220 protein-coding genes, 1 tRNA gene and 5 pseudogenes (2 of these 226 only partly in view) are annotated in these 221,204 nt (G+C 61.9%); 117 read left to right on the plus strand and 109 right to left on the minus strand.

All coding sequences use genetic code 11. The features are described from left to right. Window positions 1-213, plus strand: the 3' end of a protein-coding gene (locus ATY76_RS01325; protein ID WP_088672975.1) for a hypothetical protein. 228 nt of this gene lie to the left of the window's left edge; only the last 213 of its 441 coding nucleotides appear in the window; the start codon falls outside the window, past its left edge; its stop codon occupies window positions 211-213. A 72-nt stretch (window positions 214-285) separates the two neighbouring features. On the opposite strand, the gene ATY76_RS01330 is transcribed toward ATY76_RS01325, so the two are convergent. Next, window positions 286-1,428: an alpha-hydroxy acid oxidase gene (locus tag ATY76_RS01330; RefSeq protein ID WP_088672976.1), complete on the minus strand. Its 1,143-nt coding sequence runs from the start codon at window positions 1,426-1,428 to the stop codon at window positions 286-288. A 306-nt stretch (window positions 1,429-1,734) separates the two neighbouring features. Between ATY76_RS01330 and ATY76_RS01335 the strand changes: the two are divergent. From ATY76_RS01335 to ATY76_RS01345, 3 genes and pseudogenes are all read left to right on the plus strand, one after another. Next, a pseudogene (locus tag ATY76_RS01335) lies at window positions 1,735-2,196 on the plus strand (transposase); the annotation flags it as partial. Between the two features lie 13 nt (window positions 2,197-2,209). Beyond that, window positions 2,210-2,488, plus strand: a complete 279-nt coding sequence (locus ATY76_RS01340) for a hypothetical protein (RefSeq protein ID WP_088672977.1) — start codon at window positions 2,210-2,212, stop codon at window positions 2,486-2,488. Between the two features lie 262 nt (window positions 2,489-2,750). Next, on the plus strand, window positions 2,751-3,302 hold the full coding sequence (locus ATY76_RS01345; RefSeq protein WP_088672978.1) for a hypothetical protein: 552 nt from the start codon (window positions 2,751-2,753) through the stop codon (window positions 3,300-3,302). A 386-nt stretch (window positions 3,303-3,688) separates the two neighbouring features. On the opposite strand, the gene ATY76_RS01350 is transcribed toward ATY76_RS01345, so the two are convergent. The 3 genes from ATY76_RS01350 to puuD are packed head-to-tail and all read right to left on the minus strand — an operon-like array spanning window position 3,689 to window position 6,545. Continuing rightward, window positions 3,689-3,949 carry a type II toxin-antitoxin system ParD family antitoxin gene (locus ATY76_RS01350; protein ID WP_088672979.1) on the minus strand — a complete coding sequence of 87 codons (261 nt, stop codon included), beginning with the start codon at window positions 3,947-3,949 and terminating at the stop codon, window positions 3,689-3,691. 14 nt (window positions 3,950-3,963) lie between these two features. Beyond that, on the minus strand, window positions 3,964-5,310 hold the full coding sequence (gene guaD, locus ATY76_RS01355) for a guanine deaminase (RefSeq protein ID WP_088672980.1): 1,347 nt from the start codon (window positions 5,308-5,310) through the stop codon (window positions 3,964-3,966). Continuing rightward, window positions 5,307-6,545, minus strand: coding sequence for a urate hydroxylase PuuD (puuD, locus tag ATY76_RS01360; RefSeq protein WP_088672981.1), 1,239 nt, complete (start codon window positions 6,543-6,545; stop codon window positions 5,307-5,309). The genes guaD and puuD overlap by 4 nt, the downstream gene beginning before the upstream one ends. Before the next feature lie 342 nt (window positions 6,546-6,887). Here puuD and ATY76_RS01365 point away from each other — a divergent pair, with 342 nt between their 5' ends. Next, on the plus strand, window positions 6,888-7,220 hold the full coding sequence (locus ATY76_RS01365; RefSeq protein WP_088672982.1) for a hypothetical protein: 333 nt from the start codon (window positions 6,888-6,890) through the stop codon (window positions 7,218-7,220). Between the two features lie 54 nt (window positions 7,221-7,274). Here ATY76_RS01365 and ATY76_RS01370 read toward each other — a convergent pair whose 3' ends face one another. Beyond that, complete coding sequence (locus tag ATY76_RS01370; RefSeq protein ID WP_088672983.1) at window positions 7,275-8,171, minus strand: LysR substrate-binding domain-containing protein; 897 nt, start codon at window positions 8,169-8,171, stop codon at window positions 7,275-7,277. Between the two features lie 101 nt (window positions 8,172-8,272). Between ATY76_RS01370 and ATY76_RS01375 the strand changes: the two genes are divergently transcribed. Next, the gene (locus ATY76_RS01375; RefSeq protein WP_088672984.1) at window positions 8,273-8,467 is read left to right on the plus strand and encodes a hypothetical protein; all 195 of its coding nucleotides are present in this window, start codon (window positions 8,273-8,275) and stop codon (window positions 8,465-8,467) included. Here ATY76_RS01375 and xdhC read toward each other — a convergent pair. The 4 genes from xdhC to ATY76_RS01400 all read right to left on the minus strand — a co-directional run bounded on the left by xdhC (window position 8,443) and on the right by ATY76_RS01400 (window position 14,372). Next, complete coding sequence (xdhC, locus tag ATY76_RS01380; protein ID WP_088672985.1) at window positions 8,443-9,255, minus strand: xanthine dehydrogenase accessory protein XdhC; 813 nt, start codon at window positions 9,253-9,255, stop codon at window positions 8,443-8,445. The two genes, ATY76_RS01375 and xdhC, sit on opposite strands and share 25 nt — an antisense overlap. A gap of 252 nt (window positions 9,256-9,507) precedes the next feature. Next, a complete protein-coding gene (gene xdhB, locus ATY76_RS01390) occupies window positions 9,508-11,847 on the minus strand; it encodes a xanthine dehydrogenase molybdopterin binding subunit (RefSeq protein ID WP_088672986.1) in 2,340 nt (779 codons plus the stop codon). Window positions 11,848-12,100: 253 nt separating this feature from the next. Then, window positions 12,101-13,567: a xanthine dehydrogenase small subunit gene (gene xdhA / locus ATY76_RS01395; RefSeq protein WP_088672987.1), complete on the minus strand. Its 1,467-nt coding sequence runs from the start codon at window positions 13,565-13,567 to the stop codon at window positions 12,101-12,103. A gap of 28 nt (window positions 13,568-13,595) precedes the next feature. Continuing rightward, on the minus strand, window positions 13,596-14,372 hold the full coding sequence (locus ATY76_RS01400; RefSeq protein WP_088672988.1) for a 3-hydroxybutyrate dehydrogenase: 777 nt from the start codon (window positions 14,370-14,372) through the stop codon (window positions 13,596-13,598). Between the two features lie 146 nt (window positions 14,373-14,518). Here ATY76_RS01400 and glpK point away from each other — a divergent pair, with 146 nt between their 5' ends. Then, window positions 14,519-16,012 carry a glycerol kinase GlpK gene (glpK, locus tag ATY76_RS01405; protein WP_088672989.1) on the plus strand — a complete coding sequence of 498 codons (1,494 nt, stop codon included), beginning with the start codon at window positions 14,519-14,521 and terminating at the stop codon, window positions 16,010-16,012. A 45-nt stretch (window positions 16,013-16,057) separates the two neighbouring features. Here glpK and ATY76_RS01410 read toward each other — a convergent pair whose 3' ends face one another. Together ATY76_RS01410 and ATY76_RS01415 are read right to left on the minus strand one after the other, a co-directional pair. After that, a complete protein-coding gene (locus ATY76_RS01410) occupies window positions 16,058-16,348 on the minus strand; it encodes a type II toxin-antitoxin system RelE/ParE family toxin (protein WP_088672990.1) in 291 nt (96 codons plus the stop codon). Beyond that, window positions 16,341-16,601 carry a type II toxin-antitoxin system ParD family antitoxin gene (locus ATY76_RS01415; protein WP_088672991.1) on the minus strand — a complete coding sequence of 87 codons (261 nt, stop codon included), beginning with the start codon at window positions 16,599-16,601 and terminating at the stop codon, window positions 16,341-16,343. Before ATY76_RS01415 ends, ATY76_RS01410 begins: the two co-directional genes overlap by 8 nt. A gap of 153 nt (window positions 16,602-16,754) precedes the next feature. Between ATY76_RS01415 and ATY76_RS01420 the strand changes: the two genes are divergently transcribed. From ATY76_RS01420 to map, 5 genes are all read left to right on the plus strand, one after another. Continuing rightward, window positions 16,755-17,129, plus strand: coding sequence for a YciI family protein (locus tag ATY76_RS01420; RefSeq protein ID WP_088672992.1), 375 nt, complete (start codon window positions 16,755-16,757; stop codon window positions 17,127-17,129). Then, window positions 17,126-18,385, plus strand: a complete 1,260-nt coding sequence (locus ATY76_RS01425) for an RNA polymerase sigma factor (RefSeq protein WP_088672993.1) — start codon at window positions 17,126-17,128, stop codon at window positions 18,383-18,385. The genes ATY76_RS01420 and ATY76_RS01425 overlap by 4 nt, the downstream gene beginning before the upstream one ends. Window positions 18,386-18,474: 89 nt before the next feature. Beyond that, the gene (locus tag ATY76_RS01430) at window positions 18,475-18,942 is read left to right on the plus strand and encodes an SRPBCC family protein (protein WP_088672994.1); all 468 of its coding nucleotides are present in this window, start codon (window positions 18,475-18,477) and stop codon (window positions 18,940-18,942) included. A gap of 265 nt (window positions 18,943-19,207) precedes the next feature. Beyond that, the gene (locus ATY76_RS01435; protein ID WP_088672995.1) at window positions 19,208-20,269 is read left to right on the plus strand and encodes an LLM class flavin-dependent oxidoreductase; all 1,062 of its coding nucleotides are present in this window, start codon (window positions 19,208-19,210) and stop codon (window positions 20,267-20,269) included. 39 nt (window positions 20,270-20,308) lie between these two features. Then, window positions 20,309-21,067, plus strand: a complete 759-nt coding sequence (gene map, locus ATY76_RS01440) for a type I methionyl aminopeptidase (RefSeq protein WP_088672996.1) — start codon at window positions 20,309-20,311, stop codon at window positions 21,065-21,067. 347 nt (window positions 21,068-21,414) lie between these two features. On the opposite strand, the gene ATY76_RS01445 is transcribed toward map, so the two are convergent. Beyond that, the gene (locus tag ATY76_RS01445; RefSeq protein ID WP_088672997.1) at window positions 21,415-21,990 is read right to left on the minus strand and encodes a PadR family transcriptional regulator; all 576 of its coding nucleotides are present in this window, start codon (window positions 21,988-21,990) and stop codon (window positions 21,415-21,417) included. 167 nt (window positions 21,991-22,157) lie between these two features. Here ATY76_RS01445 and ATY76_RS01450 point away from each other — a divergent pair, with 167 nt between their 5' ends. Both ATY76_RS01450 and sbmA read left to right on the plus strand, forming a co-directional pair. Next, complete coding sequence (locus ATY76_RS01450) at window positions 22,158-23,342, plus strand: YbfB/YjiJ family MFS transporter (protein WP_088672998.1); 1,185 nt, start codon at window positions 22,158-22,160, stop codon at window positions 23,340-23,342. A 125-nt stretch (window positions 23,343-23,467) separates the two neighbouring features. Next, window positions 23,468-24,733 carry a peptide antibiotic transporter SbmA gene (sbmA, locus tag ATY76_RS01455; protein WP_088672999.1) on the plus strand — a complete coding sequence of 422 codons (1,266 nt, stop codon included), beginning with the start codon at window positions 23,468-23,470 and terminating at the stop codon, window positions 24,731-24,733. 248 nt (window positions 24,734-24,981) lie between these two features. On the opposite strand, the gene ATY76_RS01460 is transcribed toward sbmA, so the two are convergent. Then, a complete protein-coding gene (locus ATY76_RS01460) occupies window positions 24,982-25,971 on the minus strand; it encodes a polysaccharide deacetylase (RefSeq protein WP_088673000.1) in 990 nt (329 codons plus the stop codon). A gap of 382 nt (window positions 25,972-26,353) precedes the next feature. On the opposite strand from ATY76_RS01460, the gene ATY76_RS01475 reads away from it, so the two are divergent. From ATY76_RS01475 to der, 3 genes are all read left to right on the plus strand, one after another. Beyond that, on the plus strand, window positions 26,354-26,938 hold the full coding sequence (locus ATY76_RS01475) for an NnrU family protein (protein WP_088673001.1): 585 nt from the start codon (window positions 26,354-26,356) through the stop codon (window positions 26,936-26,938). A gap of 103 nt (window positions 26,939-27,041) precedes the next feature. Next, window positions 27,042-27,725, plus strand: a complete 684-nt coding sequence (locus ATY76_RS01480; RefSeq protein WP_088673002.1) for a tetratricopeptide repeat protein — start codon at window positions 27,042-27,044, stop codon at window positions 27,723-27,725. Window positions 27,726-27,740: 15 nt separating this feature from the next. Beyond that, window positions 27,741-29,162 (plus strand): ribosome biogenesis GTPase Der, encoded by a 1,422-nt coding sequence (gene der / locus ATY76_RS01485; protein WP_088673003.1) that lies wholly within the window; start codon window positions 27,741-27,743, stop codon window positions 29,160-29,162. 273 nt (window positions 29,163-29,435) lie between these two features. Here the strand turns inward: der and ATY76_RS01495 are convergent, their stop codons facing one another. Continuing rightward, a complete protein-coding gene (locus ATY76_RS01495) occupies window positions 29,436-29,873 on the minus strand; it encodes a MarR family transcriptional regulator (protein ID WP_088673004.1) in 438 nt (145 codons plus the stop codon). 163 nt (window positions 29,874-30,036) lie between these two features. Here ATY76_RS01495 and ATY76_RS01500 point away from each other — a divergent pair, with 163 nt between their 5' ends. After that, a complete protein-coding gene (locus tag ATY76_RS01500; RefSeq protein WP_088673005.1) occupies window positions 30,037-31,050 on the plus strand; it encodes an alpha/beta hydrolase in 1,014 nt (337 codons plus the stop codon). Window positions 31,051-31,055: 5 nt separating this feature from the next. On the opposite strand, the gene ATY76_RS01505 is transcribed toward ATY76_RS01500, so the two are convergent. Both ATY76_RS01505 and ATY76_RS01510 read right to left on the minus strand, forming a co-directional pair. Continuing rightward, window positions 31,056-32,237 carry a glycosyltransferase family 1 protein gene (locus ATY76_RS01505; RefSeq protein WP_088673006.1) on the minus strand — a complete coding sequence of 394 codons (1,182 nt, stop codon included), beginning with the start codon at window positions 32,235-32,237 and terminating at the stop codon, window positions 31,056-31,058. Window positions 32,238-32,475: 238 nt separating this feature from the next. Then, window positions 32,476-33,516, minus strand: a complete 1,041-nt coding sequence (locus tag ATY76_RS01510; protein WP_038690487.1) for a glutamine synthetase beta-grasp domain-containing protein — start codon at window positions 33,514-33,516, stop codon at window positions 32,476-32,478. 431 nt (window positions 33,517-33,947) lie between these two features. Between ATY76_RS01510 and gstI the strand changes: the two genes are divergently transcribed. Further along, complete coding sequence (gene gstI, locus ATY76_RS01515) at window positions 33,948-34,139, plus strand: glutamine synthetase translation inhibitor GstI (RefSeq protein WP_088673007.1); 192 nt, start codon at window positions 33,948-33,950, stop codon at window positions 34,137-34,139. A gap of 87 nt (window positions 34,140-34,226) precedes the next feature. Here gstI and ATY76_RS01520 read toward each other — a convergent pair whose 3' ends face one another. The 7 genes from ATY76_RS01520 to ATY76_RS01550 form a co-directional block, all read right to left on the minus strand. Continuing rightward, window positions 34,227-35,150, minus strand: a complete 924-nt coding sequence (locus tag ATY76_RS01520) for a sugar kinase (protein WP_280950918.1) — start codon at window positions 35,148-35,150, stop codon at window positions 34,227-34,229. A 185-nt stretch (window positions 35,151-35,335) separates the two neighbouring features. Next, window positions 35,336-35,677, minus strand: a complete 342-nt coding sequence (locus tag ATY76_RS01525) for a hypothetical protein (RefSeq protein WP_088673008.1) — start codon at window positions 35,675-35,677, stop codon at window positions 35,336-35,338. A gap of 495 nt (window positions 35,678-36,172) precedes the next feature. Further along, entirely contained in the window at window positions 36,173-37,159 is a 987-nt protein-coding gene (locus ATY76_RS01530) for an oligopeptide/dipeptide ABC transporter ATP-binding protein (protein ID WP_088673009.1), read from the minus strand. Beyond that, window positions 37,152-38,153, minus strand: a complete 1,002-nt coding sequence (locus ATY76_RS01535) for an ABC transporter ATP-binding protein (protein WP_088673010.1) — start codon at window positions 38,151-38,153, stop codon at window positions 37,152-37,154. The genes ATY76_RS01530 and ATY76_RS01535 overlap by 8 nt, the downstream gene beginning before the upstream one ends. Before the next feature lies 1 nt (window position 38,154). Then, entirely contained in the window at window positions 38,155-39,072 is a 918-nt protein-coding gene (locus tag ATY76_RS01540; protein WP_088673011.1) for an ABC transporter permease subunit, read from the minus strand. After that, window positions 39,069-39,992, minus strand: a complete 924-nt coding sequence (locus tag ATY76_RS01545; protein WP_088673012.1) for an ABC transporter permease subunit — start codon at window positions 39,990-39,992, stop codon at window positions 39,069-39,071. The genes ATY76_RS01540 and ATY76_RS01545 overlap by 4 nt, the downstream gene beginning before the upstream one ends. Window positions 39,993-40,040: 48 nt before the next feature. Continuing rightward, the gene (locus ATY76_RS01550; protein ID WP_088673013.1) at window positions 40,041-41,621 is read right to left on the minus strand and encodes a peptide ABC transporter substrate-binding protein; all 1,581 of its coding nucleotides are present in this window, start codon (window positions 41,619-41,621) and stop codon (window positions 40,041-40,043) included. A gap of 284 nt (window positions 41,622-41,905) precedes the next feature. On the opposite strand from ATY76_RS01550, the gene ATY76_RS01555 reads away from it, so the two are divergent. From ATY76_RS01555 to ATY76_RS01565, 3 genes are all read left to right on the plus strand, one after another. Then, a complete protein-coding gene (locus ATY76_RS01555) occupies window positions 41,906-43,552 on the plus strand; it encodes an alpha-glucosidase family protein (RefSeq protein ID WP_088673014.1) in 1,647 nt (548 codons plus the stop codon). A gap of 64 nt (window positions 43,553-43,616) precedes the next feature. After that, complete coding sequence (locus ATY76_RS01560; protein ID WP_088673015.1) at window positions 43,617-43,922, plus strand: type II toxin-antitoxin system RelE/ParE family toxin; 306 nt, start codon at window positions 43,617-43,619, stop codon at window positions 43,920-43,922. Then, window positions 43,915-44,205: an addiction module antidote protein gene (locus tag ATY76_RS01565; RefSeq protein WP_088673016.1), complete on the plus strand. Its 291-nt coding sequence runs from the start codon at window positions 43,915-43,917 to the stop codon at window positions 44,203-44,205. The genes ATY76_RS01560 and ATY76_RS01565 overlap by 8 nt, the downstream gene beginning before the upstream one ends. Window positions 44,206-44,254: 49 nt before the next feature. On the opposite strand, the gene ade is transcribed toward ATY76_RS01565, so the two are convergent. Together ade and ATY76_RS01575 are read right to left on the minus strand one after the other, a co-directional pair. After that, a complete protein-coding gene (ade, locus tag ATY76_RS01570) occupies window positions 44,255-45,952 on the minus strand; it encodes an adenine deaminase (protein ID WP_088673017.1) in 1,698 nt (565 codons plus the stop codon). A gap of 116 nt (window positions 45,953-46,068) precedes the next feature. After that, the gene (locus ATY76_RS01575) at window positions 46,069-47,172 is read right to left on the minus strand and encodes a branched-chain amino acid ABC transporter substrate-binding protein (RefSeq protein ID WP_088673018.1); all 1,104 of its coding nucleotides are present in this window, start codon (window positions 47,170-47,172) and stop codon (window positions 46,069-46,071) included. A gap of 460 nt (window positions 47,173-47,632) precedes the next feature. On the opposite strand from ATY76_RS01575, the gene ATY76_RS01580 reads away from it, so the two are divergent. Beyond that, window positions 47,633-48,547 carry an HD-GYP domain-containing protein gene (locus ATY76_RS01580; RefSeq protein ID WP_088673019.1) on the plus strand — a complete coding sequence of 305 codons (915 nt, stop codon included), beginning with the start codon at window positions 47,633-47,635 and terminating at the stop codon, window positions 48,545-48,547. Window positions 48,548-48,629: 82 nt separating this feature from the next. Here the strand turns inward: ATY76_RS01580 and ATY76_RS01585 are convergent, their stop codons facing one another. The 6 genes from ATY76_RS01585 to ATY76_RS01610 form a co-directional block, all read right to left on the minus strand. Further along, window positions 48,630-49,955 carry an aspartate aminotransferase family protein gene (locus ATY76_RS01585; protein ID WP_088673020.1) on the minus strand — a complete coding sequence of 442 codons (1,326 nt, stop codon included), beginning with the start codon at window positions 49,953-49,955 and terminating at the stop codon, window positions 48,630-48,632. Between the two features lie 347 nt (window positions 49,956-50,302). Then, entirely contained in the window at window positions 50,303-50,620 is a 318-nt protein-coding gene (locus ATY76_RS01590; protein ID WP_088673021.1) for a metalloregulator ArsR/SmtB family transcription factor, read from the minus strand. Window positions 50,621-50,737: 117 nt separating this feature from the next. Beyond that, window positions 50,738-51,487 carry a pyridoxamine 5'-phosphate oxidase family protein gene (locus tag ATY76_RS01595; RefSeq protein ID WP_088673022.1) on the minus strand — a complete coding sequence of 250 codons (750 nt, stop codon included), beginning with the start codon at window positions 51,485-51,487 and terminating at the stop codon, window positions 50,738-50,740. A 31-nt stretch (window positions 51,488-51,518) separates the two neighbouring features. Then, the gene (gene choV / locus ATY76_RS01600; protein ID WP_088673023.1) at window positions 51,519-52,571 is read right to left on the minus strand and encodes a choline ABC transporter ATP-binding protein; all 1,053 of its coding nucleotides are present in this window, start codon (window positions 52,569-52,571) and stop codon (window positions 51,519-51,521) included. Then, window positions 52,568-53,413, minus strand: a complete 846-nt coding sequence (choW, locus tag ATY76_RS01605; RefSeq protein WP_088673024.1) for a choline ABC transporter permease subunit — start codon at window positions 53,411-53,413, stop codon at window positions 52,568-52,570. The genes choV and choW overlap by 4 nt, the downstream gene beginning before the upstream one ends. Window positions 53,414-53,487: 74 nt before the next feature. Then, entirely contained in the window at window positions 53,488-54,444 is a 957-nt protein-coding gene (locus tag ATY76_RS01610) for a choline ABC transporter substrate-binding protein (protein ID WP_088673025.1), read from the minus strand. A gap of 234 nt (window positions 54,445-54,678) precedes the next feature. On the opposite strand from ATY76_RS01610, the gene ATY76_RS01615 reads away from it, so the two are divergent. The 3 genes from ATY76_RS01615 (at window position 54,679) to ATY76_RS01625 (ending at window position 57,740) form a co-directional block, all read left to right on the plus strand. Beyond that, the gene (locus tag ATY76_RS01615) at window positions 54,679-55,281 is read left to right on the plus strand and encodes a thymidine kinase (RefSeq protein WP_088673026.1); all 603 of its coding nucleotides are present in this window, start codon (window positions 54,679-54,681) and stop codon (window positions 55,279-55,281) included. 68 nt (window positions 55,282-55,349) lie between these two features. Continuing rightward, window positions 55,350-56,423: a hypothetical protein gene (locus tag ATY76_RS01620; protein WP_088673027.1), complete on the plus strand. Its 1,074-nt coding sequence runs from the start codon at window positions 55,350-55,352 to the stop codon at window positions 56,421-56,423. Window positions 56,424-56,609: 186 nt separating this feature from the next. Next, window positions 56,610-57,740, plus strand: coding sequence for a DUF2333 family protein (locus tag ATY76_RS01625; protein WP_088673028.1), 1,131 nt, complete (start codon window positions 56,610-56,612; stop codon window positions 57,738-57,740). A 13-nt stretch (window positions 57,741-57,753) separates the two neighbouring features. Here the strand turns inward: ATY76_RS01625 and ATY76_RS01630 are convergent, their stop codons facing one another. The 3 genes from ATY76_RS01630 to ATY76_RS34015 all read right to left on the minus strand — a co-directional run bounded on the left by ATY76_RS01630 (window position 57,754) and on the right by ATY76_RS34015 (window position 59,463). Then, window positions 57,754-58,215, minus strand: a complete 462-nt coding sequence (locus tag ATY76_RS01630; protein ID WP_088673029.1) for a PAS domain-containing protein — start codon at window positions 58,213-58,215, stop codon at window positions 57,754-57,756. A 47-nt stretch (window positions 58,216-58,262) separates the two neighbouring features. Further along, window positions 58,263-58,988 (minus strand): helix-turn-helix transcriptional regulator, encoded by a 726-nt coding sequence (locus ATY76_RS01635; protein WP_088673030.1) that lies wholly within the window; start codon window positions 58,986-58,988, stop codon window positions 58,263-58,265. A 145-nt stretch (window positions 58,989-59,133) separates the two neighbouring features. Continuing rightward, window positions 59,134-59,463, minus strand: coding sequence for a hypothetical protein (locus ATY76_RS34015; RefSeq protein ID WP_245309646.1), 330 nt, complete (start codon window positions 59,461-59,463; stop codon window positions 59,134-59,136). Between ATY76_RS34015 and ATY76_RS01640 the strand changes: the two genes are divergently transcribed. Further along, window positions 59,453-61,009, plus strand: a complete 1,557-nt coding sequence (locus ATY76_RS01640; RefSeq protein WP_245309647.1) for a hypothetical protein — start codon at window positions 59,453-59,455, stop codon at window positions 61,007-61,009. The two genes, ATY76_RS34015 and ATY76_RS01640, sit on opposite strands and share 11 nt — an antisense overlap. A 56-nt stretch (window positions 61,010-61,065) precedes the next feature. On the opposite strand, the gene ATY76_RS01645 is transcribed toward ATY76_RS01640, so the two are convergent. Further along, window positions 61,066-61,596 carry a TIGR00645 family protein gene (locus ATY76_RS01645; protein ID WP_088673032.1) on the minus strand — a complete coding sequence of 177 codons (531 nt, stop codon included), beginning with the start codon at window positions 61,594-61,596 and terminating at the stop codon, window positions 61,066-61,068. Window positions 61,597-61,750: 154 nt separating this feature from the next. Between ATY76_RS01645 and ATY76_RS01650 the strand changes: the two genes are divergently transcribed. Then, window positions 61,751-63,430, plus strand: coding sequence for a formate--tetrahydrofolate ligase (locus tag ATY76_RS01650; RefSeq protein WP_088673033.1), 1,680 nt, complete (start codon window positions 61,751-61,753; stop codon window positions 63,428-63,430). Window positions 63,431-63,815: 385 nt separating this feature from the next. On the opposite strand, the gene ATY76_RS01660 is transcribed toward ATY76_RS01650, so the two are convergent. Further along, the gene (locus ATY76_RS01660) at window positions 63,816-64,817 is read right to left on the minus strand and encodes an extensin family protein (protein WP_245309648.1); all 1,002 of its coding nucleotides are present in this window, start codon (window positions 64,815-64,817) and stop codon (window positions 63,816-63,818) included. Window positions 64,818-65,025: 208 nt separating this feature from the next. On the opposite strand from ATY76_RS01660, the gene ATY76_RS01665 reads away from it, so the two are divergent. The 6 genes from ATY76_RS01665 to queF all read left to right on the plus strand — a co-directional run bounded on the left by ATY76_RS01665 (window position 65,026) and on the right by queF (window position 72,383). After that, the gene (locus ATY76_RS01665; RefSeq protein ID WP_088673034.1) at window positions 65,026-67,281 is read left to right on the plus strand and encodes a TonB-dependent hemoglobin/transferrin/lactoferrin family receptor; all 2,256 of its coding nucleotides are present in this window, start codon (window positions 65,026-65,028) and stop codon (window positions 67,279-67,281) included. A gap of 268 nt (window positions 67,282-67,549) precedes the next feature. Then, entirely contained in the window at window positions 67,550-69,739 is a 2,190-nt protein-coding gene (locus ATY76_RS01670; protein WP_088673035.1) for an anthranilate synthase, read from the plus strand. Between the two features lie 121 nt (window positions 69,740-69,860). Beyond that, window positions 69,861-70,100 carry a hypothetical protein gene (locus tag ATY76_RS01675; protein WP_088673036.1) on the plus strand — a complete coding sequence of 80 codons (240 nt, stop codon included), beginning with the start codon at window positions 69,861-69,863 and terminating at the stop codon, window positions 70,098-70,100. A gap of 14 nt (window positions 70,101-70,114) precedes the next feature. Further along, window positions 70,115-70,789, plus strand: coding sequence for a DUF2161 family putative PD-(D/E)XK-type phosphodiesterase (locus ATY76_RS01680; protein ID WP_088673037.1), 675 nt, complete (start codon window positions 70,115-70,117; stop codon window positions 70,787-70,789). 215 nt (window positions 70,790-71,004) lie between these two features. Then, window positions 71,005-71,919 carry a CDF family cation efflux transporter EmfA gene (emfA, locus tag ATY76_RS01685; protein WP_088673038.1) on the plus strand — a complete coding sequence of 305 codons (915 nt, stop codon included), beginning with the start codon at window positions 71,005-71,007 and terminating at the stop codon, window positions 71,917-71,919. Next, on the plus strand, window positions 71,919-72,383 hold the full coding sequence (gene queF, locus ATY76_RS01690; RefSeq protein ID WP_008530693.1) for a preQ(1) synthase: 465 nt from the start codon (window positions 71,919-71,921) through the stop codon (window positions 72,381-72,383). Before emfA ends, queF begins: the two co-directional genes overlap by 1 nt. Window positions 72,384-72,506: 123 nt before the next feature. Here queF and ATY76_RS01695 read toward each other — a convergent pair whose 3' ends face one another. Next, window positions 72,507-73,277, minus strand: a complete 771-nt coding sequence (locus ATY76_RS01695; protein WP_088673039.1) for a DUF2076 domain-containing protein — start codon at window positions 73,275-73,277, stop codon at window positions 72,507-72,509. 229 nt (window positions 73,278-73,506) lie between these two features. Here ATY76_RS01695 and ATY76_RS01700 point away from each other — a divergent pair, with 229 nt between their 5' ends. From ATY76_RS01700 to leuA, 4 genes and pseudogenes are all read left to right on the plus strand, one after another. Further along, on the plus strand, window positions 73,507-74,091 hold the full coding sequence (locus ATY76_RS01700; RefSeq protein WP_088673040.1) for an ATP-dependent Clp protease proteolytic subunit: 585 nt from the start codon (window positions 73,507-73,509) through the stop codon (window positions 74,089-74,091). A gap of 175 nt (window positions 74,092-74,266) precedes the next feature. Then, a pseudogene (locus ATY76_RS01705) lies at window positions 74,267-75,497 on the plus strand (benzoate/H(+) symporter BenE family transporter). Window positions 75,498-75,548: 51 nt separating this feature from the next. Beyond that, the gene (locus ATY76_RS34430) at window positions 75,549-75,674 is read left to right on the plus strand and encodes a hypothetical protein (protein WP_280950777.1); all 126 of its coding nucleotides are present in this window, start codon (window positions 75,549-75,551) and stop codon (window positions 75,672-75,674) included. A 157-nt stretch (window positions 75,675-75,831) separates the two neighbouring features. Next, window positions 75,832-77,556 carry a 2-isopropylmalate synthase gene (leuA, locus tag ATY76_RS01710; protein WP_088673042.1) on the plus strand — a complete coding sequence of 575 codons (1,725 nt, stop codon included), beginning with the start codon at window positions 75,832-75,834 and terminating at the stop codon, window positions 77,554-77,556. 323 nt (window positions 77,557-77,879) lie between these two features. Here the strand turns inward: leuA and ATY76_RS01715 are convergent, their stop codons facing one another. From ATY76_RS01715 to ATY76_RS01730, 4 genes are all read right to left on the minus strand, one after another. Then, the gene (locus ATY76_RS01715) at window positions 77,880-78,722 is read right to left on the minus strand and encodes an anti-sigma factor (protein WP_088673043.1); all 843 of its coding nucleotides are present in this window, start codon (window positions 78,720-78,722) and stop codon (window positions 77,880-77,882) included. 1 nt (window position 78,723) lies between these two features. Continuing rightward, window positions 78,724-79,233, minus strand: coding sequence for an RNA polymerase sigma factor (locus tag ATY76_RS01720; protein WP_088673044.1), 510 nt, complete (start codon window positions 79,231-79,233; stop codon window positions 78,724-78,726). Window positions 79,234-79,419: 186 nt separating this feature from the next. After that, a complete protein-coding gene (locus tag ATY76_RS01725) occupies window positions 79,420-79,980 on the minus strand; it encodes a hypothetical protein (protein ID WP_088673045.1) in 561 nt (186 codons plus the stop codon). Between the two features lie 158 nt (window positions 79,981-80,138). Beyond that, window positions 80,139-81,047, minus strand: a complete 909-nt coding sequence (locus ATY76_RS01730) for a metallophosphoesterase (protein WP_088673046.1) — start codon at window positions 81,045-81,047, stop codon at window positions 80,139-80,141. Between the two features lie 70 nt (window positions 81,048-81,117). On the opposite strand from ATY76_RS01730, the gene ATY76_RS01735 reads away from it, so the two are divergent. Then, window positions 81,118-81,597, plus strand: a complete 480-nt coding sequence (locus tag ATY76_RS01735) for an NUDIX domain-containing protein (protein ID WP_088673047.1) — start codon at window positions 81,118-81,120, stop codon at window positions 81,595-81,597. Window positions 81,598-81,600: 3 nt separating this feature from the next. Here ATY76_RS01735 and ATY76_RS01740 read toward each other — a convergent pair whose 3' ends face one another. Continuing rightward, on the minus strand, window positions 81,601-82,587 hold the full coding sequence (locus ATY76_RS01740; protein ID WP_088673048.1) for a glutathione S-transferase family protein: 987 nt from the start codon (window positions 82,585-82,587) through the stop codon (window positions 81,601-81,603). 227 nt (window positions 82,588-82,814) lie between these two features. On the opposite strand from ATY76_RS01740, the gene ATY76_RS01745 reads away from it, so the two are divergent. Further along, window positions 82,815-83,378 (plus strand): N-acetyltransferase, encoded by a 564-nt coding sequence (locus tag ATY76_RS01745; RefSeq protein ID WP_088673049.1) that lies wholly within the window; start codon window positions 82,815-82,817, stop codon window positions 83,376-83,378. A gap of 6 nt (window positions 83,379-83,384) precedes the next feature. On the opposite strand, the gene ATY76_RS01750 is transcribed toward ATY76_RS01745, so the two are convergent. From ATY76_RS01750 to ATY76_RS01770, 5 genes are read right to left on the minus strand one after another with little or no spacing between them, the layout of a single operon-like run. After that, window positions 83,385-83,801, minus strand: a complete 417-nt coding sequence (locus ATY76_RS01750; RefSeq protein WP_088673050.1) for a GNAT family N-acetyltransferase — start codon at window positions 83,799-83,801, stop codon at window positions 83,385-83,387. Window positions 83,802-83,805: 4 nt separating this feature from the next. Continuing rightward, complete coding sequence (locus ATY76_RS01755) at window positions 83,806-85,875, minus strand: hypothetical protein (RefSeq protein WP_088673051.1); 2,070 nt, start codon at window positions 85,873-85,875, stop codon at window positions 83,806-83,808. 1 nt (window position 85,876) lies between these two features. Further along, a complete protein-coding gene (locus ATY76_RS01760; RefSeq protein WP_088673052.1) occupies window positions 85,877-88,690 on the minus strand; it encodes a DUF4159 domain-containing protein in 2,814 nt (937 codons plus the stop codon). After that, window positions 88,687-89,607, minus strand: a complete 921-nt coding sequence (locus ATY76_RS01765; RefSeq protein ID WP_088673053.1) for a DUF58 domain-containing protein — start codon at window positions 89,605-89,607, stop codon at window positions 88,687-88,689. The genes ATY76_RS01760 and ATY76_RS01765 overlap by 4 nt, the downstream gene beginning before the upstream one ends. Window positions 89,608-89,620: 13 nt before the next feature. Beyond that, window positions 89,621-90,631: a MoxR family ATPase gene (locus ATY76_RS01770; protein WP_088673054.1), complete on the minus strand. Its 1,011-nt coding sequence runs from the start codon at window positions 90,629-90,631 to the stop codon at window positions 89,621-89,623. Window positions 90,632-90,789: 158 nt separating this feature from the next. Here ATY76_RS01770 and ATY76_RS01775 point away from each other — a divergent pair, with 158 nt between their 5' ends. From ATY76_RS01775 to ATY76_RS01785, 3 genes are read left to right on the plus strand one after another with little or no spacing between them, the layout of a single operon-like run. Beyond that, on the plus strand, window positions 90,790-91,413 hold the full coding sequence (locus ATY76_RS01775) for a DUF1285 domain-containing protein (protein ID WP_088673055.1): 624 nt from the start codon (window positions 90,790-90,792) through the stop codon (window positions 91,411-91,413). Next, on the plus strand, window positions 91,410-92,060 hold the full coding sequence (locus tag ATY76_RS01780) for a CoA pyrophosphatase (RefSeq protein WP_088673056.1): 651 nt from the start codon (window positions 91,410-91,412) through the stop codon (window positions 92,058-92,060). The genes ATY76_RS01775 and ATY76_RS01780 overlap by 4 nt, the downstream gene beginning before the upstream one ends. After that, a complete protein-coding gene (locus ATY76_RS01785) occupies window positions 92,057-93,310 on the plus strand; it encodes a CCA tRNA nucleotidyltransferase (protein WP_088673057.1) in 1,254 nt (417 codons plus the stop codon). Before ATY76_RS01780 ends, ATY76_RS01785 begins: the two co-directional genes overlap by 4 nt. Window positions 93,311-93,480: 170 nt before the next feature. Here ATY76_RS01785 and ATY76_RS01790 read toward each other — a convergent pair whose 3' ends face one another. From ATY76_RS01790 to hemF, 3 genes are all read right to left on the minus strand, one after another. Continuing rightward, complete coding sequence (locus ATY76_RS01790; protein WP_010029983.1) at window positions 93,481-93,666, minus strand: DUF1059 domain-containing protein; 186 nt, start codon at window positions 93,664-93,666, stop codon at window positions 93,481-93,483. A gap of 112 nt (window positions 93,667-93,778) precedes the next feature. Continuing rightward, window positions 93,779-94,042 carry a hypothetical protein gene (locus ATY76_RS01795; RefSeq protein WP_088673058.1) on the minus strand — a complete coding sequence of 88 codons (264 nt, stop codon included), beginning with the start codon at window positions 94,040-94,042 and terminating at the stop codon, window positions 93,779-93,781. Window positions 94,043-94,145: 103 nt separating this feature from the next. Then, window positions 94,146-95,057 (minus strand): oxygen-dependent coproporphyrinogen oxidase, encoded by a 912-nt coding sequence (gene hemF / locus ATY76_RS01800; protein WP_088673059.1) that lies wholly within the window; start codon window positions 95,055-95,057, stop codon window positions 94,146-94,148. A 174-nt stretch (window positions 95,058-95,231) separates the two neighbouring features. Here hemF and ATY76_RS01805 point away from each other — a divergent pair, with 174 nt between their 5' ends. Next, complete coding sequence (locus ATY76_RS01805) at window positions 95,232-95,492, plus strand: hypothetical protein (RefSeq protein WP_088673060.1); 261 nt, start codon at window positions 95,232-95,234, stop codon at window positions 95,490-95,492. 3 nt (window positions 95,493-95,495) lie between these two features. Here the strand turns inward: ATY76_RS01805 and ATY76_RS01810 are convergent, their stop codons facing one another. Beyond that, a complete protein-coding gene (locus ATY76_RS01810; protein ID WP_088673061.1) occupies window positions 95,496-97,142 on the minus strand; it encodes a Na/Pi cotransporter family protein in 1,647 nt (548 codons plus the stop codon). Window positions 97,143-97,329: 187 nt separating this feature from the next. Then, the gene (locus ATY76_RS01815) at window positions 97,330-97,791 is read right to left on the minus strand and encodes a tRNA (cytidine(34)-2'-O)-methyltransferase (protein WP_088673062.1); all 462 of its coding nucleotides are present in this window, start codon (window positions 97,789-97,791) and stop codon (window positions 97,330-97,332) included. 383 nt (window positions 97,792-98,174) lie between these two features. Here ATY76_RS01815 and ATY76_RS01825 point away from each other — a divergent pair, with 383 nt between their 5' ends. Together ATY76_RS01825 and ATY76_RS01830 are read left to right on the plus strand one after the other, a co-directional pair. Then, window positions 98,175-100,031 (plus strand): ABC transporter ATP-binding protein, encoded by a 1,857-nt coding sequence (locus tag ATY76_RS01825; RefSeq protein WP_088673063.1) that lies wholly within the window; start codon window positions 98,175-98,177, stop codon window positions 100,029-100,031. Window positions 100,032-100,127: 96 nt separating this feature from the next. Continuing rightward, a complete protein-coding gene (locus ATY76_RS01830; RefSeq protein WP_141104970.1) occupies window positions 100,128-100,481 on the plus strand; it encodes a hypothetical protein in 354 nt (117 codons plus the stop codon). Between the two features lie 364 nt (window positions 100,482-100,845). Here ATY76_RS01830 and ATY76_RS01835 read toward each other — a convergent pair whose 3' ends face one another. Then, window positions 100,846-101,076, minus strand: a complete 231-nt coding sequence (locus ATY76_RS01835; protein WP_088673065.1) for a CopG family transcriptional regulator — start codon at window positions 101,074-101,076, stop codon at window positions 100,846-100,848. Window positions 101,077-101,238: 162 nt separating this feature from the next. Between ATY76_RS01835 and ATY76_RS01840 the strand changes: the two genes are divergently transcribed. Next, window positions 101,239-103,152, plus strand: coding sequence for an ABC transporter ATP-binding protein (locus ATY76_RS01840; RefSeq protein WP_088673066.1), 1,914 nt, complete (start codon window positions 101,239-101,241; stop codon window positions 103,150-103,152). On the opposite strand, the gene ATY76_RS01845 is transcribed toward ATY76_RS01840, so the two are convergent. Continuing rightward, window positions 103,108-104,040: an endonuclease/exonuclease/phosphatase family protein gene (locus ATY76_RS01845; RefSeq protein WP_088673067.1), complete on the minus strand. Its 933-nt coding sequence runs from the start codon at window positions 104,038-104,040 to the stop codon at window positions 103,108-103,110. The two genes, ATY76_RS01840 and ATY76_RS01845, sit on opposite strands and share 45 nt — an antisense overlap. Before the next feature lie 286 nt (window positions 104,041-104,326). On the opposite strand from ATY76_RS01845, the gene petA reads away from it, so the two are divergent. From petA to ATY76_RS01865, 4 genes are all read left to right on the plus strand, one after another. Then, the gene (petA, locus tag ATY76_RS01850) at window positions 104,327-104,905 is read left to right on the plus strand and encodes a ubiquinol-cytochrome c reductase iron-sulfur subunit (protein WP_088673068.1); all 579 of its coding nucleotides are present in this window, start codon (window positions 104,327-104,329) and stop codon (window positions 104,903-104,905) included. A 14-nt stretch (window positions 104,906-104,919) separates the two neighbouring features. Continuing rightward, window positions 104,920-106,200 carry a cytochrome b N-terminal domain-containing protein gene (locus ATY76_RS01855; protein WP_088673069.1) on the plus strand — a complete coding sequence of 427 codons (1,281 nt, stop codon included), beginning with the start codon at window positions 104,920-104,922 and terminating at the stop codon, window positions 106,198-106,200. Between the two features lie 25 nt (window positions 106,201-106,225). Beyond that, window positions 106,226-107,107, plus strand: coding sequence for a cytochrome c1 (locus tag ATY76_RS01860; protein ID WP_088673070.1), 882 nt, complete (start codon window positions 106,226-106,228; stop codon window positions 107,105-107,107). A gap of 114 nt (window positions 107,108-107,221) precedes the next feature. Further along, the gene (locus tag ATY76_RS01865; protein ID WP_088673071.1) at window positions 107,222-107,764 is read left to right on the plus strand and encodes an adenine phosphoribosyltransferase; all 543 of its coding nucleotides are present in this window, start codon (window positions 107,222-107,224) and stop codon (window positions 107,762-107,764) included. A gap of 18 nt (window positions 107,765-107,782) precedes the next feature. Here ATY76_RS01865 and ATY76_RS01870 read toward each other — a convergent pair whose 3' ends face one another. Next, complete coding sequence (locus tag ATY76_RS01870) at window positions 107,783-108,250, minus strand: MaoC family dehydratase (RefSeq protein WP_088673072.1); 468 nt, start codon at window positions 108,248-108,250, stop codon at window positions 107,783-107,785. Beyond that, a complete protein-coding gene (locus ATY76_RS01875) occupies window positions 108,247-108,738 on the minus strand; it encodes a MaoC family dehydratase (protein ID WP_088673073.1) in 492 nt (163 codons plus the stop codon). The genes ATY76_RS01870 and ATY76_RS01875 overlap by 4 nt, the downstream gene beginning before the upstream one ends. Window positions 108,739-108,817: 79 nt before the next feature. Between ATY76_RS01875 and ATY76_RS01880 the strand changes: the two genes are divergently transcribed. Next, a complete protein-coding gene (locus tag ATY76_RS01880; protein WP_088673074.1) occupies window positions 108,818-109,897 on the plus strand; it encodes a hypothetical protein in 1,080 nt (359 codons plus the stop codon). 18 nt (window positions 109,898-109,915) lie between these two features. On the opposite strand, the gene ychF is transcribed toward ATY76_RS01880, so the two are convergent. Beyond that, window positions 109,916-111,019, minus strand: a complete 1,104-nt coding sequence (gene ychF / locus ATY76_RS01885; RefSeq protein ID WP_088673075.1) for a redox-regulated ATPase YchF — start codon at window positions 111,017-111,019, stop codon at window positions 109,916-109,918. A 138-nt stretch (window positions 111,020-111,157) separates the two neighbouring features. On the opposite strand from ychF, the gene ATY76_RS01890 reads away from it, so the two are divergent. The 3 genes from ATY76_RS01890 (at window position 111,158) to clpS (ending at window position 112,218) form a co-directional block, all read left to right on the plus strand. After that, complete coding sequence (locus tag ATY76_RS01890) at window positions 111,158-111,415, plus strand: AbrB/MazE/SpoVT family DNA-binding domain-containing protein (RefSeq protein WP_088673076.1); 258 nt, start codon at window positions 111,158-111,160, stop codon at window positions 111,413-111,415. After that, window positions 111,412-111,813, plus strand: a complete 402-nt coding sequence (locus ATY76_RS01895; RefSeq protein WP_245309649.1) for a type II toxin-antitoxin system VapC family toxin — start codon at window positions 111,412-111,414, stop codon at window positions 111,811-111,813. The genes ATY76_RS01890 and ATY76_RS01895 overlap by 4 nt, the downstream gene beginning before the upstream one ends. Before the next feature lie 93 nt (window positions 111,814-111,906). Continuing rightward, window positions 111,907-112,218, plus strand: a complete 312-nt coding sequence (gene clpS, locus ATY76_RS01900) for an ATP-dependent Clp protease adapter ClpS (protein WP_088673078.1) — start codon at window positions 111,907-111,909, stop codon at window positions 112,216-112,218. A 6-nt stretch (window positions 112,219-112,224) separates the two neighbouring features. Here the strand turns inward: clpS and ATY76_RS01905 are convergent, their stop codons facing one another. The 5 genes from ATY76_RS01905 to ATY76_RS01925 all read right to left on the minus strand — a co-directional run bounded on the left by ATY76_RS01905 (window position 112,225) and on the right by ATY76_RS01925 (window position 117,400). Next, complete coding sequence (locus ATY76_RS01905) at window positions 112,225-112,644, minus strand: GNAT family N-acetyltransferase (RefSeq protein ID WP_088673729.1); 420 nt, start codon at window positions 112,642-112,644, stop codon at window positions 112,225-112,227. 34 nt (window positions 112,645-112,678) lie between these two features. Beyond that, window positions 112,679-113,410, minus strand: a complete 732-nt coding sequence (gene pth, locus ATY76_RS01910; protein ID WP_088673079.1) for an aminoacyl-tRNA hydrolase — start codon at window positions 113,408-113,410, stop codon at window positions 112,679-112,681. 93 nt (window positions 113,411-113,503) lie between these two features. Then, window positions 113,504-114,229: a transporter substrate-binding domain-containing protein gene (locus ATY76_RS01915; RefSeq protein WP_088673080.1), complete on the minus strand. Its 726-nt coding sequence runs from the start codon at window positions 114,227-114,229 to the stop codon at window positions 113,504-113,506. A gap of 23 nt (window positions 114,230-114,252) precedes the next feature. Continuing rightward, window positions 114,253-116,604, minus strand: a complete 2,352-nt coding sequence (locus ATY76_RS01920) for an EAL domain-containing protein (RefSeq protein ID WP_088673081.1) — start codon at window positions 116,602-116,604, stop codon at window positions 114,253-114,255. A gap of 187 nt (window positions 116,605-116,791) precedes the next feature. Next, entirely contained in the window at window positions 116,792-117,400 is a 609-nt protein-coding gene (locus tag ATY76_RS01925; protein WP_088673082.1) for a 50S ribosomal protein L25/general stress protein Ctc, read from the minus strand. Window positions 117,401-117,748: 348 nt separating this feature from the next. Between ATY76_RS01925 and ATY76_RS01930 the strand changes: the two genes are divergently transcribed. Then, window positions 117,749-119,212 (plus strand): hypothetical protein, encoded by a 1,464-nt coding sequence (locus tag ATY76_RS01930; protein ID WP_088673083.1) that lies wholly within the window; start codon window positions 117,749-117,751, stop codon window positions 119,210-119,212. Between the two features lie 43 nt (window positions 119,213-119,255). Here ATY76_RS01930 and ATY76_RS01935 read toward each other — a convergent pair whose 3' ends face one another. After that, window positions 119,256-120,161 carry a LysR family transcriptional regulator gene (locus ATY76_RS01935; RefSeq protein ID WP_088673084.1) on the minus strand — a complete coding sequence of 302 codons (906 nt, stop codon included), beginning with the start codon at window positions 120,159-120,161 and terminating at the stop codon, window positions 119,256-119,258. 113 nt (window positions 120,162-120,274) lie between these two features. On the opposite strand from ATY76_RS01935, the gene ATY76_RS01940 reads away from it, so the two are divergent. Next, window positions 120,275-121,303 (plus strand): aldo/keto reductase, encoded by a 1,029-nt coding sequence (locus tag ATY76_RS01940; protein ID WP_088673085.1) that lies wholly within the window; start codon window positions 120,275-120,277, stop codon window positions 121,301-121,303. Window positions 121,304-121,383: 80 nt separating this feature from the next. On the opposite strand, the gene ATY76_RS01945 is transcribed toward ATY76_RS01940, so the two are convergent. The 6 genes from ATY76_RS01945 to lgt form a co-directional block, all read right to left on the minus strand. Continuing rightward, the gene (locus ATY76_RS01945) at window positions 121,384-122,316 is read right to left on the minus strand and encodes a ribose-phosphate pyrophosphokinase (RefSeq protein WP_088673086.1); all 933 of its coding nucleotides are present in this window, start codon (window positions 122,314-122,316) and stop codon (window positions 121,384-121,386) included. Between the two features lie 94 nt (window positions 122,317-122,410). Next, complete coding sequence (locus ATY76_RS01950) at window positions 122,411-123,226, minus strand: hypothetical protein (RefSeq protein ID WP_088673087.1); 816 nt, start codon at window positions 123,224-123,226, stop codon at window positions 122,411-122,413. Window positions 123,227-123,329: 103 nt separating this feature from the next. Beyond that, window positions 123,330-124,481: a Xaa-Pro peptidase family protein gene (locus ATY76_RS01955; protein WP_088673088.1), complete on the minus strand. Its 1,152-nt coding sequence runs from the start codon at window positions 124,479-124,481 to the stop codon at window positions 123,330-123,332. Window positions 124,482-124,486: 5 nt separating this feature from the next. Further along, on the minus strand, window positions 124,487-125,281 hold the full coding sequence (pgeF, locus tag ATY76_RS01960; RefSeq protein WP_088673089.1) for a peptidoglycan editing factor PgeF: 795 nt from the start codon (window positions 125,279-125,281) through the stop codon (window positions 124,487-124,489). A gap of 111 nt (window positions 125,282-125,392) precedes the next feature. Beyond that, window positions 125,393-126,493: a class I SAM-dependent methyltransferase gene (locus tag ATY76_RS01965; protein WP_088673090.1), complete on the minus strand. Its 1,101-nt coding sequence runs from the start codon at window positions 126,491-126,493 to the stop codon at window positions 125,393-125,395. A 19-nt stretch (window positions 126,494-126,512) separates the two neighbouring features. Beyond that, entirely contained in the window at window positions 126,513-127,361 is an 849-nt protein-coding gene (gene lgt / locus ATY76_RS01970; RefSeq protein WP_088673091.1) for a prolipoprotein diacylglyceryl transferase, read from the minus strand. A gap of 203 nt (window positions 127,362-127,564) precedes the next feature. On the opposite strand from lgt, the gene ATY76_RS01975 reads away from it, so the two are divergent. The 4 genes from ATY76_RS01975 to ATY76_RS01990 all read left to right on the plus strand — a co-directional run bounded on the left by ATY76_RS01975 (window position 127,565) and on the right by ATY76_RS01990 (window position 129,899). Further along, window positions 127,565-127,825, plus strand: coding sequence for an accessory factor UbiK family protein (locus ATY76_RS01975; protein ID WP_064684479.1), 261 nt, complete (start codon window positions 127,565-127,567; stop codon window positions 127,823-127,825). A 392-nt stretch (window positions 127,826-128,217) separates the two neighbouring features. Next, a complete protein-coding gene (locus ATY76_RS01980) occupies window positions 128,218-128,718 on the plus strand; it encodes a YbjN domain-containing protein (protein ID WP_088673092.1) in 501 nt (166 codons plus the stop codon). After that, window positions 128,719-129,546 (plus strand): pyrroline-5-carboxylate reductase, encoded by an 828-nt coding sequence (gene proC / locus ATY76_RS01985; protein ID WP_088673093.1) that lies wholly within the window; start codon window positions 128,719-128,721, stop codon window positions 129,544-129,546. A gap of 11 nt (window positions 129,547-129,557) precedes the next feature. Next, on the plus strand, window positions 129,558-129,899 hold the full coding sequence (locus ATY76_RS01990) for a tRNA-binding protein (protein WP_088673094.1): 342 nt from the start codon (window positions 129,558-129,560) through the stop codon (window positions 129,897-129,899). A 192-nt stretch (window positions 129,900-130,091) separates the two neighbouring features. Here the strand turns inward: ATY76_RS01990 and ATY76_RS01995 are convergent, their stop codons facing one another. Next, window positions 130,092-130,745: an MBL fold metallo-hydrolase gene (locus ATY76_RS01995; RefSeq protein WP_088673095.1), complete on the minus strand. Its 654-nt coding sequence runs from the start codon at window positions 130,743-130,745 to the stop codon at window positions 130,092-130,094. 287 nt (window positions 130,746-131,032) lie between these two features. On the opposite strand from ATY76_RS01995, the gene ATY76_RS02000 reads away from it, so the two are divergent. Further along, on the plus strand, window positions 131,033-131,650 hold the full coding sequence (locus tag ATY76_RS02000) for a DUF1236 domain-containing protein (RefSeq protein WP_088673096.1): 618 nt from the start codon (window positions 131,033-131,035) through the stop codon (window positions 131,648-131,650). 314 nt (window positions 131,651-131,964) lie between these two features. After that, entirely contained in the window at window positions 131,965-132,234 is a 270-nt protein-coding gene (locus ATY76_RS02005; RefSeq protein ID WP_088673097.1) for a hypothetical protein, read from the plus strand. 193 nt (window positions 132,235-132,427) lie between these two features. On the opposite strand, the pseudogene ATY76_RS34020 reads toward ATY76_RS02005, so the two are convergent. Continuing rightward, a pseudogene (locus tag ATY76_RS34020) lies at window positions 132,428-132,520 on the minus strand (branched-chain amino acid aminotransferase); the annotation flags it as partial. A gap of 252 nt (window positions 132,521-132,772) precedes the next feature. On the opposite strand from ATY76_RS34020, the gene ATY76_RS02015 reads away from it, so the two are divergent. The 3 genes from ATY76_RS02015 (at window position 132,773) to ATY76_RS02025 (ending at window position 135,506) form a co-directional block, all read left to right on the plus strand. Continuing rightward, window positions 132,773-133,264 (plus strand): MarR family transcriptional regulator, encoded by a 492-nt coding sequence (locus ATY76_RS02015; RefSeq protein ID WP_088673099.1) that lies wholly within the window; start codon window positions 132,773-132,775, stop codon window positions 133,262-133,264. Continuing rightward, a complete protein-coding gene (locus ATY76_RS02020) occupies window positions 133,265-133,966 on the plus strand; it encodes a response regulator transcription factor (RefSeq protein ID WP_088673100.1) in 702 nt (233 codons plus the stop codon). 163 nt (window positions 133,967-134,129) lie between these two features. Next, the gene (locus ATY76_RS02025; protein ID WP_088673101.1) at window positions 134,130-135,506 is read left to right on the plus strand and encodes an ATP-binding protein; all 1,377 of its coding nucleotides are present in this window, start codon (window positions 134,130-134,132) and stop codon (window positions 135,504-135,506) included. On the opposite strand, the gene ATY76_RS02030 is transcribed toward ATY76_RS02025, so the two are convergent. Next, on the minus strand, window positions 135,503-135,961 hold the full coding sequence (locus ATY76_RS02030) for a helix-turn-helix domain-containing protein (RefSeq protein WP_088673102.1): 459 nt from the start codon (window positions 135,959-135,961) through the stop codon (window positions 135,503-135,505). The genes ATY76_RS02025 and ATY76_RS02030 overlap by 4 nt on opposite strands. 35 nt (window positions 135,962-135,996) lie before the next feature. Here ATY76_RS02030 and ATY76_RS02035 point away from each other — a divergent pair, with 35 nt between their 5' ends. After that, the gene (locus ATY76_RS02035; protein ID WP_088673103.1) at window positions 135,997-136,869 is read left to right on the plus strand and encodes an oxidoreductase; all 873 of its coding nucleotides are present in this window, start codon (window positions 135,997-135,999) and stop codon (window positions 136,867-136,869) included. A gap of 61 nt (window positions 136,870-136,930) precedes the next feature. On the opposite strand, the gene ATY76_RS02040 is transcribed toward ATY76_RS02035, so the two are convergent. The 3 genes from ATY76_RS02040 to ATY76_RS02050 all read right to left on the minus strand — a co-directional run bounded on the left by ATY76_RS02040 (window position 136,931) and on the right by ATY76_RS02050 (window position 139,121). Further along, entirely contained in the window at window positions 136,931-137,386 is a 456-nt protein-coding gene (locus ATY76_RS02040; protein ID WP_190233568.1) for a BA14K family protein, read from the minus strand. A 142-nt stretch (window positions 137,387-137,528) separates the two neighbouring features. Further along, window positions 137,529-137,744 carry a cold-shock protein gene (locus ATY76_RS02045; RefSeq protein ID WP_003561293.1) on the minus strand — a complete coding sequence of 72 codons (216 nt, stop codon included), beginning with the start codon at window positions 137,742-137,744 and terminating at the stop codon, window positions 137,529-137,531. Window positions 137,745-138,230: 486 nt separating this feature from the next. Continuing rightward, window positions 138,231-139,121, minus strand: a complete 891-nt coding sequence (locus ATY76_RS02050) for a DMT family transporter (RefSeq protein ID WP_088673105.1) — start codon at window positions 139,119-139,121, stop codon at window positions 138,231-138,233. Between the two features lie 98 nt (window positions 139,122-139,219). Between ATY76_RS02050 and ATY76_RS02055 the strand changes: the two genes are divergently transcribed. Then, window positions 139,220-139,672, plus strand: coding sequence for a DUF3052 domain-containing protein (locus tag ATY76_RS02055; protein WP_088673106.1), 453 nt, complete (start codon window positions 139,220-139,222; stop codon window positions 139,670-139,672). A gap of 4 nt (window positions 139,673-139,676) precedes the next feature. On the opposite strand, the gene ATY76_RS02060 is transcribed toward ATY76_RS02055, so the two are convergent. The 4 genes from ATY76_RS02060 to ATY76_RS02075 all read right to left on the minus strand — a co-directional run bounded on the left by ATY76_RS02060 (window position 139,677) and on the right by ATY76_RS02075 (window position 145,873). Continuing rightward, a complete protein-coding gene (locus ATY76_RS02060) occupies window positions 139,677-140,819 on the minus strand; it encodes a PQQ-dependent sugar dehydrogenase (protein WP_088673107.1) in 1,143 nt (380 codons plus the stop codon). Between the two features lie 59 nt (window positions 140,820-140,878). Then, the gene (locus ATY76_RS02065; RefSeq protein ID WP_088673108.1) at window positions 140,879-141,640 is read right to left on the minus strand and encodes a class GN sortase; all 762 of its coding nucleotides are present in this window, start codon (window positions 141,638-141,640) and stop codon (window positions 140,879-140,881) included. Then, window positions 141,630-143,984, minus strand: a complete 2,355-nt coding sequence (locus ATY76_RS02070) for a marine proteobacterial sortase target protein (RefSeq protein WP_088673109.1) — start codon at window positions 143,982-143,984, stop codon at window positions 141,630-141,632. Before ATY76_RS02070 ends, ATY76_RS02065 begins: the two co-directional genes overlap by 11 nt. A gap of 215 nt (window positions 143,985-144,199) precedes the next feature. Continuing rightward, complete coding sequence (locus ATY76_RS02075) at window positions 144,200-145,873, minus strand: glycosyltransferase family 39 protein (RefSeq protein ID WP_088673110.1); 1,674 nt, start codon at window positions 145,871-145,873, stop codon at window positions 144,200-144,202. 317 nt (window positions 145,874-146,190) lie between these two features. On the opposite strand from ATY76_RS02075, the gene ATY76_RS02080 reads away from it, so the two are divergent. The 5 genes from ATY76_RS02080 (at window position 146,191) to ATY76_RS02100 (ending at window position 150,138) form a co-directional block, all read left to right on the plus strand. Beyond that, entirely contained in the window at window positions 146,191-147,393 is a 1,203-nt protein-coding gene (locus ATY76_RS02080) for a pyridoxal phosphate-dependent aminotransferase (RefSeq protein ID WP_088673111.1), read from the plus strand. A gap of 96 nt (window positions 147,394-147,489) precedes the next feature. After that, window positions 147,490-147,756: a type II toxin-antitoxin system prevent-host-death family antitoxin gene (locus tag ATY76_RS02085; RefSeq protein WP_088673112.1), complete on the plus strand. Its 267-nt coding sequence runs from the start codon at window positions 147,490-147,492 to the stop codon at window positions 147,754-147,756. Beyond that, window positions 147,753-148,139 (plus strand): type II toxin-antitoxin system VapC family toxin, encoded by a 387-nt coding sequence (locus ATY76_RS02090; protein WP_088673113.1) that lies wholly within the window; start codon window positions 147,753-147,755, stop codon window positions 148,137-148,139. The genes ATY76_RS02085 and ATY76_RS02090 overlap by 4 nt, the downstream gene beginning before the upstream one ends. A 181-nt stretch (window positions 148,140-148,320) precedes the next feature. Then, window positions 148,321-149,226 (plus strand): glycosyltransferase family 8 protein, encoded by a 906-nt coding sequence (locus ATY76_RS02095; protein WP_088673114.1) that lies wholly within the window; start codon window positions 148,321-148,323, stop codon window positions 149,224-149,226. Between the two features lie 45 nt (window positions 149,227-149,271). Next, on the plus strand, window positions 149,272-150,138 hold the full coding sequence (locus ATY76_RS02100; RefSeq protein ID WP_088673115.1) for a 3-deoxy-manno-octulosonate cytidylyltransferase: 867 nt from the start codon (window positions 149,272-149,274) through the stop codon (window positions 150,136-150,138). A gap of 22 nt (window positions 150,139-150,160) precedes the next feature. On the opposite strand, the gene ATY76_RS02105 is transcribed toward ATY76_RS02100, so the two are convergent. Continuing rightward, window positions 150,161-151,258 (minus strand): calcium:proton antiporter, encoded by a 1,098-nt coding sequence (locus ATY76_RS02105; protein WP_088673116.1) that lies wholly within the window; start codon window positions 151,256-151,258, stop codon window positions 150,161-150,163. 230 nt (window positions 151,259-151,488) lie between these two features. On the opposite strand from ATY76_RS02105, the gene ATY76_RS02110 reads away from it, so the two are divergent. Continuing rightward, a complete protein-coding gene (locus ATY76_RS02110) occupies window positions 151,489-151,776 on the plus strand; it encodes a DUF2188 domain-containing protein (protein WP_088673117.1) in 288 nt (95 codons plus the stop codon). Here ATY76_RS02110 and ATY76_RS02115 read toward each other — a convergent pair. Together ATY76_RS02115 and ATY76_RS02120 are read right to left on the minus strand one after the other, a co-directional pair. Then, window positions 151,773-152,288 carry a GrpB family protein gene (locus ATY76_RS02115; RefSeq protein ID WP_088673118.1) on the minus strand — a complete coding sequence of 172 codons (516 nt, stop codon included), beginning with the start codon at window positions 152,286-152,288 and terminating at the stop codon, window positions 151,773-151,775. The genes ATY76_RS02110 and ATY76_RS02115 overlap by 4 nt on opposite strands. 61 nt (window positions 152,289-152,349) lie before the next feature. Beyond that, window positions 152,350-153,252, minus strand: a complete 903-nt coding sequence (locus ATY76_RS02120; protein WP_088673119.1) for a LysR family transcriptional regulator — start codon at window positions 153,250-153,252, stop codon at window positions 152,350-152,352. 92 nt (window positions 153,253-153,344) lie between these two features. Here ATY76_RS02120 and ATY76_RS02125 point away from each other — a divergent pair. Next, window positions 153,345-154,364: pseudogene (locus ATY76_RS02125) on the plus strand (NAD(P)H-binding protein). On the opposite strand, the gene ATY76_RS02130 reads toward ATY76_RS02125, so the two are convergent. From ATY76_RS02130 to trxB, 5 genes are all read right to left on the minus strand, one after another. After that, entirely contained in the window at window positions 154,361-155,161 is an 801-nt protein-coding gene (locus ATY76_RS02130; protein ID WP_088673120.1) for an aminoglycoside phosphotransferase family protein, read from the minus strand. The pseudogene ATY76_RS02125 and the gene ATY76_RS02130 sit on opposite strands and share 4 nt — an antisense overlap. 77 nt (window positions 155,162-155,238) lie before the next feature. Next, a complete protein-coding gene (locus tag ATY76_RS02135) occupies window positions 155,239-156,363 on the minus strand; it encodes an alkene reductase (RefSeq protein WP_088673121.1) in 1,125 nt (374 codons plus the stop codon). 105 nt (window positions 156,364-156,468) lie between these two features. Continuing rightward, window positions 156,469-156,762, minus strand: a complete 294-nt coding sequence (locus ATY76_RS02140; RefSeq protein ID WP_088673122.1) for a metalloregulator ArsR/SmtB family transcription factor — start codon at window positions 156,760-156,762, stop codon at window positions 156,469-156,471. Between the two features lie 552 nt (window positions 156,763-157,314). Continuing rightward, entirely contained in the window at window positions 157,315-158,211 is an 897-nt protein-coding gene (locus tag ATY76_RS02145; RefSeq protein ID WP_004671024.1) for a LysR family transcriptional regulator VtlR, read from the minus strand. A gap of 22 nt (window positions 158,212-158,233) precedes the next feature. Continuing rightward, window positions 158,234-159,208 carry a thioredoxin-disulfide reductase gene (trxB, locus tag ATY76_RS02150; protein WP_088673123.1) on the minus strand — a complete coding sequence of 325 codons (975 nt, stop codon included), beginning with the start codon at window positions 159,206-159,208 and terminating at the stop codon, window positions 158,234-158,236. A 231-nt stretch (window positions 159,209-159,439) separates the two neighbouring features. Between trxB and ATY76_RS02155 the strand changes: the two genes are divergently transcribed. After that, complete coding sequence (locus ATY76_RS02155) at window positions 159,440-159,907, plus strand: Lrp/AsnC family transcriptional regulator (protein ID WP_009992419.1); 468 nt, start codon at window positions 159,440-159,442, stop codon at window positions 159,905-159,907. Window positions 159,908-159,913: 6 nt separating this feature from the next. On the opposite strand, the gene ATY76_RS02160 is transcribed toward ATY76_RS02155, so the two are convergent. Both ATY76_RS02160 and ATY76_RS02165 read right to left on the minus strand, forming a co-directional pair. Continuing rightward, complete coding sequence (locus tag ATY76_RS02160) at window positions 159,914-161,260, minus strand: sigma-54 dependent transcriptional regulator (RefSeq protein WP_088673124.1); 1,347 nt, start codon at window positions 161,258-161,260, stop codon at window positions 159,914-159,916. Between the two features lie 2 nt (window positions 161,261-161,262). Then, on the minus strand, window positions 161,263-163,137 hold the full coding sequence (locus tag ATY76_RS02165) for an ATP-binding protein (RefSeq protein WP_088673125.1): 1,875 nt from the start codon (window positions 163,135-163,137) through the stop codon (window positions 161,263-161,265). A gap of 225 nt (window positions 163,138-163,362) precedes the next feature. Between ATY76_RS02165 and ATY76_RS02170 the strand changes: the two genes are divergently transcribed. Continuing rightward, window positions 163,363-164,697, plus strand: a complete 1,335-nt coding sequence (locus tag ATY76_RS02170; RefSeq protein ID WP_088673126.1) for a dicarboxylate/amino acid:cation symporter — start codon at window positions 163,363-163,365, stop codon at window positions 164,695-164,697. Window positions 164,698-165,014: 317 nt separating this feature from the next. On the opposite strand, the gene ATY76_RS02175 is transcribed toward ATY76_RS02170, so the two are convergent. Beyond that, window positions 165,015-166,073, minus strand: coding sequence for a glycosyltransferase family 4 protein (locus ATY76_RS02175; protein WP_088673127.1), 1,059 nt, complete (start codon window positions 166,071-166,073; stop codon window positions 165,015-165,017). A gap of 26 nt (window positions 166,074-166,099) precedes the next feature. After that, complete coding sequence (gene greA / locus ATY76_RS02180) at window positions 166,100-166,576, minus strand: transcription elongation factor GreA (protein WP_004672775.1); 477 nt, start codon at window positions 166,574-166,576, stop codon at window positions 166,100-166,102. A 266-nt stretch (window positions 166,577-166,842) separates the two neighbouring features. Between greA and ATY76_RS02185 the strand changes: the two genes are divergently transcribed. Continuing rightward, window positions 166,843-168,075 (plus strand): putative DNA modification/repair radical SAM protein, encoded by a 1,233-nt coding sequence (locus tag ATY76_RS02185; protein ID WP_088673128.1) that lies wholly within the window; start codon window positions 166,843-166,845, stop codon window positions 168,073-168,075. Beyond that, window positions 168,075-169,529 (plus strand): UdgX family uracil-DNA binding protein, encoded by a 1,455-nt coding sequence (locus tag ATY76_RS02190; RefSeq protein WP_088673129.1) that lies wholly within the window; start codon window positions 168,075-168,077, stop codon window positions 169,527-169,529. Before ATY76_RS02185 ends, ATY76_RS02190 begins: the two co-directional genes overlap by 1 nt. Before the next feature lie 106 nt (window positions 169,530-169,635). Here ATY76_RS02190 and carB read toward each other — a convergent pair whose 3' ends face one another. Together carB and ATY76_RS02200 are read right to left on the minus strand one after the other, a co-directional pair. Further along, window positions 169,636-173,124: a carbamoyl-phosphate synthase large subunit gene (gene carB, locus ATY76_RS02195; RefSeq protein ID WP_088673130.1), complete on the minus strand. Its 3,489-nt coding sequence runs from the start codon at window positions 173,122-173,124 to the stop codon at window positions 169,636-169,638. 171 nt (window positions 173,125-173,295) lie between these two features. Next, a complete protein-coding gene (locus ATY76_RS02200; RefSeq protein ID WP_088673131.1) occupies window positions 173,296-174,324 on the minus strand; it encodes a zinc-dependent alcohol dehydrogenase family protein in 1,029 nt (342 codons plus the stop codon). A 270-nt stretch (window positions 174,325-174,594) separates the two neighbouring features. On the opposite strand from ATY76_RS02200, the gene ATY76_RS02205 reads away from it, so the two are divergent. After that, the gene (locus tag ATY76_RS02205) at window positions 174,595-175,512 is read left to right on the plus strand and encodes a neutral zinc metallopeptidase (protein ID WP_088673132.1); all 918 of its coding nucleotides are present in this window, start codon (window positions 174,595-174,597) and stop codon (window positions 175,510-175,512) included. A gap of 209 nt (window positions 175,513-175,721) precedes the next feature. On the opposite strand, the pseudogene ATY76_RS33015 reads toward ATY76_RS02205, so the two are convergent. Beyond that, window positions 175,722-175,861 (minus strand): annotated as a pseudogene (locus tag ATY76_RS33015) (aldo/keto reductase); the annotation flags it as partial. A gap of 166 nt (window positions 175,862-176,027) precedes the next feature. Here ATY76_RS33015 and ATY76_RS02210 point away from each other — a divergent pair. Next, window positions 176,028-177,272, plus strand: a complete 1,245-nt coding sequence (locus tag ATY76_RS02210) for a TCR/Tet family MFS transporter (RefSeq protein WP_088673133.1) — start codon at window positions 176,028-176,030, stop codon at window positions 177,270-177,272. Window positions 177,273-177,417: 145 nt separating this feature from the next. After that, window positions 177,418-178,821, plus strand: a complete 1,404-nt coding sequence (locus tag ATY76_RS02215) for an MATE family efflux transporter (RefSeq protein WP_088673134.1) — start codon at window positions 177,418-177,420, stop codon at window positions 178,819-178,821. A gap of 15 nt (window positions 178,822-178,836) precedes the next feature. On the opposite strand, the gene ATY76_RS02220 is transcribed toward ATY76_RS02215, so the two are convergent. After that, window positions 178,837-179,157 (minus strand): antibiotic biosynthesis monooxygenase, encoded by a 321-nt coding sequence (locus ATY76_RS02220; RefSeq protein ID WP_088673135.1) that lies wholly within the window; start codon window positions 179,155-179,157, stop codon window positions 178,837-178,839. A 165-nt stretch (window positions 179,158-179,322) separates the two neighbouring features. Here ATY76_RS02220 and ATY76_RS02225 point away from each other — a divergent pair, with 165 nt between their 5' ends. Beyond that, window positions 179,323-181,029, plus strand: a complete 1,707-nt coding sequence (locus ATY76_RS02225) for an adenylate/guanylate cyclase domain-containing protein (RefSeq protein ID WP_088673136.1) — start codon at window positions 179,323-179,325, stop codon at window positions 181,027-181,029. Between the two features lie 50 nt (window positions 181,030-181,079). Here the strand turns inward: ATY76_RS02225 and carA are convergent, their stop codons facing one another. Further along, window positions 181,080-182,285, minus strand: coding sequence for a glutamine-hydrolyzing carbamoyl-phosphate synthase small subunit (gene carA, locus ATY76_RS02230; RefSeq protein WP_088673730.1), 1,206 nt, complete (start codon window positions 182,283-182,285; stop codon window positions 181,080-181,082). A 270-nt stretch (window positions 182,286-182,555) separates the two neighbouring features. Between carA and ATY76_RS02235 the strand changes: the two genes are divergently transcribed. Further along, window positions 182,556-183,008 carry a GatB/YqeY domain-containing protein gene (locus ATY76_RS02235; protein ID WP_088673137.1) on the plus strand — a complete coding sequence of 151 codons (453 nt, stop codon included), beginning with the start codon at window positions 182,556-182,558 and terminating at the stop codon, window positions 183,006-183,008. Between the two features lies 1 nt (window position 183,009). On the opposite strand, the gene ATY76_RS02240 is transcribed toward ATY76_RS02235, so the two are convergent. Then, window positions 183,010-183,897: a hypothetical protein gene (locus ATY76_RS02240; protein WP_088673138.1), complete on the minus strand. Its 888-nt coding sequence runs from the start codon at window positions 183,895-183,897 to the stop codon at window positions 183,010-183,012. Window positions 183,898-184,565: 668 nt separating this feature from the next. Between ATY76_RS02240 and dnaG the strand changes: the two genes are divergently transcribed. From dnaG to ATY76_RS02320, 16 genes are all read left to right on the plus strand, one after another. After that, entirely contained in the window at window positions 184,566-186,566 is a 2,001-nt protein-coding gene (dnaG, locus tag ATY76_RS02250; protein WP_088673139.1) for a DNA primase, read from the plus strand. After that, entirely contained in the window at window positions 186,566-188,431 is a 1,866-nt protein-coding gene (gene recQ, locus ATY76_RS02255; RefSeq protein ID WP_088673140.1) for a DNA helicase RecQ, read from the plus strand. Before dnaG ends, recQ begins: the two co-directional genes overlap by 1 nt. 97 nt (window positions 188,432-188,528) lie before the next feature. Further along, window positions 188,529-189,716 (plus strand): glycine C-acetyltransferase, encoded by a 1,188-nt coding sequence (locus tag ATY76_RS02260; protein ID WP_088673141.1) that lies wholly within the window; start codon window positions 188,529-188,531, stop codon window positions 189,714-189,716. Between the two features lie 226 nt (window positions 189,717-189,942). Next, the gene (gene tdh, locus ATY76_RS02265) at window positions 189,943-190,980 is read left to right on the plus strand and encodes an L-threonine 3-dehydrogenase (RefSeq protein ID WP_088673142.1); all 1,038 of its coding nucleotides are present in this window, start codon (window positions 189,943-189,945) and stop codon (window positions 190,978-190,980) included. Window positions 190,981-190,990: 10 nt separating this feature from the next. Then, a complete protein-coding gene (locus ATY76_RS02270) occupies window positions 190,991-191,338 on the plus strand; it encodes a GFA family protein (RefSeq protein WP_088673143.1) in 348 nt (115 codons plus the stop codon). Between the two features lie 470 nt (window positions 191,339-191,808). Further along, window positions 191,809-193,866, plus strand: a complete 2,058-nt coding sequence (gene rpoD, locus ATY76_RS02275; RefSeq protein ID WP_088673144.1) for an RNA polymerase sigma factor RpoD — start codon at window positions 191,809-191,811, stop codon at window positions 193,864-193,866. 203 nt (window positions 193,867-194,069) lie between these two features. Continuing rightward, complete coding sequence (locus ATY76_RS02280) at window positions 194,070-194,363, plus strand: GYD domain-containing protein (RefSeq protein ID WP_088673145.1); 294 nt, start codon at window positions 194,070-194,072, stop codon at window positions 194,361-194,363. A 157-nt stretch (window positions 194,364-194,520) separates the two neighbouring features. Then, window positions 194,521-195,255, plus strand: coding sequence for a DUF930 domain-containing protein (locus ATY76_RS02285; protein ID WP_088673146.1), 735 nt, complete (start codon window positions 194,521-194,523; stop codon window positions 195,253-195,255). A 30-nt stretch (window positions 195,256-195,285) separates the two neighbouring features. Next, window positions 195,286-196,407 carry a DUF930 domain-containing protein gene (locus tag ATY76_RS02290; protein ID WP_088673731.1) on the plus strand — a complete coding sequence of 374 codons (1,122 nt, stop codon included), beginning with the start codon at window positions 195,286-195,288 and terminating at the stop codon, window positions 196,405-196,407. A 106-nt stretch (window positions 196,408-196,513) separates the two neighbouring features. Beyond that, window positions 196,514-196,675, plus strand: a complete 162-nt coding sequence (locus tag ATY76_RS33565; protein ID WP_190233569.1) for a hypothetical protein — start codon at window positions 196,514-196,516, stop codon at window positions 196,673-196,675. Continuing rightward, a complete protein-coding gene (locus tag ATY76_RS02295) occupies window positions 196,672-197,460 on the plus strand; it encodes an APH(3')-II family aminoglycoside O-phosphotransferase (RefSeq protein ID WP_088673147.1) in 789 nt (262 codons plus the stop codon). Before ATY76_RS33565 ends, ATY76_RS02295 begins: the two co-directional genes overlap by 4 nt. A 171-nt stretch (window positions 197,461-197,631) precedes the next feature. Then, on the plus strand, window positions 197,632-198,435 hold the full coding sequence (locus ATY76_RS02300; RefSeq protein ID WP_088673148.1) for an AraC family transcriptional regulator: 804 nt from the start codon (window positions 197,632-197,634) through the stop codon (window positions 198,433-198,435). Window positions 198,436-198,518: 83 nt separating this feature from the next. Beyond that, window positions 198,519-199,418, plus strand: a complete 900-nt coding sequence (locus ATY76_RS02305) for a DMT family transporter (protein WP_088673149.1) — start codon at window positions 198,519-198,521, stop codon at window positions 199,416-199,418. 3 nt (window positions 199,419-199,421) lie between these two features. Next, window positions 199,422-200,120, plus strand: coding sequence for a phenylalanine--tRNA ligase beta subunit-related protein (locus ATY76_RS02310; protein WP_088673150.1), 699 nt, complete (start codon window positions 199,422-199,424; stop codon window positions 200,118-200,120). A gap of 81 nt (window positions 200,121-200,201) precedes the next feature. Next, on the plus strand, window positions 200,202-200,600 hold the full coding sequence (locus ATY76_RS02315) for a DUF427 domain-containing protein (protein WP_088673151.1): 399 nt from the start codon (window positions 200,202-200,204) through the stop codon (window positions 200,598-200,600). 73 nt (window positions 200,601-200,673) lie between these two features. Next, on the plus strand, window positions 200,674-200,904 hold the full coding sequence (locus ATY76_RS02320) for a hypothetical protein (RefSeq protein ID WP_088673152.1): 231 nt from the start codon (window positions 200,674-200,676) through the stop codon (window positions 200,902-200,904). Window positions 200,905-201,072: 168 nt separating this feature from the next. Here the strand turns inward: ATY76_RS02320 and ATY76_RS02325 are convergent, their stop codons facing one another. Beyond that, window positions 201,073-201,318: a hypothetical protein gene (locus ATY76_RS02325; protein WP_088673153.1), complete on the minus strand. Its 246-nt coding sequence runs from the start codon at window positions 201,316-201,318 to the stop codon at window positions 201,073-201,075. A 134-nt stretch (window positions 201,319-201,452) separates the two neighbouring features. Between ATY76_RS02325 and ATY76_RS02330 the strand changes: the two genes are divergently transcribed. The 7 genes from ATY76_RS02330 to ATY76_RS02360 all read left to right on the plus strand — a co-directional run bounded on the left by ATY76_RS02330 (window position 201,453) and on the right by ATY76_RS02360 (window position 206,101). Further along, entirely contained in the window at window positions 201,453-202,172 is a 720-nt protein-coding gene (locus ATY76_RS02330) for a Crp/Fnr family transcriptional regulator (RefSeq protein ID WP_088673154.1), read from the plus strand. 129 nt (window positions 202,173-202,301) lie between these two features. After that, window positions 202,302-203,522, plus strand: a complete 1,221-nt coding sequence (locus ATY76_RS02335) for an MFS transporter (protein WP_088673732.1) — start codon at window positions 202,302-202,304, stop codon at window positions 203,520-203,522. Further along, on the plus strand, window positions 203,522-204,193 hold the full coding sequence (locus ATY76_RS02340) for a DUF922 domain-containing protein (RefSeq protein WP_088673155.1): 672 nt from the start codon (window positions 203,522-203,524) through the stop codon (window positions 204,191-204,193). The genes ATY76_RS02335 and ATY76_RS02340 overlap by 1 nt, the downstream gene beginning before the upstream one ends. 86 nt (window positions 204,194-204,279) lie before the next feature. Further along, a complete protein-coding gene (locus ATY76_RS02345; protein ID WP_088673156.1) occupies window positions 204,280-204,633 on the plus strand; it encodes a DUF1428 family protein in 354 nt (117 codons plus the stop codon). Window positions 204,634-204,732: 99 nt separating this feature from the next. Beyond that, entirely contained in the window at window positions 204,733-205,155 is a 423-nt protein-coding gene (locus ATY76_RS02350) for a secondary thiamine-phosphate synthase enzyme YjbQ (RefSeq protein WP_088673157.1), read from the plus strand. A 119-nt stretch (window positions 205,156-205,274) separates the two neighbouring features. Beyond that, window positions 205,275-205,580: a hypothetical protein gene (locus ATY76_RS02355; RefSeq protein WP_088673158.1), complete on the plus strand. Its 306-nt coding sequence runs from the start codon at window positions 205,275-205,277 to the stop codon at window positions 205,578-205,580. Window positions 205,581-205,750: 170 nt separating this feature from the next. After that, complete coding sequence (locus ATY76_RS02360) at window positions 205,751-206,101, plus strand: hypothetical protein (protein ID WP_088673159.1); 351 nt, start codon at window positions 205,751-205,753, stop codon at window positions 206,099-206,101. A gap of 311 nt (window positions 206,102-206,412) precedes the next feature. Here ATY76_RS02360 and ATY76_RS02365 read toward each other — a convergent pair whose 3' ends face one another. Further along, complete coding sequence (locus tag ATY76_RS02365; protein WP_088673160.1) at window positions 206,413-207,153, minus strand: SIMPL domain-containing protein; 741 nt, start codon at window positions 207,151-207,153, stop codon at window positions 206,413-206,415. A gap of 228 nt (window positions 207,154-207,381) precedes the next feature. On the opposite strand from ATY76_RS02365, the gene ATY76_RS02370 reads away from it, so the two are divergent. Continuing rightward, window positions 207,382-207,654: a hypothetical protein gene (locus ATY76_RS02370; RefSeq protein ID WP_088673161.1), complete on the plus strand. Its 273-nt coding sequence runs from the start codon at window positions 207,382-207,384 to the stop codon at window positions 207,652-207,654. A 240-nt stretch (window positions 207,655-207,894) separates the two neighbouring features. On the opposite strand, the gene ATY76_RS33570 is transcribed toward ATY76_RS02370, so the two are convergent. After that, window positions 207,895-208,041, minus strand: coding sequence for a hypothetical protein (locus ATY76_RS33570; RefSeq protein ID WP_190233570.1), 147 nt, complete (start codon window positions 208,039-208,041; stop codon window positions 207,895-207,897). A gap of 233 nt (window positions 208,042-208,274) precedes the next feature. On the opposite strand from ATY76_RS33570, the gene ATY76_RS02375 reads away from it, so the two are divergent. Continuing rightward, on the plus strand, window positions 208,275-208,466 hold the full coding sequence (locus tag ATY76_RS02375; protein ID WP_088673162.1) for a hypothetical protein: 192 nt from the start codon (window positions 208,275-208,277) through the stop codon (window positions 208,464-208,466). Window positions 208,467-208,616: 150 nt separating this feature from the next. Beyond that, window positions 208,617-209,240, plus strand: coding sequence for an outer membrane protein (locus tag ATY76_RS02380; RefSeq protein ID WP_088673163.1), 624 nt, complete (start codon window positions 208,617-208,619; stop codon window positions 209,238-209,240). Window positions 209,241-209,341: 101 nt separating this feature from the next. Here ATY76_RS02380 and ATY76_RS02385 read toward each other — a convergent pair whose 3' ends face one another. From ATY76_RS02385 to ATY76_RS02395, 3 genes are all read right to left on the minus strand, one after another. Then, complete coding sequence (locus ATY76_RS02385) at window positions 209,342-209,578, minus strand: DUF982 domain-containing protein (protein ID WP_088673164.1); 237 nt, start codon at window positions 209,576-209,578, stop codon at window positions 209,342-209,344. A gap of 596 nt (window positions 209,579-210,174) precedes the next feature. Further along, a complete protein-coding gene (locus ATY76_RS33020) occupies window positions 210,175-211,212 on the minus strand; it encodes a hypothetical protein (RefSeq protein ID WP_141104971.1) in 1,038 nt (345 codons plus the stop codon). Between the two features lie 186 nt (window positions 211,213-211,398). Next, window positions 211,399-211,474: transfer RNA gene (locus tag ATY76_RS02395), tRNA-Ile, on the minus strand. Window positions 211,475-211,671: 197 nt separating this feature from the next. On the opposite strand from ATY76_RS02395, the gene ATY76_RS02400 reads away from it, so the two are divergent. After that, window positions 211,672-212,040: a response regulator gene (locus ATY76_RS02400; RefSeq protein ID WP_088673733.1), complete on the plus strand. Its 369-nt coding sequence runs from the start codon at window positions 211,672-211,674 to the stop codon at window positions 212,038-212,040. A 76-nt stretch (window positions 212,041-212,116) separates the two neighbouring features. On the opposite strand, the gene ATY76_RS02405 is transcribed toward ATY76_RS02400, so the two are convergent. The 3 genes from ATY76_RS02405 to ATY76_RS02415 all read right to left on the minus strand — a co-directional run bounded on the left by ATY76_RS02405 (window position 212,117) and on the right by ATY76_RS02415 (window position 213,939). Beyond that, window positions 212,117-212,335 carry a hypothetical protein gene (locus ATY76_RS02405; RefSeq protein ID WP_088673166.1) on the minus strand — a complete coding sequence of 73 codons (219 nt, stop codon included), beginning with the start codon at window positions 212,333-212,335 and terminating at the stop codon, window positions 212,117-212,119. Further along, on the minus strand, window positions 212,332-212,997 hold the full coding sequence (locus tag ATY76_RS02410; RefSeq protein WP_088673167.1) for an acyl-homoserine-lactone synthase: 666 nt from the start codon (window positions 212,995-212,997) through the stop codon (window positions 212,332-212,334). The genes ATY76_RS02405 and ATY76_RS02410 overlap by 4 nt, the downstream gene beginning before the upstream one ends. A 216-nt stretch (window positions 212,998-213,213) precedes the next feature. After that, window positions 213,214-213,939 carry a LuxR family transcriptional regulator gene (locus ATY76_RS02415; protein ID WP_088673168.1) on the minus strand — a complete coding sequence of 242 codons (726 nt, stop codon included), beginning with the start codon at window positions 213,937-213,939 and terminating at the stop codon, window positions 213,214-213,216. Between the two features lie 123 nt (window positions 213,940-214,062). Between ATY76_RS02415 and ATY76_RS02420 the strand changes: the two genes are divergently transcribed. Beyond that, a complete protein-coding gene (locus tag ATY76_RS02420) occupies window positions 214,063-214,257 on the plus strand; it encodes a hypothetical protein (RefSeq protein WP_088673169.1) in 195 nt (64 codons plus the stop codon). A 347-nt stretch (window positions 214,258-214,604) separates the two neighbouring features. Next, window positions 214,605-216,530 (plus strand): DUF5054 domain-containing protein, encoded by a 1,926-nt coding sequence (locus ATY76_RS02425; protein WP_088673734.1) that lies wholly within the window; start codon window positions 214,605-214,607, stop codon window positions 216,528-216,530. Window positions 216,531-216,546: 16 nt separating this feature from the next. Here the strand turns inward: ATY76_RS02425 and ATY76_RS02430 are convergent, their stop codons facing one another. Continuing rightward, window positions 216,547-216,786: a DUF2934 domain-containing protein gene (locus ATY76_RS02430; RefSeq protein WP_088673170.1), complete on the minus strand. Its 240-nt coding sequence runs from the start codon at window positions 216,784-216,786 to the stop codon at window positions 216,547-216,549. A gap of 16 nt (window positions 216,787-216,802) precedes the next feature. Then, the gene (locus ATY76_RS02435; protein WP_088673171.1) at window positions 216,803-217,018 is read right to left on the minus strand and encodes a hypothetical protein; all 216 of its coding nucleotides are present in this window, start codon (window positions 217,016-217,018) and stop codon (window positions 216,803-216,805) included. Between the two features lie 362 nt (window positions 217,019-217,380). Here ATY76_RS02435 and ATY76_RS02440 point away from each other — a divergent pair, with 362 nt between their 5' ends. After that, window positions 217,381-217,764, plus strand: a complete 384-nt coding sequence (locus ATY76_RS02440; protein ID WP_088673172.1) for a hypothetical protein — start codon at window positions 217,381-217,383, stop codon at window positions 217,762-217,764. Between the two features lie 121 nt (window positions 217,765-217,885). Beyond that, on the plus strand, window positions 217,886-218,299 hold the full coding sequence (locus ATY76_RS02445) for a DUF4174 domain-containing protein (protein ID WP_088673173.1): 414 nt from the start codon (window positions 217,886-217,888) through the stop codon (window positions 218,297-218,299). Between the two features lie 40 nt (window positions 218,300-218,339). On the opposite strand, the gene ATY76_RS02450 is transcribed toward ATY76_RS02445, so the two are convergent. Further along, complete coding sequence (locus tag ATY76_RS02450) at window positions 218,340-219,047, minus strand: GntR family transcriptional regulator (protein WP_088673735.1); 708 nt, start codon at window positions 219,045-219,047, stop codon at window positions 218,340-218,342. A gap of 268 nt (window positions 219,048-219,315) precedes the next feature. On the opposite strand from ATY76_RS02450, the gene ATY76_RS02455 reads away from it, so the two are divergent. Both ATY76_RS02455 and ATY76_RS02460 read left to right on the plus strand, forming a co-directional pair. Further along, a complete protein-coding gene (locus tag ATY76_RS02455; RefSeq protein WP_088673174.1) occupies window positions 219,316-220,404 on the plus strand; it encodes an ABC transporter ATP-binding protein in 1,089 nt (362 codons plus the stop codon). A gap of 46 nt (window positions 220,405-220,450) precedes the next feature. After that, window positions 220,451-221,204, plus strand: the 5' portion of a protein-coding gene (locus ATY76_RS02460; protein ID WP_088673175.1) for a PotD/PotF family extracellular solute-binding protein. Its footprint extends 545 nt past the window's final position; 754 of the gene's 1,299 nt are visible here — the first part of the coding sequence; the start codon lies at window positions 220,451-220,453; the stop codon falls past the right edge of the window.

Raw genomic sequence — 221,204 nt, forward strand, 5'->3', positions numbered from 1 at the left:
AGCCACGAGACGGAGGCCGCCGGCCTTGCCGCCGTAGACGACCTGCTGTTCCGGATGCAGCTTCGCAAGCCTGACGGGACGGCGCGTGGCTTGGAGAAGCGGATTGCCGGATCGCGCCGCATCGTCTGGCAGCAGCGTCTTGCGCTCGTCCTCTCTCTCGTGATTTTCGCGATCCTTCAGCTCAATGCGAGCGGCGGACAGCCGCCGGGCTGAGCAGCATGCCGTTGCGTGCGCGGCAGGGCTTGCCCGCCATTGGCGCGTTCAGGCGGTGCCGATTTCTCTGTTTCAGGCTTGTCTCGATATGATCGACGCGTTCACGTCGTTGATGTCGCGCTTGCCGCAGAGCGCCATGGTGATGTCCATCTCCTTGCGGATGATGGCGAGCGCCAGCGTGACGCCCTCCTTGCCCATGGCGCCGAGCCCGTAGAGGAAAGGGCGGCCGATATAGGTGCCTTTCGCGCCGAGTGCCACGGCCTTCAGCACGTCCTGGCCGGAGCGGATGCCGCCGTCGAGATGGATTTCGATGCGATCGCCGACGGCATCGACGATCGCAGGCAGCATATTGATCGAGGAGGGGGCGCCGTCGAGCTGGCGGCCGCCATGGTTCGAGACGATGATCGCATCGGCGCCGGTGTCGGCGGCTGCCCTGGCATCCTCCGGGTCGAGAACGCCCTTGATGATCAGCGGGCCGCCCCATTGTTCCTTGATCCAGGCAACATCGGCCCAGGAGAGCCGCGGATCGAACTGTTCATGCGTCCATGCGGCGAGCGAGGTGATATTGGAGACGTTCTTGGCATGGCCGATGATATTGCCGAAGCTGCGGCGCTGCGTCTTCAGCATATCAAGGCACCAGAAGGGCCGCGTCGCCACCTGCCAGACATGTTTCGGCGTGAATCTCGGCGGCGCCGACAGGCCGTTGCGCAGGTCCTTGTGGCGCTGGCCGAGGATCTGCAGATCGGCCGTCAGCACCAGCGCGGAGCATTTGGCGGCCTTGGCGCGGTTGATGAGGCCGAGAACGAAATCCTTGTCTCTCATCACGTAGAGCTGGAACCAGAAGGGGCGCGTCGTCACCGATGCGACGTCCTCGATCGAGCAGATGCTCATCGTCGACAGCGTGAAGGGAACGCCGAATTCTTCCGCCGCGCGCGCTGCCAGCATCTCGCCATCGGCATGCTGCATGCCCGTCATGCCGGTTGGCGCGAGAGCCACGGGCATCGACACCTTCTGGCCGATCATCGTCGTTTCCAATGTGCGGTCGGTCATATCGACCAACACCCGCTGGCGCAGCTTGATCCGGCTGAAATCGCTCTCATTCGCCCGATATGTGGATTCCGTCCAGGCGCCCGAATCCGCATAGTCGAAAAACATCTTCGGCACGCGGCGCTGTGCGAGCTTTTTCAGATCGGCAATGGTGAGCGGAGTGGCCATGAATGAACCTTCACATCGGAATTCGGCGATCCGGCGTAACATGGAATTCGTGGGAGAGTGAGGGGAATTCGAAGGTCTTCAACGGCGGCGATGCGGAAAAGCGATTATCCCTCCCAGCCAATATCGCGAAGGTCGCTGGCTCCATCGATGACGCACACGATATGAACGGCAGTGCTATCGCAGGAGTAAGAACAAGCCATCTTTCAACCACTGGAAGAAGCGCGTCTGCTGCCCGGATCGCCGCTGTCGCGCGTGCCTGCGCGGTTTCGCCATGATCTTTCCATCAAACCGAGTTCGGGTTTGGACGGAAGGCAAGCACGGTCAGCGCCTTTGATCGCAGACAAGCGGACCTGGCTCACGCAAATCGTGCCCGTGTCGCAGGCAAGTCGCCGCTCGGCGAAGCTCTCACCTATATCGCCAAATACTGGGATGGGCTCTGTGTCTTCCTGACTGACGGGCGCATTGAGATCGACAACAACACCGTCGAGAGAGCCATCAGACCGATAGCCCTGAACCGTAAGAATGCTCTCTTCGCCGGGCACGACGCCGGAGCGGAGAACTGGGCGGCCATCGCGTCCCTCATAGAGACCTGCAAAGCTCAATACTGTCGATCCGTTTGGCTACCTAGCTAGGACGCTCGCCGCCATCGTTAATGGTCACAAGCAGAGCCACATTGAAGGTCTCTTGCCGTGGAACTACCCCTCAATCTCCCCTTTGCAGACATTTGCTGTCGAGATACGCTTATCCGCGTCACTCTATGAGAGATAGAAAGGCGAGCCCCATGACGTCGCCGATTTTCAGAATTTTGCGGCTCTTCGATGAAGCTGGTATCCGCTATATGCTCAATAGATATCGCGAGGATACGATTGATGTGCATGCCACCCTTGTAGGTGAGCGCATCGAGCTTTCTATATTTGAAGACGGCCATGTCGAAATGTCTCGTTTCGTTGGAAACGAGGATGTCTTGGAAGGTGATCTTATCTACGAAGTCGTGGCGGCCTACGTTCAGGAAAACGCGGAATGGGAAAAGCGCGTGGGGGAACCAAATCAGGAGGCATGACCGCTGCTGCCGCGCCCGTATCGTTAGACGAACTCCCGCATCCATAAAGCATCTTGGTCAAGGCGCGACCGGGACACCGCTTACTGTCCACCTTCATTTTCCTGACTGGGATCTTTAACGCAGCTAGTTCCGTCCGTATCGTCGATTCATGCTCGGCGGATACCTGAGTAATTGAAATGCAGCGCAATCATTTGCACTTCATTCTAGCTTTGCATCAGAGTCATCTGATTACATGATGAGGCCGTCAAGATAGGGGCGATCGATGAAGTGCATCTCTGAACTTTTTATGGGATTGGCGGGAGCGACCTTGGTCGTCATTAGCGCAGTTCAACCGGCGAAAGCTAACAGTGACAATGGCGAAGACCCATCTTGTAAAATCGTCAACTTCGCATACGCGGCAACCATGAACGCTACCCGGTCGAGCGTGACGGCTTATGCCGAGCAGGACGATGGATCTTTAGTGTTCACTGCCGATTTGCGAACCCAGTTAGGTATTAATTATCTAAAAGATTCAACGCGAAAGCAATGGATCCGTTACCCACAGGCAAAGTGGGTTCCAGCGGACCGATTTGGTCCAAAAATAACTGACTGTGTATTTAAAGGTGATGAAAGTCACCTGGATATCGCAGCAAAGCACTATTCAGCTATCCGTCATGAGGGAACCCAGGTCTCTAAAGTGGATTTTTGGATTACGCATGACGATGGACGAATTGCAAAAATGCGAATTGGGCCGTGGGGAGTCAAGCTTAAGTTCGGACTGGGAGTAATTGAAATCCGGAAGTTCGATGACGAGGCATTGACCCCTCCGCTTTGATCCGCAGCCGCAACAGACTTGCGCTTCCATTCGAACGGTATGTCCGATGTTTTGTCGAAATCCTGAAGCGAAATTACATGCGCATATCAGTTCCACAGGATGCTGAAGCAGCGCTCCAATCGCGCTACGTCCAGTTTCCGTGAAAACCTTAAACCGCTGCGCCGGCACGTCTGAACTGGTGCTGTGTGTAAATCATGTCGTCATATGTCGAAGCCCCGTTCGGCAACAACATCAACAATCACACGCTGATCCGGAAGATGGGTCCATAACACCGCTTACGTCTATGATGGTATCGGCCATCGGCTGGCCGCTGCTGCCGGCGATCCACAGCCAAATGTCCAGAATGTCCGAGCGGCTCGGCCCGAGTAAAAAACCGCGGCCATCAATCAGGCTTTGGATGCGGCAAACCGCCGGCGCCCTTCGGCCTTCACGGCATCGATGTCCAGAGGGGCGAAATCTCCGCTTTGCATTCCATCGCGCCACGCATTCCGCAGGCGTTCGACTTCGCGGGCTTTTGCACTGTTGCGCTCCTCAAGCAGCCGCAGGGCTTCGCTCACGACGTCGCTCGAAGAGCTGTAACCGCCGGAATCGATCTTTCTCTTGATGTCGCTCGCCAGTTCATCCGGCAATGAAACAGTCAGGTCCATGAGGTTTCTCCTCATCAAACTATGGGAAGATCGGCGGATTTTTGCAAGTTCGCTCGGAGGGTCTTTTTCAACGCAACGCCTGCCACATAGGTTTCGGCGACCGCCCGGTCGTCGCCCATTGTCTGCAGGAGGAAGAGCTCCTCGGACAGGGTCTTCACCGTTTCCAGCTTCAGCGCCATGGCCGGGGTCGCGGCCGCATCGAGGACGACGAGGTCGGCTTCGGTGCCGGCGTCCAGCGTGCCGATCCGGTCGGCCAGCGACAGTGCCTCGGCATTGCCGCGCGTCATCAGGTAGTAGCTTTCCAGGGGGTTCAGCCGTTCTCCGAGCAGCTGCTGGATCTTGTAGGCCTCGTCCATGGTTTTCAGCATCGAATAGCTGGAGCCGCCGCCGATATCGGTTGCGACGCCAATGCGGACCGGCTTTTCACGGCGCGCTAGCGCCTTCAGCGGGAACAGGCCGGAGCCGAGGAAAAGGTTCGAGGTCGGGCAATGGATGGCGACCGAACCCGTCTCGCTCATGACATCGGCTTCGCGCTCTGAGAGATGGATGGCATGGCCGAAGAGGCTTTTCGGCCCGAGCAGGCCGTAGCGGGCATAGATGTCGGTATAGTCGGTCGCCTCGGGATAGAGCTCGCAGGTGAATTTGATCTCGTCGTGGTTTTCCGACAGATGCGTCTGGATGTGCAGGTCGGGAAATTCGCGGGCTAGCGTTGACGTCGCTTCCATCTGCGCCGGGGTCGAGGTGATGGCGAAGCGCGGGGTGATGGCGACATGGTTGCGGCCCTTGCCGTGCCAGTCCGCTATCACCTGGCGGGTCTCGTCGTAGCCCATCTCGGGCGTGTCGAGCAGGCCCTGCGGGGCGTTGCGGTCCATCATCACCTTGCCGCCGACCATGCGCATGTTGCGTTTCATCGCCTCGGCGAAGAAGGCGTCGGCGGAGGTCTTGTGCACCGAGCAATAGGCGACCGCCGTCGTCGTGCCGTGGCGGATCAGCTCGTCGTAGAAATGCGTGGCGATCCTCTCGGCATGCGCGCTTTCGACGAAGCGGCATTCCTCGGGAAAGGTATAGGTGTTCAGCCATTCGAGCAGGTTGGCGGCATAGGAGGCGATCACCTGCATCTGCGGAAAATGCAGGTGCATGTCGATGAAGCCGGGCATGATCAGATGCGGGCGATGGTCGATCTCGGCCGTGCCTTCGGCGGCCTTCGTCTTGACGTCGGCATAGGGACCGGCTGCGGCGATCAGCCCGTCTTCGATCAGCAGGCCGCCATCCTCCTCGTAGAGATAGCTCTGGCTGTCGGCCAGGCTCAGCGGCGCGCGATGAAAGGAAAGCAGGCGGCCGCGCAGGAGTGTTGTCGTCATTGTTTCTTGCCTTCGACTGCGCTTTCGAACCAGGCTACGAGCAGCTTGCGTTCGTCCGGCGTCATATCGGTCACGTTGCCGGGCGGCATGGCATGGCTGCGCCCCGCCTGTATATAGATTTCTCGGGCATGGGCGGCAATTTCCGCGTTGTGTTCGAGTATCACGCCCTTCGGCGGCCGCACGACGCCCTCATAGGCGGGCTCGGCAGCATGGCACATGGAACAGCGCGTCGAAACCAGCTGCTTGACGGCGGGAAAATGCGGATCGCCGGCGAATTGCTGGAAGGCGGGCGCCACTGCCGCCGCATCCGTCTCTCCCGTCAACAGCTTCGGCACGGTCGAAAGCCACATGATCAGGATGAAAAGGATGACGGTGACGATCCAGGTCCAGGTCGGCCGGCCTTTCCTGGCATGGGTGGTGTTGAACCAGTGGCGGATGGTGACGCCCATCAGGAAGACGAGCGCCGCGATCACCCAGTTGAACGCCGTGCCGAAGGCGAGCGGATAATGGTTCGACAGCATGAAGAAGATGACGGGCAGCGTCAGGTAGTTGTTGTGGAGCGAACGCTGCTTGGCGATCTGGCCGTATTTCGGATCGGGCGTGCGGCCGGCGATCAGATCGGCAACGACGATCTTCTGGTTGGGGATGATGATCATGAAGACATTGGCCGACATGATCGTCGCGGTGAAGGCGCCGAGATGCAGGAAGGCGGCGCGGCCGGTGAAAAGCTGCGTATAGCCCCAGGCCATGAAGACGAGCACGGCATAGAGCACCGCCATCAGCCCCCAGGTGTTGCGCCCGAGCGGGGATTTGCAGAGCAGGTCATAGACGAGCCAGCCGAAAGCGAGAGATGCCAGCGAGATCGCGATGGCGACCGGCGGCGTGATGTCGAGCACATGCCGGTCGATGAGGAAGAGGTCGGCGCCGCCGTAATAGACGATGCAGAGCATGAGAAAGCCGGAGATCCAGGTGAAATAGCTTTCGTATTTGAACCAGGTCAGGTGCTCCGGCATTTGTGCGGGCGCCACCAGATATTTCTGGATATGATAGAAGCCGCCGCCATGGACCTGCCATTCCTCGCCATAGGCGCCGGGCGGCAGATGCGGGCGTTTCACCAGTCCGAGATCGAGCGCGATGAAATAGAAGGACGATCCGATCCAGGCGATCGCGGTGATGACATGGAACCAGCGCGCCGCGAAGGCCAGCCATTCCCATGCTATGGCATATTCATACATCGAGTTCCCCTATCTTCCTCCGACTCGTGACATTGCGGAAATTTTGGCGGGGAGGGAAGAGGAGATTGAAGAACCGCACGGGGCCCCGGTTTCGGCCGCGGCGATCCTCAGGCAGCAATGGCATGATCACCGCGCTCTATAGGATCGGTTCATCGGCGATCTATTGTCATGTGCCTAAAAGCTGCCGAGAAGACCATGCAGTATTACTGTCTCATACTGGATCTGCTAAATTAGCAGATCGCGAAACTATCATGAGCGGATACAGTTAGGTTGCAGGCCGCCGGAATGACATAAGAACAGTTGGAAAAATCGGCGGCGCATTCATCGACGGAGAAGATGCCCATGCGCAGCATTCTGACGTGTTTGATGGTGGCATACGCATCGTTGGCGACAGCTCACGACGCACCTTCGGGGTGGAGTTATGACCCCTACTGTTGCAACGGCGACAGTCATAGTGGCGATTGCCAGATGATTCCGTCCAAAACCGTGGCGGTGACACCGAACGGATATCGCGTGACATTGATGCCGGGCGACCACCGGCTGGTCACGCATGCGCACGTCTTCCTGCTGCCTATGACGAAGGCGATGCAATCCGGCGATGGCGATTATCACCTCTGTCTGTTCCCCAACGAGAACACGCCGCGCTGCTTCTACGCCCCGGAAATGGGCTTCTGAAGCCGAAACCGTCGCTGGTCAGGCCCGGGGTGAGTTCTCCCGGGTCGTAGTGCTTTAATTCCCGGCGGCCTTCATCTCGTCGAGGATCCAATTGCGGAAGGCCTTGATCTTCGGCACGTTGCGGCGATTTTCGGGATAGGCGAGCCAATAGGCCTTGCCGTCGCTGCGCGTCAGCTCGAAAGGCTGGTAGAGCCGGCCGAGCGCGATCTCGGCTGCATAGAACGCGGGGTGCAGGATGGCGACGCCGTGGCCGGCCATCGCCGCATCGGCCTCCATCGCCTGCGATCCCAGCTGGTTGCGCGGGCGCCGGTCGAGATCCGTCTCCGTGACGCCGGCCGCTTCGAACCATTGTTTCCACCAGATATCGCCGGCGTCGAAAAGATCGAACTTCAGCAGATCGCGCGGCTCCCGGATGCCGCCGGCCGCTTCCGCCAGCTTCGGGCTCAGCATCGGCGTGAATTCCAGGCCCATCAGCCGGTGCAGGGCCAGCCCCGGCCAGTTGCCGTCGCCCCAGCGGATGCCGACGTCGATCTGCTCACGGGCGAAGTCGATGATATCAGAGGTCGCCTGAAAGCGTACCGCGATCGCCGGATGCTTCAGGTGGAAGGAACCGAGGCGCGGCGCCAGCCATTTCGAGGCGAAAGTATGGGTCGAACTGATGGCGAGCGTGCCTTCGACGCTGTCGCGCGCCGTCGCCATCGCGTCATGCAGCATGGCGAAGGCTTCGGTCACTTTCGGGGCCAGCCGCTCGCCGGTGTCCGTCAATGCGATCTGGCGTGGACGGCGCAGGAAGAGCGGCTCGCCGACATTGTCCTCCAGCAGTTTGATCTGATAGCTGACCGCGGTCTGCGTCATGCCGAGCTCATCGCCGGCCTTGGTGAAACTGCCGAGCCGGGCGGCGGCCTCGAAGACGCGCAGCGCATTCAGCGGAAACTGTTTCGAGAGTTTCATGGATAAGTTCTCTTGATGCAGGCAGACGGTCGTTCGATTGGAATTGCAGCATTTTTGCCGGCAAACTGCTACTCATACCATCAAACGGACGAGGTGATGTCATGGATTGCTTTGCTATCGACGAGAAGCGCTCGCAGCCGAGCATCGGTGTGTTCAAGCGTCTTGCCGGACGGCTGGTCGGCCGTTTCTGCCGGCTGCCTCGCCTCGATCTCGATGCCGCGCCTGATCGCGTCAAGCGCGATCTTGGCTTTCTCGATGGACGCGATCCGTTTTACGAGGACGCCTGTAAGCGATAGGCCGCCAGCGCCGTCAGGATGTCAGCAGCGGTCATGGCGGCGATGACCTCGGGGCGTTTGTCCCTCACCGCCGCGCCGCCGATCGGCAGCGTCAGCCGCTCCATCCAGCCCCGTTCGCCGCCTTCGCGGGAAAGCCAGCTTGCCAAGGTGGCGCGTTTGGTCGCTGACCCGATCATGCCGATATAGGCGAGATCCTCTCTCGCCAGCGCCTCACGGGCGATGAGAAAGTCCAGCGCGTGGTCGTGCGTCAAGATGACGACCGCGCCGCCGGCGGGGATATCCTTCACCAGCGCTTCCGGCATCGGTACCAGCCGGGTCTTCGTCGGGGCCGGCAGATTGGCGAGCTCTTCGTGCCGCGTTTCGACGACCGTTACCGACAGCGGCAGCGGCGCAAGAGCTGCGGCCAGCGCGTAACCGACGTGGCCGGCGCCGAAGAGATAGACTTCCGGCAGACGCTCGATCTCGCCGGCAAGCCTCGCATCGAGTTCGTCTTTCAACGTCGGCGTCAGACGGCGGAACCGCAACTGCGTGCGTCCGCCGCAGCACTGGCCGATCTCAGGGCCGAGCGGGATATCCATGGCAGTCGCGCCGCCGGTTCCCGCCAGCATCTCCCGCGCGTTGTGGATCGCCATGAATTCGAACTGCCCGCCGCCGATCGTGCCCCACAGCGCGGTCAGCGAGACGAGCATGAAGGCGCCGGTCTCGCGCGGGGTAGAGCCTTGGGTGGCGGTGATGTCAACGAAGATGCTGTCGGGGTGGGCGGCGAGGAAGGTTTGGAGGTCGTTCATGGGAAGATGGCCGATGGGTGTGCGGCTGTGGCACCCCCCTCTGTCCTGCCGGACATCTCCCCCACAAGGGGGGAGATTGGATGGGGTTGACGGCTTCCCCAAACAACTAAAGCGCTGCTACTCCGACACGGCTGATGGGGAGCGATAAGCCAACCTTTTGCCGATCTCCCCCCTTGTGGGGGAGATGTCCGGCAGGACAGAGGGGGGTGACACCCACCCCACCCGTTCTGTAACAAACCAGCCGGACGCATCCTAAACTCGCTTCATCCGCTCCACCGCCATCAGCACCCGTTCCGGGGTTGCCGGAGCGTCGAGCCTGGGGCAGACCCTGTAGTCCGCCACGCTTGCCACCGCCATCGACAGCGCTTCCAGCACCGAGATGGCCAGCATGAAGGGCGGTTCGCCGACGGCCTTGGAGCGGCCGATGGTGGCTTCGGCGTTTTCGGACCATTCGGCGAGGCGCACGTTGAAGATTTTCGGCCGGTCGGAGGCGAGCGGGATCTTGTAGGTCGATGGCGCGTGAGTGCGCAGCCGCCCCTTGTCGTCCCACCAGAGCTCCTCCGTCGTCAGCCAGCCCATGCCCTGCACGAAGGCGCCCTCGACCTGGCCGAGGTCGATCGCCGGGTTCAGCGACCGGCCGACATCGTGGAGGATGTCGGTACGGTCGATCAGATATTCGCCGGTCAGCGTGTCGATCGAGACTTCGGTGCAGGCGGCGCCATAGGCGAAATAATAGAAGGGCGTGCCGCGGCCGGCCTTGCGGTCCCAGTGGATCTTGGGCGTCTTGTAGAAGCCGGCGGCGGAAAGCTGGACGCGGGCGAAATAGGCCTGCTTGATGAAATCGGGGAAGGGGATCTCGCTTTCGCCGACGCGCACACGGTTGGGCAGGAAGACGACCTCGGAAGGAGCCACATCCCATTTCTCGGCTGCGAAGGCCGTGAGCCGTTCCTTGATCTGGCGGGCGGCATCATAGGCCGCCATGCTGTTCAGGTCCGAGCCGGAGGAGGCGGCGGTGGCCGAGGTGTTCGGCACCTTGGCCGTCGTCGTCGCGGTGATCTTGACCCTGTCGATATCGACCTGGAAACTGTCGGCCAGCACCTGCGCCACCTTGGTATAGAGGCCTTGGCCCATTTCGGTGCCGCCATGGTTCAGATGGATCGAGCCGTCCTGATAGATATGGACGAGGGCGCCGGCCTGGTTGAAGGCGGTCATGGTGAAGGAGATGCCGAATTTCACCGGCGTCAGGGCGATGCCCTTCTTGATATAGCGGCTGTCGCGATTGAAGCCGATGATGGCGTTGCGCCGCGCCCGGTATTCGGCCGTTTCCTCCAGTTCTTCGACGACGCGGGCGATGATATTGTCCTCGACCTCCTGATGGTAGGGGGTCAGCGTGCGGCCTGAGCCCGGCTGGCCGTAGAAATTCAGCTTGCGGATATCGAGCGGGTCCTTGCCGAGGGCATAGGCGATCTCCTCGATGACGCGCTCGGCGCCGAGCATGCCCTGCGGCCCGCCGAAGCCGCGGAAGGCGGTATTGGAGACCGTGTGGGTTTTCAGCGGTTTCGACTGCAACTGCACATGCGGGTAGAAATAGCTGGAATCGGCGTGGAAGAGGGCGCGGTCGGTGACGGGGCCCGAGAGATCCGAGGAGAAGCCGCAGCGGGCCGCGTAAGTGGCATCGACGGCGTGAATGCGGCCCTCGGTATCGAAACCGACCTCGTAATCGACCAGGAAATCGTGGCGCTTGCCGGTGGCGCTCATATCCTCGTCGCGGTCGGGGCGGAACTTGACGGCGCGGCCGAGTTTCTTGGCGGCGATGGCAGCGAGGGCTGCGAACTGATTGCCCTGCGTTTCCTTGCCGCCGAAGCCGCCGCCCATGCGGCGCACGTTGACCGTCACGGCATTGGAGGGGATATCGAGCACGTGGCCGACGATATGTTGGATCTCGCTCGGATGCTGCGTCGAGGACCAGACGGTGACCTCGTCGTCCTCGCCGGGGATTGCCACGGCGATATGGCCTTCGAGATAGAAATGCTCCTGCCCGCCGATGCGCATCTGGCCCTTCAGCCGCATTCCGGCATTCGGCATTTCCGTTTCCGGATCGCCACGCCGAAGCGTCATCGGCGTGATGACCAGCGGGCCGCCATTGGCGAGCGCGCCGTCGATATCGTGCCAGTGCGGGAGATCGCGATATTCGATCTTCGCCAGCCGCGCCGCGCGGCGCGCGGCCTCGCGCGTTTCGGCGATGACGGCAAAGATCGGCTGGCCATGGAACTGAACCAAGGTTTCGGCAAGCAGCGGCTCGTCATGGCTGCCGTTGGAACTGGTGTCGTTGATGCCGGGCACGTCCTTGCCGGTGAAGACCCAGACGACGCCGGGATGGGCCGCGACCGCGGAAAGGTCGATGCTGACGATTTCGGCATGCGCCCGGTCGGACAGGCCGAGCGCGCCGTGCAGCAGGCCTGCGGGTTCGGGAATATCGTCGATGTAATCGGCGGCGCCGGTGACGTGCTTATGCGCGGAATCATGGCGCAGCGAGCCGTGCATGGGGCCTGATATGACGACTTTGGGATCTTCGAAGGTGGACTTGTCCATTAGCGGTGTCCTTCGAGTGTGATGGTGTGGAATGAGGTTGCCTCGCACTCCCTCATTCCTGTGCTTGTCACAAGAATCCAGCCACCGCGCGTCGGCGCGGTGAACGACTCTCTGAGGCCGCGAAACGGGTCTTCCGCGCCCAAGGACTTGGGCGCACTGGATTCCTGTGACGAGCACAGGAATGAGGGAGAGGAGGAAGGCGCGGCTGCTCCGATCAAAACTTGCATTCCCGGCGTGCTTATTAGTGCCTCCATCACGCCACCTCCTCGAACCGCTTCAGCTCCGCCGGCGCGCCTACCGTTTCCAGGTAGAACCGCGTCAGCAGGTTCTTCGCCGTCAGCTGCCGATATTCCGCCGTGGCGCGCCAGTCGGTCAGAGGCTGGTAGTCGGCATCGAAGGCAGGGCGAGCGGCCTCGATCGTGGCTTCCGTCCACGGTTTGCCGATCAGCGCGGCCTCGACCGTCGGCGCGCGCTTCGGTGTCGCGGCCATGCCGCCGAAGGCGATGCGGATGTCGGTGACGATCTCGGCGTCGTCGAGGGTCAGAAGGAAGGCGCCGAGCACGGCGGTGATGTCCTCGTCACGGCGCTTGGTCACCTTGTAGGCGGCGAAGCGGCTGGTTCCCTTGGGATAGGGCACGAAGACGCTTTCGACGAACTCGCCGGGCCTGCGGTCCTGCTTGCCATAGGCGATGAAGAAATCTTCGAGCGGCATTTTGCGCTGGCCTCCGAGAGAGCGCAGCGTCAGCGTCGCGCCGAGCGCGATCAGCGGCGGCGGGCTGTCGCCGATCGGCGAGCCGTTGGCGATATTGCCGCCGATCGTGCCCATATTGCGCACCTGTTCGCCGCCGATGCGATCGATCAGCCGCCCGAGCGCCGGGATCTTTTTGGCGATCGCCGCGAAGGCGCCGCTATAGCTGACGCCGGCGCCGATGATGAGGCCATCTTCGCTTTCGGTGACCGACTGCAATTCGCTCAAATGATTGATGAAGACGACGGGGCTCAGCCGCCGCATCTGCTTCGTCACCCACAGGCCGACATCAGTCGAGCCGGCGACCACGGTCGCTTCGGGCTCCTCAGAGAGAACCTCGGCGAGCGCCTGGACAGAGGCCGGAACGATCAGCCTGTCCTCGCCGCTGCCAATCCTGATCGTGCCGCTCGCCTGCATGGCCCAGAGCCGCGCGATGATTTCCGAGCGGGTGCGCTCCAGCGGGTCGAAGAGCGCGCTCGGCCGCATCTGGCTCACCTGCTCGGCCGCTTTGACGATCGGTTCATAGCCGGTGCAGCGACAGAGATTGCCTTGCAGTGCCTTTTCGATCTCCCGGCGGCTGGGTTTTTCCTTCGTCAGCCACAGGCCGTAGAGCGACATGACGAAGCCCGGCGTGCAGAAGCCGCATTGCGAACCGTGACAGTCGACCAGCGCCTGCTGCACCGGATGCAGCGCGCCGTCGCGCCCGGCCAAGTGCTCGACCGTCACCACATGTGTGGCGTGCAGCGATCCTAAGAAACGGATGCAGGCGTTGACGGATTCATAGGTAAGCTTGCCATCGGCGAGCCGGCCGACGAGCACGGTGCAGGCGCCGCAATCACCTTCCGCGCATCCTTCCTTGGTGCCCGTCAGGCGCCGCTTCAACCGCAGGAAATCGAGAAGCGTCTCGGTCGGCCTGAGATCGGAGAGCGCGATATCCTCGCCATTCAGGATGAAGCGGATGCTGTCGTTCATGATATTCCCGGTTGTTTTTTCCAAATGGTTAAGCCGCCGTCCAGCCACCGTCAATCGAGATATGCGTTCCGGTCACCTGACGGGCGGCCTCGCTGGCGAGGTAGAGCGACAGCGCGCCGATCTCCTCGGCCTTGACGAATTCACGCGTCGGCTGCGCCTTGAGGATGACTTCGCTCTTCACCTGCTCCTCGGTCATGCCGCGGGCTCTCGCGGTATCGGGTATCTGCTTTTCGACGAGCGGTGTCAGCACATAGCCGGGGCAGATGGCGTTGACGGTCACGCCGAACTCGGCAAGTTCGAGTGCCGCCGTTTTCGTCAGGCCTAATATACCATGTTTCGCCGCCACATAGGCGGATTTGAACGGGGAGGCGACGAGCCCGTGCGCCGAGGCGATGTTGATGATGCGGCCGTGTTTCCTGGCCTTCATCAGCGGGATGGCGGCGCGCATGGTGTGGAAGGAACTCGAGAGGTTGATCGCGATGATCTGGTCCCACTTGTCGATCGGGAAATCCTCGATCTTCTCGACATGCTGGATGCCGGCATTGTTGACGAGGACATCGACGGTGCCGAAGGTCTTCGCCGCCGTTTCGATCAGGTCGGCGATCTCGGCGGGCTTGGTCATGTCGGCCGGATGATAGAGCGCACGGCCTTTCGAGACCGATTCAAGCCGCCCGACGATCGCCTTGATTTCATCGGCATTTCCGAAACCGTTGATGACAACATTATCGCCGGTTTCGGCAAAGGCGGTGGCGATGGCAAGACCGATGCCGCTGGTGGAACCGGTGACGACGACTGATCTGCTCATGCTGTTTCTCCTGACATGCGATGCTGCGTTGCACCGTTGCGGGCGAGGTTATGCCCAAAGCCGGCAAGCTGGCAATTCCGCTTTATGGCTTTTCTCGCCCGCATCCGTGTCCTATTGATTTGTCACGATAATCGAGGAAGACTCTGATGAGTGGATATGTTCTGGCGATCGATCAGGGAACGACGTCGACACGGGCGATCGTTTTCGATGGCGACATGCAGGTCGTCGGCAAGGGCCAGAAGGAATTCACTCAGATCTATCCGCGCTCCGGCTGGGTCGAGCATGATCCCGAGGAGATCTGGGATTCGGTCGTCTCCACCGTCAAGATGGCGCTGCGCGAGGCCAAGGTGGCGGCGAAGGACATAGCCGCTCTCGGGATCACCAACCAGCGTGAGACCGTGGTGGTCTGGGAGCGCGAGACGGGCCGGCCGATCCAGAACGCCATCGTCTGGCAGGACCGGCGCACGGCAAGCTACTGCGACAACCTCAAGCGGCAGGATCTGGAGCGGGTTTTCATCAAGAAGACCGGCTTGATCCTCGATCCCTATTTCTCCGGAACCAAGCTCTCGTGGATGCTCGCTAATGTGAAGGGGGCGCGGGCGCGGGCCGCCAGGGGCGATCTCTGCTTCGGCACGATCGATACCTTTCTGATCTGGCGGCTGACCGGCGGCAAGAGCTTCGTGACCGATGCCACCAATGCCTCGCGCACGCTGATGTACAACATCGCCGAAAATGCCTGGGACGAGGATCTGCTCGACATTCTCAGGGTGCCGGCCGCCATGCTGCCGGAGGTGAAGGATTGCGCTGCCGATTTCGGCACGGTCGATCCTGAAATCTTCGGTGCCGCGATCCCGATCCTCGGTGTCGCCGGCGACCAGCAGGCGGCGACCATCGGTCAGGCCTGTTTTGCGCCGGGCATGCTGAAATCGACCTACGGCACCGGCTGCTTTGCGCTGCTCAATACCGGCGCCGACATGGTGCGTTCGAAAAACCGGCTGCTGACCACCATTGCCTACCGGCTGAACGGCGAGACGACCTATGCGCTGGAGGGATCGATCTTCATTGCGGGTGCGGCGGTGCAATGGCTGCGGGATGGGCTCGGGATCATCGGCAGCGCCGCTGAGACCAATGCGCTTGCCGAAAAGGCCGATCAGACGCAGGAGGTCTATCTCGTGCCCGCCTTCACCGGCCTCGGCGCGCCGCATTGGGACGCCAAGGCGCGCGGCGCGATCTTCGGGCTGACGCGCAACACCGGCCCGGCGGAGCTTTCGCGCGCCGCGCTCGAAGCCGTCTGCTATCAGACCCGCGACCTGCTCGATGCCATGCAGAAGGACTGGAAGAACGGCAGTGAGGACACCGTGCTTCGCGTCGACGGCGGCATGGTCGCCTCCGACTGGACGATGCAGCGGCTCGCCGACCTGCTCGACGCCCCGGTCGACCGGCCGGTGATCCTGGAGACGACGGCGCTCGGCGCCGCCTGGCTTGCCGGCAGCCGGGCAGGGGTGTGGCCGGACAGGGACCGCTTTTCGGCCACATGGAAACGGGACCGGCGCTTCGAGCCCGACATGGACGAGAAGGTGCGCACGGCAAAGCTCAAGGGTTGGAAGAATGCAGTCAAGCGAACGCTGAGCGAGGGGTGAGGGCGATATAGCCCCGCCTTGCTTCGGAACGGGCGGGTATCCTTGTCAGCTCAACCAGTTCTCAACATCGCGGGCGCCGTATACGACTGCAACGACGAAGATGCCGTAGGGCATTGGTTCGTAGATTGCGATATAGCGTCCTTCAATCAGAATTCGCGCGGTCGGACTTAGCTCAGGACGAGGTGAACCCATGTGAGGGTGCTCCGCGGCAAGCTCCACCTTTTCCATAATCCGGATGAGAAGGGCGTCGGCGGCCCTCTCATTGTCGGCAGCGATCGAGCGCCAGATGTCGCGTAAATCGTCCTCGGCGCGCGGACTGAGAATAGATTTAGCCACGCGAGCGGGTTTCCGCCTTCAACTCCGCCAAAAGCGTTGCCGCATCGACCTCGCGGCCTTTGCCGCTTGCCATGCCCTCGTCATAGGCCTTCTTGAGGCGACTCATTTCCATCCGCCGGGTTTCCTCCCGCTGTTCCCACAGGCGCAGCGCATCGCGAATGACTTCACTGTTGGAGGCATAGGCTCCGGACTCGACCGCGTCGTGCAGGCGGGCGATTTGTTGAGGAGAAAGCGAGATGGTCAGGGTTCTCATAGCCTGAATTATAGCGCGGCTAACAAGAAATAACAATTTTTGTTAGTGAGGGATGTTTTGCGGTCAGCGGTGCTTCCCGTCGGTTCATAATTTTTTGATGCGGCCTGTCGGCTAAGCGGTTACTCCTTCGTCATTCGGAAAGAGGAGTGACCGATGCTTTACGCAATCCTTTGTTACGCCCATGAGGAAACCGTCTTCGCCTGGACCAAGGAGGAAGAAGCTGCCGTAATGGAGAAGCTTTACGCGGTGCAGGAGCCGCTCGCCAAGGCCGGCAAGCTCGGGCCTGTCGGCCGGCTGATGCCGACGACGGCGGCGACGACCGTGCGCAAGGGCAGGGATGAGGCTCTCGTCATCGACGGGCCTTTCGCGGAAACGAAGGAGGCGCTTCTCGGCTTCTATGTGGTTGATTTCGAGACGCTGGAGGAGGCGGTCGCCTTCTCGAAACAGCTATCGGCCGTCAACCCAGGCTCCACCTCTTACGAAATTCGGCCTTTCTACGTGTTCAGGCCGGGAGATGCTGCATCATGACCGATATTGCCTGGATCGACCTCGCGCTTGCCTCCGCCAGACCGAAGGCGCTCGGCGCGCTGCTGCGCTATTTCCGCGATCTCGATACCGCGGAAGAGGCGTTCCAGGAGGCATGCCTGAGGGCGATCCGGACATGGCCGGAGAAAGGGCCGCCGCGCGATCCGACCGCCTGGCTGATCTTCGTCGGCCGCAACAGCGGCATCGATGCCGTGCGCAAGCGCTCAAAGCTCCAGGCGCTGCCGGATGAGGATACGATTTCCGATGCCGAGGATGCCGAAAGCGATATCGCCGAGCGGCTGGACGATTCCCACTATCGCGACGACATCCTGCGGCTTCTCTTCATCTGCTGCCATCCCGATCTGCCTGCGACCCAGCAGATCGCGCTGGCGCTGCGCATCGTTTCCGGCCTTTCGGTGACGCAGATCGCCCGCGCTTTCCTGGTTTCCGAAAGCGCCATGGAGCAGCGCATCACCCGGGCCAAGGCGCGCGTCGCCAAGGCGGGCGTGCCTTTCGAAACGCCGAGCCCCGAGGAGAGGGCGGAGCGGCTTTCGATCGTCGGCACGATGATCTATCTGATCTTCAACGAGGGCTACAGCCAGGCCGATCCCAGGCATGAAGCGGCTGCCTTCAGCGACGAGGCGATCCGGCTTGCGCGGCTGATGCTGCGCATCTTTCCCGCCGAGCCCGAATTGATGGGGCTGCTCGCGCTGATGCTTCTGCAGATCTCGCGCCGGCCGGCGCGGTTCAGCGCCGAAGACGAGATCGTGCTGCTCGAAGATCAGGACCGCTCTCTCTGGAACCAGCTCTTCATCAACGAGGCACTGGCGCTGCTCGACAAGGCTCTGCGCCACCGCCAACCCGGGCCTTATCAGCTGCAGGCAGCGATTGCCGCGGTTCATTCCCGGGCAAAACGGGCTGAAGACACGGATTGGGTCGAGATCGATCTGCTTTACCGTGCGCTGGAACGCATCCAGCCGTCCCCGGTCGTCACGCTCAACAGGGCGGTGGTGATTTCCAAATTGCATGGGCCTGGGGCGGCACTCGATCTCGTCGATCCGCTCGGCGAGAAACTCGACGGCTATTTCTATTATCATGGGCTGCGTGGCAATTTGCTGAAGCAGATCGGCCGCCACGGCCAGGCCCGAGAAGCCTTCGATCGCGCCATTGCGCTTGCCCATTCGGCGGCGGAGGCGGCCCATATCCGCCGGCAGATCGACAAGATGCAGGAAGAGGCCGCGCAGCCGGCCGTAAAATAATTCGGCGCACTGTCGGAACGGCGAAGTCCCGCACGTCCTTGCAACAACCTGATACGAAACAGGTTTCACTCAAATGGAGAGATGTTGAAATGACCGCCAGCACGCAGCATGAACTCGTCCTCGTCCGCGAATTCGACGCCCCGCGCGAGAAGATTTACAAGGCATGGACCGATCCGGAGCTTCTGAAGCAGTGGTTCGTGCCGCGCCCCTGGGGTGTGGCGGAAGCGACGCTCGACGTCCGCCCCGGCGGCTCCAGCGTCGTCGTGATGCAGGACCCCGAGGGCAACCGCTATCCGAACCAGGGCGTCTATCTCGAAGTCGTCGAGAACGAGAAGCTCGTCTTCACCGATGCCTATAGCGAGGCCTGGGTGCCTGCCGAGAAACCCTTCTTCACTGGCGTCATCCTGCTCGAGGAGCTCGGCAACGGCCGGACGAAATACACCGCCAAGGCGCTGCACTGGCGCGCCGAGGACAAGGACGCGCATGAGAAGATGGGCTTCCACGAGGGATGGGGCAAGGCCGCCGACCAGCTGGCGGAACTGCTGGCGAAGATGTGAGGCGTTTGGGCGCGGCGCATGCCGCGCCGTTCCTCCTGCTTCAAGTGCGGCGTGAGGCCGTTTGGACGATGATTCCACTGCGGCTCGGAAGTCGTTGAATTCAGATTCGAATTGGTGGTTTGGGCGGGTTTTTGGTGTTCGTTGAAGCAAAGCCAAAAACATCCCGCCGCCTATCGAAATTCTCGAACATTCCGTTCCAGAGATTGTATTTGCGTTCGCTGCCGCCGGTCTTTATCTCCAGGTTGAAGTCAACGGGATGCGGACAATGGAACTTGGCCTTTACACTTTTGCGGACGTCAATCCCAATCCCTCCCGCAGCAAGGGAGCGGAAGGGGCCGAGCGGCTGAAGCATCTGATCGAGGAGATCGAGCTTGCCGATCAGGTCGGGCTCGACGTCTTCGGGCTCGGCGAGCATCACCGGCCGGATTATGCGGCGTCCGCTCCCGCGGTGGCGTTGGCGGCGGCTGCCGTCAAGACCAGCAATATCCGGCTGACGAGCGCCGTCACCGTGCTGTCTTCCGATGATCCCGTGAGGGTCTTTCAGCAGTTTGCGACGCTCGACCTGATTTCCGATGGCCGGGCCGAAATCATGGCGGGGCGCGGCTCCTTCATCGAGTCCTTCCCGCTGTTCGGCTACAATCTCGAAGATTACGACCAGCTTTTCGAGGAGAAGCTCGATCTGCTCTTGGCGCTGCGCGACGGTGAGACGGTCGACTGGAGCGGCGAGCTTCGCGCGCCGATCCGCGGGCGCGGCGTTTATCCGAGGCCGCTCCAGGATCCGCTGCCGCTCTGGGTCGCTGTCGGCGGCACACCGCAATCGCTGGCGCGCGCCGGCGCGCTCGGCTTGCCGGTGGCGCTGGCGATCATCGGCGGCGAGCCGCGCCGTTTCGCGCCACTCTTCGATCTCTATCGCGAGGCGGCGCGCCGGGCAGGGCAGGACCCGGCGAAGCTGAAGACCAGCATCAACGTCCATGGCTTCATCGCCGATACGACCGAGATGGCAGCGGATCAGTTTTACGGGCCGCAGGCCGAGGTGATGAACCGCATCGGCCGCGAGCGCGGCTGGGGGCCGACCAACCGGGCGCATTTCGACATGTCGCGCGGGCCGAACGGTGCGCTCTTCGTCGGCGATCCGGAGGCGGTCGCCGAAAAGATCATCGCCCAGCACGCGCTCTTCAAGAACGACCGCTTCCTGTTGCAGATGGCGATCGGCCTGATGCCGCATGACCAGATCATGCGCGGCATCGAACTCTACGGGACGAAAGTGGCGCCGATCGTCAGAAAGGCATTGACTGAAAAGAATGAAGGGGCGAAAGCCTCAGCCTGAGGCGGCGGCCGCCGCCCTGCGCAAGGCCGGAACGGACGAATGGTTATCGCAAACGACGACGAACTGGTGAAGCTCAAGGAGATCGGCCGCATCTGCGCCAACGCCATCCAGGTGATGGCGGCAGCGATGGAGCCGGGCATGACGACCCTGGAGCTCGACCAGATCGGCCGCAAGGTGCTCGAGGATTCCGGCGCGCGCTCGGCCCCGGAATTCTGCTACCAGTTTCCGGGTGCGACCTGCATCAGCGTCAACGAGGAAATCGCCCACGGCATTCCCGGAGCACGCGTCATCCGCGCCGGCGATCTCATCAATATCGACGTTTCGGCCGAGAAGGACGGCTTCTTCGCCGATACCGGCGCCTCCTTCGCGGTGCCGCCGGTCAGGCCGAAGATCGAACGGCTCTGCCGGGACGGCAAGCGGGCGCTCTGGGTGGGGCTCAACCAGGTGAAATCGGGCGAGCCGCTCGCCAAGATCGGCAGCGCCGTCGGTGCCTTTGCCCAGAAGAACCGCTACACGCTCGTCGCCAATCTGGCGAGCCACGGCGTCGGCCGCTCGCTGCATGAGGAGCCGGCCGAACTCTCCACCTGGCCGGACCCTTCGGAAAAGCGCGTCATGACGGACGGCCTCGTCTTTACAGTCGAGCCCTTCCTGTCGCTCGGCGCGACCTGGGCCGAAGGCGGCGACGACGCGTGGACGCTCTATGCCGATCCGAAGGCGCCGACGGTGCAATTCGAGCACACGGTGGTCGCAACGCGTAACGGGCCGGTGATTTTGACCCTGCCGGATGTGCAGGTGTAGAGGGAACCGTTATCTTCCGGTGGGAGCGCCCGCCTCGTCCTTCGAGGCCCCTTTGGGGCACCTCAGGATGAGGCTCTCTTGAGCGCCGGCAGCTCTCCACATTCCCCACCACAACGATCGATCAACAGCAATACCCATATGGACGCGGCATCCTCCAGCGATCCTCATGCTGAGGCGCGCAGCCCGTAGGGCGGAGCCTCGAAGCACGCCGCAACGCTGCTTCTTGCATCATCCAATGTCGGCGCGCCCGCCTCGTCCTTCGAGGCCCCTGCGGGGCACCTCAGGATGAGGCTCTCTTAGATGTCGGCGCATTCCTCGAACGCGCCGTAGGTCGGCACCAACCTTCATCACCCCCGCGTTTCCGGCCTGCCGCCCTGCAGGATCTCCGTGGCGGCGCGTTCCAATATGCCGGCGATGCGGGCGGCTTCGGGTTTGGACCAGGGATAGCGCATCCGGAGCGCCGAGCGCAGCAGCATGCGGGCGGCGCGGATGTCGCCGCCGTCCTGCATGAAGTCGCCGTCGTTATCATCATCGGCGCCGTGGCGGTCGCTTTCGAAGACGCGCTTCACATAGGCCATCTTCTCACCGATGCGCTCGAGCTTGGCGAGCGTGTGCATGATCATCTCGCGGTTTTCGGCGACGCGGCGGCGCCCGGCCTCGGTGATGCGGTAGAGCTTCTTGGTGCCCTCGTTTTCCACTTCGGCAAGGCCGGTTTCCTCAAGATAGGTCAGCGCGGGATAGATGACGCCGGGGCTCGGCACATAGAAGCCGCCGGAGCGCTCCTCGAGGATCTTGATCAGCTCATAGCCGTGGCACGGCCGCTCGTCGAGCAGGGCCAGGATGACGAGCTGCAGATCGCCGGCTGCGAATTTGCGGCCCATGCGGAAACCTCCGCCGAACATGCCGCCTTTGAAACCTCTCATGGTTTTCCCTTTCATCGTTGGATATATCGTTCACTATGTCGTAAAACATATATCGTAAGATATTTCTTTCAAGAGCGGCGACCGAAAAAATCCATCTTTCGTGGAATTGATCGATCGATCAGAAATAGTCGTTTGTGGCCCCGGCGCTGCGGCGCGATAAGCGCTGCATGCTTTCCCGCCCGCAGCACGCCACGCCGAATCTCTTCGCCACAGCCGCCGCTGGCGCTGTCGCCATGGCGGCGGCCATGGGTTTCGGCCGCTTTTCCTACACGCCGATCCTGCCCGGCATGATGAGCGGCGTGCCGCTTTCGGCGGCCGATGCGGGTTTCATCGCCTCGGCGAATTTTGTCGGTTACCTCGTGGGCGCCGTGCTTGCCGCTTATGGCTGGGCGGCGGGGCGCGAGCGGCCGGTGGCGCTCTCGGCACTGCTGGCCAACGCAATCCTGCTCGCCGCCATGGCCGGCACGGAATCCGTCGCTGTCTTTGCCGCCATCCGTTTCCTCGCCGGTCTCGCCAGCGCCTTTGCGATGGTCTTCACCTCGTCGATCGTGCTGAGCCATGGGGCCGCGGCCGGCAACGACCATGTGCAGGCGGCGCATTTCGGCGGGCCGGGGGCCGGGATTGCGCTTTCCTCGGTGATGGTGCTGCTGATCGGTCTCGGTTTTCACGACGGACCCGGCGGCTGGCGCGCCGATTGGATCGGTGGGGCGATCTACTGCGCAGCAAGCCTGGTCGTCGTCTGGTGGCTGCTGCCTTCGGCGCCGGCGCAATCGGCGCGGACGGGCAGGGAGCCGGCGCTCACCTGGAGCCGGCCGATGGTGCTCGTGACGCTGTCCTACGGCCTGTTCGGCTTCGGCTACGTGATCACGGCAACCTTCCTCGTCACCATCGCCCGCCTGTCGGCAACGGGAGCTTTCGTCGAATTCCTCTGCTGGTTCATCGCCGGCCTGACGGCGGCGGTGGCGCTGTTTGCCTGGAAGCCGTTTGTGAGGCTTCTCGGGCTCGGCGGCGTGTATGTCGCCGCGCTTCTGGTCGAGGCCGCCGGCGTGCTGGCGACGGTGGCACTGCCGGCGTCGATAGCGCCGCTCATCGGCGGGGCGCTGTTCGGGGCGACGTTCCTGGCGATCACCGCTTACGGGCTGCAGATCGGCCGCAAGCTTGCGCCTGAGAGCCCTAGACGGATTTTAGCGATGATGACGGCCGCCTTCGGTCTCGGCCAGATCGTTGGGCCTGTTGTCGCCGGCTGGATCGCCGAACGCTCAGGCAGTTTCGCCGTCCCGACGGTGATCGCCGCCGCCGCACTTCTCGTCTGCGCGGCGCTTGTCATGCCGGTCCTCAGGAAAATCGCCTAACCGGTTACATCTGCGTAACAATCGGCCAAGCCCATTGCTGCTTCCTTCGAACTGCCTTAGTTTCCGGCACAATCAGTGTTCCAAGACACTCCCGAGACTCACAGTTCAGGAAAGCAAAGCCCCCCGTGTTTCATTCGTTTTTTCCCCAGCCGAAGGCGTTCTTTAGTTCGCTTGTTGTTTGGACCCTGATTTCCATTGCCGGATGGTATCTCTTTGCAGCCGGTCTCGGCCTCTCTCTCGGTTTTACCCCTGTCCCCGAAGATCAGCAGCCGATCGACCTCTCCTTCTTCCTGCTGCCGGAAAACGTCTGGTTCTACAGTTATTTCTTTCTGTCGGCGGTAGTCTTCTGCGGCTTCTGGCATCTAAAGGCGCTGCACCATCCCTGGAAACTCTGGTCGATCTGGGGTTCGGCGCTGATCATCTTCGTGACCTATTTCGGCGTGCAGATCACCGTTGTGATCAATAATTGGCGCCGACCCTTCGGCGATCTGCTGCAGAATGCGCTGTCGAAGCAGCCCGGCATTAGCGTCGACAATTTCTACGACCTGATGTGGGTTTTCTGTCAGATCGCATTTCTCAGCATGTTCGTATCGATCATGACTGACTTCTTTACGAGCCATTACATCTTCCGCTGGCGTACGGCGATGAACAATTTCTACATGTCGAAGTGGGAAAAGCTGCGGCATATCGAAGGCGCTTCGCAGCGCGTTCAGGAAGACACGATGCGTTTTTCGAGCACGCTCGAAGGCCTCGGCATCAGCCTCATCAACTCGGTGATGACGCTCGTGGTCTTTCTTCCGATCCTTCTGGCGCTATCGCATTACGTGACGGCGCTGCCGGTGATCGGGCCGCTGGCGAATTCGCTCTTCTGGCTAGCGCTTTTCTGGTCGGCATTCGGTACGCTGCTGCTGGCCGTCGCCGGTGTGAAGCTGCCGGGTTTGAACTTCCGCAATCAGCGCGTCGAAGCGGCCTATCGTAAAGAGCTCGTCTATGGCGAAGACCATGCCGAGCGAGCCCAGCCGCTGACGGTCAGGGAGCTTTTCGAAAACGTTCGACGCAACTATTTCCGCATGTACTTCCACTACATGTATTTCAACGTTGCCCGCTATTTCTACATCCAGGCGGACGCGCTCTTCGTGGTCTTCATGCTGGTGCCGACAATCGTGGCGGGTACCATCACCTACGGTATCTTCCAGCAGATCTCGACCGCCTTCGGCCAGGTCAGCAACTCGTTTCAATATCTGGTCAATTCCTGGACGACGATCATCGAGCTGCTCTCCATCCACAAGCGCCTCAAGGCCTTCGAGGCGGCAATCGACGACGAGCCGCTGCCGGATATCGATCAGCGTTACCTCGAGCGTGAAGCCGGTGTCGTGCATGCGGATGGGTGAGGTCTAGCTCTGGACGGTAGGTGGTCTCGATTGATAGTAGTGTCGGGTGAGCTGTGAGGCCCCCTCATCCGCCTGCCGGCACCTTCTCCCCGCTGGGAGAAGAGACTCGAGGCGGCGCCTCGTATTTATCCGTCGCTTAAGAATATGTCCGCCGACATCCCTATTCCCTCTTCTCCCCAGCGGGGAGAAGGTGCCCGTTAGGGCGGATGAGGGGGCTAACGGCACTACCCCTCACTTTTAAAACACCGTCACAGCCCCGACGTCTGCTGCAGTTTGCCGCGTGCTTCGATCATCGGGATCGCTTCCGAATAACTGACGCAGGCCACATCTGAGCGATGGCAGACGTCGCTGACGAGCCGGTCGAGGGCGCGCCAGTAGGCGCCGCCGTTCATTTCGACGAAGTGGAAGCCGAGCTGGAGGGGGATGCGGTTGCCGTCGTATTGGCGTTCGAAGGCTTCAGAGAAGGCGGCGTAGGCGCGATCTTCGAATTCCTTGGAGTCCGCCGCGTCTTCCTCGCCCTTGGAGTGGCGGACGAAGAGGTTGTAGTCCATGCCGATGATCGGCTTTTCGTTCGGGCCTTCCGGAATCAGCGGCAAGCCGAAGCGGATGATGCCGTCTTCCTCGACGGGCATGGCTGGGCCCTTGGTGACGAGGCTTGCATCATAGGTGAAGCCCGCCTTCTTTTCGGCGGTGATCATATCGGCGCCCGCCGTGGCGGAAAGGTAGGGCGCGCGAAAGCCCTTGATGCCGTGATCGACGAGGTCCTGCCAGCCGGCCGGCTCCTCGAGGCCGACGCTCTTCCAGGCGTTTTTCAATGTCGCGTGAAAGGTCGCGTATTCGGCCGACCAATCGGCTTCGCTCCATTGCCGGCCATCGAAATGGCCGCAGGCATGGCTTGATATGTCGTGGCCTTCGAGATGGGCGTGCCAGATATTGCCGAGGCGTTCGCGGATCTCGTCATCGCTTTGCGCGAAGCCGACATTGGATTTGCCGCGCTTCTGGTGCGGCGCCTGATAGGCCTTCTTCGCCGCCTCGTTCATGAGGAAGGTGCAGGAAAGGAAATAGGTGAAATGGGCGCCGTTCTTTGCGGCCATCTCACGGCTCTTCAGCCAGAGCGCGTTGTCGTGGGCGCCGTCGAAGGAGATGATGACGAGTTGTTTCGGCCGGTCTGACGCCCCTGCCATTGCAGGCAGAAGGAACGAGGCAGCCAGACAGGTGGCGAGGAGAGGACGAGACATGGACACCGCGACAATTTGTTCGCGGCTTCCCTCCGATAGAATTGCGGCGAAGCTGCGGTCTCAACTGGTATTTTTTCGCGCCAGCCGTTAGAGCCTTTCCTGGTCAGATTGAAGCATTCTGCCGGAGCAGGTTTTCGTCAGGGCAGAGGCGATTGGCGAACGGCATACCCCAAGGTACGTCCGAGCCGATCGCCTCTGATCCTGGCGGAAACATGCCCGGCCCTTCGGGTTGGCTGAAACGGGCCGGCTGATCGTTGGCCGTAGAGCTTTGCTACGACGCGCGCCGGCCGATCGACCACCCGACTCCGTTTGAGCCAACAGAATGCTTCAATCTGACCAGGAAAGGCTCTAAGCCATGACAAACTGCACGGAAGGGACCGCAATGGCACTGCTTATCGTCGGCATCATACTTTTTCTCGGCGTGCATCTGGTGCGGGTGGTGGCTCCAGGCCTGCGCCGCTCGATGATCGCAAGCCTCGGCGAGCGGGGATGGCGGGCCGGCTATTCGATCGCGAGCATCCTCACGCTGATCCTCTTGATCTACGGATTCGGACAGGCGCGTCAGGTGACGGGCATGCTCTACAATCCGCCGGTCTGGACGGCGCATATCGCGATCACGCTGATGCTGATCGCGATGATCTGTCTCGTCGCCTCGCTGCTGCCGGCGGGGCATATCGCCACGAAGACCAAACATCCGATGGTGCTGTCGGTGAAGATCTGGGCGCTGGCGCATCTGCTCGCCAATGGCGAGACCTCGTCGGTCCTGCTGTTTGCGGCCTTCCTCGCCTGGGGCGTGATCCTGCGCATTTCGCTGAAACGCCGCGAGCGGGCGGGCGAAATTTCGCTCCGGCCCTTCGTCTCTGCCAAGTACGATCTCTATGCCATCGTCATCGGCATCGTCGCCTGGGCGCTGATCATCTGGAAGCTGCACGAATGGTTGATCGGAGTTTCGCCGCTCGTGATGTGACGAATCTTTCATATCCCCCTTACAACCGCGGCAAAATGGAGTAGAAGGCCCGACAATATGCATCCTGCATAGTGTGTGGGTATTTCCGCGGCCGGAGACGAGAATGGCATTCAACGACGACAGCTTCATCCGTGAAGTCAATGAGGAATTGCGGTCCGACCAGATGAAGGGCGTCTGGCGCCGGTTCGGCCGCTATATCATCGTCGTCGCCATCCTGATCGTCGTCGGCACTGCCGGCAAGGTTCTCTTTGAATATTGGGACGATACCCGCTCCTCCGGTGCTGGCGATCAGTTCTTGGCGGCGATGAAGCTTGCCGACGAGAACAAGAACGACGAGGCGCTGGCCGCGCTCGACAAGCTCGAAAAGGAAGGCCATGGCGCCTATCCGGTGCTGGCGCGCATGCGGGCCGCAACCGTCCAGGCGCAGAAGGGCGATGCCAACGCGGCAATCACCGCCTTCAACGAGATCGGCAAGGACAACAGCGTGCCGGCCGCCGTGCGCGACGCCGCCAAAATGCGCGCCGGCTGGCTGCTGATCGAGAACGGCTCCTACGAGCAGGTTTCGGCCGCGATCGAGGAAATGGCCGTGCCGGGCAACGCCTTCCGCCATTCGGCGCGCGAAGCGCTCGGTCTTGCTTCCTATAAGGCCGGCAACATGGCGCAGGCCCGCCAATGGTTCCAGTCGATCGTCGACGATGCCGACAGCCCGCGTAATGTTGCCAATCGCGCCCATATGATGCTTGATCTCATTACCGCATCCGGCAAGGCGCCCGCCGCGCAGGGCTAAGCTTAAGGAAAAAGAATGAGCTTCACGGTCGCGATCGTCGGTCGTCCGAATGTCGGCAAGTCGACGCTTTTCAACCGCCTGGTCGGCAAAAAGCTCGCGCTCGTCGACGATACGCCGGGTGTGACGCGCGACCGCCGGCCGGGTGATGCGCGGCTGATGGGCCTGACCTTCACCATCATCGATACGGCCGGCCTCGAAGAGGCCGACGAGGAAAGCCTGCAGGGCCGTATGCGCGCGCAGACGGAAGCGGCGATCGACGAGGCGGATCTTTCGCTTTTCGTCGTCGACGCCAAGAACGGTCTGACGCCGGTCGACAATGCGCTTGCCGAAATGCTGCGCCGGCGCGGCAAGCCGGTGGTGCTCGTCGCCAACAAATCCGAAGCGCGCGGTTCCGACAGCGGCTTCTACGATGCCTATACGCTCGGTCTCGGCGAGCCGACGCCGATCTCGGCCGAACACGGGCAAGGCATGATCGACCTGCGCGACGCGATCGTCGCGGCGATCGGCGAGGAGCGGGCCTATGCCAAGGAGGATGTCGCCGTCACCGACGTCGACATTTCCGAGACTGCCGGCGAGGGTGAGGACGAGGATGAAGAGCCCGCCTATGACGATACCAAGCCGCTCAGGGTGGCGATCGTCGGCCGCCCGAATGCCGGCAAGTCGACGCTGATCAACCGCTTCCTCGGTGAAGACAGGCTTTTGACCGGGCCGGAAGCAGGCATCACCCGCGATTCCATCTCGGTCGAGTGGGATTGGCGCGGCCGCACCATCAAGATGTTCGATACGGCGGGCATGCGCCGCAAGGCGCGTGTGACCGAAAAGCTGGAAAAGCTTTCGGTCGCCGACGCGTTGCGCGCCATCCGCTTTGCCGAGACGGTCGTCATCGTCTTCGATGCGACGATCCCCTTCGAGAAGCAGGATCTGCAGATCGTCGATCTGGTGCTGCGCGAGGGGAGGGCCGCCGTGCTAGCCTTCAACAAGTGGGATATGATCGAGGACCGGCAGGCGGTGCTGGCCGATCTTCGGGAAAAGACCGACCGGCTGCTGCCGCAGGCACGCGGGATCCGCGCCGTGCCGATTTCCGGCCAGACCGGCTGGGGACTCGACAAGCTGATGCAGTCGATCATCGACACCGACAGGGTCTGGAACAAGCGCATCTCGACGGCGAGGCTCAACCGCTGGCTGGAGACGCAGCAGATCCAGCATCCGCCACCGGCCGTCTCCGGCCGCCGGATCAAGCTGAAATACATGACGCAGGTCAAGGCCCGCCCGCCGGCCTTCATGATCTCCTGCACCCGCTCGGACGCGCTGCCGGAATCCTACACGCGCTACCTGATCAACGGGCTGCGCGCCGATTTCGACATGCCGAGCGTGCCGATCCGGATTCATTTCCGTTCGCCTGACAATCCGTACGAGTCGAAGAAGAAGCGGACGTAGGGGCTAGGGTGCTGGGTCGGCGCCTTTTAGAATATTCGTTTGCGTTGTGGTTGGGGCACCCCCCTCTGCCCTGCCGGGCATCTCCCCCACAAGGGGGGAGATCGGCTGGGAGCGGCTGCTCGCCCTCATCAACCACCGCAGATGGCTGAAGCCGCTTGGTGCCGGGTCGATGTCTTGGCAAAAGGGTGCGTCTTGCCGATCTCCCCCCTTGTGGGGGAGATGCCCGGCAGGGCAGAGGGGGGTGCGTCAGAACGAGGTGGTGCGGGTTAGCGCCTAAGCCACGCTCCTATTCAACGCCTCGCGCAGCGCCACGATCTCAGCCTGCAGCCGAGTGAGATCCGCTGCATTACGGCCGCTCGCTTCCACGATGCAGCCGGGAATGCCAATAGCCTTTTCCTTCAGGCGCACGCCTTCCTCGCTCAAGCGAATGACGACGATGCGTTCGTCCTCGCGGCTGCGGTCGCGCCTGATATAGCCGGCGTTTTCCAGGCGTTTGAGCAGCGGCGTCAGCGTGCTCGATTCCAGGAAGAGCTTTTCGCCGAGGCCGCCGACCGTTTGGCCGTCCTTTTCCCATAGCGCGACCATGGCGAGATATTGCGGATAGGTGAGGCCGAGGGTGTCGAGAAGCGGCTTGTAGACGCGGTTCAGCGCGTGGCTTGCCGTATAGACGGCAAAGCAGATGAAATCGTCGAGCTTCAGCGGATCCTGCATGGGGCATCTCCAAAACCGATTGATATTATATCGCGCAATAAATAATCGGAAGCGATGTTTATGCATGGCAGGTATGCCAAAATTTAAATTGTCCAATAAATAATCGTGCGCGATATAAAAACCGTGTTCAGAACGAACATCGAAAAACCGAGAGGACAAGACAATGTCGACCATCAAGACCGCAGTTTCCGCAGCAGCACTCCTGGCAGCTTCCGCTGTCGGCGCGCTTGCCGACCCGGTGCTCGAGCCGACAACGCAGAAATTCATCGATAGCCTGGCCGGCGGCAAGCCAATCTATACGCTGTCGCCTGCCGATGCCCGCAATGTGCTGGCCGGTGCGCAGAAGGGCGATGTCAAGAAGCTGGGGGCCAAGGTAGAAGACAAGGTCATCAAATCAGGCCCGACCGGCAGCATTAAGCTGCGGATCGTCCGCCCCGAGCATGCCAAGGGCACGCTGCCGGTCATTCTCTATTTCCATGGCGGCGGCTGGGTGCTGGGCGATGCCGACACGCATGACCGGCTGGTGCGCGAGATCGCCAACGGTGCTGATGCCGCCGTCGTCTTCGTCGATTACGAACGCTCGCCGGAGGCCCGCTATCCCGTGGCGATCGAGCAGGCCTATGCCGCGACCAAATATGTCGCCGAACATGCCAAGGAATTCAAGGTCGACGCCAGCAGGCTTGCGGTCGCCGGCGACAGCGTCGGCGGCAACATGGCGGCCGTGGTGACGCTTCTTGCCAAGGAGCGCGGCGGTCCTGCCATCGGCCAGCAGGTGTTGTTCTATCCCGTGACCGACGCCAATTTCGACAACGGTTCCTATAATGAGTTCGCCAATGGCCCTTGGCTGACGAAGGAAGCGATGAAGTGGTTCTGGAACGCCTATCTGCCCGACGAGGCCAAGCGCAAGGAGCCGACGGCTTCGCCGCTGCAGGCATCGCTCGAACAGCTCAACGGCCTGCCGCCGGCTCTCATCATCACCGATGAAAACGACGTGCTGCGCGACGAAGGCGAGGCCTATGGCCGCAAGCTCACCCAGGCCGGCGTCAAAGTCACCTCGATCCGCTACAACGGTACGATCCACGACTTCGTGCTGCTGAATGCGATTACCGAAACGCCGGCGGTCCGCAGTGCGATCAAGGTCGCGAACGACACGCTTCGCAGCGCGCTTCACAAATAAAACGATCAGTCCGAGGACGGGAGAGGCCCGGCGGTTTCGCCGGGCTTTCTGCTTCTCGGAAGCGACTTGGCGAACTGCCAGGCCTTCTTCCATTTCGGCGTGATCACGCCATTGGCGGCACGGATATTGTTGATGAACTGTGTCGTCGCCGCTTCCCAGGAATATTGCATGGCAAGCGCGCGGGCCTTCTCGCGCGAGGCGGAGAGGGCGGCAAGGCAGGCGGTGCGCAGGTCCGCATCCAGCGCCCCGACCTCGCTGTCTTCGCCGATGATGTCGAGGGGACCGGTGACCGGGTAGGCGGCAACCGGCACGCCCGATGCGAGCGCTTCGAGTATGGTATTGCCGAAAGTGTCGGTGAGCGAGGGAAAGACGAAGACGTCAGCCTGGGCATAGGCTTTGGCCAGATCCTCGCCGAATTTCACCCCGGTAAAGTGCACACCGGGATAGCGCTGCTCCAGCTCGGCGCGCGCCGGGCCGTCGCCGACGACGACCTTCGAACCGGGCAGGTCGAGATCGAGAAAGGCCGGCAGGTTCTTTTCCAGCGCCACGCGGCCGACCGTCATGAAGATCGGGCGGGGTAGGCCGAAGGGCTCTTCTTCGAGCGGCATGGGATGGAATTGTGCGGCGTCGATGCCGCGGGTCCAGGGCATCAGGTTCTTGATGCCGCGGGCCGACAGCTCGCGGGCAAGGCTCGGTGTCGCGACCATGCAGCCGGCGCCGCCATTGTGGAACCAGCGCACGAAGGCGTAGAGCCAGCTTTGCGGGATCGGCAGGCGCGCGGAAACATATTCGGGAAAGCGCGTGTGATAGCTCGTGGAGAAGGGCATGCGCTTGCGCAGGCACCAGCGGCGGGCGGTGAGCCCGAGCGGGCCTTCGGTGGCGATATGGACGTAGGAGGGATTGTGCTTTTCGATCTCGCGGGCGATGCGGCGGTAACTGGCGATCGACAGGCGGATCTCGGGGTAGGTGGGGCAGGGGATGCTGTTGAAGTGTTCGGGGGTCACCATCGACACCTCGACGCCCATCTTCGCCAGTTCGCGATTGGTGTTCTCGATCGAGCGCACCACGCCGTTGACCTGCGGATGCCAGGCGTCGGTGACGATCACCAGCTGTTCCGGCAGATTGCCGGCGGAAGGAGCTTTGGCCCAGCTCTCGCCGCTGTGAGTGTTTGCCGGACGTTGCAGCATGTCGTGATTTCCATCCGCGTTGCGATGATCTGGCAACGCTCTACCCCTTAGCGGGGTTCCGGAATGGCGATTCCCGCCTCTTTATTTTGAGGCATGAGCATGATGGAAATATTACAGCGCTCTATGAACACTTACAGAGGCTTAGCGCCGTGCAGCCGGCAATTATGTCGGGAGGAAGAGAGCCTCGGAGGCTCAAAAAGAGACGGCGCCGGCGGGGAGGCCGGCGCCGCTTGGGAGGTTAGGCTGCAGCGGAAGCCGAACCGGAGAGCGGAACTTCCGAGATCGTCTTCAGTACCTGGGAAGCGATCTGGTAGGGGCAGCCCTGCGAGTTCGGGCGGCGATCTTCCAGATAGCCCTTGTAGTCGTTCTTGATGAAGGAGTGCGGTACGCGGATCGAGGCGCCACGGTCTGCAACGCCGTAGCTGAACTTGTTCCACGGAGCCGTCTCGTGCTTGCCGGTCAGGCGCTTGTCATTGTCCGGGCCGTAGACGTTGATGTGGTCCATCAGGTTCTTTTCGAACTGGGCCATCAGCGCTTCGAAATAGGCCTTGCCGCCGACTTCGCGCATGTACTTGGTCGAGAAGTTGCAGTGCATGCCCGAACCGTTCCAGTCGGTGTCGCCGAGCGGCTTGCAATGATACTCGATGTCGATGCCGTATTTTTCGGTCAGGCGCTGCAGGAGGTAGCGCGCCATCCAGATCTGGTCGGCGGCCTTCTTGGAGCCCTTGCCGAAGATTTGGAATTCCCACTGGCCCTTGGCCACTTCGGCATTGATGCCTTCGTGGTTGATGCCGGCAGCGAGGCAAAGGTCGAGATGTTCTTCGACGATTTCGCGGGCGACGTCGCCGACGTTCGAATAGCCGACGCCGGTGTAGTAGGGGCCCTGCGGAGCCGGGTAGCCCTGCTCGGGGAAGCCGAGCGGACGGCCGTTCTGGTAGAAAAAGTATTCCTGCTCGAAGCCGAACCACGCATCTTCATCGTCGAGGATGGTCGCGCGGGCGTTGCTCGGGTGCGGCGTGACGCCATCGGGCATCATGACTTCGCACATGACCAGAACGCCGTTCGTACGGGCCGGGTCGGGATAGATGGCGACGGGCTTCAGCACGCAATCGGAGCTGCGGCCTTCGGCCTGCATGGTCGACGAACCGTCGAAACCCCAGAGCGGAAGCTGTTCCAGCGTCGGGAATGCGTCGAATTCCTTGATCTGCGTCTTGCCACGCAGGTTCGGTACCGGAGTGTACCCATCGAGCCAAATATACTCGAGCTTATATTTTGTCATCGTGACTCTCTCAAATGCTACGAAGGTGAGCAAATCCGGAGACGATCTCGGCGCATCAGCGCATCCAACCGCCAGGGGATGCACCTATTGAAGCATGTAGCGTGCCAGTTTGGCTGCCGGCGAAAGAAAAATCGAAAATCAGCCCGCTCGCGCATATTTTCTTTCCTTGATAACTGCCGATTTTGGGCGGTGGGAGACCCTATCCTCCGGGAGAAAACCGATTTTCCGTCTTGGAACCAGATGAAAATTTCAGCGTTAGCCCGAAGTGATGAAGTGTTGAACAATTAGGCGGACGCTCTCGGCAGAGACAGCATATTGATCAATCATCATATACGTATGCATATAATTTGTGCAACTTGCATAAACTATGTGCATCATGCTATGGTCGCAGCCCTGATGTTGATGCGCCGAATTGAAATGGAGGCGATTTCATGCCCACCGGTTTCCATCGCGAATCCGCAACGATCTACCAGTTCCCCGTCAAGCCGACGCGGGTTCCCAGCCGGTTCGAACGTGCCCGGCTGATGGAGCGTGAAGCAGCCGATATCTGCGATGCGGCGCTCGACAGCTGCTGGTATCATGACGAGGCGGTTCGCGAGCCGGATCGGCCGACCAAGTCCTGACGTCTTATCCCCCTTGCCTGGACGACAATGCCGACAAGCCGGGAACGCCCCCGCAATGGCGTTCGTATACTGGCGTCGTGCGCGGGCTTAGCCGCCCTTCAAGCCAAGCTTTTCCTTTGCCACCAACGCGCCGTGTTCACTGACCACGCGGGCTGCAACGCCTGCAGCGAAATGGGCGGCGGCGGTTGCATCGCCTGTTTCCAGATAGGATGCCAGGAAGGCGCCGTTGAAACTGTCGCCGGCACTTGTCGTATCGACCACCGTCTCGACTTTTTCGGCCGGAACGAAGCTATCCTGCCCGGCGAAATTCAACCTGACGCCATCAGCACCGTTCTTGACCACGACATGGACGGCGCCGAGCGTGCGATAGCGATTGACCGTAGCCTCGATGGAATCGTCGCCGAAATGGGCGGCCTCGTCGTCGAAGCTCGGCATGACGATCACGGAGGAGCGGGCGCCCTCGCTGATCGTCGCGTGCATCACATCGTAGCTCGACCAGAGGCGGGGACGGATGTTCGGGTCGAAGACGACCAGCTTGCCGGCGGCCTTGGCGCGGCGAATTTCGGCGAGCAGCGTCGTGGCGTCCTCTTGCGGCAGGATGGCAAGGGTGATGCCGGAGAAATAGACCAGATCGGCGCTCTCCACCGCCTCGCGCAGCCGGTCGGGATCGGCGGCCAGGCTGCGGGCGGCCGAACTGTCCCGCCAGTAGCTGAAGGAGCGCTCGCCGTTCTTCAGGCTGATCATGTAAAGGCCGGGTGTTTTGCCCTTGAGGCGACGGATGAGGCTGGTGCCGATGCCTGCCTTGTCGATGAAGGCCGCCATCTCGTCCGACATGGCATCGTCGCCGAGCGCCGTAAAATAATCGACCGACCAATTGGGGCCGAGGCAAGCGCGGGCATACCAGGCGGTGTTGAACGTATCGCCGGCGAAACCTTTGCGCAGCAGGCCATCGCCTGCCTGCGAGAGTTCCACCATGCATTCACCGATCGACAGAAACCGTCTTGCGCTCACCTGATCCTCCCGGCATCGGAGCGCTGCTGACCAACAGGGCGCTCTATCGCTTTGAATTGACGCTTCATCCGCTGATACGCGGAGCCGGGCGGAGTGACAAGCGCCGATGTTGCGAGCGCCGATGCGATCGGGAATGAAAAGCCCGCCTTCGGCCAAGCGAAGACGGGCATATCGGTGAAGGCTGCTTATTCGTGGATGGTGTAGCTGCCAAGCTCGCAGAGGTCCTGCGTATCTTCGGTCGTGTCGAGGTCCGAGTTTTCATCGAATTCGAAGCGCATGTCGTATTTGCAGACGGTGCGGCCATCGGCGATGGTGATGTTGACGGTCTCGCCCGGATTGAGGACGTTCTCGCCGAAGACATCTTCTTCCCAGCTGTTGACGCCGGTGGGCGAGCTGTAGAAGCGCGTCAGGATGGAACCAGTCCCGTTGGTGAGCTGGAATTTCAGATCCTCGGCACGCGACGGCACAGCAGAAGCTGCGATGACCGCGGCGGCAAGCGCGATCAATCCAGAGACTTTCGATTTCATATATGCGTTCCCCTCGCCCATGATCGGGCAGAGACAGGGGTAGCATATCCGCATCTAAATCTTCGTTATCGGAGACTATAGATTCCGAGATAAGGCTGTTTTCGGAATAGTTCACCCCAAAATGGAGGGCGTAATATTCCAATTTCGCTGGTCGGGACGTGAACGGGAGCTCAATACCTACGCGACATCCCGGCCTCGGAGATCGGCGAGGGCGCCCCTCATCCGGCTGCCGCCACCGGCCGGGGTCGAGCCACGGGTCTCGACCCGTCCTTCGGACCCCCGTAAACTGGGCGAAGGGGATACGCAGCAGCCTTTCCGTCCCTCGCCAGCGTTTCGCAGGCCACGTCCCCTCTCCCCGTCAAAAACGGGAAGAGGGTTAGAGTGAGGGGCGGTTATCAGCATAAACCGGACAATCGCGGCACAAGGCCGAGGATGACGTTTTGGGGTGAGATTTGTCATCAATCCGAAGGCTGCGGCACTCGACCATCGCGCCATTCAGGGCCTGTCCATATGATAGCAGGCCGCTTTCTGGCCGGGGCGAACTTCCTCGATCGCAGGCATTTCCGTGCGACAGATATCGGTCGCCTTCCAGCAGCGGGGGGAGAAGACGCAGCCCTTCGGCGGGTTGAGCGGCGAGGGCGGATCGCCTTGCAGGCGGATGCGGGTGCGCAGGCGCGCGAGCTTCGGATCCGGGATCGGTGCCGCGGAAAAGAGCGCCTGCGTATAGGGGTGGGCCGGATGATCGAAGACGGTGGCACAGTCGCCGGCTTCCACCACCCTGCCAAGGTAAAGCACCAGCACATCGTCCGAAATCAGGCGCACGACCGAGAGGTCATGGCTGATGAAGATCAGCGTCAGGCCGAATTCTTTGCGCAGCTTGCGCAGAAGCGTGATCACCTGGCCCTGGATCGAGACGTCGAGGGCCGAAACCGGCTCGTCGCAGATGATGAGCTTTGGTCTGGTGATGACGGCGCGGGCAATGCCGATGCGCTGCGCCTGGCCGCCGGAGAATTCGTGCGGATAGCGGTTGATCATTTCGGGCACCAGGCCGACGGCGGCCATGATCTCCCGGACGCGCTCCAGCCGCTGGGCTTTCGAAAGCTTCGGCTCGAAGACGGTGAGCGGCTCGGCGATGATGTCTCCGACCGTCATGCGCGGGTCGAGCGAGGCGATCGGATCCTGGAAGATGATCTGCATGTCGCGTCGGGCGGCGCGCATTTCCTCCTCGCTGAGGTCGAGAAGGTTGCGGCCCTGCCAGAGGATGCGGCCCTTCTGCGATTTCAACAGCCGCAGGATGGAACGGCCGAGCGTGGACTTGCCGCAGCCGGATTCGCCGACGACGCCGAGCGTGCGGCCTTCGGCGAGATCGAAGCTGACATTGTTGACGGCTGTCAGAAAGACCGGCGGCTTGAAGAGGCCTTTCGCCGGCAGTTCGAACTGGGTCGTCAGGTTTTCGACCCTCAGAAGCGATCGGTCAGCCATGGTTCAGCAACTCCTCGCGACGCGGGAACGGATGGTAGCAGGCGGCGCAGTGGCGCGGCGCCAGGATTTCGAGCGCGGGCGGGCGGTCAATGCAATCGTCCTGGACCTGGGAACAGCGCGGCGAGAAATTGCAGCCCTTCGGCAGGTGCTGCAGGTTCGGCGGGCGCCCGGGAATGACGACGAGATCGTCGACATCCTGGTCCGGGCGCGGGATCGAGGCATGCAGCGCCGCCGTATAGGGATGGGCCGGATTGTCGAAGAGTTCGTCGACCGGCGCTTCCTCGACGATGCGGCCGGCATACATGACGGCGACGCGGTCGGCGAGGCCGGCGACGACGCCGAGATCATGCGTGATCATGATGAGCGCTGTGTTCATCTCCGCCGTCAGGTCGTTGAAAAGATCGAGGATCTGCGCCTGGATGGTGACGTCGAGCGCCGTCGTCGGCTCGTCGGCGATCAGCAGCTTCGGCTTGGTGAGCAGCGCCATGGCGATGACGATGCGCTGGCGCATGCCGCCTGACAGTTCGTGCGGATAGAGGTGGAAGCGCCGGGTCGGGTCGGGGATGCCGACACGTTTCAGCATGTCGAGGGCTGCCTCGGATGCTGCGCGCGCGGTCAGGCCGCGGTGAACCTCCAGCTGTTCCGTCAGCTGCCTCGAAATCTTCAGCGATGGATTGAGCGCGGTCATCGGGTCCTGGAAGACCATGGCCATGTCCTTGCCGCGGATCTGGTCGAGTTCGCGCGGTTTCAGCGACAGCACGTCCTTGCCTTCGAGCAGCGCCTGTCCCGTCGTTTTGCCGTTCTTGGCAAGCAGACCCATGACGCCGAGGAAGGTCTGGCTCTTGCCGGAGCCGGACTCGCCGACGATGGCGATGCGCTCGCCGCGCCGGACGGTGAGGTTCATGTTCGAGACCGCTTTCACCTCACCGTCGGGCGTTGCGAAAGTGATCGAGTAGTCCTTGAGTTCAAGGAGGATGTCTTTTTCCTGAGGCATTCTATCGATCCTTCGGGTCGAACGCGTCGCGCAGGCCGTCGCCGATGAAGAGCAGGCTGAGCAGCAGCGCCACGAGGAAGCTGGCCGGGAAGATCAGCAGCCACGGCATGCTTTCCATGGCGTCGGTTCCTTCGGCGATCAGCGTGCCGAGCGAGGTCAGAGGTTCCTGCACGCCGAAGCCGAGATAGGAGAGGAAGCTCTCGGTGGCGATAATTTCAGGCACGGTCAGCGCTGCGAAGATCACCACCGGGCCGACGAGGTTCGGGATGATGTGCTTGACGATGATCTTGAACGGCCGCTGCCCGGAGGCTCGCGCGGCCTCGATGAATTCGCGGTGCTTGATCGACAGCGTCTGACCGCGGACGATGCGGGCCATGGTCAGCCATTCCAGCGCGCCGATCGCGGCAAAGAGCAGGTAGACGTTGCGGCCGAAGATCACCATCAAGAGGATGACGAAGAGGATATAGGGAAGCGCATACATGATATCGACGAAGCGCATCATGATCGCATCCAGCCTGCCGCCGATATAGCCCGATATCGCGCCATAGAGCACGCCGATGACGACGGAAACGACCGTCGCCGTCAGGGCCACGGCCAGCGAGATGCGGGTGCCGTAGAGAACGCGGGCAAGAAGGTCGCGGCCGTTGGGGTCGGTACCGAAATAATGGCCGGTCTCGATCGAGGGGGGAATGCGGAAGGCGGCCCAGTCGGGATCCTCGTAGTTGAAGGGAATGAACCAGGGGCCGAGGAAGGCGGCGAGGATCAGGAGCGAGAGGACGACGATCGACAGCACCGCCGCCTTGTTGCGCCCGAGGCGGCGCAACGCATCCCTGGTGAGAGAGCGGCCTTCGGGCGCCAACCCTTCGGCCTCCAGAAGCTCCTGGGCGAGCAGCTCGCGTTTTGCGGGGTTGAGGATCATCGGTTTCTCACTTTCGGATCGAGCCAGGCATAGGCGATGTCGACGAGAAGGTTCAAGAACACGATCAGCACCATGTAGAAGATGACCGTGCCGAGAACCATGCCGTAATCGCGGTTCAGGGCTGCGTTGACGAAATAGCGTCCGATGCCGGGCAATCCGAAGATGCTTTCGACGACCAGCGAGCCGGTGAGAAGGTAGCTTGCCGCCGGCCCCAGATAGGAAACCACGGGCATCATGGCGGGCTTCAGTGCATGGCGCATCACCGTCAGGCGCGGGCCGATGCCCTTCGCCTTGGCGGTGCGGATGAAGTTCTGGTTCATCACCTCGATCATCGAGCCGCGGGTGATGCGCGAGATGCGGCCTGCATGCGGCAGGGCCAGGACGACAATCGGCAGGATCAGGTATTTGATCGAACCGTCACCCCAGCCGCCGACCGGAAACCAGGCGAGGTGAATGCCGAAGATGAGCTGCAGGATCGGCGCGATCAGGAAGTTCGGCAGCACGACGCCGACCAGGATGAGCGTGCCGAGAATGTAATCCGGCGCCTTGTTCTGGTAGAGCGCCCCGAGACAGCCGACAGTCACGCCGACGATGATGGCAATCAGGAAGGCAGCCGTGCCGATGGTGAAGGTATAAGGCAGGCCGATCATGATCTGCTGAGCGACGGTGAAATCCTCGCTGGCGAAGGAGGGGCCGAGATCGCCCCGCAGCAGGTCGCCGACATAGATCAGGTACTGCTGGATCAGCGGCTTATCGAGATTGTAGTGGACCGCAAGGTTCTTCAGGATCACCGGCGGCAATGGCCTTTCGCCATCGAACGGGCCGCCGGGGGCAAGGCGCAAAACAAAAAAGCAGGCTGTGACGGCGATCCACAGAACGGGGATCGTCGATAGCAATCGACGGAGGGCGTATTTGATCATGGTCGTGGGCCGGTCCTTCCCGCGCGGGGCGGGAAGGACCGTTTTCCCTTACTCTTTCATCGACAGCCAGCGGGTGCGGTGGATGTCCTGGATGTTGTCGACGAAGCCTTCGATCTTCGGCGAGACGACGTTCTTCGAGACATAGTAGTAGATCGGCAGGGCCGCGGATTCATCAAGCGCCAACTGCTCGGCCTTCTTGAAGATTTCGGCGCGCCTGGTCAGATCCGTCTGAGCGTTGCCGTCCTTGATCAGCTTGTCATATTCAGGATTGGACCAGCGGCCGTAATTCATCTGCACGCCTGTCACCAGCAGGTTCAGGAAATTGTCCGGATCGTTGTAATCGGCGAGCCAGCCGGCACGGCCGATCTCCACCTGGCCGCGCTGCATCTGGTCGTAATGCACCTTGGTTTCGGCGTTGACGAGCTCGACGTTGACGCCGAGCGGCTTCCACATGGACGCGATGGCGACGGCGATGCGCTTGTGGTTGTCGTTGGTGTTGTAGCTGAGGACCGCATGGAGCGGCTTGTCGGGACCGAAGCCGGCCTCGGTGAGCAGTTTTTTGGCTTCTGCGACCTTCTCGTTATAGGGCAGGTCCTTCCAGCTGACATAGGCCGGCTCGCCGTAATTCGCCGTGCCCGGCGGAACCCAGGAATAGGCCGGCAATTCGCCGGTGCCGAGGATCTGCGGGCCGATCACTTCGCGGTTGATCGCCATCGACAGCGCCTGGCGGACGCGCTTGTCGCTGAAGGGCGGCTTCTGTGAGTTGACGACGTAATAGTAAAGGCCGGAGAAGGGGGCGACATGCGCCTGACCCGGCAGGTTCTTCTTCATCCACTCGTACTGGTCGGTCGGGAAGTCGGTGAGAATGTCGAATTCGCCGGCACGGTAACGTTTCAGTGCGGCTTCCTGATCCTCGAGGACGAAGAACTTGGCGCCGTCGATCTTCAGGTCCTTGGTGCCGTACCACTGGTCGTTCTTGACTGTCGTCACATGCGAGCCCGGAACCCATTCGGTCGGCTTATAGGGGCCGTTGGTGACGATGTTGCCGATCTTGACCCAATCCTGGCCCTTCGCCTCGACGACATGCTTCGGCAGCGGATAGGCCGTGTAGTGCATCAGAGCGTTGATGAAATAGGGGGTCGGATTTTCCAGGGTGATTTCGAGCGTCTTGTCGTCGATCGCCTTGACGCCGAGCTGGTTGAGATCGGTGATCTCGCCCTTGTTGATCTTTTCGGCGTTCTTGATGGTGAACTGCAGGTAGGCGTAGTCGGCGGCGTTCTTCGGGTCGACGAGGCGCTGGAAGGCGAAGACGAAGTCTCCTGCCGTTACCGGCTGGCCATCGGACCACTTGATGCCGTCGCGAAGCTTGAAAGTGTAGACCTTGCCATCCGGCGAAATGGTCCAGCTTTCAGCCTGGCCGGGAATTGGATTGTCCTTGGCATCCTCGGTGACAAGGCCTTCGAAGATGTCGCCGGCGATGCGATTCTCCCAGTCGCCGGACAGTTTCTGCGGATCGAGCGACTGCGGGTCGCCACCATTGTGAATATTGATCGTCGCCGCATGGGCGGAAAACGCCAGCAATGTGCCAAGCATTGCAGAGGCGAGAAATTTTTTCGAGAATTGGTTCATGGTGGGTCCACCTTTCTAGGCTTTGCGCCTTTATTAGACATTTGTTCCCGACATTTGACCTTTTACGTGCAGGTCAGCGCGCACCTTATCGCAAAGCTTTTGCGTTGCAACCCCAAATCCGGAGGCTGGTTTTGGGTTGTGCACAAGCCTATATACGTCTCCCCCTTGCCGGATCGCGACGAAGCGTCGCGGCGGTTTCAGCGCGGGCATGGCGGCTTCATCTGGTTGTCTTTTGTTTCGTCCGCTTTAGTGTGGCGGGCACGAACAGGCAGGAGATGTGGCCGATGGCATTGCAGGCAGGCGGGAATGCGGACTGGTGGCGCGGCGCGGTGATCTATCAGGTCTATCCGCGCTCGTTTCAGGACACGAACAGCGACGGGCTCGGCGATCTCAAGGGTATCACCCGCCGGCTGCCGCATATCGCCAGCCTCGGCGTCGACGCCATCTGGCTCTCGCCCTTCTTCAAGTCGCCGATGGCCGACATGGGCTATGACGTTTCCGATTATTGCGATGTCGACCCGATCTTCGGGACGCTCGCCGATTTCGACGAGATGATGGCCGAGGCGCACAGGCTCGGCATCAAGGTCGTCATCGATCAGGTGATCTCTCATACATCGGACCGGCATCCCTGGTTCGTCGAGAGCCGGGCGAGCCGGACCAATTCGAAGGCGGACTGGTATGTCTGGGCCGATCCGAAGCCCGATGGCACGGCGCCGAACAACTGGCTGTCGATCTTCGGCGGGCCGGGCTGGGAATGGGACGGCGTGCGCCGGCAATATTACCAGCACAACTTCCTGACGTCGCAGCCTGACCTCAATTTCCATTGCGAAGAAGTGCAGGATGCGGTGCTGGAGACGGTGAAGTTCTGGCTCGACCGCGGCGTCGATGGTTTTAGGCTGGATACGGTCAATTATTATTTTTGCGACAAGCAGCTCAGAAGCAATCCGCCGCACGAACCCGACGAGGATGACGCAGGCCTCGACGCGCCGGACAGCAATCCCTACGGCATGCAGAACCATCTCTACGACAAGACGCAGCCGGAAAATGTCGATTTCCTCAAGCGCTTCCGGGCGCTGCTCGACCAGTATGAGGATCGCACGACGGTCGGCGAGGTCGGCGACGGGGCGCGTTCGCTAAAGACGGTAGGCGCCTATACGAGCGGCGGCGACAAGCTGCACATGTGCTACACATTCGACCTGCTCGGACCGGAGTTCACCGCCGAACATATTCGCGGCTGCGTCGAGGCTTTCCAGAAGGCGGTGACCGACGGCTGGGTCTGCTGGGCTTTCTCCAATCATGACGTCATGCGCCATGTCAGCCGCTTTGCGCTGACGGAGGAGGAGCGGCCGGTCATCGCCAAGCTCGCGATCTCGGTGCTCGCGGCGCTGCGCGGTTCGATCTGCCTCTACCAGGGCGAAGAGCTCGGCCTGCCGGAGGCGGAGCTTGCCTTCGAGGATCTGCGCGATCCTTACGGCATTCGCTTCTGGCCGGCTTTCAAGGGTCGCGACGGGTGCCGTACGCCGATGCCCTGGGAGGCGGGCAAGGCGCATGCCGGCTTCACCTCGGCTGAGAAGAGCTGGCTGCCGGTGCCCTATGAGCAGGCAGCGCTTTCCGTCGATACGCAGGAGGGGAGCGACGGCTCAGTGCTGGACCACTACCGAAGGACGCTCGACTTCCGGAAGCGCCATTCGGCGCTTGTTGACGGCGAGATGACCTTCATCGGCACCAACCAGGACCTGCTCGCCTTCACCCGCGAGAAGAACGGAGAAAAACTGCTCTTCGTTTTCAACCTGACGCGCAAACCGGCGGAATTCGTCCTACCTGAGGGCATGCTGTTCGGGGAACCGTTATCTATGCCGGGGTTTAAGGCGGTGGCTGGGGCGGGCGCGGTGAAGCTTGCGGCGCTGGATGGATTTTGTGCGCGGGTTTGACGGTCTCGCTATCGCTGCGGACGTAATAGATTTGACAGCTTGTATTTTTTAAATTACAATTGATATGTTCATTCTGAAGCAGACGGCCACTTTCCAGAAGTGGCACAAGAGATTGAAGGATGGAAAGGCGAAGGCGATGATTGCCCTACGCCTCCAGCGTCTTGCGACCGGACATGCCGGCGATGCCGCGCCGGTCGGCGAAGGGGTGAGTGAACTGCGCATTCACTATGGGCCCGGCTATCGGATCTACTACCGCAAGCGGGGAGAGACCATCATCGTGCTTCTCTGCGGAGGCGATAAGAGCACGCAGGAAGCCGATATAAGAATGGCAAAGAGAATTGCCATGGAATGGAGCGACGATAGTGGCTGAAGAGATCTTCGACTTCGATCCGGCTGAGTTGCTTGACACCGACGAGGCTATCGAAACCTTTATTACCGAAGCACTGCAGACTGGTGATGCGAAATTCATCGCATCGGCTCTTGGCGTCGTTGCGCGCGCCAAGGGCATGAGCAAAATTGCGAGGGAAACCGGCCTTGCGCGCGAACATCTCTACAAGGCACTCAGTGAGAACGGAAATCCCACGCTTGAAACCACGCTGGCGGTCATGAAAGCGATCGGGCTTGAGCTGACGACGCGGCATCACGCTGTTTGAGATTTGATATAGCTGCTTTCACGAAAATCTCGCGGCCCTATTGGTTGCGTCACCCGATCAGCGCGAATTTGTCGACGTCGACCATTCCCTTGTCCGAGATCTTCAGGTGCGGGATAACAGGCAGCGGCAGGAAAGCCAATTGGAGGAAGGGTTCTTCCAGGGTGGCGCCGAGCGCGAAGGCGGCCTTGCGCAGATGATGCAGCGTGTCGCGGACCTTTTCGTAGGGCTCGAGGCTCATCAGGCCGGCGACGGGCAGGGCGATTTCGCCGGTGACCTTGCCATCCTCCACGACGACGAAGCCGCCCTTGATTTCGCCGAGGCGGTTTGCGGCGCGGGCCATATCGTCCTCGTCGACGCCGACGACGCAGATATTGTGGCTGTCATGGCCGACGGTGGAGGCGATGGCGCCCTTCTTCAGGCCGAAGCCCTGGACGAAGCCGTTGGCGTGGTTGCCGTTCTTGCCGTGGCGCTCGATGACGGCGACCTTAATGATGTCGTTGGAAAGATCGACGGTCGTCTCATTGCCTTTGACGGGCAGGCGGTAGCGGCGATGCTCGGTGATGATCTTGCCCGGCATGACGCCGATGACCGATGTTTCGCCCTCTCCGGCCGGCACACCGAAATGGGCAGCGTTGACCGGCCGGGCCTTGACGCTGTCGAGGCCGATCGGAGCGACCGGTTTGCGCGTGGAAAAGAGAGCGTCGGTGACGCGGCGGCCGGCGGCGAAGACCATTTCGGCGCGGCAGTTTTCCAGGCTGTCGAGAACCACGAGATCGGCGCGCCAGCCCGGAGCCACCAGACCGCGGTCCCTGAGGCCGAAGGCGCGGGCGGCCGAGATCGAGGCGGCGCGGTAGACCGCCAGAGGTTCCACGCCGTTGGCGATCGCCGTGCGGATCATATGGTCGAGATGGCCCTGTTCGGCGATATCGAGCGGATTGCGGTCGTCGGTGCAGAGCGCGAGATAGGGTGAAAGCCGCTCGGTGATGATCGGGATCAGCGCGGCGAGATCCTTCGACACGGAGCCTTCGCGCACGAGGATATGCATGCCCTTGCGGATCTTTTCCATCGCTTCGGCGGCACTCGTGCATTCGTGTTCGGTCCGGATGCCCGTTGCGAGGTAACCGTTGAGGTCGTTGCCGGATAAAAGCGGCGCGTGGCCGTCGATATGGCCGCCCTGGAAGGCGTCGAGTTTCGCCATACAGACGGGATCCTTGTGGATCACGCCGGGGAAATTCATGAACTCGGCAAGGCCGATGACCTTCGGATGATCGCGGAAGGGCAGGAGACGCTCGATCGGCAGGTCGGCGCCCGCGGTTTCGAGATGTGTCGCCGGAACGCAGGAGGAGAGCTGGACGCGGATGTCCATAATCGTCTCCAGCGCCGATTCCAGGAAGAATTCGATGCCCTCGGTGCCAAGCACATTGGCGATCTCGTGCGGATCGCAGATGGCGGTGGTGACGCCATAGGGCAGGACGCAGCGGTCGAATTCATGCGGCGTGACCAGCGAGGATTCGATGTGCAGATGCGTGTCGATGAAACCCGGAACGACTATTCTGCCCGAAATGTTGATCTCGGTCTCGCCTTCATAGTCGCCGGAGGTGCCGACGATGCGGTTGGCGCCGATGGCGATGTCGGAGCGGACGATATCGCCGGTCACGAGATCGAAGAAACTGCCGCCCTTCAGCACGATGTCGGCGGGGATACGGCCTACACCCTGGTCGATGAGACGTTCAAGTCTGCTGGTCATGGTACCGCTCACATTGCAACCGATTCCAAAACTTATAACCGATCTGCCGCGACATGCGATGCCCACAAACGAAACCGGGCGCCATAGGGCGCCCGATCACTGTTTTGCGTCGTAGCTTACTCGGCGGCGACGATCTTGCCGCCTTCCCACTTGTAGAGCGAGAAGCTCTGCGAGGTCAGGTCGCCGGTTTCGCCGTAGGTGAGCTTGCCGATGGCGGTGGGGATTTCCATGCCGCCCTTCAGCGCGGCTGCGACGGCTTCGGCATCCTCGGCACTGCCTGCCTTCTCGATGCCGGCCTTCAGCACTTCGACGGCAGCATAGGCGTTCAGCGTGAAGGCCTCGGCCGGAATGTTCTTGGCGGTGAGCGCATCGGCAGCCGTCTTGGAGTCCGGGCTCTTGGTGGCGTCGGATGCGTTGGTGAACAGCGTGCCTGCTGCGGCATCCGTGCCGATTGCCCAGAATTCGGTGTTGGAGAGGCCGTCGCCGCCGATGATCATGGCGTTGGCGGCGAGGTCATGCAGCTGGCGGGCGAGCAGGCCGCCTTCCGGGTGATAGCCGCCGAAATAGACGATATCGACCTTTTCGGACTTGATGCGGGTGGTGAGCGCGCTGAAGTCCTTGTCGCCGGGCGTGATCGCGTCATTGACGACTTCGGTGACGCCGCCGGCGTTCAGCGTCGCCTTGAAGGCGTCGGCGAGGCCCTTGCCGTAAGCGCCCTTGTCGTTGACGATGGCGATGCGCTTGTCCCTGAAGTTCTGCAGCACGTATTTGGCGGCGACTTCGGCCTGCTGGTCGTCGCGACCGCAGGTGCGCAGCACGTTGGTGAGGCCGCGCTTGGTGAGGTCGGGGGCGGTGGCCGTTGGGGTGACCATCAGCACGCCGTTTTCAGCCAGAACGTCCGAAACGGGGATGGCAACGCCCGATGTTACCGGGCCGACGACGAAGCGGATGCCGTCGCCGACAACCTTGTTGGCGGCGGAAACGCCCTGCTTCGGTTCGCCGGCATCGTCGGCCAGTTCGAGGACGACTTTCTCACCGAGAATGCCGCCCTTCTTGTTGATCTCGTCGACGGCGGTCTGGGCGCCGTTCTTTACCTGGTCGCCATAGGCGGCGACGGGGCCGGTCAGCGGAGCAATCAGGCCGATGGTGATATCGGCATGGGCGAGCGGCGCAAAGGCAAGCGACGCGACCAGGGTCGCCGTCAATGTCTTGAGGGTCATTGTCTGTCTCCTTGGATGGGGTCATGGACCCACGATGATGTGCCGCGCCGGCCTTTCGATCATTCAACGGCTTTCCGGGCCGTGCCAAGGACGATCGATAGCGGTGCGATCAGCGAACCTGCCGGCCATGTTTGACTCGGGAAGGCTCATGGCAAGATTTCTAGAAATTTTGGTGTGATTGCGCAAGTTCATAACAAAATAGAGGGAAAATCCGGCCGATCTGGTCCGAAAATCGCAGCCGAGGGTCATTTTTCTTCTGGATTTCGCCTTTTTTCAAAAGGGGGGCCCTGCGAGTGCCCTCATCAGGGCGGTAGGCCAAGGGCATGCGGCTGTCTTTATCTTTCCCATTAACCGTTAATTTGGCCAGCGGCAGTAGTATCGCGCAATATCCAAATGCCGCAGCAATGAAAAAGAGAATCTTACAAAAAATCACATAGACATATCGGGAATAGAGATCTGGATGCTCAAGCGTATCGACGCCAGCCAGGTGCGCATCGGAATGTTTGTGGAAGCCATCGAGGGTCTGTGGCAGGACCCTCTCTTGTCCCGGCGCAGATTTTCCCTGCGACGCGAGACCGATGCGGCAAAAATTCGCAAATGCGGCACAGCCAGTGTGGTCATCAACACCAGCAAGGGTGTCGATACCGACGGCCTGCCGGGGCGCGACACCGAGATCGATATCAAGGCCGCGCTCGAGACGGTCCATAAATCCGTGCAGATACTGGAAGAGGTTTTTGGCAGGCTGCGGAATGGCGAGGGGATCAGCGCCGATCATGTGGCGCCGGTAATTTCCTCCGTCTCCAAGTCGATGGAGGAGAACCCTTCGGTTTTCTTGAGCGTCACGCGCCTGAAATCAAAGGACGAAGTGACATTTCTGCATTCCATCTCGGTGAGCGCGCTGATGATCCTCTTCGGCCGCCATCTCGCTCTCGACGAGGAGACGGTGCAGATGCTCGGCACTGCCGGGTTGCTGCACGACGTCGGCAAGCTCGAAATTCCGCTCGAGGTGCTCAACAAGGAAGGGCGGCTGGAGCAGGATGAGATCACGCTGATCCGGGGGCATCCGGAGAAGGGACACGCATTCCTGTCGCGGCAGGAGGGCATGTCGGAGATCGTTCTCGATGTCTGCCTCAATCATCACGAGCGCATGGACGGCAAGGGCTATCCGCGCAGGCTGTCCGGCAGCAAGGTGAGCCTCCACACGCGCATTGCGACGATCTGCGACGTCTATGACGCCCTGACCTCGGTGCGGCCTTACAAGGCGCGATGGAGCGCGAACGATGCGCTAAAATGGATGCTCGGCAATGAAGGGCATTTCGACCGCCGGCTGCTGAAAAAATTCGCTCTGTGCCTTTCCGTCGCCGCCGTGAGCTGAGGTTTCCCGGTTTCGGAAGGAAAAAGCCCGCGGGGATCTCGTCCGCCGCGGGCCATGGTGTCGGAAGCCGTCGGAAGATGCTTCAGATGTTGTTCTGCAGGATGGTCCTGAGCTTGCCGAAAAGCTCGTCGATATGTTGCTTCTCGATGATCAGCGGCGGGGAAAGCGCGATGATATCGCCGGTGGTGCGGATCAGGAGGCCGCTTTCGTAGGCCTGCAGGAAAGCGGTGAAGGCGCGCTTGGTCGGCTCGCCGGCGATCGGGTCGAGTTCGATCGCGCCGATCAGGCCGGTGTTCCTGATGTCGATGACATTGGGGCAGTCCTTGAGCGAATGCAGCGCGTCGGCCCAGTAGTCGGAGAGTTCGGCGGCGCGGGTGAGCAGGCCTTCCTCCTTATAGGTGTCGAGCGTGGCAAGGGCGGCGGCAGACGCGATCGGGTTGCCGGAATAGGTATAGCCGTGGAAGAACTCGATCATGTGCTCCGGACCGTTCATGAAGGCGTCATGGATCTCGGAGGTGACGAAGACTGCGCCCATCGGGATGACGCCGTTGGTCAGTCCCTTGGCGGCGGTGATCATGTCGGGCTTGACGTCGTAATATTGCGCGGCGAAGGGGGCGCCGAGACGGCCGAAGCCGGTGATGACCTCGTCGAAGATCAGCAGGATGCCGTGCTTGGTGCAGATCTCGCGCAGCTTCTGCAGGTAGCCCTTCGGCGGGATCAAAACGCCGGTGGAGCCGGCCACCGGCTCGACGATCACGGCGGCGACGGTGGAGGCGTCATGCAGCGTGACGATCCGCTCCAGTTCGGTGGCGATATCGCCGCCATGTTCGGGTTCGCCGCGGGTGAAGTTGTTCTTGCCGGGCTGGTGGGTGTGCGGCATGTGATCGACGCCGGTCAGAAGCGTGCCGAACATCTTGCGATTGGTGACGATGCCGCCGACGGAGATACCGCCGAAATTGACGCCGTGATAGCCGCGCTCGCGGCCGATCAGGCGGAAGCGCGAACCATTGCCCTTCACGCGGTGATAGGCGAGCGCCACCTTGAGCGCCGTCTCGACGGATTCGGAGCCGGAATTGGTGTAGAGAACGTGGTTCAGGCCTTCCGGGGCGATGTCGACTAGGCGGTTCGCCAGTTCGAAGGCTTTGGGGTGGCCGAGTTGGAAGGCCGGCGCATAATCGAGCTCGCCGGCCTGCTCGCGGATCGCCTCGGTGATCTTCGGGCGGCAGTGGCCGGCATTGACGCACCAGAGGCCCGCCGTGCCGTCGAGCACCTGCCGGCCGTCATGGGTGGTGTAATACATGTCCTTGGCGCCGACGAACAAACGCGGCTCCTTCTTGAACTGGCGATTTGCCGTAAACGGCATCCAGAAGGCGCGAAGATCGTTCGGTGCGTTGAGGCGATTGGACATGCTGTTCTCCTGGCCGCTGGCGGCCCGTTCCCGGGGCTCTACGCCCATATTTTTACTGTCCGGTCAAATTATCAAGGCTTGTCGACGCGTCAACGAGAAAAGTCCCGACGGTCCCCCTGGGACCGGCAGATCGAGGCGCGTCTCACGATCCTTCACCTTCGCCGGCAGGAAAAGCGATGGTCTATATTGGAGATGACAGGCGCGCCTGAAAAGGCACGACCGGCAAATCGCGAGGATCTGCCGGTCGTGCCATTAAGGTTCTGGTGCTGAAATATCGTTGCCGCGCCTCTGGGAACATCCCCTTACGGACACGATATCTGCCGACGCTCATGTCAGCGCTATCATCATCAGGCTGCGGATCGATTCCTGCTCTGAACGAGGTAGATGTCTTCGAGCGTCGCCAGGATTTTCATGACGGGCTCGGAGGTGCTGGAATAATAGATGGTCTGTGCATCGCGGCGGGTCTTGACCAGCTTCTGCGCGCGCAATTTCGAAAGGTGCTGGGAGAGAGCCGACTGGCTGAGGCCGACCTGCGTTGCGAGGACGCCGACGGCGACTTCGCCTTTTACAAGGCTGCACAGGATCAGCAATCGCTTCGGGTTGGCCATGGCCGACAATAAAGCTGCCGCCACATTTGTGTGGTCGGCCAAATCAGAGGTTTCCATATTGTTATCTTCCTAATGCGAAACGTACGTCATCCGTGTTGGCACAGGCCGCCCGGACGGGATACGACTAGGCGGCGAAAATTAGCAATTAGGCTCGAAGATTGTATATACCTAAATTTAAGGTATCGAGTATGCTATTTTAGATATGTTTGAACAAATGTGATCGGAATCCACAGCCAGGGTTTCGAATTCATATCGCAGCAAAAAGTCACCCGAAATCATGTCGAAGCCTGCGGGATCGATACCGCAAATGCGCCAGGAGCCCGATTCTGGCGCCTTCAACCGTGTTGCGAGGGTTTCCGCTATATCGGGGTGTCGCCCTATTAAATCTTGCACTGTTTCATCAGCTTTGGCGGCAACCTCTTCATTCGCCGGCGACTGGATGACGAGATCGCGCCCCTCGAGCAGGTAGGCGCGGCCGAAGCCGCCATTGAGGCTGGCCCGTTCCGGGTTGAGGCGGAAGAAGAGAAAATCCGGGAAATCAATATAGAGTTTTGCCTTGGCATGGCGGTCGAGGAAACGCGTGCGGATGCGCTCGTGGATTGCGCTGCCGCTCTCGACGGGTTCTGCCAGGCATTGGGTCGTCAGGCGGGCGTAAGCAAGCGGATCGCCCTTGCCCGGCTCGCCGGTGAGCAGCGATGCGCGCGGGTCGCCCGCGAGCGCCTTGGTGTGGGCCGAGAGCTGCGAAACGAGAATGACCGGCGTGCCATCAAAATCGGTGGCGAGCAGGACGCGGCTGGCAAAGGGAAAGCCGCTCTCGGGGTCGAGAACGGCGATCGCGGCATAGCGGGCGGAGCGCAAAAGCACGCGGGCGAGCTTGCGCGCCTCGTCATCGGTTTCGCGTATGGGCGAGGGCTGATCTTTCATATCCGCTTTGTGGCAAAGCGGATTAAAAACATCAAGCGTCCTCCTTTCGGCGATGGCGGGTGAGACCGGCGACGATATCCTGGGCCGTGATCGTGCCGACAACAGCACCGTTCTCCACGATGCCGATGCTGCCCGGCTGGCGAGCGAGCACGTCGAGGATATCGACGAGCGGGGTTGCAGCGCGGGCCGTGGCGCTGACGCTCATGCCGGCGGCCGTCTGGCCGAGGCCGGGCTGCATGACGTCGGCGGCGGTCAGCATGTTGATCGGATTGAGGTTCTGCACGAAATCGGCGACATACTGGTCGGCGGGATTCTTGACGATGTCATGCGGCGTTCCGCACTGAATGATGCGGCCGCCCTCCATGATGGCGATGCGGTTGCCGATGCGGAAGGCCTCGTCGAGATCGTGGCTGACGAAGAGAATGGTCTTCTTCAGCCGCCGCTGGAACTCCAGCAGTTCGTCCTGCAGGCGGGTGCGGATCAGCGGATCGAGCGCCGAGAACGGTTCGTCCATCAGCAGGATCGGTGCGCCGGTGGCAAAGGCGCGGGCAAGGCCGACGCGCTGCTGCATGCCGCCTGATAGTTCGTTGACCTTGCGGTCCGCCCATTTCGTCAGGTTGACGAGTTCGAGCTGCTCGCCGACGCGCTGCTTGCGTTCGGCCTCCGGCATGCCGGCAAGTTCGAGACCGAAGCCGACATTCTCGGCGACGGTGCGCCAGGGCAGGAGCGCGAACTGCTGGAACACCATGGAGACGGTGTGGGTGCGCAGGCCGCGCAGGGTCTTGGCATTGCATTTATAGGGGTTGACGGGGCCGGTGACGGTCGAGACCGAAACGTCGCCGCGCACCACGGGCGCAAGCCCGTTGACGGCGCGCAGCAGCGTCGACTTGCCGGAGCCGGAGAGGCCCATCAGCACGAGGATCTCGCCTTCCTCGATGCTCAGCGAGGCATTGGCGACGCCGAGCACGAGGCCGGTTGCGGCGCCGATCTCATCGCGCGTTTTGCCCTGATCGGCCATGGCGAGGGCCGTTTCCGGCCGGTCGCCGAAGATGATGCTGACATCCTTGAAGCTTACCGCGGTCATGCGCCGTCTCCTTCATCCGCCGTGCGGAACATGCGGTCGAGAATGATCGCCAGGATGACGATGCAGAGACCAGCTTCGAAGCCCTTGGCGACATTGACGGTGTTCAGTGCGCGCACCACAGGCACGCCGAGACCGTCGGCGCCGACGAGAGCCGCAATAACCACCATCGACAGCGACAGCATGATGGTCTGGGTGAGGCCCGCCATGATCTGCGGCGCGGCGAAGGGAAGCTCGACCTTGCGCAGCACCTGCATCGGCCGGGCGCCGAAGGCGACAGCCGCTTCGACGAGCGACGGCGGCGTCGAGATGATGCCGAGGCGCGTCAGCCGGATGGGGGCGGGGATCGCGAAGATGACGGTTGCGATAAGGCCCGGCACCATGCCGAGGCCAAACAGGATCAGCGCCGGGATCAGATAGACGAATGTCGGGATCGTCTGCATCAGATCGAGTGCGGGACGCATGGCGGCATAGATCCAGGCGCGGCGGGCGGCCGCGATGCCGAGCGGAATGCCGATCACCATGCTGACGAAGGTGGAGGCGAGCACGAGGGCAAGCGTCTCCGTCGTTTCCTTCCAGTAGCCCTGGTTCATGATCAGCAGCAGCCCAAGACAGGTGAAGAGGGTGACCGCGATCGACCGGCGCAGCCAGAAGGCGATGGCCGTGATGATGGCAATGACGATTAGCGGGTGGGGCGTCTGCAACACGAAGAGCAGGCCGTCGATGACGTGCGACAGCAGCGAGGCGAGTTGGTCGAAGAACCATGCGCCATTCGAGGTCAGCCAGTCCACGAAGGCTTTGGCCCATGAGCCGATGGGAATCTTAAAGTCGGTGATCCAATTCAAGGGGCGCGCCTATCCAGAAAAAATCAGCAATCGGACAAAATGAAACGGGGCGGCAAGCCGCCCCATTCATATCATCAAAGGCCGAGACCGGTCTTGGCGGCCGCGAGCGCATCGCCCTTGCCGTCGCGGCTCTTGACGCCAGCCAGCCAGGGCTCGAGCGCGGCCGGATTGGCCTTCAGCCATTCGGTCGCCGCCGCTTCCGGCTCCTTGCCGTCGTCGAGGATTTTGCCCATGATCTGGTTCTCCATGTCGAGGGAGAACGTCAGGTTCTTCAGCATCGCGCCGACATTCGGGCATTCGCTGAGATAACCGGCGCGGACATTGGTGTAGACCTTGGCGCCGCCGAAATCAGGCCCGAAGACGTCGTCGCCGCCGGTGAGGTAGGTCAGCTTGAAGTTGGTGTTCATCGGATGGGGTTCCCAGCCGAGGAAGACGACGGGCTTGCCCGCCTTCTCGGCACGGGCGACCTGGGCGAGCATGCCCTGTTCGGAGGATTCGACGACTTCCATGTCCTTCATGCCGAAGGTGTTCTTTTCGATCAGGTCCATGACGAGGCGGTTGCCGTCATTGCCGGGCTCGATGCCATAGATCTTGCCGTCGAGATCGTCCTTATGGGCAGCGATGTCCTTGAAGTCCTTGATGCCGAGTTCCGCGCCCTTGGCGTTGGTGGCGAGCGTGTACTTGGCGCCGACGAGGTTGGGGCCAAAGGATTCGACCGATTTGTCGTCGAGGTAGGGACGGACGTCCTTTTCCTGCGTCGGCATCCAGTTGCCGAGGAAGATGTCGATATCCTTGTTCTTCAGCGAGGTATAGGTGACCGGCACCGAGAGAACCTTGACGTCGGTCTCATAGCCGATGCTCTTTAGCACCACGGATGCGGTGGCGGTGGTGGCGGTGATGTCAGTCCAGCCGACATCCGAGAAGCGGACGGTGGAGCAGCTGTCAGGGTCTACGGCGAAGGCGGCGGTCGCAACGGAAAGGGCGGCGACGGCGGTTGCGGTGACGAGTTTGAATGTGCTTGTTGTTTTCATTTTAGACTCCCAGTCTTTAGGTCCCCAAGCCAATCACCAATAGCCCAGTTTGACAAGCGACCTCAGTGTGTTTGCGTCGTATCGGCGGGTGCGATTGCGACGTTTGCAGATTTTTCGCGGTGGCCGGTTTTCGCGACTGGCGGTGGCTTTTAAGCGTCGATTCCTGTGATTATTGCCGTTACGGGTCTTTTCTTTGCCGGTGCGAGCTTTCAATAACCGATCAAGGAGACATCGATGGCAAAGCTCTATTTCAACTATTCGACGATGAACGCCGGCAAATCGACCATGCTGCTGCAGGCCTCCTATAATTATCAGGAGCGCGGCATGCGGACGGTCCAGCTGATCGCGGCCTTCGACGAGCGCGCCGGCCGGGGCGTCATCGGCTCCAGGATCGGGCTGGAGTCGAGCGCCATTCCCTTCGAGCCGGACGAGGATCTGTTCCAACTGGTCATGGCACTGAGCGGCGAAGGGGCGCCGATCTCCTGCATCTTCGTCGACGAGGCGCATTTCATGACGCCTCTCCATGTCTGGCAACTCGCCCGCATCGTCGACAGGCTTGGCATCCCCGTCATGGTCTACGGGCTCAGAACCGATTTTCAGGGCAAGCTGTTTCCTGCCTCGCAGGAGCTCCTGGCGATAGCCGACGAAATGCGCGAGGTGCGCACGATCTGCCATTGCGGGCGCAAAGCGACGATGGTGGTGCGGCTCGACGCGCAGGGCAAGGTGCTGCACGAAGGCGCACAGATCGACGTCGGCGGCAACGAGAAATATGTCTCGCTTTGCCGCAGGCACTGGGACGACGAGATGAACGGCGCCTGGATCGCCGAGCCTGCCTGAAGCCGTCTGTTTTCTTTGGTGCGATAAGCGACTAGCTTACCGGGCAGGAGATTCCCTGGAGAGATCAGGTGCGCAAGCCCCCGCCATTCGACAGCCAGTACGAGGCCTCAAGCGGCCTTGCCGAAAAGATCGCGGCCGAGGGAGCCTATTGCGCAGGCTGCATCCGCGCCTTCAACAGCGATGAAGCCCATTCGGCCGACGAGGTCTTCCTCGAGCAGAACGCCCGCTTCCAGGCCCATATCGCCGATAGCACCGCGCTCGACGCGCTGCTTGCCGAGCTGGTCTTTTCGCTCGACCATATGACGGCGGAGGTTTCGGCCGATCTCGACAGTTTCCGCGGCTTGACGCTGCGCGAGAAAATGGCCGGCTGGACGTCGCGCCAACGGATGTGGCGCAAGTATACCGAGCGCGTGCGCGAGGCGCCTGTCATCGAGCGGCTGCTCGACCTCCTGACGAAATCGGACGCGCTCGCCAGGCTGATCGCCGGCCAGCGCGCCGCGATCATGGAACGCCACAAGGCGGCCGAACACAGCCTCGTCTCGATCGTCGAGCAGCGGCGCCGGCTGGTCGATTCCATCGACATCGCCCGCCTGAAGATGAAGGAGCTCAACGCCAAGGCGCTGACGACGCAGGGCCGCATCGGCGTCTACGGCAACCGGGCGCATTGGGAGCAGATGGAGGCGGAGCGGCGGGCGCTGAAGGCGGAGGCGGAGCGCATTTCCGCGGAAGAGCACGTGATGCGGGACGACAGCCAGCGGCGCGAGCGTTTCATCACGCTGTTCCAGGCCTTCGTCGATTCACTGAACGGCCGGATCGGCGCCTGCAACGTGCTGCTGCGCAAGCTGATGATCGATGTCGAGGAGCGGCTCCTCATCTACCAGGCGCAGGTCGATACCGACCGGCCGGGTATGAAGGGCAGGATCAAGCCGGGACTCTTTCCCGATATCGCGGCACCCATCAGGCTGTTCGAGAAGGGCATGCTGGTCGCCCAGGATTTGGAGCGGCGCAAGAGCCGCGCCGACCTGGAAGCGGCGGGAAGATTTCCTGCCTATGCCGAGCCGTTGCCGGAAAGCTCGGGCGCGCCGCTCATCGATGCGGCCCGCAGGTCCTTCCGCTTCAGCCTGCCGTTCCTGCGCTCCTGAGCCGTGAAGCGCGGGGTCGACCATTCGCAAAAATCGAGTGGCTCGTGTTGTGCTCGGCCCATCGAGCGCATATGTGGATGCAACGGGGCTGCGAATTATGCAGCAACTCAAAGTGCTACAGTGTCCTTAGCGCGTTTAAAAAACGCGCGGCGATGTAGTGTTCGCCTCGCTTAACAGGAGACGACGATGCTTGACCGGATAGCCGGTTTTTTCAGGCTGATCGGCCAGACGATCGGCCGGTGGGCCCGCCTGTTTTTCGCCTGGGCCTTCTTGCCCTTCCTCGCTGCGCATGGCTGGTATCAGCGCCGGAGCTGGATGATCCGCTTGCCGATCATCGCATTCGTCGCGCTCTTCATCGTGCTTTACGGCTATTTCTTCTGGCAGACGCAGGTCTGGACGAATTTCAACACCGCCTTCGTCGACCAATACCGGCTTTCCGAACGCAAGGTTCCCGCCGGGCAGCAACTGCCGGCTGCCGAGGGGAGCGGCGCTGCCGCCGCCAAGACCTGCCAGCGCTCGGCCATCGTCGACGTCACGGCGGATCTCACCGATTTCAACGTCAACCAGAATGCGTGGATCTCCTCCATGCTGCTCTACAAGATGGGCCTCTTCGGTATCGACTGGGATCACACGCCCTTCCTCGACAACAAGGCTTCGTTCCAGCGCGGCATCAACCAGGCGGTTCGTCGGACTTCGGCGGAACTCGTCGATACGCTCGGGCGCGTGCGCGGTACATCGGGCGTCAACAACGATCTGCAGCGCGCGCGCGGCAATCTGCAATTCGACGAGTCCAGCTGGTATTTCGGCCTCAATCCCTTCGGGCCGAAGACGCCGACGCCGTCCTACTACCGCACGGCGATCGGAGACCTGCGCAAGTTCAACACCGATCTTGCTGCCTGCAATGCCATTTTTGACGGCCGCGCCGACAATCTGATGCAGTTCATCGACCGCATCGCCAATGATCTCGGCAGCACCTCCGATATGCTGGCAGAGCGCTCGGAACACCACAATCGCGGCTGGTTCGACACGCGTGCGGACGACCGGTTCTGGTTCGCCTACGGACAGCTTTATGCCTATTACGCCATCCTGACGGCCGCGCAGGCGGATTTCTCCCAGGTGGTGCAGGAGCGCAATCTCGGCGCGATCTGGGGCGGCACGACGCGGCAGTTCCAGGCGGCGCTGCGCATCCAGCCGGCCATCATCTCGAACGGGCGCGAGGACGGCTGGATCATGCCGAGCCATCTCGCCACCATGGGCTTCTACATCCTGAGGGTGCGTTCGAACCTCGTCGAGATCCGTTCGGTGCTCGACCGGTAAAGACCTCTTGGGGTCACGTGGAGGCGGTGTTGTCTTCGAAGCCGACGACGCGCAGTTTCTCGACGAATTCGTAGGTGACGCCGACGATGCCGCCGCCGCTTGTATCGTCGCGGAAGCGGCCGACGCTGCGCACCAGCTTGTAGCCGCCGAGCCGGTTGTCGACGCGATAGACGAAATGGAAGCCGGTGCCGTGAAGGCTCGCCTGCTCGAAGGTTTCGGCGATCAGGCTGCGGTCCTCCGCGTGGATGCGCGACATCAGCTCGGCGAGATTGACCGGGCCGTCGCTGTAGGGAAGGTCGAAGATCGTGTGGACATCCTCGCTGGCGAAGAAATGTCCCGTTTCGATGTCGATGCGCCAGAAGCCGAAAAGGCGATAGGCCGCGAGCATCTGGACGATTTCCGCATCGGTGATGCCGATATGGGCGCGGGATTGCGCAATCTTGTCGATGACAGGCTGTTCGAAGCGCAGCGGCACGTTTTTCCCCAGGTCACGGGACGACGTGCTGACTCTCTTCTGATTCCTCAGCTGATCAGCTTCAATCGGATGGCTTTTGCTACCAACTGGGTGCGGTTGACGCAATCGAGTTTTTTGATCGCGTTGGTCATGTAGGCATTCACCGTGTGATCCGACAGCGTCAGGATCTGGCCGATCTCGATCGAGGTCTTGCCCTGCGCGGTCCAGCGCACGACTTCCAGTTCGCGTGCGGACAGCGCGTTGTGGGCGCTTTCCTCATTCCGGCGGACCCCATTGTATGCATCGAGGGCGTGAAGCGTAATCATCGCCAGCTCGTTGGCCTCGCTCTGGCTGAGGGCCGCGCGCTCGCCGCAGAACCAGAAGACCAGGCGCTGGCCATCGGCGGCGATCGCCGGCATGGCAAAACCTGCGGGTATGGCATGGCGCAGCATCAGGGCGCGCAGGTCGGCGGGAAAGGCCTGGCCGTTGACCGCGTCGTTCAGGTGCCAGACCTGCGGCACGGCCGACTCCCGCAGCCGCAGGCCGAAAGGGCAGCCGCGCATCATATGCGTGCGGTCGAAATCCCTGACATAGCCGGCAGGAAGCGAACTCTCGATCAGCAGCGGTTTCAGGAGAAGGTCTTCCGGCGAGGGGGCGTGCATCACCGTCGCATTCGAGAGCCCGAAGGCTGCAGATATTCTGCCGAGCGCCTGTGCAAACAGACCGCGCGTTCGCGCCGTCGCAAGTTCCGCCGAAAGCATTGACTGTCTTTCAGAGGTAGTCATGTAAGACATTTAAACGCCCCCAGCCAGCCTAATGTTACCGCTATCAAATACAGAAACGCGGCCGGATGCTAGTCCCAATTGCCTTTGCAGAAGGCGATTAATTCAAATTGTGAAAAATTAGTCACAACTGCGCCCGTCTCGGTTGAGCTTCCGCTTACGTAAGTACCGCTGTGGTATCTTTGACTTCCTCCGTGAAGGGATTGCCGTGATCCTGCCCATGCCGGACGAAAAGAGAATCACCTGAGGAAGAGGCCGGGCGGCAAGCCAGGTTGAAATCCGGCTTGCTGGAAATCGATGCAATTGGTAAGCGTATCGTCATGTATAATTGAGGCGATTTAATCGTGCGCGGTGCGAATTCCTTTTCCGTGAAGTTTCTGTTTTCGCTGTTATTACTTGTTCTGTTGTTTCTGACCTTGCCGACCGGAGCGGCCTCGCTGGCCGCCGAGAAGAAGAAGCCCGCAGGGCAGCCGCCGATGCGCTTCATTCTCGTGCACCATCCTCTCTGTGTGGAAGATTGTCCGGGGTGGATATCGGCAGAGGGGCGGATAACCGCCGATACGCCGGCCCAGCTCAGGAAAATCCTGAAGAAGATCGGCGGTCGGAAACCGCCGGTCGTTTTCCGTTCCGAAGGTGGGGACGTCGATGCGGCTTATGCGATGGGCCGGATGATCCGCAAGGCGGGCCTCGAAACGGCTGTCGGCGGCACGCGGCTGAAGGGCTGCGCGGCGGACGACATGCGTTGCGATGCCGCCATCGCAAAGGATGGGACGGCGATCGGGAACACCTATTCGGACGGCGCCTACTGTTTTTCCGCCTGTCCGCTGGCTTTCGCCGGCGGTACGTCGCGTGTCGCGTCGCAATGGGCTTTCATCGGCGTCCACCAGATCACGACGGTCTATAGCCGGGTGCGTGTCTCCTACCGCATCGAATACAAGATCGTGAACGGCAAGAAGAAGGAAATCTCCCGCAAGGAAGTCGGGCGCAAGTCAGCGGGCAAGAGCAGCTCCACGAAGCTCGGCAAGAAGGCCAGCGCCGCACTGACGGGCTATTTGAAGGAAATGGGCGTCGATCAGGATCTGGTGGATCTCCTGATGAGCGCGACACCAGACAGCATCAAGATCGTGCCGCCCGCGGAGGCAATGCGCATAGGCCTGATGACCGACATGCTGTCCTATAATGAGTGGCCGGGCATGCCGCTCTGCGCAGCGGATGCAGCCGCCGAGGCCGTCTGCCACGGCCATAGGACCGTCAGCGTGCCTGCGGTTAATGCACCGGTACTTGACAGTCCGCCCCAGAATGCGTCCGGAGCGACGAGCGAGAGCCTGCCGAAAACCGGCCCCATGGATTTCCTGCTGATGTCCGATGGCAATTGCCAGGAAGAGTGCAGGCAGTGGATTTCCGCTGATGGAGACATCATGCCGGATACCCCGGTTCAGCTCGAAGCGATCTTGAAGACGCTCGGTGGAAGAAAGCTGCCGATCGTCCTTCAGTCCTTTGGTGGCGACGTGGATGCGGCTTTTGTGATGGGGCGCATGATCCGTACCGCGGGCCTGGAAACCTCCGTTGGTAGGACGCGGTTGCCGAATTGCCCCATGCAGGATCCGCGCTGCAAGGCGAGCATGGCCAAGAGCGGACCGACCGAGGGCGAGGTTTTTGCCGGCGGCGCGTACTGCTTTTCGAGCTGCAGCTTTGTGCTGATGGGTGGAACGCCGCGGCTCGTGGGAAATTCCGCCATCGGCCTCAATCAACCTGGGAAGAGTGAGCTAACAAAGGCTGAGCGTGAGAAATTTCTCGCCTATTTCCAAGAGATGGGCGTGAGTGCCGAGGCATTCGACACGATGATGATCACGCCACCCAGCGGCAGAGGCGATCTTCTTGATTCCCAAGCGATGGCGCTCGGTATCATCAACGGCGTTATCCCTTATGAGGAAGAGCCCGGCTTGCATGTCTGTGGACCGCAGGCGAAGGAAAGTCTCCAATGCCCCAGGAATCAAAAGGCTGAAATCGCTCCTACGGCCCTGGCGAACTGATATCGGACTGCGAAAGTGCTCTCGTCACCCGCCTGAAGCCGTCTTCGTGCGGCTCGTCAGTCCTTATCCTTCAGATCATTTTTCGACGTAACGCTCATCAGCTTCTCCAGGAAGCCGAGCATGACGGCGGAGGCGACGAAGGCAAGGTGCATCAGCGTCAGCCACATGATCTTGCCATCCTCGTATTTGTCGGCATTGAGGAAGACCTGCAGCAGGTGAATGGAGGAGATGGCGACGATCGAGGAGGCGACCTTGATCTTGAGGCTGCCCGAATCGAGTTTGCCGAGGAAGGAGACCTCATTGTCGGCCCCGTCTGCCTCATCGAAGCGGCTGACGAAATTCTCGTAGCCCGAAATCATCACCATAACGATCAGGCTTGCGACGAGGGCCGCATCGATCAGGCTCAGCATGGCAAGGATCATCTGAGCTTCGTCGAGCATGAAGACGCCGGCGGCGATCTTCAGAAGCTTGTAGCCGAAGGAAACGGCATAGACGGCGAGCGCCAGCACCAGGCCCAGATAGAAGGCAACGAGGATCCAGCGGCTCGACAGAATGATACGCTCGACGAAGATTTCCAGTGCTTTCATGACTTCACCTTGAGATGCCGCGGCCGTTGACCGCTCATAAACATCCAGCGTGGCGGCCGCAAGGCGAGCGCTATTCACACCCCGCCGATATTTCGCTATCCGATAGGGAGAAAAAGCGCCTCCGCTCTCGCAGAGGCCGGGACGGGGAACATCCATGCCATCGATCAAATCCGATATCGAAATCGCGCGCGCCGCGGCCAAGAAACCGATCATCGAGATCGGCGCGAAACTCGGCATCCCGGCCGAGCAGCTCGTTCCCTATGGTCACGACAAGGCGAAGATCAGCGCCGAGTTCATCGCCGGCCAGGCGGGCAAGAAGGACGGCAAGCTGATCCTCGTCACCGCGATCAATCCGACGCCGGCGGGCGAGGGCAAGACGACGACGACCGTCGGCCTCGGCGACGGGCTGAACCGGATCGGCAAGAAGGCGATCGTTTGCGTGCGCGAGGCTTCGCTCGGCCCCTGCTTCGGCGTCAAGGGCGGAGCGGCCGGCGGCGGTTATGCGCAGGTCGTGCCGATGGAAGACATCAACCTGCATTTCACCGGCGACTTCCATGCGATCACCTCGGCGCACAATCTGCTGGCGGCGATGATCGACAACCACATCTACTGGGGCAACGAGGAGAATATCGACATCCGCCGCATCACCTGGCGGCGGGTGATGGATATGAACGACCGGGCGCTGAGGAGCATGGTCTCCTCGCTCGGCGGCGTCGCCAACGGCTTTCCGCGCCAGGGCGGCTTCGACATCACCGTTGCCTCGGAAGTGATGGCGATCCTCTGCCTTGCCACAGATCTCAAGGATCTGGAGCGGCGGCTCGGCGACATCATCGTCGGCTATCGCTTCGACAGAACGCCGGTGCATGCGCGCGACCTGAAAGCCGACGGCGCCATGGCGGTGCTTCTGAAGGATGCGATGCAGCCGAACCTGGTGCAGACGCTGGAGAACAATCCGGCCTTCGTGCATGGCGGCCCGTTCGCCAATATCGCCCATGGCTGCAATTCGGTGACCGCGACGAAGACGGCTTTGAAGCTTGCCGATTATGTGGTGACGGAGGCGGGCTTCGGGGCCGATCTCGGCGCCGAGAAATTCTTCAACATCAAATGCCGCAAGGCCGGGCTGAAGCCGGATGCGGCCGTCATCGTCGCGACCGTCCGGGCGCTGAAGATGAATGGCGGGGTGAAGAAGGAAGATCTCGGCACGGAGGATGTCGCGGCGCTGAAGAAAGGCTGCGCCAATCTCGGCCGGCATGTCGCCAATGTGCGCCGCTTCGGCGTGCCCGTGGTCGTCGCGATCAATCATTTCGTTTCGGATACCGATGCCGAGATCGCGGCGGTGAAGGAATTCGTCTCGCGGCTCGGCGCCGAAGCGATCCTTTGCCAACACTGGGCGAAAGGATCGGCCGGCATCGAGGAACTGGCGCACAAGGTGGTGGAACTCGCCGAATCCGGCCAGGCGAAATTCCAGCCGCTCTATGGCGACGACATTTCGCTGTTCGAGAAGATCGAGATCGTCGCCTCGAAGATCTATCATGCCGGCGAGGTGACAGCCGACAAGGCGGTGCGCGACCAGCTGCAGACATGGGAGGAGCAGGGCTACGGCAAGCTGCCGGTCTGCATGGCGAAGACGCAATATTCCTTCTCCACCGATCCGAACCTGCGCGGCGCGCCGGAGGGGCATATCGTCTCGGTGCGGGAGGTGCGGCTTTCGGCCGGCGCCGGCTTCGTCGTCGCCATCACCGGCGAAATCATGACGATGCCCGGCCTGCCGAAATCACCCTCGGCGGAGCGGATTTTCCTGAACGATCAGGGTTATATCGAGGGGTTGTTCTGATCGGCTGACAGATTGCCGGCGTACTTCGATAGAACTGCGATGCCCCCTCATCGGAAGCGAAGTTGCCCTGATCGGCTTCGCAAACGGCGGCTTCGATCTCTGCGAACTGCCACTCCTCGCGCTCGATGAATTCCTCGATCGCCAGGGCAGCCATCTCTGCCAGCGAAAGCTTTCGCCTCTCGGCAAGGCGACCCAGACGGGAGACCGTTGAATCGTTCATCTGGACGCTCAACCAGGTCATGATAGGTACTCCAATGTGCCGAGGATCTGCTGCCCTATCGAACGGAGGCAGATGCTCGGGACAAGCCCGAGCATGACGAAAGGAGAGGTTGGCGAACTGCAGCACTTTGTTTCCTGACTCAAGCGAGACTCAGCCACTCGGCGATCAATGGCAATAGCGATAGCCCCCCTTCCGTTCGATCACGTCGAGATGGAAATGGGTTTCGTGGGCGGCGTCGCTTTCGGGGTCGAGGACGGTGGTGAAGTAGAGGCAGCCGGCGGCGCTGACGGTGCGCTGGAAGGCTCCGGTCAGTGTGGAGTCCTCGCGGCGGGAGCGGACGGCGACGTCCTCGCCCTTTTCGAAATGGAAGCTCGCAATGTCGATGGCGTTGCCGCGGGCATGTTCGGAAATCTTGCCGGTTCCGGCGCCGTTGCGCAGGCGGCACATATAGGATGTCGCCTGGTTGACCGTGGTGAGACGCCCCTGGTCCGGCAGGGCGGCGGAGGCGGCGGGGATGACGCTCTCCTTCATCCAGCGGGCAAGCGCGAGGGCGGCCGGGCAACGCATCGTCGCTTCCGGCTTGAGCGCAATGCCGGGCAGGGCTTCGGAGACGATGATCGGTTTGTCGATGCCGCAGCCATTGCCGTCGTCGATGTGTGGCGCTTCCTTGAAGACGACGCCCAGAGCCTGAAGGGCGGCGGTGCATTCGGCATGTTCGGCCTCGCTTTCGGGCTCGATCGTCAGATGCTGCTCTTCGAGCGTCTGCTCGCCGGGCGGCTTGGGCGTCTGCGGGCTTTCGGCGGTGCCCGGCGGCAGCGGCGGCCCCTGCATCGGTTCTGCAAGCTCGGGCTTTGCCGGGGCGGCCTGCGGCGCGGGCGTCTGGCTCGCTGCCGGCGCCTCCGGCTCCTTCGCATCGGGTTTCGGCTGAGGGGCGGGAACTTCTTCAGGCGCGGGTGGTTCCGCCTCTTTCGAGGAGGGGGCGTCGGGGCTGGTCACTGGAGCAGCGTCGGGCCTGGGCTGGGGCAAGGGACCTTGCGGAGGCAGGCGGGCGCCGGCAAGAAACGCAGTGGCGGCGAGAAGGATCGCCAATGTCGAAAGTTTTCTCAATGCGTCCAGTTCCTCGTATTCGTGGCTAGAGACAACGCATGAGAGCGTTTTTCGTTGCAATTGTGCAACGTCCGAGAAGATCGCTAAAACTTGATGATAATATTCAACATAAGGCGGCGTCTTATGTTGACAATCTTCGTCATGTTTTTTATGCGGCGAAAAGAAGGCGGAATTCTGCTTCGCCTGTATCCGCAAAGCCTAGCCAGCCCATCGAGCGTTCGACGCGCCACGACCAGCCAGCCCGGTAATCATCATGAGAGGGTAGGTTATGATCGTCCGGCATTGGCGCTCGGTTCTATTGGTCTGCACGGCAGTTGCAGCTGTTCTTCCTGTTTCGCAGTCTTTCGCGCAAAGCGCTCCGGCCGCCGCGCCGGAAGCCGCGGCGGATGACAGCACCGTGCTGCAGAAGATTGTCGTCAAGGGCAAGCGCGTGGCGCCGGGCAGTGTCGCCGATACGCCGCTCGCGACCGAGATCACCCAGAAGCAGCTGGAAGAGAAGCAGGTCACCAATTACGACGATATCGGCCGCAGCGTCGATGCAGGCGTGAACTATTCGCGCGCTGATGCGGGCTTTAACCTGCGCGGCCTTTCCGGCGCTCGCATCCTGACCACGGTCGACGGTATTCCGATCCCTTATATTTCGAACAGCTCACGCCAGGGTGCTTTTGCGCCTGCCAACGCCAATGGCGGCGGCGATACGTTCGATTTCGATTCGCTGTCCTCGCTCGATATCGTGCGCGGCGCGGATTCGAGCAAGGGCGGTTCGGGCATGCTCGGCGGCGCCATTGTTCTCAATACGCTGGAGCCGGAAGATCTGATCCCCGAGGGTCGTGACTGGGGCGCGATCGTCAAGTCGACCTATGACAGCGAAGACCGTAGCCTCTCCGGCTCGGCCGCCGCTGCCAAGAAGATCGGCGGCACCTCGATCCTGTTCCAGGGCGGCTACCGCAAAGGCCATGAGCGGGCAAACATGGGCAACAATGACGTTTACGGTGCTCTTCGCACCGAGGCGAACCCGGCTGATTTCGACCAGAACAACCTGCTCTTCAAGCTGCGCCAGGAGCTGGAAGGCGGTCATCGTATCGGTTTGACGGCGGAACGCTTCCGCCGCGACCTGGAAACCGACCTGCGCCACCTTCAAGGGGGAGCCAGCCCGCGCAACTTCATGATCGACAATTATGACGGTCGCGAGCGGCGTGACCGCGACCGCGTATCGCTCGACTACGACTATGAAGCGCAGTCTTCTGACGCGTTCTTCAGCAGCGCGCGCGCCACGCTTTACTGGCAGGATTTGAAGAAGGAAGCCGGCAGCGGGGGCCGTACGACCGCCAATGTTGCCTATGGCCGCAACAACGAGGTCGAAAACGAAACCTGGGGCTTCAGCGGCACGGCGACGAAGGATTTCGAATATTCCGGTCTGAGCCACTCCGTTCGCATCGGCCTCGACGTCGGCGTCTCCAGCTGGAGCCAATATAGCTGGGCTCTGTGCCCCACCTCGACAACTTGCCCGTCGCTGAACAACCAGGCGGAAGTGCCGAATGTGGACAGCCAGAACCTCGGGCTTGTTGTCGAAGACAAGATCGAGATCGGCAATACCGGCTTCACGCTGACACCGGGCTTCCGTTTCGACTGGTTCAACTACGATCCCTCGACCGGCGGCGGTTTTGCCAACAATACCGGCCTTACCCGTTTTGGCGATCTTCGCGACCGGACGGAAGCCTCCATGTCGCCGAAGATCCTTGCGACCTACGACCTGACGCCTGACGTACAGCTCTACATGCAGCTGGCGGTCGGCTTCCGTGCGCCCACCGTCGACGAGCTTTATAGCCGCTTCTACAACCCCACAGGTCGCTACGCCCAGCTCGGCAATCCCGACTTGGAGCCTGAAATTGGCCGCGGCATCGAAGTCGGCGCCAATTTCGACACGGGCGATTTTACCGGCAGGGTCGCGGCTTTCCATACCCGTTATCAGAACTTCATCGAGACGGTGACGAGCGTCGACGCGACCGGTTTCACGGAGTTCAATTACACGAACGTGGCGGCGGCGACGATCTCGGGTATTGAAGCCAGTGCGGCAAAGACGTTCAACAACGGCATCAATCTGCATGCTTCGCTTGCCTATGCCTATGGCAGGAACGAAGAGACCACGCAGCGCCTGCGCTCTGTGGCGCCGTTCAAGGCGATTATCGGCGGCGGTTGGAGCAATGAGACTTTCGGCTTCGATCTTTCCTCGACGCTTTCGGCCGGCATGCTGACCGACCACCTCGGTACCGTCGGCACGACCCCCGATACGACCTTTGATGCGCCTGGTTATGCCATCGTCGACCTGACCGGCTGGTGGACGCCGGAACAGCTGCCGGGCCTGCGCGTTCAGGCTGGTGTCTACAACATCTTCGACCAGGAGCATTACAACGCGCTCGCCGTGCGCGACGTCAATCTCAGCTCGGCGACGGCGTCGCAGCCGCGGGAGTGGTATTCCGAGCCGGGCCGCACGTTCAAGGTCTCGCTCACCAAGACCTTTTGAGCCGGTCATGCCTTCAAGGCTGGGGGAGGGGCGGCTTTCGGGCCGCCCTTTTCATTCGCGCAATCGCCTCTTGCGCGGCGGCTGATCTCAGGCTAACAATTTTTCCCATGATCAAGTCTTTGAACATCGCTGTTTGGTGGTGGGCTCGCTGAGGCGGCCTCGACCAATCGTGTCCAAAGACGACGACGAGTGAGCCGCCCGAAACTTCGAGGCGGCTTTTTTGTTTTATCGCCGCCTGTCGTCCGGGCCCCGATAACGGAGTGGAATTATGGTAACGATCCTGCGGGATGATGGTGCGGAAATCTACGAGACCAAAGGCGGGATATCGGTCACGCGGCAGCGGCGGGCGATCCCCTACGGCGACGCGGTCTCTTCCTATATCGACAAGCTCGACGAGCGCCGCGGCGCGGTGTTTTCGTCGAACTACGAATATCCGGGCCGCTACACGCGCTGGGATACAGCCGTCGTCGATCCGCCGCTCGGCATCTCTTCCTTCGGGCGCGACGTCTGGATCGAAGCCTATAACGAACGCGGCGAGGTTCTTCTCGGCTTCGTGACCGAGCGGTTGCGGACGGTGCCAGACCTCGTGCTCGGCGCTTCCTCGGTCCGCCGCCTCGACCTTTCCGTCAAAGTGCCGGATCGGGTGTTTACCGAAGAGGAACGCTCGAAGATGCCGACGGTCTTCACCGTGCTCCGCGCCGTGACCGACCTCTTCTATTCGCAGGCGGATGCGAGCCTCGGGCTCTACGGCGCCTTCGGCTACGACATCGCCTTCCAGTTCGATGCGATCGATCTGAAGCTGAAGCGGCCTTCCGACCAGCGCGACATGGTGCTCTACCTGCCGGACGAGATCCTGGTCGTCGATAATTATGCCGCCAAAGCCTGGATCGACCGCTATGATTTCGAAAAAGGCGGCGTGACGACCGAGGGCAAGGCCGAGCAGATCGAGCCGGAGCCTTTCCAGCATACGGATGCCATTCCGCCGAAGAGCGACCACCGGCCCGGCGAATATGCCGAACTCGTCACCAAGGCGAAGGAAAGCTTCCGCAAGGGCGATCTGTTCGAGGTCGTGCCCGGGCAGAAGTTCATGGAGCGCTGCGAAAGCAGGCCGTCCGACATTTCCAAGCGGCTGAAGGCGATCAATCCCTCGCCCTATTCCTTCTTCATCAATCTCGGCAATCAGGAATATCTGGTCGGCGCCTCGCCCGAGATGTTCGTGCGTGTCTCCGGCCGCCGCATCGAGACCTGCCCGATCTCGGGCACGATCAAGCGCGGCGACGATCCGATCGCCGACAGCGAACAGATCCTGAAGCTTCTGAATTCGAAGAAGGACGAGTCCGAGCTGACCATGTGCTCGGACGTCGACCGCAACGACAAGAGCCGTGTGTGCGAACCGGGCTCGGTCAAGGTGATCGGCCGCCGGCAGATCGAGATGTATTCGCGCCTCATCCACACGGTCGACCATATCGAAGGGCGGCTGCGCGACGACATGGATGCCTTTGACGGTTTCCTGAGCCACGCCTGGGCGGTCACCGTCACCGGTGCGCCGAAGCTCTGGGCGATGCGGTTCATCGAGAGCCATGAAAAGAGCCCGCGCGCATGGTATGGTGGAGCGATCGGCATGGTCGGCTTCAATGGCGACATGAACACCGGCCTGACGCTGCGCACCGTGCGCATCAAGGACGGTATCGCCGAAGTGCGCGCCGGCGCGACGCTGCTCAACGATTCCATTCCCGAGGAAGAGGAAGCCGAAACCGAATTGAAGGCCTCTGCCATGCTTTCCGCCATCCGAGACGCCAAGACCGGCAATTCCGGCAAGATCCAGCGCGACGTCGCCAGCGTCGGCAAGGGCGTCAGCATCCTGCTCGTCGACCATGAAGACAGCTTCGTCCACACGCTCGCCAATTATTTCCGCCAGACCGGAGCAACGGTTTCGACCGTGCGCTCGCCGGTGCCGGAGGAGATTTTCGACCGGCTGAACCCGGATCTGGTCGTGCTGTCGCCCGGACCGGGAGCGCCCAAGGATTTCGACTGCAAGGCGACGATCAAGAAGGCGCGGGCGCGCAATCTGCCAATCTTCGGCGTCTGCCTCGGCCTGCAGGCGCTTGCCGAAGCCTATGGCGGGGAACTGCGTCATCTGGCCCTGCCGATGCACGGCAAGCCTTCGCGCATCCGCGTGCTGGAACCGGGCATCGTCTTCTCCGGCCTTTCCAAGGAAGTGACGGTCGGCCGCTATCACTCGATCTTCGCCGACCCCTCGACCCTGCCGCGCGAATTCATCATCACGGCGGAAAGCGAGGACGGCACGATCATGGGCATCGAACATGCCAAGGAACCGATCGCCGCGGTGCAGTTCCATCCCGAATCGATCATGACCCTTGGCGGCGATGCCGGCATGCGGATGATCGAGAATGTCGTGGCGCATCTGGCGCGCAAGGTGAAGACCAAGGCTGCTTGACAGCAGTTTCCATCTCGCCCTTCCTGCTTGTGGGAGGGGCGGGCATTCCAACGGCAGAGTCCGGTTGACTTCTCCTGGCAAATCAGAACATTTCCGGAACGATCAACCGGGAATTATCACCGTGTCCAATGCTGAAAAGTTCATCGTTCTTCCTTACCGCAAGAACCGCGGCAATCTCGTGCCGGGCGAAATGCGGCAGGCCTCGAACGCCGTCAGCGCGGAAAAGATCGCCTCGGCGATGGCCGAGCGTTTCGTCGGTGTTGCGGCCTATGCCGTGATGGTCGACGAGGAGACCGGCGACATGACCTCGCCGCGACTGCTCGCGCGCTATGGCGAGATTGCCGATCTCAACGCTGCCTGAGGTGCGATTTTCTGATGGAGACGTCGCTCTACTTGCCGGTCAAAGCCTTCCTGGAGGCGGCCGGTTATGTGGTCAAGGGTGAGGTCGGCGGATGCGATCTCGTGGGTTTAAGCGACGGTGAGCCGCCTGTTGTGGTGGTGTGCGAACTCAAGCTCTCCTTCAATCTTGAACTGCTGCTGCAGGCGGTCGACCGGGCTGCTATGAGCGATGAGGTCTGGATCGCGGCGCGCGTTTCGGCCAAGGGGCGCGGGCGGGAAGCCGACAAACGCTACCGCGACCTCTGCCGGCGGCTCGGGATCGGCATGCTCGGCGTCTCCGATGGCGGCGAGGTCAGCGTTATTGTCAGTTCCGTTTCGCCGATGCCGCGCACCAATCCGAAGCGGCGCACGCGCCTCGTCAAGGAACACCAGCGCCGTCGCGGTGATCCCGCCGTCGGCGGCGGCTCACGGGCGCCGATCATGACGGCCTATCGCCAGCAGGCGCTGCTCTGCGCGGCTGCACTCGAGCGGGGAGTTGTGCGCCCGCGGGATATGAAGGCGCTGACGCCAAAGGCAGGTCCGATCCTGCGCGACAATGTCTACGGATGGTTCGAGCGCCAGGAAAAGGGCGTCTACGCCCTCACGCCTGCAGGCCAGGCCGCCCTTCTGCGCTGGCCGCAGCCTGTCTTCGATCCCGTTCCCCAGAGCTGAAACAGGATCGCGCGGGGTTCGCCGCTGTTGCGCTCCAGTTGAAGCGGCAGCAGCTGTGAAGGACGCGTCATTCTCTTTGACAAATCCTCTTTGACAAATCCTCGGGCATCGCCCATATCACCCTCAACTGGACCGCCTGCGCGACATTCGCGTGGGCGGTTTTGCATTTCAATGGCTTGGACCCTGCAATTCATTCGCAACCGCAGGAGGACGATATGAGCGACAACGGCGATCTTACGGTTCGGAAGCTGGCGATGTGGGGCATCCCGCTGTCGCTCGGCGTCATGGGGCTGAAGATGGTAGCCTGGTGGGTGACCGGCTCGGTGGCGCTGCTGTCGGACGGGCTCGAATCGACGGTCAACGTCGTTGCCGCCTTCATCGCCTTCTTCGTCATCCGCTATGCGCAGAAGCCAGCTGATCACGACCATCCCTTCGGCCATCACAAGGCGGAATATCTCTCTGCCGTCACCGAAGGCGTGCTGATCGTCGTCGCCGCGCTTCTGATCGTCAACGAGGCGATCGGCTATCTCTCCGAGCCGCGCATGCTCGACGCGCCGGTGCTCGGGCTTGCGATCAATTTCGCAGCCGGCATCATCAATGCGGTCTGGGCGCGGCTTTTGATCCGGACCGGCCGCAAGCATCGCTCGGCGGCGCTTGCCGCGGACGGCCAGCATATCATGTCTGACGTGGTGACCTCGGTCGGCGTGCTCGCCGGCCTGCTGCTGGCGCTCGCGACCGGCTATGCGATCTTCGACCCGGTGCTTGCCATCCTCGTTGCCGTCAACATTCTCTACCAGGGCTGGAAGGTGATCTCGCAATCGATCGGCGGGCTGATGGACCAGGCGGTCGATCCCCTGGAGGAGGAGGCGATCAAGCAGGTGATCGCCACCCATGCGGCGGGCTCGATCGGCGTGCATGACCTGAAAACGCGACGCGCGGGCACCGTCACCTTCATCGATTTTCACATGGTGGTGCCCGGTACTATGTCCGTGCGGCAGGCGCATGATATATGCGACCGCCTTGAGGATGCCATCAGTGCGGTGCACGAGGGCGCCAAAATAGCCATTCACGTAGAGCCGGAGGGCGAAAAGGCCCATGGCATCCGCGTCAAAGTCGTCAAGGAGGCATGATGCCGAATACAGATGTTTCCAGCCTGTCGATGCTGGGCCAGCAAACCGAAACCGCGAAATCGCCGGAAGAGGCCGTGCTCGAAAAAGTGCCGTCCAACCATGCCGGCACCGATTATGTCGTGCGTTTCACCGCGCCGGAGTTCACCTCGCTCTGCCCGATGACCGGCCAGCCGGATTTCGCCCATATCGTCATCGATTACATTCCAGGCGAATGGCTGGTGGAATCGAAGTCGCTGAAGCTCTTCCTGCATTCCTTCCGAAATCACGGCGCTTTCCACGAGGATTGCTCGATCTATATCGCCAAGCGCATCGTCGAGCTGCTCGACCCGAAATGGCTCCGGATCGGCGCCTACTGGTACCCGCGCGGCGGCATCCCGATCGACGTCTTCTGGCAGACGGGCAAGCCGCCGGAAGGCGTGTGGCTGCCGGAACAAGGTGTCGCCACCTATCGCGGACGTGGGTGAGCTGCGGTCGGGCAAAGCCCGAGCAATCGATCCAGTGAATCGATTGCAGCAGCGAACGCCCTGAGCTTAAGCGAAGGGCCGGGAAACGGTGCGGCAGCCGCTGCCCGTCTCCAACCGCCAGCCTCACACATCCGTCACATCATTCCCGGACGAGTCATCACTGTAATCGTCGCTATCGTCGTAATCGGCCTGCTGCACATTGGCATTGTTGTCATCGGCCGTATTGTCGGACGCCTGGCGGGTGTCGTCATTGCCGAAATAATTGTTGATGACGGTTTCCTCGGTCGGCGCGCTGGCATTGCCGAAGGGGTTGGCACCGAACGGCGAGCCCCAGCCGAGCGAGGACATGTGGTTGCCGAAGATGCCGCTCAGCGAATTGGCAAGCAGCATGCCGCCGGCGACGCCCGCTGCCGTGCCAAGCGCGCCGCGCAGGAAGCTGCCGCCGGCCGACGGCGCATAGGCCTGCTGGCTCCAGGGGCCGCTCGGCTGCTGCGTCTGGCGGGCGTTGCTGTCATAGCGGGGTTCTTCATAGGCTCGCGGCTGGCCCCAAGGACCGGGATTGGCGGGACTGGATGGAACCGGAGCGGGCTGCTGCGTCTGGGTGTTGCCGAAGATCGAGCTCAGGAAACCGCCGCCCTGTTCGGCCTGGCGGTGGTCGCTGCTGCCGGCTTCAAGCTGCCGGACGTATTCCTCGAGTTCCTTGATGTGATTGGCGGCCGCTTCCAGTCCTTTTTCCTGAACGATGACGGCCTGCGCGAGATAGTAGGTGGCGGAGGGCTGCGTGCGCGTCGCCTGGTCGATCAGCGCTTCGGCCTCGCGGTCGCGGGGCGTCGCTTCGGCCGTGCGCACGCGGTCGAAAAGGGCGGTCAGCAATTGGCGTTCTTCCGGTGACATGTCCTGCCTCCTGTTTATCTCATGCGGCGTTGCCGCGTGAGGTTGAGGTAGGAATCGATTTTGTCTTTTCAAAGCCTTTTCCGGTTACATTTCAGTAAGGCTTGCGCAACGGTGCGCGGCTTCTTAAGGATATCTCCACCGCTTCGGTGCCTTGTGTTTTTCCCGCATTGTTTTAGGCATTGAGTCGCACTATGTGCGAGGAACCCGAATTCATCTCCGAGAGGTTCGCATGAACGACGAAGAACAGGACGACAAGACGAAGGAACTGCCGCTCGGCAAGGAAACGGAGGCGAATCTTTTCAAGTCGCGTTCGATCTTCATCTATGGACCGATCAATCAGGAACTGGCGCAGAAGGTCTGCTCGCAGCTCGTGGCGCTTGCCGCAGCCAGCGACGAAGACATCCGCATCTATGTCAATTCGCCCGGCGGCCATGTCGAATCCGGCGATTCCATCCATGACATGATCAAGTTCATCAAGCCGAAGGTCTGGATGATCGGCACGGGCTGGGTCGCCTCGGCCGGCGCGCTGATCTATGTCGCGGCTCCGAAGGAGCGGCGCATCTGCCTGCCGAACACGCGCTTCCTGCTGCACCAACCGTCGGGCGGCACGCGCGGCATGGCATCCGACATCGAGATCCAGGCACGCGAGATCATCAAGATGAACGAGCGCCTGAACAAGATCATGGCGGCGGCCACCGGCCAGCCGCTCGACAAGATCGCCAAGGACACGGATCGCGACTACTGGCTGTCGGCCGAAGAGGCGAGGGATTACGGCCTCGTCTCGCGGATCGTCACGTCGCAGGCCGATATCTGATCGCAGGCCGATATCTGAGCTTTCCGAGTCGAAGCTATTGAGAGCCGCCCTCGCCTGTGATCGCAGGCGAGGGCGGTTTGTTTTCGGGCAAGGCAAGACTGGCGGCCCTTGAGAGATAGGGGCTGGACGGAAAGGGCCGAATCCGGGCTTGCGCGTGGCGCAACCATCATGCTCCATGCGCCATTCCCGCAGCTCGCGAGTCCGCCATGCTCAAAGATTTTTCCGTCCAGGCCCTGTTCATGGGGCTGCTGACCGCCTTTGTCGGTTCCGCCAGCTCCTTCGCCGTCGTGTTGCATGGATTGCAGGCCGTCGGCGCGACAGAGGTTCAGGCGGCCTCGGGGCTGATGGCACTGTCGATCTCCATGGGCGTCTGCGCGATCGTGCTCAGCGCCGTGACGCGATTGCCGATCAGCATCGCCTGGTCGACACCCGGCGCGGCACTGCTGGCAAGCACCGGCGCGATCGAGGGCGGCTTCAATGCGGCGGTCGGGGCGTTTCTCATCTGCGCGGCGTTGATCGTCGTCGCCGGGCTGTTCAAGCCGCTCGGCCGGGCTGTTGCCGCCATTCCCGCACCGCTTGCCAATGCCATGCTATCAGGTGTGCTGATCGGCCTCTGCTTTGCGCCGGTGAAGGCGATCGGCTTCAATCCGCTGCTCGGTCTGCCGATCGTCATCGCCTGGATCGTCGTCGGCGCCTTCAAACGGCTCTGGGCGGTGCCGGCCGCGCTCGCAGCCTTCGTGCTGGTGCTCGCCTTCGGCGTCGATATTCCGGAGGGCGCGCTCAGTTCGCTCGAGCGGTCGTTGGTGCCGACGGCGGAATTCGTTCGGCCGGTGTTCAATCTTGCCGGATTCATCTCGATCGCGCTGCCGCTCTTCATCGTCACGATGGCCTCGCAGAACATTCCCGGCATCGCGGTGCTGAAGGTCAATCATTACGATCCGAAGCCCGGCCCGCTCTTTGCCGTCACCGGCTTCTTCTCGCTGCTGTCGGCGCCTTTCGGCGGCCATGCCGTCAACCTGGCGGCGATCACCGCGGCGATGTGCGCCGGGCATGACGCGCATGCCGATCCGAAGCGGCGCTATTGGGCCTCGCTGATCGCCGGCATCGGCTACGTCATCCTCGGGCTGCTCGCCGGTGCGGTGACGGCCTTCGTCGCGCTGGCGCCTCCGATCCTCATCGAGGCGGTGGCGGGGCTGGCGCTGGTCGGCGCCTTTTCGTCTTCGGCGATGTCGGCTTTCCAGGCGCAGGAATCGCGTGAGGCGGCGGCGATCACCTTCCTCGTCACGGCATCCGGCGTGTCCTTCGGCGGCATTTCCGGCGCCTTCTGGGGATTGATCGCCGGCGGGCTAATGCTTGCACTGTCGCAGTTGGTGAAGGCTTGGAAAGACCGGCCTCAACCGAGATAATGCAGGGGCGAGGCCTTGCCAGCTCTGCCGCTCAAGGCTATAAGCGCGGCTATGAAGACCACAGGCGCCAAGATTTCCGACACGATTGCACGCGGCCGCATCGCCCTGCGTGACGTCTCGCGCGCCCTGACCTCGCTTCTTCTCCTCGGCCTTACGCGCGGTTGCCGGGTCCTTTGAGGAGCGCCCGGCGGCCGAAAGCCCGCCCGGCCATCGCTCCTCGCGACTCACTTTCAAAATTGACGTAACGACCGACAAAGGTCCGCATTTGTTTATCGCCAAGCCCGATATGATCGGCTAAGAGGCGGGGCAAATGCCGGGACGAGGAGACAAGACAATGGACAACACCACCAGCCGATCCTCCGCAGGTGCCAAGGGCATGCCCGATGCCGCGGTGAAATACCGCGCCTATCCGCAGGTAAGCATTCCCGACCGTACCTGGCCGACGAAGACGATCACCAAGGCGCCTGTCTGGTGCTCGGTTGACCTGCGCGACGGCAACCAGGCGCTCGTCGATCCGATGGGTCACGACCGCAAGGCGCGCATGTTCCATCTGCTGCTGGAGATGGGCTTCAAGGAAATCGAGATCGGTTTCCCCTCGGCTTCGCAGACCGATTTCGACTTCGCCCGCTGGTGCGTCGAAGAGGGCAACGTTCCCGCAGATGTTTCGCTGCAGGTGCTGGTGCAGTGCCGGCCGGAACTCATCACCCGCACCTTCGAAGCGCTGGAAGGGGCAAACCGTCCGATCGTGCATTTCTACAATTCGACCAGCGAGCTGCAGCGCCGCGTCGTTTTCGCCAAGGACGTCCAGGGCATCAAGCAGATTGCCGTCGATGCCGCCAAGATGATCACCGACATGGCCGCCAAGGCCGGCGGTGGCTATCGTTTCGAATATTCTCCGGAAAGCTTTACCGGCACCGAGCTGGAGGTGGCGCTGGAGATCTGCAACGCCGTCATCGCGGTGGTGAAGCCGACGCCCGACAATAAGCTGATCATCAACCTGCCGTCGACCGTCGAGATGGCGACGCCGAACGTCTATGCCGACCAGATCGAATGGATGTGCCGCAACCTCGACAACCGCGAAAACCTGATCGTCTCGCTGCATCCGCATAACGACCGCGGCACCGGCATCGCCGCTGCCGAGCTGGCTTTGCTGGCCGGCGCCGACCGCGTCGAAGGCACGCTGTTCGGCAATGGCGAGCGCACCGGCAATGTCGACGTGGTGACGATGGCGCTGAATATGTTCACGCAAGGTGTCGATCCCGGTATCGACTGCTCAAACATCGAGCGCATCAAGGAGGTGTTCGAATATTCGAACCAGATGGCGATCAGCGAGCGTCACCCCTATGTCGGCGAGCTGGTCTATACGGCCTTCTCCGGTTCGCACCAGGATGCGATCAACAAGGGCATGAAGGCTGCACAGGTCGCCAACCATCCGGTCTGGGAAGTGCCGTATCTGCCGATCGATCCGCGCGATGTCGGCCGCTCCTACGAGGCGATCATTCGCATCAATTCGCAGTCCGGCAAGGGCGGCATCGCCTATATCCTGCAGCAGGATTACGGGCTCAACCTGCCGCGCAACCTGCAGGTCGAATTCCGCGAAGACATCCAGCGCATCACCGACGTCGAGGGCAAGGAGCTTCCCTCCAAGCGCATCCATGACCGATTCATCGAGCGATACGTGACGCAGCCTGATGCGCGACTCAAATTCGTCGATCACCACACCTATCCCGATACGGAGCGGAAGGGTCAACGGATCGTGGCGGCCGAGATATCGGACAATGGCGAGATCAAGCGCATCGAAGGGCGCGGCAACGGCCCGATCGACGGCTTCATCAACGCGCTGTCGCACTATCTCGGCATCGAGATGTCGGTCGAGGATTATTCGGAGCATTCGCTGCAGCACGGCTCGAACGCGGCGGCGATCTCCTATGTCGAGACCTCCTATCCCGGCGGCAAGCTCTTCGGTGCCGGCATTAATACCAACATCGTCGCGGCGTCGCTGGAAGCGATCGTCTCGGCCGCCAACCGCGTGCTCGATGTGAAGGCCGGCAAGGCCTGATCTGCGAAGGGTTCAGGCCGTGACCGTACCGATATGGCGCGGCCTGGCGATTGGTTGACTTCGTTGCGTCTTTGCTGAGCGCACGCGAAAGCAATGAAAGACGTGCCGTGCGGCCCCCTCATCCGCCTGCCGGCACCTTCTCCCCGCTGGGGAGAAGAGGCCTCGCTTCCTCTCATCCGCAAGAGGGCGCCGAAAGACGGTAGGCCACCCCTCGCTCTCTCTTCTCCCCAACGGGGAGAAGGTGGCCCGCAGGGTCGGATGAGGGGCGGCTGGCGTTGATAGTCGATTTTGCCATGGTGCCGCCTCAGCTCCGCTGGCGGTCATCAAATCGCCGTGGCGATCTTCATGGCGAGCTGGCCGAGGGTCGCTTCGGCGGAGGGGCCGGCGAGCACATAGGAGGTGCCGGCATTGTGCCATGTCACGAGGCCGATCTCGTCCTTGATCGTTTCCTTGAAGTCGTCGGTCTCGGGCGGCTGCGCGTCCTTGCGGAAGCAGATGGAGATGATGTCGCCGTCGGAGTTGGAATAGACGAGCTGGCCGACAGGGCGGTTGTCGCCGAGAATGACGCGGGCGCCCTGGAAGGTCCAGGATTCGGCGCTGAGATCGGGCACGCGGAAGGGCACGCCGATCGCGGTCGTCAGCCAGCTGGAGATTTCCTCGGCCTGCGAGGCCGGCACTTCGACGAGGTGGCGGGGCTGGCGGATCAGCAGACGCTGATAGGCGGTGACGTCTCCGAGCCAGTCGCTGGTGTTGGCCGGCGCCGCTGTCGAGGTCGTGGTGGCGATCTCGTCGGCATCCGGGCTGACGCCGACGAAATAACCGATGCCGCAGCCGACGACGAAGAGGATGAGAGCGGCGGCCAGCGCCTGCGGGCCGCTCGGCGCCAGCTTCACCGGCGGGCGGGTGGCGCGCTGGGCGATCGGCGTCTTCGGCGGCTGCGTGCTCTTGATCGAGCGGACGAGGGCAAGCGGGACCGGTTCCTTCAGCACGTCATCGAGGCGGCGGCGGCCGAAATCGGCGCCATGGCGCAGCTTCTCATGCAGCCGGCGCGCATTCTCGTCGCTTGCCAGACGCTGCTCCAGTTCGTGCCGCTGTTCGGGCGAGACTTCGCCGTCGAGGAGGGCGGTGAGCTGGGCTTCGAGCGGCAATTTCCTAAGATCGAGCAATTCAGTACCTGTGGATGGGGTGGGTGCCGGCAAGTCCGGCGAAATGCAGCCTTGCGACGGCAAGCTGGGAGACGACGCTTGCCGCGGAAATGCCCATGATGTCGGCCGCCTGCTGGTAGCTGTGGCCTTCGACGTCGACGAGCAGGAAGACGCTGGACACGCCGTCCGGCATTTCGGAGATCATGCGGTGGATCGCGTCGGGATCGACCGAGGCCGAGCGGTCGCGCGCGGCATCGCGAATATCGGTGACGTTGCCGCGGGCGGACGCCTTTGGCTTGCGCTTGCGGCTCTCGTCGGCCCATTGCTGGCGGGCAAGCGTGTAGATCCAGCTTTCCAGCCGGCCTTCGCCGTTCCACTGATGCCCCTTGGCAATGGCGCGCAGACAGACGGCTTGAACGAGTTCGTCGGCAACGGCGGCCTCACCCGCGAGCGTGATCGCGAAGCGGCGAAGGCGGGGCAGGAGGCCGACGAGATCACGCCGGAGGTCGATGGTCGTTGCGGGCTGACGCATTGTCTATCCAAGAAGCATTCACGATGGTTTCGCGGACGAAGGTTGGCCGTCGGGCGCGAAACCGGCTTTTGTCGGCACCGGAGATGCAGGTACTTTATGGAACAAGTCTCCTGCACTTCGCAAGCATTCGGTCGTCTTATCCCCTTTTCCCATGGGGTTTTCGCAATCTAGCCCGCAAAGCTTGCGTCAATATGTCCTGTAGCCGTTCAAACTCTGCAGCAGGGAGCGATAGGCCCAGGTGCCTTCGCCGCCGCGATCGCGGATTTCGACGAGCTGAACGCGGGCGCCCTGGATATCTCCCTGTTCGACCAGCGCCATGCCCATATAGGAGCGGGCGAGGATGTAATTTTCATCCGCCTGCAGCGCCTTGCGGTAGTAGGACATGCCGAGTTCCATGCGGCCGGCCTTGCGGTTGGCGTAGCCGAGATAGTTCAGAATGCGCGGGTCGTTCTGATTGTCGGCAAGATTGAGCACGGTGATGGCGTTTTCATACTGGCCGTAATAGGCGAATTCGCGGGCGTACTTATAGAGGTCGTCGTCGTTGAAGCTGCTCTTCTTCGGGGTGACGCATTCCTTCTTGGTCTTGTCCCAGACCTTGCCGCCGGTGCAGGTCTTGGTCGTCTGCGTCTTCGGCGGCGGATTGGTGTCGTCGTTGCTGTCGCCGGCCGCGAAGGCGGCCGTTGCCATGCCGAAGGCAAAACCGGCGGCAAGTGTCACTCTGCACAGGCGATGGAAGGGGGAAGTCATTGGCGGCTCCGTTCTGAGGCGATGCAGTTGGTCGGATTGTACGCTTAACGCCGGAAATACCAAGAGGGTAAGCAATGCCCGTGACAAATGTTGCGGCGCCGGCCGGACAGCTTCCGAGTTTGCTTCAAGTGACGCACAAACAGAGTCTACATTCTGCGCTAACGCGCGAAAATATCGACGCTTTCCGGCATGACGGCGTCGCCTGCCCGGTTCAGGCTGAAGCGCTCGCCGGTGAGTTCCCAGGCGCCCGGAGAGCCGTCGATAGAAAAGAGGTTATAGGCCGCCGGCGGCTTGATGCTGCCGGGTCCCTGCGAGGCCGAAGCGATGCCGACGACCGGCACCGGCTGTATCTGGCCGCGCAGCCAATGCAGCGTATTCAGATGCGTGTGGCCGTGCAGCACGAGCTCGGCGCCGCCCGTCGAAATCATGGCCGCGAAGCGGCGGATGCCGATCATGCGCTTGTGGAAGGCGGTGGCGCCGCGGATCGGCGGATGATGGATCATGACGACGCGGAAGAGGCCGGCTTCGCCGGCCGCGCGCAGCATGTTCACCGTGTCGCGAGCCTGGCGCGCGCTGAAAAAGCCGGAGGCGGCGAAGGGGGGCGTGGCGACGGCCGTGGAGCAGCCGACGATCGCCACTTTGTCGCGGACGCGCAGGTAAGGGAAAATGTGGCGGTCTTCCTGCCATTGCGGCGAGGCGAGGTCGCCGCGGACATAGTCGTACCAGGCGCGCATCGACTTCTCGTAGGCGCCCGGCACATAGGCGTCGTGATTGCCGGGTACGACCGAGGTGTCGGCGGGATCGCCGAGCGCACGCAGCCAGGCGGCCGCGGCGCGGATCTCGATGCCGCTGGCGAGATTGACGAGATCGCCGGTGACGGCGAGGTGATCGGCCTGATGGGCGCGGATATCATCGAGCAGCAGATCGAGCGTGCTGCCGAAAAGGTGCTTGCGTCGATTTCGATGCCAGTTCACAAAGCCGGTAATACGTTTTGAAAACAGCTCTTGAATGGAAAGACGAGGCAGCGGTCCGAGGTGGACGTCGGAAATATGCGCGAGCTTGAACATGCTACGAGACATAGACCAGCTTATTGACAAATCAAACACATCCGGCGCGACGAAAAGCCGAAACGGAACGATGGTGGATAAAGAGAAGCGGCCCCCTCACATCAGGCTGGCGCTACGCCTGCTGCATGTCTATTTTTCCTTCGCCCGCGGCATGACCATGGGCGTCAGAGCCGCCTGCTTCGATGCGGACGGCCGGATATTTCTCGTGCGGCACAGCTACATCGGCGGCTGGCATATGCCCGGCGGCGGGCTGGAGCGCAACGAGACGGCCGAGGAAGCGCTGGTCAAGGAGCTGCGCGAAGAGGGAAACCTCAGGATCATCGGCAAGCCGCAGCTGGTCCAGGTCTATTTCAACACCACCACCACCCGGCGCGACCATGTCGTGTTTTATCGGGTGGCCGTCGAGCAGACGGCGCCGCGGCCGCCGGACTGGGAGATTTCCGACAGCGGGTTCTTTTCGCTCGACAGCCTGCCCGAGGGCACGACCGAGGCGACGTATCGCCGTCTCGCCGAACTTCGGGGCGAGCAGGAGCCTGACCACCGCTGGTAAGCGTCAGGCCGCGTAGAGCTTTGCACGACCATGAGGCCTGTCGAGATCGAGCTCCGGGCCGACGGGAACGATGCCGGTCGGATTGATCGTCTTGTGGCTGCGGTAATAGTGCTGCTTGATGTGCGTCAGGTTCACCGTCTCGGCAACGCCTGGCGTCTGATAGAGATCCCTGAGATAGCCGGGCAGGTTGCGGTAATCGGCGATACGGCGGATGTTGCATTTGAAATGGCCGACATAGACGGGATCGAAGCGCAGCAGCGTGGTGAAGAGGCGCCAGTCGGCCTCGGTCTGTCTGTCGCCGAAGAGGTAGCGGCCCTTGCCAAGGCGCTCGTCGAGAATGTCGAGCGTTTCGAAGAGCTTGCCGACATTTTCCTCATAGGCTTCCTGCGTGGTGGCGAAGCCCGCCTTGTAGACCCCGTTGTTGACGGTGTCGTAGACGGTGGCGTTCAGCGCGTCGATTTCGGCGCTGAGATGCTCCGGGTAGAAATCGGCCTTCGAGCCCGTCAGTCCGTCGAAGGCGCTGTTGAACATGCGGATGATCTCGGCCGATTCATTGTTGACGATTGTGCCGGTCTGCTTGTCCCAGAGGACGGGGACGGTGACACGGCCGGAATAGTGCGGATCGGCCTTGACGTAGATCTGCCAGAGGGTGGCGGCGCCGAAGAGCGGGTCGCCGGTGGCGCCGTCGCCGGTCTTGAACTCCCAGCCGTTCTCGAACATCAGCGGATGGACGACGGAAACCGAAATAAGCTCCTCCAGCTTCTTCAGCTTGCGGAAGATCAGTGTGCGATGCGCCCAGGGGCAGGCGAGCGAGACATAGAGATGGTAGCGTCCGGCCTCGGCCTTGAAGCCGCCGCTTCCGGAAGGGCCGGCCGAACCGTCCGGCGTCACCCAGTTGCGGAACTGCGAGGGCTGCCGCTTGAATTGGCCCTTGCTCTCCTTCGTGTCGTACCAGACGTCATGCCAGACGCCGTCCACCAGCATTCCCATGCTATTCATTCCCTAAATTGCGTTGGGGCCGAAGTTAGCTGAGATAGCGGGGCTTTGCAGGCGGTAAAGATTGAACAGTGCGTCACGCCAGTCAGGGGGCTGCGTAATTCGGTGTGCCGCCGTGTGCATTTTGCGTTGGACGGCGGAAATTTTTCCTGCTATCGGCCTTTTCACAATTTGAGAGACGCCTGCCTGATGTTCATTTCCAGAAACCCGCGACGACGCTGATGCTCCCGAACGCCCAGGGCGTGTTCGAGACCCATCAATCTGTCCATCCGGTTTCTGTCATCATGTACAAGCACGATCTCGTCTACCTCACAGAAGACGCGTCTCATGACGCCGCCATTGAACATATCAACGAAGAAGCCTTCGGTCCGGGCCGCTTCACGCGCGCCGCCGCGCGCATCCGCGAGCAGGGGCCGCATGATATGTCGCTCTCCTTCATCTGCACCGACAATGGCGAGACGATTGCCTCCGTGCGGATGACGCCGGTGCTCGCCGGTTCGGTGAAGGGACATCTGCTGGGCCCGCTCGCCGTCCGGCCCTCCCACAAGAATATAGGCATCGGCCGCGAACTGGTGCGGATCGCGGTGGAAGCGGCAAGGCGCAAGGGCTCGGAAGCCGTCATCCTGGTCGGCGATCCGCCCTATTACGGCCCGCTCGGCTTCGAGAAGGTGAGCTATAACGCGCTTGCCTTTCCCGGACCGGTCGATCCCGGCCGCGTGCTCGTCGTTCCGATCGCCGAGGGCGTGCACGAGCGGCTGAAGGGCACAATCGCCTGGCGTGAGTGATGAAGGCTACAGATTTTTCCGGAGAAAGCTGCGCGTGCGGCCTTCCGGAAAATCCTCAAGCTCGCCGAAGACTTCGTAACCCTGGCGCAGATAGGCGCCAAGAGCTTGCGGGTTGAAGGTATCGATCCAGGCGCCGCGGCAGCCGCGGGCTTTGGCCTCTTCTTCCGCTTTTGCGAGAATCCTGCCCGCGAGACCGGTGCCGCGCAGCGTATCGGGAATATAGAGCATCTGGATAAAGAGCCAGCCCCAGGCGGTAAAGCCCGACAGGCCGCCGCTTACCTTGCCGTCCGTATCGCGGATGAGGACGGCGAGCGGCCGGCGATCCGAGGGGCCGATATCGCCTGTGTTGAAGGCCGAGAGCGCATCGGTGATCGCCGCCAGTTCCTCCGGTGAGGGCGACGCCGTGAGCTCGAATTCCGGCATGTGATTACCTTCCTTCGCGCCACCACATGGCGCCGAAGGCGAGCAGCAGGATGCCGACGCCGGCGAAGCCGGCAAAGAGCGGCAGCGTGTTGATGCCCTTCAGAACCGTCTCGCTGGTCATGCGGATCATCATGCGATCGCTGTCGGAGACGCGGACCTGGCCACGCACCGGCAGGATCGGCGGCACGCTGTCCGCGCCGCTGTCGCTGGCGACGCGGGTCACGAGACCCTTGCTCCTGTCGGCGACCGGCTTCAGCACATCCGTCGTCGAGATCATCGCCTTGAATTCCGGGGCATCGACGGCGCCGATATGGACGAGCGTCGACAGCCTGCCGTTCTGGATTTCGAAGAGGCCGATCTCGTCCATCCTCTTCTCGGCCTTGTAGAGCCCGGGTTCGGTCTGGGTGAGCGGCAGGGTTTCGGTCTTGCCGGAGGGGTAACGCACGGTGGCGTTACCCGGATTGTCGCCGATCGTCTGGCGGGTGACTTCGAGCGTGCGGCCGGAGGCGCGCGCCGTCAGCGCCTCTTCCTCGAGCGCCGGTTCCTTCATCAGCCAGTGGGCGATACGGCGATAGAGCGAGACGTTCGGGCCGCCGCCTTCGAAGCCGCGCGCCCAGAGCCAGCCCTGGTCGGAAAGCAGCATGGCGACGCGGCCCTGGCCGGAGCGGTTTAGGACCAGCAGCGGATGGCTGTCGGCGCCGAGCATGATTGTCTCGCCTTCGGGCTTCTCGACATCGACGCTGCGGAACCAGCGGCCCCAATGCGGCGGGTCCTCGCCCGAGCCGTCCAAGCCGCGCGTGACGGGATGCTTGCGGCCTTCCTCGGAGAGGCGGGGATAGAAGGCCTTCTCGATCATCTGGCCGGTGGGCATGGCCGGCAGCACCGTGGAAAGCGGCGTCATCGCGATGGAATCGGGACCGGCATGTTCGGGACCGGCGGCGATCAGCAGCGCGCCGCCATTTTCGACATATTGCGCAATGTTGTCGTAATAGAGCAGCGGCAGCACGCCGCGATGCTGGTAGCGGTCGAAAATGATCAGGTCGAAATCCTTGATCTTGTCGACGAAGAGCTCGCGCGTCGGGAAGGCGATCAGCGACAGCTCGTTGATCGGCGTGCCGTCCTGCTTTTCCGGCGGACGCAGGATGGTGAAGTGGACGAGATCGACCGAGGCGTCGGATTTCAGCAGATTGCGCCAGGCGCGCTCGCCGGCATGCGGCTCGCCGGAGACGAGCAGGACGCGCAGATTCTGGCGGATGCCGTCGATGACGTGGACGGCGCGGTTGTTGGCGGCGGTGACTTCGCCGGGAAGCTCGGCGACCGAGAATTCGAGCACATTGCTGCCGCCGCCCGGGACCTTGAAGGAGAAGGGCGTATCCTGGCCGGGTGTCGCCCGCAGGGTGGCGATCTCATTGCCGTTCATCTTCACGGTGACATCGGCGGTGCCGCCGGGGCTCGGACCATCGTCGAAGACACGCAGAATGACCTGCTGCTCCTCGTTGACGATGCCGAAGCGGGGTCCCTTGATGACCTCGATGCGGCGATCGAATTCATTGGCCTTGCCGGTCACCAGGCCATGGATCGGCGCATCGAAGCCGAGCGCCTGATTGGCGGCCGGGACATCATGGACCTCGCCATCGGTCAGCATGATGGCGCCGCCGACGCGGGAGGGCGGGACATCGGCGATGTTGGCGGCCAACGCATCGAACAGGCGGGTGGAGGGCACGTCCGAATTGACGTCGCCTTCGACGTCGACGAAACGCGGCTCTATCTGGGGGAAGCGGGCAAGCTGCCCCTTCAAGGCCGCCAGCGCCTCGTCGGTCATCTCTATGCGGTCGGGTGTCTGCTGGCTCTGGCTGCGGTCGACGATGACGGGGACGATCGTCGACAGCTGATCGCGGTCTTCCTGCAAGAGCACGGGATTGGCAAGGGCGGTCAGCAGGGCGGCGGCCGCCAGCGTCCTGATCCAGGCGCCGCGGACACCGCGCCAGATCGCAAAGGCGGCGACGAGCGCGCTGAGGCCGGCCAGAACGGCCAGGATCGGCCAGGGCAGGAAGGGCGAAAAATCGAACGTCATCTCATTGCCCCAACCGTTCGAGGAGGTCGGGAACATGAACCTGGTCGGTCTTGTAGTTGCCCGTCAGCATGTACATCATGATGTTGACGCCGGAGCGGTAGGCATATTCGCGCTGCGTTTCATCCGACGGCACGGTCGGCAGCATCGGCGTGCCGTTCGCGTCGATCGCCCACGCGCCGGCGAAATCATTGCCGGTGATCAGGATCGGCGAAACGCCGTCGGCCGTCGCCGCCGATTTCTCGGTCGCTTCACGCCCGCCCTGCCTGGCTTCGATCCAGAGCGGACTGCCGGTATAGCGGCCCGGAAAGCTCGACAGCAGATAGAAGGATTTCGTCAGCACGTGATCCGACGGCACCGGTTCCAGCGGCGGAATGTCGAGATTTGCGAGGATTTCCTGCAGCCGCTGGCCGTTGGCGCTGACATTGCCGGAATTGTCCAAAGCGCTGATCTGATCGCGCGTATCGAAAAGCACGGTGCCGCCATTGCGCATATAGGCATCGATGCGGCTGATCGCGGCCGAGGAGGGCATCGGCGCCGTTGCCGAAATCGGCCAGTAAATGATCGGATAGAAGGCAAGCTCGTCCCTGGTAAGGTCGAGACCGACCGGCGGCGCCGGCTCCAGCGTCGTGCGGAAGGTCAGGAACTGGGTGAGGCCCTCGAGACCGCGCTCCGATATATCGTCCACCTCCTGCTCGCCGGTGACGACATAGGCAAGATGGGTGTTGTCCAGCCTCTCCAATACGAGGTCGTCGCCGGGCTTGCTGTCGTTGGCATGCGACGTGCCGGGCTGCATGAAGAAGCCGGCGCCGACGGCCACCGCGAGCATCGCGGCCGTGCGCACAGCCGGGCGCGAGCGCGAGAAGGCGCCGTTCATGAAGAGGACGACCAGGCTGTCTGTCAGAAGCAGCAGAAAGGCGACGAGGAAAAGCGCGGGCTTCGCCGACCAGCTTTCTCCGCCGATCAGACCTTCGCGCACGGCATTGGTGCCTGTCGTGTCGAGCGGTTTCAGTTCGGCCTCCTCGGGCAGAACGTTGAGAGAGGTGAAACCGTCTTCCGAACCGTAGAGCCCCGGCGGATTGTCGAAATTCGCCGTCGGTTCGGCTCCGGCCTTGGGAATGAGCGGCCGCGCCGAGCCCGTTTCCGAGACCAGCGTGCCTTTGGCCGTCAGCATGCGGTAGGGCGGCAGGGTTTCGGACACACGGGCATTGCCGCGCGCCTCCGACGTCACGCCGCCGGAGCGCGATATCTGCAGGAGATGGCGCAGCATGTCGACGAAGGTGCCGGAGATCGGCAGATCGGACCAGGTCGCTTCGGCGGTAACGTGGAAGAGGACGATCTGGCCGGAGGAGAGCTGCTTCATCGTGACGAGCGGCGTGCCGTCGGCGAGGCTTGCCCAGGTGCGTTCGGCAAGGTCGGGAGTCGGTTCGGCCAGCACCTGCCGCTTGACGACGACGTCCGCGGGGCGGGCTATGCCGGCAAAAGGCCCGAAATTCGGAAATTCGGCGAGCGACTGCGGCTCGCTCCAGGACAATGTGCCGCCTAGCGCCCGTTCTCCCTGGCGTAGAATGACGGGGATCAGCGGATCGTCGGCAGGCGCCGCCGCCATGCGCGGGCCGGCGAAACGCAGGAGCATGCCGCCATTCGATATCCAGCGCGTCAGGGGTTCGTAGGTCTCTTCCGGCAACCGGCCGATGTCGGCCATGATGATGATGGAGGGATTGCTGGCGAGAAGCTTCGGTATCGCGACGGCGAGCTCGGAATCGGTCGGCTGGATCAGATCCGCATAGGGTTGCAGCGCTCGCTGGATGTAATAGAGCGGCGAGAGCAGCGGCTGGAATTCATCGGCGCCCGTGCCGGACAGAAGGACGACGCGGCGGCGCTTGAAGGCATCGTCGAGAAGGTGCACGGCTCCGGCGGTCGCACTATTGTCGACGCTGACCCGGGCGAAATCGTTGCGCATTTCGAACGGCGCGGTGATCGAACTCGTGGCGACGCTCTGGCCGGGACGGAAGTCCACCCTGCCATTGGCGATGGAGCGGCCCTGGGCATCAACGGCGTTCAGCGCCACGGATGCGGGGCGCGAACTGTCGAGCCGGGTGACCTTGACGGTCATGGCGTCGGCTGCATTGTTGGCCGCGGTGACGGCGACCGTCTTTGCGGCATCGCCCTCGATCAGCCGCAGGTCGGCGGGCTGGAGTTCGGCAAGTCGGCGCACTATCGCATCGTCGTCCCTGGCGGCGGCGCCGTCGGTCAGGAAGGCGAGGGTGCCGGGCTTAACGCCGTTCAGGGCGCCGCGCAGCGCCTGGAAGGCGCGCTCACGGTCCGGCACCAGTGGACGCGGCTCGGCGGCGTGCAGCTTGTCTCGTGCGGCCGCTGCCGTGCCGGGCACGGCATCATTGGTCGGATCGGCGGTAAGGGCGATCGAGACCGGCACGCCGGCGGATTCGGCATCGTCCACCAGCGCGTCGGCGGTCTGGATGCGGCGCTCCCAATCGGGCGCCGCCGCCCAGCTGTTGTCGACGAAGAGCACCAGCGGGCCGCCGGATGCGAGCGAATTGGTGCGCGGATTGAAGACCGGATCGGCGATCGCAAGGATGATGACGGCGGCAAGCAGCATGCGCAGGAGGGTCAGCCACCAGGGGCTTTGCGCCGGTGTTTCCTCGCGCTTCAAGACGGATGCAAGGATCTTCAGCGGCGGGAAGACTTCGCTCTTCGGGCGCGGCGGCGTCAGCCGCAGCAGCCACCAGATGACCGGGAGCGCGATCAGCGCGCCGAGAATGGCGGGATAGGCGAAAGCGAAGGGAAGAGCGTTCACAGCTGTCCTCCATGCGTCGCCTTGGCCGGCATGCCGGACAGATACATGTGCACCGCGACCAGCGCCTCGGAGGCAAGATGATCGGTGCGATGCGTCGTGAAGGTCCAGCCGAGATGGCGCAGCGACTGGCCGAGGCTCTCCCTGCGGGCGAGGTAGGCGTCGCGATAGGCCTCGCGAATATGTTCGGCGCGGCCGGAGATCAGCTTGGCTCCTGTCTCGGGGTCGGTGAATTCAGTGCGGCCGCTATAGGGGAAGATCTCTTCGGCCGGATCCGCGATCTCGACCACGTGGCCGCGCAGGCCGCGGCGGGCAAGCGGACCGAGGCGCTCCATGATCGCAGGCGCATCGTCGAGGAAATCGCCGATCAGCACGAGATCGCTCCAGCCGCGGATCATCGCCGTTTCCGGCAGGCCGCCGGTCAGCGGCGCATGCAGGAGGGCCGATGCCAGCCGCTCGGCGGCGTTGCGCGTGGAGGCGGGCTCCATGATGCCGGGGCAGCCGATGCGCTCGCCCGAGCGGGAGAGGATTTCGGCCAGCGCCAGCATGACGACCAGCGCGCGGCTTTCCTTGGAGACGCTACCGTAGCTCGACTTGTACATCATCGAGGGCGACATGTCGCACCAGAGCCAGATCGTATGAGCCGCCTCCCATTCGCGCTCGCGCACATAGGTATGGTCGTCGCGGGCGGAGCGGCGCCAGTCGATGCGCGACAGGCTTTCGCCCTCGGCATAGGGGCGGAACTGCCAGAAATTCTCGCCGATGCCGCGTTTGCGCCGGCCATGCCAGCCGGCGATCACCGTGTTGGCGATGCGCTTGGCTTCCACCAGGCAATCCGGCATCAGGGCGGCCCGCTGCCGTGCGCGGGAAAGGGCATCGCTGCCTGACGTCGGGTTGACGATCTGTCCGATAGATGCCACGCGTCCGGCTTCCTTATCCCTTTGCCTGCTTGACCAATCCGGCGATGACGTCGCGCACCGACATGCCTTCGGCGCGGGCGGCAAAGGTCAAGGCCATGCGGTGCTGGAGAATGGGTTCGGCAAGCGCGAAGACATCGTCGAGAGACGGGGCGAGACGGCCCTCATAGAGCGCGCGGGCACGGGCGCAGAGCATCATCGCCTGGCCGGCGCGGGGGCCGGGACCCCAGGCGACGTTCTTGTCGGTCGAAGCATTGCCTTGCCCTGGACGGGCGGAGCGCACCAGCGAAAGGATGGCGTCGACGACCGTCTCGCTCACCGGCATCTGCCGCACGAGCGTCTGGATCTCGATCAGCCGCTGCGCATCGATGATGGCTTCCGGCTTGGTCTCGCCGAGGCCCGTCGTCTCGAGCAGGATCTGACGCTCGGCCGCGAGTTCGGGATAGTTGACGTCGACCTGCAGCAGGAAGCGGTCGAGCTGGGCTTCGGGCAGGGGATAGGTGCCTTCCTGCTCCAGCGGGTTCTGGGTGGCGAGCACATGGAAGGGTGCGGGAAGATCGTAGCGCTGGCCGGCGATGGTGATATGATATTCCTGCATGGATTGCAGGAGCGCCGACTGGGTGCGCGGCGAGGCGCGGTTGATCTCGTCGGCCATCAGCAATTGGGCGAAGACGGGGCCCTTGACGAAACGGAAGGAGCGGCGGCCGCTGTCGTCCTGGTCCATCACTTCGGAGCCGAGAATATCCGAAGGCATCAGGTCGGGCGTGAACTGAATGCGGTTGGCGGCAAGGCCGAGCACTTCGCCGAGCGTCGTCACCAGCCTGGTCTTGGCAAGGCCGGGGACGCCGACGAGCAGGGCATGGCCGCCGGAGAGCACGGCGAGAATGGTGTTCTCGACGACGCTTTCCTGACCGAAGATCACCTTCGAGACTTCCCCGCGGATGGCGGCGATATCGGAGAGCGCCTTCTCGGCGGCGGCGACGATCGCCTTTTCATCGAGGCTGGCTTCGGTCTTCATCATACCCATGGGCATCTCCAACGGCTGAAATCATTCGGCAGCGAATCGGCGGACTTATACATCTGCCTCATACTCGATAGAGTTATGGAGATGCGACGGGCTGACAAGTTCGTTACGAATGACTATCTCGTGACTTTACTTCGTTAAGGACAAACCGGGACAGAAGAATGGCAGCCGAGGAAATCAGCGGACAGGCGGATGCGGCGGGGCTTGCCGCGCTGATTTCGCGCGCGTCCGAGGAAAACAGCGGCAAAAAACGTGGGCTTCCGCCAGTCGAGCGGTGGAATCCACCTTTCTGCGGCGATATCGACATGGAGATCAGAGCCGACGGCACGTGGTTCTACATGGGCACGCCGATCGGCCGGCCGGCGCTGGTGCGGCTGTTTTCGACGGTTCTGCGCAAGGACGAGGACGAGAAGACCTATCTCGTAACTCCTGTGGAAAAGGTCGGGATCAGGGTCGCCGACGCGCCCTTCATCGCCGTGGAGATGAGCGTGACTGCGCGGGAGGGCCGCCAGGTGCTGACGTTCCGCACTAATGTCGGCGATGTCGTGGAGGCGGGAGAAGAGCATCGGCTGCGCTTTGCCATTGCGGGCGGCAATGCCGAACTGAAACCCTACCTGCATGTGCGCGGGCGGCTGGAGGCGCTGGTGTCACGCGCGGTGATGTATGAACTGGCGGCACTCGGCGAGACCATTGACGTGGAAGGGCAGGCGATGTTTGCGGTCCGCTCCGCCGGCGAGGTCTTCCCCATCATGCCGGCCGACGAACTGGATATGCTTTCCCGATGAACGATGCGATCACTCAACGTCATCCGCTGTTTTCCGCAGCTGAATTCCGCCGCCGCGCCCTCAACCAGAATGGTGGGCCGGTGGATCATGCCTGGCGCGACCATGGCGACCATGTGCTCAATCCCGACATCGTGGCCGAAGTCGCGACCTTCAAGCTGCGCGATGCCGCCGTGCTCGTGCCCGTCGTCGACGACGGCGAGGAAGCGCGGGTGATCTTCACCAAGCGCACGGCGACGCTGCGCAAGCATTCCGGCCAGATCGCCTTTCCCGGCGGTTCGATCGATCCGGCCGATATCTCGCCCGAAATGGCGGCGATCCGCGAGACGGAGGAGGAGATCGGGCTTGCCGGCTCCTTCGTGGAAACGGTGGGCAGGCTGCCGAACTATCTCGCCTTGACCGGTTTCCGCATCACGCCGGTGCTCGGCGTCGTCAAGCGGGGCTTTGCGCTCAGGCTGAATCCGGCCGAGGTGGACGACGTGTTCGAAGTGCCGCTTTCCTTCCTGATGAACCCGGTCAATCACAGCCGCGACAGGCGCGTCATCGACGGCATCGACCGGCATTTCTACCGCATGCCCTATGAAACTAGGATGATCTGGGGCATCACCGCCGGCATCGTCCGCACGCTCTATGAAAGGCTTTATGCATGACCGGCATTGCCGACCAAGCATGGTTCCGCGATCCGGCGCTCGGCCGGATCCTCGCGCTTCTGAACGCCGATGACGGGGAAGGACGAGTGGTCGGCGGCGCGGTGCGCAACAGCCTGATGGGGCTGCCGGTCAGCGACATCGACATCGCCACGACGCTGACGCCCGAGATCGTGATCGAGCGGGCGGCTGTGGCCGGCATCAAGGCGGTGCCGACAGGCCTGCAGCACGGCACGGTGACGCTCGTGATCGACGGCAAGCCCTTCGAGGTGACGACGCTGCGCACCGACGTCGAGACCGACGGCCGCCGTGCCAAGGTTGCCTTCAGCACCGACTGGAAGGCCGATGCGGAGCGGCGGGACCTGACGATCAACGCGCTCTATGCCGATGCCAAGGGCGAGGTGGTGGATCTCGTCGGCGGGCTTGCCGACATCGAGAGACGCAACATCCGCTTCATCGGCGATGCCGCAACGCGGATCGCCGAGGATCATTTGCGCATCCTGCGCTTCTTCCGTTTTTTTGCCTATTACGGGTCCGGGCGGCCGGATGCCGAAGGCTTGAAGGCCTGTGCTGCGGCGCGCTCGAAACTGAAGACGCTGTCGGCCGAACGCGTCTGGTCGGAACTCAGAAAACTGCTTAGCGCCGACGACCCCGGCCGGTCGCTGCTCTGGATGCGGCAGGTGGCGGTGCTGACGGAAATCCTGCCGGAAACCGAGAAATGGGGGATCGACGCGATCCCCGCGCTAATCGCAACCGAAAAGGCGCTCGGCTGGACGCCCGATCCGCTGCTGCGCCTTGCGGCGATCGTGCCGCCCGATGCGGCGCGGCTGGAGGCGCTTGCGGCCCGGCTGAAGCTCTCGAATGCGGAAGCGGCCACTCTCAAGGCCTGGGCGATGGCGGCGCCGGTCAACGACGAAATCTCGTCTGCCGCCTTCGCGCGGCAGCTTTACCGCAACGGCGCGGACGGCATCACGACGCGCCTGAAGCTGGCGCTCGGCGTTGCACGCGGGAAGGCCGAGGGTGATCTCGGCGAAATGGCGCGCTCGGCGCGGCTCGGCAAGCTCCTGGATCAGGCGACGAAGTGGAAGAAGCCGCAGTTTCCCGTGAATGGCGCTGATGTGATCGCTATGGGCATTCCATCCGGCCCGCGCGTCGGGGAACTGCTTGGCAGCCTGGAAAACCAGTGGGTGGAGGAGAATTTCGCTTCCGATCGAGCAGCCCTGCTCGCGAGGCTGCAGGAACGCGTGCAATAAATCTGGCCGCGTCGCGTCCGGTGGACGCGGCGCTGCTATCGTCGTGGATGCTAAAGCACGTCGCGATCTTTCAGATTCGCTCTGCGCTTTAGGTCTTTGTTTTTACGCGTGTCGTTATCGCAAAACCGCGCACACTTTTGCGCGACACGCTTTAGACTTCGCCACAGCCGTCAGGCGGCGGTCGCTTCGTCGCGAATTCGGGCCTTGATGTTGTCAACCATGTTTTCGCGTATGGTCGTTTCGCCGTGAGCGGTCTTCAGGTGCTCGACGGCGCGGCGGACCACTTCTGCGTCATTATCCGCCCGGGTGTGCCAGGCGCAGCCGGGAACGAGCGTGCCGCATTCGAAAAGTCGCATGGTTTTCTCCTCTGTCTGAAACACAACGGCCATCGCGCTTTCACGCGATTCATGAATGTACGTGGGAAGAGAAGGTTCCGGCCGGCATAGGCTGACGACCGGAGAAGGTCTTTCAGTCGGGCATCGCCCAGGCTTTGTAAGTTTCCGAGAGATGGCCGGGCGTGTTGCAGTTGGCTGCCTCGTTCTGCAGCTCTTCCGGCGACTTTCCGCCGGCCAGTTGCAGTTTGACCTGTTCGACGAAGCAGGAGAGCGGCAGATCCGAGCCACTCTTGGCCCGCAGTTTCTCGGCGATGCGTATCAGGAATTCAGGCGTGTCGATGGCACGGATTGTTTCCTGGACATCCGTGGACGCAGGCGAGCCGCTTTGTGTCGTCATGACAATCCTCCTCCGATTGTTACGCACGTACATATAAAGTTAGGACTCACTGAATTTTTATGAAGGACCCTCGGTTCGAATTTATCGACGAGATCTCACAGTCTCACGGCCAGCGCACGACGGGAGGCAGCGAGGAGAGAATGGATTCCACGTTGCCGCCGGTCTTCAGGCCGAAGATCGTGCCGCGATCATACAGCAGATTGAATTCGACGTATCGGCCGCGGCGGATCAATTGTTCATCACGATCGGCCTCCGTCCACAGCTTGTTGAAGTTGGAACGGACGATTTTCGGATAGACCATGGCAAAAGCCCGGCCGACATCGCGCGTGAAGGCGAAATCGGCGTTCCAGCCGCCGGCTTCCTCGCTCGAATGCAGCCAGTCGTAAAAGATGCCGCCGATGCCGCGGGCCTCGTTGCGGTGCTTCAGGAAGAAATAGTCGTCGCACCAGGCCTTGTAGGCATCGTAATCGGCGACGGCATGGTTTCGGCAGGCGATCTCCATCGCCTTGTGGAAAAGCTGGCTGTCCTCGTCTTCCTGCGTGCGGCGGCGCGACAGCACCGGCGTCAGGTCGGCTCCGCCGCCGAACCAGCGGCTCGTGGTCACTACCATGCGGGTGTTCATATGCACGGCCGGCACGTTGGGATTGACGGGATGGGCGATCAGCGAAATGCCGGAGGCCCAGAAGCGCGGATCCTCTTTGGCGCCCGGGATCTGGGCGCGAAAATCAGGAGAGAATTCGCCATGGACGGTGGAGGTGTGGACGCCGACCTTTTCGAAGACGCGGCCTTCCATCATCGACATGCGGCCACCGCCGCCGGCGCCGTTTTCACGCGACCAATCCTTGGCGGTGAAGCGGCCGGGCTCCTGGTCGGAAAGCGGGCCTTCCAGCTCGTCTTCGAGCGCTTCGAAGGAGGCGCAGATCGTATCGCGCAACCCTTCGAACCACTTGCGCGCGGCTTCCTTCTTTTCCTCGATATCGTCAGGCAGGCCGATCGGCAGTTCCGGTCTTTCCATGTCACGCCTCCAGCGGTCGGCATCCGTTAGGGCGACTCGCTCATTCTAGATTGCCCGCCACCTCTAGCAGGTGGCGAAGCCTCTCGCCAAGCCGAGGCAAGCTGCAGCCCGGCACCAAGATTCGACTCGCAAATCAAGTATTTCGATACTACCTTTTCCGAAGAGGTAGGTTTGATGGCAAAAATTCCAGGGCCTCCGTCCTTCGACGGCCTGAAGCGCAGAATGGCGAAACACCGGGCGGAAAATTCTGCCCGCAAGAAGGACCATTTCGTGCGTGAGACATATTGCCTCGGCCTCATCGACGCCCGCGCCAAGGCGCGCGAATGGTTCGATGAATATCCGAAAGCCGCCTATTGGACCGAGGTGGAAAGCTGGCGCCAGCTCGAGGGCGACCAGATCGAATTCACCATGCGCCGCCTACCTTCGGCCGACTGACTATCACTTCACAGTGGCACGCACGCGGCTTTCGATCAGCAGGCCGTTTTCATCCATGATCGGATGCGCCACCGAGACGATATGGGCGTTGATGCGCTTGAGATCGCGCAGCATATCGAGATGCAGCGAGCTCGTCTGCAAGCTGTCGGTGCGGCCGTCGCGCAGGCGTTCGAGATGGCGCTCGGCAGATTGCTTCTCCATCCGGCGGACCTCGACCTTTATCTCCATCATCTGGCGCGCGAGATTGAAATCGCGGGTGACGAAGATCGTCTGGGCGACGTGCAGATTGTCGATCGTCAGGTCGAAAAGCTTGCGCAACTCCTGATGACCGTCGTCGGAAAATCTGAGGCCGAGGGCGATCTTCTTCCTGACCTGCTCCAGCAGGCCTTTTTCGATGATGTCGCCCATATGTTCGAGATTGATGGCGTAGTCGATGACGACGATCGAGCGGCGGGCGTTTTCGTCGCTGAGGCCTTCGCGGCCGAGCTTCGAGAGATAGACCTTAACCGCCTGCTGCAGCCGATCCACTCGCTCTTCGAGGGCTGTGATCTCGGCAAGCTTGGAGGCGTCGTTGCGTTCGAACGCTTCGGAAACCCGGATCAGCATGCGCTCGATCAGGTCGCCGATGCCGAGCACTTCGCGGGTGGCGCTGGCAAGGGCGATGACCGGCGTCGAAAGCTCGTGGGCGTCGAGATATTTCGGGGCGGTGTCCGGTTCGGCCTGGTCGGGGACCAGCCGGGTCATCAGGGCAGCGAGCGATCTTGAGAAGGGCCAGGCGAGCGCGGCGAGCAGAAGATTGAAGAGCAGATGCGCATCGACGGGCAGCTTCGACGGCCCGAAGGGCAGCATCTCGATGATCTCCGCGCCATAGCCCGCGAGCGGCAGGGCGATGAGGCAGCCGAGCGTGCGGACGGCGAGATTGCCGAGCGTGACGCGCCGTGCCGAGGCCGGGCCGGACATGGTTGCGACGACAGGGGGGATCGCGCCGCCGAGATTGGCGCCGAGCACGAGGACGATGACGAGTTCGGCGGAGATCAGGCCGGCCGAGGCGAGTGACAGGATCAGCACCACCACTGCCAGGCTCGAAGACGAGACGAAGGCGAGCGCTGCCGAAAAGAGGAGCGCCACGGGCAGGGCGCCATCCAGCAGGCCGATGAAGGCGGCGAGCGCGGGAGAGGCGCGCATCGGTTCGGTCGCAAGGCTGAGGAGATGCAGCGACAGCAGCATCAGCCCGATGCCGATCAGCGCCGCGCCGCCGCCCTGACGGGTGCTGGAACGGCTGCGGTAAAGCACGATGCCGGAGAGGATCAGCAGCGGGGAGAGCCATTCAATGCCTGTGGCGACGATCCAGGCGGTGATCGCCGTGCCGACATTGGCGCCGAGCAGGACGATCTGCGCCATGCGCGGCTTGATCAGATCGCGTTCGACGAAGGAGGCGGTCATCAGCGCCGTTGCCGTGGAGCTCTGCAGCGCGACGGTCGCCACCAGCCCCGACAGGAATGAGCGAAGGCTGCCCCGCGTGCCGGTCGCCAGCCCCGTTCTCAACCGGGCGCCGAAGGCTCTGGACACCCCGTCCTTTATCTGCGCGAGGCCGAACAGCAGCAATGCTACGGCGCCGAACAGGTTGATCATGATGATCGTGGAATCCATTTTCTTGTTTTTATTCCGCTTTCGTCAGACTAGAGGGGCACTGGCCGATGAATGATCTCCCAAGTCATTGAAATTGTGAAGATCATGGGACGTGTTTGATTGTCCGGCTAATAACTATACGCCGGTTTGACCGATTGACAATGTCGATTTCCGACAGTTCCCGGTCTATTCGGCGAACCGCGGCGATTTAAGCCCAGAAGGTCTGGCGCATCGCCTCGCCGACGATCATGGCTGCCGAGACGGCGACGTTGATCGAGCGCTGCCCTTCGACCATCGGAATGATGATGCGCGCTTCGGCTCTCTCATGCACGTGATCCGGCACGCCGGCGCTCTCGCGCCCGAAAAGCAGGATGTCGTCGTCGCGGAAGGCGAAGTCGGTGTAGCGATCGGCGGCCTTGGTCGAGGCGAGGATCAGGCGGCGGCCGGTGGTGGCGCGCCAGGCTTCGAAGCGGTCCCAGCTGACATGGCGGGTCAGCGCGGCGGTGGCGATATAATCCATTCCCGATCGCTTCAGGTTGCGGTCGGAAACGTCGAAGCCGGCGGGCTCGATCAGGTCGACCGCAAAGCCGAGGCAGGCGGCAAGACGCAGGATCGTGCCGGTATTGCCAGGAATGTCCGGCTGGTAGAGTGCCAGTCTGAGGTTCGTCATTCGGGCGGCGCCTGTTTCGTTTCGACGCCGGAGGCCTAATACAACCGTGATTTCGAAGCAACAGCGCACAGTTCGGCCGCAAACGTTCAATTTCGGCCAGTATAGGGCTGGAATTTTCGCGTTTTTCGGGTTATGCAAACACGGCTTCAATCGTCAGCAGGGAGGGCCACATGAATATTTTGCTCATTATGCGCTTTCCCGTCGTGATGCCAATCAAGGCGACATGGCGCCGCTAGAGCGGGCTTCTTTCTAAAACTTCCCTTTTGATCCATTGTGCGGCTGTTTCAGCCTCGCCCCTTGAACGTTCGGTTCCCATATGTGCTTGCAGGCGCCGAGATGGCGTGAAGCCGGGAGCCGAAACGCTGACGTTTCGGAGCACTTTCATGTTTGGCTGGTTCGAACAGCGACTCAATCCCTTTCCGAGCGAGGAGCCCGTGGCCCCGCCGAAAGGCCTCTTTGCCTTCTGCTGGCATTACAGCAAGCCGGCAGCACCCTGGCTTGGCCTGATGGCCGTGCTGACCGCGTCGATCGCCGTCGGCGAAGTGGCGCTGTTCCAGTTCCTCGGCGATATCGTCGACTGGCTGACCAATGCCGACCGGGCAACCTTCCTCGAGACGGAAGGCCACAAGCTGTTTTGGATGGGGGCGCTGGTGCTTGTGGGCTTGCCGCTGGCGGCCGGGCTCGATTCCCTCATCATGCACCAGATTCTGCTCGGCAATTACCCGATGATGGCGCGCTGGCAGATGCACCGCTTCCTGCTGCGTCACAGCATGACCTTTTTCGCCAACGAGTTTGCCGGGCGCGTCGCGACCAAGGTGATGCAGACCTCGCTTGCCGTGCGCGAAACCGTCATGAAGATCCTCGATGTCTTCGTCTATGTGGTCAGCTATTTCCTGACGATGATCATCGTGATCGCGGCGGCCGACTGGCGGCTGATGATCCCGATCCTCGTCTGGCTCGCAGTGTATGTCGGCATCGTTTCCTATTTCGTGCCGCGGCTTCGCAAGATTGCGGCGACGCAGGCGGATGCGCGCTCGATGATGACGGGCCGTGTGGTCGACAGCTATACGAATATCGCGACGGTGAAGCTGTTTTCGCATGCGGGCCGTGAGGAGGTCTATGCCAGGGAGGGCATGGACGAGTTCCTGCAGACCGTGCACAAGCAGATGCGCAAGGTGACGCTCTTCCACATCAGCGTCTATCTGAACAACTGCGTGGCGCTCTTCGTCGTTTCGGGCCTGTCGATCTGGTTCTGGCTGAACGGGGCGATTTCGGTCGGCGCCATCGCCATCGCCATCGGTCTTGCCATGCGCGTCAACGGCATGTCGCAATGGATCATGTGGGAAGTCTCGGCGCTGTTCGAGAATATCGGCACGGTCTATGACGGCATGGAGATGATGAGCAAGCAGCACGACATCATCGACAAGCCGGGTGCGCCGGCGATGACGGCGAAGAAGGGTGCGATCCATTACGACCGCATCCGCTTCCACTACGGCAAGAGCAAAGGCGTCATCGACAACCTGTCGCTCGACATCAAGGCGGGCGAGAAGGTGGGTCTGGTCGGCCGCTCCGGCGCCGGCAAGACGACGCTGATGAACCTGCTGCTGCGCTTCTACGACCTGGAGGGCGGCCGCATCACCATTGACGGGCAGGATATATCAGGCGTCTCGCAGGAGAGCCTGCGTTCGCTGATCGGCGTGGTGACGCAGGATACCTCGCTGCTGCATCGCTCGATCCGCGACAACATCGCCTACGGGCGGCCGGAGGCGACCGATGCCGAGGTGATCGAGGCCGCAAAGCGCGCCAATGCCTGGGAGTTCATCGAGGGGCTCTCCGACATGCAGGGCCGCCAGGGGCTGGACGCCCAGGTCGGCGAGCGCGGCGTCAAGCTCTCCGGCGGCCAGCGTCAGCGCATCGCGATCGCCCGCGTCTTCCTGAAGGACGCGCCGATCCTGGTGCTCGACGAGGCGACCTCGGCGCTCGATTCGGAAGTCGAGGCGGCGATCCAGGAAAATCTCTTCGCCCTGATGGAGGGCAAGACGGTGATCGCGATCGCCCACCGGCTGTCGACGCTGACGGAGATGGACCGGCTGATCGTGCTCGACAAGGGGCGGATCATCGAGGCCGGCTCGCACGGCGAACTGATCGAGAGCGGCGGCATCTATGCCGACCTCTGGAACCGCCAGTCCGGCGGCTTCCTCTCCGACCACGCCGAAGAGGCGGAAGAGGCGGCGGAATGATAAAAGGCCCTCCCGGCGCGAGCGCCAGTCTGAAGCGGCGTTGCGGCGCCGGCTCCACCGTAACGCGCTCGCGGGACTATTGGGCGGATAACAAATTTGGGTTCCAGCGAACAAATGCTTGCACTTGACGAAAAGATCGAATGGCTTGTCGACCAAGGATTTGCATCCGACCTGTTGCATATGCTGATTGGCGAAAGCGAATATGCGGACCAAGATGCGTTTGAGCGACTTGATATTCATTCCAGCCTATTACGCGGAATGGCAATTCAGCACTTGGAATTCATGATCGATCACGGGAACAGGACAGACCCTGTGACCGTGAACGGTCGCATTGTGTCACCGTATCCAGAATACTTTGCGGCATGGAAACTTGCGAGATGTCCTGGGATTTCTCTGGTACAGCTCGACCGTCTGGTTGCCGGAAAACCGGCGCTCGTTCGAGGTCTATGATGCTACAGCGGACTTGCCATGAAGAACCTGGCGACGACCTGGTGGAGCGATGAGACATCGCGGAGAGCATCCGGCGATCTGCACGCCAGTCAGTCTGCTGTCATCCGTCAATTAGGCTGACGCACACGTGGATCACCGCCATAGCACATAATCGGAGATCGCATTTGGGTCTCCGAAGAAATCTCCGGCATACGAAATACCCCCGATAACCTGCGAAATAAGGGATGTTGCCGAAGATACCCGCTAACGATTCCACATTTAAGTAAGTGGCTAGGGCGCGAGCGGGGAGTGCCTTTTAATTCCTAGCTGCGATATTGCGTCCGGTTGCCGGACGGTGGAAGCGGTGCCAGCATCCCTTACAGATTCAAAGACTATCAGCCCAGTCGATCACGCGGTCATGCTCGACGACGACGATGGTGTTGGCGGCGGCGAGTGTGCGCAAAGTGGCGATGCGGCGGCGCTCCTCGGTGTCGAGCCAGGCGGCGATGGCCTCGATGACGATCTGGTCGCGCGGAAGGGCGAGGTCGAGCGCCAGGGCATCCAGCCTTGCCGCAAGCGGAAGCGGAATATGCGCATTGAGCATTTTCGTTTCCATGAGCCTTCTCTCCGGTGAAGCGCGATCGTATCGTCAGATTGTGACGGGTTCGGGAGCATTCAATGGCGATGCCGCTGATGTTATCGATCATTACCAAAATATTAGATTGCGTCCGCTTTTCATTCCCTTTGCCGCTCCCGTTAATCCGCCTATATCGCTTCCATGTTCCTGCGCCCCATACTACGCCTGTTCGAAACCTGGATCGACCCGTTTCGTCCACGCGCCAAACTCCAGCCGCCGGGCGCAACGCTCGGCTTCATCTGGTTCTATATCGGCCAGGCGAAGATGCCGTTCATCGCCATGCTCATTCTCGGCGGCGCATCGGCGGCGATCGAGGCCGCGCTCTTCTGGTTCGTCGGGCGCCTGGTCGACATTCTCGCCAGCACCACGCCCGGCGCCGGCTGGAGCGGTCTTCTGACGGCCCATGGCGGCGAGCTGTTCGGCATGCTCGCTCTCATCGGCGTCGCGCGCTTCGTCGTCGCCTTCCTGATCGCGCTCGTCGATCAGCAGGTGATTACGCCCGGCTTCTACAATCTAGCACGCTGGCAATCCTATCTCCATGTCTCCCGGCAGTCTTTGTCGTTCTTTCAGAGCGATTTCTCCGGACGCATCGTCACCAAGGTCTGGTCGGCAGGGCAGGCGACCGGCGATCTCGTCACCTCGCTGATGGAGAGCGTCTGGTTCGTCGGCATTTATGCCGCGACGACGCTTGCGCTCGTCGCCCGGCTGGATTTCTCGCTCGCCGCCGTCGTGCTGTTCTGGCTCATTGCCTTCGGCTTCCTGGCCCGCCATTTCGTTCCGCGCATCCGTTATCATTCCCGCGAAACTGCGGAAGCCGGATCGATGCTCAACGGGCGCATGGTCGATTCCTACAGCAACATGCAGACGCTGAAGCTCTTTGCCCGCGACGAGGAGAGCGATCGCTACATGCGGCAGGGCTTCGACATCTACCAGGATACGGTGCTGCGCTTCACGCGGTTCATCACCGGGGTGAGGGCGTCCATGGCGCTGCTTTCCGGCTTGATGATCGTGACGATGGCGGGTCTCAGCGTCGATCTGTGGCTGCGCGGCCTCATCAGCTCGGGCGCAGTGGCCTTCTCGCTGGCCCTGGTGCTGAGGCTGAATTTCCTGCTTGGCCGGCTGATGACGCAGTTCAACGGCATCATGCGCAATCTCGGCACTATCCAGAATGCCGCGGAGCTGATCTCCCAGCCGCTCGGGCTCGTCGACCGGCCCGACGCGAAGCCCCTGGTGATCCGCCAGCCCGGCATTCGCTTCGACAATGTTTCCTTTCACTACGGCAAGGGCCACCAGCCGGTCGTCGAGAATTTCTCGCTGACCATCCGCCCTGGCGAAAAGGTCGGCATCGTCGGTCGTTCGGGCGCGGGCAAATCGACGCTGATGAACCTGCTGCTGCGCCTCTACGACATCCAGGAGGGCCGCATCCTCATCGACGGGCAGGATATATCGGCCGTCACGCAGGAATCGCTCAGGATGCAGATCGGCGTCGTCAGCCAGGACACCTCCCTGCTGCATCGTTCGGTGCGCGACAATATTCTCTTCGGCCGGCCGGATGCCGGCGAGGAGCGGCTGGTCGAGGCGGCCCGGCGCGCCGAAGCCATCGACTTCATCTCCCGCCTGCAGGATCAGCAGGGCCGCAAAGGCTTCGATGCGCATGTCGGAGAGCGCGGCGTCAAGCTATCGGGCGGGCAGCGGCAGCGCATCGCCATTGCCCGCGTCATGCTGAAGGACGCGCCGATCCTGGTTCTCGACGAAGCGACCTCGGCGCTCGATTCGGAAGTGGAAGAAGCGATCCAGTCCAACCTCCACCGGATCATGGAGGGCAAGACGGTGCTGGCGATCGCTCACCGGTTGTCGACGATCGCCGCGCTCGACCGGTTGATTGTCGTCGATCTCGGACGAATCATCGAGGAGGGCAGTCACGACGAGCTGCTTCGCCGCGGCGGTCTCTACGCCGAACTCTGGGCGCGCCAGTCCGGCGGTTTCCTCGCGACGGATGAGGATCGGGGCTCAGGGGTCGACGACGAATTCCGCCATGAGGCCAAAATGATTTGACCCGAAGCTGTTCTCGATGCGGCGGACCGATTTCAGCCGCAGGGGCGCTTTGCTGAAGATATGGTCGATCGGAATGCCGAAGGGACCGGCGGCGATCGGCCATGTCGCGGGTTCCAGCGACACCGTGCCCAGACCCTGGCTGCGCATGAGATACTGCACGTCGGGCGCCAGGATCGAAGTGTTGAAATCACCGGCAAGCACGAGCGGTCCAGGCAGGGAAGGGATGACCTCCGCGAGATCTGCAATTTCCAGGCCGTGGAATTCATCGTAGTAGGGCTTGGTCAGGTGCGCGGCGAGAAAATTGACCTTCCGGCCGTCGAAATCGATCGTCGAGATCGTCAGCCGGTTGCGCCAGAGGAGCCCGAGGTTGCGGATCCGGGGCTCGATCAGCGGGCGTTTCGACAGGACGAGCGTATCGCATTGCTCCATGCCGATGCCGCAGCCGACGTAATAGGGATAGGTCTTCAGCAGTCGCGGCAATTCGGACAGCAGCGGCTCGGCCTCCAGGATGTTGGCGACGTCAGCGCCCGAGGCGATGACCATTTCGGCAATGGCGGCACCGTTTGCGAAATTGTCGTTCTCGATGTTGAAGGACATCAGCCGGAAGAGAGCCGGGCGGCTTTCGTCGACGGCGGGCTCGACGAATTCGCGCGCCATCACCACGCCATGAACGGCAAGGAGCAGCGATACGGCGAGCATCAGCAGCGCATACCAATGCCGCTTGACGAGGAGGGCCGCGACGGAAGCGGCCGCTGCCGCCACCGCCAGGTGGACCTGAAAGCTATAGAAGAAGGAAAGCAGATAAAAATTCGTGACGTAGCGCAGCGAGACGATGGCGAGGACGAGCGTGGTGAGCACGCTGAATACGCAAAAAATCGTGTCTCTCATTCGCTACGGTCCGGCTTGCTGGCTTGGCTGTCGATGCGCCTATCACGGCGGCTTTTTTGTTGCAATGCAGCATAATCGCGAGCTGGTGTTTACCTTAAAAAATTCATCGGAAATTTCCCGCGACATTGTGCCCTCATCCCCTTGTCAAGGCTGGACATAATTTGCGATCAAGCTTAGAACGCGCCGGATTGCCGGGGAATCTATGGCCGAATTGTGTCCAGAGGGATTCGTTGGTAGAGGGGGCAGGGCGGAATTCCGCGATAATTGCGCAGAGGATGGTTAAGCCGTGAGCGAACACGAAACGACAAGCGGGGCTTCGACAGAGCCCACTCGCCGTGATTTCCTTTATCTCACCACTGGTATGGCTGGTGCCGTCGGTGCCGTTGCGGTTGCATGGCCGTTCATCGATCAGATGCGCCCGGACGCCTCGACGCTGGCACTGGCCTCCATCGAAGTCGATGTCGCAAGCCTCGAGCCCGGCATGTCCTTGACGGTGAAATGGCGCGGTAAGCCGATCTTCATCCGTAACCGCACGCCGGAAGAAGTGAAAGCCGCAGCCGATGTTCCGCTCGGCGATCTCAAGGATCCGGTGGCCCGCAATGCAAACCTTCCTGCCGACGCTCAGGCAACGGGCGTCGACCGCTCGGGCGGCGAAGGCAAGGAAAACTGGATCGTCATGATCGGCACCTGCACCCATCTCGGCTGCGTCCCGCTCGGCCAGGCCGGCGAATACAATGGTTGGTTCTGTCCCTGCCATGGCTCGGTCTACGATACGGCCGGCCGCATCCGGAAGGGTCCCGCGCCCGAGAACCTGGCGATTCCGACCTTTTCATTTGTGTCCGATACCAAAATCAAGATCGGTTGAGGGGAGACTGATTCATGAGTGGCCATTCCAGCTACGAACCATCAACCGGCTTCGAAAAATGGGTCGATGCGCGCCTGCCGCTGCCGCGCATGGTCTATGACAGCTTCGTGGCATATCCGGTTCCGAGAAACCTGAACTATGCCTACACATTCGGCGCCATGCTCTCCGTCATGCTGGTCGTGCAGATCCTGACGGGCATCGTGCTCGCCATGCATTACGCCGCCGACACCGCGATCGCCTTCAACTCCGTTGAAAAGATCATGCGCGACGTCAATCACGGCTGGCTGCTGCGCTATCTGCATGCCAACGGCGCATCCTTCTTCTTCGTCGCCGTCTACCTGCACATCGCCCGCGGCCTCTATTACGGTTCGTATAAGGCGCCGCGCGAAATCCTCTGGATCCTCGGCGTCGTCATTTACCTGCTGATGATGGCGACCGGCTTCATGGGCTACGTTCTGCCCTGGGGCCAGATGTCCTTCTGGGGCGCGACCGTCATCACCGGCTTCTTCTCGGCCTTCCCGATGATCGGCGAATCGCTCCAGCAGTTCCTGCTCGGCGGCTTTGCCGTCGAACAGCCGACACTGAACCGGTTCTTCTCGCTGCACTACCTGCTGCCCTTCATGATCGCCGGCGTCGTCGTCCTTCACATCTGGGCGCTGCACGTCACCGGTCAGACGAACCCGACGGGCGTCGAAGTCAAGACCAAGACGGATACCGTGCGCTTCACGCCCTATGCGACGATGAAGGATGCGCTCGGCGTTTCGGTCTTCCTGCTGGTCTACGCCTATTTCGTCTTCTACATGCCGAACTTCCTCGGTCATGCCGACAACTACATCCCGGCCGACCCGTTGAAGACGCCGGCTCACATCGTTCCGGAATGGTACTTCCTGCCGTTCTACGCGATGCTGCGTTCGATCACCTTCAACATCGGTCCGATCGACTCCAAGCTCGGCGGCGTGCTGGTGATGTTCGGCGCGATCATCGTGCTGTTCTTCCTGCCCTGGCTCGATACCTCCAAGGTTCGTTCGGCGGTTTATCGTCCCTGGTACAAGCTGTTCTTCTGGCTGTTCGTGATCAATGCGATCATCCTCGGCTGGCTCGGCTCGCAGCCGGCGGAAGGCAACTTCGTCTGGATCTCGCAGATCTGCACGCTCCTCTACTTCGCCTTCTTCCTGGTGGCCATGCCGGTACTCGGCCTCGTCGAGACGCCGCGCCGCATACCGAACTCGATCACCGAAGCGGTGCTCGAGAAGCGCAACAAGACAGCTGCCGCCAGCGCAGCGGCCAATGCGTAAGCGCGCGACGGAAGGGAACAGAAACATGAAAAAGCTTGTTGCAAGCATTCTCTCGCTGGCTGTCGTTGCCGGTCTCAGCGGCGCGGCTCTGGCCGAGGAGGCGCCCGCCAACGGTGCGGCTCCGGCCCATCACGCGGAAGGCGAGACGCCGCATTATCCGCTGAAGCATCCGAAGGAGGAGGAATGGTCCTTCGCCGGTCCGTTCGGCCATTATGACAAGGCCCAGCTCCAGCGCGGCCTCAAGGTCTACACGGAGGTCTGTGCAGCCTGTCATTCGATGAAGCTCGTGCCTTTCCGCACGCTCGGCGAACTCGGCTATTCCGACGCGCAGGTGAAGGCCTTCGCTGCGAATTACGAGGTCCAGGATGGTCCCAACGCCAGCGGCGACATGTTTACGCGCAAGGCGGTTCCTTCCGATTACTTCCCGTCGCCTTTCCCCAATGCTGAAGCCGCGGCTGCTTCCAACAATGGCGCGGCTCCGCCCGATTTCTCGCTGATCGCCAAGGCCCGCGCCGTCACCCGCGGCTTCCCGCAATTCGTTTTCGACATCTTCACCCAGTATCAGGAAAGCGGCCCGGATTATATCCATGCACTCCTGACCGGCTATGAAGAGCCGCCCGCGGGTTTCCAGGTGCCGCAGGGTGGACATTATAACCCTTATTTCAATGCTGCCGCCGTGCTCGCCATGCCGAAGCCGCTCTCCGATGGTCAGGTGACCTATGACGATGGCGCGCCGGCGACCGTCGACCAGTATTCCAGGGATGTCTCCGCCTTCCTGATGTGGGCCGCCGAGCCGCATCTCGAAGAGCGCAAGCGCACCGGCTTCATGGTTATGGTCTTCCTGGCGATCTTTACGGTGCTGATCTTCCTGACGAAGCGCTCGGTCTACGCCAACAAGGAACATTGAGCGCTTTCCGATCGGCATTCAAAAGGCGGCCTCGGGCCGCCTTTTTTGTTGGTTCCGCCCTGGGCAGTTGATAGGGTGTGGTCAGTTTCATGCCCTCGCAGATATGGACTTTCCATGGACAATACGACTTCGGAGCTTGCTGCCAGCATCCGCTCCATTCCCGATTACCCCAAGCCCGGCATCATCTTCCGTGACATCACCACGCTGCTTGGCAACCCGCGCGCTTTCCGCCGGGCGGTCGACGAGCTGGTGCAGCCCTATGCGGGCACGAAGATCGACAAGATCGCCGGCATGGAGGCACGCGGCTTCATTCTCGGCGGCGCGGTTGCGCACCAGCTTTCCTCGGGCTTCGTGCCGATCCGCAAGAAGGGCAAGCTGCCGCACGATACCGTGCGCATCGCCTACAGCCTGGAATATGGCGTCGACGAGATGGAGATGCATCGCGATGCGGTGCAGCCCGGCGAGAAGGTGATCCTGGTCGACGACCTGATCGCCACCGGCGGCACGGCGGTCGGGGCAACAAAGCTTCTGCGCCAGATAGGCGCGGAGGTGGTCGGCGCCTGCTTCGTCATCGACCTGCCCGACCTCGGCGGCCGTCGGAAGCTGGAAGAACTCGGTGTCAAGGTGCATACGCTGGTCGAATTCTCCGGGCACTGAGCCCGTATTCCAATGGCGTCAGTCGAATTCCAGGACGCCGCTTTCGAAGCGCATGACAGCATCCCCGTTCTGATTGACGCCTTCGCAGAGAATGGTGTTGAGGTGCCAGCCCGGCCGCGACGCGAGCGGCCGGCTGGAGAGCAAGGCGACGGAATAGGTCACGACGTCGCCGACGAAGACCGGCCGCAACCATTGCAGCTTCTGGAAACCGGGAGAGGGGCCGAGGTTCGGCGCCGTCTGACCCTTTTCCGCCAGTGCGATCCTCTGCCTTTCCCAAAAGGCGAGGAAGGTCTTCATCCAGGCGGCCGTGGTGTGCCAGCCGGAGGCGCAGAGCCCGCCGAAGAGCGTGTCTTTCGCCGCTTCCTTGTCGATGTGAAAACGCTGCGGATCGTAGCGGGTGGCAAAATGGAGGATGTTTTCCTCGGTGAAGGCATAGCTGCCGATCTCGGCCTTCTCGCCGACGGCGTAAAGTTCGGACATTCTCATGCCGGCCGCTCCGATCTTATATCGCTCTCCTCCGAAGGGGGACGCATGCGGATCATGACCGAATTCTCCGACAGGCAGACGAGTTCGCCGCGCTGATTTTCCAGGACGTGGCGGAATTTCGCGATGCCCATGCCGGGGCGCGAGCGCATCGGCCGGGCTTCGAGCACGGTCGAGTGACCCTGCAGCGTATCGCCTGAAAGCACCGGCTTTCGCCATTCCATGAGGTCGATGCCGGGCGCACCCTCGCAGAGCGCGTTCAGGATGTAGCTGTCGGCCATCATGCGCATGAGCATTGCCGAGGTGTGCCAGCCAGAGGCGGCGAGCCCGCCGAGGATGCTGGCGCGGCCGGCGGCCTCGTCGATATGCATCGGCTGCGGGTCGAATTCCCTGGCGAATTCGATGATTTCCCCGGCGCTCACCAGCTTCGGGCCGAGGGAGAAGCGGCGGCCGGGCTCGAAGTCCTCGAAGGCAAGCTTTTCTTCCGGCATTCGCTCCTCCGCATATGCAGCGCACAATTCTTACAATAGCATCCGCGCGGGCTCAATGATTCCGGGGAGAGAAACCGGCATGACGGAACTGAGGTCGATACTCGACGAGGCGGCGCGCCAAGGGCTGATTTCGCCTGAGGCGGGCGGGCGGCTTCTGCCCTTCCTGACCGAGCGCGGCGTGGCGGTTGTCGAGCCGCAGCCGGCAGCCGCGGACGGATCGGCCTGGTCGGACACGGAAACGCCGCGCTTCGTGCGCGGCTTTCACGACGTGCTGATCACCATCGGCGTCATCGTCGGGCTTTGCGGGCTCTGGGGGCTGTCGGCGCTTTATGCCGTGCCGGTTGCCATCATCGTGCTTTCGGAAATTCTGGTGCGCCGCCAGCGGCTCGCTTTGCCGGCGGTCAGCCTGACGATCGCGCTGTTCTGCTGGACATGTCTGCTGATGTCCCATTTCTTCCCGCCATGGACGCCGAACGCCGAATCCTTCGGGGCGGAGGCGACGCAGTTCGTCGCCGGCTTCCCGATCATTCTCGGCGCCTATTATGCCCGCTACCGCGTGCCGCTATCGCTGGCGCTCTCCATCATGTCGGCGCTCGCCTTCGTCCTCACGCTGCTTTTGCGGCTGGTACAGTGGGCAAGCGGCAATCCGGCGTTTTTCCTCGATCATCCCGCCGTGCTGGCGTTGGTTGCGCTGATCTGCGCGCTCGGACTGTTTGTGCTGGCGCTTTACTTCGATCTCGGCGACCGGCTGCGGCGGACGACGCGTTCGGATATCGCTTTCTGGCTGCATCTGGGCGCGGCGCCGGCGCTGCTCTACAGCACCGTTTCCCTGCTGTCGCTCGGGGCAGACGTCCGCATCTTCGACGTCGCGAACATGTCGTCGCGGACACCCGTGGTCGTCGCGACGGTGGCGGCGCTGATGCTGATCGGTCTCGTCATCGACCGGCGCGCCTTCGTTACCTCGGGGCTGCTGTCTCTCGGGGTCGCGATCTTCAGCGTTTTCCGGCAGGGGAGCGCCACGGTGGACACTTATATCTTCACGACGCTGATTATCGTCGGCGCGATCGTACTGATCATCGGCACCGGCTGGATGCCGCTTCGGCGGCAGGTGCTGCGCGCACTGCCGCCGGCAATCGCCAACAGGCTGCCGCCGGGTTGAGGCGGCAGCGTTCTTTATTCAGGTGTTGAAGCGGAAGTGGATGACGTCGCCGTCCTGGACGACATATTCCTTGCCTTCGTCGCGCGCCTTGCCGGCATCCTTGGCGCCGACTTCGCCGTTGTATTTGATGTAGTCGTCATAGGCGATGGTGTTGGCGCGGATGAAGCCGCGCTCGAAATCCGAATGGATGACGCCGGCGGCCTGCGGCGCCTTGGTGCCGCGCTCGATCGTCCAGGCGCGCGTTTCCTTCGGGCCGACGGTGAAATAGGTGATGAGGTGGAGCAGCTTGTAGCCGGCGCGGATCAACCGGTCGAGGCCAGCCTCGTCGAGGTCGAGGGCGGAGAGGAATTCCTTGGCTTCCTCTTCGGCAAGCTGGGCGACCTCGGCTTCGATCGCCGCCGAGATGATGACGGTTTCGGCACCCTGTTCCTTGGCCATGGCGGCGACGGCTGCGGTGAATTCGTTGCCGGTCGAGGCGTCGCTTTCGGCGACGTTGCAGACATAGAGTACCGGATGCGAGGTGAGCAGGTTGAGGCCCTTGAGGATGGCGATTTCATCGGGGGCGAGCTTCGACAGCAGCGTGCGCACCGGCTTGCCGTCCTGTAGCAGCGTCAGCGAGGCTTCCATGATCGGCAGCATCGCCATGGAATCCTTGTCCTTGCTGGTGGCGCGCTTGCGCGTCTGCTCGGTGCGGCGCTCCAGGCTTTCGAGATCGGCGAGCATCAGTTCGGTCTCGATCGTATCGGCATCGGCGACCGGATTGATGCGCCCCTCGACATGGGTGATGTCGCTGTCTTCGAAGCAGCGCAGCACATGCACGATGGCATCGACTTCACGGATATTGGCGAGGAACTGGTTGCCGAGGCCTTCACCCTTCGAGGCGCCGCGCACGAGTCCGGCGATATCGACGAAGGAGATGCGGGTCGGGATCAGTTCCTTCGACTTGGCGATGTCGGCGAGCTTGCGCATGCGTGGGTCGGGCACGGCGACTTCGCCGGTGTTCGGCTCGATGGTGCAGAAGGGATAATTGGCAGCCTGTGCGGCCGCCGTCTTGGTGAGCGCGTTGAAGAGGGTCGATTTGCCGACGTTCGGCAGACCGACGATGCCGCATTTGAAGCCCATGGCTTGATGTCCGTATTTGTGAAAACTTTGCCCCTGCCTATGGGGGAACAGCTTTCCCCGGTCAAGGGTTCATGAAATTAAAGCTCCATTGAAGGTAAGGCAGTTTTGCCTTACCTTCAATGGAGCAGGAGTGGTGTGATGGTCAGGCTCAAGGTTACGGCAAAAGGTCAGGTGACCCTCAAGAAAGAGGTTCTCGACCATCTCGGAATAGCGCCGGGTGACGAGATCGAGATCGATCTCTTGCCAAGGGGCAGTGGAAATATCCATGCGATCAAATCGATGGTGCCTATCGAGCGTCTGTTCGGCATGTTCTCTCATAAAGCCGACAGAACGTATTCCATTGATGAGATCAATGAAGCGATCGAGGCTGGATGGGCAGGCGAGGGCAAGCGTTGAAGGTCGTCGTCGATACGAACATTCTGGTGCGGATGTTCACGCGCGACCATCCTGTCGAGAGTCCGAAGGCCGAAGAGTTCCTTCGGTCCTACAGTATCGTTGTACCGAACCAGACGCTTTGCGAATTGGTCTGGGTTCTTCGACGGCTCTATAAATTCGATGGAGCCGAGGTGAAGCAGGCGATGACGTATCTCGGAGAGGCGGAGACGGTTACGCTCGATCGTGCCGCTGTTGCAAGCGGTCTTTTAGTCGTGGAGGCTGGTGGCGATTTCGCAGATGGCGTCATTGCGCTCGAAGGGGAAAGGCTTGGTGGAGAAAGCTTTGCAACATTCGACAGGAAGGCTGCTGCCATTCTTCGAAAAGCCGGCCAGAATTGCCTCTTGCTCTCCGGTGAATGAGATCTACGTCATTGAACTGCCGTGCTGACGGTGCAATATATTCCAACGGACGTCTGTTCCGCCTTTTCATGTCATCAACCGGTAGAATTTCCGATGAGTGACAATGACATTGCCCTGAAACCGAAGACCAAGGTGAAGCTGAAGCTGGACAAGCCGAAGCTCTACAAGGTCATTCTCGTCAATGACGATTATACGCCGCGCGAATTCGTCATCGTGATCCTGAAGGTCGTCTTCCGCATGAGCGAAGAGACCGGCTACCGGGTGATGATGACGGCGCACAAGCTCGGTTCCTGCGTGGTCGTGGTTTGCGCCAAGGACATTGCCGAGACCAAGGCCAAGGAAGGCATCGACCTTGCCAAGGAGATGGGCTTTCCGCTGATGTTCACCACCGAGCCCGAGGAATAGGTGCGCTCAGGGCCGGCGGATCTGGTAGCCGGTCTTGTCCTGCAGGAAACCGCAATTCTCGTAGAAACGCAGCGTCGCCGGATTCTTTGACCCGGTGAGCAGCATCACCTTGTAGCAGCCGGCCGTCCAAGCCTCTTCCACCGCGTGGTCGATGACGGCGCCGGCATAGCCGCGCTGGCGATGGTCGGCATGAGTGACGACATTCTCGAGGAGCGCGTAAGAGGCGCCGCCCCGCGTCAGGTTCGGCACGACGATCAGCGTGACGGTGGCGGCGGCGAGGGTGCCGGCAAAGCCGATAAATACGGTCATGCCGGGCTGGGCGAGGATGGCGGAAAAGCGTTCCTCGGCCGTGGCGCCTTCGAGAGCAGGATCGGCCGAGTTGAGATGCTGGTAGAGGGTAATCAGCCCCCCGAGGTCGTGGGCCATCGCGGGACGGATGACGAGATTATCCGGCACCGGCCTATTCCCCCTTATTGCCGAACATCTTCTTCAGCATCTCGGCCATGGGGCCGGTGGCCGGCAGCTTCGGCTGGTTGTTGTTGCGGGCCTGGCGGATATGCGACTGGCCGGCCGGCTTTTTTTCGCCGTCCTTGCTCTCCTTGCGCGGCTTCTCCTCCTCGGCCTTGCCGCCGAGCGCCAGCGCGATCTTGTTCATCAGCTGTGAATCCTCGTTCCGCACCAGCATGTCGGCATTGTCGGCCAGCGTGTCGAGAAGCGGTTCGAGCCAGGCCTTGTCGGCTTTGGCGAAATCGCCGAGCACGTGGTTCTGCACCATTTCCTTGACGCCGGGATGGCCGATGCCGAGGCGCAGCCGCCGGTATTCCTTGCCGCAATGGGCGTCCAGCGACTTGATGCCGTTGTGGCCGCCATGGCCGCCGCCGGTCTTCAGCCGCGCCTTGCCTGCGGGAAGATCCAGCTCGTCATAGATCGCGACAAGATCGGCCGGCTGGAGCTTGTAGAAGCGCATCGCCTCGCCGACGGCCTCGCCGGAGAGGTTCATGTAGGTCTGTGGCTTGATCAGCAGCACTTTCTCGCCGCCAAGCTCGCCTTCGGCGATTTCAGCCTTGAACTTCTTCGACCAGGGCGAAAAGCTGTGGCGCCGATAGATGGCGTCGACGGCCATGAAGCCGATATTGTGGCGGTTGCCGGCGTATTTGCCGCCGGGATTGCCGAGACCTGCGATGATCAGCATGGCCTGTCATTCCTTGCTTGAGCTTGTCCTGCGTTCACCACCCGGAAACGGAAGCAAAGTCAAGCGGAAAGGCCAGCGGCCTGTCCGGCTGCTTCAGTCGGACAGGTTCATGCCGTATTTCTGGAAGATCTTTTTCTGGTCGCCGTCGGCAATCAGCTTGTCGAGCGCTGACTGCATCTTGGCGCGCAGATCCTCCGGAAAGCTCTTTTCGCAGGCGATGCCCATCGGCTGGGCCGAGAGTATGGTCACCATCTCCACCGGCTGGTCGGCTTTCAGCTTGTCGTAATAGAGTTCGGAGATCGGCATCATGTCGATGCGACCGCTCAGCAGCTTGCGCAGTGTCGCGTTAAAATCGCTGGCGACATCAAGCTTGGGGAAGCCTTTTTCCTTCAGGATCGTCTCGGTATAATCCTCGCGCTGAGTGCCGACCGTATATTTCTTCGCCTCTTCCAGATTGCTGGCGGTGACGCCCGAACCCTTGCGGGTGATCAGGATGTTGCGGTCGATGAGCAGCGGCTCGATCCATTTGAACAGCGGATCGCGCGCGCTGTTGTGGGCGGTCGCGAAAACGCAGGTCATCGGCGCGGTGCGGGCGAGGCTGAAAGCGCGCGCCCAGGGCAACACCTCGATCGTGTAGTCGACGTCAATCGCGGTCATCACCTTCTCGACCTGCTCGACGGTCGCGCCCTTGATCTCCTTGCCTTCGCGGTAATTGAAGGGGGCGTAGTCCTCGGTCGTGAAGGACACGGTTTGCGCGTGGGCGGCCCAGGGGGCGGCCCATGGCAGCGCCAGGCAGGCGAGAAGCAGGAGCTTTTTCATCGTGTCATCTCCTTATTGTGCGTTCACGAGGCGCGAGCGACTTCGGACTGTGATTCCACCAATTCCTCGATCAGTTTGGCTGCCTGCTGCGGACGGTGGAAAAGGTAGCCCTGGCCGTAATCAAGCCCCATCTGGTGAAGCGTGCGGCATTCCTCTTCGGTCTCGATACCCTCGGCGATCACGGTGCAATTCATCTTGTGCGAGAGAGTGGTGATGCTTTCGATCAGCATGCGGCTCTTCTGGCGCACGTCGTTGTCGCCGTCGTTGATCGCGCGGGTGAAGGACTGGTCGATCTTGATGATGTCGACCGGGAAACGGTTGAGGTAGCTGAGCGACGAGTAGCCGGTGCCGAAATCGTCGAGCGCGATGCGGTAGCCGAAGCGGCGCAGTTCGGTGACGATCATGCGGATCTGCGGATTGTCGTGCATCAGCACGGCTTCGGTGATTTCGACGACGATGCGCTCGGGGCGGATGCCGTGGCGGCCGACGGTGGCGGCAAGTCGGGCGGGCAGGGCAGGCTCGAATTGCAGCGGCGAGAAGTTGATGGCGAGATAGCTGTCCTGCATCCCCGGGATGCGGGAAATCTTGGCGAGGTTGGCGATCGCCTTTTCCATGATGACGTTGCCGACGCGGACGATCTTTGCCGTCTCCTCGGCGACGTTGATGATCTCGGCCGGCGGCATCAGGCCCTTCTGCGGATGGTTGAGGCGCATCAGCGCCTCGAAGCCGGCAATGCTGCGGCCGTTCAGGTTCACGATCGGCTGCAGAAAGGCTTCGAACCAGTTTTCGGCGAGGCCGGCTTCGATATTGGCTTCGATTTCGGCACGGCTGCGGGCGCGGTCGAGCATGGCGTTGTCGAAGAGCTGCGCGCCGTTCTTGCCGTCGCGCTTCTTGGCATACATCGCCATGTCGGATTTCTGCAGCAGTTCGGCGGCGGTCGCGGCGTGGCTGGGGTAGATGGCGATCCCGATCGAAGCGCTCAGATGCATGTCGGGACCGAAGGGCGTTTCGAAGATCGAGGCGATCTGCTCGCACATCACTCTGGCGCGCTTCTCGGCGTCCTGGGCCGGCAGCAGGATGGCGAATTCATCGCCGCCGAGGCGGGCTGCCTCGTCAAAGGGGGCTAGATGCCGCTTCAGGCGTTCGACGAGTTCGATCAGCGCCAGGTCGCCGGCGGCATGGCCCATATTGTCGTTGATCCACTTGAAACGGTCGAGATCGACGAAGAGGCAGGCAAGTTCATGGCCGGCCGCATCGGCGGCGGCGATCTTGTTGTCGAGAACGGCTTCGAAGCCCTGGCGGTTGAGCAGCCCGGTCAGATGGTCGGTGATCGCCTGGCGATGGTTGCGATCCTCGGACGCCTTGAGCTCCGTCACATCGGTCATGACCGAGAGCGAGAGGCGGTCGTTCGCGCCGGTTTCCGCTTCCGCTTCCATGATGAGGACGTCCATGATCCGGCCGTCCATGCAGACGAACTTGACGGTGACGGCCATGCCGTTTTCCGCCTCGCGGCGCTTGACGAATTTCTCGCGGGTATTCGATGTGACGAGATTGGCGAAGTTGCGACCGATGACGGCGGCGCGCTGATAACCCGTGGCGAACAGCCAATAGTCGCTGACGGCGGTGATGCGGTCTTCCTCGTCGAGCGAGAAGAGCATTGCGGGCGTCAGATTGTAGATGTCGGTGGCGCGGCGGTGGGCGAGCTTCAGCTCCTTCTCTTCGCTTTCGAGCTTGGTCTGCATCTCGTTGAAGCTGCGGGCGAGCCGTCCCATCTCGTCGTTCGACTGCCAGTCGACATGATGGCGGGAACCGAGCTGCCGGGTCGCCTCGATCGCGGCCGTCAGCCGCATCAGCGGCTGGATGACGAAGATGCGGTTGCCGATCAACGCCGTGCCGAAAACGGTCAATACCGCGAAAATGAAGATCGAGATGAAGACGACCTCTTCCTGCTTCAGGCCGGAAAACAGGCCGAGCGCGGGATAGTAGACGCTGATGCTGCCAAGGTTCTTCGGGCCGTCGACGGTATTGTAGATGATGGCGCGCGACACCTGCACGAGCTTGCCGTCGAAGGAACGCGGAATGGTGGACTGGCTGACGTCGAGCTGGCCCGACTGATCGCGCACTTCAACCTTGACGATGGCGCCCTGGGAAACGACCGTCGCGCTGATCTGAGTGACACTGTCCTCATCGAGATCCCAGAGGGGTTTTGCCAGCGCCTGCGCATTGGCGACAAGAAGAACGGAGATGTGGTCGCGTATTTCCTTGTCGGCGCGTTCGGAGGAAAGAAAAAGGAAGAGAACAAAGAGGGGGGCGACGAAGACGAGCAGTGCTCCGCATACGATCGCAAAAAATCTGTTCTCAACGGAATTGTGCATGGTTCCGTCTACTCCCCCAGGGCCGGCCCTATTTGCTGTCTCGCTTCAGGGCGGGCTTCTTCACAGCTGACGGAGCATGCTTCCACAAATTCCTTAAATGTTGCTGAAACGGCAACCTTTCCGGGCAAAGGAAAGCCCGCTTCCCAGGGGGAAGCGGGCCATATGCTTTACAAATTGGTCGAAGCGATCAGGCTTCAGCTTCGCCTTCTGCGGCGCTCTCGTCGACGCCGGCAGCCGGAGCGACGATGGTCGCGATCGTGAAGTCGCGGTCGATGACGGTGGTCACGCCCTTCGGCAGGGTGACTTCCGAAATGTGGATGCTGTCGCCGATCTTCTTGCCGCTGAGGTCAACGTTGAAGAACTCCGGGATCGCATCGGCCGGGCAATGAACTTCGACCGAGTGGCGGACGATGTTCAGAACGCCGCCGACCTTGAGGCCCTGGGACTTCTCTTCGTTGATGAAGTGAACCGGGATTTCGACGGTCACCTGGGTGTTGCCGGAGACGCGGAGAAAATCGACATGCAGGGTGAAATCACGGACCGGATCGAGCTGGTAGTCCTTCGGCAGAACCTTGTACTTCTTGCCGTCGACTTCGATGGTCGCCACGGTGGTCATGAAACCACCGGCGTGAATGCGCTTCGTCACCTCATTGGTGTTGAGAGCGATGGCAATGGGGGCCTGCTTGTCACCATAGATGACAGCGGGAATCAAACCGTTGCGGCGAAGTTCACGGGCGGACCCCTTACCAACCCGTTCGCGCGCCTCGGCCTTGAGCTCGTAAGTTTCCTGGCTCATGGCTATTCCTTTCGAGGTTATTTGGAGAGTTCGGCGGCGGGCAAAAGCCTTGTTCCGTCGAACCGGAGGCGGGTTTCCCCATCCTCATCCGCGTTGCCTCCAAGGGTGTCTACGCGGACCGGTGGCCTATATTACAAGTCGCCCGGAAACGCAAGTTGCGGATTTGGGACGCTTCCGCCGCCGCATGAGCGGCAAATCGAAAAGACAAACCTCATTGAAATCGCTGGCAATCCAGGTCCGGCCAAGCGGCAAAATTGCCAATGGCTGCCGCCGCTTGGCTTGACATCGGCGCGCTTCGCATCTTTGGATGGCCGCAATCAAAAAAGCGGCTGAGGAGAAAAACAGACTATGCGTCTCAAACTTGTCACGGCAACGAGCTTGCTTGCCCTTTGCCTTTTCACCGCGGCCGAAAGCGCGGAGATCAACCAGGACGGCGCGAATGCAGTCAAGGAGACTTTGACAAAGCTGCTTCCCGAGGAATTGGCGAAGAGCGGCCTGATCACCGTCAATCCGGCCGGCACGCGCTATGAGGTCATCTACGATCTGGCGAAGCTGCTTGCGAAAGCCGATCCGGCGAAGCTCACGATCAACGGACTGACGCCGTTCTCGATGTTCGCCACACCGCTCGACAGCGGCCTCTGGAACATCGAAGGCGACAACAATTTCAACGTTTCCGGCCATTTCAAGGGCCCGGACCAGAAGCCGACGGATTTCACCTATTCCATCGCTTCGCTCGTCTATACCGGCGTCTTCGACCCGGCGATCAGCTATCTGCGTTCCGGCACCTTCGCGGCCAAGGACATCAAGCTATCGAGCAAATCCGAAACCGAGGAGGTCCACGCCAGCATCGCCAGCATGGACCAGAAGCTGAGTTCGGCGGACAGCCCAGGCGGCAACGGACGCGTCGATTTTGTCGGCACCGGCTCGATGTCGGGTTTTGTCGAGCAGGTTTCCGGGCTGCAGATGCCGCCGGTTGAAATCCGTGCCGACTCGGTCGATGTCGAGGCCAAGGTGAACGGCCTGCCGGCAAAGCAGATTCGCGAGATGGTCTTCTTCGTTCTCGACCATCTCGACCAGGACCAATTGAGCCCTGCGGAGAGCGACAAGATAAAGGGTATAGTGAAGGAAGCCTTCCCGCTTCTGACCTCCTTCAGCGAGACGATCGGGGTCAACAATCTGACCGTCAGCAGCGAGATGGGCAAGGGCGGTGCCAAGGCATTCGGTTACAACCTCGCCATCGACGGGCCGAGCGATGCCGTGCGTTTCGGTTTCGGTTTCAATGCGCAGGAGATCAGCCTCGACACCCCGCTGATGCCGGCAAACTACGCCACCTTCATGCCGACCGATTTCGATTTCCAGCTTGCTCTCCCCAATCTGGATTTCGCCAGCCTCGGCGACGCCCTCATGACATTTGATTTTAACGATAAGGCGGCTGAAAAGACCGGCGAAGAGATGGGCAAGAAGCTCTTCCGCGACGGCCTGCTTACGGTGGAGTTTCCGAAGATCAGCGCCAAGTCAGGCGTCTACGACGTCGATGTGACGGGCAAGATCGAAGGCCGGGTCGATACCGAGAAGGACTATTCGATGGAGGCGACGATCCTTGCCCGCGATCTCGATAAGACGATCGCCGCGGTTCAGGAGCTTGCCAAGACCGATCCCGACCTCAACCAGGTCTCCTTCGGCATCATGATGGTCAAGGGTTTCGCCAAGACCGATCCGGACGGCCGCTCGCGCTGGGACATCAGCATCGGTCGCGACGGCGCGATTTCCGTCAACGGCCAGGTGGTCAAGGAAGCGGATCCGCAGCCGTAATCCCGTCGGCCTCGCCCGAAGAAGACGCGCGCCGCGCGGGGTTTTATCCTTTGCGGCGCATCAGCGTCGATGCCATGTCGAGAAAGGCGCGCAGCTTCGGCTGCGTTTGCGAGCGGGCGGGGAAATAGGCAAAGAGGCCGGGCGCGGTCGGCAGAAAGGCATCGAGCACGCGCTCGAGCCGTCTTGAGGCGACCGCTTCCGCGACGGATATATCCGGCAAGTAGACAAGACCGAGCCCGGCTTCGGCGAGTTCGAGCAGCAGCAGGAAATCGTTGACGATCAGGCCGCCGGGCGGATCGACCGCGAAGTCGCGTCCGTCGCGTTCGAATTCCCAGCGATAGACGACGCCCGAGGTCGGGTAGCGGTAGCGGATCGCCTGATGGCGGGTGAGATCCTCCGGCGTTGACGGCCGGCCATGCCGCGCGAAATAGTCGGGCGCGCCGACGACCGTCCAGGTGATATCCGATGTCAGCCGCATGGCGATCATATCCTTTTCGATCGCCTCGCCGATACGGATGCCGGCGTCGAAGCCGCGTTCGGTAATGTCGATCGCCGCATCGTCGACCGAGATTTCGACCGAGATGTCAGGATAGGCTTGGCGGAACCGCGGCAGCAGCGGTGTGACGATCAGCGGCACTGCCATGCGCGGTACGGTGAGGCGCAGATGCCCGAGCGGGCGGTCGCGGAAGCCGCCCAGCATGTCGAAGGCATCGGCGATGTCGGCAGCGGCGGGACGAACCCGCTGGAAGAGGGCCGCGCCTGCTTCGGTGAGCGCGCCGCGCCGCGTAGTGCGGACGAAGAGCGGCACGCCGAGCCTTTTCTCGAGCGCACGGATCGCCTGGCTGACGGCGGTCGGCGTCACGCCGAGCGATGCGGCAGCGGCGGTGAAGCTCCTCGCGTCGGCGACAGCCAGGAATTCGGTCAACCCGGTGAAAGGATCAGGCGCCATCGGTCGATTATGAAGTTTAGCTTCATGAGCTTTATCGATCCGGCGGATTTTTCGCAATAATGCATTCTGGCATTGTCACGCCATCCGATCACGAGAACCCAACGGAGGACGACATGCAATATACGACTCTTGGCCGAACAGGGCTTGCCGTTTCCAGGCTTGCCTTCGGCGCGATGACCTTCACGTCCGGCGACCGCAGCATGGGTTCGATCTACAAGACCGAGGCCGATGCCGCCGACGCGCTGGTCGGGCAGGCACTCGATGCCGGCGTCAACTTCTTCGATACGGCGGATGCCTATGCCTCCGGCCAGTCGGAACAGATCCTCGGACAGGTGCTGAAGGCGCGGCGCAACGAGGTGGTGATCGCCACCAAGGTCGGCTTCCGCACCGGCACCCCGCTCGGCCAGGCGGGGCTTTCCCGCCGCCACATCCTGTGGTCGGTCGACGAAAGCCTGAAACGGCTCGGGACCGACTGGATCGACGTTTATATTGTCCACAAGGAAGATCCGTTCACGCCGTTGGAGGAGACGCTGTCGGCGCTCGATGCCGTGGTGCGCTCCGGCAAGGCGCGCTATATCGGCTTTTCCAACTGGTCGGCCTGGAAGGTGGCGGCCGCGCTCGAAATCCAGAAGGCGAATGGGCTGGCGCCCTTCACGCACGGGCAGATGCATTATTCGCTGCTCGGCCGCGATATCGAGCGGGACATTCTGCCGATGATGCAGCGCTATGGCCTCGGCCTCACCGTCTGGAGCCCGCTCGCTTCCGGTTTTCTCTCCGGCAAATATACCCGCGAGACGCTCGGCGATCCCGACAACCGCTATTCCGGCTTCGATATCCTGCCTTTCGACAAGGAACAGGGTTTCGCACTGGTCGAGCGGATGCGGGTGATCGCGGCCGCCCACGGGGCGAGCGTCGCCCAGGTGGCGATCGCCTGGCTGCTGGCCAAGAAGGCGGTTTCCAGCGTGCTGCTCGGCGCTTCGAAGCCGCACCAATTGGCCGACAATCTCGGGGCGGCGGAATTGACGCTCGACGAAGGCGAACTGGCAGCGCTCGACGCTGCGACCGAGCCGGCGCCGGTCTATCCGAACTGGTTCATCGACAATCTCGCCGATCAACAGCAGAAGACGGCTTTCAGCCGTTGAGCCGAGAACATCGCAAGGAAAAAGCCGTCCGCACATCATGCGGACGGCTTTTTACTGGGAATTGCTGCCGGCCGGGCCTGTCAGTCGAAGAGGCTGGAGACGGATTCTTCCTGGCTCGTGCGGCTGATGGCTTCGCCGATCAGCGGAGCAGTCGTCACGACGCGGATATTATGGGCGGACTGCACGGCAGTCGTAGGCTGGATCGAGTCGGTGATGACGAGCTCGCGCAGCTTGGACGAGGTGACGCGGGTGACGGCGCCGCCGGAAAGCACGCCGTGGGTGATGTAGGCGGTGACGCTGGAAGCGCCCTGGGCGAGCAGCGCATCGGCCGCGTTGCAGAGCGTGCCGCCGGAATCGACGATGTCGTCGATCAGCAGACAGTCCTTACCGGTGACGTCGCCGATGATGTTCATGACTTCGGATTCACCCGGCCGATCGCGACGCTTGTCGACGATCGACAGGAGACAGTCGAGCCGCTTGGCAAGCGCACGGGCGCGAACGACGCCGCCGACGTCGGGCGAGACGACCATGACGTTGCTGAGGTCATAGTGGCTCTTGATGTCGCGGGTCAGGACCGGCAGCGCGTAGAGATTGTCCGTGGGAATATCGAAGAAGCCCTGGATCTGGCCGGCATGGAGATCGAGCGTCATGACGCGGTCGGCGCCGGCTTCGGTGATGAGGTTCGCAACCAGCTTCGCCGAGATCGGCGTGCGGCCGGAGGCGCGGCGATCCTGACGGGCATAACCGAAATAAGGAAGCACGGCCGTGATGCGGCGGGCTGAGGATCGGCGCATCGCGTCGATCATGATCAGCAGTTCCATCAGATGGTCGTTGGCAGGAAAGGACGTGGGCTGCACGAGGAAAACATCCTCGCCGCGAACGTTTTCCTGGACCTCGACGAAGATTTCCTGATCGGCAAACCTTCGGACACTGGCTTTCCCCAAGGGAACATTGAGATAGGTGCAGATCGCTTCGGCGAGTTGCCGGTTCGAATTGCCTGCGAAAACCTTCATGTTGGTCCGCCTGTTATGCGCTGATAGCCGCGCTTTTTAGTCAGCTTCCCCGTGAATGCAAGGGCAGACTTTCATATTTGCAAAAACTTTGTGACTAACCGCCCTGAGTCTGCCGCCAGGAGGTGAATTCCGCGACGGTTTTCGAGCCGATCTGCTGCATCACCGAGGCCGGGACGCCAGCCCAGGGGTCTGCCGCGGCCGTCGGCACGCTTTCCTGTCCCTGGATGCGGTGCAGCCGGGCGCCGCCATTGTCGAGAATGTCCCAGACATAGACGACGGTGACCTTGCCGTCATCGCTGAAGGCGGAGAGATAGCCTTTGAGGATATAGTCGCTGCTGGCGTCGTTCGAGCTCTTGATGGAAAGCCCATGCGAGCGCGCCTCGGCGCCAAGCTGGCGCGAAAGCGGGGTCACCGCCTGAACCGGCGCGCCGATGATCGGCAGGAAGCGGACGGTATTGCCGCGAGCGGACGAGACGCCGGGATCGAGGGCGGCGGTCTGCTGCGGCTGTTGTTGCGCCTCGGCCGGCGGAGCGGCGGGTTCGCCGCCGCTTGCCGGCGGCGGCAGCGATCGTCCCTCGATCGGGGCGGAGGCGGCCGGCGAGGAACCGCTCCTCGACAAGGCGTCGGCTTGTTCCTGCATCGTCGTCGGAGGCGCGCCGGAACCGGGCCGGTAGGTTCGCTGCGTCTGGTCGTAGGCCGGGTGATAGCCGCTTTGCCGCGTATTCGCGGCGAATGCCGGCTGGCGGGCGCCAGCCAGACTCTCGGCCTCGGTCTGCGTCACCGGGCTCGACCTTGCGGCTCCCGAGGAATCGCCGATATCGACCTGCGGCGTCAGCGCATCGGTGGTATTGCAGGCGGTCAGCTGAGCCATGACGAAGAGGAGCGTGGGCACAATCGCAGCTCGCGTCATCCCTTGATCCGTCCTTCCCATATTCACGTCAGCCCCGCCCGAATTTATGCGGGCGGGCATGGTCCTCTGTCAATTCCGGATTCTCACCGGTCGATTCCAGCCTTTAGAGGCCGATGAAATCGAGCGGATGGCGCGACAGTGCCTGCGGCGCATCAGCCGTCGTGAGATAGGTCTGGCCGAGTGTCATCGCCGTGCCCGTGTCGGAATCGGCGATGATCATGTGCACGAAGAGCGACATGTTCGGCTCGATCGGCTGCGGATTGCCGACATGGAACATCTGGTGCTCCATCCAAGAGGGGGAGAAGCGGGCGCCGAGCGAATAACCGCAGGCGTTCAGCCGGTGGCGGGCGAGACCGCGCTCGTCCATGATGCGGGCATGCATGTCGAACACGTCGCCGAACGTATGGCCGGGCTTCAGCACCGTCTCGATCGCCTCGATGGTTTCGCGGCAGGCATTATAGAGTTCGCGATGGCGTTGCATCGGCTCGCCGATGACGATCGTGCGCATCATGGCGGCATGGTAGTGCGCGTAAGCCCCGGCCCATTCGAGCGTCAGCTGGTCGTTGGCGTCGAGTTTGCGGCGGCCGGCCTTGTAGCGGCAGAGCAGGGCGTCGGCGCCGGAGCCGATGATGAACTCGTTGGCGGGATAGTCGCCGCCGCCGGAAAAGATCGCGCCCTGCATGGCGGCGAGGATATCGGCCTCGTCGGCGCCGGGCTTCGTCAGCCGCAGCGCGGCATCGAGCGCATCATCGGCGAGAGCGGCGGCGCGCTCGACATAGGCGATCTCCGTCGGGCTCTTGACGAGCCGCAGGCGGCTGACGAGGTATGACGCATCGACGATCTGGCCGAAAGTGGTCAGCTGCGCGTCGAGCAGGCGGGCAACGCGGCCGGTCATCCCGTGCGTGTCATATTCGACACCGATGCGGGCGCCGAGCAGATCCATGTCGACCAGGAGGTTCTTCAGGTCAAGCGTGGGATCGGCATTAACCCTGTCGACCCAGACGTAGACGTCGTCGAGGATCGAGGTGTGCTTGGCCTGGCGAAGATCGGCCGAGCGGGTGATCAGCGCCATGGTGCCGTCGCTCTTGACGATCAGCGTCTGGAAGAAGCAGTAGCCGAAAGTGTCGTAGCCGGTCAGCCAGTACATGCTTTCCTGGGCGAAGAGCAGCAGGGCGTCGAGCTTTTCTTCCTTCATCTTCTCGGTGAGGCGCGCAAGGCGGCTTGCGAACTCGGCCTTTTCGAAGTGCAATGCCATTCTGCTCAAATCTCCCTGATTGAAATCGCTGAAATCTGGCGGCCGTAATCCGGCTCTTTGCGATGTGTCGTCCGGCGATAGGAAAAGAAGCGTTCGCTATCCGGATAGGTGCAGAGGCCGAGGCTTTCGGCGTGCACGCCCGCCCGGCTCAACCGCTCGACGGTCAGTGCCGGCAGATCGAACATGGCATGGCCGGGCGTAGCCGAAGGCACGAAGAAACGTTCGTAAGCCGGACCCTCGGCGATGAAGCGCTCGACGAATTCCGGGCCGACCTCATAACTCGCCTGGCTGATCGATGGGCCGAGGCAGGCAAGGATATTGCCGCGCTCGGCGCCCAGCGCTTCCATGGCGGCGACGGTGTTTTCGAGTACGCCGGTCAGCGCGCCTTTCCAGCCGGCGTGGGCGGCGCCGATGACGCGATTGCCCGGATCGGCAAAAAGGATGGGGCCGCAATCGGCGGCGAGCACGCCGAGCACGATGCCCGGGGTGGCCGTGACCATCGCATCCGCCTCGGGGCGGGCGCCGTCGTAATCGGCGCCGACCGTCACGACGTCGGGGGAATGGACCTGATGCACGGTCGCCAGCCGCTCCAGCGGCAGGCCGAACCAGGCGGCGACTCGGCGGCGGTTTTCCATGACATTGCCGCGCTCGTCATTGGAGCCGAGGCCGACATTGAGGCCGCGATAGATGCCTTCGGAGACGCCGCCGGCGCGGGTGAAGTAACCGTGGCGGATCGTGTTGCCCGTCGCTTCGTTCAGCAGCGCGCTTTCGATCGGTGCGGGAGAGGCCGCGTCCTGCATCTGTGTTTCCGGGGTTTTCAAAGGGGTTTGTATCGTCCCGCGCGCATCGCATCGGCGGCGCGCGTCAAGTTGCTGCTTCGCGCGGATGTTGGCCCAGCCGCGTGCGCCCTGTCAATCCACCGGACGAAAGGGCATGAGGTCGACGGCGGGGTGGGAGACCGCCATCACCTTGAAGAGTTCTCCCATCCGGCCTTCGCCGGCGCCGGCAAGCCGGTCGACCGCCGTCTGGATGACCTGCTGGGTCTGCGGCTCGCGGTCGCGGCCGAGTGCTGCGGCCCGTTCGAGGATGCCGAGGCCGGTCAGAAAATCACCTTGATGCAGGGCGCCGTTCAGATGAACGCCGGCCGCGAGCGCCGTTTCGGCAAGCTGCTGGAAATCGACATGGCTCGTCAGGTCGGCTTCGCCGGGATGGGCGAGCGGCGGGTCAAATTCATGCATGCGCACCGCTTGCAGCGTATCGCCGAAGCCGGTGACGAGATGGCCGTAATCGATCGCCAGCGCCGTGCCGCCGAAGGCGCGCAGCCTCTCGCAGATCGCCATCATCACCGCCTGGCGGGCGGGCGAGATTTCGAAGAGCGTGCCGAGCGGCAGGTTCTGCACCGGTTCGGGCAGCAGCGCGGGATCGAGGCCGGCGACGCCGGCGGCGAAGGTCAGCTCGCCATCGGCATCGAGCCCGACCATGCGCTCGCGGAAGCCGGTCTGCGTGCGGACGAACTGGCGGATCGGGATCGCGTCGAACAGCTCGTTAGCGGCAATCAGGGTGAAGCCCGGCGGCACTTCGTCGAAGCCGTCGTGCCAGGCGATCTTTTCGCCGTAGGATTCGAGCGTCTGGCTCTGGACGTCGCGCAGGCGCTCGCTGGTTTCGACGAGATGTACGCTCATCGTGTCGAAAAGCGGCGGCGCGATGCGGGCGATGACACGCAGCATATCGGCCATCATCGTGCCGCGGCCGGGGCCGATCTCGACCATGCGCACGCCGGCCGGCGTGCCGTGGCGCTGCCAGGCATGGACGATGAAGACGCCGATCATCTCGCCGAAGATCTGGCTGACCTCCGGGGCGGTGACGAAATCGCCGGAGCGGCCGAAGGGCTCGCGGGTGCGGTAATAGCCGTGTTCGGGATCGGCGAGGCACAGCGAGAAATAATCGGTGACGCTGATCGGGCCGTTGGCCTGGATGATCGCCTTTATCTTTTCGCCTAAAGCGGTGGTCATGTCGTGCGTCCTGCCATTGTCAGAGCTGGAGCGCAGCCTGCCGGCGGGCTCGGAGCATCGCCCAGAGGCCGAGCAGGATCATCGGCGAGGAGAGGACCATGCCCATCGTCAGCCAGCTGGTGCCGAGGAGGTAGCCGAGTTGGGCGTCGGGCTCGCGGAAGAACTCGACGAAGATGCGCGACAGTGCATAACCGCAGACGAAGACGCCGGACACGAAGCCGGGGCTTTTCAGCGCGCGCATGCCATAGACGAAGAAGGCCAGCACCAGGAGCAGGACGATGCCTTCGAGGCCGGCCTCATAGAGCTGGCTCGGGTGCCGGGCGAAAGGACCGCCGGTCGGGAAGACCACCGCCCAGGGCATGTCGGTCAGCCGGCCCCAGAGCTCGCCATTGATGAAATTGGCGATGCGGCCGAAGAAGAGGCCAAAGGGAACGACGGCGGCGACGATGTCGAACAGGCTCCAAATCGGAATGGCGTGGCGGCGGGCAAAGATGATCATGGCGATCGTCGTGCCGGCCAGTCCGCCGTGGAAGGACATGCCGCCGTTCCAGATCTCGACCGCACGCACGGGATCGCGCAGGACGGCGGACAGGTCGTAGAAGAAGATGTAGCCGAGACGGCCGCCGAGCACGACGCCGAGGGCCGCCCAAACGATGAAATCGTCGAGTTGCGTCTTCGATATCGGCGAACGATCGCCAGGCCAGAGACTGTCATTGGCAGCGATGCGGCGCGCATAGGCCCAGCCGAGCAGGATGCCGGCGACATAGGCCAGGCCGTACCAATGAATCGCCAAAGGGCCGATCGAAATGGCGATCGGATCGATGTCAGGGAAAGGCATGATGGCAAGGAGATTGGCTGCTGGTGGCAAGGTTTTCCCATCCGTTAAGGTCGGCGGAACATGCCGCCGCGATCCCGGACGGTCAAGTGCATTGTTCGTGATCGCTCCTGCGCTGCGCCTTCCCGCGAAGGCTATCGCGCGCAAAGCGCTTGCATCGCGGGTGGCGAAGCCCTACCTCAATCTTCGAGGCCCCGAGGGGCTGAATTCACCTTATGCGAAGGGAGAAAAACGCCATGACGACCGGAACGAACCGCATCATGGACGAGTTCGCCAAGCTGATGACCGATGCGGCCGGTGCCGCCCAGGGCGTCCGCAAGGAAATCGAGACTGCTTTCAACGCTCAGGCCGAGCGTTGGCTGAACAGCATGGACGTCGTCAAGCGCGAGGAATTCGAGGCCGTGCGCGAGATGGCGATCAAGGCGCGCGACGAGAACGAGGCGCTTGCGGCCCGCATTGCGGCGCTTGAAGCAAGGCTTGCCGGCGAAGGCCATTAAAGTTCCGACAGAATGCGGGACGCGGCATGGCTCCATTGCCCCATGCCGCGTCCGTCACAAAAAATTCAGGTGAGTTTTCCACCTGTGGACACTGCCAAAAAAGCCAATACGCAGAGTCGCTTATTCTCCCTTGTGAATTGAGTTTCGAAGTGCTTTCCACAGTGGCCTTGCCCTATTTTCCGCTCAGGGGGCTGGCAGGTGGCAAGGGCCATTATACACTGATTTTAAATGATGATTCGAAGCGACTTGGTAAGCTCCGGGCAGGTTATCTGCGTTAAGTCTGGCAGCGGTTCAACGATCATCCGAGTGGTGGTTCCGGTATTTGCGTGTGTCTTTTCTTGTGTTTGTAACAGCAAGTTAGGTCGCATTCGTTCCGGTCAAGAAGGTGCTGCATGAACCTGATGGAATTGGAAGTCGAGCGTCAGTCGAACCCGGTCGATATGATCGAGTACGTGGCCTCCAACAATGACTGGTCGTTCGAACGGTCCGGCGAGGACGAGATCGCGATGACGGTCGAAGGCCGCTGGGCGGACTACCATGTCTCCTTCTCCTGGATGGAGGAATTCGAGGCGCTGCATCTCGGCTGCGCCTTCGACATCAAAGTTCCCGACATCAGGGTCAACGAGGTGGTCAAGCTGCTCTCGGCGATCAACGGGCAGGTGCTGATGGGGCATTTCGACCTCTGGCGTCAGGAAGATGTCGTCATCTTCCGCCAGTCGCTGCTGCTTGCCGGTGGCGCGGAGCCTACGAACCGCCAGGTGGAGGTGCTGCTTTCCAGCGCGCTCGACACCTGCGAGGCCTATTTCCAGGCATTCCAGTTCGTCGTCTGGTCCGGCATGGACGCGACGAAGGCGATGGAAGCCGTGCTCTTCGAAACGGTCGGCGAGGCATAGATGCCCGCGAACGCTTTCTCCTCGAAAAATCCCGTGGTCCTGATCGGCGCCGGAAATATGGGCGGAGCGATGCTCTCCGGCTGGCTGAAAAGCGGCGTTCCGGGCTCGGCGGTGGTTGTCGTCGATCCCGGCCCATCGCCGGCGATGCTGGCGACGATTAACGAGGCGGGGGCGACGCATCTGACCGTTCTTCCGGCCAAGCTGAAGGCGGGAGTGCTGTTCCTTGCGGTCAAGCCGCAGGTGATGGAGACGGTGCTGCCTGCGGTGAAGAGCGCCGTCGGACCGGACACGGTCGTCGTCTCGGTCGCGGCCGGCAAGACGCTCGGTTTTCTCGAAAAACATCTTGGCAAGGCGGCCATGGTGCGCGCCATGCCGAACACGCCGGCCATGGTCGGGCGCGGCGTGACCGGCGCTTTTGCCAATGCCGCCGTCAGCGATCAGCAGCGCGAGCGTGTGCACGGCCTTCTCAAGGTCTCGGGCCCTGTCGAATGGGTGCCTGAGGAAGCAGATATCGATGCCGTGACGGCGCTTTCGGGCAGCGGTCCGGCCTATGTGTTTTATCTCGTGGAATGCATGGCAGAAGCAGGCCGTAAACTCGGCCTGCAGGCGGACCTCGCCATGCGTCTTGCGCGGGAAACGGTCGCGGGGGCTGGTGAATTGTTGCACCAGTCCCCCGACGAAGCGTCGCGGCTGCGGCAGAATGTGACCTCTCCCGGCGGCACGACGGCGGCGGCACTTTCCGTGCTGATGGCCGAGGACGGCATGCAGCCTCTGTTCGATGCTGCCCTCGCGGCAGCGCGCAAGCGGGCCGAGGAACTGGCCGGCTGACGGAGACCCACATGGCCGAAGAGATCACCTACGCCGATTTCGAGCGTGTTGACATCCGTGTCGGCACGATCATCGAGGCGAGCCCCTTTCCGGAAGCGCGCAAGCCGGCATTCAAGCTGGTCATCGATTTCGGCCCTGAGATCGGCACCAAGAAATCCTCGGCACAGATCACGGTGCACTATACGCTGGAAAGCCTGATCGGCCGGCAGGTGCTCGCCGTCGTCAACTTCCCGCCGCGCCAGATCGGGCCGTTCCGCTCGGAAGTGCTGACGCTGGGATTCGAGGACGAAAACGGCGCGATCGTGCTTGCGGCGGTCGAACAGCCGGTGCCGAACGGCAGGAAGATGATGTGAGCGTGGATTTACATCAGTTTGCTGGCAAACTCTCTTCCGACATGCTCGGTCTTGTGCCGAGCATCTGACCACTGCAATTGTTTGACAGAAAAACCTTTGTTTTTCATAGGCTTAATTTGACGTGCGTAGATCCTCGGCACAAGGCCGAGGATGACGTCGCGGGTTGGTGCTCGATGTGCCTGGGGCGGATGCTCAACGCGGCTTGATTTCCTGCAGAAACGGATTGCTTCGCCGTTCGTCGCCGATGCGGCTGCCGGGGCCGTGGCCGCAGATGAAGCCGACATCGTCGCCGAGCGGCAGCACCTTGTCGCGGATCGAATCGAGAAGCTGCTGATGATTGCCGCCGGGCAGGTCGGTTCGGCCGATCGAGCCGTTGAAGAGCACGTCGCCGAGATGGGCGAAATTCTGCGCGCGGTTGAAAAAGATGACATGGCCGGGTGCGTGGCCCGGCGCATGATAGACGTCGAATTCGTGGTCGCCGAAGGAGACCTTGTCGCCATCCTTCAGCCAGCGGTCGGGCACGACATTGCGCAATCCCGATATGCCGTATGTCGCGGCCTGGGTCTCGATCCGTTGCAGCAGCGGCAGGTCGTCCTGATGCGGACCGACCACTTGGACGCCGAGGGCTTCCTTCAACTCACTGGCACCGCCGGCATGATCGAGATGGCCGTGCGTCAGCCAGATTTCCTTGATGGTGAGACCGCTTTTTTCGATTGCCTGAAGGATGAGCGGCACGTCGCCGCCCGGATCGACGACGACGCCTTCCTGGGTATCGGGATCGAAGAAAACCGTGCAGTTCTGCTGGAAGGGTGTCACCGGAATGATGCCGGCCTGGAGCATGCCCATAGGTGCCTCGCTTGGTGTCTCGTGTGCTCCGGGTATAGTCCGAAACCGCGCCAAGGACAGCCGGAATCTTCCGCCACCGATGCCTGTTTCACGGCAAAAAGACGGATTGCAACAAGAGTTTATGACGGTTCGTGTCACCGAGCTGACCCGTTGATTGTGGAATTTATCCAGTTTTTTCAGTCGCTTGGAGGAAGCCTCTCCCGCGTGTGGTTTCGCCGGGGGAAGCGGGAGGGAACATCGTGGAAGGCCGCGCGTTGTCAGCCCATCGAAACCAAGGAGACGCTCACATGACCTTGAAAAGAAACATTCTGCTGGCTGGAGCCGTGCTCCTGGCGAGCGGTGGTCTTGCGCAGGCGGAGATGGTGGTGACAACCGTCAATGATCTCAACGTCCGCTCCGGCCCCGGCCCGCAATATCCGGCAGTTGGTCTTGCCACGCGTGGCTCGACCGCGGTGCTCGACGGCTGCATCGAAGGCAGCCGCTGGTGCCGCGTCGACGTCAACGGCATGCGCGGCTGGGTCTATGCCGATTATCTGCAGGTCGACCGCGGCGGCACCCCCGTCATCGTCGAACAGCATCGCGCCGAGATCGGCGTTCCCGTCGTGACTTACGAATCGACCGCCAGCGTCGTGCCCGCCGATCCGCAGCCGGCGCCCGGCGATGAGCTGATCGGCCCGGTCGGCGCCGTCGAGACCATTACCCCGCCGGAAACCGTTCGCACCTATATCGATACCAATCCGACTGAAACGATACGGCTCGGCGGCGATGTCGTGGTCGGCGCGGAAGTGCCCGCCGACGTCACCTTCCAGACGATTCCGGATTACGAGTATCGCTATACAAGGATCAACGATCGGCCGGTGCTGGTCGATCCCGGTACCCGCCGGATCGTCTACGTCTATCAATGACGTGACTGGGACGTGAGTAGTAATCGAAGGAGGCGGCCCACGGGGCCGCCTTTAGTTTGATGACCGCCGTGTTCAACCCCACGCCATCCTCGGCCTTATGCCGACGATCTGCTGCCCTATGAAGCGGAAGCAGATACTCGGGGACAAGCCCGAGCATGACGAAAGACATATAGGCCGGCCTGCCGGCAGTCTCTCCGCCTTAATCCCGCATCGGTTGATTTTCTTAACGCTTTCCTCCTGAATATGATAAAATGCTAATATGCCGAAGGTTCGGCATATATGGGCGATCGGGGAGATCGCCAGAGGAGGAAATCATGGAAGCGCTACTTCCGTTTGTCGTGCAACTGATTGCCGGCGCCATCGGCGGCAATGCGGCGAGTGCTGCGTTAAAGCAGCACTCGATCAACGTCGTCGCCCGCACGATCGCAGGTGCGATCGGCGGTGTCGGCGGCGGCATGCTGCTCAGCATGGTCGGTGGAGAAGCGGCTATGGCCGGCCTGATCGCCGACGGCATCGGCGGCCTGATCGGCGGCGGCATTCTCTCGACGCTCGCCGGGCTGGTGATGGCGCGGGCGCACAGGTAAGAGGTCCGGCAGGCCGTTACCACAGCGCCGCGCGTCTTTTCAGGCGTGCAAAGAAAGCTGTAGCACCTTGAATGACCGGCCGGGCCGATCGCGCGAGACGTCTTATTCGGCGGTGACAGCCGCCGGATAGGCTTCCTTCGACGGCGTGAAGCGATACGGGCCGATTTCAGAAACCGGGGCACTTCCGCGGCCGGGTCAGTACGTGGATCTTGGCGTCTTTCAAGGCGACGAACTTGCCGTTGAGCCAGATTTCGCCGTCCAACTGATCGAAAGCAAGGGAAGCTATCCCTGGTCTCCTCCGGCACTCGAAGCGCCATGCCTGTTGATTGTTGTCCCCATTACGTTTTATCCACAGACGCAAGGGGAAATCGCGCATGCGTCGGAGTTAGGGGCGGGGCTTTCGTTTCCAGGGAAATACAGTCCGTGCCGGGCTCCCGCAGAGTGTGGAAAGCCTGGCAGCGACGTAAATTTATGTCGATAAAGCTGACATATCTTTGCGAAGGTTTCCGGATGCGCGGAAAGAGAAAGGAAATGCCGAGTGTCACGACAGACGGGAGCGAAAGCGGGCAAGCCGGAGTTGCTTGCCACGCCGATGGAAGATACCGACGTGATCGATTTCGAGATCATCGAGCTGTTCTTCTTCGCCTATCGCGACTTCGTTTCCGATCCTGACGCCATTCTCGAAAAGAGCGGATTCGGCCGGGCGCATCATCGCGTCGTGCATTTCGTCAACCGCAATCCGGGCATGACGGTGGCCGATCTCTTGGATACGCTGAAGATCACCAAGCAGAGCCTTGCAAGGGTGCTGAAACAGCTGATCGATTCAGGCTATATTCGCCAGGTAGCCGGTCCCGAGGATCGGCGGCAGCGCAAGCTCTATCCGACGAAAACAGGGCGGGAGCTGGCGCTTGCCCTTGCGGAGCCGCAATCGCGCCGCATTGAACGGGCATTCGATGGTGCTTCTGCGGAGGCGCGAGAGGGCGTAAAGGCTTTCCTCAGAGGCATGCGGGACAGACAGAAGGCGGATTGAATGGCGGTCAAGACAGGTATTTCCGACGATGCGGCGCATCTGCTGGTGGTCGACGACGACTCCCGCATCCGTGCCCTGCTCAATCGTTATCTCGCCGAGAACGGCTTCCGCGTCACCGTCGCCGCCGATGGCGCCGAGGCGCAGCGCAAGCTTGCGGGCCTCGATTTCGACCTCATCATCATGGACGTGATGATGCCCGGCGAATCCGGCATCCAGGTCACGCGCGGGCTTCGCGCCATCAAGAACGTGCCGATCATCATGCTGACGGCGCTGGCGGAATCGGGCAACCGGATCGAGGGTCTCGAGGCGGGCGCCGACGATTATCTCTCCAAGCCCTTCGATCCGCGCGAACTGGTGCTGCGCATCAACAATATCCTGCGCCGCAATGCCGGCGGCGAGGGACCGAAGATCGAGCAGGTCATGTTCGGGCCATATACTTTCTCGCTCACCCGCAAGGAGCTGAAGAGGGCGAGCGAGGTGATCCGGCTGACCGACCGGGAGCAGGAAATCATGCTGCTCTTTGCGCGCCGCGCCGGCGATACGATCCCCCGCCACGAACTGATCGGAGACGACGCCGAGGTCGGCGAGCGCACGATCGACGTGCAGATCAACCGGCTGAGACGCAAGATCGAGGACGACCCGGCCAATCCGGTCTGGCTGCAGACCGTGCGCGGCATCGGATACAGGCTGAGCATCGACTAGAACAGGATGAATTTAGGCCCGGTTGGCCTAAGATCTGAATCCTGTTCTACATTAAAGAGTTAGAGCATGATGTCGTCCGAAAACCGCTCACACTTTTCGGCATCATGCTCGAGAGATATGGAAGCGGCGTGACACAGAGAGATTGCGGCCAGGACCGGCGCTGATGGTGACAGTGGACAGCTTGCGGCGGGAAGACCGCGCTCCCGTGCCCGGCTGGCGCTCGATCGTCCGCTGGCTACGCCGCCGGCTGCCGACCGGGCTTTATGCGCGCTCGCTGCTGATCATCATCATTCCGATGGTGCTGCTGCAATCCGTCGTCGCCGCCGTCTTCATGGAGCGCCATTGGCAGATGGTGACGGAACGGCTGTCGCTTGCCGTCACCCGCGATATCGCCGCGATCATCGAGATCATCGAAACCTACCCGCAGAATTCGGATTACAGCGAGATCATCCGCATCGCCCGCGACCAGCTCAACCTGCAGATCTCGATCGAGCCGGACGGCGACCTGCCGCCGCCGCGCGACAAGCCGTTCTTCTCGATCCTCGATAGCATCCTCAGCGACGAGATCACCGACGAGATCCACCGGCCTTTCTGGATCGATACGGTCGGTAATTCGAACCTCGTCGAGATCCGCATCAAGCTCGAAAACAAGATTCTCAGGGTGCTGGCCAAGCGCAGCCAAACCTATGCCTCGAATACCCATATCTTCATCGTCTGGATGGTCGGCACTTCGCTGGTGCTGATCGGCATCTCCATCCTCTTCCTGCGCGGGCAGATCCGGCCGATCCTGATGCTGGCGCGGGCGGCCGAGAGCTTCGGCAAGGGGCAGAAGCCCGACAATTTCTATCCGCGCGGCGCCGACGAGGTCAGGCGCGCCGGCCTTGCCTTCATCCTGATGCGCGAGCGCATCGAGCGGCAGATCGAGCAGCGCACGGCAATGCTCTCGGGCGTCAGCCACGATCTGCGCACCATCCTCACCCGCTTCAAGCTGCAATTGGCGCTGGCCGGCGACAATCCGGACCTGCACGGCCTCAACGACGACGTCAACGACATGCAGACGATGCTGGAAGCTTACATGGCCTTCGCGCGCGGCGAGGTCGAAGAGGATGTCGGCGAGCTGAAGCTGAGCGAAATCTTCGCGAAGCTGGAATCCGACTTCGCCCTGCACGGCAAGCGGTTCAACTATTCGATCGAAGGCGACGACGACATATCGGTCAGGCCGAACGCCTTCATGCGTCTCGTCACCAACCTTGCTTCGAACGCCCGGCGCTATGCCGACAGGCTGGATATCGAGGCCAAGCACAATGCCAAATGGCTGACCGTCATTTTCGACGATGACGGGCCGGGCATTCCGGAGAAGAATCGCGAGGATGTGTTCAAGCCGTTCTTCCGGCTGGATACGGCGCGCAATCTCGATGCATCAGGCACCGGGCTCGGCCTTGCGATCGCCCGCGACATCGCCCGCAGCCATGGCGGCAACGTCACGCTCGGCGACAGCCCGCTCGGAGGCTTGAGGGCGACGATCCGCATTCCGGCTTAAACGTTCGGCGCAGCGAGCTTCACCGCTTTGCGCGCATCGAAATCATCGAGGCGCCCGACGATCCAGCGCCAGAGGGCTGCGACCTGCATGAGGAGGTCGTGGCCGAGCGGGGTCAATTCATATTCGACGCGCGGAGGCACCTCGGGGTAGAGCGTACGGATGATCAGGCCGTCGCTTTCCAGCGTGCGTAGCGTCTGCGTCAGCACTTTCTGGCTGATGCCCTCGACCCGTTCCAGCAGGCGCGAGAAGCGCAAGGGAGCGCCGGCATCCAGCAGCACATGCAGGATGCGCAGCGGCCATTTCGCCGCCGCCCGTTCGATCAGGGCGCGGGCGCGGGCATCCTGTTCATCCGTCATATTGCTGCAGAAATCGAAAATGTCGCCGGCCACGTCAGTTACCTCAAGGTGGGTATGGATCATCCCGGTACCTTCTTTCGATTGGAAAGAATAGGACATACATGGTGTGGGAACCCATAAAGGAGAGGTTTCCAATGCAAAAGGTATGGTTGATCACAGGCAGCTCGCGCGGCATTGGCCGGGCGCTGGCGGAAGCGGTTCTGGCCTCCGGCGACAATCTGGTGGCGACGGCGCGCAATCCCGGCCAGCTTTCCGATCTTTCCGAGCGCTATGGCGGCCAGGTGCTGACGCTGGCGCTTGACGTGACCGACGAGACAGCGGCCGCAGCCGCGGTCGAGGCTGGCGTCAAGAGGTTCGGCCGTATCGACGTGCTCGTCAACAATGCCGGCTACGGCAATGTCGGCTCGATCGAGGATACCAGCCTTGCCGATTTCCGCGCCCAGATTGAAACCAACCTGTTCGGCACCGTCATCATGAGCAAGGCGGTAATCGCCCTGATGCGCGGGCAGGGGGCGGGACACATCATCCAGTTCTCCTCCGTCGGCGGACGTATCGGGCCTGCCGGACGCGGCGCCTATTCGGCGGCGAAATTCGGCGTCGAGGGTTTCTCCGAGGTGCTGGCGAAGGAGGTCGCGCCATTCGGCATCAAGGTGACGGTGGTCGAGCCGGGCGGCTTCCGGACGGATTTTGCCGGCGCCTCGACGGTGCTTGCCGAGGGGCGGGCGGAATATGCGGAAACGGTCGGCGCCACCGTGCGCTTCCAGCGCGAGTATGACGGCCGTCAGCCCGGCGACCCCGCCAAAGCGGCTGCGGTCATCATCCACATTGCCGGCCTTGACGCGCCGCCGTTGCGGCTGCTGCTCGGAAGCGATGCGGTGCGCAATGTCGAGAAGGCGGATGCGGCGCGCATTGCGTCCGACCGGGAATGGCGCGCCGTCAGCGTCTCGACCGATTTCGAGCCGGATGCCGAGGTGGTAACGATGCCCTGGGAAAAGAGGGCCGGGTGAAGGGCCTAAAAAACAAAAGCGCCGCTGAGGAGCGGCGCTTTTTATCAGGGATTGTGAACGATCAGCCGCCGGCGGTGCAGAAGTGGCTGCGGCCGTCATAACCGATATAGGTGCCGCTGCGCGGATCGAAGGAGCGGTAGCGGTAGGAGCAGTAGCGCTCCCACTGCGGCGTCCAGGGCTCGACGGCCGTGCGAACGGGGGCGTAGTAGCGCGGCTCTTCGGCATAGACGCGGCGTGCCGGCGCGCGATAGACCGGAGCGGGCTCGTAGTAATCCGGCTCGTAGGCGGGATCGATATAGCGGCGCTCTTCGTAAACAGGACCATTATTGGCGTTGGCGATAGCCGAGCCGACGATCAGGCCGGTGGCGAGGCCGACGGCGCCACCGACGAGGGCGTCATTGTTGTTATGATGGCGCCAGTGGCGATCGCGGGCCGATGCCTCGCCGATGGCAGAAAGGGTAAGCGCGGCAGCCGTTGCCGTCAGCAGAAGAGTCTTGGCGAGCCTGTTCATAAGCATAAGATCCTAATGACGGGAACCGAACGCCGGTCCCTTTCTCGATGGTGTCAGTGGTATAGATTGTCAGCTGAACGAAGGCTGAACGACAAAACCCGGCATTGCTGCCGGGCTTCAACTCGAATTCGACAGCCTTGTTAAGGGCTCAGCCGGCAATCTGCAGATTGACTGCCTTGGGGCCCTTGCCGCGGCGATCCGGCTCCGTGTCGAAGCTTACCTTCTGGTTTTCCGTCAGACCGGCCAGGCCGGAAGCCTGAACGGCAGAAATGTGAACGAAGATATCGGCGCCGCCCCGGTCCGGCTTGATGAAGCCGAAGCCTTTGTCGGTATTGAAGAATTTTACAGTGCCAGTCTCGGCCATGCGTCAGGTCCTTTTCTCTCTGCCCGCCATCCACACGGGCAGCATCATAGCATTGCCTCCTTGCGGGAGGTGTTGGCAGGCAATTCTTGAAATGTGAGAAAAAGGTCCCCTCTACCTCGGCCTGCCCCGGACAGGACTATCGCCCGCCTTTTTCGGAACCGGCTGACCGGAATATTAGCGTTTCCGGCGCGCAAATACTTAAGGACTTCCCATGCTCGCAAAATGCCCGAACGGGGCGAGAGTGCGGCGTTTCCGGGATTTTGGCAAGCAAAAGTTTTTTAACGTGTCGCTCAGAGCACACTCCCGCCCACGGCCAATTTGCGCAAAAACGCAAAATTTCCTTCGCGAAAAGGGAATGATTAACGTTTTATATCGTCTGCAATGTAAGTTCCGGGCAGATTTTGCCAAAAATGCAACGTAAGCGGGCTTTCCGGATCCATTAAAATTTTTTTCGAATCCAGCATCCACCCATATTTGGACGCGTGTTCAGGCGGCCGGCAGGCGGCGGCGGGCCAATCCCGGCACGAGCTCGACCACAAGCATAGCGGTAAACATTAGCGCACAACCTGTATATCCCGTCGCCGGCATCGACTCACCGAGCAGCAGGGCTGCGAGCGAAGCGCCGAAGAGCGCTTCGGACGAGAGGAAGATCGCCGCCTGGGATGGCGTGGTGTAGCGCTGGGCGATCACCTGCAGCACGAAGGCCAGGCCTGACGAGAAGATGCCGACATAGAGGATCTCAGGTCCCGCGGCCCATATGGCCGAAAGGCTGATCGGTTCGGCGGCTGCGGCGATGACGAGCGCGCAGATCGCGGTGACGGCGAATTGCGTGGCCGACAGCGCAAGCGGCCTGCCGGTCTTGGAAACCGTCGTGCCGGCAAGGGTGATCTGGATCGACCAGAAGATGGCGCAGACGACGGTCAGCAGATCTCCCGTCGTCAGTGCCGAGAGATGGCCACCGGACAGTAGGTAGATGCCGGCGAGAGCCATCAGCGCGCCCGGCCAGATGATCCAATGCGGGGCACGGCGCAGGAAGAAGACGGCGATGAGCGGCACGAAGACGACATAGAGGCCGGTGATGAAGCTGGAATTCGTCACCGTCGTCGTCTGCAGCCCGACCTGCTGGGTGGCGGCGCCCAGGAAGAGGGCAAGGCCGGTGAGCACGTAGAGTTTCGCATGGCCTGCGTCTGTCTTCACCGTCGCCTTGCGCGCTTCCAAGAGGACGAAGGGCAGCACCGCCAATGTAGCGACGGCAAAACGCAGGGCGATGAACCAGAAGGGGCCGATCGCCTTCATCGCCGTCGACTGGGCGACGAAGCCGCCGCCCCAGATGGCGGCTGCAAGCAATAGAAGGAGGTTCGCCTGAACGCGCGTCATGTCGTCCTCGAAGGGGAAGGGATGTGCTCCAGCGGTTAGCAGTTGCGTTTCCGTTCGGCAAGGGTGAAGACTTCACGCCTGACGACGGAGGTGAGGGCATGCCACGGGAAGAACGGCCAGCGAGTGGTGCGGCGGGCTATTCCGGCACGCCGCTCGCCAGGAAGCTCGGCCTCGCGAGTGGGCAGGCGGCCGCTCTTATTGGCGTTCCCGAGACGATCGACGGCATCCATGGTTTCGATGGTTTTGCCTCGGTGGTCCGCACGCTTCCCGAAGCGCGTCGGCGGGTGTTCGACTATGTGCATCTGTTTGTGACCGAACGGGCGGCGCTCGAGGCTGCCGCGTCCGCGCTTTTCCATGTTCTGAGGGCGGACGGGATGATCTGGATCTCCTGGCCGAAGAAGAGTTCACGCGTGGCGACTGACATCACCGAGGACGTGTTGCGGGAGATCCTGCTTCCGACTGGCCTGGTCGACGTCAAGGTTTGCGCCGTCGATGAGATCTGGTCGGGGCTGAAATTCGTCATCCGCAAGGAGTTGCGCGGTTCGCTGTGACGACTCAGCCGTTGCTCGCCTGCGCCCTGGAAACCCTGAGCAGCGCGCCGTCGTCCTCGTCCGTCACCACCAGCAATGCGCCGTCGGGCGCGACGACGACATCGCGGATGCGGCCGTAGTCGCCTTCGAACAGGCGTTCCTCGGCAACGAATGCGCCGCTCTCATCCCGCTGCAGGCGCGACAGCAGCTGGAATTTCAGCGCCGCGACGAGGAAGTCGCCGTCCCATTCCGGGAACATGGCGCCGCGATAGACGGCGAGCGCGCCGGGCGCGATGGACGGATCCCAATAATGCAGCGGCTGTTCGAGCCCTTCCTTGGCGGTGCCTTCGCCGATTTCGGCGCCTGAATAATCACGGCCGTAGGTGATGATCGGCCAGCCGTAATTCTTGCCGGCCTCGGGCTGATTGATCTCGTCGCCGCCACGCGCGCCATGTTCGACGGTGTAGAGCTTGCCGTCCTTGGCATCGAAGGTGATGCCCTGCGGGTTGCGATGGCCTTTCGACCAGATGTCCGGCAGCGCCTTGCCGCCGTCCTTGAACGGATTGTCGGCGGGGATGCTGCCGTCGGCATTGATGTGGACGATCGAGCCGGCATCATCCTGCCAGTCCTGAGAACGGTCGCGGTCGCCGCGGTCGCCGACGCTGATGAACAGCGTGCCGTCAGGGGCGATCGCGATGCGCGAGCCATACTGGATGTTGCCCGAGGTGAAGCGCCGCATGGTGAAGACAGGTTTCACCGCCTCGAGCTTCTTCTCGTCTTTGGAAAGCGTGGCGCTGAAGGCTTCGGTGCCGGAACCCTGGCCGTTAGCGATGGCGGCGGTGAAATAGAATTTTCTGGATGTCGCAAAATCCGGGGCAAGCGCCACGTCCATCAGGCCGCCCTGGCCGCGGGCGCTGACCTTGGGCACATTGCCGATCGGCTCGGAGAGCTTGCCGTCGCGGATGATCCGCATGCGGCCCGGCCGCTCGGTGACGAGATAGGCGCCGTCGGGCAATACCTCGACCGCCCACGGATGTTCGAGGCCATCGGCGAGCTTCTCGACGCGGAGAGCCGGGCCCTGCGTGTTGACGGTATCGGCCGCATCGGCCGGTATAGCGGCGAACAGAACCAGCGCTGCGGCCACATGGAAGGCGGATATTATCTTCATTTGCTTCCCCGTCGTCTTTCCATGCTGAACGTGGAGCGGGCAGGGGACGGCTTCAACCCTCATTCGCTTTGCAATAACGGCTTTGTGTTTGGCGGTTGAACGGAGCTGGTCGCCTCGCCATCCACCAGTTCGGCTTCGACGATGTAGCGCAGCGAGCCCGGTTCGGTCGCATCGAAGGGCCAGCAGGTGGTCAGCGCCAGGCGGCGGCCGTCGGAGGAGGGATCGATGCCGCTCGCGTCCCATGGGGCGATGCGGCCTTCGCCGGCCTTGAAGGTCAACAGCTTGCCGTCGCGGCGGGTGATCTCGATCGTGTCGCCCGGCCTTATATATTGCAGCCAGCGGAAATGCGTGTCGCGATGGGCGGCGATGACGGAGGTGCCTTGCTCGCCCGGCTGCGGCGTGTTGGCGAGCCAGGCGGGACCGAAGGCGAGGGCCTCGCCGGAGGCGCCGGAGAGCACGATCGCCTCCTTGCCGAGGCGCGGCGCGCGCACCTTGGCTTCCGTGGTAAAATCGGCCCAGGGCCAGGGCTTCATCTCTTCACCGTGCAGTTCGGCGGTGAAAGCGCGTTTCAGCAGGATCTGCGAGAGCTCCGCCTTCGCCTTCAGCAGGACGCCGTCGCCGATCAGCGCCAGGCCATAAAGGGCAAGACCTGAAATGGCGATGGCGATGGTCTTTTCGATTGGCGAAAGACGCCAGAGGAAGAAACCCTTCCTCCTCCGCGCCCTTGGCATGTCGTGGGCTGTGGCGGCGGCCATGGCGAGTTCCAGATAGGTCGGAAGCGGCTCGAATTCGGCCGCTTCCTCATGGCTGCTAACGACCATCGCGCGTAGCTCCGATCGTGACGAGGCCCTTGATGCGGCGGCGCCAGATGGCAAGCCCGCTTGCCGCCGCCAGCGCCAGCAGCAGCATGGTGAGACCGCGCATGATCTGCTCGTCGGCCCGCGTCGCCGTCTGCGGCAGGTTTACGGTCGCGCTCTTCTGGGCGATCAGCGTGGCGGCTTTTGCCGTCGGCGCTGCGGCCATCATGGTGGCGATCTCAGGCGGGGCGACGGCTGCGACTTGTTCCGGTGCCGCGTTTGCTGCCGGCTCCACCGAGGCCCGGCGTATCGCGCCGTCGGTTTCACCGAAGACCTTTCCGAAATCCCAGCCCTCAGGCAGGTTGAGCGGCAGCTTCGCCGAACCGAGCGGCTCGTCGGCCGGCCGCGACGGGGTGACGTCGACGGCGACCAGGCTGGTGACGCGGGAAACGAGGTGGTGGGCGAGCGCCACCGTCTCGATATCCTTGTCGAGTGCGGCGGGATCCCGGCGCTCATAGGCGCGGGCTTCGAAATCGTCGATCTTGCGCCGCGCCCAGAGCTTGGAGATGCCGTTGCCGTCGGCGGCATTGGCGATATCCATCTCGACGCGCCAGGGCTGGTCGCTCGTCCTGCCGATGATCTGCAGCTTGCCGGCCGGCTTATCCCCAGGCAGCTCCGCGGTCAGCACGACCGGCTCGCCGCTATAGAGGTCGGGCATCGGGTTCGGCGTGATGTCCTCGGCCGCGATGCCTTCGAAATTCGCGGCGATATCGGTCATGGCAGGGTTCTGCAGCTTGGTGAAGAGCTCACCCATGCGGCTTGCCACCTGGTCGGCGGAGCCGATCTGGGTGAAGGTGCCGCGGCCGATTTCGGCGGCCTTGGTCATGAAGTAAGTGTTGGGCGCCGAGCCGATGCCGACGGTGAAGACGCGGGCATCGCCGCGGTTCGCGGTGATTTCCTGGAAGAGCTGCTGCTCGTTGCCGATCGCGCCGTCTGTCAGGAACACGACCTGGCGCAGCGCTCCGCTTGCGACCGGGCCCTGGTTGCGCAGCGCGGCCTCGAGGGCGGGCAGCATTTCCGTGCCGCCGTCGGCAGTCAGGCCTCTGACATAGGCGATGGCCTTTTCGCGGTTATCAGGCGTGGCGGCGACGAGGCCGTTGAAATAATCGGTCATCGTGTCGTCGAAACGGATGACGTTGAAGCGGTCGTCCGGGTTCAGCTTGGAAATGGCGAGGGCCAGGCTCTGCCTTGCTTGCTCGATCGACTGGCCGGACATGGAGCCGGAATTGTCGATGACGAAGACCACCTCGCGCTTGGCCGGCGCTGCCGCCTCCGGCGCCGTCGGCGGCGTGACGAAGGCGAGCAGATAGGTCTTGCCGTTCATCACCTCACGAAAGAGGCCGGCGCTCGGCGTCTTGCCGGGGGCGGCCTTCCAGGTGAGCTCGAAATCCTTGTCGGCGGGAACGGAATCGCCCATCAGGCTGATCGTTCTCGCCTGGTCGCCATCCTGCCGGATATCGACCTCGTGGAAGGAGGACTTGACGTCGCCGAGCGGAAAGCCTGCCTTGAGGTCCACGGTCAGCGAGACCGGATTGATCCTGGCGTTTTCGCGCGTGTCGAGCACGGGGGCTTCGATCTTTTCACGGTTTTCCACCGGGTCGCTCGGCGTGGCGAAGCCGGCGCCGTTGTTGAATTCGACGGTCTGGACGATCGGCGCCGGATTGTAGCGCGGCGCGACGACCATCGGGAAGCGCAGCGAGAATTCGCCGCCCGACTGGCGGACCGTCTGCTGATATTCGATCTGCACGACGATTTCTTCGCCGGGGCCGATATTGGCGACCTGGTTGGTGAAGATGTTCGGCCGCTGCTGTTCGAGCAGCGCCGTCTTCTTGCCCTCGGCCTTGGCCTGTTCATAGATCTCGCGGGCCTCCTGGCGCGGCTTGATCTGGCCTTCGATGAAGCGTTCGCCGATCTGCATCTTCAATGCGTCGACGGCGGAATTCTCCGGCAGCGGGAAGACATAGGTGCCCTCGACCCAACCCTGGCTCGGGTTCTGGAAGCGCTGCGTCACTTTCACCCTGGCGACCGGTCCGGAGACGTCGATGGCGACGTCGGTCTTCAGCCGCGGCGCTTCGATATAGAAGCCGGGCTCCTTTGACGGAAAGAGCAGCGAGCCGCTGTTGACGTCGTTCGGCCGGACGAGTGCCGCGAGCTGGCCGGACGCCTGCTGCGCCTCGGCGCGGGCGGCTGAGGCAAGTCCCAGCAATGCGGCGAGGCAAGCGACAAAGGCGGTGGCGGCGACAAGAAATGAAATGGAAATCCGGCGCATGCGTATGCGCCCGATGGCGAGCTCATCTTCCAGAAACATTGGCATACCCTCAATAACCAATTTTGGATGACGCAATGATGAGGCTTCGATCTCGGCGCGCTCGCGACCGAATTGCGGCGGCGTTCGGCATTTGTTGCGGCTTATTCGTGGCGATGACGAAATCCGGCGATCTGTCTGATTTCAAAAGATGAAAAACAGGATTGTCGCCGCCGCGCGGAGGTAGCGGGGGCCGTGCAGTCAGACCGTGGCGGTTCTCAGGGACGGGTGATCCTGTAGACCAGCAATTTATCGGAATCGGCAAGCTTGGTTGCGGTCCTGTCGAGATAGTCGACAACGCCGTCATGATGCTCGACGAACAGCCGGCCTTCATTGTCAGTGGCATTCTTGGCGACGCCAAACAGGTCCGCGCCTTGCGTGCGCAGTTCTTCGAGCTGCGCGATCGCGGTGGCGTCATCCGCGACGAATTTCGACCATTCGGCATCGCCGCCGCCGGGCGGGAACACCCAGCCGCGCGCCCTGCTGTAGTAGACCGCGACGGGATCACCGACATCGGGCGCGATGGCGACGACGAGGTCGCCCGGTTGCGCCAGTCGCGCCAGTTCCTCGCCAAGCAGCTTGCCGTTCATGGCGATCGGCTTCTTCATCGTCCTGACGAGGGGCAGGGTCGACCAGCCCACCGCGACGATCAAAATGCAGATCGAGCGGAGCACGACCGTCGGGTTTAGAACGGTTTTCGATGAAAGCTTCGCCAGAAGAAGCGCGCCGTGGCCGCAGAATATCGCGGCCGGCACATGGAAGATGTGGAGGTTCCACACATTGCTGGTGATCTCGCCCGCCGCGGCCAGATAGAGGACCAGGGCCGCGGCCAGCCAAACATAGGGAATGGCCGAAAGGGCGCGCTGCTTCGGATCTTCGGCGCGGCTGGGCGGCATCCACAAACCGACCGCGAACAGCAGCAGGAACGGATAGCCATAAAACCACAGGACAGAGGTGTTCCATGCGGATTGGAAGTAGAACCTGTCCTTTATGTATGTCCCGACGCCGTAATCCCAGATATAGCCGCCGCTGCCGGCGAAATGGAACGGTGGATAGCTGCGGGCGAGATAGATCGCCCAGCTGAAATAAGCGCCGATGATGGCCAGGCTCAAAAGCCCGGACAGGAAGACCAAGCCCGCCGGCTTCCACTTCTTCTCCAGAATCCAGCAGACCATCAGGTAAAAGATTACGGCGCCCGCCGCGATGCCCGGGGGCTTCGACAGCGCGCCGAGCGAGAAGCTGACGGTGGCGAGAGGCAGGAGCCAGCCGCTGCCGCCGGCCCAGTATTTGACGAACAGCCAGACGCCGAGCGTGACCAAGGCCAGCATGGCGGGATCGGGAAGAACCGAGCTGTCGATCTGGATTGCCGCCGGCATCAACGCGTAGGCCAGTGCCGCCGCGTGGGCATGCATCTCGCCCCAGCACAGCGCCGTCAGCCTGTGCAGCGAGAACACCGTCACCAGCCCGAACAAGGCTGCAACCACACGGCCGAACCAGTCGTGCCAGCCGAACAGCTGGTAGAGCAGGGCCGTGAGATAGCTGACGATCTGGAACTCGCGGCCCTGATAGCTTGGTCCGGGCCCGGTCCAGCTGACCTCCGGAAAGAAGATGTTCCAGCTGCGCTCCCGGAAATTGTCGGCCATCATTGCGGTGCTGATCTCGCGCCAGCTGAAGCCGTCGACCAGCGGCAAGGTGATCCTGTGGAACCTGAAGACGATCGCAATGATCAGGATGCCGAGCAGGATCGCCATGTCGAGGTTCAGATAGTTGCGAGCGACGATGGCCCAGCCGGCCGGCTGCTGATCACGTTGCGGATCTTCGGCCGGAGCCAATTGCAGATCGTCCGGCGCGAAGCGCAGTGGCGTGGAAGGTTTTCGGGGCGGCTTTGTCATGCCGGCAGTTCATCAGCAAAGTCTTAAAAAGCAATTCACCCAGATTGAGTATTAACGTCCTTTATCGTGTAGAGACGGCAAGAAGCCCTGTATTCGTCAAGAATTTGTTCAGGAGTTGCTTGGAACGCTTCGACTGCGCGCTGCAAACCTTGCCGATGGGGACCGCGATCGGCCTGCCGGTGCGGCAAAACGATCAATAAGAATCATTGCCCCCATCACGCCTTTGCGCTTGAAATGCCGTCATACATTGGACATAGAGCTAACCGCAGAACTCCGGTCCCGGCTTTCTGCCCGTTTCAACCAATAGGACCGATATCATGGCCTTCCTTGCCGATGCTCTTTCCCGTGTGAAGCCTTCAGCCACCATCGCCGTCTCCCAGAAAGCGCGCGAGCTGAAAGCGAAAGGACGCGACGTCATCGGCCTCGGAGCAGGCGAGCCGGATTTCGATACGCCCGACAATATCAAGAAGGCCGCCATCGACGCGATCAACCGCGGCGAGACGAAGTACACGCCGGTTTCCGGCATTCCCGAACTGCGCAAGGCGATCGCCGCCAAGTTCAAGCGCGAAAACGGCTTGGAATATTCCTGGGAGCAGACGATCGTCGGCACCGGCGGCAAGCAGATCCTGTTCAACGCCTTCATGGCGACGCTGAACCCCGGCGACGAAGTGGTCGTGCCGGCGCCCTACTGGGTTTCCTATCCCGAGATGGTGGCGCTCTGCGGCGGCACGCCGGTTTTCGTTTCCGCGACCCAGGAGCATAATTTCAAGCTCCAGGCCGCTGATCTCGAAAAGGCGATCACGCCGAAGACCAAGTGGTTCATCTTCAACTCGCCGTCCAACCCGACGGGCGCGGCCTATACGCATGCCGAACTGAAGGCGTTGACCGACGTGCTGATGAAGCATCCGCATGTCTGGGTGCTGACCGACGACATGTACGAGCACCTGACCTATGGCGACTTCAAGTTCGTCACGCCTGTCGAAGTCGAGCCCAAGCTCTACGACCGCACGCTGACGATGAATGGCGTCTCCAAGGCCTATGCGATGACCGGCTGGCGTATCGGCTATGCCGCAGGCCCGATCCAGCTCATCAAGGCGATGGACATGATCCAGGGTCAGCAGACCTCGGGCGCGACCTCGATCGCCCAGTGGGCGGCCGTCGAAGCGCTGAACGGCACACAGGACTTCATTCCCGAGAACAAGAAGATCTTCGAAGGCCGCCGCGATCTCGTCGTATCCATGCTGAACCAGGCCAAGGGCATCGTCTGCCCCGTTCCGGAAGGCGCCTTCTACGTCTATCCGTCCTGCGCCGGCCTGATCGGCAAGACCGCACCCTCCGGCAAGGTCATCGAGACCGACGAGGATTTCGTGTCCGAGCTTCTGGAATCGGAAGGTGTGGCCGTCGTTCACGGCTCGGCCTTCGGCCTCGGCCCGAACTTCCGCATCTCCTATGCAACCTCGGAAGATCTGCTCGAGGAAGCCTGCCGCCGCATCCAGCGTTTCTGCGCCGCCTGCAAGTAAGCGGACTGCGATAGAACACATCGAAGGCCTGCCGGTGACGGCGGGCCTCTTTGTTGCGGCGTTGACGATGTGGCTGCATGTAGCTACATTTGTCGCATGAAGACCGTTACGATCCGCGACGCGAAGAACCGCCTGACCGAGCTTGCCCGCGAGGTCGAGGAAGGCGAGACCATTGTCGTGACGCGCAATGGCCGGCCGGTCTTCGATCTCGTCCCGCATCAGAAGCCTGGCGGTTTGAACCTGGAGGCCGGTCAGGCTTATCTTCGTGCTCGGGGTATCACCAATCCGGTACCTTTCATCGCGGACGATTTCGACGATCCGCTGCCTGAAGATTTTCTTTTGAGGCCGTTGCCGGAGCCATGAGGCTTCTTCTTGATACCCACATCGTTCTGGCGATCCTGCGGAAAGACGCTGGCCAGCGATTTCCTGAGATCGCCTCGTTGCTTGGCGACAGCAAAACTGTGGGCTTCGTCAGCGTCGCAAGCCTGTGGGAAACGGCGATCAAGGCTCGTCTGGGAAAGCTGGATCCAGGCATGCCACTTGAAGACATTGCCGGGTCTCTCGAAGAAATAGGGCTGATACTGCTACGGATCGAAATTCAGCACGTCATCACCGCCGCCGATCCCGAGCCTGAGACGCGAGATCCCTTCGACCGCTTGCTGCTGGCACAATGCAGGGTCGAGGGCTTGCAGCTCGCGACGATCGACCGGTTGCTCGTCGACCATCCACTGGCTCTGCGGCTGTAGGCTCACATCCTGATTCAAGACCTTGCGGCATCGATTCCGCTTTGCCTCGCAAGTCGTTGAATTCCGATTCAAATCGTGACAGCGGCCGCTGGTGGTGCGGGTGATCGCAGGTTGCGGGCGGCCGCCAAACCAACTAGATATCCGGCATCAAGTTCAAGTTGCCGCTATGGGAGGCCGGATTTTGCAGCAGAGTGCCGTCATCGTCTGTTCCGACGTCAACATGCTGCCGGCTGCCTGCTGCACGCTGCTTTCCGTCAAGCGCAATCTCGTACAGGCCGATATTGAGTTTCTGCTTCTCGGCATCGACCTCAAGCCGAACGAGGTCGCCGAGGTCGAGAGTTTTGCGCGCCTGCACGAGATGACGATCACCGTGCTGCCTTATGCGATGCCGGAGAAGGGACTGCAGGCGCGGGGCCGCTGGTCGGGTGCTACGCTGGCGCGGCTCTACATGGATCTGCAAATTCCCGAGAAAATCGAGCGTTTGCTCTACCTCGACGCCGATGTGCTCGCGGTGGCGCCCGTCGACGAACTCTTCACCAGGGACCTCCAGGGCAAGGCGCTTGCCGCAGTCGATGACTATGTCATGGCCTTCCCCGAGAAGGCGGGCGCGCGGCAACGCAAGATCGGCATGGGCGAGGGTGGACGCTATTTCAATGCCGGCGTCTTGTTGTTCGACTGGTCGGTCTGCCGGGCGAAGGGGCTTTTCGCCCGGACCCGGGAAATCTTCGAGGAGCGCTCGCATCTGTTTCAGAACAACGACCAGGATGCGCTGAACGTCACTTTCGATGGCAACTGGCTGGTGCTCGATCCGCGCTGGAACACACAGACGGGACTTTTGCCTTTCGTCGAGCGGCCGGCCATCTTTCATTTCACCGGCCGCAAGAAGCCGTGGCAGGCGAGCGTTCCCTGGGTGCATCGCCGGATGGCCAAGCGCTATGCCGAGGATCTCCGTAATACGCCCTGGGCGTCTTTCTGCAGGCAGCCGTCGGCGGCGGGCCGGGTTGCCGGTTTCTTCTCGCATGTGGGAAAGCAGATCGGCGGGCTGACGCGGCTTGCACGGATGCGCGCCTATTTCAGCAACAGCTAGCGAGGCGGGCCGAGCGGATCGTCCAGGGAAAGTGCATGTGAGCCGATGGAATCAATGCCGAGCGATATCAGGACAGTGGCCGCCGGAGATGGCGGGGTGAATCTCTTGACACCGGACGCGTGGAAAACGATGCTGTCGCGCTATTCCCATGTCGTGCTGGTGGCAAACAGCGAGGCGGTCGATTTCGAGCGGCTCAGAAGCGAGCTGCCGGAGACAACGCTCTACGTCTTCTTCAACAATGTCTACAAGGTGCTCGACGAGCCCTTCACCGGTCATGCGGTGCTAGTTGCCCGCAGCGGCGTGATGGGCGCCAATATCGTCCACCGGCGCGAGGTGGGGGACGTTCTGCGCTTCTTTGCCGGCGACGACTTCCTGGGCGTCGTCAACATTCGCGTCTCCCCGGAGGAAAACTTCAGCGAGGAGAGCCGCTTCAATGGCGCCAAAGCCCGCCACCTCGATCTGACGCAGATGCTCGCCGATCTTTACCCCACGGGCAAGATCGCCACGAGCGGCTTTGCGATGGCGCTCTGGCTCGCCGAGCTGAAGCTGCCGGGCAAGATCCTGCTCGCCGGCTTTTCGGCGAAGAGGAGCGAGAAGTGGAAGGTCTTCGACGTGCATGACTGGACGTTCGAGCAGATCTTCCTGCGTCTCTTTGCCAGGATGGGCTCGATCTCGATGATGGGTGGCGTCGATGCCAGCCCCTATTCGGCACTCGCCAAACGGTTTCCCGACGTGCCGCCGATCGAGATCGCCATGACGGCGGCCGAAGTCTTGTCCGAGCGGCTTCACAATGCCAACAGCCAGATCGATCGGCTGATGTCCGTCACCAAATCCATCCGCGCCATCGAAAATTTCTTCCGGCGCTTCAAGCCGAAAACCCGCAAAGAGCGCTTCCTCGAAAAGTCGAAGTGATGAGCTTCGCCACCTTCTGACGTCAAAGGCTAAGCGCCGTCAGCATGATGAAGGTGGCGAAGAGGATGAAATGCGTCATGCCCTCGATCGCGTTGGTCTCGCCGTCGTTGAGGTTGATCGCCGCAGCGATCAGCGTGATCGTCACCATCACTGTCTGCACCGGTGTCATCGCCATGATGAAGGGCTGGCCAGTATAGAGCGCGATCGCCTCCATGACAGGCACGGTGAGGATCACCGTCGACAGCGAGGCGCCCATGGCGATGTTAACCGTTGCCTGCATGCGATTTCGAAGAGCTGCCCGCAAAGCCGTCAGAATTTCGGGGGCGGCTGATATCGCCGCGACGACGACGGCGGTGATGGCGATCGGCGCGCCGCTGTCGCGCAGGCCTTCGGTCATGAAGGCCGACATGAACTCCGCCAGCAGGCCGATGATGACGACGCCGACGAGAATGGTGGCGATCGAGACCGTGGCCGACTCCTCGGGACCCTCTTCGCCGTGACCTTCCTTCTTCCGCTCGGAGCGCGGATAGCTGTAGCTGAAGAAATAGCTGTGCTGGCCGACCTGCATGCGCAGGAAGAGACCATAGAGAGCGATCATCGCGACGATGGTGAAGGCGGAATAATAATGCCACTTATCCCGCGGCACGAATTCCGGCACGATCATCGAGATGCCCATGGCGGTGAGGATCATCACGCCGTAGGTCTTGCCGGAATTGTCGTTGTAGGGCTGTTCGCCGTGCTTGAGGCCGCCGAGCAGGGCGGCGAGGCCGAGAATGCCGTTGATATCGAGCATCAAGGCCGAATAGATCGTGTCGCGCACCAGCGTCGGAGAGCTTTCGCCTGTTATCATGATGGCGAGAATGATGACTTCGACCGCGACGGCCGAAAGCGTCAGGATCATCGTGCCGTAGGGATCGCCGACCTTGACGGCGAGCAGTTCGGCATGATGGGCGACGCGGATCGAAGCGAGCACGATGATGGCGACGAGTGCGGCGGCGGCGATTAGCGCAAAACCGCGGCCCATCTCGATGACCGTATGCTCCAAGAGATAGGCGGTCACCGCGGCGGCGAGCGCAATGACCAGAAACTTTTCTTCTTTGAGGCGCGATGCGATCTGCAAGTCTCAGCTCCCGTTCCGTTCATGCCTTTTAACTAAGTCACTGATTTCGGATGGGAAGCGCGCCCTAGCACTCTGCTATTTGCAGTCTTCGGCGTTTAATGGAATACTGAACGCCATCGGGGCCGGAAAGCAGATCGCGGCGTCCTCGAATTCTCGTCACGCGGCCGCGATGATCCGGACCCAGTCCGGAAGCATGCGAATGCGCAACAAGAAGATGAGGAGACTGTTGTATGATCAAGGTGGTCTATGAAGTCGTGCCGCATGACGGCGGCTGGGCCTACAGGCTGGGAGGCGTCTATTCCGAGGCATTCCCGACCCATGCCGAGGCGCTCGAGGCTGCGCGCATCGTCGCGGCCGAACAGCAGGTCGGCGGCGATTCCGCCGAGATCAGCTGGCAGGACGAAAACGGCAAATGGCATGAGGAATATGCCGAGGGCGGCGACCGGCCGGAAACAGAGGTGGTCGACGGCTTCTGGCAGGAACGCACGTCCGGCGCCTCGCAAAGCGCCGGACGCTAAACGTCGCCTCTCAAAGCTCGCGTGACGATCGTATCGACAAATTCGCGTTTCTCTGCGGTGTAGCGATTGCCATCCATCCTGAATTCGGCTGCCAGCCTCAGTTTGAGCGCGGCATAATCGGCCGCCGCCTCGGGATGCGCGGTGAGATAATCTCGGAAAGCCAGCCTGTTTTTATGCGTGCGGTTGCCAATTGGGCAGAGGTAGACGCGTGCGGCCGGCACCAAATCTCTCGATAAGAATGCCCACATCTCGTCGTCATGGCGGTTGCCGCGCGGCTCGTAATTTTTCGAGAGAAGCACGCGGGTCGCATCCTCGATATGTTCGAGACTGGGAAGAACGATGTCGATATCGATGAGCGGCTTGGCGGCAATCGCAGGGATGGCGGTGCTGCCGACGTGATCGATGGCGAGCGCCTGCGGCAGCAAGGCCAAGAGCTTGCCTCGGATGCGCTGGAAGGCCTCCGGCCATTGCTTGTCATAGCTCTCGAGTTCGACCGGCTTGTGCATGTTCATCTCCCGCGATTGCCTGGAGATTTACCCATGATTCTTGCCAGAAATCGATTGCGATTTCGGCTCATGCGCCTGTGGAATAACGATGGTAATCCTGAAGGCCCTTGACCAGCGCGTCGAAAGTGGCGCGGCAGCGCGGCGAGGTTTTCAGACTTTCATGCATGACCACCCAGGTGCCGAGCGGTATGCCGAAAGCATCTGGCAGGACATGAACGAGGTCAGGGTTCTCGCGGGCCAGTCCGATCTGGCAGATGCCGATGCCGACGCCGGCGCGGATGGCGGAAAGCTGGGCAAGATTGCTGTCGGTCCTGTAGGAGAATTTGATGCCCTCCGGCGCCGGATAGCGTTTCATCACTAGACGGACGTAGGCCGTCTGCCGGTCGAAGCCGATGAGCCGGTGGTTGGCAAGGTCCGCCATGGTTTGGGGGATGCCATGCCGTTCGAGATAGCTTCGGTGGGCGTGGAAACCGAGCGGAATATCGCCGATGCGGCGCACGATGAGCGCATCCTGCTGCGGCTCTGCCATGCGCACGGCGATATCGGCTTCGCGGTTCACCAAGTCTTCGATCATATCGGAAGCCGAGAGCTCGATCTGGAGTTCTGGATAGGTCTCCTGCAGGTTCCCAAGTATTTTCGGCAGCACCTCGACGGCGACGACCTCGCTGGCGCTGACCCTGACCGTTCCCGCAACGCGCTCACGCTTGCCGGAGGCGGTGCGCAGGAGCGCGGCCGTGGTTGCGGCTAGCGTCTCCGCATAGGGTTTCAGCGTCTGTGCGGTGTCAGTCGGCAGCAGGCCGTTCGGCGAGCGGATGAAAAGCTCGGCGCCGATCGCTTTTTCCAGCGCATCGACGTGACGACCGATCGTTGGCTGGGTCAGCCCGAGTTCCCGCGCGGCTGCCGAAAGCGAACCCTGCTGAAGCACGGTCAGGAAACTGCGGTAGAAATCCCAGCTCGGTTCGATATCCATATATTTTCGTATAACAGATGCACGTATTTCGTCAATTTTGTTTATCGCTTTCCGGGCGCATAGTCCATCTCATGCGATCGAAGGAGATTGTCATGAGTGGAGAATTGAAGACGGCCCTTGTGCTCGGCGCGACCGGCGGTATCGGCGGCGCGGTGGCGCGCAAATTGTTTGAGCGTGGCTGGCAGATCCGGGCGCTCAACCGTGATGCCGTCAAGGCAGCGAAGAAGGAGCCGGCATTCGAATGGGTGCAGGGCGATGCGATGAAGGCGGACGACGTGCTGAGGGCGGCCTAAGGCGCCGGCCTGATCGTCCATGCCGTCAATCCGCCAGGCTATCGCGACTGGGAAAGCCTGGTGCTGCCGATGCTCGACAACAGCATCGCCGCTGCCCGTGCAGCCGGCGCGCGCATCGTGCTGCCGGGCAATGTCTATAATTTCGGTCCCGATGCCCTGCCGGCGCCGACGGAAGAAAGCCCGCAGCATCCGCTGACGAAGAAGGGCACGATCCGCGTCGAGATGGAGAAGCGGCTGGAGGCGGCATCGCAATCCGGCGCCGGCGCCATCATCGTCAGGGCCGGAGATTTCTTCGGCCCGGGTACGACAGCGAATAGCTGGTTCTCATCGGGTCTGGTGACGCCGGGCAAGCCGGTCGGCACGATCAAGAATCCTGGGCGGCGCGGCGTCGGCCATCAGTGGGTCTACTTGCCCGACATGGCGGAAACCGTCGTCCAGCTCGTCGAGCGAGCCGACCGGCTGCCGGCTTTCGCCGTCTATCAGATGGAGGGCTTCTGGGATGCGGACGGCATGCAGATGGCGGAAGCGATCAAGCGCGTGGTTGGCGGCAAGGCCAAGATCGGACGGTTTCCCTGGTGGATCGTGCCGCTCGCCGCGCCCTTCGTTCCGATCATGCGCGAGATCAAGGAGATGCGCTATCTCTGGAAGGTGCCGCTCAGGATGAGCAACGCCAAGCTTGTCGCCGAACTCGGCAAGGAGCCGCAGACACCAATCGATGAGGCGGTGCGGGCGTCACTGGTGGCGCTTGGCTGCCTGCCCGAACCGCATCATGACGCGGCGACGGCCTTCATCGGCCATTCGCTGCAAAAAGCCCATTAGGCTGCGAGTTCGGAAAGCGCGATCCGGCCGACCGTCAAGGCTGTCTCGGCCTGTTCAAAATTCGGATCGCCGAGGAACCAGGCGGCGGAAAGGCCGGAATAGGCGGCGATCCACTGCAGCAGCCGCTTCGGCTCCAGCCGGGCCTCTGCCGAGACGATGGCGAGCTGGCGGCGGAAACGGGCTCGGTCGGTGATGGTTGGCAGTTCCTCATTGGCGAAGATATTGGCGAAATCGAAGCCGCGCTCGCCATGGAGACGCTTCGGATCGATTGCCAGCCAGCCGCGCGCCCCGAAATCGAGAATGTTCTGGTGATGGATATCGCCGTGGAGGACAGCGGGTTCGCGCGGATCGGCAAGGAGCGCATTGGCGATTGCCGAACAATCGGCAAGCGTGCCGCCATATTTGCCGGCGGCCGGTTCGAGATCGCGGAACCAGCGGGAGAGGGGAATGGGATCGGGAAGCGGTTTTTCGCGCGGCGCATGCAGCCGCGCGGCGGTCCGACAGAGGATGCGGCTCGCTTCGTCGTCCTCGCCATTCATCGCCATGGAAAGCAGCGAGCGTTTTCCCATCGCCCTTTCCAGGAGCACGGCATCGTCCTCATGGGCATAGACATGGGCCGCGCCGTCGCCATCCCACCATTGCATCAGCAATGCGCCATATCGTTCATCCTTATCGGTCGCCACTTTCAGCATGGCGGGCCTGTCCTGCCAGAGGACCGGCAGCAGGCGGCTCGAATGGGTGATGATGGGCTCGCCGTCTGATATCAACGACCAGCGTTCGAGATGGGAAGCGAACATGGCGACACCCTACAAAGATGCGTTGCAAATGAAAATCCCGCCTTTCGGCGGGATTTAGCAGTTCGTATCCTGAAGGCTCAGGCGACCTTTTCGAGCGTGGGATAGTCGACATAGCCCTTGGCGGTGCCGCCGTAGAAGGTCGACTGGTCGGGCGTGTTGAGCGGCAGCTTCTTTGCCAGCCGTTCGACCAGATCGGGATTGGCGATGAAAGGCTTGCCGAAGGCGACGAGATCGGCGCGGCCGCTTTCGGCGGCGTCGATCGCCAGGTCGCGGTCATAGCCGTTGTTGACCATCCAGCTCGCCTTGCCGCCGGCCCTTTCATAGGCCTGGCGCAGCGCCTTGTAGTCGAAGGAAGGATTGTCGCCCTGCCGGTAGTCACGCTCGCCGCCGGTCTGGCCTTCGATGACATGGATATAGGCAAGGCCGTATCTTGCCAGGCCCTCGACGACATGGGTGAAGGTCGTCTGCGGATTGGAATCGTAGCTTTCGCCCGACGGCGTCACCGGCGATATGCGGATTGCTGTCCGGCCTGCGCCGATTTCCTTGACGATGGCATCGACGACCTCGAAAGCCAGGCGCGTGCGGTTTTCGATCGAGCCGCCATACTGGTCGGTGCGGTCGTTGACGCCGTCACGGATGAACTGATCGAGCAGGTAACCATTGGCGCCATGGATTTCGACACCGTCAAAACCGGCGTCGATGGCGGCGCGAGCGGCCTTGCGGTAATCCTCGATGATCCCAGGAATCTCGGAGGTCTCGAGCGCGCGCGGCTCGGAGGTATCGGCGAAGCTGCCGCTGCCGTCGCTATTGACCAGATAGGTTTTGGCCTTGGCGATGCGATTGGTCGAGGAGACCGGCTTGCCGCCGTCCGGCTGCAGCGTCGTATGCGAGATGCGGCCGACATGCCACATCTGGACGACGATCTTGCCGCCGGCTGCGTGGACGGCGTCGGTCACACGCTTCCAGCCATCGAGCGCTTCCTTGCTGTAGAGGCCGGGCACGTCGGCATAACCCTGGCCCTGGTGGGTAATCGCCGTCGCTTCGGTGATGATCAGGCCAGCCGTGGCGCGCTGGCGGTAATATTCGACGTTGAGATCGTTGGGAATCGCGCCCGGCGAGCGGTTGCGGGTGAGCGGCGCCATGACGATGCGGTTCTCGACGGAGATGTCGCCGACCTTGGCGGGTTCGAAAAGCTTGGCCATGATGGTCCTTTCTTTTGCGGGGGATCACTCAGCAGGGGTGAGGGCGGTCCAGCCCCTGGCGAAGAGATTGGTGAGTGCCGTCGGCCCGAGGCCGATGGGGATCAGCTAGAGATCCTGTGTCAGCTGCTTGAGGAATGCCGCGATCGTTTCTTCGTTGCGCTTGTAGAAGATCCACTGGCCGACGCGCTTGGTGGTGACGAGGCCGGCGCGATGCAGCGTGCCGAGATGGGCCGAGACCGTGGACTGCGACAGACCGCAGCGCTCGAACTGGCTGGCGCAGACGCCCATTTCGAAGGGGTGCTCCTGCGAAGGGAAATGTTCCTCGGGATTTTTCAGCCAGCCCAGAATGTCCACCCGCGTGGGATGGGCGAGCGCCTTCATGATCTCGTCTTTATCCATCGTCGTTTGCCGAACTATAAATCGTGTCTGATCGATATATTGATCGGCAGGCGGCGATATGCAAATCACAGAGGCGTGAGAGGGCGGCCTTTGGCGATTGAGCAAATTTTGGGCAAAAAAAGAGGGCCACCGGAAAACCAGGGCCCTTTGAATTGTGAAGGTCAATAACCTCCAGAGGGGAACAGCTAATGCGGTGGTACTGGGAGAGAAACCACGAAATGCATCAGCTAAGATGGATATGGTGCTTCCTTAGGCAGGTTTCAATGCTTTTTTGTGCATGCCTGCTATGCGCCGCACAATTTTTTTGCGGTGCGGCATTTCCCTCTGGGGCAAGGCAAAAAAAGAGGGCCGCTGGAAAACCAGGGCCCTTATAAGTGTGAAGGTCAAAAACCTCCAGAGGGGAACAGCTAATGCGGTGGAACTGGGAGGAAAAGCCACCATGTGCATCAGCTATGTGCGATATGGTGGTTTAATGGGCAAACGGCAACCCACATTTGTGCATGCCAGTCATGCGCACACTGCATAGTATGGAAAATATTCCATAAATCTGGGTTAGAAGTTCCAGTTTCTAGCCTTGCTGACGATGAAATCGCGGAAAGCCTTCAGCTTGGCGGCGTTCTTGATCTCGTCAGGGTAGCAGAAATAGGTGTCGAAAGACGGCACGTCGGCATTGATCGCCAGCTGAATCAGACCGGGGTCGCGGCCGACGATGTAATCGGGCAGGCAGGCGACGCCGATTCCGAGCAGGCAGGCGCGCTTGATCGAGGTCTGGCTGTTGATCTGCAGATGCGGGATGCGCTTGTTGTCGGACGAGCGGCCGGCGACCTCCAGCCAGTTGACGTCGAGCAGGTAGCTCGGCGCCGGCTCGCCGAAGGTGATGATGCGGTGATTGTCGAGATCCTCGATCTTCTGCGGCTCGCCATGGCGATTGATGTAGGAGGGGGCTGCATAGACGTGCATGTGCACGGTGAAGAGCTTGCGCTGGATGAGGTCGGACTGCTGCGGCTGGCGCAGGCGGATCGCGCAATCGGCATGGCGCATGTTCACATCCACTTCCTCGTTGTCGAGGATGAGCTGGATCTGCACATCGGGATAAAGCTGCAGGAATTCCTGGATCTTGTCGGTCAGCCAGCCCTGGCCGAGGCCGACCGTCGTCGTGACGCGCAGCTTGCCGGACGGCGTCTCGGTCGTCTCGGTGAGCTGCATCTTGACGGTTTCGAGCTTCAGCAACACGTCATGGGCGGTGCGGTAAAGCAGTTCGCCCTGTTCCGTCAGGATCAGGCCGCGCGCATGGCGGTGGAACAGCTTGGTGCCGACATCCTGCTCCAGCGCGCTCACCTGGCGGCTGATGGCGGATTGGGACAGATGCAGCTTATCCGCCGCATGCGTGAACGAACCCGCTTCGGCAGCTGCGTGAAAAATGCGCAGCTTGTCCCAATCCAGTGGCATTCCCCCGCCTCTCATGCCGATCTTACTCCGCGGCCACGGCGACAGGCATGTGGCCCGTCAGGTATCGCTCTGCCTCAAGCGCTGCCATGCAGCCCATGCCGGCGGCGGTGACGGCCTGACGGAACGTGTCGTCGGTCACGTCGCCGGCGGCATAGACACCTTCGAGGCTGGTTGCTGTCGAATCCGGCGCGGTCCAGAGATAGCCGTTGTCCTTCAGCTTCAGCTTGTCCTTGAAGAGTTCGGTTGCCGGCGCATGGCCGATCGCGACGAAGACGCCGTCGACCGGCATTTCCGTGATCGCGCCGGTTCTGACGTCGCGCAGGCGCGCGCCGGTTACGGATTGCGGCATCGGGGGCTTGGCCGGCGTGCCTGTTATTTCGGCCACTTCCGAGTTCCACAGCACCTTGACGTTTTCCTTGGCGAACAGGCGTTCCTGCAGGATCTTCTCGGCGCGGAACGAGTCGCGACGGTGGACGACCGTTACCGACTTGGCGATGTTGGAGAGATAGAGTGCCTCTTCGACGGCGCTGTTGCCGCCGCCGACGACGATCACGTCCTTGTTGCGATAGAAGAAGCCATCGCAGGTGGCGCAGGCCGAAACGCCGAAGCCCTGGAAATGCTGCTCGCTCTCGATGCCGAGCCACTTGGCCTTGGCGCCGGTGGCGATGATCAGCGTATCGGCGGTCCAGACCTGGCCGCTGTCGGTGCGGGCGACGAAGGGACGCTGGTTCGTGTCGACTTCGGTCACGAGGTCGTTGACGATCTCGGCGCCGACATGTTTTGCCTGCTGCAGCATCTGCTCCATCAGCCAGGGGCCCTGGATCGGATCGGCAAAGCCCGGATAATTCTCGACATCGGTGGTGATCATCAGCTGGCCGCCCTGTTCGAGACCGGCGATCAGGACCGGCTTCAGCATGGCGCGCGCGGCGTAGACCGCGGCCGTATAGCCGGCGGGTCCGGAACCGATAATGAGCACCTTCGTGTGGCGGGCGGGCATGTCATTTCCTTTCGACTGGCAGGAGGGCGGCGGCTAAATAGCGATTACGGCCGTTTCGCGGTCCATGCGCCATTTATGAACGTCCAATGCTATTATTCAAGGGCAGCCTTGCATTACCAACAAGGCAAATCGCCTTGATGTGCAAGAATCCGTCATCGGCTTGAAACTTTCTTGCGTATTCCGCGGCTTTATATAGAAGCTCGCCGCGAAGAATTAAAGAAAGGCCGCGATGTGGGTCGCACGGAACTCGACGTCATCGACATAAAGATCCTCCGGGAACTGCAGGCCGACGGCCGCATGACCAATGTGGAGCTCGCCGACCGCGTAGGCATCTCGGCGCCGCCCTGCCTGCGCCGGGTTCGCAAGCTCGAAGAAGCCGGCATCATCGAGGGCTATCACGCCATGCTGAACAGCCCGAAGCTCGGCTTCGATCTGGTCGCTTTCTGCATGGTCGGCCTCAAGCACCAGTCGGAAGGCAATCTCAAGGCCTTTGCCGCCGCCACCACCGAATGGCCGCTGGTGCGCCAGGCCTGGATGGTTTCGGGCGACAGCGATTTCCTGCTGCATTGTGTGGCGGAGAACCTCACCCACTTCCAGGACTTCGTCATCGAAGTGCTGACGGCAAACGAACACGTCGATACCGTGCGCACCATGCTGACGATCCGCCAGGTGAAGAAGCTGGGGCTGGTGGAAGTCTGAAGCCGATTACTTTCGCGAGGCATAACCGCCGCGGTTGATGCCGTGGCGCTGCAGTTTGTCGTAAAAGGTTTTTCTCGGAATGCCGAGCGCCTCGATGGTGCGGCGCACGTCGCCGTCGTTGGCCGCGAGCGCATCGCGGATGATCTCTGCCTCGTAGCGCTCCAGCCGTTCCGGCAGGGTGCCGCCCGCCGGCTGCGGGGGAAGGGCTGCCGCTCCGCCGCCTTCGACGCCGAGAACCACGCGTTCGGCATAGTGAGAGAGCTCGCGGACATTGCCCGGCCATACATGGGTGGCAAGATGATGGCGGACATTCTCTGAAAGTTCCGGCACGTCGCGGCGGAAGCGCTCGGCGGCGCGCGCGGCGAAATGGGAGAACAGCAGCGGAATATCCTCACGGCGCTCTCTCAGCGGCGGAATGGAGATCGTTACGACATTCAGCCTGTAATAGAGGTCCTCGCGAAAATCGCCGCGTACCTCGAGATCTCCAAGGTCGATCTTGGCGGCCGCGACGACGCGGAGATCGACCGGGCGCACCTCGTTGGTGCCGAGCGGCGTGATCTCGCGCATTTCAAGCACGCGCAGCATCTTGACCTGCGTGGCGAGAGGCATGCTCTCGATCTCGTCGAGGAAAAGCGTGCCGCCGCTTGCGTGCTCGATGCGGCCCATGCGGCGCTTCTGAGCGCCGGTAAAGGCGCCGGCCTCATGGCCGAACAGCTCGCTTTCGATGACGGTTTCGGGCAGCGCCCCGCAGTTCAGCGCCACGAAATTGCCCTTCCGGCGGTGGCTCCACTGATGCAGAATCTGGGCGACCACCTCCTTGCCGCTGCCGGTTTCGCCGGCGACGAGCACGTCGACATCGGTATCGGCGATGTGGCGCAGAATTTTCCTCAGATTTTCCATCGCTGGCGTCTGGCCGATCAGCGGCAAAGTCACCTGCGCATCTTCGGCGGCCCGGCGCAGCATGCGGTTTTCCAGAACGAGCTGCCGCTTTTCGCCGGCGCGGCGCACGCTCTGAACGAGCCGGTCGGCGGCGAAGGGTTTGGCGATAAAATCATAGGCGCCGTCCTGGATGGCCTGAACCGCCATCGGAATGTCGCCGTGGCCGGTCATCAATATAACAGGCAGGTCGCCGTCCATGCCCTTCAGCGTGGCGAAAAGTTGCAGCCCGTCGATCTCGGGCATGCGGATATCGGTGACGACAGGGCCGGCAAAATCGGCCGTCAGCTCCGCCAGCGCGGCTTTCGCGCCGTCATAGGCCGAGACGGAGAAGCCAGCGAGTTCGAGGGTCTGGGCCGTGGCGCGGCGCAGATCCCTGTCGTCGTCGATCAGCGCAACGGGCATCGGTGTGGCCATGGTCAAGCCTTCCTCAGATGAACGATGAACCTTGTCCCGCTGCTGTCGCTCTCCACCTCCATCCGGCCGCCGTAATCGCCGACGATATCCTTGGAGATAACCAACCCCAGTCCGAGACCGCTTTCCTTCGAGGTGTTGAAGGGCGTGAACAGCCCCTTGCGGATCTCGGGCGAAATGCCGGGGCCGTTGTCGGCAACCGTCAGCGTCACCATCTCGTCGTCATTCGATGTCCTGACCTCGACGCGGGCCTCGTCGGCTTTGGGGGCGACTGCCTCGAGCGCGTTCTGGAGCAGGTTGATCAGCACCTGTTCGAGGCGGATCCTGCTGCCCATGACCTGCAGGTCGACAGGCGGCAGCGTGATGTCGAGCGTATCCATGCGGCCGGCAAAGCGGCTGCGCAGCAGCATCACTGCGCCCTCGATTACATCCTTCAATCCGGTCGGCTCGGCGCTGCCGCGGCCCTTGCGGGCGAAACTCTTCAGCTCGTCGGTGATCGAGCCGATGCGCTCGGTCAGCGCGGCGATGTTCTCAAGATTTTCGCCGGCCGGTGCGGTCTGGCCGCGGTCGAGGAAGGTGCGGGCATTATCGGCATAGGCGCGGATAGTCGCGACCGGCTGGTTGATTTCGTGGGCGACGCCGGCGGCGACCTGGCCGAGGATCGCCAGCCGGTTGGCCTGCACCAGATCCTGCTGCACCGCCTGCAGCTTCTGCTCCGTGCTCCTGTGGCCGACGATCTCGGCCTGCAGCCGGTCGCGCGCCTGGCTGAGATCCAGCGTGCGCTCGGCGACGCGCCGTTCCAGCTCTTCTCGCTCCTGCTGCTCCCTGAAAATCCTGAGGGTAGCCGTCTGGCGACGGCGCAACAGCAAGGCGCCTGCGGCGATCAGCGGCAAGAGCGTCAGCAGCGCCAGCATGCGGGCTTCGCGGATCCCGGCGTCAACCGCCGCTCCCAGCGCCACGAGGTGCTGCAGGTGCCAGGCTGTCGCTGGAACCGGGATTCCGACATCGAGAAATCGGGTTTTCCCGGCGCCGCCCGGCATGACGATTTCGACGACGTCGAGCCCGTCGCCGAGGCTTCGCACGCTATCGAGCGGCAGCGGCTGAAGCGGTGCATCGCCGAATTGAAGGCTTTCGCGGATCGCCGCCAGACGATCCCCGGGGATCCGGCCGATCGTCATGAACCGCCAGGAGGGAATGCTGGTGATGAGGACGATGCCTCGATCATCGATGACGTAGGATGGTGCGTCCGTGGCGTTCCAATCCGCCTCGACGTCATCGAATTCCACCTTGACGACGACGACGCCGAGGAGCGCGTCCGGGCCTGATATCCGCTCGGAAATATAGAGGCCGGGTTTCTTGCTGACGGTGCCGAGCGCGAAGTGTTCGGCCTGTCCCTTCGCCACGGCGCCCTGGAAATATTCGCGGAAACGATAGTCGTTGCCGACGAAGCTCGTCGGTTCGCGCCAGTTGCTGGCCGAAACCGCCATGCCGTCCTTGTCGATGACATAGATGACGGCGGCCTTGGTGCCGGCCGCCAGCATTTCCAGCTTCCGGCTCAACTGCTCGAACGTGCCGGCATCGTTTCCCGCCAGCGCCGCGGCGAGCGCGGTGTCCTGCGACAGCACGAAGGGAAGCGCCCGGTATTTCTCGAGAACCGTGCGCAGCAATGCCGCATTCAGGCTCGCATCGGTCCGGGCCTGTTCCTCCAGCGCGGTCTCGGCCTGGTAGCGGCCGATCTCGCCGCTTGCCCAGAGGCTGGCGACGACGGCGAGAAGCGTGATCGCCGCATAGGCCCACCACATCCGGCGGATGCGATGATGCAGCGGCAGGGTGGGCCACAGCTTTTGCGAGACGGACAAGGACATGGCGGATTTGTGCATGTTTCGGCACGGGATGCAAATGACTTTGTGCGGATTTTCGCATTTCTTAACGCGTTGTTGATGGTCTTCCAATTTTTTAACTGATGAAAATCAATTGCTTAGATCTGCAATTCGAAACTGGCACGGCGATTGCGAAGGAGGGGACAACAACGGCTGAGCTGTTGGATTGAAGCGAACGGCTCGGGAGGCCGGAGTTCGTTCCGGGCGAGCCCTTAGGAGGACATCATGATCGCAGCACCATTGGATGCAGTCGCAGACAGCAAGGGCAAGAAGCCCTTTTATTCTCATCTTTACGTTCAGGTTCTCGCCGCCATCGCCGCGGGTATCCTTCTCGGCCATTTCTATCCCGAGCTCGGCACGCAGCTGAAGCCGCTCGGCGATGCCTTCATCAAGCTGGTGAAGATGGTCATCGCCCCGGTCATCTTCCTGACGGTCGCGACCGGCATTGCCGGCATGAGCGACCTGAAGAAGGTCGGCCGCGTCGCCGGCAAGGCGATGCTGTACTTCCTCACCTTCTCGACGCTGGCGCTCGTCATCGGCATGATCGTCGCCAACGTCGTGCAGCCCGGCGCCGGCATGAACATCGATCCGGCTTCGCTCGACCCGAAGGCCGTCGCGACCTTCGCCGAAAAGGCGCATGAGCAGAGCATCGTCGGCTTCCTTACCAACATCATCCCGTCGACGATCGTCGGCGCCTTTGCCGATGGCGACATCCTGCAGGTGCTGTTCTTCTCGGTGCTCTTCGGCGTCGCGCTCGCCATGGTCGGCGAAAAGGGCGAACAGGTCGTGACCTTCCTCAACGCCCTGACGGCTCCGATCTTCAAGCTCGTCGGCATCCTCATGAAGGCCGCCCCGATCGGCGCGTTCGGCGCCATGGCATTCACCATCGGCAAGTACGGCATCGGTTCGATCGCCAACCTCGCCATGCTGATCGGCACTTTCTACATCACCTCGCTGCTCTTCGTTCTCGTCGTGCTCGGCGCGGTTGCCCGCTACAACGGCTTCTCGATCCTGGCGCTGCTGCGCTACATCAAGGAAGAGCTGCTGCTGGTTCTCGGCACCTCGTCTTCCGAGGCCGCCCTTCCGGGGCTGATGAACAAGATGGAAAAGGCCGGCTGCAAGCGCTCGGTCGTCGGCCTCGTCATCCCCACAGGCTATTCCTTCAATCTCGACGGCACCAATATCTACATGACGCTGGCAGCCCTCTTCATTGCTCAGGCAACCGGCATCCAGCTCTCCTGGGGCGACCAGATCCTGCTGCTGCTCGTGGCGATGCTGAGCTCGAAGGGTGCCGCCGGCATCACCGGCGCCGGTTTCATCACCCTTGCCGCGACGCTTTCCGTCGTGCCCTCCGTGCCGGTCGCCGGCATGGCGCTCATCCTCGGCATCGACCGCTTCATGTCGGAATGCCGGGCGCTGACCAACCTGGTCGGCAATGCCGTGGCGACGATCGTCGTGGCACGCTGGGAAAAGGAACTGGATACCGCGCAGCTCGCCAGAGCGCTCGGCGGCCAGACCGAGGAAGCTGCTCCGGCTGCCGGGCTTCAGCCGGCGGAATAACCTCGCCTGATTGCTGGCAATCTTTGCGGCGGCCCGTTTTACAGCGGGCCGTTTGCTTATTGGTAATTTCGTTCTCTACGCAGATGTTCAACGTCACGCGCCATTCCGACCCGAGGAGATCGGCGAGACCGCTTACCCCTCCCCAACCCCTCCCCACAAGGGGGAGGGACTAACCCGGAGCGCCCACTTCGTTCCTTCTCGAAACGTCGCAGATAATGGAGAACGGGCGCGGTAAGTTAAGCCCCTCCCCCTTGTGGGGAGGGGTTTGGGGCAGGGTCTTTTATGGATCCTTGTACCGACGTAGTCTTCTTTATCGCTCAACCGCGATTGTCACCGAGAAGGCTGTCGTAAACAGCGCCGATCGCGCCTGCTTCCTTTTCCAGCGCGAAATTCGCCCTGACGTGGCGCAGCGCGTTCTCGCCATGGGCATTCGCGAGGGCTGGATCGGCGATATAGGGGGCGATTGCCCGTGTCAGGGCCTCGCCATCGCCCGCAGCCACCACCGCGCCGGTCTCGCCATCGGCGATAAGTTCGGCATAGGCGCCGGCGTCCGAGGCCACGACGGCGGTGCGCGAGGCCATGGCTTCGAGCGGCGTCAGGCCGAAACCCTCGTTGCGGGAAGGGGCGACATAGAGCGTCAGGCGGCGATACCAGATTTTGATATCGGGCACTTCGCCGAGGAAGAGGATGCGATCCGCAAGGCCTGCGGCGGCGACATCGGCCTTGAGCTTGTCGCCGAAGGCCACGTGCTCCGCCGTCACCCGGCCGGAGACGACGGCCGTCCATTCCGGATGCTGCGGCAGGAGTTCTATCATCGCCTTGACGAAGAGATCGGTGCCTTTCTGATGGCGCACGCGGCCGAAGCAGCCGACGAGATAGCGGCCTGGCAGGCCGGTCGCGGCAATGCCGTCCTCCGCCGTTTCCGGCGGGTGGAACAGCGAAAGATCGACGCCGTGCTGGATGACGGTGTGCGGCACCTCAAGGAAGGAGCCGGAACGGTCGCTGGTCGCAATCACCGCGTCCATGCGGCGGATCAGCCATCTCGTATAGGCGGTGTGGCGGCGCTGCGCCGCCGAGGTGAAGAGCAGCTTCAGCGGCATGCGAAGGACATGGCGAAGCAGAATGCCAAAGGCCATCTCATTGTTGCGGCGGGCGTGCCAGACGCGGTGGCGCCGGCGCGCCGGCGGGCGCCAGAGGCCAAGGAGCTGTGGCCATTTCAGTTTCGCCAGGCCTTCCGGCAGGCCGGGACCGAGGGTCGCGATCCTGATACCGAGCCGGATCTGGCAGGGAATGAGCTGGACGATGGTCGAGGTGACGCCGGAGAGCCGGCGCTTGAAATTGGGCGCAATGATCTCGACGTCACGCATATCAGGCAAGGAAGGGTCTCGTGTGTGGCGGGCGATCAGCCCCAGGAAACCTGAAGGATTTCGTAGGCCTTGGAGCCGCCCGGGGCGTTGACCTCGATGGAATCGCCGACTTCCTTGCCGATCAGCGCACGGGCGATCGGGGAGGAGATGGAGATGCGGCCGGCCTTGACGTCGGCTTCCTGGTCGCCAACGATCTGGTAGGTCTTCTCTTCCTCGGTGTCCTCGTCGACGAGCTTCACCTTGGCGCCGAACTTGATCTTGTCGCCGGACATCTTGGTGAGGTCGATGACCTCGGCGCGCGCCGTCAGATCTTCCAGTTCGGTGATGCGGCCCTCGTTGTGGCTCTGGGCTTCCTTGGCGGCGTGATATTCGGCATTTTCGGAAAGGTCGCCATGGGCACGGGCTTCGGCGATCGCCTCGATGATTCGGGGACGCTCCTCCTGCTGGCGCCAGCGCAGCTCTTCCTGCAGCTTGACGAAACCACCCTGTGTCATCGGTACCTTATCAACCATTTTTCCGTCCTTCACTCCTTGCGTCTGCTAGTCCCTGCCTTCGAGCAGTCAGGCACACACAAAAGAAAACAGGTCCCGAAGGGAACTTCGGAACCGTGCCACAATCTTATTCAAGTGCTTATAGCAGATCGGCAATGCGGATTTCCAGAAAATTCGCATTGGGGAAACCCAACCCACCGCGATGGCGGGCGATACGCCCCAAAAATGGGCAGCGAGCGGGTCGTTTTTGTTGACTTCGTATATTAGAACATATAGTGAACATAAGGATGAAGAAGTCGCTTACCGAACGCCTTGCTATTCTCTCCGACGCCGCCAAATACGACGCGTCCTGTGCCTCCAGCGGCACGGTGAAACGCGATTCAAGAGCGAGTGGCGGGCTCGGCTCGACCGAGGGATCCGGCATCTGTCATGCCTATGCACCGGACGGGCGGTGCATTTCGCTTCTGAAAATCCTGCTGACCAATTTCTGCATTTACGACTGCGCCTATTGCGTCAATCGCTCCTCCAGCAATGTCGAGCGGGCGCGCTTTACGCCGGAGGAGGTCGTCTGGCTTACGCTGGAATTCTACCGCCGCAACTATATCGAAGGCCTGTTTCTGTCCTCCGGCATCATCCGCTCTTCCGATTATACTATGGAAGAGATGGTCCGCATCGTCCGTGAATTGCGGGTGACGCATAATTTTCGCGGCTACATCCATCTGAAGGCGATCCCCGAGGCATCGCCGCATCTGATCGAGGAGGCGGGACTTCATGCCGACAGGCTCTCGCTCAACATCGAGCTGCCGACGGACAAGGGCATTTCCCGCTTCGCGCCGGAAAAGAAGCCCGCCAATATCCGGCGATCAATGGGCGATCTCCGGCTGAAGATCGAGGCGGCCGGCGAGCCGACGCTGAAGACGAAGAAACGGCAGCGGTTCGTCCCGGCCGGCCAGAGCACGCAGATGATCGTCGGGGCCGATGGCGCGAGCGATGCGACGATCCTTGCAAGCAGCGGCCGGCTCTACAGCAGCTACGGGCTGAAGCGTGTCTATTACTCCGCCTTCAGTCCGATCCCCGACTCCTCCAAAAACCTGCCGCTGATCAAGCCGCCGCTGATGCGCGAACACCGGCTCTACCAGGCCGACTGGCTCTATCGGTTCTATGGTTTCGGCATCGACGAGATCACCGCGAACCAGGCCGACGGTATGCTCGATCTGAACCTCGACCCGAAGCTTGCCTGGGCGCTTGCCAACCGGGGCGAATTTCCCGTCGATATCAACAGGGCCGAGCGTGAGCGGCTGCTGCGCGTGCCCGGCCTTGGCACAAAGACCGTCAAGGCGATCGTTTCGGCGCGCCGTTTCCGCCGGCTGCGGCTGGACGATCTTTCTCGGCTCGGCGTCTCGATCAAGAAGGTCCAGTCCTTCATCTCTGCGGAAGGATGGTCGCCACGGCGGCTGATCGACCGGCCGGACCTTCGCACCATGTTCGAGCCGCAGCCCGAACAATTGTCGTTGCTGTGATGCGCCGGGTCGTGCTCGCAGGACGGGGAGATCTTGCCGAATGGCGTGATGCCGCGCGCGCCTTCGCGGCCGCCGGCATATTGCCGGAGGAAATCGAATGGCGCGAGAAAAGCGTGGAGGCCGATCTTTCCTTTCAGCGCGATGCCATGCCGCCCGTACCTGCAACAACCCGCAAGCCGATGACGGTGCCGCCCGCCTTCATCGAGCTTGCCGAGACGGTGCTATGCCATTCCGATCCCGCACGGTTTTGCCTGCTTTACCGCCTGCTCTGGCGGCTGCAGATGGACCGGCGGCTGCTCGAGGTGGCGTCCGACGAGGATGTCGCGCGCGCCCGTCTGATGGCGAAGAACGTGCGCCGCGACGCCCATAAAATGACGGCCTTCGTCCGCTTCAAGGAGGTCGGCGCGGTGTCGGCAAGCCGCCGGAAATTCCTCGCCTGGTTCGAGCCGGACCATCATATCGTCAGGCGCACGGCGCCCTTCTTCCAGCGGCGCTTTACCGACATGGACTGGCTGATTGCCACGCCGAAGGGATCAGCCGCCTGGGACGGCGAGCGGCTGACGATCACGGACGAGCCTTGCGAAAAGCCCAATCTCAGCGATGCCACGGATGAGCTCTGGCGCACCTATTACGCCAACATCTTCAATCCGGCCCGTTTGAAGGTGAAGGCGATGCAGGCGGAAATGCCGAAGAAATACTGGAAGAATCTGCCTGAGGCCGATCTCATTCCGGGCTTGATCGCCTCGGCCGAAAGCAAGGTGCGGGAGATGGCGGCAAGGGAGGCAACGCAATCGCTACCGTTTCACGATCGGCTGCAGCAGGCCGCGCGCAATCTTCCCGCCGAGCCCCAGGCGCCCGCGGGCACGCTGGAGGCGCTGCGTGCGGAGGCTGCCGTCTGCACGCGCTGTCCGCTTCACGCCAATGCGACGCAGACGGTCTTCGGGGAGGGGCCGCGCGATGCGGAGGTTATGTTCGTCGGCGAGCAGCCGGGCGATCAGGAGGATATTGCAGGACGCCCCTTCGTCGGTCCTGCGGGCAGGCTTTTCGATCAGGTGATTGCGGAGGCGGGCATTGATCGGTCGACGCTTTACGTCACCAATGCCGTGAAGCATTTCAAATACGAGCCGCGCGGCAAGCGGCGCATCCATCAGAAGCCCAATATGGGCGAGGTGAAGCATTGCCGCTGGTGGCTCGATCTGGAACTGGCGCTCGTTAAGCCGAAGCTGATCGTCGCCATGGGGGCGACGGCGCTTGCGGCGCTGACCGATGTGAAAGGCCGCCTGCAGGACGTCAGAGGAAAGGCGATGGCGATCGAAGGAGGGCGCACGCTCTTCGTGACGGTGCATCCGTCCTATCTGCTGCGCATTCCCGACGAACGGCTGAAGACGGAGGAGATGGCGCGATTTCGTCAGGATATGATGGAAATTCAGGCGCTTATGAAAGCAGCTGCATAAGTTGATTCTGGTTGAGTTCAGCGTCAGCGCTCAAGGAGCGCCGACGCTGTTCCAGTTCTATTCCAGACGCAAACCGCGGCGCGGTTTTGCTGGAATTGCTCTCATCTCAGGCAAAGTAGCTCTGCAGCGGCCGCACTTCCAGATTGCCGGCCTTCAGCGCCTTGATCGCCTGGGCGGCGGCCTCTGCGCCGGCCATCGTCGTGTAATAGGGCACCTTCTGCATCAGCGTCGCGCGGCGCAGCGACTTGGAATCCGAGATCGCCTTGTTGCCGTCGGTGGTGTTGATGACGAGCTGGACCTGGCGGTTGCGGATCGCGTCCTCGATATGCGGACGGCCTTCGAGCACCTTGTTGATCTTGGTGGCGGTGATGCCGTTTTCGCCGAGGAAGCGGGCAGTGCCGCCGGTCGCCAGCACCTTGAAGCCCTGTTCGACGAGGATGCGGATCGCCGGCAGCACGCGCGCCTTGTCCTCGTCACGCACGGAGACGAAGACCGTTCCGTCGCGCGGCAGCTCGACGCCGGCGCCGAGCTGCGACTTGGCGAAGGCCAGCGCAAAATCGGTATCGAGGCCGATGACTTCGCCGGTCGAGCGCATCTCCGGGCCGAGCAGCGTATCGACGCCGGGGAAGCGGGCGAAGGGGAACACGGCTTCCTTGACGGCGATGTGGGTGAGCTTGCGCGGATCGGGCTTCGTGCCGTAGGCGGCAAAGGTCGCGTCGAGTTTCTCGCCGGCCATGACGCGGGCGGCGATCTTGGCGATCGGCGCGCCGATGGTCTTGGCGACGAAGGGCACGGTGCGCGAGGCGCGCGGATTGACTTCGAGAACGTAAACGGTGCCGTCCTTGATGGCGAACTGGACGTTCATCAGGCCGCCGACATTGAGCGCCTTGGCCATCGCCTTTGCCTGGCGCTCCAGCTCGTCAAGCAGTTCGACGGGCAGCGAGCGCGGCGGCAGCGAGCAGGCGCTGTCGCCCGAATGGATGCCGGCTTCCTCGATATGCTCCATGATGCCGGCGACATACACGTCGGTGCCGTCGGAGAGGCAGTCGACGTCGACTTCGATGGCGTGGGTGAGGTAGCTGTCGAAAAGCAGCGGATTTTTGCCCAGCAGGGTGTTGATCTGGCCGGTCTTGTCGTTGGGATAACGCTGCTTGATGTCTTCAGGCACCAGTTCCGGCACCGTGTCGAGCAGATAGGTCTGCAGCTGGCCTTCCGAATGCAGGATCTGCATGGCGCGGCCGCCGAGAACGTAGGAGGGGCGCACGACCAGCGGGAAGCCGATTTCGGCAGCGACCAGGCGAGCCTGCTCGACCGAATAGGCGATGCCGTTATTCGGCTGATTGAGATCGAGCTTCATCAGAAGCTTTTGGAAACGGTCTCGGTCCTCGGCAAGGTCGATCATGTCGGGCGCGGTGCCGAGGATCGGGATGCCGTTCTTTTCGAGCGCCTCGGCAAGCTTCAGCGGCGTCTGGCCGCCGAACTGGACGATGACGCCGACGACTTCGCCCTTTTCCTGCTCGGCGCGCAGGATCTCGATGACATCCTCGGCCGTCAGCGGTTCGAAATAGAGACGGTCGGACGTATCGTAATCGGTCGAGACGGTTTCCGGGTTGCAGTTGATCATGATCGCTTCATAACCCGCATCCTTCAGCGCGAAGGCGGCGTGGCAGCAGCAATAGTCGAACTCGATGCCCTGACCGATGCGGTTCGGGCCGCCACCGAGGATGACGACCTTCTTGCGGTCGGAGACCTGAGCTTCCGAGCGGGCGGCGCCGACGAAGGGCGTTTCATAGGTTGAGTACATGTAGGCGGTCGGCGAAGCGAATTCGGCCGCGCAGGTATCGATGCGCTTGAACACAGGGCGGACGTTCAGGCCGTTGCGCAGTTCGGCGACTTCCTTGGGGCGCTTGCCGGTCAGGGTCGCGAGACGCGCATCGGAGAAGCCCATCGCCTTCAGCATGCGCAGGTTGTCGGCATCGCCGGGCAAGCCATGCTCGCGGATGCGGGCTTCCATGTCGACGATGTTCTTGAGCTGGGCGATGAACCACGGGTCGATCTTGCAGCCCTCATGCACCTCTTCGATGCTGAGGCCCTGGCGCAGCGCCTGGGCAACCATGCGCAGGCGATCCGGCGTCGGCGTGCCGATGGCGGCGCGAATGGCGTTCTGGCTGGATTCGCCTTCCTCGAAATCGGGGATCTCGATCTCGTCGAGGCCGGTCAGGCCGGTTTCGAGGCCGCGCAGCGCCTTCTGCAGCGATTCGGCGAAGGTGCGGCCGATCGCCATGACTTCGCCGACCGACTTCATCGCGGTGGTCAGAACCGGCGAGGCGCCGGGGAATTTCTCGAAGGCGAAACGCGGGATCTTGGTGACGACATAGTCGATCGACGGTTCGAAGGAGGCGGGCGTGGCGCCGCCGGTGATGTCGTTTTCGAGCTCGTCGAGCGTATAGCCGATAGCGAGCTTGGCGGCGACCTTGGCGATCGGGAAGCCAGTCGCCTTGGAGGCGAGCGCCGAGGAGCGCGAGACGCGCGGGTTCATTTCGATGACGACGAGGCGGCCGTCCTTCGGATTGACGGCGAATTGCACGTTCGAGCCGCCGGTCTCGACGCCGATCTCGCGCAGCACCGCGATCGAGGCGTTGCGCATGATCTGGTATTCCTTGTCGGTCAGCGTCAGCGCCGGGGCGACGGTGATCGAATCGCCGGTGTGCACGCCCATCGGATCGATGTTCTCGATCGAGCAGATGATGATGCAGTTGTCCGCCTTGTCGCGGACGACCTCCATCTCATACTCCTTCCAGCCGAGCACCGATTCTTCGATCAGCACTTCGGTCGTCGGCGAGGCGTCGAGGCCGCCACCGACGATCTCGAAGAATTCCGAGCGGTTGTAGGCGATGCCGCCGCCGGTGCCGCCAAGCGTGAAGGACGGGCGGATGATGGCGGGCAGGCCGACATGATCGAGCGCCTGGGCGGCGATCGCCATGGCATGGTTCATGTAACGCTGCTTGCGGTCGCTCTCGCCGAGGTTCCACTGGTTTTCCAGCTCGTCCAGCGCCTTGTCGAGGTCGGAGCCCGAAAGGCTTTCGCGCAGCTTGCTGCGCTCGGCCTCGTGCGTCTTGCGGTCGAGATCCTTGATGTCGGTGGCGTTCGCGAGCATCGAGCGCGGCGTTTCCAGGCCGATGCGGGCCATGGCCTCACGGAACAGCGCGCGGTCCTCGGCCATGTCGATGGCGGCCGGCTTGGCGCCGATCATTTCGACATTGTAGCGGTCGAGCACGCCCATGCGCTTCAGCGACAGCGCGGTATTCAAAGCCGTCTGGCCGCCCATGGTCGGCAGCAGCGCATCCGGGCGTTCCTTGGCGATGATCTTGGCGACGACCTCAGGGGTGATCGGCTCGACGTAGGTCGCGTCGGCAAGGCCCGGATCGGTCATGATCGTCGCCGGGTTGGAGTTGACGAGGATGACGCGGTAGCCTTCCTCCTTCAGCGCCTTGCAGGCCTGGGTTCCGGAATAGTCGAACTCGCAAGCCTGGCCAATGACGATCGGTCCCGCGCCGATGATGAGGATCGATTTGATGTCTTGGCGCTTCGGCATGGGCGATATCCATTGTCTGGCTGCGCAAAAAGCCGGCCAGGGTGGGAGATCACCAGGTCGGGTCGCGCATTGAGGTCTTTTCAGGCTAGAAGCGGCTTATAGGCAAATGTATTTGCAAACGGAACCCCATAAATCGCGGAATCGACAGGAATCCGGAGATAGCGCGAAAGCCTATTTCCCGTCGGGTACGACGAGCACCCGGATTTCGCCGCCGCGCGCCGGATTGACGATCGCTTCGGGGGCCTCGGCGAGGCCGATCCGGCGGGAGATCAAAGGCTCGACCTTGATCCGGCCGGAGGCAATGAGATCGGCGGCGCGGCCATGGGTGAAAGGGTTGACGAAGGAGCTTATCAGCGCGACTTCGCGAAACAGCAGGTCGAAAGGCTCGATTTCGATCTTTGCGCCCTGGGCCATGACGCCCAAAATGACGGCGGTCCCGCCGCGCCGGGCAAGTCGGGGCGCCTGCTGCATGGTTTCTGGCACACCGGCACATTCGAAGACGACATCGGCGCCGCCGGGCAGCAGCCCGCCTTCGGCGACGATCCGGGCAACGACATCGCCGTCACCGGGATCGATCGTGGCGGTGGCGCCGAGGCTTTCTGCCAGCCGGCGTTTTTCGGCGCTCCGCGTCACCAGCACGACCCGGGTCGCGCCGGCAAGCCTTGCCAGCTGGACGGTGAGAAGACCGATGACGCCGCCGCCGAGCACAATGGCCGAAAAGCCGGCCCGCAGCCCGGCGAGATCGACGCCGTGAATGCAGCAGGCGAGCGGTTCGCAGAAGGCGCCGTGCAGCGGATCGAGATCGGCAGGCAGGGCGAAAGCCTGGCTTTCAGGCATGCAGACATAATCGGCGAAACCGCCGTCACGATGGATGCCGATCGCCTTCAGGTTCCGGCAGAGATTGACGCGGCCGCGCCGGCATTCCTCGCAGCCGCCGCAGGAGATATTCGGATCGCCGGTCACACGCATGCCCGGGCGAAAACCGGTGACGCCGGCTCCGACCGCTTCGACGATCCCCGCGAATTCATGGCCGAGCGTCACCGGCGCCTTCGAGGGAAATTCACCATGATAGATATGGCGGTCGGTGCCGCAGATGCCGCAGGCCTCGACGCAGACCAGCAGTTCGCCCGGGCCGGGCGCCGGCTTTTCAACCTCGCACAGCTGCAGTTTTCCGTTTGCTTCCAGGCGTACGGCTTTCATCGCTCTTTCCTCCCGCTTTCTCCTCCTGGTTCAGGAAGAGCGAAAGCGGGGGTCCAGTCAAGCGCTTAGCGCACCGTCTTTACCTGAAACGCCGGCGCGTGCACCGGAGGAACAATATCCCGCTCCCAAATGTTTACGGCCGAGAAGCGGGAGGCTGTGATGGCTGGTCCGCCGTCTGTTTGGAGGCGGATGAAGCCGCTGGAATTCTCCCCGCCGACGGATATATAAATTCTTTGAGCGCAAGCACGGGCATTGCCGGGGAGAGAGAAGATGGAATGGAGAGGCCGGCGTCAGTCCGATAATGTCGAGGATCGTCGTGGTTCGGGCGGCAGCCCCTTCGGCCGCGGCGGCGGGTTTAATTTTCCCTCCGGGGGCGGCGTTCGCCGCGCCGGCGGCGGCTTGAGCATCGGCACCATCATCTTCCTCGTCGTCATTTATTTCATCTTCAAGGCGATGGGCATCGATCTGATGCAGGTGCTCGATGGCGGCGGCATGTCGAGCGGCCCGGGCTACGAGCAGAGCCAGTCCGAGGGAACGCGCACCCCCGCCAATGACGAGATGACCGCCTTCGTGCGCACCGTTCTTGCCGAGACAGAGGACACCTGGAACGGCATCTTCCAGGCGCAGGGCCAGAATTACGAAGAGCCGCGCCTCGTTCTCTTCTCGGGACAGACGCAATCGGCCTGCGGCTTTGCCTCTGCCGCGACCGGTCCGTTCTATTGCCCGGGCGATCATAAAGTCTATCTCGATACGGCGTTCTTCCAGGAGCTGTCCGACCGTTTCGGCGCATCGGGCGATTTCGCCGAGGCCTATGTCGTTGCCCACGAGGTCGGCCATCACGTGCAAAACCTGCTCGGCATCCTGCCGAAGTTCAACCAGGCCCGCCAGCGCATGAGCGAGGAAGAGGCCAACAAAATGTCGGTGCGCGTCGAGCTGCAGGCCGATTGCTTCGCCGGCATCTGGGGCAAATATACCGAGCAGAAGGGCATCCTGGAGGCCGGCGACCTGGAGGAGGCGCTGAACGCCGCCCAGCAGATCGGCGACGATACGCTGCAGAAGCGCTCGCAGGGCTACGTCGTGCCCGAGAGCTTCAACCACGGCACCTCGGCACAGCGCGCCCGGTGGTTCAAGCGCGGTTTCGACAGCGGCCAGCTGTCTGCCTGCGATACGTTCTCGGGGCCGGTTTGAGGTTGCTTGGCTGAGGTTAGCTAAGGTTTGTGGGTGTAACCCCCTCATCCGCCTGCCGGCACCTTCTCCCCGTTGGGGAGAAGAGACCATGCCGTTAGCCTCATTCCTGCTATGAACGCTTCTATGGGAATGCAACGCCGCCACAAATCTCTTCTCCCCCTCGGGGAGAAGGTGCCGGCAGGCGGATGAGGGGGCCTCACGGCAGGGCCTTCAATATGCTTCAACATCTGTTCGGGATAACGCCCGCCGGCCGCCGCATCCTTTGGTACAGCCCGTTCGAGAGCTTCGAAATCGTCCGCCGACAGCATACCGCGCGTGAGCCGAGGGCCTCGGTCAGCCGGTCGCGGCGATCCCTAGGAGCGCGCGGCCTGCGGTTGCGGCGTCTGATAAAGTTCCCGCAGAGCAGCATCAAAAACTTTGAATGTTCACGGATTGTTTCACTTTCCTTTCTGAGCTATGTCATTTTTGCGGGGACGAGATCGTCTTTCCAGAAACAACGGCTGTAGAGATGCATCATGCTTGACCCGAAATTCGTTCGCCGCGGCCTTTTCCTGGTCTTCATCATCCTCTTCCTCGACATTATCGGCATTGCCATCATCATGCCGGTGCTGCCCGCCTATCTGGAGCAGTTGACCGGCGGCAACGTGAGCGATGCGGCGATCGACGGCGGTTGGCTGATGCTGGTCTATGCCGGCATGCAGTTCCTGTTTGCGCCGTTCCTCGGCAACCTCTCGGATCGTTTCGGCCGCCGGCCGATCCTTCTGCTTTCAGTGCTGACCTTCGCGATCGACAATTTCATCTGCGGCATTGCCACCAGCTTCTGGATGCTTTTCGTTGGCCGCGTTCTTGCCGGCATCAGCGGCGGCAGCTTCGCCACCTGCTCGGCCTATATCGCCGACATCAGCACGGAGGAGAACCGGGCGAAGAATTTCGGGCTGATCGGCATCGCCTTCGGCGTCGGCTTTACGATTGGACCGGTGATCGGCGGCTTCCTTGGCGAATTCGGCCCGCGCGTGCCCTTCCTCGGCGCGGCTGCGCTGTCGCTTCTTAATTTCATCGCCGCCTGCTTCCTGCTGCCGGAAACGCTGGAGGCGAAGAACCGCCGCCGCTTCGAGTGGAAGCGCGCCAATCCGCTCGGCGCGCTGCGCCAGATGCGCCACTATCCCGGTATCGGCTGGGTCAGCCTCGTCATGTTCCTGTTCTTCCTGGCGCATGCCGTCTATCCCTCGGTCTGGTCCTTCGTCTCGACCTATCGCTATGGCTGGAGCGAGGGACAGATCGGCCTGTCGCTCGGCATTTACGGCATCGGCGCAGCACTCGTCATGGGGCTGGTCTTGCCGCGCGTCGTGCCGCTGCTCGGCGAATGGAAGACGGCGCTGCTCGGTCTCTGTTTTTCCGCCGCAGGCCTGACCGGCTATGCCTTCGCCTGGGACGGCTGGGTGGTCTATGTCGTCATCGTCGCGACGGTCATGGAAAACGTTGCCGACCCGCCGCTGCGCAGCATCGCCGCCGGCAAGGTGCCGCCTTCGGCGCAGGGCGAGTTGCAGGGCGCTTTGACCAGCCTCAGCAGCATCACCACCATCGTCGGGCCGTTGATCTTCACGCAGATGTTCGGCTATTTTACGCGGCCGGAGGCGCCGGTGACCTTTGCCGGCGCGCCCTATCTGACGGCCGCCCTGTTCATTCTGCTCGCCGCCGGTGTGTTCCTCACCCGCGTGCGGGTTCGCCGGCCGGCCGAGGCGCTGGAAGCGGCGGGTTGATTGATCAGAAATGGTGATGCGATGATGAATTTTTCATCATATGCCTGTTTTAGGGTAGTTCTTTGCGGGTCTTTCCTCTAAGCCCGAATGATATTTTCGCCGCAGATTGCGCGGCGACATAGATTCCAACCACAGGACTGGTGTCATGGACACGCCGATCGACGCGCGCAGGCTTGCGCCGACAACCGATAATCGCTGGAGCGCGCATTTCCGTGCCACGCTGGCGCTCGGCATTCCGCTGATCGGCGCGCAGCTTGCCCAGCTCGGCATACACACCACCGACGTGATGATCGTCGGACGTCTCGGCGCCGAGCAGCTGGCGGCCATGGTGCTGTCGGCTCAGTTCCTGTTCACGATCCTGATCTTCGGTTCGGGCTTTTCTATCGCCGTCATTCCGATGGTGGCGCAGGCCTATGGCCGTGGCGACGTCGTCTCGGTGCGCCGGTCGCTGCGCATGGGTCTGTGGGTGGTGATCGGATTCTGGATCATCGTGCAGCCAGCCTTTTTCAATGCGGAACAGATCCTGCTGTTTGCGCAGCAGAAGCCGGAGGTGGCCAGGCTCGCTCACGGCTATATCATGATCGGCCAGTTCGGCGTGCTGCCGGCCCTGCTTTTCAACGTCATGCGGGCGTTGGTCAGCGCCATCGGCAAGGCGGGCATCATCCTCAACGTCACCATCGTGACGCTGGTGATGAACGCGATCTTTGCCTATGCCCTGGTGCTCGGCCATTTCGGCTTTCCGGCGATGGGACTGGAGGGCGCGGCAATCGTGTCGGTCGTGGTGCAGACGGCCGGTTTCCTCTTCATTCTCGCTTTTGTCCAGAAGCGGGAGGAGACGCGCCGTTACGAGATTTTCGTGCGGTTCTGGAAGCCCGACTGGCATGCGCTGCTCGAGGTCATCCGGCTCGGTTTCCCGATCAGCGTCACCGTGCTTGCCGAGGTCAGTCTGTTCACGGTGGCCTCGCTCTTGATGGGCTATATCGGCACCATCGAGCTCGCTGCCCACGGCATCGCCCTGCAATGGGCCTCGATCGCCTTCATGATCCCGCTCGGTCTCAGCCAGGCGGCGACGGTGCGCGTCGGCGTCGCGCACGGGCAGGGCGATCATGTTGGGCTGGTGCGGGCTTCGATCATGGTGGTCATCCTCGCCTGCGTCATCTCGGCGGTTGGCTCTGTGCTGTTCGCGACCATGCCGCAATTTCTCGGCAGCTGGTTCCTCGATGTCAATTCGCCCGAGGCCTCTGAGGTGCTTGCCTATGCCGGGCCGCTGATCGTGGTGGCCGGGCTTTTCCAGCTCGTCGACGGGCTGCAGGTGATCGCCAACGGTTTGCTGCGCGGCCTGAAAGATGCGCGCGTTCCGATGATCATGGCGCTGATCGCCTATTGGCCGATCGGCTTCTTCCTCGCCTGGGCCTTTGCCTTCCCGCTCGGCTTCGGCGGCATCGGCATCTGGTTCGGCTTCCTCGTCGGGCTGGCGGCGGCCGCCGTCATGCTCTGCGCACGCTTCTACCTTCTGCTTCGCCGGGAAGGCGCGAAGGCCGGCTCCTGAGCCGGCCTTCCGGCCTCAGGCGGCGACAGGCTTATAGCTGGCGATATCGGCGCGAATGCCGAGACGCGAAAACATCTCCTGGGGATCGAAATTGACGGCCTTGTGGGCAGCGGCGACGGCCGCCCGTGCGCGCTCGACGACCTCGGTGTTTTCCCACTCGGCGATCGTGACGAAATTGAATTCGCCAGGACCGGCGATCTGCTCCAGCACCCTGTGATCGATGAACCCGTCCTGCGCCTCCAGCAGCTTGTGGGTCATCATCACCTTGACGAGAAATTCCTCCCGCGCCGCCGCCGGCACGACGAACTTGTCGATCCGAAAGAAAGCTCCGCTCATCCATTTTCTCCTGCATCTGTCTGCGGGGCGTTTGTAATTCCTCAAGTATGGTTGAGGTCAATATGGAAGTATCAGTGCCGGAATCGGATGCCGCCTCTCACCACTTGTTGACTCACTCGCGGTTGAACAATAACTTGCTAATTTGGTCTTTAGGCTTGTCCTCACATGATGGATCAATCTCTTCAGCGTCGCCTCGCTGCCATCGTCGTTGCCGATGTGGTGGGATATTCACGCCTGATGGAGGCTGATGAAGTCGCAACGGTGGCGAACCTCAGGGAACTCCGTTCTGGCGTTATCGAGCCGGCCGTGATGCGCCACAACGGTCGCATCTTCAAGGTCGTGGGCGACGGCTTCTTGATCGAATTCGGCAGCGCGGTGGACGCGGTCGAAGCAGCGCTGGAAATGCAACGGACCACCACTCCTGTCGAGGCGTCCGGCGATCGACGCCTGCTTTTACGTGTCGGCGTTAATCTGGGAGATGTCATTGACGACGGTTCGGACGTCCTCGGTGACGGGGTCAATGTCGCGGCGCGCCTGGAGACGCAGGCCGCGCCGGGAGGTATCTGCATTTCAGCCGGTGTTCACGGCGAGATCGTCGGCAAGATCGGCGACCGGTTCTTCGACGCAGGCGAGCGCTACCTGAAGAACCTGACCCGCCCTGTCCACGTGTGGCATTGGCCGGATGCGCTGCAGAGCATATTGCCGCTGCCCGACCGTCCCTCGATCGCTGTATTGCCGTTCACGAACATGAGTGGGGATGAAGCGGACGCGCCTTTCGTCGACGGCTTGACTGAAGACCTGATCACCGACCTTTCCCGTACGGCTGGCCTGTTCGTCATCGCGCGCAATTCCGTCTACGGCTACAAGGGCAAGGCGGTTAACGTAAAGCTGGTCGCCCAGGACCTCGGCGTCCGCTACGTCCTGGAGGGGAGCGCCAGACGCGCAATGGGCCGTGTCCGCATCAATGCCCAATTGATCGACGCGCTTGCCGGCGGGCACCTGTGGGCCGAGAGGTTCGACAGGACGGTGGAAGATGTTTTCGAACTGCAGGATGAAGTCAACGCCAAGATTGTCGAGGCCCTCGTCGGCCGGCTGACCACCCCGCCGCAGCGCAATCGGCCGAAGAACTTGGAGGCGTACGACCTGTGTGTGCGCGCTCGCCTCCTGACGGAAGAGTCGCCGCAAACCGAGCGTGAGGCCTATATGCTGCTCCAGCGCGCGGTCAAGCTCGAGCCATCATATGCCGAGGCGCTCGGTCTGCTCGCCTATAACCGTTGGCTGGCCTGGACTCATTTCGGCGAGCCCGAAGATCCCAACCGCCAGATGGCGACGACATCAGCGCAGAAGGCGGTCGAGCTGGATCCCAACGATGCCGGCTGCCGTTACGTCCTGGGGACCATTCTGGCCTATGAGCGGCGATGGGAGGAATCGGAGGCCGCCTTTGCCAAGGCCCTCGAGCTGGACCCCAACCACGCCGACACCTGGGCCGCCATGTCTGATATTTCAGTGCTGAACGGCAGGGTTGCCGACGGACTGGCGCAGATCGACAAAGCTCTGCGGCTCAATCCCCGTCCAGCCTGCTGGTATCTCTGTCATCTTGGGCAGGCGCAATACGCCGCGCGTGACTATGAGGCGGCAGCCGCTACGCTGCGCAGGGAAGACACATATCGTACCAACTCACGCAAATTCCTGGCGGCTACGCTTGCGCAGTTGGGCCAGCATGAAGAGGCGCGGCGGGAAGCAGAATTGTTTCTGATCGCCCACCCTCATTTCACGATTGGCCATTGGCTCAGCTCCCAGCCGCTGCGCGATGCATCTGTACGAGATCACTTTGTCGACGGCTTCCGAAAGGCCGGCCTGCCGGAGATGTGACAGCGGGTGGTGACAATCCCAACCCGTTCGAGGACTTGATGAACGTAAAATCAGCGTTCGGCGAGCGCCGGCTCGCCTTTCTTCTCGCGCACCATATTGATGAAGCGGCGGAAGAGATAGTGGCTGTCCTGCGGGCCGGGGGAGGCTTCCGGATGGTGCTGGACGGAGAAGACCTGCTTGCCGAGGACGCGCAGACCGCAATTAGTGCCGTCGAAAAGCGAAATGTGAGTCTCTTCAACGCCGTCGGGCAGCGACTTCGAGTCGACCGCGAAGCCGTGGTTCATCGAGACGATCTCGACCTTGCCGGTCGTGTGATCCTTGACCGGATGGTTAGCGCCGTGATGGCCCTGATGCATCTTCTCGGTCTTCGCGCCGAGGGCCAGCCCCAGCATCTGATGGCCGAGGCAGATGCCGAAGACCGGGATATCGGTCTTGATCAACGTCTTGATGACGGGCACGGCATATTCGCCGGTTGCGGCTGGATCGCCCGGGCCGTTCGACAGGAAGATACCATCCGGCTTCATGGCGAGCACGTCTTCGGCGCTCGTCGAGGCAGGCACCACGGTCACCTTGCAATCGAGGCCGGCAAACAGGCGCAGGATGTTGCGCTTGACGCCGTAATCGAGGCAGACGACGTGGTATTTCGCATCCGCCGCGCCGAGTTCGCCATAGCCTTCGTTCCAGATCCACGGCGTCTGGGTCCATTGCGAGGACTGTCCCGAGGTCGCGATCTTGGCAAGGTCGAGGCCTTCGAGGCCGCTCCAGGCCTTGGCTTCGGCCTTCAGCGCCTCGATGTCGAAAACGCCGTTCGGATCGTGGGCGATCACCGCGTTCGGAGCGCCGTTCTCGCGGATCCAGGCGGTCAGCGCGCGGGTGTCGATGCCGCAGAGACCGATGATCCCGCGCGCCTTCAGCCATTGGTCGAGATGCTTGGCGGCGCGGTAGTTCGAGGGATCGGTGATATCGGCCTTGAAGATGACGCCGACGGCGCCGTGGCGGGCGGCGGGCGTCAGGTCCTCGACATCTTCGTCATTGGTGCCGATGTTGCCGATATGCGGAAAGGTGAAGGTGACGATCTGGCCGAGATAGGAGGGGTCCGTCAGGATTTCCTCGTAGCCGGTCAGCGCCGTGTTGAAGACCACTTCGGCCTGGACCTTGCCGGTGGCGCCGATGCCCTTGCCTTCGATCACCGTGCCGTCGGCGAGGACGAGCAGGGCGGTCGGCTTTTCGATTGTCCAGGGTGCAGTCGCGGTCATCTTCATCCCGTTTCCGGCGGCCGATGCGCGTTGCCGCGCTCGCTGCCATTTGATCTCGCAGGCGTATGGACACGGCAATGCCGCGCGCTTCAGGCCTGATCACGAATTTTGGTGCAGGTGGCGGTAGATAGCCATGCAATTGCCTACGGTCAATCTTTGTAGCCGAGATTATGGCCGTTTTCCTGCGCTTTATCGCGCCGATCGCGCAATTTATTTGATCCGCCGCATCAGCGTGGTTTATGAAGCGGCATCAAAAAAGGAGAAAAGATCATGCTGCGCGATCAACTCGCCACCCAGCTGAAAGAGGCGATGAAGGCCAAGGATTCCGAGCGGCTTTCCACCGTCCGGCTGATTCAGGCCGCGATCAAGGACCGCGATATCGCCAATCGCGGCACCGGCAAGGAGCAGGCGAGCGAGGACGAAATCCTGCAGATCCTCGCCAAGATGGTGAAGCAGCGCGACGAATCAGCCAAGATCTACGAGGAGAATGCGCGGCCCGAGCTTGCCGCCAAGGAGCGCGCCGAAATCGCCGTCATCCAGGATTTCATGCCCAAGCAGCTTTCCGACAGCGAAGTGCGCGCCAATATCTCGGCTGTTATCGCGGAGACGGGCTCCTCCGGCGTCAAGGACATGGGCAAGGTGATGGCGGCGCTCAAGGAGCGCTATGCCGGCCAGATGGATTTCGCCAAAGCATCGGCGACCGTCAAGGAACTGTTGAACTGATTTAGACCACGCGTCTTGCCTGCGGTTCGGCCAGGACCGCAGGCCCGAGCACCGCTTCGGCGGCGGCATCGATGATGGCGAATTTCGCCGCCTGATAATTCCAATATTCCAGGATGAAGCGGCCCGACAGCCAGAAGTCGCCCTTGCGCGACGGCTCGGTCCAGCCGACGCTTCCCATGTTCGATGCCTGCGTCAGAAGCCGCTTCAGGTGGGTGTTCGATATCATGAACCGTTCGCGAAGCTCCCGGAGCGACAGCGGGCCGACCACGACGCGTTCGGCCGCCCGGGGAAATTCCGGAAGACGCGAGATCAGGTAATCCATCACCAGCCCGCCGGAATTCGCCCAATTGAAGAGGTTGAAGGTCGGGCCCGGGCTGCGCACCGCCTGGCTGCCGATGATCGCTTTTGCGATCCGCGGCTGGATCGCCGCCATCATTGCCGAGGGATCGGCGGTGACCTTCTCGGTGCGTTCACCGCCGTCCAGGCTGTCGAGGATCATCATATGGGCGACGAGCCATCGGGTGAAATGCTCTTCGGCGGTCTCGGTGGGCTCCAGGTAGCGGGTGCGCTTGTCTGGACCGGGAACCGGGCGCAGGAAGCGGTAGGCCAGCATTTCCTGCATGAAGGCTGCGGCCGTGTTGCGGCTGGCAATGTCGTTCCTGACCGAAAAATCGATGAAGCGGCCGGAATAGAGGCCGCTCTTGCCATCCTCGGGATAGCCGTAATGAAGCGCAAAGCCGGCATGGGCCATCAGCCAGCGCTGCTGTGCGGCGAAAATCGAGGCGATGCGCGGGCTCTCGCGATAGATCGTGAGCATCTGATCGGCGCAATGCAGGATCGCAGCGAGAAAGCGATCGTCTGCTGCAAGATTTTCAGCGGTGAAGGCCATGTGGAAGAGGTCCAGGGAGTTCGGCGCATACTTCTTTCATGGACGCGCCGCCTGTCAACGGTTTTGTCAATAATCGGTTAATTTTAAAGGGAAATCTGTATCGGGAAGCCCAAAATTTAAGAAGGCAGGAGCTGGGGGCGCTCCTGCCTTCTTGCTCTTTGCTTCCGCCGGCACGCAGGGCCGAGGCCCAAGCCGGAGGGTATTTGCAAAGGCACCCTTGCGAAGCGGCGCCGGGGGTAGGGATGGTGCTTCGCTCGGGGATCGCTTGTTGAGATGAACCTATTGCGGGGAGCCGGCTTGTTCAAATTACAAAAAAATAATGATTGCCAAAAACGGCGGTTCGTGAGGCGTCGAAGCGAGGGGTTGGCGGTTGGCCGGAAGAGGATGCCGGCGAATTGGCGGAATTGATAACCCGCTGTTTTAAAACGTTTTAACTCTGCCTTTCGGGCGGTCGGAGCTTTCGATGGAATGTTCGCCGCCGCCGAAATTCCGGCCTCCGAGGACAACAGTGTCGCACCCCCTGTCGCAGGGGCGATAACGCGTTGTTGATTGGAAAACCGACGCTGCCGGCGATGGATGCACTTGCCTGTGAATAGCGGGTTTTCCTGACAAGTTTCGTGGCATGGCGCGGCAAAGCAGCTTATATGGAGGCTGGCCAAGAGGTATAAATGCGCTTTTCCAACACCTTTCTCGATGAGATCCGTGACCGCGTTCCGATTTCGAACGTGATCGCGCGCCGCGTCAGCTGGGACAAGCGCAAGACCAACGTTTCGCGCGGCGATTACTGGGCCTGCTGCCCGTTTCACGGCGAGAAATCGCCGAGCTTCCATTGCGAGGACCGCAAGGGCCGCTACCACTGCTTCGGCTGCGGCGTCACCGGCGATCATTTCCGCTTCCTGACCGAGCTGGAAGGCCTGAGCTTTCCCGAAGCGGTGCAGCAGATCGCCGATATGGCGGGCGTGCCGATGCCGCTTGCCGATCCTGTCATGGAAAAACGCGAGAAGGAGCGCGGCTCGCTGATCGATGTCATGGAAATGGCGACGGCCTTCTTCCAGGATCAGCTGCAGACGGCCAATGGCGCCAAGGCGCGCGCCTATCTGCGTGATCGCGGGCTGACGGGGCGCACCATCGAGACCTTCCGCCTCGGCTATGCGCCCGACAGCCGCAATGCACTCAAGGAATTTCTTGCCGGCAAGGGCGTCACCAAGGAGCAGATCGAGGCCTGCGGGCTGGTCGTTCATGAAAATGTACCGGTTTCCTACGACCGCTTCCGCGACCGCATCATGTTCCCGATCCTCTCGTCGCGGGAAAAGGTGATCGCCTTCGGCGGCCGCGCCATGTCATCAGATGCGCCGGCGAAATATCTGAACTCCAACGAGACGGAGCTCTTCCACAAGGGCAATGTGCTCTACAATTTCGCGCGTGCGCGCCGCGCCATCCAAGGGCCGGGCCGCGGCGACCTTCAGGACGACAATGCCAGCGGCACCATCATCGCCGTCGAAGGTTATATGGACGTGATCGCGCTCCATCAGGCGGGCGTCGAGAACGCCGTTGCGCCGCTCGGCACCGCGCTTACCGAAAACCAGCTCGAGCTGCTCTGGAAGATGGTGCCGCAGCCGGTGCTCTGCTTCGATGGCGACGGCGCCGGCATCCGCGCCGCCAATCGCGCTGCCGAATTGGCGCTGCCGCATCTGAAGCCCGGCCGCTCCGTCCGCTTCGCGCTTCTGCCCGACGGCAAGGACCCGGATGATCTAGTACGCGATGAGGGCCGTGCGCCCTTCGACAAGGTGATGAGCCAGGCAAAACCGCTCTCTGAGATGCTCTGGAGCCGGGAGATCAACACCGGCAAGTTCGATACTCCGGAGGCACGCGCGGAGCTCGAGGCGCGGCTGAAGCAGCTTGTGGCCGTCATCGCCGACGAGAATGTACGCCGTCATTACCAGCAGGATATCCGCGACCGGCTGAACGCCTTCTTCCAGCCGCAGTTCCAGAACCGCAACAATGGCGAGCGGCGCGGTTTCAGCGGCAATTCCCGGAGCGGCCGCGACAATCCTGTTAAGGCGGGGACGAAAAGCCCGAGCCTGATTTCCGACCGGCTGGCCCGCTCAGGCCCCGTACGCGGCCATCGGGACAATACGGCGCTGCGCGAAAGCGTGCTGGCGCTCACCATCGTCAATCATCCGGCGCTGATGATCGACGATTATGACGAGATCGCCGCGATCGACTATGACAGCCGCGAGCTGCAACGGTTGTGGTCGGCAGTGCTTGGCGCAGCGGCCGCCGTCGCCGGCCCGCATCTGACGCGCGACTATCTGACCGAACGGCTGGAATTCGAAGGCTTCGGTCCGCTGATCAAGAGTCTCGACCAGCAGGTGCGCAATGCGAGGCTCTGGACGGCGACCGAGGAGGCGGCGATGGAAGATGCGCGCGAGGGCTATCGCCAGGCGCTCGCCTTCCACAAACGGGCGAAGGCGCTGCGCCGGCAGAAGATGGAACTCGAACGCGAGATTGCGCTGGCGACCGAAGCCGGCGACGGCGAGGCCATCGTTCAGCTGATACGGGCGCAGCAGGAAGTGCATCTGGAAGGCGTGCGCCTTGAGAACCAGGAGGCGATCATCGACGGCTTCGGCGTGCTTTCCGGCCGCGTCAAAGGGGCGGCGAACCACTGATGCCGCTCAGCGAACGCAATGATGCGGGCTTTTCCGCTTCCGACGCGCTGTTTTCGGCCGGCCGCGCGCCGCTCGATATTCTCAAGCAAGTCTACGGCTATTCCTCCTTCCGCGGCAAGCAGCAGCAGGTGGTCGAGCATGTGGTGTCAGGTGGCGATGCCGTGGTGCTCTTTCCCACAGGTGCTGGAAAATCGCTCTGCTTCCAGATCCCGGCGCTCTGCCGCGATGGCGTCGGCATCGTGGTTTCGCCGCTGGTTGCGCTGATGCGCGATCAGGTGGAGGCGATGAAGCAGCTCGGCATCCGGGCCGCCGCGCTCAATTCGTCGCTGTCGCGCGAGGAGTTTATCGAGGTCCGCCGCGCGCTTTCGGCGGGAAAACTCGACCTTCTCTACGTGACGCCCGAGCGCATCCTGACCGATGGTTTTCGCGACTTGATCGCCAATGAAAAGATCGCGCTGTTTGCGATCGACGAGGCCCATTGCGTCTCGCAATGGGGTCATGATTTCCGGCCGGAATATCGCGAGCTCGGCCGGCTCGGTGAGCAATATCCCGGCGTGCCCAGAATAGCGCTGACGGCGACGGCCGATCCGCATACGCGCGACGACATCATCGAGCGGCTGGGGCTCAACGATGCCGAGATCTTCACCACCAGCTTCGACCGGCCGAACATCGCCTATGAGATCGTCGAGCGCGACCAGCCGCGCCAGCAGCTTCTGCGCTTCCTCTCCGGCCACAAGGGCAATAGCGGCATCGTCTACTGCCTGTCGCGCGCCAAGGTCGAGGATACGGCCGACTGGCTGAACGGGCAGGGGGTTCGTGCTCTGCCCTATCATGCCGGCATGGACCGGGCGCTTCGCGATGCCAATCAGGATGCCTTCCTGAAGGAGGAAAACCTCTGCCTGGTCGCCACCGTCGCCTTCGGCATGGGCATCGACAAGCCGAACGTGCGTTATGTCGCCCATCTCGACCTGCCGGGCTCGGTGGAAGCCTATTATCAGGAGACCGGGCGCGCGGGCCGCGACGGCCTGCCGTCGGAGGTGTGGATGGCCTATGGCATGGCCGACGTCATCCAGCGCCGCCGGATGATCGACGAGGGCAGTGCTGCGGACGAGATCAAGCGGGTCGAACGCGCCAAGCTCAACGCCTTGCTGGCGATCTGCGAGACCGCCTCCTGCCGCCGGCAGGCAATCCTTGCGCATTTCGGCGAGGCGCATGCCGGCCAATGCGGCAATTGCGACACCTGCCTGAAGCCGGTCGAGACCTGGGAGGGCACCGAGGCGGCGATCAAGGCGCTGGCCGCGGTCTACCGCACCGGCGAACGGTTCGGCGCCGGCCATGTCATCGATGTGCTCGTTGGCAACGTCAATGAGAAGACCGAGCGTTTCGGCCATGTCGATATGCCGGTCTTCGGCGCCGGCAAGGATATTCCGGCGCGCACCTGGCAATCGGTCTACCGCCAGCTGCTCGCCATGGGATTGATCCGGATTGATCATGAGGCCTATGGCGCACTGAAGCTGGAGCCGGAGGCGCGCGCCGTCTTCAAGCACGAGCGGCCGGTGTTCTTCCGCAAGGACCGTCCGGCCTCGGAACGGCGGACGAAGAAGGCGGAGCGCAGCGAACGCAAGTCGGCATTGGCAGGTGCCGATAACGCCCTCTTCGAAGCATTGCGGGCCGAGCGCATGGCGATCGCAAAATCGCTCGGCGTGCCGCCCTATGTCGTCTTTCCCGATACGACGCTGATTGCCTTCGCGACGGAGCGGCCGAGGAGCCGCAAGGAGCTGCTTGCCATATCGGGCGTCGGCCAGGCGAAACTCGAGCGTTATGGCGATGCGTTCCTGGGGATCATCCTGGCCCAGGACGGCTGAGCGGGCCGACCGATGTCTTCGGCCCAGCGCTGAACAAGACAAGCCGGCGGCGATATGCTAACCCGGAGGCTATAAAAAACATCAGGAAGGGCCGCCCATGACCTCGCCATTTCTCTCCCATCTTCGCGCCGAGATTTCGGCGCTGAAGGATGCCGGCCTCTATAAGTCCGAACGGGTCATCAGCTCCAAGCAGGCGGGTGAAATCGCGATTTCGACCGGCGAGCGGGTGCTGAATTTCTGCGCCAACAACTATCTCGGCCTCGCCGACAACGAGGAACTGGCCGAGGCCGGCAAGAAGGCGCTCGACCGCTATGGCTACGGCATGGCTTCGGTGCGCTTCATCTGCGGCACGCAGGAAGAGCACAAGCAGCTCGAAGCGCGTATTTCCTCCTTTCTCGGCATGGAGGACACGATCCTCTATTCCTCCTGCTTCGACGCCAATGGCGGCCTTTTCGAAACGCTGCTCTCGGAGGAGGACGCGATCATCTCGGATGCGCTGAACCACGCCTCGATCATCGACGGCGTCAGGCTTTCGAAGGCCAAGCGCTTCCGCTACGCCAACAATGACATGGCCGCCCTCGAAGAGGAGCTGAAGAAGGCCGAAGGCAGCCGCTTCAAGCTGATCGCCACCGACGGCGTCTTCTCGATGGACGGCATCATCGCCAATCTGCAGGGCGTGTGCGATCTCGCCGAGAAATACGGCGCCATGGTCATGGTCGACGACAGCCATGCCGTCGGCTTCGTCGGCAGGAACGGCCGCGGCTCGCCGGAATATTGCGGCGTCGAGGGGCGGATCGACATCATCACCGGCACGCTCGGCAAGGCGCTCGGCGGCGCTTCGGGCGGCTACACTTCGGCAAAGGCGGAGATCGTCGAATGGCTGCGGCAGCGCTCGCGGCCCTATCTGTTTTCGAACACGTTGGCGCCCGTCATTGCCGCCGCCTCTCTCAAAGTGTTCGATCTGATCGAGAACGGCGACGCCTTGCGCAAGCGCCTTTCCGACAATGCCGATCTCTTCCGCCGCGAGATGACCAAGCTCGGCTTCACGCTCGCCGGCGAGGGTCATCCGATCATTCCCGTTATGCTGGGGGATGCCAAGCTCGCCCAGGATATGGCGGCGTTGATGCTGAAGAAGGGCATCTATGTGATCGGCTTTTCTTTCCCCGTCGTGCCGAAGGGGCAGGCCCGCATCCGCACGCAGATGTCGGCGGCGCATTCGAGGCAGGATGTCGAGCGGGCGATAGCGGCCTTTGCGGAGGCTGGGCGGGAGCTGGGTGTGATTTGAGAATGAGGGATTGCCATCTTCCTCTTCTCCCCATGGGGAGAAGATGTCCGACAGGACAGATGAGGGGGAGGAGCGAAGCGACGTTTCGAGCGGTAAGCAAGAAACAAAGTATGGTCTATATGGCGTGCCGTGTGGCCCCCTCATCCGCCCTACGGGCACCTTCTCCCCGCTGGGGAGAAGAGGGAGTCGCGAGGTCCGGCACCAGAAAAAGGGCAGGATATAGTCGATGTCGAACATGATGAAGGCGCTGGTTAAATCGAAGCCGGAAGTCGGCCTCTGGATGGAGAACGTGCCGGTGCCGGAGGTCGGGCCGAACGATGTGCTGATCCGGGTGAAGAAATCGGCGATCTGCGGCACCGACGTGCATATCTGGAACTGGGACCAGTGGGCGCAGAAGACCATTCCGGTGCCGATGGTCGTCGGCCATGAATTCTGCGGCGAGATCGCCGAAATCGGTTCGGCGGTCACACGTTATCATGTCGGCGAGCGGGTCTCGGGCGAGGGGCACATCGTCTGCGGCAAGTGCCGCAACTGCCGGGCAGGCAGGGGGCATCTCTGCCGCAACACGCTCGGCGTCGGCGTCAACCGGCCGGGTTCCTTCGGCGAATTCGTCTGCATTCCAGAAAGCAATGTCGTGCCGATCCCGGAGGATATATCAGACGAGATCGCCGCGATCTTCGATCCCTTCGGCAATGCCGTGCACACAGCACTCTCCTTCGATCTCGTCGGCGAGGACGTGCTTGTGACCGGCGCCGGGCCGATCGGCATCATGGGGGCGCTCGTCGCCAAGCGTTCGGGCGCCCGCAAGGTCGTCATCACCGATATCAACCCGCATCGGCTGCAGCTCGCGCGAAAGCTCGGCATCGATCACGTCGTCGACGCGTCGAAGGAAAATCTCGCCGATGTGATGAAGGCGATCGGCATGACCGAGGGTTTCGATGTCGGGCTCGAAATGTCGGGCGCCGCTCCCGCCTTCCGCGACATGATCGACAAGATGAACAATGGCGGCAAGATCGCCATTCTCGGCATCGCGCCCGCCGGTTTCGAGATCGATTGGAACAAGGTGATCTTCAAGATGCTCAATCTCAAGGGCATTTACGGCCGCGAGATGTTCGAGACCTGGTACAAGATGATCGCCTTCGTCCAGGGCGGGCTTGACCTTTCGCCCGTCATCACCCATCGCATCAAGATCGACGAATTCCGCGACGGTTTCGAGGCGATGCGGTCGGGCAATTCCGGCAAGGTCGTAATGGATTGGATGTGAGGAGGACCACATGCTCTACGAGGGAAGCTGCCATTGCGGCAACGTCGCTTTCGAGGTCGAAGGCGAATTCACCGAGGCGCTGGACTGCAACTGTTCGCTCTGCCGCAGGCGGGGAGGGCTTCTCGCCTTCGTGCCGCGCGAGAAGCTGGTGCTGAAGACGTCCGAAGACGATCTTTCGACCTATACTTTCAACCGGCATGTCATCAAGCATCATTTCTGCGCCAATTGCGGCATCGCCCCCTTCGGCGAGGGCGTGGCGCCGAACGGTGCGGCGATGGCCTCGATCAACCTGCGCTGCATTCCTGCGATCGATCTCGGCGCGCTGAAGGTAACGCCTTACGACGGCCAGGCACGTTAGCCGATATTTGCCCGGAGAGAGGCGAATATACCGTCGGCACAATTGCAGGAAATGGCCAGAACAACTGGGGCGGCGGGCAAAATTCCGGCCGCCCTTGTCTTTTGTTCGCCGCTTCTTAAATAAGCTTCGCAATCGCAGCCGCGGTTCAAAGCCTGTGGATAAGGCTTTTTCCGATTTTTCGTGGGCTTTTTTTGTGGAAAAGCTTGACGAGAACAAAAAATGTGGGAATCACCGTTCGACTTGTTGAAGCGGTGAACAGGGTCAAGGCGGATCGCGCAACCATGGCCGGAAATCCAAAAGCAAGAAAGCTTTGCTGTCCGGTACCGGCGATCGTGGTTAATCAGACTTTAAATGTCATCCCGTTAGGTGGGCTCAGGTGATTTGAAGGGCGACGCGAGCGGCGCGTCAAGCCCTGAGACGGCCCATTCACCGTAGCGAGATTGGATAGCGTCAGGAAGGCGACGATATAAATGGCAACCAAGGTCAAAGAGAACGAAGACGCGGAAGTCGAACGCGACGGCGCAAGCGACGGCCCTCTTCTCGATCTTTCCGACGACGCGGTCAAGAAGATGATCAAGGCCGCCAAGAAGCGCGGCTACGTGACGATGGACGAGCTCAACGCCGTCCTGCCGTCCGAGGAAGTGACATCAGAGCAGATCGAAGACACGATGTCGATGCTTTCGGACATGGGCATCAACGTCATCGAGGACGAGGAGGCCGAGGAAGCCGGTGCTTCCGGCGGCGGCGATGACGACGACGCCGGCGGCGATGACGAGAGCGAAGGCGGCGAACTCGCGCCTTCCGGCGGCACCGCGCTTGCGACCGCCAAGAAGAAAGAACCGACCGATCGTACCGACGACCCGGTGCGCATGTATCTGCGCGAGATGGGCTCGGTGGAGCTTCTCTCCCGCGAAGGCGAAATCGCCATCGCCAAGCGGATCGAAGCCGGCCGCGAGACGATGATCGCCGGCCTCTGTGAGAGCCCGCTGACGTTCCAGGCGCTGATCATCTGGCGCGATGAGCTGAACGAAGGCACGACGCTCTTGCGCGAGATCATCGATCTCGAAACGACCTATTCCGGTCCGGAAGCCAAGGCTGCGCCGCAGTTCCAGAGCCCCGAGAAGATCGAGGCCGACCGCAAGGCCGCCGAGGAGAAGGAAAAGACCCGGCGCGCCCGCTCCGGTGACGACGACATCACCGATGTCGGCGGCGAGGGCATGCCTCCCGAAGAGGAGGAAGAGGATGAGGACGAATCCAACCTCTCGCTCGCCGCGATGGAAGCCGAGCTTCGCCCGCAGGTCATGGAAACGCTCGACATCATCGCCGAGACCTACAAGAAGCTGCGCAAGCTGCAGGACCAGCAGGTCGAGCAGCGCCTTGCCGCCACCGGCACGCTGTCTTCCGCCCAGGAGCGCCGCTACAAGGAACTCAAGGACGAGCTCATCAAGGCGGTGAAGTCGCTGTCGCTCAACCAGAACCGCATCGATGCGCTGGTCGAGCAGCTCTACGACATCAACAAGCGCCTCGTGCAGAACGAAGGCCGCCTGCTGCGTCTGGCCGAATCCTACGGCGTCAAGCGCGATAGCTTCCTCGAACAGTATCAGGGCGCCGAGCTCGATCCGAACTGGATGAAGTCCATCGGCAACCTGGCCGCCCGCGGCTGGAAGGAATTTGCCAAGGCCGAGAACACGACGATCCGCGACATCCGCCAGGAGATCCAGAATCTTGCAACGGAAACCGGCATTTCGATCTCGGAATTCCGCCGCATCGTGCACATGGTGCAGAAGGGCGAGCGTGAAGCGCGCATCGCCAAGAAGGAAATGGTCGAAGCGAACCTTCGTCTCGTCATCTCCATCGCCAAGAAGTACACGAACCGCGGTCTGCAGTTCCTCGACCTCATTCAGGAAGGCAATATCGGCCTGATGAAGGCGGTCGACAAGTTCGAGTACCGCCGCGGCTACAAGTTCTCGACCTATGCGACGTGGTGGATCCGTCAGGCGATCACCCGCTCGATCGCCGACCAAGCCCGCACGATCCGTATTCCGGTGCACATGATCGAGACGATCAACAAGATCGTCCGTACCTCGCGCCAGATGCTGCACGAGATCGGCCGCGAGCCGACGCCGGAAGAACTGGCCGAAAAGCTCGCCATGCCGCTCGAAAAGGTCCGCAAGGTCCTGAAGATCGCCAAGGAGCCGATCTCGCTCGAAACCCCGGTGGGCGACGAAGAGGATTCGCATCTCGGCGATTTCATCGAGGACAAGAATGCGCTTCTGCCGATCGACGCCGCCATCCAGGCGAACCTGCGCGAGACGACGACCCGCGTTCTCGCCTCGCTGACGCCGCGCGAAGAGCGCGTGCTGCGCATGCGCTTTGGCATCGGCATGAACACCGACCATACGCTCGAAGAAGTCGGCCAGCAGTTCTCGGTCACCCGCGAACGTATCCGCCAGATCGAGGCGAAGGCGCTCCGCAAGCTGAAGCATCCGAGCCGCTCCAGAAAGCTGCGTTCGTTCCTCGACAGCTGATTTGCTCAACGTCGTTCTGATTGGAAAGCCGGGCCTCGCGCCCGGCTTTTGCTTTGTGATTAGTACCAATGATCGTGACGGATTTCTTGTCGCCCTGCGGTGACGGGCCTATAATCCGCGCCACGGGGGAAGGGATCGATCGCGACGCGCGAGCGAGGGTCGACGTTACCTGCGCCAACCAATCCTCCGTCGGGAGGTGCGACATGACCACTTACATTCTGTTGATCAACTGGACGGATCAAGGCATTCGCAACGTTCGCGACTCGGCAAAGAGGCTGGACGCGGCAAAGAAATTGCTCGCCGGCGTCGGCGGCTCCATCAACCATTTCTTTCTGACGATGGGCGGACATGACATGGTCGCCGTCTGCGAGGCACCCGATGACGCCGTCATGGCGCATTTCACGCTGTCGCTGGCGATGGGCGGCAATGTCCGGACCCAGACGCTGAAGGCCTTCCCGGAGGCCGCCTACCGGGACCTCATCGGCTCGCTCGGTTGAATGCAACTTATGATTGCTTTCTTTTGATGTTGCAAAGCCTCGGCTGTGCTGGCAGTGTTGCTGCGTGCTCCATTTCCGGAGCTTCGGCAAGCTCATGATGAAAGCGCTTTTCAGTTTCACGATCGCCATCGATCGTCCGACAGCCACTTCCTGACCGATGGAGCTCGCGGCCAACAAGTGGGATGGTGAGATCCGGTGGGGTGCGGCTGCGTCATTTGCGCTGCACGCCGCTGCGATCCTGCTTCTCCTGCTGCTGTTGCCGAGGGCCGAGCCGCTATCATCGCCTGATGACGGTCTGTCGGTGGAGATCGTTCCGCAGGAAGCGGAATCCGCCAGCCCGCCCGAGCGCGTCAGGGCGCCTCCGCCGGAAAAGGTGAGGCCGGAAGCTGCAAAGTCCGAGGCCGAGCCGGTGCCGCTCGCAAATGATCCACCTGCTGCGGCGGCAATGCCGCCTGCGGTGCCGATCGCTCCGCCGGTGCCGAAGCCGGCCGAATTCCTCATCGCAAGCCAGCTCTTTTCCGAGAAGGTGCTTGCCGATCCGCGCAGCAAGCGCGCTCGCGAGGCGCTGCGGCAGCTCTCGGGCAGCGAACGCAACCTGCAGCTCTGCGATCTCGAAGCGCTGGAGCAGGTGCGCCGCGCGCAGCCGGCAATGGCGCCCGACACACTCGCCCCCTATGCGATGGCGGCGGAAAAGGTGAGCGGCAACAGCGTCGAGGTGAAGGGCGGCGCCTTTCGCAGCAAACGGAAGTGGTACAACATCCAGTTCAAATGCGAGCTCGACGCTGGATCCGGCAAGGTCGCGTCCTTCGCTTTTCTCGTCGGCGATGCCATTCCGGAAGGCCAATGGCAGGAACACAATCTGGTGGTTGACGACGGGCCCGCCGACCAATGATCTCAATGGCAATCACGATGTTTTTTGCTTTTGTGGCTTGATGCTGCCGGCTTTAGAGGCCACATCGCTGCTGTGACAGAAGAAGAAGTCGAACCGGCGGAGACGCATGAAGCGGCAAGACAGCGGCCCGAAATCCGCTGGGGCATTGGCGCGTCCGTGCTTCTGCATGTTCCTGTCGTCGCACTCCTCATTTTCGGGCTGCCGAAGATCGAGCCGAAGCCTCCGGAAGACGAGAGCGTGAAGGTGGAACTCGTTCCACCGCCGGAGGAGAAGAAGCAGGAAGAGAAGAAGCCGGAGGAAAAACCGCCGGAGCCAAAGCCGCCGGAAGAGGCGAAGAAGGAGCCGCCGCCTCCACCTCCTCCGCCACCACCCCCTCCGCCGCCACCGCCTCCGGAAGTGACAAGGACGCCTGTCGCTCCCCGGCCACCGCGTGTTGAGCGCCCCGTTTTTGAATTTGCCGAGAAGGATTCGGCACCGGAACAAAGCGAGCGAGGTATACCGCAGCAGGCCAAAGCACCGAAACCGCGGGCCATTGAGACAAAGTCCGAAGATGCCCCGCGTTCGGAGCCGCCGCAGCCCGAAAAATCTGAGGTTTCCAAAACTATGCCAGCAGCCACGCCGGTGCCTGAGGATATCGAGCTTCCCGAGGTGGACACTTCTGAAGTCAATCCAAAGAACGGGCCAACTGCCTCAGGGCGCGACGAGGCAAAGACAAATTTCGAGCAAGCAGAATCAGCGGTAGTAAGCTCTTTAACGCTACCCGACGCCACCAAGACTAAGGAATCAGACAAGCTCACGAAAGCGAAGACACTGTTTACGGACAATTTTGTCTCAGATCCCAGGGTCAAGACGGCAATGAAAAACTTGCCGCGTCAAAAGCGGGGTGGTCAGCTTTGCTGGAGCGAGCTTAGAGAACAACTCCTTCATTCATCTGCAGCCTATGATCCTAATCTTATTGAGGTTCCTCGATACGATCTGCCGGACGGTAATTTCCTCACGCTTAAGAGAAGCGCGTTCTATGACGGCAAACAGCTATACGAATTGTCCTTCAGCTGCGAAGTGAATGACAACGCGACGAAGATTGTGTCGATTGAATTCGGTGTCGGGAATGTAATTCCCAAAAGTGAGTGGGCGAAATATCACTATCCATGATCGACGGCGCTCGGCCTCGGAGCCGCCGGCAACCAGCCACGCGCAAGGAACCAAGCCTACGGTTTCTTCATTGGCCGTGATGGTACGGTGAAGAAGGGACAATGATATGTCGAACGAGATCGAGCGTTTTCTGGAGCGTCAGGACGAAGCCGTCAGCGCGCTGTTCCTGGAAAACAAATCCGACGAACTGACCGATATTCTGGTGGCGGCTCTCGAAGAGGCGTTCGAGATCCTTCTCGAAGCTGCGCCCGCCGAAACGATTCATTGACATTTTCCGAGAGATCGCTGCCTGGGCGGCTTGCCGCGCATCTGACCGGTTATCGGATGGAGCGGGATTTGCTCGGCCGTTCGGCAGCGAGCGTTTTCCGCCTGGAAGGCGAGGGCTTGCCGGCGCTCTATCTCAAGGTCGAAGCGGCGGGTCCGTTCGGCGAGCTTGCCGATGAGGCGGCCCGGCTCGGCTGGCTCAAAGCCTCAGGTCTGGCGTGCCCCGATGTGATCGCGCGGGAAAGCGACGGCGAGCGCAACTGGCTGCTGATCAGTGCATTGCCGGGAAGCGACCTTGCCAGCGCAGCGGCGCTGACGCCGCTTGCGCGCGTCGAGCTGCTGGCGGAGGCGCTTGCCGACCTTCATCGTTTGCCGATTGCCTCCTGTCCTTTCGATCATCGTCCGGAGAAGCGCCTGCCGGTGGCGAAGGCGCGCATGGAAGCGGGGATCGTCGACGAGGAGGATTTCGATGCGGCCCGGCTCGGGAAAAGCGCTGGCGAGCTTTTCGCCGCACTCGAGAGCATGAGGCCCGGCGACGAGGATCTCGTCGTTACGCATGGCGACGCCTGCCTGCCGAATTTCATCGCTTCCGACGCCCGGTTCTCCGGCTATATCGATTGCAGCCGCCTCGGTATCGCCGACCGCCATCAGGATATCGCGCTTGCCTGCCGCAGCATCACCTATAATTTCGGGGAGGCGCTGGTGCAGCCTTTTCTCGATCGCTACGGCATGCCGGCGCCGGATCCGGCGCGGCTCGATTATTACCAACTGCTCGACGAATTCTTCTAAAGCACGTTGGGATCTTTTAGATTCGCTTTACGCGCTTTAGTCTTTATATTCTCGCGTGTCGTTATCGCAAAACCGTGCACACTTTTGCGCGACACGCTCCAGGCCGCCGCAGCGGTTGCGTCGCATCCGTCCGACTGGCAAAGTGGCCGGGATCGGACCTGCGGGACAGACATGCCGAAAAACCAGTTCAGAATGCTGCGCTCGGCGCTTGCCGGCGTCGAAGCGGTGGAGGCGGAAACCCACCACAGTTTCGCCAGGCATACGCATGAGCAGTTCGGCATCGGCCTCATTTCATCGGGCGCGCAGAAATCGCTGAGCGGGCGCGGCATGGTGGAGGCGGAGGCCGGCGAGATCATCACCGTCAATCCGAACGAAGTCCATGACGGCGCGCCAATCGGCGAAGGTAGATCCTGGCGCATCCTCTATTTCGATCCCGCCCTCGTCGCCGGTCTGTCGCTGGATATCGCCGAAGGCGGGGCAGGGCGCTCGGAAATCCCGCATCCCGTCATCCGCAATCCGCGCATTGCCGCCCGCTTTGAGACGCTGTTTGGCGCGGTGACTGCCGGGACGACCGACGCATTGCTGCATGAGGAACTGCTTTTGCAGCTCGTTGCCGACGTCATGCGCGAGCGGGCCGAGAGGGAGGAGCGTCCGGCGGTGCCGGTGTCCATCCGGGCGGCTCGGGATCTGATCGACAGCGACCCGCTTGCCGCCGTATCGCTTGCCGATCTCTCCAGGGAGAGCGGGCTCAGCCGGTTCCAGGTGCTGCGCGGCTTTGCCAGGGCGACCGGAATGACGCCGCATGCCTATCTCGTGCAGGCGCGCATTGATATTGCGCGGCGGCTGATCGCTCAGGGCACGCCGCTTGCCGACGCCGCCTTTGCCAGCGGCTTTGCCGACCAGAGCCATATGACGCGTGTCTTCGTGCGCAAATACGGTCTGTCGCCGCGCTCGTATGCCGGCGCCTTTTCCTGAACCGCGGCGCGGGCGCCTGCAATTTCGTTCAAGACCGCTGATCGTCCCTGCTGTTTTCTCGGCGCTTCAACAGGAGCTGCTGAATGTCGAGACGGGTTCAAGGATATTTCTATCTGGCGCTGGCCATGCTGACGGTCGGAAGCACCGTCATCGCGAGCAAGCTGATCGCCTCCGGCCTGCCGCCGTTTACGGCCACCGCCTTGCGCTTCGCGCTCGCTCTTCCGGTCTTTTTCCTGCTGATGCGGGCGAGCGGAGCCCGGCTGCCGAAGCTCTCCGGGCATGACCGCCTCATTCTCTTCATTCAGGCCGGCGCCGGCAGTGTCGGCTATACGACGCTGCTGATCTCCGGCCTCAGCCTCACCTCGGCGGCCGATGCCGGCGTCATCATCGGCACGCTGCCGGTGGTGTCGGCGGCGATCTCCATTCTGCTGCTCGGCGAACGGCCGCAGCCCGCGCTGATGTTTGCCGTGGCGCTTGCGGCCGCGGGCGTGTTTTCGATTGCCTTCGCGCCGGATGCCGCCGGCGGATCGCTCGCGGGCAATGCGCTGATCTTCCTGGCGGTTGTCTGCGAAGGGGTGTTCATCCTGTTGAACAAGCGGCTGAAGACGGAGATTGCACCGCTTGCCCAGTCGACGCTGATGACCGGAATCGGCCTCGTTGTCTCGGCCGTTCCGGCCGTTTTCGAGGCGCCGCTCGCGCAGGGGTTTTCGCCGGGTGCGGTCGCTGCCGTGGCCTATTACGCGCTGGTGCCAACCGTCGGCGGCTTCCTGCTCTGGTATGCGGGTGCGGAAAGGGTGAGCGGCACGGAAGCCTCGCTGTTCACAGCACTTGCTCCGGTTTCCGCCGTCATGCTCGCCTTCGCCGTTCTTGGTGAGGCCGTCGGGCTCAATCAAATCGCCGGCATAGGTTGCGTGCTTGCGGCCGTCTTCGGGCTTGCCTTTGCCGGCGGCCGCGCCGGCACCAAACTCATCGAGGAGAGATAGATCATGCAGTTCAGCCACTCGGATGCGATATGGCAGGCCTTTCCGGAGCTTCGCGCCGGTGCGCTTTACGCCGAAGGCATTGATGCCTCGGCGGACGTGGGAGAGGCGGTTGCAAGCTTCGGCGCGATTGCCAAGGCGCGGCTCGCCGAAGCGCAGGAGGGTGAGTTTCCGGAGATCCAGGCGTGGCGGCGCGGCTTTTCCCGCATGGGGCTGAAGCCGACGCAATATCGCTGTGCTTCCGAAGCGCTGCTGCGCCGCTTCCGGCAGGAGCAGGCGCTGCCGCGCCTCAATCCGCTCGTCGATCTCTGTAATGCGATTTCGCTCGCCTTCGCGGTTCCCATCGCCGTCTTCGATACGGCAAAGATCGTGGGCGATCTCGAGGTTCGACGGGCCATGGGGCAGGAGATCTATCTGACTTTCGGCGGCGAGAGCGAACATCCCGAGCCGGATGAGGTGATCTTCGCGGATGACGAGGGAAGAGCGCATGCGCGCCGCTGGACGAACCGGCAGAGCGGGCTTTCGGCGGTGTGCGAGACGACGGGCTCGGTGCTGATCGTCGCCGAGGCGCTGCACGCCGGGGCCGATGAGGATATCGGCAGGCTGGTCGCGACGGTGGCGGATGCGCTTGCCCACCATTGGCAGGTCGTGCCGAAGACGGCAATGCTGAGCCGGGAATCGCCGCGCTTCGAATTTCCTGGCTGAGGAAGGCGAGCGTTCGAGCCCTTGGGTCTGGGGCATGGGCGCCCTATCTCTGGGAGACCGATATCTTCTGGAGGCGAACCCATGTTGGACAAGTCGATCAAGATTCCAGGACCGGACCACCCGATCACCGTCGAGCACAATCCCTGCCGCGTCGTCGTCACCGCCGGCGGCAGGACGATCGCCGATACCCACAGCGCGCTGACGCTGCGCGAGGCTTCCTATCCGCCGGTGCAATATATTCCGCGCAGGGACGTGGATATGTCGCTGCTTCAGCGCAGCGATCACCGCAGCCATTGCCCCTATAAGGGCGACGCTTCCTATTACAGCATCGTTGCCGGGGGCGAGCGGGCGAAGAACGCGGTGTGGACCTATGAGGCTCCGCATGCCGCCGTCAGCAGTATCAAGGACCATCTCGCCTTCTATCCCGACCGCGTCGACGCGATCGAGGAAATGGCTTCACCGGAGGCGGGCACCTTCTGATTTTGCCGAAGTGCCGATGTGGCGGAACATGTCGCCTGCGGGATCGTTAGGAACATCATCGGGGGAGCATGCCGTGCCGAAATTCTATTTCCAGCTCTTCGATCGTGATGGTGTCGGCAGCGAGACCGGATACGAGTTCGAATCGATCGAGGTTGCGAAGGCCGAGGCGCGAAGGGTCCTCGCAGAAATGGCGGCCGAAGGCTTGCCGGCTCCGCCGCTGAACATGCTTTCGGTGGAACTCTTCGATGATAACCGCAGACCGATTGCGGAAATTCGGCTGATACTCGAAGAAATCGCGAAGTAGCCGCGATCGACGTCCGGCTCCGATAAATGCCTGTCGATGGCATCAGGCAATCGCGAAACTATGTCAAATTTAATTGCCGCCCATGAAGGCGGGTCTTAGCGTCGCGCCGATCCACCGAGTCGGATTGACGCGTTTGGGTGATCCGGCGCCAGCCTCGAAGGGCGGCCGTCATCGCGGGTCGTCGAGCCATTCATTGCTGAAGACGAGGCTGGCAACCGTGACTGGATAGCCGCTCTCGTCACGAACTGTGACGGCGATGGTCAGGCGATCACCTGCAGGCAGTTCGTCGCGGGCCACATCCAGCAGGATGCGGGTCACCTCTTTCGGGATGTCTTCACGAGATCTGAGCTCGGTGCCGTGCTCGTCGCGCGTGGGGCCTTCCCCGTTATGTAGATCGAAGTAGTAGCGAACCATGATTTTTCCTGCGCGTAACAAGGGAGAAATCTGAGATGAAGAGAATTGTTCCCGAGGCTAGGCATTGATTCCTATAGAAAATATCGGTCTTTGTGAGATGGTCCCGACGTTTCGGGGTATCGGCGGGCAAGGCCATGATTGAACCATTGCTGCTCAACCTCGAAAGCCGTGACGTGCTTTCGCCCGAGGAGGAAGGCCATCTTCGGTCGATCATCGGCAAGGACAGGCATTTCGCCGCCGGCGAAGATCTCGTCTCCGAAGGCAGCCGGCCGGCATACAGCACGCTGCTGCTCGATGGCTTTGCGGCGCGCTACAAGGTGATGGCCGACGGCAGCCGCCAGATCACGGCGCTGCATGTCGCCGGCGATTTCGTCGATCTGCACGCCTTTTCGATCAAGAAGATGGATCATGGCATCGTCGCGCTGTCGCCCTGCCGCGTCGCCTTCGCCGATCATGCCGACCTCAAGATGATCACCGAGCGCATGCCACATCTGACCCGGCTGCTCTGGCTGGATACGCTGGTCGACGGCGCCATCCACCGGGAATGGATCGTCGCGATGGGGCGGCGCTCCAAGCGCGCCCAGATCGCCCATCTCGTCTGCGAGCTCTTCGTGCGCCTGCAGATCGTCAGGCGGACGCGGGGACCAAGTTTCCAATTCCCGCTGACGCAGATCGAGATGGCCGACGTGCTCGGCATCTCCGTCGTCCATCTCAACAAGACGCTGCAGGCGCTGCGGCGCGAGGGCGTGTTTACCTGGGAAAACCGGACGATCACCATCGTCGATTGGGAGCGCCTGCAGGAAATCGCCGAATTCGATCCTGCCTATCTCAGCATATCGAGGGAGCCGCGCTAGGGGACTGCGGCGCGCACAATCCGGTGATGCCGGCCCGTTCCGATTGACAAACCGGCCCTGGGAGCAGAACACCTCTACGCATACAACCTCATGAAGGCCGCCTCTTCGTCGTCGGCCGGTGATCTCGCAATGGACATATCCCAAGGCCCGCGGAGCGTTCTTCGCCACCCCGGCTATCTGAACTTTGCCGCCTCCCGCGTCTTTTCCTCGCTCGCCTTCCAGTCCATCGGCATTGCCATGGGGTGGATGATCTATGATCAGACGCACAGCGCCTTTGCGCTCGGCCTCGTCGGTCTTTGTCAGTTCCTGCCGATGGTGGTGCTGACCTTCGTCGTCGGGCATGTCGCCGACCGCTTCGACCGGCGGCGCATCGGGCTCGTCTGCCAGCTGATCGAGGCGGTGACGGCGCTGGTGCTGGCGGTCGCTACATGGCAGCAATGGCTGACGCCGGCGGGAATTCTCATCGCCGTTACCGTGCTCGGCGCCGTCGTCGCATTCGAGCGGCCGACCATGGCGGCGCTGCTGCCGAACATCGTGCCGGCCTCGATGCTGCTGAAGGCGGTCGCGACCTCCACCTCGATGATGCAGACGGCGCTGATCATCGGCCCTTCGCTCGGCGGCCTGCTCTACGGGCTCGATCCCGTCGCGCCCTTCGCCGTGTCGGCGCTGCTCTTTGCCGTCGCGAGTTTCAATGTCATCTCGATCCGCATGCAGTGGGTTCCGTCCAAGCGCGAGAAGGTGACGCTCGCCTCCGTCTTTGCCGGGGTTTCCTTCATCCGCAGCCGGCCGGTCATGCTCGGCACGATCTCGCTCGATCTCTTCGCGGTGCTGCTCGGCGGCGCAACCGCGCTGCTGCCGATCTTTGCCCGTGATATCCTGCATGCCGGCCCCTGGGGACTCGGCCTCTTGCGCGCCGCACCGGCGATCGGTGCGCTTGCCATGTCTGTCGTGCTGGCCCGGCGGCCGCTCGAGAGCAATGTCGGGCGCAAGATGCTCGCCGCGGTCGCGGTATTCGGGCTCGCCACCATCGTCTTTGCGCTTTCCACCAATATCGCGCTCTCCGTCGCCGCTCTGCTCGTCGTCGGCGCCTCCGATACGGTGAGCGTCGTCGTGCGCAGCTCGCTGGTGCAGCTTCTGACGCCGGATGAGATGCGCGGCCGCGTCAGCGCCGTCAACTCGCTGTTCATCGGCACCTCCAACCAGCTCGGCGAATTCGAATCGGGCATGATGGCGGCCCTGCTCGGGCCGGTCGCCACCGGCATCGTCGGCGGGCTCGGCACGATCATCGTCGTTCTCCTGTGGATGCGGCTCTTTCCCGATCTCACCAAGGTCAAGACGCTGCAGGGCTGATGCATGCATCGTTGAAAGCGGCTGATAGTCCCATTAGGGTCGGCGCGAAACATCATTTGGGCGGGGTGTGCGTGAGGGCAGGTTTTCTATTCGGTGTGCTGGCGGCATTTTCCGCGGCGATGCCCGCTGTGGCCTCGGGTGATTGGCAGGCGGTCGAAGACGTGCGGCCCTATTCGATATCGGGCAAGACCGGCGCCGAGCTCTATGAATCGATCGGAGCAAATGGCCCAAAGGCCGGGGTCACCGGCCGGGCGATCGCGCATACGACCTTCAAGCTGACCTGGACCCGGAAATACGAGCCGCAGGGCACCGCCTGCGTCATCGTCACCAACCGCCCGAAGCTCATCATCACCTACACGCTGCCGAAACCGGCGGCCGAGCTGCCGGCGGCCGTCAAGAGCAGCTGGGAAGTGTTTAGATCCGGCGTTGAGGCGCATGAGCGGGTGCATGGCGACACGATCAAGGAGATGGTCAAGGAAATCGAAGCGATGAGCGTCGGCCTCACCGTCGCCGACGACCCCGGCTGCAAGAAGATCAGGATCGAGCTGACCCGCCGCCTCGGCGAGATCTCCGCAAGGCAGCGCCAGCGCGGCCGCGACTTCGACAAGGTGGAAATGGGCGACGGCGGCAATATCCAGCAGCTCATCCTCAAGCTGGTGAACGGGCCTTGATCAGGCAGGGGCGGGGCCGGGTCTAGACCTGCCCGGCGGCTCTTCTATCTCTCCCGCTATCGAGGGCCAAGTGGAGGAGAAGTGTCATGTCCTATGTCGATGGCTTCATCGTCGCGGTGCCGAAGGAGAATGTCGAGGCCTATAAGGAATTCTCGGCCTTTGCCGGCTCGATCTGGAAGGAATATGGGGCGCTCGAATATGTCGAATGCATCGGCGACGACGTACCCTATGGCGAGCTGACGTCCTTTCCCCGCGCCGTGCAGGCCAAGCAGGATGAGGTGGTGGTGTTTTCCTGGATCCTCTACCGGTCCCGGCAGGAGCGCGACGAGATCAATGCCAAGGTGATGGACGATGCGCGGCTGAAGGGCGACCAGTGGCAGATGCCGTTCGACGGCAAGCGAATGATCTATGGCGGCTTCGAGACGCTGCTCAGGCTCTGATGCCGATGCCTCATGCCGTTCGGGTTCGCGGCAGGCATTGACTTGCCGGCCGCGGCACGCCAACTCGCGGGAGATTCAATCCGAGACGGGGAGGGCGCCTTGCCCCAGACGATGCTTAACCTTTCCACGCGCGGGCAGGGCCTCTACGAATTCACCGATCAGGCGGAGGCATTCGTGCGCGCCTCCGGGCAGACGGAGGGGCTGCTCACCGTCTTCGTGCGCCATACTTCCTGCTCGCTGCTGATCCAGGAGAATGCCGATCCGGATGTGCAGACCGACCTACTCTCCTTCTTCCGCCGCCTCGTGCCGCCGGCCTCCGATCCGTCGATGGGCTGGGTCGTGCATCGGGACGAAGGGCCGGACGATATGCCGGCTCATATCAAGGCGGCGCTGACGCAGGTCTCGATCGGCATTCCCGTTTCAAGGGGCCGGCTGATGCTCGGCACCTGGCAGGGCATCTATCTCTTCGAGCACCGCGACCGGCCGCATCGGCGCGAAATCGTGCTGCATCTCGGCAATTGAAGGATTAATCCTTGTGAATGAAATCTGAATGTGCGGTTCGAACGCCATTCAGTTTGCGGCGTTTACTGTCGAGACAATCCCTGAAGGGAGAGCTTAGGTATCAATCGACGGAGACCCTCATGACGCATTTCCTTACCAAGGCTGGCCTTGCCGCACTGCTCGCCCTCTGCACCATTCCGGCTACGGCTTCCACGGCGGCAGCCGCTGGGCCGCAGACGAGCTACATCGTCGAGGCGCAGTACCATCGCCCGATCCGCGGCTGCTCGCCGATGCACGCGGTGCGCAAGGCGCGCGACTTCGGTCTGCACAGAGCCCATATCACCCGCATGTCGCCGCGCGTCGTCGTCGTTGCCGGCCGCGACCGTCGCGGCTGGGACCGGATGGTCTTCGCCAATGTCCGCGGCTGCCCGCTGATCCGGCGCTAAGGACTGCGGTTGGAGACGCCATGTGGCGTTTCCGGCCGTTTTGCCTTGACGGTGCCACTTTCCGCCGTCTCTTGTCAGAACCGTATGAGTGATTCCCAGCCGACGCTTCGGCGCGATGGGGCAATGGGGAGGGCGGCTCGACCGCACCGACTTCAAAGGAGAGGTTTTTAATGATGCAGTTTCTGGCAAAGGCGGGTCTTGCCGCCATGCTGATCGCCGGCACCCTTGCCGGCACGGCGGCTCCGGCTGCCGCCCAGTTGAATATTATCATTGGCGAGCCGGATCGGGCTCCGCCGCCGGATTATCGCCGTCCGCCTCCGCCGCCCGGCTACGGCTACGGCCGCCGCCCGCGCGCCTGCGATCCGCGGCTTGCCGAAGACATGGCCCGCGATTACGGCTTCCGCCGCGCCCGCGTCGTCGACGTCACCCCGCGCCGCGTCATCGTGCAGGGCTGGACGCGTCGCGGTCCCGACCAGATGAGCTTCGCCAACGTCCGCGGCTGCCCTCCGCTGCGCCGCTGATTTCATAGAAATACCGCCTCGTCTCCCCGATGCGGCGGCCAGAACCGCCTTTGCCAGTCTCTCCGGACAGGCAAGGGCGGTTTCTTTTTTGGTGGGGCTTTTTGCTCGGCAGACCCCTCCCCAACCCCTCCCCACAAGGGGGAGGGGCTAAGTCGCGGTTGCCTGCAGCGACCAAAATGAAAGTCTTTTTAGCTGCCGCCGCTCAGCGATTGCGGCGGTCGAGGTCATGTGAAGCGTGCAGCATGTTAGCCCCTCCCCCTTGTGGGGAGGGGTTGGGGAGGGGCTTTAGCCACCGCCCGGCGCTTCCATTTTTACTGCTCGATGGCAAAAGTCACGGTGACGCTGACATTGTAATTGTTCTCGCCGCCCTGGACGGGAACCGCGGCATCCGAAGCTTCCTTCATCATGGTGGCGCGATAGACCGGCTGCGGCAGCGGACGCGGTTCGACCTCGTTGATCTCAATGATGCGGCCGAGCTTGACGCCAGCGGCCTCGCTCAGCGTCTTCGCCTTCTTCACCGCATCGGCGACGGCATTCTTGCGCGCGTCTTCAAGCGCGGTTTCCGGCTTGTCATTGGTGAACTGGATGTCTCCGCCCTGGTTGATGCCGAGGCTGACGGACTGGTCGATCACCTGGCCGAGCTTGGCGAGATCGCGCAGCCTGACGGTCACCGAATTGATGGTCTGGTAGCCGATCAGCTGCGGCTGCTGCGGCTGTCCGTCGACCGGCTGCGGATAGTTATATTGCGGCTGGATGGAAAAGCCCGAGGTCTGCAGGTCGCGCTCGGCGATGCCGCCATCCTTCAGCGCCTTGAGCACGTCGTTCATCGCCTTGTTGTTCTCGTCGAGCGCTTCGCGGGCGGTCTTGGCCTGCTTGACGACGGCAAGATTGACGACGGCCATATCGGGAGCGAGTGCCGATTCGCCATTACCCGTCACCGAGATCACCGGCTCGCGCGGCTTTGCCTCCTGCGCGAATGCGGGTGCCGCGCTGGCGAGCGGCAGGGCCAGAAGGGCAGTCATTACAAGAGTCTTGGAAAGAATCGGCGCCATGTTTCATTCCCTAGTTGTCGTTTCCCGGATGAGCTTTCTGTCGGTTGATTGTGAAGCTATTACGGCGGAACCGGATGGCGACGGGGCGTGGAGAGAAAAATGTTAGGGGTCCGGCCACAGCTTGCACGAATTCTCTGGCAACAATTACGGTGAGATGCTCGTACTGCGGCTGGTGGACTGGTATTAGCGGACATAGGCTTTGGGAGCTAGGAAACGGAGCGGCAGCGGATGAAAAAGCTACCACGCGAAGTATATTTCTTCGTCGTTTTATGGGTGCTATTTGTGCCGTTCCTTGCGCTCTATTTCGTCTTGCAAATAGTTTACGTGAACAGGGCGCATATAGATCCCGCAACGGTCGCAAACTTGGCGTTCTTATGGCCAGTTGTTGCGATCGCTGGTTTGAGCATGTTGCTTCTCGTGGAGTTGGCGGCCTACTCTAAATTTAAAATGGGATTTTTTTCTGCGTGGTTCGAGCTATTTTTTATTTCGATCGGGAAGTAAAGGTTAAGTAAGGTAATAACCAACTCTGATCACGAGGGGCTTATCGCTCCAACGCTCACCGCATAAACCGCTGTTCCGGCGGCGGCTCATCCCGAATCCGGCAAACCTGATAGCAAAGACGGCGGGTTAAGAAAAAGGGCCAGCTGGGCGAACCGTCATCGCCGGCCGTGAACAGAAGATGCACGCCAGCCAGGGCAAGGCCATGCCCTACCCTGCGGCTAGCGGACGCGGTGCTTGAATTTAAGCGCCGAAATCATCCATGAAAGAGGGATGGATGGCGGGCTTGCGCTCTTCGCGTGCTTCGCGAAAACGCTGGGGAACCGCACCGAGACCGGATACGAACCGGGTCAGGAGATTGCGGTTGAAAAGTTTATGTATGGCACTCATGGCAATTCACTCATTCTTTTTTTTGTTAGCCGGCAGCATATATTTTGCCCAGGCTGCCTTCGCAATGGGCAATTTGGCATGACTGCTATGCACAGCTGTGCATGGCGATCACATTGACGTTAGAAGGGCCGTCCGGAGCGGCCTGCAGCGATGAATCCTCGCCCGGCAATCGCTGCGGCGTGGTAGATTGCGTGGCTCGGGCTCAAGCCATGCCCTCCGAAGGAGAAGCTCAGATGAACCGATTTTTCGCACTTGTCGCGACCGGAACGCTGATCAGCCTTGCCACGATCACTTCGGCCTGCACGTCATCAGGAAACGTCGATTACACGTCGTCGATCGGCGGCGGCTATTATGAGCGTCAGCCGCTCAATCCAGCTTGCGGCGGTGGGTTCAGGCCGAGCGATGGGCGGTCTTGCAGTTATTAGAGACATGATGCCCCTGCGAGAATCGTCGCTTGTCAAGCGGATCTGATTTGTTCGCTACCGCACCATCGAGCGTGTGTGCCGCGGCTGCTACAGCTTTTTGTTGAGTGGCGCGGTATCCTCTGGTTGCGTTGTAATCATGGGGTACAGAAGATGAAACTGACTATCGCGACTACCTTGCTCGCACTTCTCGCAACCACCGCATTTGCCGCCGATGCTGTTCAAGACATCCCGGCCGCTCCGGTTGCGGCTGCGCCTGTTTTCACCTGGTCGGGTCCGTACTTCGGTATCGATGGTGGTGCGGCATGGCTCAACGGTGACTTCAGCGCCGGTGGCGCCAGCGCTTCCGAGGACTTCAACGGCGGCGTCTTCGGCGGATTTGCAGGCTATAACTTCCAGTTCGACAACATCGTTGTCGGTATCGAAGGCAACCTCGAACACAACTGGAACGAGGAGGAAACGCTGGGAGCGGACGTTGGGACCGATTGGGCCGGCGCTGTTCGCGGCCGTGTCGGCTACGCCTTCGACAAAGCGCTGATCTACGGCGCCGCCGGCTGGACCGCCACGCGCGGCTACGTCGATCTGCCGGGATTGGATAAAGAGACGGAGACTTTCAACGGTTACACCGTCGGGGCCGGCGTCGACTTTGCCATCACCAACAACATCTTCGCCCGCGGCGAGTATCGGTTCAACGACTTCGGCGAGAAGGACGTTCTCGGTGTGGATGCCGATCTCGATCAGCACGAACTCAAGTTCGGCATCGGCGTAAAGTTCTAACGGCTTTTTGTCAGATCAGTCGTGAGAAAGCCCTGCCGAAACGGCGGGGCTTTTGCGTTTTAAAGCGATAATAGTGGCAAGAGCGCGCTTCTCCTGATCCGTCACGAACTACACTTTATATCGCTGGCTCTGGCGGCAGCGATAAGTGCGCGACGGACATCCTCCGGCTCCGCGATATCGGCGAACACATCAAGCACGGTCATCTCAGCGGCCTTGGCCGCCGGCGTTTGCTCGGGCCAGTCATTGAGCAAGGCATTTCCGGCCTGCAGGACCGTCCTCAAGGTTTTCTTTTTTCCATTGATCGTGATTGTCACCGCCTTGAAACGTCGTTTGCTCATGGCGTGGTCCCTCCCACGGACCAGCGAATCAACGAGTCACTTGGCGATTCGTTCCCGGCCTAGAATGACGATATGCGACGATGAATGGGTTGGAGCTAAAGACGGCTGCTGTACCAGATATCTTTCACCTAGCTACCGGTGCGCCGCCGACTACGCCAAGTATACTTCGTGATCGCCGTGGAGATATGGAGGATGAGGTACGGGCTAAAATTGAATGGCAGGCCGCGGCTAAGTATCCTCTTATCACTTAGAGTGTCGGTCCATCGGCCTTACGAAATGGGACATCGAATGTTATTCGTTCCTGCCATCCAACATGCGCTTCTCTTTGATTTTTGAACTGTTCAGCAGGAATGCCCGTGGAGTCGTAATCCTCAAATTAGCTAAGGCAATTGTGGTCGGGATCACAAGAATTGAATATTTGACCAGGGGATTTGTGATCTATAGGCGATCATTCTCCGAAGGCCGAAGACCGAATCTTTCCCTAGCGATAATGTCAATAAATGCCATCTTGGCGTACCTGAGATCGCTCATACTTTCCATCGCGCCAAAATTGGGCGGATGTCCCGCGCGGGCGTGATCTTGTTCCTTTATGAGCATCAACCATTCCACGATTCGAGATTTGCTAGAGCGTAGCCTAGTTTAGCGCTCAATTTTGGGAGTTGAGAGAAGTCTAACCTTTTAGTTCGGCTCCACCTGTTCTTTTTCAAATAATGCACATAACCGTCACCCAGCTCCGTAATCGCAGCAGACTTCGATAGAAGTCCCTCTTTGGTTTCTTGTCGTCGCATTGGTTGAGCGACGATCAGAGCAGACCCAAGCCTGCTGATCCTAGAACCGAACCCGGAAGCCCACTTTCCACTTCCATCGACCCATTCCAGTTGCTGGTTAACTGCTTTTGGCTCGGGAAGTCCGAATGCTGGTGACAGAAGGTAAGCGCCGCTGATGGACAAGATGACAAGGTCTTTGATCCGTATGGCCAAAGCTCCGGGCGTGAATAAAAATCCACGGTCCATACAGTCCCATAGATCCAACGGTTCCTCGTATTTTTCGACACGGAAAAAAATGGCAGCACGATCACTTAGCCCGATACGCCAATTTGGAAAATGAGTGTGCCTATAGTCGAGCACCAACCCATGGCCAGTGAATGCGGTGGCCATGTGCGCTGACGATGACCTTACCTTGTCGAGCCAGTCGAACACCACATCGATTTGCTGGGCATAAACCATGCCTCCACCGACCATGGTGCTGATCGCTTTCCTAGCAGGAATCTCTAAATGTTCTCCGAAAGCTGTGTTGCACCTTTCGTGCGCAGCCAATTCGAGTTGCCGCCAAGTAGGGCCTCGCCCAGCTTCGAGCGTAATGGCTGAAGATTTTACCTCTCCCACGTCTCCAGCGATACGATGTGTCCATCTTGGAAGCGGATGCTCGAAATTCCTCTTCTCGTCAGGAAAAATAACGCCGCCGCATAACACGCAAGTAGTTAGAGGAATCTTGCTGGAGATGGGTCCATCCGTAACCGTGAAGCGGCCGCCAGCTTCGAAACGTCGGGCGATAAATGGATACTCCCAACCTCGCAGTTGAAGAATCTCAGGACTGCGTTTGATCCCCGGAACACCATCGCCGCCGAAGCTCAAATGTCACCTCCTCGCGCTGATCCAGACGAATCCTCGTTTGCGCCCGGCTAATTTTCTAAGAGAAAAGCTGAGCTGTGACTACGGAAAGTTGTGTCGAGCTTTGAGAAATTCACGTCGGCTTCGCCAGGTTATTGTAGCTCATATGATAGCAATATTAGATGCGTGCGCCTGACTCTTTGAAATAACTGGTGGGCCCGGAGGGACTCGAACCCCCAACCAAGCGGTTATGAGCCGCCGGCTCTAACCATTGAGCTACAGGCCCTCGGCGCCGTTGGTGGGCGCGGGATGCCGGGGCAATGGTTCCCGCAGCACGGGTTCCGCTCTAACGCAAATTGCAGGGAGCCACAAGCGGAGAGCGCAAGCATCTGTGGACGATGCATATTTCGTGGGCAGGGCACTGGAACCTTGTCGCGCGGGCGACAATTATTGAGATCGTAGTCGATGAAGAGGGCGATCGCGATGGTGGCTTCGAACAGTGCCGTGGTGCTCATCGTGGAGGATGAGCCGATAATCCGGTTCAATATCCTCGATGTGCTGGAGGATGTCGGCCATGTGGCGCTGGAGGCGGCGAATGCCGATGAGGCGATGGTGGTGCTGAAGGGGCGGCAGGATATCGACATCCTCTTCACAGACGTCAACATGGCCGGTTCCATGGACGGCATCCAGCTTGCCAAGCGCGTGCGGGCGATGCGGCCGAACATCGGCATCATCATCACCTCCGGCATGGTGCGGCTCGATCCGATGGCGCTGCCCGCCAACACGGCGTTCCTGCCGAAGCCCTACATGCACGATACGCTGATCACGACGATCGATTCCCTGATGACGTGACCGCGGCGCGCAGCCCTTCGAAACCTGTTGCGGGTTTCGGGGCTGCGCGCGGGGCGGCCGGGAGGCGTGCTCGTCTTCAGGCGCGGCGGGGCAGGACCGTATCTTCAGCCGAGCCGCTCTTCAGCGCCTCATTTTCGTAGCGGGCCTTCTTCTCGTAGATGGTGAACAGTGCCATCGAGAGGAGATAGGAGAGGAAGGAATCCCCCATCTGGGTGGCTATGTCTCGCGAGGCGAGAACGTGGCGCTCCAACGCGCCGAGATCTTTCTGGGTTGCGGTTTCAATGAGGCGGTTCATGCTGCCATCTCCAGGAATTGGGTCACGACCGAGCGAACCGGTACGTGCCTGACATAAAGGGGTAGGGTCAGGCCGAGGGCGGTGCGCATCTTGCGCAGCACGCGGTCCGACACTTCGAAGGCGCCGCAGCAGACGGGATACTTGCCGTATCCGTCGGAGCGGCCGAGTTCTTCCACTTCGGCCCCGGCGCGCTTGTAGACGCGCTTGAGGTGGGGTTCGTAATTGGAAATCATCGTATGGATGCCGTGCTCCAGCGCGCATTCGCACAGCGCAAGCAGCAGCATGGAGAAGGCGCGGCCGGCATCGATATTGGGGAAATCCTTGGCGATCGCTTCCTCGTCGATGCACATGCGCGTGCCTTCCCAGATGCCGGGGGCAATGAGATCGGCAGCGGCCGGGAACGTCTCGCGGAAGACGTCGTAGAGAAGGGTCGGGCCGGTCGTCGGCATCAGGCGCATGCCGCCGTAGAGTCGGGTGCGGCTGTCGTTGCACCAGACAAGGTAGGCGGGGGAGAGAGAGTCGTAGCTGTCGCGTTCGTAGGGGCCGATCACCGGAACGTCCCAGCCGAGCGTATCGGCGAAGATCTTCTTGCGCAGGCGAAACAACTGGTCGAGTACGGCGGCGTATTTCTGATACTCATGTGCCTGAATGATGACGAACATTTTGCCCTCCAGCGTTTGCAAGTCCGTGGAGAGCAGAATGGTCCAGGAGGCGAGGATCGGAAATTCCCTCAGATGAGCCCCCCCAGATGGGGGGATTAGCCCAAAAGTATGAGGATTGACGTGCCGACATGCCCCGGCAAGGCGCGAAAGCGCAGCGGCAATCTCAAAAATCGCGATGCGCTTGAACCGGCGCCCGCGAAATCGGATTCGGATCTTTTAAGGGTTGATGATGCGCAATTGCACGGCTCGCGAGGCGGCGGCCGAAATCGTCGCGCAGCCGAGCTTGAAGCGGGCGGTCTTCAGGTAGTCGCGCGTGGTGTGCTCGGAGATGCCCAGGATGACCGAAATGTCCTTGTAATCCTTGCCGAGCGCCGTCCAGTGCAGGCACTCGATCTCGCGCGGCGACAATGCCGGCACCGGATCGTTCTCGCCATGGAGTTCGTAGACGGCCTTGCGGTGGATCAGATGGGCGATTTCGATCCATTCGTTGCGGCAGCGGCGGACAAGCTCGTTCCATTCCTCGGGCGGGATGCGGGCATTGAGCGACAGAAGGGCGCGGCGCTGCGCCTTGTCGGCAACGGGTATGGAATAGCCGTTGCCGCCGATGCCGTGCTTCTGGGCATCGACCAGCATGGCATAGGCCTCCGGCGTCGGCTCGACCTCGCTCCAGTCGAAGGGCAGCTGGCGTTCGAAGCCCTGCTTGACGATCGGATCGACCTTCACATAGCTGTTGAGGAGGTAGCGGGAGACCCAGGCATCCGGATAGGTGGTGCGCACGAAGGGCGAATCGATCTTGCTGGCGATCGTCTGGGCGAGATGGTAGGTGACGAAATCGAGGGCATATTCCGCCTGCAGAATGCGGATGGCAGCATCCACATTGGCCGCGGCCTTGATCTGTTCGAACGTAGACTCGAACTTTTCGCTATAAGTATTCTCGGTCATTTCAACTGCCCCAATTCCCTCAATCCTACCGTGAGCACCCTCACAAATACAAGGCATCCCCACATATGCGGGGAATGACAATCCGGGCTCCGTCTGTTAGCGCCTTGCATGAGGAGGCCTCATATGGACAGCAAGAGACCGTTCGAGATTGCCGAATGCCGACAGGCCGCCAAAGGCCTGAAATCCAGCTGGCAGGACATGGCAGGCTCCGAAGCGCTGATCCGCGCGCTTGTCGCCGAACGCAACGGCGATACCCCGCTGGCGCTGTTCTGGACCGAGGTCCACCGGGCGCTTTGCGAGGAAAACAAAGCCTTCTGACCAAGCCTTGGCCGTCCAGGCCCACCTCAGGCTTTTCCCCGATATAGACAGGACGGACCGACATCGAAGCCGGTGCCGACAAGGCAGCTGAGATTCCTGCGGGGTGAGTGTGAACACGTTTCCATCATTTCGATTTGGTGTTTTGCGAATAGAATGTCGAGCGAGATTCGTGTCGATGTCTCGCTGAAAAACCCATATCATTCCCCCGATTTGTGCCGATATGGTTGACGAAGTGTTTCCACTGGAAGCGAGCACGTTTGTGCAAACGGTTACATTGTGCCATTGCTGCACCTATGGAAGCAGCAGATCGCGGACGGATCGGCTCCGGGCAGATGAATGGAATGGAAATGACTGAAAAGCGTGTGCACTTGGTCTTCAAGACTCATCTCGATATCGGCTTTACCGACCATGCCGAGAAAGTCCGCCGGCAGTATCACGAACGCTTCATTCCGCAGGCGATCGAGACCGCCAGGCATTTTTACGCCGAAAATCCTGACGAGCCGAAATTCATCTGGACGACCGGCGCCTGGCTGATCTGGGACCATCTGAATTCGCGTTCGGCGGCAGAGGTCGCGGCACTCGAGCAGGCGATCGAGCGCGGGCTGATCCGCTGGCACGGCCTGCCGTTCACCACGCATACGGAGCTGATGTCGCCGGACCTCTTCCGGGCCGGGCTTTCCTATTCCCAGGAGCTCGACCGGCGTTTCGGCAAAACGACGATCGCGGCGAAGATGACCGATGTGCCTGGCCATACGCTCGGCATGGTGCCGCTGCTTTCTGAGGCCGGCATCCGCTTCCTGCACCTTGGCGTCAATACGGCGTCGCCGCCGCCCGATGTGCCGGATATCTTCCGCTGGCGAGCGCCCGGGGGCGAGGAGGTGGTGGTGATGTACCAGCGCTCCTATGGCGAGACCTGTTTCCCGGAAGGCTTCGCCGACGGCTTGAGCTTTGCCCATACCAGCGACAATATCGGGCCGCAGAGCGTGCCTGGGGTCGCCGAAGCCTATCGGGAGCTGCGCGGCCGCGAGGCGGATGCGGTGATCCGCGCGGCGACGCTCGAGGATTACGGCGCCATCCTGTGGGATGCGCGCAAGCGTTTTCCTGTCGTCGAGCTGGAACTCGGCGACAGCTGGATCCACGGCTCGGCCAGCGATCCCATCAAGACCGCGCGCTTCCTCGGGCTGCAGCGGCTCTATGACCGCTTTGCGGCGGAGGGGCTCGACGCCCGCCGTCTCGCCTTCGGGCGCGGGCTGGCGATGGTGGCGGAGCACACCTGCGGCGTCGATATCAAATCCTATCTGCGCGACGACAAGGCGTGGTCGCGGGCGGATTTCGAGGCGGCGCGGCGCTCCGACTATCGCTTCGCCTATACCGAAGCCTCATGGGAAGAGCAGCGGGCCTATCTCGACCAGGCGGTCTCGGAACTGGACGAGACGGACCGGAAGGCTGCCCGCGCCGCACTGGCCGAATGCGCAGCACCTGCCGTGGTCGAAGGTGGCGGGCGGGAGCTCGGCCTCAGGACTGGCGGCTGGTCGATCGCGCTCGATGCTCTGAGCGGGGACGTTGCCGAGATCACCACGCCCTCTGGTCGGACGATCTCCGGCTATGGCGGTTCGCTGATCGCCTATCGATACGAGAGCTACGATGCCGGCGATGTCGCCAGGCATATGGAAACCTACCTCACGCATCGCGAGGAATGGGCGGTGCTCGATCATGACAAGCCGGGGCTTGCCCGCTCGGGTGCTGCACGGTCCAAGGTCTACCTGCCGGCGCTGGCGGGCTCGCAAGGAGCAGGCATCATTCTGGCGATGCCGGACGAGGCGGTGCAGGCCTATGGCGCGCCAGCGCATGTGATGCTGCAGTTTACCGATGAGGGCAACCGGCTCGGCCTCAGCCTGACATTGCGCGACAAGCCGGCCAACCGGATGCCGGAGGCGAGCTTCCTCTCCTTCACGCCTCAGGGCGCGAGGGACTGGCAGTTCCGGAAGATGGGCCTGTGGCACCGATCGCATAACATCGCGCCGGGCGGCGGCGCGCAGTTGCAGGCGGTGACCGCCGCGCGCTGCGACCTGCAAGACGCAGGGCTGACGATCGAAACTTTCGATGCGCCGCTCGTCGCGCCCCAAGGCTGGGATTTCATGACGTTCTGCAGGACGCGGCCGGATTTTGATGCCGGCATCCGCTTCAATCTGCACAACAACAAGTGGGGAACCAATTTCCCGATGTGGTGGCGGGGAGATTTCCAAGCCCGTTTCCGGCTCAGCCTGAGCTGAGCCGGGTTGAGGGAGGTCAGCCGACCTTCGTGGAGGGATCGATCCAGTCCTGGCTCGGCAGTTCCGGCCGCGGCGGCTTGGGACGGAATTTTACCAGCACCTCGCGGCCGTCGACCGAGGCCTGGGTGCGTTCCAGCGCATTGCGCTCGGCAACCGCCTGACGCCAGTGTTCGTCATCGCGCCCGTGGGGACGGCCCTGTTCTTCCCAGATCGCGTAGGCTCTCTTGCTAATCCATTCGTGGCGTCTGTCGCTCATTGGTCGGTTCCGTTCTTCAGGGACGTTCTTCGGCAATTGCGTCTCGCAGGACAGGCGCACGGCGCTTGGCAGCCATCAGCAGGTCGAGTTCGATTGAGGACGGCCCGAAACGGGTGAACAGGCTTTCGGCCTGGTCGTTTTGCAGACCGTATTTGGAAGCGAATTCGTCAAGGCTATAGGGGCGGCCGCGCAGGATTCTGCTTCGGCGCTCCGGTTCACGGATTTGCGTCATTGGTGATAACCCCAGTCGGTTTGGCGATTGTGAGAACAAAACAAATTACAGCGGCAAAAGTTCCGTGAATTTTCAGGGTTTTTCAGGCCTGTTGAGCCGTTTTGAACCGCCTATTTCGACCGTGGCATAGATTTTTAAGAACGGTGGCACTGGAGAAAATTTCGACTAAAACATGCAAGAATATCAGCGCGTTATGGAAACGGCTTCCTGGGACGCCGAGAAATGGGCTTTACCCCAGCGTGTTACTCTATAGAATCAATCGTGTTATTCGGTTCGCAGGGGGCAGCAAAACGTTCTGTTCCCCGCGTTGGCGCGACCGATACCGGAGGACTTTGGCTTCAATCCATCAAGAGGAGACAGACATGATGAATGCCCTGCCGCCACTTCATGACGGCCACGCGCCGTTCAACCTCCAGCAGCTGTTTCGCGAAGCGCTTTACGCCTTCGAGGAATGGGACAGCGAATTGACCGAACCGATCGTCACGCATGAGGGACGCGTCATCCCCATCAGCTTCGTTTTCGAAGCCATGCGCGAATGCACCGACATCGTGCCGATGAACATCGTCGGCGCCGTCACCGAGCGGCTGACCAAGCCGTGGGAGGGCGAAGGCCCGCTCGACCAGATGACCTTCTCGACGGCAGCGCGCGTGATGCGCGTGCTCGTGCGCAAGCGTCTCCTCGTCAATGGCACGCCGGACCTCGTCGCCGTTTCGGCTCATACGGCCGAAGACCAGAACCGCGACTGACAGACGAAGGGTCGCGGCCAAGGCTGCGATCCTTTTCCGCCTCCTGGCGGAACCTCGCCCATTCCACGCCGTTTATTCGGATAGATACGGCCACATCAAGCGATGGCCGAGGAATGGCACCATGCTGAAATCCATCGTTCATGAAATCATCGGCACGCCTCGCCGCGAGCCGGATCTTCCGCAATCGCTCGAGCAGTTTCGCGACAGAAAGCGGGTGCTGATCATCTTTGCCGACGCGCAGGACGATCGCGCTCTCATTCAAGATGAATGGCTGCGCAAGGCGCAGATGCGTCTCATCGAAGAAGACGTCGAGGTGTTCAGCATCGCCGGCGGCGGCGCGTTTGCGCTGTTCGACGACGAATGGGAACTCGATGCCGACGGTATCCGAGAGCGGCTGCAGGGGCCGCCGTCGGGCGAGTTCGGGCTGATCCTGGTCGGCCGCGACGGCACCGTGAAGCTGCGCTCCAGCGAACCACGTACGGCGGAAGAGATCTTCGAGGCTTTCGAGATCCTGCCGAAGAAGACGCCCTGGTAATATTCAAGATTGCATTGGAAGGGCGGGCAGCGACGCTGGTTCAGAGTTCGAAGGCTTCCTTGAGGCCGAGGCTCTTGCGCTCGCGCAGGTCGAGATCGGTCTCGATGTGGGCGATGTGATGCAGCATTAGATGACAGGCGCGGTCAAGCTCTTTGCTTTCGATCGCCGATATGATGTCGCCATGTTCCGAATGGCCGCAACTCGAGGCGGTCGACTGGCCGTAGAGCGCGATGACAAGCGACGAGCGGGCGACGAGTTCTTCCATGAAGCGCTGCATGATCGCATTGCCTGAAATTTCCGCCAGCATCAGATGGAAATCGCCCGACGCCTTGATTTCGGCGCGGCGCGCCGTCTGGCCGCGTTCGCTCATCAGGCGGCCTTCCTCCAGCAGAAGCTGTTTCAACTGCTTGACGTCGGCAGGGGTGATGCGAGCCGCGGCTTCGCGCAATATGCCGGGCTCAACGAGGCGGCGGGCGGCAAAGATCTGGCGCGCTTCCTCGGGCGAGGGGTAAGCGACGAAGGCGCCGCGGTTTTTCTCGACGCTGACGAGGCCTTCATAGGAGAGTGCCTGCAGTGCGGCGCGCGCGAGCGTGCGGCTGACATTGAAGAGATTGCCGACATCGCTTTCGGAAAGCTTGGTGCCGGGAGAAAGCCTGCGCTCGACGATCGCCTCGCGAATGGCGTCGCGAATCTGTTGCGCGCCGGTTTCGGCGGTATCTTCCTGCATGGCCTTGGCGGCGGATTTCATGAATTTCATTCCCTGATGGCGGGCAAACCATATCCGGCTTCGCGGCAAAAGTTAAACGGAATTTGTGCCCGAAGTGACGATCAAATTGTATACGATCTTTTGCACGAATTGGGCACGATAGCCTAAATCATGTGCAGACGAAGTTCTGCTCGTCTTTTGCTCTTGCGGGTGCGCGCGACATAAAATCCTTTGTCTCCAATGGTTTGAGGCGCTTCCCTGGGATTTGGCACGGCAGATGCATCCTCTTCTTCAAACAGGGGAAGGCATGATGTCGAAAGCGGCAGAGATCGATATAGTATCCGTTTCGAAGGTCTACGGGGCGACGACGGCGGTTCACGGGATCAGCCTGAAGATCCCGGCCGGCTCCTACTGCTGCTTCCTCGGCCCCTCGGGCTGCGGCAAGACCTCGACGCTGCGCATGATCGCCGGGCATGAGAGCATTTCGTCGGGCGATATCCGCCTCGGCAATACAGTCGTTACCGACTTTCCGCCGGCCAAGCGCGGCACGGCGATGATGTTCCAGTCCTATGCGCTGTTTCCGCATCTCGATCTCGTCGACAATGTCGCCTTCAGCCTGAAAATGAAGGGCGTCGACAAGGCGGAGCGGCGGGCCAAGGCGCTCGACATGCTGAAGCTGATGCAGATGGACGGCTATGCCGGCCGCCGCCCGGCCCAGCTTTCCGGCGGCCAGCAGCAGCGCGTGGCGCTGGCGCGCGCCTTGATCACCGATCCCGAAGCGCTGCTGCTCGACGAGCCGCTGTCGGCGCTCGATCCCTTCCTGAAGATCCGTATGCGCGCCGAACTGAAGAAGCTGCAGAAATCGCTCGGCATCACCTTCGTCCACGTCACCCACAGTCAGGAAGAGGCGATGGCGCTCGCCGATGTCATGGTGATCATGAATGACGGCCGGATCGAGCAGGCGGCCGCGCCCCGCGAGGTATTCGAGCGGCCGGCGACCGCTTTCGTCGCCCGCTTCATGGGCGATCACAACGTCCTCAGCGGCCGGGTGACCTCAAGCGAGAACGGCACGATCGTCATGACCGTGCCGGAAGGGCAGAGCTTTTCGGTGCGCGGAGCGGGCAGGGCGGTCGGCGAACCGGTCGATATCGGCATCCGCACCGACCGCGTGCGGCTGCAGGTGGCGAGCGAATGGACGCTCGGCTTCAACGGCATCGTTTCCAATGTCGAATATCGCGGCTCCTCGGTGAAGATCACCGTTTTCGGCGCCGGCAGCGACGACTTCACCGTCATATCGGACGATGGCGACTATTTCGCCCGGCCGGTTTCGGTCGGCGATGCCGTTTCGCTCAGCTGGGCGCTCGATGATGCCGTGCTGCTCGGCCGCGCTTCCGCATAACCAATCAAGAACCAAGACCTTCCACATCAAAAAAAGGGGAACTGACATGACGACTGAAACAACATCGGCCAAGACGGAGAAGGGCCTGTCCCGCCGTGCACTCTTGAAGACGGGTGCTGCCGCCGTCGGCGCCATCGCCGGCTCCGGCGCCATCACCGGTTTTCCCTCAATCTGGGCGCAGACGAACATCACGCTCCGCCAGTTCGGCACCGGCGTTTCCAACATCAACGCCATTGCCGAGAAGTGCAAAGCCGATCTCGGCATCACGCTGGAGATGACGGCCACCGATTCCGACGCCGCCGCCCAGCGCGCCGTCACCCAGCCCGACAGCTACGATATCGCCGACATCGAATACTGGATCGCCAAGAAGGTTTTCCCGACGGGCGTGCTGCAGCCGATGGACGTCAAGAAGCTCAAATATTATGACAAGATCGTGCCGCTGTTCATCGACGGCAAGATGAAGCCGGACAGCGTCATCGCCCAGGGCACGGCGCCGCACACGGTCGGTTTCGTCGAGGCGCAGGACGCCAAGAAATTCGCCAAGGCGCCGACGCAGTGGATGACGATGGTTCCGACCATCTACAATGCCGATACGCTCGGCATCCGCCCCGATCTCGTCGGCCGCGACATCACCAGCTGGGCCGATATCATGGACCCGAAGTTCGAGGGCAAGACCTCGATCCTCAACATCCCGTCGATCGGCATCATGGATGCGGCGATGATCATGGAAGCCATGGGCAACATCAAATATGCCGACAAGGGCAACATGACCAAGGAAGAGATCGACAAGACGATCGAAT

Source organism: Rhizobium sp. R339 (genome assembly GCF_002211395.1).
GTDB lineage: Bacteria > Pseudomonadota > Alphaproteobacteria > Rhizobiales > Rhizobiaceae > Rhizobium.

What these genes read in the sequence shown, in the direction of transcription:
- ATY76_RS01530 (WP_088673009.1), bottom strand. Translation starts at nt 37,159, where the DNA reads ATGGCTGACCGATCGCTTCTGAGGGTCGAAAACCTGACGACCCAGTTC.
- ATY76_RS01720 (WP_088673044.1), bottom strand. Translation starts at nt 79,233, where the DNA reads ATGCGTCAGCCCGCAACGACCATCGACCTCCGGCGTGATCTCGTCGGC.
- ATY76_RS01815 (WP_088673062.1), bottom strand. Translation starts at nt 97,791, where the DNA reads ATGACGAACCTCAGACTGGCACTCTACCAGCCGGACATTCCTGGCAAT.
- ATY76_RS02330 (WP_088673154.1), top strand. Translation starts at nt 201,453, where the DNA reads ATGATTGAACCATTGCTGCTCAACCTCGAAAGCCGTGACGTGCTTTCG.
- ATY76_RS01610 (WP_088673025.1), bottom strand. Translation starts at nt 54,444, where the DNA reads ATGAAAACAACAAGCACATTCAAACTCGTCACCGCAACCGCCGTCGCC.
- pth (WP_088673079.1), bottom strand. Translation starts at nt 113,410, where the DNA reads ATGCTGATCATCGCAGGTCTCGGCAATCCCGGCGGCAAATACGCCGGC.
- ATY76_RS02345 (WP_088673156.1), top strand. Translation starts at nt 204,280, where the DNA reads ATGTCCTATGTCGATGGCTTCATCGTCGCGGTGCCGAAGGAGAATGTC.
- ATY76_RS02045 (WP_003561293.1), bottom strand. Translation starts at nt 137,744, where the DNA reads ATGGCCGAGACTGGCACTGTAAAATTCTTCAATACCGACAAAGGCTTC.
- ATY76_RS01575 (WP_088673018.1), bottom strand. Translation starts at nt 47,172, where the DNA reads ATGACCCTCAAGACATTGACGGCGACCCTGGTCGCGTCGCTTGCCTTT.
- ATY76_RS34430 (WP_280950777.1), top strand. Translation starts at nt 75,549, where the DNA reads ATGAAGACCACAGGCGCCAAGATTTCCGACACGATTGCACGCGGCCGC.
- map (WP_088672996.1), top strand. Translation starts at nt 20,309, where the DNA reads ATGGTTATCGCAAACGACGACGAACTGGTGAAGCTCAAGGAGATCGGC.
- ATY76_RS02425 (WP_088673734.1), top strand. Translation starts at nt 214,605, where the DNA reads ATGACTGAAAAGCGTGTGCACTTGGTCTTCAAGACTCATCTCGATATC.
- ATY76_RS01700 (WP_088673040.1), top strand. Translation starts at nt 73,507, where the DNA reads ATGAACGACGAAGAACAGGACGACAAGACGAAGGAACTGCCGCTCGGC.
- choV (WP_088673023.1), bottom strand. Translation starts at nt 52,571, where the DNA reads ATGACCGCGGTAAGCTTCAAGGATGTCAGCATCATCTTCGGCGACCGG.
- ATY76_RS01925 (WP_088673082.1), bottom strand. Translation starts at nt 117,400, where the DNA reads ATGAGCCAGGAAACTTACGAGCTCAAGGCCGAGGCGCGCGAACGGGTT.
- ATY76_RS01425 (WP_088672993.1), top strand. Translation starts at nt 17,126, where the DNA reads ATGACCGATATTGCCTGGATCGACCTCGCGCTTGCCTCCGCCAGACCG.
- ATY76_RS02280 (WP_088673145.1), top strand. Translation starts at nt 194,070, where the DNA reads ATGACCACTTACATTCTGTTGATCAACTGGACGGATCAAGGCATTCGC.
- ATY76_RS01640 (WP_245309647.1), top strand. Translation starts at nt 59,453, where the DNA reads ATGCGCTTCATTCTCGTGCACCATCCTCTCTGTGTGGAAGATTGTCCG.
- ATY76_RS01975 (WP_064684479.1), top strand. Translation starts at nt 127,565, where the DNA reads ATGACGACCGGAACGAACCGCATCATGGACGAGTTCGCCAAGCTGATG.
- ATY76_RS02005 (WP_088673097.1), top strand. Translation starts at nt 131,965, where the DNA reads ATGGAAGCGCTACTTCCGTTTGTCGTGCAACTGATTGCCGGCGCCATC.
- ATY76_RS02165 (WP_088673125.1), bottom strand. Translation starts at nt 163,137, where the DNA reads ATGCACAAATCCGCCATGTCCTTGTCCGTCTCGCAAAAGCTGTGGCCC.
- ATY76_RS02000 (WP_088673096.1), top strand. Translation starts at nt 131,033, where the DNA reads ATGACCTTGAAAAGAAACATTCTGCTGGCTGGAGCCGTGCTCCTGGCG.
- ade (WP_088673017.1), bottom strand. Translation starts at nt 45,952, where the DNA reads ATGACCAGCAGACTTGAACGTCTCATCGACCAGGGTGTAGGCCGTATC.
- ATY76_RS01990 (WP_088673094.1), top strand. Translation starts at nt 129,558, where the DNA reads ATGGCCGAAGAGATCACCTACGCCGATTTCGAGCGTGTTGACATCCGT.
- ATY76_RS01730 (WP_088673046.1), bottom strand. Translation starts at nt 81,047, where the DNA reads ATGTTCAAGCTCGCGCATATTTCCGACGTCCACCTCGGACCGCTGCCT.
- ATY76_RS02080 (WP_088673111.1), top strand. Translation starts at nt 146,191, where the DNA reads ATGGCCTTCCTTGCCGATGCTCTTTCCCGTGTGAAGCCTTCAGCCACC.
- queF (WP_008530693.1), top strand. Translation starts at nt 71,919, where the DNA reads ATGCCGAATACAGATGTTTCCAGCCTGTCGATGCTGGGCCAGCAAACC.
- ATY76_RS01725 (WP_088673045.1), bottom strand. Translation starts at nt 79,980, where the DNA reads ATGACTTCCCCCTTCCATCGCCTGTGCAGAGTGACACTTGCCGCCGGT.
- ATY76_RS01400 (WP_088672988.1), bottom strand. Translation starts at nt 14,372, where the DNA reads ATGAGCAGATCAGTCGTCGTCACCGGTTCCACCAGCGGCATCGGTCTT.
- ATY76_RS02340 (WP_088673155.1), top strand. Translation starts at nt 203,522, where the DNA reads ATGCATGCATCGTTGAAAGCGGCTGATAGTCCCATTAGGGTCGGCGCG.
- ATY76_RS01645 (WP_088673032.1), bottom strand. Translation starts at nt 61,596, where the DNA reads ATGAAAGCACTGGAAATCTTCGTCGAGCGTATCATTCTGTCGAGCCGC.
- ATY76_RS01795 (WP_088673058.1), bottom strand. Translation starts at nt 94,042, where the DNA reads ATGACGACACAAAGCGGCTCGCCTGCGTCCACGGATGTCCAGGAAACA.
- ATY76_RS01475 (WP_088673001.1), top strand. Translation starts at nt 26,354, where the DNA reads ATGGCACTGCTTATCGTCGGCATCATACTTTTTCTCGGCGTGCATCTG.
- ATY76_RS01735 (WP_088673047.1), top strand. Translation starts at nt 81,118, where the DNA reads ATGGTGGATAAAGAGAAGCGGCCCCCTCACATCAGGCTGGCGCTACGC.
- greA (WP_004672775.1), bottom strand. Translation starts at nt 166,576, where the DNA reads ATGGTTGATAAGGTACCGATGACACAGGGTGGTTTCGTCAAGCTGCAG.
- ATY76_RS02070 (WP_088673109.1), bottom strand. Translation starts at nt 143,984, where the DNA reads ATGTTTCTGGAAGATGAGCTCGCCATCGGGCGCATACGCATGCGCCGG.
- ATY76_RS01650 (WP_088673033.1), top strand. Translation starts at nt 61,751, where the DNA reads ATGCCATCGATCAAATCCGATATCGAAATCGCGCGCGCCGCGGCCAAG.
- ATY76_RS02120 (WP_088673119.1), bottom strand. Translation starts at nt 153,252, where the DNA reads ATGGATATCGAACCGAGCTGGGATTTCTACCGCAGTTTCCTGACCGTG.
- ATY76_RS01860 (WP_088673070.1), top strand. Translation starts at nt 106,226, where the DNA reads ATGAAAAAGCTTGTTGCAAGCATTCTCTCGCTGGCTGTCGTTGCCGGT.
- ATY76_RS01500 (WP_088673005.1), top strand. Translation starts at nt 30,037, where the DNA reads ATGTCGACCATCAAGACCGCAGTTTCCGCAGCAGCACTCCTGGCAGCT.
- ATY76_RS01955 (WP_088673088.1), bottom strand. Translation starts at nt 124,481, where the DNA reads ATGGCATTGCACTTCGAAAAGGCCGAGTTCGCAAGCCGCCTTGCGCGC.
- puuD (WP_088672981.1), bottom strand. Translation starts at nt 6,545, where the DNA reads ATGTATGAATATGCCATAGCATGGGAATGGCTGGCCTTCGCGGCGCGC.
- ATY76_RS02075 (WP_088673110.1), bottom strand. Translation starts at nt 145,873, where the DNA reads ATGACAAAGCCGCCCCGAAAACCTTCCACGCCACTGCGCTTCGCGCCG.
- ATY76_RS02020 (WP_088673100.1), top strand. Translation starts at nt 133,265, where the DNA reads ATGGCGGTCAAGACAGGTATTTCCGACGATGCGGCGCATCTGCTGGTG.
- ATY76_RS02135 (WP_088673121.1), bottom strand. Translation starts at nt 156,363, where the DNA reads ATGGCCAAGCTTTTCGAACCCGCCAAGGTCGGCGACATCTCCGTCGAG.
- ATY76_RS02455 (WP_088673174.1), top strand. Translation starts at nt 219,316, where the DNA reads ATGTCGAAAGCGGCAGAGATCGATATAGTATCCGTTTCGAAGGTCTAC.
- ATY76_RS02400 (WP_088673733.1), top strand. Translation starts at nt 211,672, where the DNA reads ATGGTGGCTTCGAACAGTGCCGTGGTGCTCATCGTGGAGGATGAGCCG.
- ATY76_RS01810 (WP_088673061.1), bottom strand. Translation starts at nt 97,142, where the DNA reads ATGGATTCCACGATCATCATGATCAACCTGTTCGGCGCCGTAGCATTG.
- ATY76_RS02190 (WP_088673129.1), top strand. Translation starts at nt 168,075, where the DNA reads ATGCGCCGGGTCGTGCTCGCAGGACGGGGAGATCTTGCCGAATGGCGT.
- ATY76_RS01745 (WP_088673049.1), top strand. Translation starts at nt 82,815, where the DNA reads ATGCTCCCGAACGCCCAGGGCGTGTTCGAGACCCATCAATCTGTCCAT.
- dnaG (WP_088673139.1), top strand. Translation starts at nt 184,566, where the DNA reads ATGCGCTTTTCCAACACCTTTCTCGATGAGATCCGTGACCGCGTTCCG.
- ATY76_RS02025 (WP_088673101.1), top strand. Translation starts at nt 134,130, where the DNA reads ATGGTGACAGTGGACAGCTTGCGGCGGGAAGACCGCGCTCCCGTGCCC.
- ATY76_RS02130 (WP_088673120.1), bottom strand. Translation starts at nt 155,161, where the DNA reads ATGTTCGCTTCCCATCTCGAACGCTGGTCGTTGATATCAGACGGCGAG.
- ATY76_RS01505 (WP_088673006.1), bottom strand. Translation starts at nt 32,237, where the DNA reads ATGCTGCAACGTCCGGCAAACACTCACAGCGGCGAGAGCTGGGCCAAA.
- ATY76_RS01845 (WP_088673067.1), bottom strand. Translation starts at nt 104,040, where the DNA reads ATGAGAGACACGATTTTTTGCGTATTCAGCGTGCTCACCACGCTCGTC.
- ATY76_RS01995 (WP_088673095.1), bottom strand. Translation starts at nt 130,745, where the DNA reads ATGGGCATGCTCCAGGCCGGCATCATTCCGGTGACACCCTTCCAGCAG.
- der (WP_088673003.1), top strand. Translation starts at nt 27,741, where the DNA reads ATGAGCTTCACGGTCGCGATCGTCGGTCGTCCGAATGTCGGCAAGTCG.
- ATY76_RS02210 (WP_088673133.1), top strand. Translation starts at nt 176,028, where the DNA reads ATGCTTGACCCGAAATTCGTTCGCCGCGGCCTTTTCCTGGTCTTCATC.
- ATY76_RS02305 (WP_088673149.1), top strand. Translation starts at nt 198,519, where the DNA reads ATGTCGAGACGGGTTCAAGGATATTTCTATCTGGCGCTGGCCATGCTG.
- ATY76_RS02205 (WP_088673132.1), top strand. Translation starts at nt 174,595, where the DNA reads ATGGAATGGAGAGGCCGGCGTCAGTCCGATAATGTCGAGGATCGTCGT.
- ATY76_RS02415 (WP_088673168.1), bottom strand. Translation starts at nt 213,939, where the DNA reads ATGACCGAGAATACTTATAGCGAAAAGTTCGAGTCTACGTTCGAACAG.
- ATY76_RS01770 (WP_088673054.1), bottom strand. Translation starts at nt 90,631, where the DNA reads ATGGGTATGATGAAGACCGAAGCCAGCCTCGATGAAAAGGCGATCGTC.
- ATY76_RS01635 (WP_088673030.1), bottom strand. Translation starts at nt 58,988, where the DNA reads ATGTCTTACATGACTACCTCTGAAAGACAGTCAATGCTTTCGGCGGAA.
- proC (WP_088673093.1), top strand. Translation starts at nt 128,719, where the DNA reads ATGCCCGCGAACGCTTTCTCCTCGAAAAATCCCGTGGTCCTGATCGGC.
- ATY76_RS01825 (WP_088673063.1), top strand. Translation starts at nt 98,175, where the DNA reads ATGTTTGGCTGGTTCGAACAGCGACTCAATCCCTTTCCGAGCGAGGAG.
- ATY76_RS01750 (WP_088673050.1), bottom strand. Translation starts at nt 83,801, where the DNA reads ATGCCGGAATTCGAGCTCACGGCGTCGCCCTCACCGGAGGAACTGGCG.
- ATY76_RS01595 (WP_088673022.1), bottom strand. Translation starts at nt 51,487, where the DNA reads ATGAAAGATCAGCCCTCGCCCATACGCGAAACCGATGACGAGGCGCGC.
- ATY76_RS02300 (WP_088673148.1), top strand. Translation starts at nt 197,632, where the DNA reads ATGCCGAAAAACCAGTTCAGAATGCTGCGCTCGGCGCTTGCCGGCGTC.
- ATY76_RS01865 (WP_088673071.1), top strand. Translation starts at nt 107,222, where the DNA reads ATGGACAATACGACTTCGGAGCTTGCTGCCAGCATCCGCTCCATTCCC.
- ATY76_RS02030 (WP_088673102.1), bottom strand. Translation starts at nt 135,961, where the DNA reads ATGTCCTATTCTTTCCAATCGAAAGAAGGTACCGGGATGATCCATACC.
- ATY76_RS01930 (WP_088673083.1), top strand. Translation starts at nt 117,749, where the DNA reads ATGCGTCTCAAACTTGTCACGGCAACGAGCTTGCTTGCCCTTTGCCTT.
- hemF (WP_088673059.1), bottom strand. Translation starts at nt 95,057, where the DNA reads ATGGAAAGACCGGAACTGCCGATCGGCCTGCCTGACGATATCGAGGAA.
- ATY76_RS01790 (WP_010029983.1), bottom strand. Translation starts at nt 93,666, where the DNA reads ATGCGACTTTTCGAATGCGGCACGCTCGTTCCCGGCTGCGCCTGGCAC.
- ATY76_RS01740 (WP_088673048.1), bottom strand. Translation starts at nt 82,587, where the DNA reads ATGGGAATGCTGGTGGACGGCGTCTGGCATGACGTCTGGTACGACACG.
- ATY76_RS02380 (WP_088673163.1), top strand. Translation starts at nt 208,617, where the DNA reads ATGAAACTGACTATCGCGACTACCTTGCTCGCACTTCTCGCAACCACC.
- ATY76_RS01535 (WP_088673010.1), bottom strand. Translation starts at nt 38,153, where the DNA reads ATGCCTCAGGAAAAAGACATCCTCCTTGAACTCAAGGACTACTCGATC.
- carA (WP_088673730.1), bottom strand. Translation starts at nt 182,285, where the DNA reads ATGACCGCGACTGCACCCTGGACAATCGAAAAGCCGACCGCCCTGCTC.
- ATY76_RS02055 (WP_088673106.1), top strand. Translation starts at nt 139,220, where the DNA reads ATGCCACGGGAAGAACGGCCAGCGAGTGGTGCGGCGGGCTATTCCGGC.
- xdhA (WP_088672987.1), bottom strand. Translation starts at nt 13,567, where the DNA reads ATGAACGACAGCATCCGCTTCATCCTGAATGGCGAGGATATCGCGCTC.
- ATY76_RS01840 (WP_088673066.1), top strand. Translation starts at nt 101,239, where the DNA reads ATGTTCCTGCGCCCCATACTACGCCTGTTCGAAACCTGGATCGACCCG.
- ATY76_RS01695 (WP_088673039.1), bottom strand. Translation starts at nt 73,277, where the DNA reads ATGTCACCGGAAGAACGCCAATTGCTGACCGCCCTTTTCGACCGCGTG.
- ATY76_RS02365 (WP_088673160.1), bottom strand. Translation starts at nt 207,153, where the DNA reads ATGGCGCCGATTCTTTCCAAGACTCTTGTAATGACTGCCCTTCTGGCC.
- ATY76_RS02450 (WP_088673735.1), bottom strand. Translation starts at nt 219,047, where the DNA reads ATGAAATCCGCCGCCAAGGCCATGCAGGAAGATACCGCCGAAACCGGC.
- glpK (WP_088672989.1), top strand. Translation starts at nt 14,519, where the DNA reads ATGAGTGGATATGTTCTGGCGATCGATCAGGGAACGACGTCGACACGG.
- ATY76_RS02115 (WP_088673118.1), bottom strand. Translation starts at nt 152,288, where the DNA reads ATGAACATGCACAAGCCGGTCGAACTCGAGAGCTATGACAAGCAATGG.
- ATY76_RS01345 (WP_088672978.1), top strand. Translation starts at nt 2,751, where the DNA reads ATGAAGTGCATCTCTGAACTTTTTATGGGATTGGCGGGAGCGACCTTG.
- ATY76_RS02440 (WP_088673172.1), top strand. Translation starts at nt 217,381, where the DNA reads ATGATGAATGCCCTGCCGCCACTTCATGACGGCCACGCGCCGTTCAAC.
- ATY76_RS02410 (WP_088673167.1), bottom strand. Translation starts at nt 212,997, where the DNA reads ATGTTCGTCATCATTCAGGCACATGAGTATCAGAAATACGCCGCCGTA.
- ATY76_RS02110 (WP_088673117.1), top strand. Translation starts at nt 151,489, where the DNA reads ATGATCAAGGTGGTCTATGAAGTCGTGCCGCATGACGGCGGCTGGGCC.
- trxB (WP_088673123.1), bottom strand. Translation starts at nt 159,208, where the DNA reads ATGCCCGCCCGCCACACGAAGGTGCTCATTATCGGTTCCGGACCCGCC.
- ATY76_RS02145 (WP_004671024.1), bottom strand. Translation starts at nt 158,211, where the DNA reads ATGCCACTGGATTGGGACAAGCTGCGCATTTTTCACGCAGCTGCCGAA.
- ATY76_RS02240 (WP_088673138.1), bottom strand. Translation starts at nt 183,897, where the DNA reads ATGGCCTTCACCGCTGAAAATCTTGCAGCAGACGATCGCTTTCTCGCT.
- ATY76_RS01555 (WP_088673014.1), top strand. Translation starts at nt 41,906, where the DNA reads ATGGCATTGCAGGCAGGCGGGAATGCGGACTGGTGGCGCGGCGCGGTG.
- ATY76_RS02445 (WP_088673173.1), top strand. Translation starts at nt 217,886, where the DNA reads ATGCTGAAATCCATCGTTCATGAAATCATCGGCACGCCTCGCCGCGAG.
- ATY76_RS01980 (WP_088673092.1), top strand. Translation starts at nt 128,218, where the DNA reads ATGAACCTGATGGAATTGGAAGTCGAGCGTCAGTCGAACCCGGTCGAT.
- ATY76_RS02375 (WP_088673162.1), top strand. Translation starts at nt 208,275, where the DNA reads ATGAACCGATTTTTCGCACTTGTCGCGACCGGAACGCTGATCAGCCTT.
- ATY76_RS02225 (WP_088673136.1), top strand. Translation starts at nt 179,323, where the DNA reads ATGATGGATCAATCTCTTCAGCGTCGCCTCGCTGCCATCGTCGTTGCC.
- ATY76_RS02355 (WP_088673158.1), top strand. Translation starts at nt 205,275, where the DNA reads ATGACGCATTTCCTTACCAAGGCTGGCCTTGCCGCACTGCTCGCCCTC.
- ATY76_RS02420 (WP_088673169.1), top strand. Translation starts at nt 214,063, where the DNA reads ATGGACAGCAAGAGACCGTTCGAGATTGCCGAATGCCGACAGGCCGCC.
- ATY76_RS01540 (WP_088673011.1), bottom strand. Translation starts at nt 39,072, where the DNA reads ATGATCCTCAACCCCGCAAAACGCGAGCTGCTCGCCCAGGAGCTTCTG.
- ATY76_RS02060 (WP_088673107.1), bottom strand. Translation starts at nt 140,819, where the DNA reads ATGAAGATAATATCCGCCTTCCATGTGGCCGCAGCGCTGGTTCTGTTC.
- ATY76_RS01375 (WP_088672984.1), top strand. Translation starts at nt 8,273, where the DNA reads ATGGATTGCTTTGCTATCGACGAGAAGCGCTCGCAGCCGAGCATCGGT.
- ATY76_RS01415 (WP_088672991.1), bottom strand. Translation starts at nt 16,601, where the DNA reads ATGAGAACCCTGACCATCTCGCTTTCTCCTCAACAAATCGCCCGCCTG.
- ATY76_RS01460 (WP_088673000.1), bottom strand. Translation starts at nt 25,971, where the DNA reads ATGTCTCGTCCTCTCCTCGCCACCTGTCTGGCTGCCTCGTTCCTTCTG.
- ATY76_RS02140 (WP_088673122.1), bottom strand. Translation starts at nt 156,762, where the DNA reads ATGGATAAAGACGAGATCATGAAGGCGCTCGCCCATCCCACGCGGGTG.
- ATY76_RS01340 (WP_088672977.1), top strand. Translation starts at nt 2,210, where the DNA reads ATGACGTCGCCGATTTTCAGAATTTTGCGGCTCTTCGATGAAGCTGGT.
- ATY76_RS01420 (WP_088672992.1), top strand. Translation starts at nt 16,755, where the DNA reads ATGCTTTACGCAATCCTTTGTTACGCCCATGAGGAAACCGTCTTCGCC.
- ATY76_RS02090 (WP_088673113.1), top strand. Translation starts at nt 147,753, where the DNA reads ATGAGGCTTCTTCTTGATACCCACATCGTTCTGGCGATCCTGCGGAAA.
- ATY76_RS01365 (WP_088672982.1), top strand. Translation starts at nt 6,888, where the DNA reads ATGCGCAGCATTCTGACGTGTTTGATGGTGGCATACGCATCGTTGGCG.
- tdh (WP_088673142.1), top strand. Translation starts at nt 189,943, where the DNA reads ATGTCGAACATGATGAAGGCGCTGGTTAAATCGAAGCCGGAAGTCGGC.
- gstI (WP_088673007.1), top strand. Translation starts at nt 33,948, where the DNA reads ATGCCCACCGGTTTCCATCGCGAATCCGCAACGATCTACCAGTTCCCC.
- ATY76_RS02430 (WP_088673170.1), bottom strand. Translation starts at nt 216,786, where the DNA reads ATGAGCGACAGACGCCACGAATGGATTAGCAAGAGAGCCTACGCGATC.
- ATY76_RS02325 (WP_088673153.1), bottom strand. Translation starts at nt 201,318, where the DNA reads ATGGTTCGCTACTACTTCGATCTACATAACGGGGAAGGCCCCACGCGC.
- ATY76_RS02405 (WP_088673166.1), bottom strand. Translation starts at nt 212,335, where the DNA reads ATGAACCGCCTCATTGAAACCGCAACCCAGAAAGATCTCGGCGCGTTG.
- ATY76_RS01835 (WP_088673065.1), bottom strand. Translation starts at nt 101,076, where the DNA reads ATGGAAACGAAAATGCTCAATGCGCATATTCCGCTTCCGCTTGCGGCA.
- ATY76_RS02185 (WP_088673128.1), top strand. Translation starts at nt 166,843, where the DNA reads ATGAAGAAGTCGCTTACCGAACGCCTTGCTATTCTCTCCGACGCCGCC.
- carB (WP_088673130.1), bottom strand. Translation starts at nt 173,124, where the DNA reads ATGCCGAAGCGCCAAGACATCAAATCGATCCTCATCATCGGCGCGGGA.
- ATY76_RS01680 (WP_088673037.1), top strand. Translation starts at nt 70,115, where the DNA reads ATGGAGACGTCGCTCTACTTGCCGGTCAAAGCCTTCCTGGAGGCGGCC.
- ATY76_RS02200 (WP_088673131.1), bottom strand. Translation starts at nt 174,324, where the DNA reads ATGAAAGCCGTACGCCTGGAAGCAAACGGAAAACTGCAGCTGTGCGAG.
- ATY76_RS01495 (WP_088673004.1), bottom strand. Translation starts at nt 29,873, where the DNA reads ATGCAGGATCCGCTGAAGCTCGACGATTTCATCTGCTTTGCCGTCTAT.
- ATY76_RS01890 (WP_088673076.1), top strand. Translation starts at nt 111,158, where the DNA reads ATGGTCAGGCTCAAGGTTACGGCAAAAGGTCAGGTGACCCTCAAGAAA.
- ATY76_RS02285 (WP_088673146.1), top strand. Translation starts at nt 194,521, where the DNA reads ATGGAGCTCGCGGCCAACAAGTGGGATGGTGAGATCCGGTGGGGTGCG.
- ATY76_RS02260 (WP_088673141.1), top strand. Translation starts at nt 188,529, where the DNA reads ATGACCTCGCCATTTCTCTCCCATCTTCGCGCCGAGATTTCGGCGCTG.
- rpoD (WP_088673144.1), top strand. Translation starts at nt 191,809, where the DNA reads ATGGCAACCAAGGTCAAAGAGAACGAAGACGCGGAAGTCGAACGCGAC.
- ATY76_RS01855 (WP_088673069.1), top strand. Translation starts at nt 104,920, where the DNA reads ATGAGTGGCCATTCCAGCTACGAACCATCAACCGGCTTCGAAAAATGG.
- emfA (WP_088673038.1), top strand. Translation starts at nt 71,005, where the DNA reads ATGAGCGACAACGGCGATCTTACGGTTCGGAAGCTGGCGATGTGGGGC.
- ATY76_RS02040 (WP_190233568.1), bottom strand. Translation starts at nt 137,386, where the DNA reads ATGCTTATGAACAGGCTCGCCAAGACTCTTCTGCTGACGGCAACGGCT.
- ATY76_RS01615 (WP_088673026.1), top strand. Translation starts at nt 54,679, where the DNA reads ATGGCAAAGCTCTATTTCAACTATTCGACGATGAACGCCGGCAAATCG.
- ATY76_RS02435 (WP_088673171.1), bottom strand. Translation starts at nt 217,018, where the DNA reads ATGACGCAAATCCGTGAACCGGAGCGCCGAAGCAGAATCCTGCGCGGC.
- ATY76_RS02170 (WP_088673126.1), top strand. Translation starts at nt 163,363, where the DNA reads ATGATCGCAGCACCATTGGATGCAGTCGCAGACAGCAAGGGCAAGAAG.
- ATY76_RS01480 (WP_088673002.1), top strand. Translation starts at nt 27,042, where the DNA reads ATGGCATTCAACGACGACAGCTTCATCCGTGAAGTCAATGAGGAATTG.
- ATY76_RS01370 (WP_088672983.1), bottom strand. Translation starts at nt 8,171, where the DNA reads ATGAAACTCTCGAAACAGTTTCCGCTGAATGCGCTGCGCGTCTTCGAG.
- ATY76_RS02215 (WP_088673134.1), top strand. Translation starts at nt 177,418, where the DNA reads ATGGACACGCCGATCGACGCGCGCAGGCTTGCGCCGACAACCGATAAT.
- xdhC (WP_088672985.1), bottom strand. Translation starts at nt 9,255, where the DNA reads ATGAACGACCTCCAAACCTTCCTCGCCGCCCACCCCGACAGCATCTTC.
- ATY76_RS01935 (WP_088673084.1), bottom strand. Translation starts at nt 120,161, where the DNA reads ATGGCGCCTGATCCTTTCACCGGGTTGACCGAATTCCTGGCTGTCGCC.
- ATY76_RS02360 (WP_088673159.1), top strand. Translation starts at nt 205,751, where the DNA reads ATGATGCAGTTTCTGGCAAAGGCGGGTCTTGCCGCCATGCTGATCGCC.
- ATY76_RS01550 (WP_088673013.1), bottom strand. Translation starts at nt 41,621, where the DNA reads ATGAACCAATTCTCGAAAAAATTTCTCGCCTCTGCAATGCTTGGCACA.
- ATY76_RS02220 (WP_088673135.1), bottom strand. Translation starts at nt 179,157, where the DNA reads ATGAGCGGAGCTTTCTTTCGGATCGACAAGTTCGTCGTGCCGGCGGCG.
- ATY76_RS02085 (WP_088673112.1), top strand. Translation starts at nt 147,490, where the DNA reads ATGAAGACCGTTACGATCCGCGACGCGAAGAACCGCCTGACCGAGCTT.
- ATY76_RS01915 (WP_088673080.1), bottom strand. Translation starts at nt 114,229, where the DNA reads ATGAAAAAGCTCCTGCTTCTCGCCTGCCTGGCGCTGCCATGGGCCGCC.
- ATY76_RS01510 (WP_038690487.1), bottom strand. Translation starts at nt 33,516, where the DNA reads ATGACAAAATATAAGCTCGAGTATATTTGGCTCGATGGGTACACTCCG.
- ATY76_RS01905 (WP_088673729.1), bottom strand. Translation starts at nt 112,644, where the DNA reads ATGGCCCACGACCTCGGGGGGCTGATTACCCTCTACCAGCATCTCAAC.
- ATY76_RS01920 (WP_088673081.1), bottom strand. Translation starts at nt 116,604, where the DNA reads ATGCACAATTCCGTTGAGAACAGATTTTTTGCGATCGTATGCGGAGCA.
- ATY76_RS01780 (WP_088673056.1), top strand. Translation starts at nt 91,410, where the DNA reads ATGAACGATGCGATCACTCAACGTCATCCGCTGTTTTCCGCAGCTGAA.
- leuA (WP_088673042.1), top strand. Translation starts at nt 75,832, where the DNA reads ATGGACAACACCACCAGCCGATCCTCCGCAGGTGCCAAGGGCATGCCC.
- ATY76_RS02270 (WP_088673143.1), top strand. Translation starts at nt 190,991, where the DNA reads ATGCTCTACGAGGGAAGCTGCCATTGCGGCAACGTCGCTTTCGAGGTC.
- ATY76_RS02100 (WP_088673115.1), top strand. Translation starts at nt 149,272, where the DNA reads ATGGAATCAATGCCGAGCGATATCAGGACAGTGGCCGCCGGAGATGGC.
- ATY76_RS02035 (WP_088673103.1), top strand. Translation starts at nt 135,997, where the DNA reads ATGCAAAAGGTATGGTTGATCACAGGCAGCTCGCGCGGCATTGGCCGG.
- ATY76_RS01580 (WP_088673019.1), top strand. Translation starts at nt 47,633, where the DNA reads ATGCTCAAGCGTATCGACGCCAGCCAGGTGCGCATCGGAATGTTTGTG.
- ATY76_RS01430 (WP_088672994.1), top strand. Translation starts at nt 18,475, where the DNA reads ATGACCGCCAGCACGCAGCATGAACTCGTCCTCGTCCGCGAATTCGAC.
- ATY76_RS02385 (WP_088673164.1), bottom strand. Translation starts at nt 209,578, where the DNA reads ATGAGCAAACGACGTTTCAAGGCGGTGACAATCACGATCAATGGAAAA.
- ATY76_RS01940 (WP_088673085.1), top strand. Translation starts at nt 120,275, where the DNA reads ATGCAATATACGACTCTTGGCCGAACAGGGCTTGCCGTTTCCAGGCTT.
- ATY76_RS34015 (WP_245309646.1), bottom strand. Translation starts at nt 59,463, where the DNA reads ATGAAGCGCATCGGCGGCTGCCCTGCGGGCTTCTTCTTCTCGGCGGCC.
- ATY76_RS01435 (WP_088672995.1), top strand. Translation starts at nt 19,208, where the DNA reads ATGGAACTTGGCCTTTACACTTTTGCGGACGTCAATCCCAATCCCTCC.
- pgeF (WP_088673089.1), bottom strand. Translation starts at nt 125,281, where the DNA reads ATGCAGGACGCGGCCTCTCCCGCACCGATCGAAAGCGCGCTGCTGAAC.
- ATY76_RS02160 (WP_088673124.1), bottom strand. Translation starts at nt 161,260, where the DNA reads ATGGCCACACCGATGCCCGTTGCGCTGATCGACGACGACAGGGATCTG.
- guaD (WP_088672980.1), bottom strand. Translation starts at nt 5,310, where the DNA reads ATGACGACAACACTCCTGCGCGGCCGCCTGCTTTCCTTTCATCGCGCG.
- ATY76_RS02310 (WP_088673150.1), top strand. Translation starts at nt 199,422, where the DNA reads ATGCAGTTCAGCCACTCGGATGCGATATGGCAGGCCTTTCCGGAGCTT.
- ATY76_RS01445 (WP_088672997.1), bottom strand. Translation starts at nt 21,990, where the DNA reads ATGAGAGGTTTCAAAGGCGGCATGTTCGGCGGAGGTTTCCGCATGGGC.
- ATY76_RS02315 (WP_088673151.1), top strand. Translation starts at nt 200,202, where the DNA reads ATGTTGGACAAGTCGATCAAGATTCCAGGACCGGACCACCCGATCACC.
- ATY76_RS01785 (WP_088673057.1), top strand. Translation starts at nt 92,057, where the DNA reads ATGACCGGCATTGCCGACCAAGCATGGTTCCGCGATCCGGCGCTCGGC.
- ATY76_RS02235 (WP_088673137.1), top strand. Translation starts at nt 182,556, where the DNA reads ATGCTGCGCGATCAACTCGCCACCCAGCTGAAAGAGGCGATGAAGGCC.
- ATY76_RS01945 (WP_088673086.1), bottom strand. Translation starts at nt 122,316, where the DNA reads ATGAAGGTTTTCGCAGGCAATTCGAACCGGCAACTCGCCGAAGCGATC.
- ATY76_RS01755 (WP_088673051.1), bottom strand. Translation starts at nt 85,875, where the DNA reads ATGACGTTCGATTTTTCGCCCTTCCTGCCCTGGCCGATCCTGGCCGTT.
- recQ (WP_088673140.1), top strand. Translation starts at nt 186,566, where the DNA reads ATGCCGCTCAGCGAACGCAATGATGCGGGCTTTTCCGCTTCCGACGCG.
- ATY76_RS01875 (WP_088673073.1), bottom strand. Translation starts at nt 108,738, where the DNA reads ATGCCGGAAGAAAAGCTTGCCTTCGAGGACTTCGAGCCCGGCCGCCGC.
- ATY76_RS01880 (WP_088673074.1), top strand. Translation starts at nt 108,818, where the DNA reads ATGACGGAACTGAGGTCGATACTCGACGAGGCGGCGCGCCAAGGGCTG.
- ychF (WP_088673075.1), bottom strand. Translation starts at nt 111,019, where the DNA reads ATGGGCTTCAAATGCGGCATCGTCGGTCTGCCGAACGTCGGCAAATCG.
- ATY76_RS01870 (WP_088673072.1), bottom strand. Translation starts at nt 108,250, where the DNA reads ATGAGAATGTCCGAACTTTACGCCGTCGGCGAGAAGGCCGAGATCGGC.
- ATY76_RS01525 (WP_088673008.1), bottom strand. Translation starts at nt 35,677, where the DNA reads ATGAAATCGAAAGTCTCTGGATTGATCGCGCTTGCCGCCGCGGTCATC.
- ATY76_RS02050 (WP_088673105.1), bottom strand. Translation starts at nt 139,121, where the DNA reads ATGACGCGCGTTCAGGCGAACCTCCTTCTATTGCTTGCAGCCGCCATC.
- ATY76_RS33570 (WP_190233570.1), bottom strand. Translation starts at nt 208,041, where the DNA reads ATGAGTGCCATACATAAACTTTTCAACCGCAATCTCCTGACCCGGTTC.
- ATY76_RS01965 (WP_088673090.1), bottom strand. Translation starts at nt 126,493, where the DNA reads ATGACCACCGCTTTAGGCGAAAAGATAAAGGCGATCATCCAGGCCAAC.
- ATY76_RS01775 (WP_088673055.1), top strand. Translation starts at nt 90,790, where the DNA reads ATGGCAGCCGAGGAAATCAGCGGACAGGCGGATGCGGCGGGGCTTGCC.
- ATY76_RS01805 (WP_088673060.1), top strand. Translation starts at nt 95,232, where the DNA reads ATGGCAAAAATTCCAGGGCCTCCGTCCTTCGACGGCCTGAAGCGCAGA.
- ATY76_RS01590 (WP_088673021.1), bottom strand. Translation starts at nt 50,620, where the DNA reads ATGGAAACCTCTGATTTGGCCGACCACACAAATGTGGCGGCAGCTTTA.
- ATY76_RS01665 (WP_088673034.1), top strand. Translation starts at nt 65,026, where the DNA reads ATGATCGTCCGGCATTGGCGCTCGGTTCTATTGGTCTGCACGGCAGTT.
- ATY76_RS01350 (WP_088672979.1), bottom strand. Translation starts at nt 3,949, where the DNA reads ATGGACCTGACTGTTTCATTGCCGGATGAACTGGCGAGCGACATCAAG.
- ATY76_RS01450 (WP_088672998.1), top strand. Translation starts at nt 22,158, where the DNA reads ATGCTTTCCCGCCCGCAGCACGCCACGCCGAATCTCTTCGCCACAGCC.
- ATY76_RS33565 (WP_190233569.1), top strand. Translation starts at nt 196,514, where the DNA reads ATGTCGAACGAGATCGAGCGTTTTCTGGAGCGTCAGGACGAAGCCGTC.
- ATY76_RS02335 (WP_088673732.1), top strand. Translation starts at nt 202,302, where the DNA reads ATGGACATATCCCAAGGCCCGCGGAGCGTTCTTCGCCACCCCGGCTAT.
- ATY76_RS02370 (WP_088673161.1), top strand. Translation starts at nt 207,382, where the DNA reads ATGAAAAAGCTACCACGCGAAGTATATTTCTTCGTCGTTTTATGGGTG.
- ATY76_RS01545 (WP_088673012.1), bottom strand. Translation starts at nt 39,992, where the DNA reads ATGATCAAATACGCCCTCCGTCGATTGCTATCGACGATCCCCGTTCTG.
- ATY76_RS01330 (WP_088672976.1), bottom strand. Translation starts at nt 1,428, where the DNA reads ATGGCCACTCCGCTCACCATTGCCGATCTGAAAAAGCTCGCACAGCGC.
- ATY76_RS01560 (WP_088673015.1), top strand. Translation starts at nt 43,617, where the DNA reads ATGTTCATTCTGAAGCAGACGGCCACTTTCCAGAAGTGGCACAAGAGA.
- ATY76_RS01585 (WP_088673020.1), bottom strand. Translation starts at nt 49,955, where the DNA reads ATGTCCAATCGCCTCAACGCACCGAACGATCTTCGCGCCTTCTGGATG.
- ATY76_RS02065 (WP_088673108.1), bottom strand. Translation starts at nt 141,640, where the DNA reads ATGGTCGTTAGCAGCCATGAGGAAGCGGCCGAATTCGAGCCGCTTCCG.
- xdhB (WP_088672986.1), bottom strand. Translation starts at nt 11,847, where the DNA reads ATGGACAAGTCCACCTTCGAAGATCCCAAAGTCGTCATATCAGGCCCC.
- clpS (WP_088673078.1), top strand. Translation starts at nt 111,907, where the DNA reads ATGAGTGACAATGACATTGCCCTGAAACCGAAGACCAAGGTGAAGCTG.
- ATY76_RS01625 (WP_088673028.1), top strand. Translation starts at nt 56,610, where the DNA reads ATGCTTGACCGGATAGCCGGTTTTTTCAGGCTGATCGGCCAGACGATC.
- ATY76_RS01950 (WP_088673087.1), bottom strand. Translation starts at nt 123,226, where the DNA reads ATGACGCGAGCTGCGATTGTGCCCACGCTCCTCTTCGTCATGGCTCAG.
- ATY76_RS01670 (WP_088673035.1), top strand. Translation starts at nt 67,550, where the DNA reads ATGGTAACGATCCTGCGGGATGATGGTGCGGAAATCTACGAGACCAAA.